The sequence below is a fragment of the Arthrobacter gandavensis genome (assembly GCF_015355785.1).
In the GTDB taxonomy this organism is placed as follows: Bacteria; Actinomycetota; Actinomycetes; order Actinomycetales; family Micrococcaceae; genus Arthrobacter_B; species Arthrobacter_B gandavensis_A.
This window is the reverse complement of the sequence record NZ_JADKYW010000002.1, coordinates 1-226,117: the sequence shown is the minus strand read 5'-3', so window position 1 is coordinate 226,117 and position 226,117 is coordinate 1. Positions and strand designations below refer to the sequence as shown.

Here is a 226,117-nt window from a genome sequence, read left to right as displayed (position 1 = left end):
GCCGGAGGCCACGGCCGAACCGGAGGACGTCTACCGGGACAAGGCGCTCGCCGTCGCCACGGCTGCCGCGCAGCCGCTGACCGACGTAGACATCCTGGTGTTCATCTACGCTGTCGCGCAGGCCTGGCAGCTTTCCCCCGAAGGCCTTACCAGCCTTGGGAAGGATCCGGACCGGCACGAAGAGATTGCAGCCCAGAGGCGGGCGGTTGTCACGGCCGTCGAGCGGATGCTGCGTGCCTAGCGTTCCCGGCAGTTGACTCGGCTGGGGCTTACTGCCCGTAGCGTGGGCAGCTGCCGTAGAACGCCCGCATTTTGGCGGGGTCACCGGCCTGGGCCGGAGCGATTACGCCCGCCACAAAGTCACCTGGATTGGCGTGGTTCGCCTGGATGGCGGGCAGCTGGGGGTACTTCTCCAGATAGGCCATACTGGTCGCCTGCCCGGACGCATCATCGCTGTCGACAGCCTGCAGATAGGAACCCATCCAAGCGCACAGCCAGTTTTCTGCGACGGCTACGTCCTGGGCGCCGTCCATCATCACCGGCACTTCAAGCGACGGATTCTCTTCCGGATCAAAGTAATTGATGCTGCGGAAATGCCAGTCCGTCCCGGGCGGCAGGGGTTCCGGAAACTCCTCGATAGCTTCCACCAGTGCCTGGTCGAAGCAGTCCGGCCGCAGACTCTGCGTGCCGCTTACTGCATCGGTCTGAAAAATCTCGCCGCTGTGGCAGGGCCGCGGTTCCCACGGCGTCGGCTCCGGATTCGCCTGAGCCTCCGCAACAGCCTGGGCTTCGTTGATCTCCGCGTCGGTCACGCCGCAGCCTGCCAGCAGCGCCCCCAGCAGCAATGACGCGGCCGCGGCCGCGATTCGTGTCCCCATGCGTTTATCCCCTGATTGACAGCTGGTTTGAGACTAGACGGTATCGGGCTGCGTGAACAGGACGGGCTTTCAGCCGCCGGCGGCCTCCTGCCGGCCCGCCTCGGACGAACCCGGCACGCCTGACATCATGGGCAGGTGGAATCAGACCCGGTAAGCCCGATTGACCAGGACACAGCAGTCCGGATGTGGCATGAATACACGGCCGCCCATCCCGAGACGGTGGACGCGTGCCCCGAGTACACCGTGGAGCATTTCGGGGATACCCGCAGGCTCGCCGACGAGCTCCTCGGACACGTACTCAGCGGACGGAAACGCGCGACGTCCGAACTGGCCGCCGATTTCCTGGCCCGGGGTGACCCGATGCCCCGGATCGGATCGCACTGGATAGCCTGCGACGGAACCGGCACACCCCGGGTCATCCTGCGCACCATTGGACTGCGGGTGGGTCCTTTCGCCAGCGCCGATGCCGCGTTTGCCCGCGACGAAGGCGAAGACGACCTGAGCCTGGAGAGCTGGCAGCGTGAGCACCGCCGCTACTGGAAGCGGGTATCAGCAGCCCAGGGACGGCAGTGGTCCGAAGCAGATGAGATCGTTTTCGAACGGTTCACGGTCGTCTGGCCCCCTCAGCACGCAGATGCCGACGACGGCGGACTGACCCAATAGCGCGCCCCGTCCAACTATGCTGGCTGGTCTGACACGAATGAGGGTCTTCCCGCGGAGCAGTTCCAACGGTGGACAGCAGTCCACGAACGCACTGAGAGGAACAGCATGAGTGAGCAACGCCGCAGGGAAATCGGGGAATCCGATGCTCCGGTCGAGGATGAGCTGCAGGAGTCCTTCGACAACACCGTCACCGAAGGGGCAGAGCGGCTGCACCGGACGGTCCGCGCCGTGTTGGTCACGGGGGTGTTCGGCGGACTGGAAGTGGGACTGGGAGTCATGGCCTATCTGGCCGTGCTGCACCAAACCGGGGACCACTTGCTGGCCGGAATCGCATTCAGCGTGGGCCTGATAGCGCTGTTCCTCGCCCACAGCGAGCTCTTCACGGAGAATTTCCTGATGCCCGTGGCGGCCGTGGTGGCTAAGGAAGCCAGGGTGCGGCAGTTGGTGAAACTGTGGGGAGTCACGCTGCTGGGCAATCTTGCGGGTGGCTGGGTCATCATGTGGATAGTCATGCAGGCTTTTCCGCAGTGGGAGTCCACCGTTGCCGAATCGGCCAGGCACTTCACCGACGCACCGTTTTCCCTCCAGACGGTTGCACTCGCGGTCCTGGGCGGAAGCACCATTACCTTGATGAGCCGGATGCAGCAGGGCACCTCCTCGGATCCGGCGAAGATCGTCGCCACGGTGATCGGCGGATTCCTGCTAGCCGGGCTCCAGATGTTCCATTCAATCCTGGACTCCCTGCTGGTTTTCGGCGCCATTCAGTCCGGGGCCGGCATCACCTATCTGGAGTGGCTCACGTGGTTTGGCTACACGCTGTTCTTCAACATGGTTGGCGGGTTGGTGTTGGTCACGGCCCTGCGTCTGGTCCGGACGAAGGAGCTGCTGAAGGAACGCCGCGAGGAGGCTCCAGCGGACCCCGATGCATCCCACGGCAACGGCTAGGTTCAGCGGCGGGAACCGCCGGGACGCGCCGCGAGGATCCCGTCCGCAAACCCTGCCAGCGAATCGATGAAGGCGTCGGGCCCCAGAACCGTGAACGGTGCGTCGAAACGCAGGACCCAGGACAGCAGTCCGGCCCAGGACCAGGACCCCACCCGGACCCGGCAGGCCGTCGCCGAGACTTCCTCGAGCTCGCCGTCGCCGATCCACGGCGCAATTTCCGAGGCGGGCAGCTCGATGAGGAGTTCGCCCCGGCAGGGCCACGCGTCGCCGTCCTCCGATCCCTTCATGCGGTAGGACAGGAAACTGCCAGCGCTGCCGCCGGGAACCGGCCGCGGCGCAAACACCGCTCCCGCGGGCGGCTTGGGTGCCATCCGGTCCAGCCGGTAAATCCGCCAGTCCGCCTTCTCCAAATCCCAGGCCACCAGGTACCAGCGGCTTCGGCGGGCGATCACGGCATGCGGTTCCACCCGTCTGGGCGGCACGGACCAGTCCTCGCCATAGCTGAACCGGAGGATCCGGTGATCCCGGGCGGCAGCGCTGACCGTTTCGAGAACCGCCGGATCCACCCGGGCTGCAGTACCCGCGTCGGTGAACTGGATGCGTTCCACCCGGTGCCGCAGCCGCGAGGGCATCACCTGCTTCACCGTCGTCAGCGCCCTGGCCGCGGCCTCGTCCAGATCCACCCCGCTGGAGGGGGCGTTTTGGAGCGCGACGGCGATGGCCACCGCCTGCTGGTCATCGAACAGCAGGGGTGGAAGTTCCGTTCCGGCTGCCAGCCGATAGCCGCCGTCGGGCCCTTTGACGGCCGCAATCGAGTAGCCCAGTTCGCGGAGCCGGTCCACGTCCCGCCGGACGGTTCGCACGGTCACCTCCAACCGGGCGGCCAGGACCTGTCCCGGCCAGTCCCGGCGGGACTGCAGCAGCGAGAGCAGCGCGAGCATTCGGGAGGATGTACCGGGCATGAATCGAGTATCTCCGAAATAGAGGACACATCCTGTCCGCTATCAGGGCCAGTCTGGTTTCAACGGCACAAATCGTGCCGAAGGAGAGGACAGATCCCATGAGCATCAGTACTACTACCCACCTGAACTTCCGCGGCACCGCAGGCCAGGCCCTGGAGTTTTACCGGACGGTCTTCGGCGGCGCCCTTACGGCAGCGACCTACGGCGACGCCGGCATGCCCCAGGGAGCTCCCGGCGCCGACAAGATCGTCTTCGGCCAGCTCGAGACCGCCGAAGGGTTCCGCCTGATGGCCTACGACATTCCCGGCCAGGACAGCGCGGACATCAGTGGAACCGCTGGGACCACCCGCCGGGAAAACGGCACCACTGTCACGGACCGCACGTTCTTCCAGTCCCTGCGGGGGCAGAGCCTGGCGGAAGTGCAGACCCTCTGGGATGCCCTGGCCGACGGCGGCGACGTCATTGAACCGTTCACTGCCTCTGCCTGGAGCCCCGGCTTCGGCATGCTCACTGACCGTTTCGGCGTCACCTGGGTGATCGACGTCGAGGCCGCCCCTAACGGCTGAGCCGCCCGGGGCGTGCACGAGTGAGTAAGCGCCGGGCCTGTGGGGCGAAGAAACGCCGAATCATACAGCTGCCACGTCCTGAAGCAACGAGTGGACTGCGAAAACGGGGTCTCTTGTGCAGGCTTCTATACACGGTTCGGCATGCCTGCTGCCACCATGTGGGCCTTCCGGACTCAGCAGGTCCGGAAGGCACCAGGTATCAGCATCCGGGTTCCAGTCCGTCACCCGGGAGCTATGTAGGGGATGCGCCGTGGAAAGGAACGGATGATGAGCCAGATCGCTATGGCGAGGCCGGATGGAGCAGAAGTCCCGGAAGAACAGTGGTGGTCAGTGACCATCATGCCAGCGGCCGGAGGGGGTTGCGACGCCGTCGTCGTCGACGTCGTCACACCCTTGGCTGCACAAGCTCGGGCATGGGGTGCCAAGCGATGGTTCTACACGCGCTGCCTCGATCCAGCACGTTCCTCGCTCCAGATACGCATTCTTGGCTCTCCCCGGCTGCTGGACCGTTTGAAGCCATTCATGCTGGCCCTGATTGACCAGGCGATTCCTGATCATGGCGGGCTGCAGACCTCCGATTACCGGGAGAATCCCACGCGCTGGGACTGTGGAAAGCTCTCACCCAAAGGAGAATCCGACCTGGCGAGGTATGGAGGCACGGAAGGGCTGGCGCTTGCAGAGCAGGTTTTTGAGTTGTCCTCGGATCTGGCTGCCTGGGCGACGTCGCGTTTTCCGAAAGTGAGCAGTCGTTCCACTTTGGCATCGCTTCTCCTGTTCGATGCCGCGCATGCCATGATGCGGGGACCCCGGGCTTCGGCTTGGCCGGACAGGCGGATGATCTCGTGGAAGTACTACTGGGACGGCCATCTCCGCGGCTGCAGTGCTGGCTTGAACCCCCAGGAATTGCTCGTCAACAGCAGTTTGACTTCACAGTCGCCGCAGCGCATTCGGGCGGCTCAGCGCCTGATGTTAGCGACTGCCGCTGAACCAGCTGTGGACAACTGGCGCAAGCGCTGGTCTCGGGCGATCGACAACTACCTTTACCGGTCCGAGAAAGTCCGGGCGAGCCGCAGTGCACAGCACTTGACCTTCTATCAATCCCGGCTCATGGTCAACCGCCTGGGTATTCCAGCTCGGGACGAGGCCAGGCTTGGACTGTATGCGCGGTCCTGGAGCAAGGAACTTGAACCGGGCTCCCTGGAGCGTGCAGGGTCTTAGTGCGGTCTCCCGCTTTCCGCACGGTCCCGGATGCCACGGAGCATCCGTTCCGTCATCAGGAAGCTCAGCATTTCCACCGGCTCAACCAGCAGCGCCGCCCAGCGGCTTCGGTAGGCATACCGTTCCCGGACGACCAGCCGGGTAGTGCCGTCCGGCTGGGGGAGCAGGACAAAGGCCCAGGTGAAGTCATAAGGGGCACCGGTCTCGTCCGTGGTGGTGTGGCCGTTGCCCGCAGCATCGACGCCGCCGCCAAGCACCAGCCCGTGTTCGTCCTCCAGCCGGACCACCACCAGTCCGGCACCCGGCGCGAGGTCCACTGCCTCCCCGACACCGCGGACCTGCAGCTCCGGTGTGACGGCGTCAGCGCTGTGGATGTGCAGGCCAATGAGGTTCTCCAGCCAGTCGTACGTGTAGAAGCCTCCGCGGTTCTGTCCCAGCTGGGTGAGCCAGGGCCACACGGCTGACGGCGGGGCCCCGATGCCAATGGCCCGTGTTGCTGTAAGGTCCGCTGCCGGGAGCAGCTCATCTCCCGGCAGCGCCATGCCGAGCTCTTCCTCTGTGGCACCCCACCGCAGCGAGGCGCGGCGGACCGCAATGAATGCTCCCGCCGCCGCTGCCGCGAATGCCGTTGCGCCCGCCGGGCGCCGTGTCCATCGCATGACGCCCAATATTTCACCCGTAATCGGCACGGGCAACGGGCAGCACCAAATCGATGCGTGTTGCTTCGTGCAGACCCCTTCCCGGGGCGCAGCCCGGTGCTTAAAGTGGGCGGCATGACGGACATAGAGCTGACAGAACGATCCGAACAGGCGACGGCCGGCGTGCGGGAACAGGTTCCCATGGGCGAGATGGCGGAGTTCTTCGCGCGTGCGTTCCAGCAGACCATCGCCGCCCTCCGAGAGCAGGGAGTGCAGCCCGCGGGGCCTCCGTTTGGCAAATACTATGGCAGGCCCGGTGCCACGGTTGACGTCGAAGCCGGGTTTCCGGTCCTCTCCGAAGTCACACCTGACGGCAACGTGCGGCCGGGGCATCTGCCGGGGGGGCGCATCCTCGAAGCGACCCACACCGGTCCGTTCGACACGATGGAGCGGACCTACGCACAGCTGGACCGCTACGCCGGCGAAAACGGGCTCACCCCGGGTGAAGTGATGTGGGAAAGCTACCTCACTGATCCCGAGCGTGAGCCCGACACCTCAAAGTGGCAGACTCAGGTCTGCTGGCAGGTCAGCGAGTGAGCCGGGGATCCCGGGGAGTGTCCAGCTCCAGGTCCGGCCGGGTCCTTCTGAACGGGGCTGCGAGTGCGGGAAGGATGTCCCCGCGGTGGCGGACAAGGAGGACGGCTGCAATCACCAGCTGGATGATACTGAGCACGTAGCGCCCGGACGTTCCGGTTACGGCGAACTGCAGGGCGAAAATTGCCATCAGCGCGAGGGCGGCGACGCGGTGGAACCGCAGCGTCATGATGACGGCGACCCCCATCACGGTCTGCGAGGCGGTGAGGACGAATTCCTCGACCTGGCGCGCATCCAGCTCCAGGGCGGTTCCGCCGCCGCCCAGCAGGTGTGCCACGGGCAGCGAACCCACCAGCAGCGACCACTGGTTGATCTTCGAGGCGATCAGGGTGCCGATGGCCGCAGCGCCCATGCCGCGCAGGGCGAAGAGGACGGCGATGATGAACTCCGGAGCTTCGGACGCCAGCGGAGCCAGCCACTGCACCAGGAAATAGCTGTCGATCCCCAGCGAGCTGCCCGAGTCCACCAAGGCGGTCGCGAACGGTTCAGCGGCCGCGAGAATGATCGCTGCCGAGCCGGCGAACAGGGTTATTACCGTAATGCGGCGGCGTCTGCGGGCCATGCCGGCAATCAGGGCGGCCATGCCCACGAACTCTTCCTCGGCGTCGTCATCCTGGACCTGCCCGGCGCGCCAGAGGTAGGCGGCGAAAACCAGGATCAGGGCTGTCCCGAACCACAGCGGAATCCGACCCAGGGCAGGAATCGTGAACGCCGCGAGGGCCAGGATGGCGAGGAAGCCGATCTCCAGCCGGCTATTGCGAGGCAGCTGCAGCGCCCTGGGGGCTCGTCCGGCCGGATTGATCCGGCGGGCGGCGAAGAGCGCAACGAGCACGACGAGCGGCCAGCCGAAGCCGAGCAGCAGCCGGTTTGAGCCGGTCATGTTGGCCGCCGCGTACTGTGCGTACTCCGGATCGGACCCTGACCGGAAGGCGTAGTACAGGTCGACGGCGTACTCGGGCAGGACGGCGATCAGCGCCAGCAGGGCGATGGCCAGCGCACCGGAGATGTCCTTTTGTGCTGCCTCCGCGGCCCACGCGAGGATAAAGGCGGCTGCCACGACGGCCGCCCCGAAGACCACTAGGTCCAGGACGGGATGCGGGGCGTAGCCGAGCACGCGGAAAACCATTGCCGGAGCGGCAACGGCGAGGCAGAGAATCAATTTGCGCACCAAAGGGGCGGGCATGGGGAAAGCCTTCCGGTCGTCAGGAGAGGCCGAAAGGAAAGAGGGTTCGGCCCCGTGGGGCCGAAGGTCTCGCTCGCCCGGCGTGCAATGCCGGGTGGTGTGCCGGGCCGTCAGCGTTGACAGCCATTATGTCGACACACCGCATCGTTCTTCTCGGAAGAACCCTGGGAACTACTCCCCTTCGCTGGTTAGATCCTTGCATCGGCAGGCTGCAGCTGCACACAAAAACGTCATAGTTCAGGGCTTCCCGGGGTCACAGTTCCGGAGGCCCCGGACCGCGGGTTTAGGTGCGGCGAAACGCTGACGTGCCGGGATCAGCCGGCGGTGAGGACGGCGTCCGCGGCGATCCGGAGTGTGGTGCCCTCGGCCTCCAGCCTGGCCGCGTCAGCAGGCAGTGCCCGTTCCGTAACCAGCCCGCTGAGCACAGTGGACAGGAACCGGACGGCGGGTTCAATGCTCTCGGCCTGGACGGCGCCTTCCTCCGCGAGGGTGGTCAGCCAGCGGCGGATCCGGTGCAGGCCCAGACGTTCGAGGGCGAGGTAGTTGGCTGCTGCCTCATTTGTCGGTGCCCCCGCCATGTAGGTGTCCTGCAGCGTTCGCCAGTACCTGCGTGCGGCCTCGCCGTGGCCCACCTCGCTGAGCAGCTGCTGGAGACAGGCAACCAGCCGCTCCGCGGGAGGCCGTTCCGCGTCCAGTATCGGATCACCCGGGATGTCCACGTCATACACGAGAGCGACGACTGTTTCCACGAGGTCCTGCTGGGTGGGGAAGAAATGCCGGAGCGAACCGGCGCTGACTCCGGCGCGCGCAGCTACGGCGCGAACGCTCAGCCGAGCCGCCGGATTTTCGCCGAGCATAGTGGCCGCGGCGATGAGGATCTTCTCCCGCGTGCCGCGCCCGGCCCCGGCGCCGTCAGTCTTGTCGTTTCCCACTCCCCAGTTCTATCACGCTGTGTTAGTGTCGGGAGCCATAACTAGTACGCTGTGCTAGACGGTCAAGCGAGGAAGGGAGGGCATGTTGGCTGGACGCTCATCGTGGAGGAACCGGTTGGCGGCACGGCGAATCCGGAAAGGCGGCGGAGAAACGCTTCCGCCGTTCCGCTGGTGGCAGCTGTTCACCCGGACGCTGTACCTGCTCATGCTGCCGGGTGCGGGCGGCGCGTCGGCCCGTTACGCCGTGGACGTCCGGCAGTTGGGTGACCGCAGCGACGGCGTGGTCCGGGCCCGGCTGTACGTCAACGAGCGGCTGGAACTCCTGTCCCGAATGCCGGCGAGTTTTCCGGTTCCGGGCGGCCATATTGAGGTTGCCGCCGGCACCTTCGGCATGCGGCGCTGCCACTACGTCCCGGCCGGCGGCACCCCGGAGCAGCTGCACCCGCACCCGAAGACTGCCGAGGGAAGGCGCGCCCGCCTGCACAGGACACATCCGTTGGTGAGCCGGGCCGTGGGAGCTACCGCCACCGTCCTGGTGCTTCTCGGCGTCATCGTGGCCATACCGCAGCTCCTCGAAACGCTGCTGGCCATCCCTCCGGTGAGGGAGTCCCTTGGCACATTCGAACTGCCCGTGGATGTTCCGCCGGCCGTCAACGTGGCGGTGGGCGTCGCCGCCGTTGCCGGAAGCGCCGAACGCGCCCTGCGGCTCCGCTCGAACTGGCTGGACAACCTCGCGAGCTAGGATCCGCCGGGGGGCTTGGAACGTCCGTCAACAGCGGGTAGTTTTGGCGCATCGTCTGCGAGCAGCCGAAGGATTACGCCATGATCAGACCCCGTGGTGACAACAGATTGCCGGACGAGGTGGTTCCACGGCCTGCCCGGTTGGCGCTGCCCCAAATCTGCCGCAGCGCCGTGGGCACCGTTGGGCTGGCCGTCAGGCGACGGCTCCACAATCCCCGAGCCAACGTGGGCCAGGTGCTGGTGTTCGCCGATGGAACCAGTGCCCGTATCTACCGCGAAACCCGGGTTGGCGACGGCTATGCGAGAGACCCGGTGCTCTTGGCCGTCACGTTCACGCTGAGGGGAGTACGGGGGCCGCTGCACCGGCTGTTCCGCCTCGAGAGCTGGTTAAACTTTCCGCTCTTCGTGGGATTCCCGGGGCTGGCATCGAAACTGTGGCTTGCCCATGACGAACACAACCGCTACAGGGGCATCTACGAGTGGGAGGGCGCGGAACAGGCCGCAGCCTACGTGGATTCCCTTAGCTGGGTGCTTGGACTGGTATGCGTGCCCGGATCCATCCGGATACACATCGTGCCCGGAGTGCACCGCGACGCGGTTCTGCAGCCGGAGAAACGAGACCCCGAATCATGGTGGAAACCGCTGAGCCTGGCTGGCCGGGACCTGGCCTGACGTCTGCTGACATCCTGGTGGTCGGGGCCGGACCGGTCGGATCGGCCCTGGCCTTGCATGCACACCTTGGCGGAGCGCGGGTGCTGCTGCTCGAACGCAGGCGCGAACTGCCTCGCCCCTCGCGCGCCATGCTGTTGTGGCCCCGCACCCTCGCGTCCCTGGCCCGGCTGGGAATACTGGCCGAGCTGGCGGAGCATCCCAGTGCCCGCCTCACCGCCCACCTGCACATCGGAGCGCGGGCAGTGCCGCTGGCTCTGAGCGACTTCCGCGTCGGCAGCTCCGGCCAGCAGCCGCTGATGGTCCGCCAGGCGATGGTGGAAGCAGTCCTGCAGCGCGCCCTTGACCGCAGCGGCGTACCCCGGATGACCGGCACGGAGCTTTCCGGGCTGGAACGGGCCGGCGGCCGGGTGCTGGCCATGGCCCGCCGGACTACCGGTGCCGGCGGGGATCTGCACCTGTCCTGCCGGTACCTGGTGGGCTGCGACGGCGCCGCCAGCACCGTTCGCAACCTCTCCGGCATCCCCTGGCAGGGAAGGACGTATCCGGAAGAGGCAGTCCTGGCAGACGTTGAATGGGCCGCGGACCCGGGCAAGGCACACATCGGTGTGGGACGGCTGGGCATCGGTTTCCTCTTCCCCGGCGGCGAGCACGGTGCCGGCTGGCGGCTGGTGGCCACCAGGACCGCCTCAGCCGGACCGGGGACACCCGGGCAGGACGGCCCGCCGCTGTCCCTGGCTGAGATCCGCTCTGTTCTGCGGGGCGCCAACCTTCCGGACGGCATCGGCAGCGCTGCCTGGTCCACCAGTATCCGGCTCCAGCGGCGGCGGGCCGGGCGCTACCGTGCCGGTCCGGTCTTCCTTGCCGGAGACGCCGCGCATGTGTTCTCACCGGCCGGTGCCCAGGGAATGAACACCGGGCTACAGGACGCGGAGAACCTTGGCTGGAAGCTCGCCGCAGTCTGCAACGGGTCCGCCGGTCCGGACCGGCTGCTGTCCTCCTACAATGCCGAACGCCGGCCGGTGGCCCGCGGGGTGGGCCTGGTGAGCGGCATCCTGCTGCACGGCGAAGGCGACGCTCGGCTGCCCTTCCGTCTGGCCCGCACCCGTGTGCTGCCGCTTATGGCTCCGCTGCTGCCACCCCTGATCCGGGCCCCGGCCCTCATGGCGCCCGCCGCCGCGCTGCTGTCCCAGGATTGGGTCAGCTACCGGGCCAGCCCGCTGAACGGGCCGGGCCGGCTGCGTCCCGGCCGCCTGGCAGCCGGACGCCCGCTGCCGAACCTCCGCACCGTCAGCGGCGGCCGGAGCGTCCGCCTGCCGGAGCTGGTGGAGCGCCGCGGAATCCATGTGTTCCATGGCCCCGGCGTACAGTTCCCGGACCATGGCCCCGCCGGTATCCACGGCCACAGAATGGACCGGTGGCCAGCTAAGCGGATCGTTGCTGTCCGTCCGGACGGCTACATTGGCATCCGCGATGAGTCCGGCAGCGTGGCGGACCTGTGGGAATGGCTGCGGCTGGTCTCGGGAAACCTGGGCGGTGCCCTCTGACCAGAAAGTCTCTTCCTGCGGGTGGGCCTAGGGTTCCTGGGTGCCGGAGCGGATCCCGGTAAACGTTCCGGCGGCGCCGGAGCCGGGGAAGACCGTCTGCTTCATGGCGGTGTCCCCGGAGGCGGCGCCGGACCCCTCATAGTAGGAGGCCAGGTCCGGGACATCCGGGTTATATGGTGCGTACAGCCCCGGGGCGAGGGCCACCACCCGTCCGTCCACGAGCTTGCCGCCCAGCCAGGCGCCCGCACGGTAATCGACGGAGGCGGCCTCCACCACCAGCGGATAACCCGGGAACCTGGCGCCCACAGCCTCCAGCGAGTCGAGGTCCCCCGCGGACGGAACATTTGGAGCAGCAGACTCGTACGGGGCGCAGCGGGACAGCAGCTGGCCGGCGGCCTCGCTCCAGCCGAAGGGATCGAAGGTCACGGCAGCGGCACCAGGACCGCCGGCCACCTGCAGGGCACTCGCACTGCCGGCACTCAACTGTGTCAGCAGGGTCCCGATGTCCTCCGGCGCGGTGTCGGCTGCCGCCAGGATGGTCTGATGCAGCCGGTCCGTACTTTCCGCCGTCGACGGCTGGAAACCAAACGTTCCGTCACTGATCCGCACCAGCCGGATGCTTTGGTACAACGGTCCGCTGCCATCGGCGCCCAGCAGCTTCCCGCAGGCCTGTTCCTCGGTTTCCCGGGCCGCCGGGGCTGCCCGGGCCGCCGTGGCTGCCGGGGCTGCCGTACCGGCAGCAGAGGACGACGGCGGTGCAGCGGCTTCCGGTTGCGCTTCAGCGTTCGCGCACCCGGTCAGGAGCAGCAGTGCAAGGGCAGAGACAAACACGGCTTTTTTCATGGTTCCCCCGAAAAGAGCGGACAGTCGACCCAACCCTAGCGGGCGCCGGGCGAAACGGCACCCGTCTTCTGCCCGACGGCCTGCAGCCCGGCGGGGGCGTTGCGCCTGCGCGAGTCCGGCAGACGTGCAGCCCGCTGTAATCTTCAGGTACATCAAAAACTCCGGGGGGATTTCCATGCCATGTGACGGCTGCAGTACGGCTTCAAAACTCGATTTCGATTTCAGCATGGCTTTCCAGCCGATTTACGACGCCGTCGAACAGCGCGTGTGGGGCTATGAGGCCCTGGTCCGCGGAAAGGGCGGCGAGGGCGCTTTTGAGGTGCTGTCCAAGGTGTCTCCGGATCAGATGTACCGCTTCGACCAGGAGTGCAGGGTCAAGGCGATCGAGCTGGCGGCTCGTCTTTTCCCTGCGGAGGAAGAACTGAAGCTTTCCATCAATTTCCTGCCGCAGGCCGTCTACGAACCGGCCGCCTGCCTGCGTGCCACTCTCAACGCGGCCCGCCGGTTCAGCTTTCCGATGTCTGCGATCATGTTCGAGTTCACCGAAAACGAAGAGGTCCGGGACACCGCGCACCTCACGAACATCATCACCGAATACCGCAGGCACGGATTCACCACCGCCCTGGATGACTTCGGCGCAGGATATGCGGGCCTGGGACTGCTGGCCGATTTTCAGCCGGACCTGATCAAGATCGACATGAAGCTGATCCGCGGAATCGATACCAGCCCCGCCCGCAGGGCAGTCGTGGACGGAATCCGGGCGATCGCCGGGGACCTGGGCATCACCGTGCTGGCCGAAGGAATCGAGACCGAAGATGAATTCAACGTCCTGAAGGAATCCGGCATCCGGCTCTTTCAGGGCTACTGGTTCGCCAAGCCGGCGTTCGAGGAACTTCCGCAGGTCCGCGGGCATGTCCTCCAGGGAACTCGACCCGGTCCGGGAAGAGCAGCGGCGACCAGTAGCTGAGCCCTTCGGCCGGCAACAGCAGCCGGACCACCCATGGCGAGCGGTCCGGCTGCGGGTTTACCAGCCGCCGCGCGTGGGCGTATGTCCTTTCCGGGCGTCGTCGGGCATTGCCATTTCCGCGCGCAGTCCCAGCAGCCGGATCGGCCTGCCGGGTTCGACGGCGCCGGCAAGGTCCAGCGCCCGGGCCAGGACCTCCTTCCGGTCGGAGGTCTCCGGGATCTTGCGTGCATGGGTCTTGGTAAGAAACGGGGCATACCGAACCTTCAGCGTCAGCCCGATCACGGGCCGGCCCTCCGCAGCCACCTCCTCCAGGACCTCGGCTGCCAGCCGGGCAACGGCGTCGCGCACCTGCTCCGGTTCGGTGAGGTTCTGCTGGAAGGTGGTCTCGCGGCTGTGCCCGCGCGCCACCCACGGGGTGTCATCCACCTCCCGGCTTCCCTCGCCGCGTCCGAGCGTGGCGTACCAGGGGCCCATCTTGGGCCCGAACTCCGGAACCAGGGCCTGCGGGTCCGCTGCAGCGAGTTCGGCGACGGTGTGAATGCCCAGCTTCTCCAGCCGGGCTGAGATCCTGTTCCCCACACCCCAGAGCTCCTTGGTGGGTTTGTTGCCCATGACGTCCAGCCAGTTTGTCTCCGTCAGCCGGAAAGTGCCGGCAGGCTTGCCGAAATCGGTGGCGTTCTTGGCCCGGATCAGGGTATCCCCGATGCCTACGCTGCAATGCAGCCGGGTCTCCGCCAGGACCGCTGCCTGAAGGCTCCGTGCGTAGGCCTCCGGGTCCTCGGCCTCGATCCCCACGAACGCCTCGTCCCAGCCCAGGACCTGCACGACGGCGTCCGGCTGGGCCCGCAGGGCAGCCATCACCGTTTCCGAGGCGGCGAGGTAGGCCTCGGCATCCACCGGGAGGAACACGGCGTCGGGCACTTTCCGGGCGGCGACCCGCAGCGGCATCCCGGACCCGACTCCGAAGGCGCGTGCCTCGTAGGAGGCGGTGGAGACCACCGCCCGCTCGGTCGGATCCCCGCGCCCGCCCACGATCAGCGGTTTCCCGGCAAGTTCGGGGCGCCGCAGCACCTCGACCGCTGCGATGAACTGGTCGAGATCCACGTGCAGCACCCAGGGGATTGCGTTCACGGGACCCAGTGTGCCGGAGTTTTCCGCGAAATGTCACCGGCATGGACGGCTGGGGCCGCCGGGAAGCCGAGCGCGGGCGGAGCGGTGCGGAGACTAGCGGGCCAGCGCTTCGCCCGCCCAGGCACTGGAGTAGAACCGGCTGGAGTTTGAAGCCAGGAGCTCGGCGTACATGTCCGGCGCCAGGAACTGGGCCGAGCCCGGCGGGATCTGCCGGGTGAAGGCGGAGACGCCAAGTCCGGCTTCATGGTCCTTCACGGTGAAGCCGGCAGCCTCGAGAATGGTGGGGAACATGCTCAGCTGGTCCACGCCGGGACGCAGGTCCGCATCGGTCCCGCCGGGAACCCAGATCCGGTTGAAGATGGTGCGGTTCGGGTGGTGGTCCAGCTGCTCATGGAAGGCATCTCCGGCGCTCATGTGCTTGAGGTGGTCGCCCATGATGACCACGGCCGTGTCCTCAAGATAGCCCCGGGCTTCCAAGTGGTCCACGAAATCGGCCACCTGGACCATGGAGCAGTGGAACGCGGAGGTAACCTCGTTTTCGGTGTCCACGGTGCAGTAGTCATAAATGTGCACGGGTTCGTGCGTGTCCAGGGTCAGGACTGAGAGGTTGAAAGGCTTACCGGTCTGCTCCGCGCCGGCATGCAGCTCATCCACCTTGTCCTTGGCATTGGCCATCAGCCGTTCGTCGCTGAGGCCCCAGTCGGGACGGAAGTCCGCTTCGGATTCCCCGGCTTCCCGCCAGTCGGCCAGGCCCAGCACTTCGTCATAGCCGTGGCCGGTGAGGAATGTTTCCTTGGCGGCGAACGTGGAGCTGGCCCCGCCCATGAAGACGCTGGTGTACCCGTTGTCCTGCAGCACGTCCCCCAGGCACGTGGTGCCGCCCAGATAGGTGTCCACATCGCCGTCGGCCACGTTCCGGGCGTCCTTGCCGGAGCTGCTGCTGCCGCCTCCGCCCAGGCCGCTGCCCTTGAGCGGGATGCCGCACTGGGTTGAAACCAGTCCGGCCATGGTCCAGCCGCCGCCGTCGTACTGCTGGAAATCCTCGATGCTCTGCCATCCCTTGTCCGCGCTGGTGGCCTCCTTCAGCGGAACGAACGCGTCCTTTTCGAACAGTTCGTCGTCCGCGAGGGTCTGCTCGCCGGACTCCAGGTAGATCATCACCAGGTTGCGCTTTTCGGCGCCCGCGGTGACGGAGGGCGTGGTGTAGTAGTCGCCGACGTCGTACTGGGACATGGCTGCCTTGATGTACTGCGGAAGGCTGACGGTGGTGGCGAACGCGGTGGTGCCGCCGACCACGATGGCCGAGACGACGAAGGTGGCAAGGACGCGCATCGCCCAGTGCGGGCGCGGAGTGCGGAGATGCCCTCCGGAGACGCGGCGGCGGCGCCGGCGGTGCTGGTGCCACAGCACTGCCGCCAGGGTAAGCAGAACGGGCACGACGCCGATCCAGAGGATGGCGGTCCAGACGATTGAGCCGCCGCCGCCGTCGGGTTCCACGGACATCATGTTTAGGAGCATCTGGCCTACGGAGATGCGGCCCCAGTTGTAGTGGATGACCCCGGCAGCGCCGAGCATTGTCAGACCGGCCCAGAGCAGGACGTACACCAGTACCTGGCCCGCGATGGCCACGCCGCGGCGGGCAGCGGAAGAAAACCGTCCGGCCACGGAAGCACCTCACATTCCAGGATTGTGGTTTTGCGCAAACTCTTGACAATGACCCGTTCTCGAGTCCATGGCATTTTAGTGCGCTTTCGCCTCTCGTTCAACCGGTGCTCATGCCGTGTTGACCTGTTGTTTACCTGTTGTTTGCCTGGTGCTTGCCTGTTGCGTGCCGGGCCGGGCTGCGCTGCGGGGGAAAAGCGGTCTGGTGGAAGTGGCCGGCGGGGAATAGATCGGTGCCTGTACTCCTTGGAATCGTCTATGAAAGCAATCGTCTACTCCGAGTCCGGAGCGTCCGCTGTCCTCTCCCTCGCCGAGCGTGAGGTTGCCGATCCAGGTCCCGGTGAAGTGCGGGTCCGTGTCACCGTGTCCGGCGTGAACCCCACGGACTGGAAGGCCCGCATGGGCGGTGTCCCGTTCGATGAGGTGGTGCCCAACCAGGACGGGGCCGGCGTTGTCGATGCCGTCGGCGAAGGAGTCTCCGGCCTGGCGGTGGGGGACCGGGTGTGGATCTACCTCGCGGCGCACGGGCGGCCCACCGGCACCGCGCAGGAATACACCGTCCTGCCCGCTGACCGTGCGGTGCCGCTGCCTGAAGGCATCGGGTTCGATGTCGCCGCCAGCCTGGGTGTTCCGGCCATGACCGCGCACCGCGCCCTGACGGTCCACGAATTCGGTCCCGCCCGCCTGGCACCGGGAGCGCTGGAAGGCCGCACCGTGCTGGTGCAGGGCGGCGCCGGAGCAGTGGGCCACGCCACGATCCAGCTCGCCGCCTGGGCAGGAGCCACCGTGATCGCCACGGTGAGCAGCGAAGCCAAGGCCGAGCTCGCCCGCGCGGCCGGTGCGCACCACATCGTCCGCTACCCGGACCCCGCCGAAGCCGACAAGATCCGCGAGATCGCCCCGGACGGCGTCGACCACATTGTTGAGGTGTCCCCGGCGCAGAACGCAGCGCTGGACGTCGAGGTGATCGCCAACCACGGCAGCATCGCCTATTACGCGAACAACAACGGCGAAGAGTTCACCGCGCCCATCGTTGCCAGCTTCGCGAAGAACGTCCGCTGGCAGGGCGTCCTTGTCTATACCGAAGGCGAGGCCGCGCACCAGGCCGCCGTGAAGGACATTACGGAAGCACTGCGCGACGGCGTCCTGCCCGTAGGGGAGGCCGCCGGGCTGCCGCTGACCTGGTTCCCGCTGGAGGAAACGGCTGCTGCGCATGACGCCGTCGAAAGCGGTGTGACCGGCAAGGTCCTGATCCGTGTGGCGGACGAGGACTAGCACCGGTTAAAGGGCGGTGCCGGTGCGTGGGATCCGTCCCGCGCACCGGCACCGCACTCTTTTGGACAGAGTAATCAGAGGCCTTCGCCGGAGGGCGAGACCAGGATCTTCACCGCTGTTTCGTTGCGGTTGATGAGGGTATCGAAACCTTCGTCCACCAGCCCCTCCAAGCCGATCTTGCCGGTGATGAACGGTGAGAGGTCGATCTTGCCGGACTCCACCAGTTCAATCGTGGCGGGGTGGGAATTCACATAGGCGATGGTGCCGCGCATGTCGATTTCCTTCATCACCAGCTTGTGGATGTCGAAGTCCGAGCGTTTGCCCCAGATGGATACGACCACCAGCACCCCGGTGGGCCGAAGGGCATCCATCAGCGTGTCCAGCACCGCCTGGACACTGGTGCATTCAAACGCGACGTCCGCGCCCTTGCCATCCGTTATCTTCCGTACTTCCTCGGCCACGTCTACCTGGGACGGGTCCAGGGCGTAGTCGGCGACGCCGGCTTCCAGGGCCTTCTCGCGGCGCAGCGGGCTGAGCTCGGAGATGGCCACGGTGATGCCCTGGGCCTTAAGGACAGCGGCCGTCAGCAGGCCAATCGGGCCCGCCCCGCCAACCAACGCGACGTCTCCTGCTTTCGCGCCGGACCGCTCGACGGCGTGATACCCGACTGACAGCGGTTCAATCAGGGCAGCCTGGTCCAGCGGAACCGAGCTGTCGATGGGGTGCACCCAGCGTCGGCGGACCACCACCTTTTCCCCCAGTCCGCCGCCGCGGCCGGCGAGGCCAATGAAGTTCATGTCGGGGGAGAGATGATAGTCCCGGCTTTCCGGGCCGGTGTCGACGTCGTCCCGGATGATGTAGGGCTCAACGACCACATGCTGGCCGACTTCCAGATCATCCACCCCCTCGCCTACGGCGTACACCACGCCGGAAAACTCGTGGCCCAGCGTGACCGGCAGTCCTTCACCGGAAATGGGGTGGGTCTGCCCTTGGGCGGGGGCGAAAATGGGTCCCTCGAGGTACTCATGAAGGTCCGTACCGCAGATGCCGCACCAGGCGACGTCGATCCCCACGGTTCCCGGCAGAACCTCCGGCTCCGGCAGCTCGTCTATGCGGATGTCGCCGCGGTCATAGTAACGGGCAGCTTTCATGGCAGCTCCTTTTTCTATTGGACTTCTGGGAAAAGCGCATTGAGTTGCGCTCCTCACTTCCCACGTTAGGCCTCTGGCGCGCTGCGCGCACAGCGGAGGGGAGGGCCCGGGGTGGCGTAGGGCAGCCCCAATGTGTCCAGGTGCGCCGGGCAGCAGCAGAGCACCCACCGGCACAAGTACAAGGGGAACCGGTCTGTGCGTCTTCGGCCTGGACCAGTGGAGCCGAGTACGTCGCCAAGAGACTGCCCTGAGGAACCAGGGAGGCTGAACATCCCCTGGCCGATTCCTCTGCGAGGGGTGTCCGGGTTGCAGGATTGAGGCATCACCTCCACCGCGCCCGGCCCCGCGGGAAACGCGCACGAAGCTCAGCTCCCTGGTCTGCCCCGCACACAGGGGCTACCGTATTTCCATGGCCAGCAGTACAGCCCAGAACCAGCGGCTGCGGGATCTGGTGGTGCTCCGCCGGGTGCGGGACCGGATCGACAGGGAGTACGCCCAGCCGCTGAACGTTGATGTACTCGCCCGCGACGCGCACATGTCCTCCGGCCACCTGAGCCGGGAGTTTAAGCGGGCCTTCGGGGAAGCGCCCTACTCCTACCTGATGACCCGGCGGATAGAGCGGGCCATGGCGCTGCTGCGCCGCGGCGACCTCTCTGTAACCGAGGTGTGCTTCGCCGTCGGCTGTTCCTCGCTTGGCACCTTCAGCACCCGCTTCACTGAGCTGGTCGGCATCCCGCCGAGCACGTACCGGCGCGAACACGCAGACGAGACGAACGGCATCCCGTCCTGCGTCGCGAAGAACGTCTCCAAACCGGTCAGGAGTTAGAGGTTCCGGGGTTTGGTGCGGTCTTTGGGGCCTGTAGTTCACCTTGGGATACTTGTTCACCTTTGATCCGGGCACCGCCGCGGAATCCCTTGGCGGTTGCGCCCTGGCCGAAGTAGAACCCGACGACTGCGATGAGCAGCGTGGAAAAGATGGTCATCCACTGCGCAACAAATTCCGTGCTGCCCTCATGCGGATTCGACAGGGTCACACTGTAGGTTGCAGATTGGCCGGGAGAAGCCGGCTCGGCCTCAATTGCCAGCACCCGGTCATCGGGAAGCGCAGCCAGGGCCTCCTGCGTGAGGCCGGTACTGACCACCCCGGAGGTTTCTCCCGCCCGCAGCTCGTTGAATACGTGTATGGCGCTTACGGCAAACACCACAAGGATCATCAGCGCCAGAACGGCGCTGATGCTGCCATGAGGGAGGCTCAGTGCTCCCCGCGGATTGTCATCCGGACTGGCGTCTATGGTCCTGGCCGCAAAGGCAAACGCGATGAGCGCGGCGAAGATGACGAGGATGACCATCAGGATTGCCAAGGTCAGCAGCAGAACGCCGGGGTGGCCTTCAGCGTCGCCCGCCATCTGGGCCAAGACGGGAGCCACGAGGAAGATTATGACCAGCAGGATGGCGGCCGCTCCGATGACCAGAAACCAGCCAAGCCCCGTTCTCCACAGGGTTTTCCGGGCATCTCCCGCTTGGGTTTCCCCGCTTTCCTGGTCGCTCACGAGGGTCTCCTCCTGGCAGTGTCACTGAGGGAACTTCAAGTCACAGTTTGGCGCGCAGGCTGCTGCTTTCAAACCCCTCACCGGCATTCCTTCTGGAGTAAACCGGTCAGGATTCAAGAAGCGCAGCCGGCCGCCCGGTAACTAGCGTTGCCCGCATGAACCTGAACATATTCAACAGTTTCCTGCCCCAGACGGACCCCGATGAGTCCCTCGCGTTCTACCGTGATGCCCTCGGCTTCGAGGTGCGCAACGACGTCGGCTACGAGGGAATGCGGTGGATCACGGTGGGCCCGGCGGACCAGCCGGACGTCTCCGTGGTGCTGTATCCGCCGTCGGCCGATCCCTCCGTCACGGAGGAAGAGACGCGGATGATTGCCGAAATGATGGCCAAGGGGACGTTCGCCACCCTGGTGCTCTCCTCTCCGGATGTAGACGCGGCGTTCGACGCCGTGCAGTCGGCCGGCGCGGAGGTTATCCAGGAGCCGACCGACCAGCCGTACGGCATCCGCGACTGCGCCTTCCGAGACCCGGCCGGCAACCAGATCCGCATCAACGGCGTGTAGCTACCAGGGAACGCCGGACTCGTCGGAGTACGTCCCGGTGGGGCCGTCCACGTCCAGCGTGGCCAGCGCACCACCATCCGGGCGGCCTCCTCCACCGCGCGGCCGCCCGTCGCTCCCAGCCCTCGTGCCCCGTGGTGCTGATGGGGCCACCTCCGGACACGGGTGTCACGGCGGCTGGGAATCCATGCGCTGGTTCCTGAGCGCGGTCCGCGTAGGCTGGAAGGGTGCGCAAAGAAACCCTGTGGGAAGCAAAGAAACGGCAGAACCCGGACCACTCAGCCTGGTACATCCAGCGCTTCGAGCAGATGCGGGAAGACGGAGCAGACCTGGCCGGTGAAGCCCGGCTGGTGGACGCGATGCTTCCGCGCGGAGCCCGGATCCTCGACGCCGGATGCGGCCCGGGACGCGTGGGCGGTGAGCTCGCCCGGCGCGGGCACAGCGTCGTCGGCGTCGACGTCGACCCGGAACTGATAGCGGCCGCGCAGAAGGACTTTCCGGACCTTCCCTGGTTCACCATGGACCTGACCGAACTGGACCTGCCTGCCGTAGGCATCACTGAGCCGTTCGACCTGATCGTCAGCGCCGGCAACGTCATGGCCTTCATGGCTCCGGGGACAGCGCCGGATGCCCTGGAACGGATGAAGCAGCATCTGGCCCCGAACGGGCGGATCGTCGTCGGCTTCGGTGCCGGCCGCGGCTACGACTTCGGCACCTTTTTTGAGGATGCTTCCTCGGTGGGCCTGACCGTGCAGCAGAAGTTCTCCACCTGGGACCTGCGCCCGTTCGACGTCGAATCGGACTTCCTGGTAGCTGTCCTGGGCAGCCGCTAACTTCCGTCTGAGCCCGGCCGCCGACCTCGAAGCCTGTCCAGTCATCCTGTGGGGCGATAACGCTCTTCTGGGCCTGGCGCGCACATCCTGTGGGGAGATAATGCTGCTTTCAGCCCGGCAAAGGGACGGTATCTCCCCACAGGATTCGGGGAACCCTGTCTAAGGGACGTTATCTCCCCACAGGATGTTTCAGTCCCGTGGGGGCGCGGCGGGGGCCGCAGCGGTGGGCATGGGTGCCGAAGCCGGTGGTGCCGAAGCCGGCGCAGCCGCAGTAGCCGCAGCAGCCGGAGCCGCCGGCGGGATAACAGCACCCGTCACCGGATCGGCTGCCGGTTTGGCCGGAACCTCGTCCTCCTTCAGCTGCCGGACCTCGGACTTGAAGATCCGCAGCGACTGGCCGACGCTGCGGGCCAGGCCGGGAAGCTTGGGAGCGCCGAAGAGAAGAATCGCAATGACGACGATGATGACAATGTGCCAGCCTTCAAGCCTCATGAGCAGGTGCCTTTCGTAGTGGTGGTCAGCGGGAAATCGAGTGAGGCGCCGTGCAGGGCCCGGGTCAGGGCGCGGTCCCGGTCCAGCAGGCTTTGGGTGCCCGCAAAAGAGTCCGGGCAGTTCAATTCGAACCCGTGGTAGGCGCCGGGATAGACGTGCAGTTCCGTGGGAACTCCGGCCTGCATCAGCTTCGCCGCGAACGCAATGTCCTCGTCACGGAAGAGATCCAGTTCCGCAGTTTGGAGCAGCACCGGCGGCAGCCCCGCAACATCCCCGGCCAGTGCGGGCGCCGCGTACGGCGACACCGCAGAAGCGCCGCCCAGATAGCAGCCCCATGCGAACTCGCTGTGCGCCCGGTTCCAGGTGGGAATACTGCTGAATTCGCAGGCGGAGGCGGAGCTGTGGCTGGGATCCAGCATCGGGTACATGAGGTACAGGAACGCCAGGGGCAGCCGGTCCTGGTCCCGGTTCAGCAGCGCCAGCCCGGCGGCCAGCCCGCCGCCCGCACTGGAACCGCCGACGGCGATGCGCCCGGGGTCCACGTCCAGCTCCCCGGCGGCGGCGAACAGCCAGCGCAGCCCGGCCAGCGCATCCTCCAGCGGACCCGGGAACGGATGTTCCGGAGCCAGCCGGTAATCCACCGCCACGACTACAGCCCCGGCGCGCGCGCCCAGCGCCGCACAGTACGCGGAGTCCAGCTCCACGCTGCCGGCAATCATCCCGCCGCCGTGCAGCCAGTAAACGGCCGGGTGCGGGCCGGGGGCGGTAGGCGTAAAGACGCGGAGCGCCACGCCGTCGGCAGCGTAGTCCCGGACCCGCACACCGGGATTGGCGACGGCGGTGGCCGGCGCCTCCGCGTGCGCCCGGAAACCTGCCAGTTCGGCCAGTGACACCGGCGGCGGATGCTCCTCTGAAAACGCGAGCCCGGGCAGCAGCTCCGGATCTACCCGCTCCCGGAAGGACCGCACGGCCCGGGAAGCCTTCACGGCCCGGGAAACCTTCACGGGGCCAGCGCGGCCGCGAACCAGCCGGTGATGGTCGCCGGATGCGTAATCGCAGTGCCCACGACGACGGCGAAGGCTCCGGCGTCCAGCGCGGCCCGGCCCTGCGCGGGGGTGTGGATGCGGCCCTCGGCGATCAACGGCAGGCCAAGGTCAAGGGCGGCAATCTCCGCCAGGAGTTCAAGGTCCGGACCGTCGGTTTTGGGCCGTTCACCGGTGTAGCCGGCAAGCGTGGTGCCGAGAAGGTCCGCTCCGGCTTCGGCGGCAGCAGCGGCGTCGGCTGCTGATCCGCAGTCGGCCATGACCAGCGCATTGGATCCCTCATGAACACCGGTGATGGTCTGGGCCAGGGACAGTCCGTCCGGACGTTCGCGGCGGGTGCCGTCCAGAGCCACGATGTGCGCGCCGGCCCCGGCGCAGGACAGGGCGTGGTGCAGCGTTGGCGTGATGAAAACGCCGTCGTGCCCGTCTTTCCAGAGTCCGATGACGGGAACCTCGACGGCGGAACGCACCCGGGCGATGTCGCTGAGGCCCTGTACCCGGACGGCAGCAGCACCGCCGATGACGGCGGACTGGGCCACCTGTGCGGTGGTCTGCGGATCCCTCATCGGCTCGCCGGGGTAGGCCTGGCAGGAGACGATCAGGGAGGAATGGAGGGTTTCGAGATTAAGCATGGGAGCCTTCAGTAGCGGGAATCAGCGTCAGGGCACGGCGGGCGGCACCTCGGATGGCCGCCGTCGCGCCAAGCCGGGCAGGCACGATCAGCAGGTCCGCCAGCGGCGGAAGCAGTTCGGCCCGGGCCTGGGCTTCCATCGTGTCCCACCAGAGCGGACCGGCGAAGGCCAGGCCGCCGCCCACCACCACGATGTGCGGATCAAGGACGTTGGCCAGCCCGCCGATCGCCGAGCCGGCTGCTGCGGCACCGCGGTGCAGTGCCTTCGCGGCCACCGGGTCGCCGTCGGCCGCCAGCGCATAGACGCCGCGGGTATCCGCAGCTGTGCTGCCGCCCAGCCGGGTGTAGAGCGCGAAGATGCCCGGCCCGGACGCGACGGCCTCCACGTGCCCTCCGCCGCCGCAGCTGCAGGGCAGCGGCTGCCCGGACTCGACGGCGAACGGTGAGGCGAGGTGCCCGGTATGCCCGGCGGCAAAGGATGCGCCTTCCAGCGGCTGTCCGTCCAGCACGTAGCTGCCGCCAACGCCGGTGCCCATGCCCAGGAACAGGACACTCGGAACACCGGCACCGGCGCCGAGCCAGCTTTCGCCCAGGGCATGCGCGTGGACGTCGTTCAGTGCCGTGCAGCGCAGCCCGGTGCGGGCCGAGAGTTCAGCGGCCAGCCTGGTTCCGGCCCAGCCGCGGATCGAGTCCGTGGCTGACAGCACGACGCCGCGGGCTGAGTCGATCACGCCGGCCGAGCCGATGCCCAGGGCGTCCACCTGCAGGCCCCGGCTTTCGGCCTCGGTTAGCAGCGAAGCGGCCAGCCCAGCAGCGGCGCGCAGGACTCCGTCCGCACCGGCCTGCGCCGGAGTCGGGACGGCGGCGGTAAACACGACGTTCCCGCCGGCGTCGACAATCCCGCCCGCCGTCTTGGTGCCGCCCAGATCGATGCCGAGAACATGCCGCATGGGAATCAGAGCAGTCCGCTGCGTTCGAGGATGCCGCGGATGGCGGCGGTCTCGGCGTCGTTCAGGGCCGCCATCGGTGCGGACATCACGTTGGTGTCGATGACGCCGAGCAGCATCAGCGCGGTCTTGAATGCGCCCAGGCCGGCCGCGCCGGGGGAGACCCGGCCGGGGGTGGGTGTGTAGACGATGTCGAAGAGACCGGCGAGCCGGTCCTGGACGCGGGCAGCTTCGGCGAAGTCACCGGCCTTGGCGGCGGAGTACAGCGCGGCGTAGCCGGCCGGATCGACGTTGCCCAGGCCCGGCACCACACCGGCGGCGCCGCCCAGCAGCGCGCCGTCCACCACAACCTCGTGCCCGGTGAACACGGCGAAGTCCGGCAGGCCGCGGGTGGCCAGCAGCAGCTGGCGGAAGGACACGTCGTCGCCGGAGGAGTCCTTCACGCCGGCCAGCACGCCGTCCTGGGCCAGCTGGACCAGCAGCGGCAGCGGAAGCTTGAAGTGGGTGCGGACCGGCACGTCGTAGGCAAACAGCGGAACGTCCAGCGCGGCGTGCAGGGACCGGAAGTGGGTGTCCGTCTCGGCGATGTCGGAGATGGCGTAGAACTGCGACGTCGCCACGATGGCATCCGCGCCCAGGCCCACCAGGCGGCGGGCCTCCTCGACGGTGCGTGCAGTGGTCTGTTCGCAGGCACCAGCGATGATGGGCACCGCTCCGGCATTGACACCGGCGACCGTGCGGATCACCGTGTCCCGCTCGGAGTTGGTCAGGTAGGGGACCTCACCGGAGGAACCGAGGATGAAGAGCCCGGTGACACCGCCGTCGAGCAGGTATTTGGTGAGCTTCTCCAGCGACGCCGTGTCAACGGCACCGTCCGCCGTGCGGGGCGTGACGACGGGCGGGATGACGCCGTGGAAGCTGGGCTTTGATGCGTGTGACAAGTGGTTCTCCAGTGCTTGGTTCTAGTTCTAGATGTGCAAAAGGCTGGGAGCCGCGCCGAGCAGGCTCTTGGTGTAGTCGTTGGCCGGCCGGTCAAAGACCTCGGCGGCCGGGCCTTCCTCGACGATGCGTCCGTAGTACATGACGCAGATGCGGTCGGAGACGTAGCGGACGGTCTGGATGTCATGGGAGATGAAAACCATGCCCAGGTTGAGTTCCCGTTTCAGGTCTGAGAGCAGGTTGAGCACCTGCGCCCGGACTGAAACATCCAGGGCCGACGTCGGTTCATCGGCCACGATCACGGACGGGTCCAGGGCCAGGGCCCGGGCAATCGCGACGCGCTGCCGCTGCCCGCCGGACACCTGGTGCGGCGTGACCTCCGCGGCGGACTGCGGCAGCCCGACCAGGCTGAGCAGCTCCTTCACCCGGGCCGCTCGGGAGGCCTGGGTGCCGATCCCGTGGACCTGCAGCGGATCGGTGAGGATGTCCTGGATGGTCATGCGCGGGTTCAGCGCGGTGGCCGGGTCCTGGAAGACGACGCCGACGGCGCGGCCGAAGGTTTTCTTCGAGGAGGAGGCCCGTGTGCTGACCTTCCGCCCGGAGAAGAGCACCTCACCGGCGGTGGGCTCCTGCAGTCCCACCAGCACGGAGGCCAGCGTTGACTTGCCGCAGCCGGACTCGCCGACGATCCCCACGGTTTCGCCGCGGCGGACGGTGAAGTCAACGCCGTCCACGGCCTTGACGATGTTGGGCCGGAACAAGGAACCGGTGCGGGCCCGGTGGTGGACCTTGATGCCCTTCAGTTCCAGGACGGGCGTGGTGCTGGTTTCCGTGCTCATGCTTCCTGCCTTGTGCTTGCGCCGGTTTCAACGAGGTCTGCGCCCGTCTCATGGCTGGCCCAGTAGTGCGTGCTGTCCCCAACCTGGACGAACTCGAGGACCTGGCTGGGATCGGCGTCGGGCCGCAGGGACCGCTCGGCGAACCGGTCTCCGGAGGCGAAGTCCCGGGGAGAGGGGACGGTGCCCTGGATCTGGTGCAGCCGGTCCGCGCCGGCCTCGATGGAAAGCACCGCGCCGAGCAGTCCGCGGGTGTATTCGTGCCGGGGATCCTGCAGCAGGTCCGAAACGTCGCCGGATTCAACCACCTGCCCGGCGTACATCACCGTGACCCGGTGTGCCAGCGACGCCACCAGGGCCAGGTCGTGGCTGACGAACACCATGGCGAAGCCGAGCTGTTCGCGCAGCTCGTTCAGCAGGTCCACCACCTGTTTCTGCACGGTCACGTCCAGCGCCGTGGTCGGTTCGTCCGCCACCACAATCTTCGGTGAGCGGGAGAGCGCCATGGCAATCAGCACGCGCTGGCGCTGGCCGCCGGAGAGCTCGTGGGGGTAGCTCTTGAGGGTGCGGTCCGGGTCCAGCTTCACCAGTTCCAGGAGCTCGCGCGGACTCTTGCGGCCGCCGCGGCGGGTCAGCTGGGCCATCTGGTCCTTGATCAGCATGGACGGGTTCAGCGAGCTGAGCGCGTCCTGGTAGACCATGGCGATCTGCTCGCCGCGCAGGCCCTTGTAGAGCCGGTCGCGTTCCTTTGGATCATTGGTCAGCAGTTCCCTGCCGTTGAACCGGATGGACCCGGTGAGCTGCGCGGTGCGCGGGAGCAGTCCCATGATGGCCAGGGAGGTGATGGACTTGCCGCAGCCCGATTCGCCCACCAGGCCCATGGTTTCGCCCTCGCGGACGGTGAAGCTCACCCGGTCCACGATGGCCGTGTCCCCGTAGCGTTCCGGGAAGCGGATGGACAGGTCCTTCACTTCCAGGATCACCGGGGCGTCGGCAGCGACGGCCGGCAGGCGGTCGGTACGGGCAGCCTCGACGGCGGCAAGCCGGTCCAGCTCCACCGCGAGGGCCTCGAGCGAGCCGGGTTTGTGGACGTTCGCGCCCGCGGAGGGGGCCTCGGCGGTCTCCGGAGCGGCGCCGTCGTGCTCGGTCAGCGACGTGCCTGCAGCGTCCAGGGCGGACGGCTGCGCGGCGGTGGCCACGGCACCGACGGCGGCGGGGGCCTGCCGGCGCGGCTTGCTGCTGCGCGGGTTGACCATGGCATCCGTGAGCCCTTCGGCCAGGATGTTCAGGGCCAGCACGGTCAGCAGGATGGTGATGCCGCCGAAGGTGGTGGGCCACCAGGCGCCGCTGAAGACCACGTTGCGCCCGTCCGCCATCACGTTGCCCCAGGAAGCAGCGGGCTGCTGCACGCCGGCGCCCAGGAAGGAGAGCGATGCCTCAAGGATGATCGCGTCGGCAACCATGACGGTGGCGAAGACCAGCACCGGGGCGGCGCAGTTCCGGGCAATGTGCTTGAGCAGGATGTAGGTGCGGCCGGCGCCGATCACGCGTTCGGCGCGGACGTAGTCCTCGCCGTACTGGGCCAGCACGTTCGCGCGGACCACGCGGGCCAGCTGCGGCGTATAGACAATGGCGATCGCGAGGATGAGCACCGGGACGGTGGAACCGAACAGGTTCAGCGAGTGGTCCCGCAGCGCGAACAGCAGCGCAGCGGCCAGGGCGATGCCCGGGAAGGCCATCAGGATGTCCAGGATGCGCATGACCGTCTCGCTGACGGCCTTGCGGGAGGTGGCGGCAATGGCGCCGAGGACGGAACCGAGGATCAGCGCCAGGGCGACGGCGCCGAGGCCGATCGAGATGGAAACGCGGGCGCCGTAGAGCATGCGGGAGAACACGTCATAGCTGGACCCGTCCGTGCCGAAGAGGTGTTCGCCGCCGGGCGGGAGCACGGGGGCGCTGGATTCGTTCTCTCCGAACGGTGCGAAGAAGGGGCCGAAAATGGCCACCAGGACAATGAACGCCAGGAAGCCCAGCGCGAGTTTGGAGCTGAGGTTCAGCGCAGTGAAGCGGGCTCCGGTGTTGCTGAGCCGTTCGGCCAGGGAGTTGCGCATGGTTACACCGTCCGGATTCGGGGGTTGATGGCCAGGTAGAGCAGGTCAACAACGATGTTGACGAGGACAAAGGCGACGGCGATGGTGAGGACCGCGCCCTGTACGAGGTTGGTGTCCGACGTCGTCAGGCCCACCACAATGAGGTCTCCCATGCCGTTAAGGCTGAAGATTTTTTCGATGACGACGGCGCCGCCGAGCAGGTAGCCCACGCGCAGCCCCAGCACGGTGACGGGCGTGACGAGGGCGTTGCGCAGCACGTTCCGGGCGACCACGGTGCGGTAGGGGACGCCGTTGCCGATGGCGGTGCGGACATAGTCACGGTCCAGTTCCTCCACCATGGAGGTGCGCACCACACGGATCAGCGACGCGGAGACCGGAATGCCCAGCGCCAGTGCCGGCAGCGTCATGGAGTAGAGCCAGCCGACGAAGCCGTACTGGTCTGCCCAGGCCAGGCCGCCGGTGGGGAAGAGGGATCCTTCCCGAAGGGCGAACCACTGGATCAGCAGGATTGCGAGCCAGAAGGATGGGGTGGCGATCGCGGCGATGGAGAAGATGCGGATGGCCTGGTCCGGCCAGCGGTCGCGGTACAGGGCCGCGGTGATGCCGAGCGTCAGGGCCAGCACCACGGCGAGCAGGATGCCCAGGAAGGTCAGCTGCAGTGTCACCGGGAACGCGGTGGCGATCTTGGTGGCCACGGATTCCTCGGGCGGGTTGGTCACGCCGAAGTCCAGCCGGAGAACACCGCCGAGGTAGCGGAAGAACTGGACCAGCAGGGAATCATTCAGGCCGCGTTCCTCGCGCCAGGCATCCTTGGCGTCCTCGGTGGCGTTTTCGCCCAGGACGGCAGTGGCACGGTCAGCCGGGATGACGGACAGAACAACAAAGACCATCACCGTGACGCCCAGGAGCATGATCGGCAGGACGGCAAGCCTGCGCCCTAGCAGGCGGATAAACATTGTCACTCAAGCACTCCAATGCGGGGTATAAAGCGGGCGGGGCGCCCGGGAGGCGCCCCGCCAAGGATGTGCTGTTTCCAGCGGTTACTTGCGGCCGACGCCGACGAAGGAGACGCCGGTGGTGGGCAGCGGCGCGAAGCCGTCCAGGGCATTGGCATCCCATGCGGTGGGCAGCTTGCGGTGGAACAGCGGGTAGAGCGGGACCTCTTCGGAGACGATGTCCACCACGTCGGAGTGGATGGCCTTGGCCTTGTCCTCATCCAGCTTTACGGCCTCGTCCAGCTTTGCCTGGACGTCTGCGTACTCCGGTGTGGTGTTCCACCCGGCGCGGTTTTCCATCCAGGTGGCTCCGCGGTAGAACCAGCTGAGCAGGATGTCGCCGTCGTTGCCGAACACCGAGGGATCGCCCGGCGCGCAGAGGACGTCGAAGTTCTTGCCGCCCACCTTTTCCGGAGCGTAGACGGCTGCGGACTGGAGGATCTCCAGCGTGGTGGTGACGCCGATTGCGTCCCAGTACTCCTTGATCAGCGGGACCACGCGGGTAACCCAGCCGGTGTCGGTGGAGGTCAGGGTGATGGTGATGTTCTCCATCCCGGCTTCCTTCAGCAGCGACTTGGCCTTCCCGGCGTCGTAGCCGTAGACGGCTGCGGCTTCGCTGTAGGAGGGGTGGCCCTTCTGGAAGTAGGAGGTGGCCGCGGTGGCGTTGCCCAGCAGCGCCTTGGTGATCACGGCGTCGGTGTCGATTGCGTAGTGCAGCGCCTGGCGGACGCGCTTGTCGGTGAACTTGGCGCAGTTGAACATCAGGAAGAGCAGGCCGAAGGACTGGACGGATTCAACCTCAACCTTGGTGGCCAGCTGGTCTACGTCAAGGTAGGGCACGTCCTCGATGGCCTGGGCCCGGGAAGGCACCGCGGCAACGCGGGCGGCCGGGTCGGCCAGCAGCAGCCAGGTCATGTCTGCAACCCGTGCCGGGTACTTGCCGTTGTAGTCATCGAACTTCTTGAAGACGATGCGGTCTTCCTTCACGGCGGAGACCAGGCTGTACGGGCCGGAACCCACCGGCTTGAGGTCGAAGCCCGCAGGGTCAGCGGTGACCACGGACTTCGGCACGATCTTGATGACGGAGATGCGCGGGCTGAAGCCGGGGAAAGGGTATTTGAGCTTGAACTCCACGGTTGACTCGTCTTTGGCGCTGACGGAGTCGATGAAGGGGATGAAGCCGGCGAACAGGGACTTGTTGGCCGGATCCAGCACACGCTCGAAGGAGAACACGACGTCTTCGGTGGTGACCGGATTCCCGTTGTGGAACTTCGCGCCGTCGCGGAGCTTCACTTCCCAGGTGGTGTCATTGATCTTCGAGGGCTCCGCTGCAGCAAGCGCGAGGTACGGTTCGCGGGTAGCGGGGTGGAGCTCGGTCAGGCCCTCGAAGATGTGCAGGTTTGCCGCCTGCGGCGTTGCGCCCGTTGAAATCATTGGGTCGAAGCCGGTGGAGAGCTGGTAGGAGATACCTGCCTCGATGGAGCCGGTGCCCTCGGCTGCGGCAGCGCTGCCGGCCGGGGCGGGGCTGCCGCCGGGACTGCAGGCGGAAATCGAGCCTGCGAAAGCGGCGGCGGCACCCATGACGCCAGCCAGCTTCAGGAAACTGCGGCGGCTTGAATCGTTCAGCAGGCCGCTGGTCTCAAGAGAATTGTTCATCTGTTGCCTCGCCATCCGTGTCACTTATCGGACGTAGGATGTCCGATGCTTGTTCCCAGAACTGTAAGGTTCCTCACATAAGAACGTCAAGCGATCCTGCGGGACTCTTTCGATAACTCTGTCCTAAAGATAGGACATCCTATAACCTGTGGTGCTATCGGCTAAGTTTTATTCAGTAGCCCACCCAGTCGCCGTCCCAGTCGCCGTCCCAGGAGGACCCATGAGCCTGCCCCATGCTTCACTGCCGCCGGCGCGGTTCAGTGCCCAGAACCGCTCACGGGCCCTGCAGGCAGAGATCATGGAACTCATCCTCGAGCGTGACCTGAAGGCCGGAGATGCCCTTCCCACCGAGGCCGAGCTGGCCGCGGCCCTGGGAATCGGCCGCAACACGCTCCGTGAAGCGCTCAAGGTCCTGCAGGCCCTGGGAGTGGTGGAGATCCGGCACGGATTCGGCATGTTCGTGGCTCCGGCCAACTTCGACGCGCTGGCCGACGGCCTGACTTTCCGGGGCCGGCTGTCGCTGCGGCATGAGGGCAAGGAGGCACTCCAGCTGGTCGACGTGCGGCAGGCCCTGGAAGCAGGCCTCATCGGCGAAGCCATGGATCTTTGGACTCCGGAACACTTGGAGGAGATCGAAGCCACGGTCCAGGAAATGGAAGCCGCGGCCGCCGCCGGAGACACCTTCACCGAGGTGGATGAGCGGTTCCACTACCAGCTGTTCGAGCCTCTGGGCAACGAACTATTGTCAAACCTGATGTCTGTCTTCTGGCAGGTCTACCGCAAGATCCACCTGGAGCTTGGTGGAGACCCGCTGGTCAATCTGGAGGAGAACGCAGCGGTGCACCGAGGAATCCTGGAAGCGGTGAAAGCAGGGGACAAGGAACTGGCCTCCGAACGGCTTCGCCGGCACTTTGACGGCATCCGCGCCCAGCTGGCGAAGCTGCGTGAGGCATGAAGGCCGGCACCGTGAACCGTCCCGCTGCTCCGCTGGTGCACACACTGCCGCCCGGGGAAATCGGCCCGGCCGCCGCGGGACTGGTGCTGGCTGCGCTGAGCGCGCGCCGGGATCCGGTCATTGGCGTAGCGACCGGATCATCGCCGTCTCCGCTTTACGATGCGCTGTCCGCCAGCGGCGCGGATTTCAGCCGTGCGGCATGGTTCGCGCTGGATGAGTACGCGGGTCTTCCCGAAGGCCATCCCCAGAGCTACGCCGAGGTGCTGCGGCGGGAGATCATCGAGCCCTTGGGGCTGGACCCGCAGAACGTGCACCTCCCGGATCCGCACCGGGAGGACCTCCAGACGGCCTGTGACGAGTACGAGCGCAGGATCGCGGCAGCGGGAGGAATCGACCTGCAGATCCTGGGCATCGGCCGCAACGGGCACCTCGCGTTCAACGAGCCCGGCGGAGCACTGGACTCCCGCACCCGGGTTGAACTGCTCACCGAAGACACCCGCCGTGCCAACCAGCGGTTCTTCGAGTCCCTGGACAGCGTGCCGACCCGCTGCCTGACCCAGGGGCTGGGCACCATCCTCGAAGCCGGACAGCTGCTGCTGATCGCGCAGGGGAAAGACAAAGCCGAGGCCCTGCGCGCGGCACTGCGCGGGCCTGTGAGCCCGGAGTGTCCCGCGTCCGTCCTGCAGCTGCATGGCCGGGTCACGGTCCTGGCCGATGACGCCGCCGCCTCCCTCCTCTAACCGAAGGACAATCCTCATGACGGCCACGAGCCCTGCCCCGGCCACCACCGTTCGTCCGCGCCTGGTACTGCGCGGTCCCGCTGTCCTCGAGACGCAGCTTCCGGATGCGGCAGTGGTGCTCGACGGCGGTGTGGTCACCTATGCGGGGCCGGCCGGCGGCCTGGTGCCCGCGCCGGGCGACGACGTCGTGAGCCTTGAGCCCGGAGAGGTGATGGTTCCGGGCCTGGTGGACCTGCACTGCCACGGGGCCTACGGCGTCGACTTTTCCCGTGCTGATGCCGCCTCGATCCGGGAAGCCGTCTCCGGCCTGCACCGGGCCGGAAGCACCACCGTCATGGCGAGCCTTGTCACCGATGAACCGGAAGTCCTGCTGCGGCAGGTGGCGATGCTCGCCGGGCTGGCCGAGGAAGGGCTGATAGCGGGCATCCACCTGGAAGGACCGTTCCTGTCCGAGGTCCGCTGCGGGGCCCAGGATCCGCGCTGGCTGCTGGCACCGGACCTGGAGCTTGCGCAGGAGCTGATCCGGGCCGGACGCGGCCGGCTGCGCACCATGACCTATGCGCCGGAGCTTCCCGGCGCCGGCGCACTGGTGGAACTGCTGGCCGCGAACGGGGTGACTCCTTCGCTGGGGCATACCGCGTGCACGGCGGAACAGGCCCACGAGTCCCTGGGCAGGGCACGGGAGCTGCTGGCTGCCGGGCGTTCCGGCGGCCGGCCCACGGTCACGCACCTGTTCAACGGCATGGATCCGATCCACCACCGGGCACCCGGGGCTGCGTCGGCCTGCCTGCGAGCTGCGGAGGCCGGGAACGCCGCCGTCGAGCTCATTGCTGACAATGCGCACCTGGACCCGTACATTGTGGCGACCATGTTTGATCTGCTCGGAGCCGGAAACATTGCCCTGGTCACCGATTCGATGGCTGCGGCAGGCCTGGCTGACGGCCAGTACCGGCTGGGGCCTGCCGAAGTCCTGGTGCAGGACGGCGTTGCCCGCCTGAAGACCACCGGGTCAATTGCCGGCGGCACCGCGGCCATGGCGGACCTGGTCCGGAATGCCGTGGGTGCCGGTGTGCCCCTGCCGGACGCCGTCACCTCCGCGGCCGCCGTGCCGGCCGGAGTGCTGGGCCGCGGGCAGGAGCTGGGTTCGCTGCTTCCGGGAGCCTCGGCTGACATCCTCGTGCTGGACGAGGCCCTGGTGCCTGTCCGGGTGATGCGCCGGGGCAGCTGGCTGTAGCTGCCTGTCTTTCCCGGGAGGCTTAGCTGAGCCGCTCGGTGAGGCGGACGGTGACCGTGTCCCCGATGTCCTTGCCCAGCTTCTTGCGCAGCTTGGCGCTGATGGAGAGCATGTGCCCGCCCTGGCCGGTGGGCATCAGGCCGCCGCGGATCGGTTCCTCATCCACGGTGGCAGCCACCTTCACGGTCTTCCCGGTGCCGAAGAATTCAGCGGATCCCGGCATTTCGACGCAGGACCAGACATCTCCTTTGACCTTCACCCCGATCGGAGCCGTGAAGGTGTGGTCGAGCGGGCCCGGGACTGTCGCCATGCGTGATCTCCTCATCAGGGCCGACGTCGCTGCCGGCTCTGTCACCCTATCGGTTCCGGCTGGAGAGAGGAACGGTTTTAAGCACCGGCGGCCCGGAAGCCAGGTGCCGTATGCACCTGGCTCCGGGCCGCCGCCGTACGTTTTGCTTTGCTATTTCTTGGCCGGAACCAGTTCCGGGTGGTGGATCGCAGCGACCTGCGGGTGGGCGCGGAGCCAGCCCTTCAGGACGTTGGCACCGTAGGAGGCCAGCATCGGGTTCTGCGGATCGTCGGAGATGCCGCGGGCCTGGGCTGCGAGGGCCGGCGGCAGCTGCACCGGATCGATGACTGAGTCCAGGCGCGGGGACCAGAAGAACGGAATGGCGTACCGGTCCACGCCGGGCGGCGGAGCCTGCACGCGGTGGATGGTCGCGGAGAGGTAGCCCTGCGTGGCGACTTCCAGCATCTCGCCCAGGTTGACCACCAGCGCACCGGGGATCGGTTCAACCGGAAGCCATTCGTCGGACTCGTGCGGCTTGACCTCCAGGCCGCCCACCTCGTCCTGGAGCAGCAGGGTGACAAATCCGTAGTCGGCATGGGAGCCAACGCCCTGGGTTCCGGCTTCCTTGACGACGCCGCCCACGTAGTGGATGAGCTTGGCCATCCAGGCGGGGGTGCCCTCGAACGGTTCGCTGAAGTGGTCCTCCGGCAGGTCCAGCGACACGGAGATGGCGGCGAGCAGCTCGGCACCTACCTGGCTCATCAGCCCGGCCCACTCCATGGACGTCTCCCGCAGTTCCGGCAGCACGGTGTCCGGGAAGAGATTGGGGCCCTGCACCAGCCAGTACGGCTGGTCTGCGGGGTAGTCCGCCACGGGTTCGCGCTCCGGTCCAAAGTCGACCTGCTCGCGGGCATCGGGGCGGCCCTGGGTCAGCTCGGTGCCCAGGCGGGTGTACCCGCGGAAGTGCGGGGACTTGCGGTTGTCCAGCTCCAGACGGTCTCCGAGCGGAAGGTCGAAAAAGCGCTTGGTGACATCGAAGAGGTCCTTGACGCGTTCCTCGCCTGCACCGTAGCCGACCAGCTGGAAGAACCCGATCTTGTGGGTGGCTTCCCGCAGTTTGTCGATGAATTCGGCGTTGAAGGTGCCGTCCGCATTGCGGGCCGTGCTGAGGTCCAGGACAGGAATCGATGTGGGGTTATCGCTCATTCCGGAAAAGTAGCACCGAGGCCTGTCAAATGCGAACCAAATGTTACGCAATGCGGCGTAATTCGGGTCTGACTAGGCGTTATGCAGTGTTGCAGGTGTGACGGGGCGTAATAAACGTAGCTTGTTGCCTGCGGGTACTAAACCAGGGCCGAGTCATCCGCGGCCTCCCCGGCGGCCATTTGTGTCCACCGGCGCAGGAACGCTTCACCGGCGTCGTCGTGGATGAGTTCCCCCGCGGTGAGCACCGGGTACGGCTTGGACGGCACGCCGTCGGCCGGGCGGACGTCAACATGCGCGACGTCATAGCCCAGGGCGTGCAGCTCATCGGCCATCGCGTAGTCGGTTCGGGAATCACCGACTGTCCGCCAGGTGCGCGGGACGGGGGTTCCGGCCTCCTGGAGCAGTGCCAGTGCGCGCCGGGCGCCGAGGTCCTTGCCAACGCCGAGGGCTTCGATGTCGGTGGAGATGATGGTGGGGTCAATCCGGTAGTCGATGGAGTCGTCGGAGTCGGGTGCATGGTGGTCGAGGCGGCACACGCCCATATTGAACCGGGACATCAGCGCCAGCGCGTCGGCGTCGAACTCCTTCTGCTCCGCCAGGTAGTCCGCGTTGGCCACGTCCACGTTCTGCTCCACGGAGACCATGGACCGCTTGGTTTCGTCGAAGAACATGTGCCCGGTGTACTTTTCCGACACCAGGTCCCGGATCGCGGAGGCGTACGGCGCCGGCAGTGCCAGCTGCCCGTCCACGCTCACCGTGCCCGCGCCCGAGCCGGTGAAGGAGAACCACACGCCGCCCTTTTCGCAGACGGCGTGCAGCGTCACGTCCGCCGGCAGTCCGGCGGCGATCATCGGGTCCATGACCTGCGTGCGGATGAACTCGTCCGAGCGTCCGGTGTTAAACACCACCGGCCAGCCCGCCGAGGCAAGGGCAACGAGGTGCCCGATCACGGCAGGGGAAACAGTCCGGGTCAGCGGGGACGCCACGGGCCCGTCGACGTCGAGCAGGAGGCCAAAACGCGCAGAAGTCATGCTTAAGTATCCCCGGACCAGCACGGGGACCCTATCCGGCCCCGATCAGCGTAATCATGCCGCTGCTGCCGGGGAGTCCTGTTTCCTTGCATGCGGAACTTCTCTACTCTGGTTTAGTGATCTTCAAAGCTGTTGGCGATGTGCGCCCCTACCCTGACCACGGATACGTAACACCCAAGGACTGGGCAGCGGTACCTCCCCGGCAGGTCCGGCTGGACGAACTGGTGACCACCAAGGCCACCCTTGACCTCGGCGCTCTGCTGGCTGAGGACTCGACCTTCTTTGGAGACCTTTTCCCGCACGTAGTGCAATGGAGGGGCACCATGTACCTGGAAGACGGACTGCACCGAGCGGTCAGGACAGCTTTGCACCAGCGGACCATCCTGCACGCCCGCGTGCTGGTACTCGATGACTAACGAGCCCCCTCGAGGGCAGCGCAGGGGAGCCGAGAGCGACCCCACCGAGTGGCATGGCCACCGGATCGTGACGGAGCAGGACCTGGGTACGGTCTTCGATGAAGACGGCGCCGAGGCGGCTGCATTCCACGCCCGGCGTAAGCGCCGGTTCCACAACATAGTGCTGGGTTCAGTCGCGGGACTGCTGCTGCTGGTGACAGTGGTTGCACAGGGGATCAGCGCGGGCTGGATCAGCCTTCCCCAGCCGGAGGCACGGCCGGCGGTGGAAACCGGATGCCCGGCGGGACCGTTCTTGAACCAGCCGCCGGAGACGGTGACGGTAAACGTCTACAACACGACGGCGACTCCCGGGCTCGCAGGGAAGGTCGCGGAGGCGCTGAAGACCCGCGGTTTCTCCATTGGAGTGGTGGGCAACAGCACGGTGAACCGCGAAGGCATGACGGCCATCATCCTGTCCGGGCCCAGCGGCGAATCCGGCGCGTTCACAATGCAGCAGCAGATCCCTGACACCCAGTACATCCAGGACGACCGCGATGACGCGTCAGTGGACGTGGTCATCGGCTCCGGCTACAGCGATCTGGTTCCCCTTGAGCAGGCCCAGGCCGCTGCGCCGGGCCCGATCAGCTGCCCATGGAAGAGCAGCGAACCTACCGAAAACGCGGAAGCCGGCTAGCAGCCGCTGCCGTCCACGGCGCAGGCCCCGCTTTCGGGGACAATGGGCTGCAGCGGTTGGCGGCTTTCTGCCCAGGCCTGCGAGAGCGCCTGGCTGAACACCTCTTCAGGCTGTGCCCCGGAAATGCCGTACTTCCGGTCCAGCACGAAGAACGGCACGCCGCTCACGCCCAGGGCGCGCGCCTCGGCGATGTCAGCGTTGACTGACTCGGTGTAATCGCTGCCAGCCAGGACGCTGCGCACGGCTTCGGGGTCCAGCCCCGCACCGGCGCCGATCCCGGTCAGCACATCGGCGCTGGAGATATCCTGTCCCTGCTCGAAGTGCGCTGCGAGCAGCGCTTCCTTAACGTCCGCGGCGGCTTCGGCGCCACGCAGGTCCAGGGCCAGATGGATCAGCCGGTGTGCAGTGAACGTATTTGCAACCTTCAGCTCATCGAACCGGTAGTTCAGGCCTACCCCGGCTGCCTGGGCCGTGACATGGTCCAGCATCCCTGCGACCTGGGCCGGGTCCATGCCCTTGACCTGGCTGAGGTACTCGACTTCCGAGCCCTCGAAACGCTCGGGCAGTGTGGGGTCCAGCTGGTAGCTGCGCCAGCGGACTTCCACCTCCGGAGCGTGCTCGAAGCGGGACAGAGCAGCCTCAAACCGCCGCTTGCCAATGAAACACCAGGGGCATCCGATATCGGACCAGATTTCTACCAACACATCCTGCGCCAACAACTGCGCCGGGCGTTTCTATTCCCCTGCGGCCCGGCGCACCGTTCCGTACGGCCGGTTCGTGTGGAATGATCCCGGACATGAAACTCACCAGGCAGACACTTGTCATCGACGCTCCGGACCTCAATGTTGAAAGCACGTTCTGGGCGTCGCTGCTCGGTGGAAGGGCCATTGAACAGGACGATGACTGGCACAGCATCCTCGTGGACGGGGAGAAGGTGCTCGCCATTCAGCTGGCACCGGACCACGTCCGGCCGCAGTGGCCGGACGGCCAGCCGCAGCAGATGCACCTGGACCTCCACGTGGAAGACCTGGCCTCGGCGCATGTCGAAGCGCTGTCACTGGGCGCTGAGCTGCTGCTGGCCTCTGAGGACACCACTGCGCCAACGGGATTCCAGGTCTATGCGGATCCGGCGGGGCACCCGTTCTGCCTGTGCTGGGGTGAGGGCTAGCTGCGCGCGCCGGCCTCCGCCGTCGTGCTTTCCGGGGTTCCGGTTTCATCAGCCAGCTCCGCGCGCTCCCTGCCGTTGCCGCGGACCCAGATGCGGTAAGCAGCAAACAGGAAGCCGATCCAGACGACGCCCACAACCAGCGCGACGCGGGTGTCCGGCATGACGCCCAACAGCACCACAATGAAGATCATGAAGGCCAGCGCCGCGTAGGAGGCGACCGGCCAGAACGGCACACCGAATTCCGACGCCGGCATGCCCTGGCGCTGAATCTCCCGCTTCATCGCGATGTGGGAGAGCAGGATCATCAGCCATACCCACACGGTGGCGAACGTGGCGATGGAGGCGATGAGCAGGAACAGGGATTCGGGCAGCACTGCGTTCAGAACGACGCCGACGAGCAGGACGGCGGCCATGACGGCGATCGTCATCCACGGCACGCCGCGACGGGAAATCCGGGCGAAGGCTGCCGGTGCCTGGCCCTGCTGGGCGAGGGAGAACATCATGCGGCCGGCGCCGAAGGTGTCCGAGTTGATCGCGGAGAGCGCGGCGGTGATTACCACGGCGTTCAGGATATGGGCTGCCGCCGGGATGCCCAGGGAGTCGAAGATCTGCACGAACGGGCTGGTTTCGCCGTCGATCTGCTCCCACGGGAAGATCATCATCAGGACGGACAGGGCGCCTACGTAGAAGAGCAGGATGCGCACCGGCACCGTGTTCACGGCAGCCGGAATGGCCTTCTTCGGGTTTTCCGCCTCGCCGGCGGTGATGCCGATGGTTTCAATGCCGCCGAAGGCGAACATCACCACGGCGAAGGAGGCCAGCAGCCCCCAGAACCCGTTGGCGAAGAATCCGCCGGAGCCCAGCAGGGTTTCAAGGCCGGGATTTGCTGCGTCCTCCAGGCCGAAGCCGAAGACGATGATGGCTGCGCCGCCGGCGATCATGGCAATGATGGCACTGACCTTGATGATGGAGAGCCAGAACTCGGTTTCCCCAAACACCTTCACCCGCATCAGGTTCAGCGCGGCAATGAAGAGCACGACGGCGAGGATCCAGATCCAGCGCGGCACGTCCGGGAACCAGAAGCCCATGTAGATGCCGAAGGCCGTCACATCCGCGATCGCCACGATCGCCATTTCGAAAGCGAACGTCCAGCCGGTGATGAACCCGGCGAACGGGCCGAGGTAGCGGCTGGCGTACTGCCCGAAGGATCCGGAGACCGGGTGCCGGACAGCCATTTCGCCCAGAGCCCGCATCACCAGGAAGACTGCCGCTCCGCCAATGATGTAAGCGAGGAGCACGGCTGGCCCGGCAGCCTGGATAGCGGCTGCGGAACCGTAAAACAGTCCGGTGCCGATTGCGGAGCCGAGGGCCATGAAACGGATGTGCCGGACGTTCAGTCCGCGGGCCAGGGCGTGGCCGAAGGAAGACATGGAGAAACACCTTGAGCTGGGGGATTAGCCGCAACAGCGGCCAATCAATGCTACGCCTGCCTGCCGGGCACCGGACGCGGGCAGTGGCGCCGGCCACAACTGTCCGGGCCCCGGGCACACGGATGCGGGGGCCGGACGCGTTCGCATCCGGCCCCCGCATGTGGTGCGGAAGCTACGCAGCGGCAGGTTCGCGGGATTCGTGGAGGAACCGTGCGTAGGCCGGGACGGTCAGGAAGGTGGGGAACTGCTCGCCGCAGGCCACTTCCTCGAACAGTTCCAGGGCGTCGTCAAAACGGTCGCCGTCGAAGCGCTCAAGCTTTGAGAACTCATCTTCGATCAGTTCCTGGACCCAGTGCGGGGTCACCACGTCGCCTTCGTCCGTCACGGCGGAGGAGTGGATCCACTGCCACACCTGGGAGCGGGAGATCTCCGCGGTGGCGGCGTCTTCCATCAGGTTGTTGATGGCAGCGGCACCGTTGCCCCGCAGCCAGGACTCGATGTAGCGGATGCCCACCTCGATGTTGCTGCGGATGCCGGCCTCGGTGATCACACCCGGAGTCGCCGCGATGTTCAGCAGCTCCTTGTCATTGGGGATGACGTCCTCACGGGAGCGGTCCAGCTGGTTCGGACGCTCGCCCAGGACGGAATCGAACACCTCCATGGCCACCGGCACCAGATCCGGGTGGGCGACCCAGGAACCGTCGAACCCGTCGTTCGCCTCGCGGGTCTTGTCAGCACGCACCCGCTCCATGGCGACGTCGTTCGCTGCCTTGTCCCTGCGGTTGGGGATGAAAGCCGCCATGCCGCCGATCGCGTGGGCGCCGCGGCGGTGGCAGGCACGGACCAGCTGCTCGGTGTAGGAGCGCATGAACGGAGCGGTCATGGTGACCATCGAGCGGTCCGGGAGGATGAAGCGAGGGCCGCGGGTGCGGAAGTTCTTGATCACGGAGAAGATGTAGTCCCAGCGTCCGGCGTTCAGGCCTGCGGCATGGTCCCGCAGCTCGTAGAGGATCTCTTCCATTTCGAAGGCAGCGGTGATGGTTTCGATCAGCACGGTGGCTCGGATGGTGCCCTGCGGAATGCCGAGCAGGTCCTGGGCCAGGATGAAAATGTCATTCCACAGGCGGGCCTCGAGGTGGTTCTCGATCTTCGGCAGGTAGAAGTACGGGCCGCGGCCCTCGGCGATCAGCCGGTGTGCGTTGTGGAAGAAGTAGAGGCCAAAGTCCACGATTCCGCCGGCGATCGGGGTGTTGTTCACCAGCATGTGCTTTTCCGGCAGGTGCCAGCCGCGCGGCCGCACCACAATGGTGGGCAGGTCCGTCAGGCGGGAGCCGGTGACCTTGTATTCCCTGCCCTCGGGGGACGTGAAGCCCAGCCGGTTGTCCAGGGCGTCGCGCAGGTTCAGCTGGCCGTTGATCACGTTGGACCACGACGGCGTGGAGGAATCCTCCATGTCCGCCAGCCAGACCTTCGCGCCGGAGTTCAGGGCGTTGATGGTCATCTTGCGGTCCACCGGACCGGTGATCTCCACGCGGCGGTCCTCCAGCCCGGGAGCCGTGGGGGCTACGCGCCAGGTGTCATCTTCGCGGATGTGCCGGGTCTCGGACAGGAATGACGGGTCAGCGCCGTTGGAGATCTTCTGCCGGCGGGCCTGGCGCTGCTGCAGCAGTTCCTGGCGGCGGGTGTGGGTCGCCTGGTGCAGCGCCTTGACGAAGTCCAGGGCCTGCGGGGTGAGGATTTCCTCCTGCCGGCGGACCGGCGCAGCGGTAAGGGAAATACCGTTCAGGGTGATGGGGTCGTTCATGGCGTGCTCCTTGGCGTGTTTCAAAAGTTTGGGTTCCCCGCCCGCCCCACCGAGATGACAGAAAGTGCTCGTATGGAGGCTCTAACGTGCAGTTTCTGCTATCTCGATGGGAAGGGACGGGAGGCGGTGCTGGTTAGTGGAACTGGGCGGTCTCGGTGGAGCCGACCAGTGCCAGGGTGCTGCCCTCGGGGTTCAGGGCGGTGGCGATGGCGTCGAAGTAGCCGGTGCCGACTTCGCGCTGGTGGCGGGTGGCGGTGTAGCCGCGGTCTTCGGCGCCGAATTCGCGCTCCTGCAGCTCCACGTAGGCGCTCATGCCGGACCGGGCGTAGCCGTGGGCCAGGTCGAACATGGAGTAGTTCAGCGCGTGGAAGCCGGCCAGGGTGATGAACTGGAACTTGAAGCCCATGGCACCGAGTTCGCGCTGGAACTTGGCGATGGTGTCATCGTCCAGGTGCTTCTTCCAGTTGAAGGACGGCGAGCAGTTGTAGGCCAGCATCTGGTCCGGGAATTCCGAGCGGACAGCCTCGGAGAACTTGCGGGCCATTTCAAGGTCCGGGGTGCCGGTCTCCATCCAGATCAGGTCGGAGTACGGGGCGTAGGCCTTGGCCCGGGCGATGCAGGGCTCAATTCCGTTGCGGACCTTGTAGAAGCCTTCCGCGGTGCGCTCGCCGGTGATGAATTCCTGGTCCCGCTCATCGACGTCGGAGGTAATCAGGGTGGCCGCTTCGGCATCGGTCCGGGCGATCACCACGGTGGGCGTGCCGGCTACGTCGGCTGCCAGCCGTGCGGCGTTCAGCGTGCGGATGTGCTGGCTGGTGGGGATCAGCACCTTGCCGCCGAGGTGGCCGCACTTCTTCTCCGAGGCGAGCTGGTCCTCCCAGTGAACGCCCGAGGCGCCGGCCTGGATCATCGACTTCATCAACTCGTACGCGTTCAATGGTCCGCCGAAGCCGGCTTCGGCGTCCGCCACGATCGGCACCAGGTAGTCATCCACGGACTGGACGCCCTCAGCGAACTCGATCTGGTCTGCGCGGAGCAGCGCGTTGTTGATGCGGCGGACGACGGTGGGCACCGAGTTTGCCGGGTAGAGCGACTGGTCCGGGTAAGTGTGGCCGGAGTTGTTGGCGTCGGCTGCAACCTGCCAGCCGGAAAGGTAGATGGCCTTCAGGCCGGCCTTGACCTGCTGCACTGCCTGGTTGCCGGTCAGGGCGCCGAGTGCGTTGGTGTACCCCTCGTCGCCGGCGTTGCGCAGCTGGTCCCACAGCTTCTCCGCGCCGCGGCGGGCCAGCGTGTGCTCTTCCTGGACGCGGCCGCGGAGCTTGACGACGTCTTCGGCAGTGTAGTCGCGCTCGATGCCGTCCCAACGGGGGTCGCTGGCCCATTCCTGGGCGAGCTGCTCGGCGGTGCGTGCTGTCTGTTCGCGGCTGGCTTCCTGCGTCATTGCCTTACATCTCCTTGGTTGCGGTGCGAGCCGGCTGTGGAAGGCCGGCATTTCCTTGCTGTGGAATCAACACTCGGGCAATAACAAGACCCTTTCTAGGGGTTTTCTCTGGAAAGAAACGCAGTTCTTCGCTTATTGTGAATTTGTGACGAGCACAACATGGAACCGGCCCATTTCAACCGGCAAAGCGAACGTCGACGACGCCGGCGAGTCCTCGCTCGACGTCATCTCCCTAGGCCGCCGGGTACGGCACCTGCGCAAGGCCAAAGGCATGACACTCGATGACCTGGGCGGCGCCGTCGGGACCGTGGCCTCCCAGCTCTCCCTGATCGAAAACGGCAAGCGTGAGCCAAAACTCGGGCTGCTGCAGTCCCTGGCCAGGGCGCTGGACGTGAGCATCGACCAGCTGCTCGGCTCTGAGCCGCCCAGCCGCCGGGCTGCCCTTGAAATCGAGCTGGAACGGGCCCAGCGCGGGCCGCTGTACCAGTCGCTGGGTCTGCCGAAGGTTCGCATTTCTTCGCGTTTGCCCCTGGACGTGCTCGAATCCCTGGTGGGATTGCAGGGCGAACTGGAGCGGCGGCTGAACGAACAGGTGGCTACCCCGGAGGAAGCCCGCCGGGCCAACGGTGAACTGCGGGCGATGATGCGGGAACGGAACAACTACTTCCCGGAGTACGAACAGGCCGCGCAGAAGGTGCTGGACTCGGTGGGGCATACCAACGGTCCGCTGTCCCAGCACGTCATTGCGGACATCGCCGCACACCTGGGTTTCAGCCTGCACCATGTCTCTGACCTGCCGCATTCCACCCGCTCCGTGACGGACCTGAAGAACAAGCGGATATACCTGACCCAGTCCCAGCGTTCCGAGCACGACCCGCGTTCGGTGCTCCTGCAGGCCCTGGGGCACTACGTGCTGGACCACCAGACGCCGCGCAGCTACGGCGAGTTCCTCAGCCAGCGGGTGGCCACCAACTACTTCGCCGCCGCCCTGCTGCTGCCGGAGAAGGCCACGGTGGAGTTCCTGCAGCGGGCCAAAGCCGCCAAGGAAATCGCCGTCGAGGACATCCGTGACGCCTTCGCCGTTTCCTATGAAACCGCGGCGCACCGCTTCACCAACCTGGCCACGGAACACCTGGGTATCCGCACGCACTTCCAGAAGGTGCATGAGAGCGGCATTGTCTACAAGGCCTATGAGAACGACGGCGTGACATTCCCGTCCGACCACACCGGCGCCATTGAGGGGCAGCCGATCTGCCGGTACTGGACCAGCCGCGAGGTGTTCTCGGTTCCGGACAAGTTCAGCGCCTACAACCAGTACACCGATACCCCGGCCGGAACGTTCTGGTGCACCGCGCGCACCGAGCGCAGCTCCGGGGGCCTGTTCTCGCTGAGCATCGGCGTTCCGTACGCCCATGTGAAGTGGTTCCGCGGCAGGGACACCACCGAGCGTTCCAAGTCCCGCTGCCCGGACCCGGACTGCTGCCGCACGCCGCCGGCCGAGCTGGCCACCGAATGGTCCGGCATGGCGTGGCCCAGCGCCCGGGCGCATTCGCATCTGCTCGCAGCCCTGCCGCCCGGCGCGTTCCCCGGCGTGGATGAGACTGAGGTGTACAGCTTCCTGCAGGCGCACGCCGGGGACTAGGTGCCCTTCGAGGGGCCGCACGTACCGGGACAGGGTGGCGGCTACATCACCGGGAAGGAAGCCAGGGGGGATAGGGTGAATTGATGGTCACCGAATCCAATCAGACAGCGCTGGTCATCGGCGGAAGCGGCATCGCCGGCTCATCCATCATTCGACGGCTGAACCAGGAGGGTGGCTGGACTGTACTTTCACTGTCCCGGAACCCCGTGAGCGGCTCGGACTCCCGGCACATCCCTGCCGACCTGCTGGACATCGACAGCCTCGCCGATGCCCTCAGCGGGGAAAAGCCCACCCACGTATTCTTCACCGCATGGGCACGGCAGGACACTGAGGAAGAAAACATCCGCATCAACTCTGCGATGCTGCGGAATGTGCTCCAGGCCCTCGAACACGCCCCGGTTGAACACGTGGCCCTGATGACCGGCCTGAAGCACTACCTGGGCCCGTTTGAAGCGTACGGAGCCGGGCCGGTTCCGGACACTCCCTTCCGCGAAGAAGAACCCCGGCTGCCCGTGGACAACTTCTACTACGCGCAGGAAGACGAACTCTGGGCCGCCGCCGAAAAGCAGGGCTTCCGCTGGTCCGTGCACCGCTCGCACACCGTGATTGGCCACGCCGTCGGCAATGCCATGAACATGGGCCTGACCCTGGCCGCACAGGCCACCATCTGCAAAAAACTGGGCAGGCCCTTTATCTTCCCCGGCTCAGAAATCCAGTGGAACGGCCTCACGGACGTCACTGACGGGAACCTTCTCGCCGAGCACATGATTTGGGCCGCGACCACCGAAAAGGCGGGCAACGAGGCCTACAACGTAGTCAACGGCGACGTCTTCCGCTGGCGCTGGATGTGGCCGAAACTGGCCGCCTATTTTGGCGTGGAAGCCGAAGGGTTCAAGGATTCCCCACGCCCGCTGGAACAGCAGATGCAGGGAATGGAACAGGAGTGGTCGGACATTGCTGCAGAGCAGGGCCTCGCTGAGGCAAACCTGGCCCGCATCGCGTCCTGGTGGCACACGGATGCAGACCTGGGGCGCACCATGGAGGTCCTTGCTGACATGAGCAAGAGCCGCCTCGCCGGTTTCACCGGCTACCGCCGAACGGAGGACAGCATCATCGAGCTGTTTGACCAGTACCGCGCGGACAAGATCATCCCCTGATCCCTTCCCGCCCCTCCATCGACATCACAGAAACTGCCCGTTAGACCCCGGTTACGGGCAGTTTCTGTCATCTCGATGCGGGCGGCGGGCGGCGGGCGGCGGGCACCCGGCGGGCCAACTGGCGGCGGGCTACGACGGCGTGGGCAGCGTCAGGATCTCGGCGCCGGCATCGGTGATGACAATGGTGTGCTCGCTGTGCGCCGTGAGCGCACCCGTCGCGCTGCGCAGCGTCCAGCCGTCGGCGTCGAACGTGAGCTGGTCCGTGTCCGCCATAACCCACGGCTCCAGCGCAAGCATCAGCCCCGGCTGCAGCACGTAGCCGCGGCCGGGACGCCCCGTGTTGGGGATGTGCGGGTCCTGGTGCATGGTGGAGCCAATCCCGTGGCCGCCGAACTCGGTGTTCACCGGATAGCCGGCGTCGGAGAGGACCGTGCCGATGGCATGAGAGAGATCGCCGATGCGTGCTCCGGGTCCGGCCGCAGCGATGCCGGCGGCCAGTGCCCGTTCGGTGGCGGTGATCAGTTCAATGCTCTTGGCCGGCTTGCTGTCCCCGACGATGAAGCTGATAGCCGAGTCGGCGGCTATTCCGTCCTTGGAGACCGCCAGGTCCAGGGTCAGCAGGTCTCCGTCCTGCAGCCTGTAGTCATGAGGGAGGCCATGCAGCACAGCGTCATTCACGCCCGTGCAGATGTAGTGCCCGAAGGAGCCGCGGCCAAACGACGGCGCGTAGTCGATGTAGCAGGAATCGGCCCCGGCTTCCTTGATCATCTCCCCGGTCCACTGGTCGATTTCCAGCAGGTTGGTTCCGACGGTTGCCTGCTTTTTCATGGCTTGGAGGATGTCCGCTACGAGCCGGCCGGTAACCCGTGCCTTCGCCACTTCAGCTGCGTTCAGGATCTCGATCATGGTGCCTTTCGGGGCGGGGGAATTGGCGTCTGTTCTGCATTCTGTCAGACCGTCTAGGGTGTAGGCATGCCCGAGATGCCTGAAGTGCAGGGACTCGCCGATTTCCTGCGGACCAAACTGCTGCCCAAGGACGGACCGCCTGCGCAGGTTGCCGACGTCGAGGTCCTTTCCTTCGCCGTGCTGAAGACAGCCGAAGTCCCCCTCGGGGAACTGCAGGAAGGCCCCGTGACGGCAGTGCAGCGCCGCGGAAAGTTCCTGATCGTTACGGCCGGGGGAGTGCACCTGGTGATGCACCTGGCCAAGGCCGGCTGGCTGCGCTGGTCCGACGCACTGAAGCCCGGCAAGCTGCGTCCGGGCAAGGGGCGCATGGCGCTGCGCGTCCGCTTCGCAGCAGCGGAACCTGGCGGGGACGAGCCCGGCTTCGATCTCACCGAGGCGGGAACCAAGAAGTCCCTGGCCGTCTACCTGGTGAAGGACCCTGCCGAGGTTCCGGGCATTGCCCGGCTGGGACCTGAAGCGTTCGACGTCGATCAGTCGACGTTCGCGGAGCTGGTCGCCGGGCACCGGGGCCAGATCAAGGGCCTGCTGCGGGACCAGTCCGTGATAGCCGGGATCGGCAACGCATACAGCGACGAAATCCTGCATGCAGCGCATCTGTCCCCGTTCGCCAACGCGTCAAAGCTGAAGCCGGAGGAATCCGCGCGGCTGTATGAGGCGATGCATGCGGTACTGGAGTCCGCCATCGACAATGCCGCCGGACGTCCTGCCGCGGAGCTGAAGGACTCAAAGCGCCGGGCGCTGCGGGTGCATGCCCGCACCGGTGAGCCCTGTCCTGTCTGCGGCGACACCGTACGTGAAGTGTCCTTCGCGGATTCGTCCCTGCAGTACTGCCCCACCTGCCAGACCGGCGGAAAGCTGTTGGCGGACCGGAGGATGTCCCGGCTGCTGAAGTAGACGGCCGTCTGCCCTGCCGGGCGGTGAACCGGGACTCAAATGTGACGGCCAACACCACCGGTTCATGTAACTTATAGACAACACATGTTGCTTATAAGAAACAATCTGGTGGAACTCACCCGCACCCCTAGGACTCCAATGAACCTCTACAGCCGCCTGGACCGGCATCTGCAGCAGAGCAACGAAGGCTCCGGCCCCGTTCGCGGCACCCTGTCTGCACCTCGCATCGGCATGATCTGGCTGGCAGCCAACTTTGTGGTGACAACTCTGCTGACAGGCACCCTGCTCGTTCCGGGCGTGACTTTCGCTGCTGCCGTGTGGCTGATCATCCTCGGCACCCTTCTGGGCGCCGTCGTCCTGACCCTTATCGGCAACATCGGTACGCGCACCGGCCTGCCGACCATGGCCATCACACGAGGTGCCTTTGGTGCCAGGGGAAGCCTGGTTCCGGTAGCGGCGAATGTGGTGATCCTGATGGGGTGGAGCTGGGTCCAGGCAATGCTGGCCGGCGTCACCGTCAACTACGTGGTGGAGCAGCTTACCGGCTTCTCCAGCCCGGTCCTCTTCGCCGTTCTGTGCCAGGCACTGGTGGTTTTCCTCGCCGTCCTGGGCCACGGCGGCATTGCCAAGGTGGAGCCGTGGCTGGCCGTAGTCATTCTGGCCATTATGGTCTACGTCTTCATCAGCGCCTTCACCACCTTCAGCCCCGCAGAGTTCGGCGGGATCGAGGTCGACGAGTCGCTGGGATACACGAACTTCATGGTGCTGGACATCGTGATTGCCACAGCCATCTCCTGGACGGTGCTCTCCGCCGATTTCAACCGGCTGGCCAGGTCCAGCCGCGCCGGGATCATCGGATCCGGCGTCGGCTACACCATCTCCACGACGCTGGCGATGGTCCTGGGCGCGACGGCGATTGGCTACGTGATTCTCTCCGGGGACGCGGCCGCTTCCTTCGATCCCACGGTGATAGTGAGCGCTTTCGGCACTCCGCTGGCGATCGTGATCTTCATGTCCGTCATGGCCACCAACACCATGGTGGTGTACGGAATGGTTACCTCCGTGGTGAACGCACAGGTGAAGTGGAAGGCCCGTTTCCTGCCGACCTCCCTTGCCGTCGGTGCCGTCGCCATAGCCGGTTCCACCTGGATGGCCCTCCTGGACCAGTTCACCGGCTTCCTGGTGATGATCGGAGCTTTCTTCGTCCCGGTCTTCGCGATCATGATCGTGGACTACTACATCATCAAGCGCGGCAGCTACAGCAAGGACATCCTGCGTCCGAGCGGCGGTGCGTACTGGTACACCGCCGGTGTCAACTGGGCGGCGATCGCGGTGTGGGTAGTGGGGGCAACCGCTTCCTACGTGCTGACCTACGTCTGGCCCAGCCCGGTGGGCGCCACCATTCCGGCCTTCGTGCTGACGTTCGTGCTCTACCTTGCCGTTTCGGCCAGGAACCGGGCACGGACCCCAGACAGCCCGCAGCCGCAGCCGGCCGACGCGGAGGCGCTGCCGTCCCGCGCCCCGGCAGCGGCGGAATGAGGCTGCTTTGACCATTGTTGATCTCACCCATGTGGTGGCCTCCGGGATGCAGGTCTTTCCAGGGGACCCGGACGTGGAGATAACCGGCGCACTGAGCCTCAGCGCGGACGGGGCCCAAGTGGCACGCCTGAACCTGGGCAGCCACACCGGGACGCATTTCGATGCGCCCTGCCACAGCATCGAAGGCGGCCGCAGCACCTCCGAGGTTGGGCTGGAAGAACTGACCGGTGAAGCGCTGGTGCTGCACCTGCCTCGCCTCGAACCGGATGCCGAGATTTCCTGGCACCACCTGAACGGCCAGGTTCCGGAAACAGTGCCGAGGATCGTCCTGCTGGCCACCGGATGGGACAGCCGCTTTGGCACCGGAGAATACCTGAAACATCCGGTGCTTTCCCCAGCCGCAGCGGAAGAACTGTGGAACAGGGGAATGCGGGTGCTGGCGGTGGACACACTGAACCCGGACCGGACACTGCAGCCCGGCCAGGAGTTCAGCCTCCCGGTCCATGAGCTGGTTCTAGGATCCGACGGGCTGATCGTCGAAAACGTCCGCGGAGCGGCTGCCCTGCCTTCCCGCTGCCGGGTGGGGTTCTTCCCCCTTAACCTGGCTTCGACGGACGGAGCGCCCGTCCGGGCCGTTGCCTGGGTTTAACGGACGGGCCACATACGCAGAGCGGGCCCGGGAGAATCTCCCGGGCCCGCTCTGCGCTGCTGTTGGCTTTCTTAGCTAGCAGTGACTAGCCAACGGTCTAGCGGCTGCACTTCACTGCGCCGTAGGACGCGGTGTAGTCGACCTTTTCGGCCTTGCCCTTACCGAGGAACTTGTAATGGGCTGTCAGCTCTCCGGCAGCGAGGGACAGCTGGCGGGTCTTGATGACCGCCGTCGTCGTCTGGCCCGGTTCGAGCTTCATGACCTTGGCATTGCCGTGCGGGGACTTCAGGTCGATGTCCGCGCGGCGGTCGCCGTTGTTCGTGAGGGTCACGGTGATTTCAGCCTTGAAGGCGTTGCACTTGCTGGCAGCGCTGACCGGGTTCACCACCTTCTCGGGGACAACCACCGGCAGGATTTCGGCACGTTCGCCGAGGCCCGCGGTGCCGGAGAGATCTCCGGTGGCGTTGTGCAGGTGCAGGAACAGCGCCGAGGCTTCGGTGGTGTCCTGGCTGCGGTTGACGGTGAGCTTTCCGCCGTCGACGTCGGCAAAGAGGGCATCCGGCGAGGCGCCGGAGAACCACAGGGCCGGGTTGGCGGCGTCGAACTGAATGTACTCCGTTGAATCCACCGGAACAGTCTGGCCGGCATCGTTGACGTTGTACAGGCTCCAGGTCACCACCTTGTACTGCAGCGGCAGCGAACCGGCAGCCGGATCCAGGCCCAGGGAAGCGACGCTGACCGGGAGGGTCACCGTGTTGCTGTCGAACGTGTTGGTGTCCGTGTTGCCCAGCTGGCCGTTGGCGCCGGTCTGGTCTACCAGGGTGCGTGAGCCGTCCGGGTTCAGCCGGTAGGTGTTCACCAGGACCAGGTCCAGGTCATCGGCCCGCCCCGTGGCCACCAGGTAGTCGGCCGTGCCGTCCATGTTGGTGTCGATCTCGACGTTGACCTCGTTGTGGCCGCCCAGGATGGGCCAGTTGTCCCACGTGCTGAGGCCAAAGTTGAGGACACCGTCCAGCGCATCGCCGCCGGCGGCCTTGACCGCCGGAATGGTGCTGGAAGCGCCAACCGCGGCGAGGTCCATGGAGTTCATGGATTCAAGTGCCAGGTCATCCCGTTTGTCGCTCTGCGCGCCCAGGACCAGCGGCGAAACCAGGGACAGGTAGGTCGACCCGTCGCCGCCCTGCAGCAGCCCGCGGCCCGCGAGGGTCACGTCCGCTGCCAGCGCCTCGGAGTCAGCGAAGCTGATCTCCGTTCCTGCGGTCATGTCCGATGTCGGCTTGGGAGCCGAGTAGACGGGAACACGCAGGGTGGGGACGCCGGCACTTGCCAGCTGGACGCGTCCGGACACATCAGCCAGGAACTGGCGGGGCAGGCCCAGCTGTTCGGTGTCCGCAGCCGGGTCGATGGTCTTGGCCAGCGCCGCCGGATCCGCGATGTTCAGTGTCACGTCCACCGTGGCCTTCGCATTGGCGCCAACGCTAACGGCCGGAGCCGTGCTGATTTCAACGCCGGGCATGGTCGACGCGGGAAGGTAGCTGACGTCGAAGGTGCGCGGGCGGTCCGACTTGTTCTGAACCGTGACCTTGCGGGTTACGGTGAGCGCTTCGGCGCCAAGCTCCAGCACCCCGAAGTTGATGCTGGTCAGCGTCTGGTCTTCGGAGTCGTAGGCCATGACCTTTGAATCCATGGCGTCCAGGACGTCCACGCGCCCGGAACCGACACGGTTGGGTGCATGAACGGCGCCGTTGGCGGCCAGGACGTCATGCGTGGCCGTGTTCATGATGGTGTTCTTGACCTCGTACGGGGTGAAATCCGTCGCGGCGTAGAGCAGCGCTGCCAGGCCGGCAACATGCGGCGTAGCCATGGAGGTGCCGCTCTTTACGGATGCACCGTTTCCTGAACCGACGGCAGCCGAACCGATTGAGGAGCCGGGAGCGGCGACGTCGGGCTTTACCACGCCGTTGGAGCCGTGCAGTCCGCGGGAGGAGAAGGAGCTTACCGTGTCCAGGGCGTTCGACGGCCCTGCTGCGGCACCCATGTAGTTCGGGTCCAGCCGCAGGGTCAGGGTTCCGGCCACAGCGGCCGGACGCAGCCGGTCGGAGGACTCACGGTTGAGCTGGATGCCGGGAAGCGTGGTGTTGCCGCCGATTCCGGCGTCGAACACGTCACGCGGAGAGTCCAGGACGACGCCGGTTGCACCGGCAGCCTGGGCATTGTTGAAGCGCGCGCCTGAACCGCAGGGGAAAGCTCCGGCTTCATCTTCCCACTGGATCCAGACCCACTTGTCCGTCAAAGACCCGGCCGGGAAGGCGTTGCAGCCGAAGGCGTTGGATGCGGGTGCCGCCACGACGTCGCCGGTGAGCCGTTCCGGAGTGACCGCCGGATCGGAGTAGTTGAAGTTCACTGAGTACTGGCCGGCGGCCGAACCTTCCAGTTCTTCCGGGGCCAGGACATCGGCGCGGTCCAGGGAAATCTGGGAACCGATGGTGCTGGCCACCGTCAGCGAGGACTTCGCGTTGCCCGGGGAACCGCCCACGTTGTACACGTCCCCGGCGTTGCCGGAAGCGACCACGGAAAGGATGCCCTGTTCGGTCAGCTTGTCCACGATGTCGTTCTCGGGATCATCCACCGGGGCGTAGTCGGAACCCAGGGACATGTTCACCACCTGCGCGCGGTCGGAGAAATCGCCGTCGCCGTTGGGGTCCAGGACATAGTCAAGTGCCTGGCCCACAACCTCGGAGGAACCGGTGCAGCCAAACACGCGGATGCTGACCAGCTGCGCCTCCGGGGCCGAGCCGGGGCCGATGCGCATGTCATTGACGGCGTCGGCCGTCAGCGAGGAGTAATCGCCCGTGAAGGTGCTGCCGTCAGCCAGGGTGCCGTAGCCGGCCGCCGTGCCTGCCACATGGGATCCATGCCCCTGGCAATCCATCGGGTTGAGGTCCGGCTTGGGGATCGGCTGGTAGTTCGGAGCAGTCGGATCCGCGTTATAGTCATCGCCCACCAGGTCATAGCCGCCGATGAACTTGTCCGTGTCGATCAGGCCGCTGTCCGCAGCGGGGATGACAGGGGATGCCTGGGCTGCCTCGTACGCTTCGATGGTTCCGGGGCCGCCGAAATCACTGTGCGTGTAGTCGACGCCGGTATCCAGGACGGCGATGGTGATACCGTCTCCGGTCTGCTGGCGCTCCACCCAGGTGTTGAGGGCACGGGTGTCGATGTCCGCACCCTTGTTGTCGATTGTCTTGGGTACGATCCGGGTGATCTTCGCGACGTCGTCGCGCTCTGCCAGGGCCTTGATGGCGTCTGCATCGCCAACGATGCCCACGCCCGGAAGGCTGTTGGTGGTGGTGTAGAGGGTGCTGGCATCCGCTTCCGCGGCCACCGACTCAGCCTGGGATTCAATGGCTGACCGGATCTGCCGGACCCGCGGAGCGTCGACTACCGGCTCCCGCTTGCCTTCCTTGACCTCGTCCGGCTGGGTCTGTCCAAAGGCGCCATCGCCGGTGAACTGGACGTAGACGGAGACCTCGCCGTCAACGCCGCGGAGGCTCGGGGATACTTTCTGCTCCGCAAACTTCTGGACGGCGAATCCCTGGGCAGCGTTGTCCGTGCCGGAGGGTTCGGTGGCCTGGGCCGGCAGGCCCAGGCCTGCCGTGAGTGCGAGGCCGGCAACCGCGGCAGTAGCCACGGCACCTGGCCGGTGATGAATGGACCGTCTCATTTTGCTCCTTGAACATTCCGCCGCGCGTTACCGGAAGAATGCCGCCGAAGACCTAGAGACTAGGAACCCTTGAACAAAAACAACCGGCTGCTGACACACGTGACAGCTTTCCTTTTGTGCCCCCAACCCCCCGTTTGGAGTGTCAGCATGCACCTTCGGCCCCCAAAATGCCTGCAGCCGTAGGCACACCCTAAGCGAGTAAATGCCCAGCTCAAAGGTTTGCGGCAACAGGATGAATTACGGGGTGACGCTATTGACACTCCCACCGTCCGGGTGTTTAGAAAGGGCACCAAAGTGTCTCGGTCGCATAAAAAAGCGGCCTTTCCGCTGAATCCAGTGAATCCAGTGAAAAAGCCGCTCTTTGGTCCGGGAGGGGTAGAAACCCGGATGAAAGCCGGGCTACAGGGCAGGGCCGCTGGCCGCGCCGCCCTGCCACAGGGCGTCGAACGGGGTGTTGGAGGAAACGCGGTTGCGGATGCCCTCGGTGACGAAAGCCTTGGCGGTGCGTGCAGCTTCGAGCGGGCTTGCGCCCTTGGCCAGTTCGGCGGTGATGGCGGCGGCCAGGGTGCAGCCGGCACCGCTGACGGCAACCTCGCCCACCTTCGGGGCGCGGAGGACTTCCATGGTTTCGCCGTCGTAGAAAACGTCGACGGCGTCCTCGCCTTCCAGCCGCACGCCGCCCTTGGCGAGCACCACGGCTCCGGAGGCTTCGTGGATGCGCCTGGCGGCTTCCTTGAGGTCTTCCACGGACTCGATCGCGTCCATCCCGGCCAGGGACATTGACTCGAAGTGGTTCGGGGTGACGAACGTGGCCAGCGGGAGGATCTGTGCCTTCAGCGCCTGGTCGGTGTCCAGGGCGGCGCCGGGCTCCTGGCCCTTGCAGATCAGGACCGGGTCCAGCACGATGTTGGTCCAGTCCTGGCTCTGCAGTGCCTTGGCCACAGTGTCGATGGTTGCCGGGGTGCCGAGCATGCCGATCTTTACGGTGCCCAGGTCATAGGCCGTCTGGATGGCTTCCAGCTGGTCTGCGATCACCTGCGGGTCAACCGGTACGAAGCGGTGGTTCCAGTTGTCCTTCGGATCGAAGGAAACAATGCAGGTCAGGGCCGTGATGCCGTAGGTTCCCAGTTCCTGGAAGGTCTTGAGGTCAGCCTGGGCGCCCGCCCCGCCGGTGGCTTCGGAGCCGGCGATCGTGAGCGTGACGGGAGGATGTGTTGTTGAAGACATGGGTCCATCTTCCCCCTAATCCGGCGCGGCCCGCCACCCGGTTTCGCTGCAGGCTGCCGGGCTAGCAGCGCACGTCCATCAGGCGCCACACGGCAAGCCGCCCGACGGCGGAGGAGACGCCGATTGCCAGGGCCATCAGCAGGGGTACCCCAACGGAACCGGCCATGAGTCCGATGACCGCCCAGGCGAGCACCGTGGGGACGAGGAAGAAGGCGAGCACGTGCACCCACTGGTTCGGCACGCCGCGCAGCAGCAGGCCCAGGGCCAGGCCCACCGGGGCAGCCGTCACCAGGCCGATTCCGGCCGCGTAGAAGGCGGCGATCACGATGATCCAGAGGTAGCCCCAGACGTCACGCGAGGTTCCCCAGCCGATTACCACGGTGGCTATCAGGGCAACCAGCAGGCAGGCGATCGCGTATCCGGTGACAAAAGCGGTGGGGCCGAACGTTACGCGCGGGGACAGCAGGAGCGGGGCGCCCGTGCCGGAAGGGCCGGGGGCGGCGGAAGGGCCGGGGGCAGCGGAAGGGGAGGGGACGGCACCGGCCGGGAAGGCGCCGTCGTCATCCGCTTTCTCAGTCATGGGATCGCGCTCCTCGCAGCAGCTTCACCACATCCTCCACGATATTGCGCACAACGGGTAGGCGCGAGAGGATGACGAGCTTGGCCACGAGGGGAGCGGTATTCGTGACCAGACGGCGGGAACGGGCCTGGCCGGGCGAGGAATCGTAGACCCAGAACATGGTTACGCCCATCTGGAGCAGCCAAAGCAGCTCAGGCAGGTCATCGCGCACAGCCAGCGGCGGCTGCGGCCGGGCAGCCTGCACAGCCTGTCGGTAGACCGCAATCGACTTGCCGCGGCCCACCTGTTCGGCGTCCGCCGGCAGCGAGGATTTCCGGGTACCCGGAGGCACGGGCAGGGCAGCCGTTTTCAGGAACTGGTGCCCCAGCGAATGGTACGGAGCCAGCACGTCAAGGTTCGCCTGCAGGATTACCCGCAGGTGTTCACCCAGGTTGTGGCCCTCCCGCAGCTGCGGCAGGGCGGCGGAGCGGTGCTGGTTTTGCAGTGACCGGTACAGCTCGGCAACGATCGCATCCTTGGAGAAGAAGTAGTAGTAGGCGTTGCCTACGGAGACGCCAGCCTCCGCGGCGATGCCGCGCATGGTGGTCCGGTCAAAGCCGAGGGTGCGGAACTGGCTGGTGGCGGCTTCAACCAGCCTCCGCCGGGTGGCTTCACTCTTCGACCCCGCGGCCATCGGTCCCCTGTTCCAAGTTGTCTACCGCGCCATTAGAGCACGTTTTTGAACACGTTCAAAAACGTGACGCCGCCAAAAACATGGCAGAATTGACGCTGGTCCTCCACGGGCCGCCCGGGACAGCGGGCAAGTGCTAATACAGCCGGGCGGGAGCCCAGGCGAACCACTAAACCGAAACGGGAAATCCATGTCCTCACCAACCCCGGCCGCTGCCGTCCAGGCACGCCAGGCCCCCAGCTACGCCTCCCGGGGCAGCTCGCATTTCGACCTGATCCTCACCCTCATGTGTGTGGTGATCATCATTTCCAACATCGGGGCGTCCAAGGGCGTGGTGCTGGGTCCGGTCTTCGGTGACTTCAGCATCATCACCGACGGCGGTTTCTTCCTCTTCCCGCTGGCGTACATCCTGGGCGACGTCATCAGCGAGGTCTACGGCTTCAAGGCCGCCCGGCGTGCCATCTACATGGGCTTTGCCATGGCAGCGTTCGCAGTGCTGTCCTTCGCGGTGATCATCGCGCTGCCCGGCTTTGACGACGCGTACGGAGTGGAGAGGCAGGCCGCGCTGGAAGCGGCACTGGGCCCCGTGTGGCAGATCGTCGCCGCGTCGCTGCTTGGATTCCTGGCCGGGCAGCTGCTCAACGCCATGGTGCTGACCCGGATGAAGGCGCGGTTCAAGGAGCGTGCACTGGTGGGCCGGCTGATGGCCTCAACCGGAGTCGGCGAATTCGCGGACACCCTGATCTTCTGTGCCATTGCCGCACCGGTCATCGGGATCACCGATGCCGGGCAGTTCGTGAATTACGTGATCTTCGGTTTCGTGTACAAGACGGCGGTCGAGTTCCTGTTCGTTCCGGTCACCTCGGCGGTGATCAAAGCGATCAAGAAGCGCGAGCCTTCCTACGGCCGGGTGGATGCCGGCGCTGTCTAGAGCTGCAGTGCCCGGTCTGCCGCGCAGACCGGCGGCGCCGGACCGGCTGATGGCACCGGCCCGCCGGTCCTAGCTGTAGTACTTCCCCAGGACCTCGTCCTTGAACTCGAAGAACGTGCCGTCCTCGATCGCCATCCGGGCGTCGTCGACCAGCTTCACGGTGAACCGTTCATTGTGGATGGAGATCAGCGTGTGGCTGACCATCTCATTGGCCTTGAACAGGTGCTGGATGTAGGCACGAGAGTAATTGGTGCAGGCATAGCAGTCACAGCCGCCCACCAGCGGGCCGAAGTCCCGCTTGAACTTGGCGTTGGAGAGGTTCTTGCGCCCATACGGGGTGTAGAACGCCGAGTTGCGGGCCACCCGGGTGGGAGAGACACAGTCAAAGGTGTCCGCGCCGTTCTCGATGGCGGTGAAGATGTCATCCGGCTCGGAGATGCCCAGCAGGTGCCGCGGTTTGTCCTCGGGAAGCTCCTCGGTGCACCAGCGGACAATGGTGCCCAGGTTCTCCTTCTCCAGGGCGCCGCCGATGCCGAAGCCGTCGAATCCCATGGCTCCCAGGTCACGGGAGGCCTTGCGGCGCAGGTCCTCGTACTGGGCGCCCTGCAGGACGCCGAAGAGGGCCTGGTAGGGCCGGTGTGAACGTTCCCCGGTGAGCCGGCGGTGTTCCACCAGGCACCGTTCGGCCCAGAGCCGGGTGCGTTCAAGGGAACGTTCCTGGTAGGCGCGGGAGTTCAGCAGGGTAGTGAGCTCATCGAAGGCGAACATGATGTCCGCGCCCAGCTGATGCTGCACCTGCATGGAGATTTCCGGCGTGAAGCGGTGTTTGTCCCCGTTGAGGTGGGACTTGAACCAGACGCCGTCGTCATCGATGTGTGCCAGGCGCTCCTTGCCGGGCGCGACGTCGTCATCAGCTCCGGTGGCATGCGTGGTGCCGTCGGCGTTCATGTTGATGACCTTCTTGAAGCCGGCGCCGAGGCTCATGACCTGGAACCCGCCGGAATCGGTAAAGGTGGGGCCGGGCCAGTTCATGAATTTGCCCAGCCCGCCGGCCTCGTCGAGGATGTCCGCGCCGGGCTGCAGGTACAGATGGTACGCGTTGGCCAGCACCGCCTGGGCCCCAAGCTGCGCCACAGACTCGGGCAGCACGGCCTTCACTGTGGCCTTGGTGCCGACGGCGATGAACGCCGGAGTCCGGATCTCGCCGTGCGGGGTGCTGATGACGCCGGTACGGCCCTGGAACTCACCGCCGTTCTCGTTGGCGCGGGACGCAGAGTCGGGAGTGGTTTCACGCAGGCGCTTACCGAGGGCAAAAGAAAAACCGGAGCTGGACACCCCTCCATTTTGCCCTACATTCGGCCGGCTCCTGCCGGCGCCGGCCGCGGCGCCGGCAGCAGTGCCGGGTGGAGGCCCGGGCCGGGGAGCGGGGCGGAGGCCCGGGGAGAGCCGGCACACATAACCCCTTCAGCTGAACGCGCCGGGCGTAAGGTGAGAACGGCGGATTTTCGGCCCGTGACGCGCTGCCGCCGACCGTGAACGCATGAAAGGCCTCCGTACTCCCCTTGAACCACCTGCGCGAAATGTTCGCCCTCGCCCCTGCCCAGAACGACCATCGCGTGGCCATCCGCTGCGGCATCGGCATCGGTGTCCCGCTCGCCGTAGTGCTGGCCATTGGCAGGATCGACCTGGCGATCTTCGTCGCCTTCGGGGCCTTCACCAGCATCTACGGACGCAACGAACCGCACCGCCAGCGTCTGGGGCACCAGGCCCGCGCCGGAGCCCTGATGTTCGCGGTGATCCTGGCCGGTGCACTGTCTTCACGCCTTGGACTGGACGCATGGGGAGTTGTCCTGGGCACCACCGCCGTCGCCGGGCTGGGAACGGTGGCCACCGGGTATTGGCGGCTCCGCCCGGCCGGATCCCTGTTCCACATCTTCGCCTACGCGGCCATCGCATCCGTTCCAGCGCATCCTCCCCTGTGGCAGGGCATGTTGGCGGCCGGATCCGCCATTGTGTTCGCCGTCCTTCTTGGACTGTCCGGAATGCTGCACGCCAGATACCGGACACCGTGGAACAAGCCGCTGCGGCCCCGCTTCAGCCCGGCAAAGCAGAAGGCGATCTGGGCTGACGGCGGACTGTATGCCGTTGCGGCCGCAGCGGCGGGCAGCGTCGCCACCCTGCTCGGAATCGGACATAACTACTGGGCCATGGTTGCCGCCACGGTTCCGCTGGCAGGTGCCACCTTCCGCCACCGCATCCAGCGGGGGGTCAGCCGCATGCTGGGAACCTTCGGCGGGCTCGGAATCACCGCGGTGATCCTGTTTGCCCGCCCGCAGCCCTGGCAGCTTGTCCTGGTCATCGCGCTGCTGCAGTTCGGGGCCGAGTTGTTCATCGCCCGGAACTACGCGCTGGCGCAGGTGGTCATCACGCCGCTGGCACTGCTCAGCACGGAGCTCTCCCACGCCGGCAGCCCGACCACGCTGATCCAGGACCGGGCAATTGAAACGGTCATCGGAGCGCTGGTGGGCATGGCCCTGGTGCTGCTCCTGCAGCTGCGGGCAAGCCGGGCCGGTGCCCGGGGTGCGCGTATCCCGGCCTAGAGGTCCAGGTTCAGGCCGCGGACGGCACTGAGTTCGGTGCGGATGCGGCGCTGGAGCTCGGCGTCGGAATAGGTGCGGGATCCGCCATGGGCGCGAAGGTAGAACAGTGTGTTGAGGCGCAGGATCCGCCAGTCCCGTTCGCTGTGCTCATCTCCCGCCTCGGCAGCACGCTGGACCTCGCGGTCATACAGGTTTGGTTCGTTCAGCTGGCGCTGCAGCAGCTCGGCGGAAAGCTTGGCCTTGAGCGGATCTGATTCGGCATTGTCTCCGGCCCGAACCGCCTCGGCAAACGCTGCCGAGGCCTCCAGGTCACCGGATTCATGGGTGATCTGCGCGGCCAGTGCCAGCGCTCCCTGGATCCAGTTCCAGCGGCCGTAGTTGCCGTCGAACCCCAGTCCGGTGATCAGGGAACAGACAGCCAGGGCGTTTTCTGCGTCCCCCAGGTCCACATAGAGCGTGTGGGCGAGGTCTCGCACGTCCTGGAGGTTGCTTCCGGCCTTGACGTTCAAGCCCCGGCTCAGCCGGGTCACGAGTTCCTTGACCGCGCGGTCATCCGGGTGTGCAGCGTCTGCCGCGGCCAGGACGGCAGCATAGGTCTCTTCCTCGGTGGGAATGCTGCGGACAGCCTCAGCGGCGTTCGTCTCCGGTGCCGGTGCTGCCACCCGCACGGCGGACCCATAGGCAATCCGCAGGGTTTCCCCGTCCTCCAGGTCAGCGATGACCAGGGCGGGATTCCCCAGGTCATCCTCTTCGATGCGCACGGATGCCAGCGGTGCCAGGGTCCGCTCTTCCAGGACCACTTTCTGGCCCGGTACGAGCAGTTCGGCATTGACCCGGAAGGCATATCTATCCGGCACACTCATCGACATGGCTTTTCCTTAGCGCTCGAAGCTCCGCCCCAGTTTATAAACGTAGGTTAGCGCCTACCGGCCCCATCCCGCTGACGCCAGCGCCTGGCGGAGCAGGTCTCCTCGCCCGCCGGAGAACTCGGAGTAAATGGCAGGGCTGAGAGCTTCCTCGGGCGTGAGCCAGGACAGCTCCAGTGCGTCCTGCCGCGGATCGCATTCGCCCGTCACCGGAATCAGGTAGGCCAGCGCGACGGCGTGCTGGCGCTCGTCAGTGAGGCCGGTCTGCGACGGCGACGGGAAGTATTCCGCCACCGCGAACGGTGCCAGGCTGGGCGGCAGCTGCGGGAGGGCCATGGGCCCAAGGTCCTTTTCGAGGTGACGCAGCAGGGCAGCGCGGATGGTTTCGCGGTACATCACCCGGCCGGAAACGAAGGTCCGCACCATCTTGCCCTCAGGGGTTGCCTGCAGCAGCAGGCCCACCTCGGTGACATACCCAAGGGGGTCGCACCGCACCGGAACGGCTTCCACATAGACCATGGGAAGACGCTGCCGCGCTTCATGCAGATCCTCCTCCGAAAGCCAGCCGGGATACGGGTCAGGGGTGCGAACGTTCATAGCAGTGTTCTACCCCAAAGCCCGACGCCGAGTCATACGGCACGCTCCGCTTCGGCCAAGGGCTGAACTGCTTCCGGCTCTATCAGGGCGACCGGCGGAAGCCTACGATTGGGCGATGGAGACCGAGCTGTCGGAGCTGCTGCTCCCGGATGCGGAGGCCTGGCGGGCTTGGCTGGAAGCGCATCACCTGCGTTCCGCCGGGGTCTGGCTGGTGATCGGCAAGCGAGGCGGAAGCACGACGGCGCTGACCCGGCAGGCCGCGCTTGACGAGGCTCTTTGTTTCGGCTGGATTGACGGCCAGGCCGCACGGCGGGACGAGGAAACCTACCTGCAGCGCTACACCCGGCGCGGCCCGTGGAGCGCCTGGTCGCTGCGCAACGTGGGGCACATCGCCCGGCTGGAAGCCGCCGGCCGGCTGCACCCTTCGGGCCGCGACGCAGTGGAGTCGGCCAAGGCGGACGGCCGCTGGGACGCGGCATATGCCGGTCCGGCCACGGCCGAGGTACCGCAGGACCTGCTGGACGCGATTGCCGCGAACGAGAGCGCCCAGGCGATGTTCAACGTGCTCAGTTCACAGAACCGCTTCGCCCTGGCCTACCGGCTGGGCCAGCTCAAGACGGAGGCAGCCCGGGAGCGGAACATCGCCCGCTTCGTGGACATGCTCAGCCGCCGTGAGACCTTCTATCCGCAGAAGCGGTTCCCAGAGTAGGAGTGAAGATGTGCCGGCTTTTTGGAATGCACGCAGGCCCCGGTCCGGTCCGTGCCACGTTCTGGCTGCTCACGGCCCCGGACAGCCTGGCCGAGCAGAGCCACAGGATGGCGGACGGTTTCGGGATCGGCGTCTTCGATCCCGGCCGCAAACCCGTGGTGGACAAGGCGCCCATGGCGGCTTATGAGGACCGCGCCTACGCATCGGCGGCCCGGACGCTTGAAGGCACAACGTTCGTGGCCCATGTCCGGTACGCCAGTACCGGTGGAAATACCTTGGTGAACACGCATCCGTTCCTGCAGGATGACCGGATGCTGGCCCACAACGGGGTGGTGGAGGACCTGCACATCCTCGATGACCGGCTGCGGTCCCTGGAGGTTCTGGACCTTGTCCAGGGCAAGACTGACAGCGAACGGGTCTTCGCCCTCATCACGGGCATTGCCCGCCGGAACGGCGGCGACCTGGGGGAAGCCATCAGCGAGGCGCTCACCTGGGTTGCCGAGAACCTGAGGCTCTACGCCGTCAACCTCGTCATCACGACGGCTGCGGAGCTGTGGGCGGTGCGGTATCCAGACACTCACCCGCTCTACGTCCTGCAGGAAAGCGCGGAGGATCCGCACCGAGGCAAGAACTCGGCCCGGATCAGTGTGAAGAGCGACGAGATGGAGCAGAACAAGACCCCCGCGGTGCTCGTCGCGACCGAGCGGATGGACGAGAATCCGAACTGGCGGATGATGGATTCCGGCGAGATCCTCCGGGTGGACCGGCACCTGAACACGGAGCGGTCCTTTCCGCTTCCGCAGCATCCGCGGCATCTGTTGACCCTTGCGGACCTGAGTCCGCACAAGGCGGCCTCGCAGCATCCGTTCAAAACCGCCGGTACCTGAGACCGCAGTTCAGCCTTCCTGCGGATCCGCCTCCAGCCGAGCGACGCGCAGGGCGGCTTCCAGGACCATCCAGGCCTGGAGCTGGGTGGAAAGCTCGACGCCGGAGCCGGGGGGATACTGCTCGTCTGCGGTGCTGCGCGGGTCGGACGGGAACACTGCCAGGTTGTTCCGAACCGCCTTGCCTTTCCAGAGCCTGTCCGCCACCTCGGTGACCAGTAACCCCGCCGTCCGGCGCGAACCGGAGTCCAGGGTCGGGGCTGCAGCTGCCTCGGCCAGGTAGCGGCACAGAATGCCGGTGAACAGCCCCCCGTCGCCGCTGCCGTGGGTGCGCAGCAGGGGCCCGGTGCCGCCGTCGTTCGCCAGATGGCGGGACGTGGCATTGATCAGCGCGGCGGCCCGCTGCAGGTTGGCCTCGCCGCCCAGCTCCAGCAGTGCCCCCAGCGCCGGGCCCTGGTTGTAGGTGAAGTGCGCCCGTTCAAGCGCCGTTCCGCCTGCGGTCTGCCGCACGCCGTCGTAATAGAGTCCGGTGTTGGCGTCGAGCAGCTCGGCGTTCAGCCAGTCCACCAGCTTCTGTGCGCGCTCGCGTTCTCCGGTGCGCGCGAAATACAGGGCCGCGGGGGCGGTGGCGGGGGTGTTCTTGAAGTTCCGGGCACGGTTCCACCAGACTCCGCCGCCAAGGTCAGGTGTATGGCCCGAACGCAGGGCCCGTCCCAGCGACTCCCGCAGGCCCTGGTGGCGGGGCTTGCTGCCGCGCGGCGGCCCGGGCAGGGTGTCCAGGCGCAGGGCGGCCAGGGCAAGCCACGCCATGTCGTCGAAGTAGGAGTTCGTGAACCTGCCGCCGTTGCGGATCCGGATGGTCCGGACCACCTGTTCGGCCAGCACTATCGGATCTGCCCCGGCTACCGGTGCCCGGCTGCGCAGGCCGGTGTCCACGAGGACATCCACATAGTGTGCCTGCCACCAGTAATGCCACGGCCCAATGCCGCGGGGCAGCGGCTGCGGCGCCCGCACTGCGCCCAGGTGCGTGCCCGGCAAACCCAGGAACGTACCGCCGAAAGCGGTTGTCACCGAATGGGCGGCGGTGTCGGAGCGCAGTTCGGCGTGGCGGACGGTCTGTGCTGCGGGCATGCGACCCACCCTAGTCCTGTCCGCCCCGCAGCGTCACGGTGTCCGGCCCGGCCCAGGTAACCCGGCCCCAGTGGTGCGGTGTGCTGCCAGTCACAGTAGGCTCGTGGGACCGCATGCGCCCTAGGCGCACCCCAACAGTCCTGACCCAGGAGGAACCACATGCAGCTTTCCGGCGCTTCGGCCATTGTCACAGGAGCAGCTTCCGGGCTCGGACGGGCTACGGCCCGCCGGCTCATCGACGCCGGGGCGGAAGTGGTGCTGGTTGACCTGCCGTCCTCCGGCGGGCTTGCCTACGCCGCTGAACTCGGAGACGACGCCCATTTCGTGCCGGGCGACGTGACCGATCCGGAGCAGATGCAGGGGGCGGTGGAAGCGGCCATGGCCGCTGCGCCGCTGCGGGTGGCGGTGAACTGCGCCGGGATCGGCACCCCGGGCAAGGTCCTGGGGCGCAACGGTGTCCTGCCGCTCGAGGACTTCAACCGGGTCATCCAAGTCAACTTGGTGGGCACGTTCAATGTGACCCGGCTCGCCGCGGCAGCCATGGCGGAAACCGAGCCGCTGACAGACGACGGCGGAACTTCCGAGCGCGGCGTCATCATCAACACCGCCTCGGTGGCGGCCTTTGACGGGCAGATCGGGCAGCCCGCCTACTCGGCCTCGAAGGGCGCAGTGGCTGCCATGACCCTTCCGCTGGCACGCGAACTGGCTCGGCACCTGATCCGCGTGGTGACAATCGCCCCGGGCATCTTCGAAACGCCCATGGTGGCCGGGCTGCCGCAGGAGGCCCAGGACTCGCTGGCAGCGCAGATTCCACACCCGTCCCGATTGGGCCGGCCGGACGAATATGCCTCGCTGGTGGACCACATCATTGGGAATCCGATGCTCAACGGGGAAACCATCCGGCTTGACGGAGCGATTCGGATGGGACCGAAATAAGGCGTGCCCATGCTCCCCGACGCCGACTTTTTTCTTTTCGAACAACTGCTCAATCCCGAGGAACAGGCCAAACTCGCTGAACTGCGGTCCTTCCTGGCCGCCGAGGTGATTCCGTACGCCGGCGGCTGGTGGGAGGAGGCCCGGTTCCCGGTGGAACTGCTGCCCGGGCTGGCGTCGCTTGGCCTGTCCACCCCCGTGCAGCGCGGTTACAGCCCGCTTTTCGCCGGCCTTGTCATTGCCGAGATGACCCGGGCGGATACCTCCATAGCCACTTTCTTCATGGTGCACCACGACCTGTTCGTGGAAGGGTTGCACGCTTTCGGGTCGGAAGATCAGAAGGACAGGCTCCTGGCCGATGCGCAGTCGCTGAAGATCACCGGCGCGTTCGCCCTTACCGAGCCGGACCACGGCTCCGACGTCGCCGGCGGAATGGCCGCCACGGCAGTGCGCGAGGGCAACGAATGGATCCTGAACGGAACCAAACGGTGGATCGGCAACGGCACGTTCTGCGACTGGATGCTGTTCTGGGCGCGTGAACCGGAAACGGGCAAGGTCAGGGGCTTCCTGCTGGACGCTTCGCTGCCCGGGATCAGGCGCACCCGGATCGAGAACAAAACCGCGCTGCGCACCGTGCAGAACGCGGACATTGAACTGACGGATGTCCGCGTTCCGGAGGCGGACCGGCTCGCCGGGATCGAAAGCTTCGATGACACGAAACACCTGCTGCGCGGCTCGCGGATCATGGTCGGCTGGCAGGCCGTGGGGCAGCAGCTGGCCGCGTTCGACGTCGCCCGCGCCTACGCCGTTGAGCGCAGGCAGTTCGGGCGTCCGCTGGCGTCCTTCCAGCTGGTGCAGCAGCAGCTGGTGCGGATGCAGGGCAACACGGTGGCTTCCACCGGCATGCTGGCACGGGTCAGCGACCTGGAACAGGGCGGGTACGGCGCGGTGTCGGATGACGGAACAGCCCGCGGGGACATGGCCCGGGCGGCGCTGGCGAAGTCCTACGCCAGTGCCCTGATGCGGGAAACGGTCTCGCTGGGACGCAGCCTGCTGGGCGGCAACGGCATTGTCTCCGACTACCGGATGGCCAGGATCTTTGCTGACGCCGAAGCGATCTACACGTACGAGGGGACGTATGAGATCAACTCGCTGATCGCGGGGCGGGAAATCACCGGGGTATCGGCGCTGCGCTGAACGGCGGGCTCCGGTTCTACCCCCTGCCGGCCAAGGGATTGGCCAGCCTGCCGGAGAACTGCAGCCCGCCTGACGGATCCGCAATATCCAGCATCTGCTGGTTGTTGCGCAGCTGCAGGCGGTTGAGGCAGGAACGGGCAAAGTCCGCGGCGAAGAGATCATGGGCAGCGAAGTCTTCGGCCAATTCGGGGTGCTCAGCCTGGTAGGCGCAAACCACACCGGCGACCGTGTCCCAGAATTCGCCTTCCGTGAGCTGTCCGTCCTCGTGCAGGACGGCAGCGAGGAAGCGGAAGAAGCAGTCGACCACGTCGGTGAAGACTGAGAGCACCTGCTCCTCCTCCGGCACATCCACGCGGATACGTGCGGCGTCCCGGGGGAGGTCCACCTTGTCCGCCATCACGATGATCTCCTCGCCGATGTCCTTCATCAGCGCGCGGACCGGCACCCCGTCGCTGAGAACCAAAATCAGGTTCTCCCCGTGCGGCATGAAGGCCAGCCGGTACGCATAGAAGCAATGCAGGACCGGAACCAGATAGGCGTGGAGATACTCCCGGAGCCATCGGCGCGGCGAGAGGCCGGAGCGCCGGATGAGTGCCGAAACGAACGGGCTGCCGGTCTGGTCCCTGTGCAGCAGTGAAGCCATCGTGGCGAGTTGTTCCCCGTGCTCCAGCCGATTCATCGGGCTTTCCCGCCACAGTGCTGCCAGCATTTTCCGGTATGCAGAACCCTTGGGGGCCGCGGCGTCGTAGTACGGGTTGGTGTACCCCAGAGCCGCTGTTTCGCGCAGGATCTGGAATCCGGCGGCCGCCAGTACCGAATCGGCCCGGACCAGCCCGTCCAGCCACTCGTTGATCGCGGGAGTGGCCACCATGTATTCGGCGGACAGGCCGCGCATAAAGCCCATGTTCACCACCGAAAGCGCCGTCTTGACGTAGCAGCGGCCGGGGGTGCTGCGGTTGAAGAACGTCCGGATGGACTGCTGCGCCTGGTACACGTCTTCGGACGGTCCCAGATGGACGATGTGCTGCTGGGCGACCTCCGCAGCGAAGGTGACGCTGAGCTTGTTCTCCCACTGCCAGGGATGGACCGGCATGAGCAGGTAATCTCCGGGGCCGAGGTCCCGGGACTCGAGTTCGGCGTTGAATCCCGACTGCACGCCCGGATCGAGTTCAGCGGCCAGGAACGCCGAGTAGTCCAGGCCGGAAACCGCAGTGAACCGGGCGCGGTCCTTTCGGACGGCAATCCAGTGCAGCCGGACGCCGGAACCGGTTTCGGGTGCGTAGGAAAGGTAGTCCTGCAGTCCGAATCCCAGCCGCCCGTTGTTTGCCACGAAACACGGGTGTCCTTCGGTCATGGATGCTTCGATGGCCTGGAAGTCCGCGGCCGGATCAGCGCCCCCGGTTATGCCTGCCGCCAGTGTGTCCGAGCTGTGGAAGGAGCCGCTGTGCTTGTAGGCGTGGGACGCCAGGGTGCTGGAAATTTCCTCCAGATAGACCGGCAGCATCGTCTCGCTGATCCCCAGCGTGCGCGCGAATTCGGTGATAAAGACCAGGGCGTCCAGAGGCGTCCCGCTGCCGTTGACGGATCGGAGGATGCTCTCCGGCCGAATGCTCCAGTGCTCCAGCTCCAGGAGTTCAGCATCGAAGGTGTAGGTGGCGGTGCCGTCGTCGGATGTGAGGCGAAAACTGCCCGGATCCGCGGGCCGGGGCTGCAGAATCCGCTCATGCGAGAACTCGGCGAGTGCCTTGCAGACGACGTGCCGGTTGGCTGCCGCCCAGCGTTCGGGCGTGAGGTGCGCGGCGTTCCGGTTCAACGCAGCGGGTTCGACGGCGGTGCTCATGGTGTTGCTCCTTGGAAAGTCGTGGGGATACTGCCGTCCGCGGCGTTGAACTGCTGCCGGGTGCAGGAAGAAAGCAGGGCGGTTTTGTCCGGCAGCTCGATGCTGCCGTGGGGCTGGAACCCCATGCGTTCGTTAAGGACCTGGATCTTGGTGTTGCGCACATCCGGTTCCACCACCACCCGCTGCGTCTGCGGGTTGGAGAAGATGAACATCATCACCGCCCGGAAAGCTGCCAGGGTGAAGCCATGCTGCGGGATGTCCGGCGGACCCATCAGCAGGTGCATGCCGCGGTCGCCGGGCTGGACCGGGTACAGGCCGGCCAGCGGGGAGTGCTCCGGCGCATAGCTCTCCATGAGGAACGCCGGGGTGTTCCCCAGCAGGCCGAGCCACGCCTCGTGGTGCGGGTTGGCATCGATTCCCGAGTACTCGCTGCGGACCTCGTCCACCGTTGCGGTGCCCATGCCCCAGAAGCGTGCGTAGTCCTGGCTCATCCAGCTGTGCAGGAGGGGTACGTCGGCTGCGGGGTCGACCGGTCGGAAATCGAACTTCATGCCACCGCTCCTTCTGCCTTCGCCGTTGATCCCGTGCGTGCGGTGGCGGGCGGGTGTGACGGCTGGCCCAGGCCGGTGAGCCCAAACTCCTGGAACGTGATGCTGGCTTCCACCGGGTAGTACTCCCAGCCGAGGATCTCGCGCAGGATCGTCGAGTTCCGGTAGGCGGCCATCCCCAGGTCCGGGGAGGTGAACCCGTGGGTGTGCAGCTCGGCGTTTTGCACGAAGATCTCCCCGGGTGCCACGCCGATTCCATAATTCCGGTCCACATCGAACCGGCCCCGGCTGTCCCGGCGGATGCGGCTGCCGATCCCCTGCAGGAAGCCGGGTTCGCGGTAAGAGTACCCGGTGGCCAGCACCACGGCGCCCGTCGTCAGCTCGCCGCTGGTGCCCTGTTCCGAGTGGTGCAGTTCCAGCCGGTGCGCTCCGGCGTCCGGGTCGTAGCTGCTGCCGGTGACTTCGACGCCGGTGAACAGACGGACCGGCAGCGGCCCGGACAGGCTGCGGGCGTAGAGAGCGTCATAGATCTCATTGATGAGCGCGGCGTCGATGCCCTTGTACAGGTTTTTCTGCGACCCGATCAGCCGGTCCCGGGTAGCGCCGGGCAGCGCATGGAAATAATCCACATAGTCAGGGGACGTCATTTCAAGGGTGAGCTTCGTGTATTCAAGCGGGAAGAACCTGCCCGAACGCGTTACCCAGTTCAGCTCGTAGCTGTCCGGCCCGCAGTCCTGGAGCAGGTCCAGGAAGACTTCAGCGGCGCTTTGCCCGCTTCCCACCACGGTGATGCTTCGGTGCTCCTGGATCGAGTCCTTGGACTGCAGATAGTCGCTGTTGTGGACGGCGGCCCCCTCGCCGGAGAGGATTCCGGCGCACGACGGCGGGATCTCCGGCCGGGTGCCGGTGCCCAGGACCAGCCGGCGGGCCGCGTGGACCCGGGTGCCGCCGTCGTGCCTTGTGCGCACCAGGTACCTGCCGCCGTCGTGCGCGGTCTGTTCGTAGCGAATGTCCGTGACCTCATGGCCGAACCGGACGCTGGGCAGCTGCTCCGCCACCCACTGGCAGTAGGCGTTGAATTCCGCCCGCAGCGGGTAGAAATCCTCACGGATGTAAAAGCGGTAGAGCCTGCCCGTGGCCTTGAGGAAATTCAGGAACGAGTACCGGGAGGTGGGGTCCGCCAGGGACACGAGGTCCGCCATGAAGGGGACCTGCAGGTGCGCGGTGTCCAGCATCATCCCCGGGTGCCAGTCGAATCCGGGGCGCGAGTCGAAGAACACGGCGTCCAGCTCGGGAATGGGTTCGGCAAGTGCCGCCAAGCCGAGGTTGAAGGGTCCGACGCCGATGCCAATGATGTCATGGACGGTTCGTCCCGCCTCTGGTTCGGCAGCGTCTGCAGCGGTTACGGGCTTGGACTGGTGCTCGGGCCGGCGGCTCATGCTGCTGCTCCTGCCGTGGTTTCGGTTTCCATGCCTGCGGTTTCCTGTCCTGCCTGCCCGGAAAGCCAGCGAGCGGCGTGGGAGCGGATCAGTTCCAGGATGCGTTCAATGTCCGCCAGCGTTGCGGTGGGGTTCAGGAGGGTGAACTTCAGGTAGGTCCGCCCGTCTACGGTGGTGGCCGCGATGACGGCGTCTCCCGAGGCGGAGAGTGCTGAGCGGATCCAGCGGTTCAGTGTGTCGCTGGTGTCCTCGTCCAGGCTGCATGGGCGGAAACGGAACACCACGGTGCTCAGCTGTACTCGGGCAGCTACCTCAAAGTCCGGATCGGCCGCGAGCAGGCGCCCGGTTTCCCGGGCCAGGTCAATGGCGGAGTCGAGCATGGCGCCAATGCCGTCGGCCCCCGTGACCCGCAGGGTGAGCCAGAGCTTCAGCGCGTCAAAGCGGCGAGTGGTCTGGATACTGTGGTCCACCTGGTTTGGAATTTCCGGGTCCGCGGCGTCCGCCGGGTTGAGGTAGTCCGCGTAGTGCAGGATGTGGTGCAGCTCGGCAGCGTCGCGCACCAGGACGGCGCTTGAGGACACCGGCTGGAAGAACGTCTTGTGATAGTCCACCGTGACGGAATCCGCCGCACCGATTCCGGACAGCCGGCTGCGGTACTTCAGGGACGTCAGCAGTCCTCCGCCGTACGCTGCGTCGACGTGCAGCCAGGAGCCGAACTCCGAACTGAGCGCCGCGCACTCGAGCAGCGGGTCAATGCTGCCGAAGTCCGTGGTGCCGGCGGTGGCCACGATGGCCATGGGAACTTCGCCGCGGCTGCGGGACTCAGCCAGGGCGTTCCGCAGGGCTTCGGGCTTGAGCCGGCGGTCGGCGTCGCTCGCCACCAGATGGACGGCGTCCTCACCCAGGCCCAGCAGTGCCGCGGATTTCCGGATGCTGAAATGGCTGACTTCGGAGGCGAAAATGCGCAGCCGCCCCAGAAGCCGTTCGCTGCGGCCCTGCGCTGCCGCGTCCCGGCGCAGTGCAGCCACCGCACGGTTGCGGGCAATAAGCAGTGCCTGGAGGTTTGAGGTGGTGCCTCCGCTGGTGAAGACACCGCTGGCTGCGGAGCCCAGTCCCAGGCGGTCAGCTGTCCAGCGCAGCAGGCGCCGCTCGATCAGCGTGGCCCCGGCGCTCTGGTCCCAGGTGTCCAGGGAGGAGTTCACGGCGCTAAGGATGGTTTCTCCGACCAGGGCGGGGATCGCCACCGGGCAGTTCAGGTGGGCGGCGTAGGCGGGATGGTGGAAGTAGACCGCGTCCCGCAGGTAGAGAGGATGCAGTTCCTCCAGGGCCGCGCCGGTGGTGCCCAGCGGCCGGTCCAGGTCAACTGCGTCGATCGCGGGTGCCAGGTCCCGGGGGTGCATGCCCGTGAACGGCCTGCTGGCGGAGCCGATGGAACGGCTCACGGCGGACATGCCCAGCAGGTTCTCAGACAGGTACTGTCCGGTGGATGCGCCGGTCAGCAGTGTGGCAGCCGGATGTTCGCCTGCCTGCGGGTTGTCTGCGGAGTAATGCTCCGGCTTCTGCAAAGTGCTCACTGCGTTCTCCTGGAAGGTTTCGAGACGGTAACGCAGGTTAGCCTGTCCTTACTTCGAGCATTACGTCAAACTTTTATGTCTTAATTCGCCGCGATGGGGATAAAGTCTGGCCATGGGTGCAAAATGACGCGCGATGGACGCGGATGTATGGTCGGGCGCCCGCTTGTGCAATCGGATGTCAGTAGGCTTAGTATCGATGGAAACGACCGTTGAAATCGGAAAGTGAGCTGCAGATGACTGAACAGAACCCGGACCACAGCGACAACCCTGCACTGGCCGATGACCTGTCCGAGGTGGTTACACCTGACGAACTGAGCGTCGTCTCGGGCGAGGAACTCCTGGATGAGGACGAGCTCACGGACGCGGAAGACCTGTCCTACCCGGGTGCGGCCGAGGATAACCCGGAGAACTGGCAGGAAGATCCGCTGATCAACGAAGAACCCCTTGCCGGTGAACCCGGGATTGAATCAGACCAGACGCTTCGTGATGAAACCGCCGAAGAGCGTTACGAAGAAGGCGATTCGCAGATTCCGCCTGAAGAACCGACTATCGGCGAAGCGGCTCGGGACGTCGATTTCGGGGACTCGTCAGTGGACCCGCTCGAGGACGGCAGTGATGACCCCGCCCATGCAGGCGGCGACCCGCTTTCGGCTTTCAGCCCGGACGACGAGCCCCTCTAGGCTCCACTCCTACCTGGCGCCGGATCGACCCCGGCCCCGGATCGACAGGAGGCGTCCTTCCACTGGCATTACGGTGGAAGGATGCCTTCTTTTCGCGTCCAGCTCAACATCCTTGGCCTGCGTCCCGGGAACCCGCCCGAAGCGGTGATGGATGCGGCCGTCGAAGCGCTGGAGGCCAGCCACCATGTTGAGGCCAACCAGCTGGACATCATCTCCGGCGTTCCACGCATCACGCTGCGGTTCATGGTTCCCGCCAATGAGTACGGGATTGAGAATTCACAGGCAAGGCGTGCAGCGATGAACATGCGGCACGCGGTGGAGCAGGTAGCTAGGTGCGAACAGCTTCGGGTGCTTCGTCGGCAGCGGGGACGCTGGCTTCCGCTTTGAGCCACTCCCGCTGTCTCCTGCGCTGGGCATGATCCACCTGGTGGCGCCTGGAACCCGCCGACACCAGGACGAGGAAGGCGCCGACAAAAGCCCCCGCGGCGACGGGCATGGAGGTCTGTTCCGACAGCAGCCGGGAAAAACCGATCCCAGTGAGGCCGACGACGACAGTCAGCGCCGCGGCGAGGTGGCCCCTGTCCGTCATAGACACCGTGGTGATTCCGATAGTTGTTGCCACGAGCGCGATCAGCGCCCATGCCTCCGGACCCCAGCCGGCGACGTCAGTCCCGAGCGCTGTCAGCCAGCCGCCCAGCCCGGTGAGCAGCCCAACGGTGGACACTCCCAGCAGGACTTTTGCGGGCAGGTCTATCGTGGCCTTTTCCGTGCGGGATTCACCCGGCCAGATATTGCACACATGGATGGCTGCCAGGCCGATTCCCGTTCCAAGGGCCGCAGCCCCGAACGCCGCTGCCGGGTTGCCGGTTTGGACGGCCCAGAGCCAGATTGCCGCCGCAACGGCGGATCCGGCACTGATCGGACCACTCCACGCCTGCCGCGGGTTGGACCGTTGGGAGGGCATCCATTGCAGGGCAGCATATGCTGCGGCACCCGCAAGCACTGGAATCCATGCCAGCCAGATCCAGGGGTACGCCCCGAGCAGTGACGCCGCGGGGTCCAGGACAGTTCCCGCTGAGTGGTTGATGTCCGGCCAGCCCGTGGCGGTGCGCGTCAGGGCATAGGAGGCGCCGAGCGCCGCAGCCGTGCAGACGGTGACTGCCGTGCGGCGGACCGTGTCTGCCTGCGAGGGGCCGTGGTCCTCGGAGCGCTCGTTTTGGAACTGGCCGTTGTCGAAGTCTTCTTCCTTGATGTTGTCGCGTTGCTTGAAGTTGTCGCGCGGGTTTCGGTCCGGGGGATCATCCGCCCCAGAGCTTGCTTCGTGCTGCCCGCTGCCGGGCTGCTTGGAGTCGGCCTGCCCGCTGCCGTGCTGCTTGGAGTCGGCCTGCCCGCTGCCGGGCTGTTTGGCGTCGGCCTGCCCGCTGCCGGGCTGCCCGCCGCCGGCCTGCCCGCAGTCGGCCTGCCCGGCCTCGATCGGTTCGGTTTCCAGAGCCGCCCTTCCGGCAACCAAGCGCTGGAAGGCCTGTGCCGGGCTCAAGGAATTCCGGAGATGGTAAGCCCGTCCCGGCGGGCCGCCGGTAGGTTCGCCGAGAAGGATGCTTCCGAAAGAATCCTGCTGAACATCTGCCACAGGCCGTTCCCCGGGCTCAGCGATGCCCTGGCCCAGACCTCGTCGGTTCTCTTCCATGCGGGTGTGCACCGTAGGAGGAGTCCCGGGAGGTGGTGCAGGGGCCAGCGGGGGAACGAAAGCTGCCGAGTCCCAGTCTGCCGGACCGCCGTCGTTCCTGTCCGGCATACCGTTTGCGTTACCGGCGTTGGTGCCGCTGCGGTTTGCGTTGCCCCCGTCATTGTCTCCGCCAATGGTGCTGCCGCGGCCGGTGCCGTCCTTGGCTGCAGCCGTTTGCATGCCTTCTTCCGGCGATGCGGGGCGGTCAGGATGGGGGTGCATGCCTGTTCCTTTGGCTCAGTGGTTCTTTGGACACCTAACCCGGGTGGGGATCCACCAAAGCGTAGCGGCAGGAGTGCGCCTGAGGAAGGGGAATTTGCAGGTCAGCGCCCAGTTGCCGGAGCCGGTAAACCATCCAGCGCCAGCTCACTGCGGTACTGGACGGGCTGCCTGGTCAATGGGTCCGTGAATTTGATCGAACGCGCCAGCAGCTGCAGGGGCTTGCTGAAGTCATCCGGGGCCTGTTCCAACAGCACCGGATAGAAGGGGTCGTTCAGGATGCCGATTCCCAGCGAGGCCATATGGACGCGAAGCTGATGCGTCTTTCCGGTATTGGGGAGCAGCCGGTAGCGGCCGAGTCCGCCGGACTCTTCCAGCAGTTCCACCCGCGTTTCCGCGTTGGGTTCTCCCGGGATCTCCTGCGCGAGCAAATAGGTCCGGGACTTAACCATCCGGCTGCGGATGACGGCAGGGAGCTCGAGATCCGAACGGAACGGAGCCACGGCCTCATACTCTTTTTCAATGCGCCGCTTCTCGAAGAGGACCTGGTATTTTCCGCGGGTATCCGGGTTGGTTGAGAAGAGAAGGACGCCGGCGGTCATCCTGTCCAGCCGGTGCATGGGAATGAGGTCCGGGATCCCCAGGGCGACCCGTAGCCGTACCAGGGCGGACTCAGCAACATACATTCCGCCCGGCGTCGTGGGCAGGAAATGCGGCTTGTCGACAACGAGCAGGTTGTCATCCTGGTGGAGGATCGTGATCTCCACCGGGAGACGCTCTTCCGGGGGCAGTTCCCGGTAGTACCAGATGAACGTGTGCTCCGTGAGATGCGTAGCCCGGTCCAGCGCCACCCCGCCAATTCCTACGACTTCGCCGCGGTCAAACCGGTCGGCTATGCCTTGCGGGTTCACATGTCCGAACCGTTCAAGGACGTACTCGAAGGCAGTAGCCCAAGGGCCCTCGGCGGGCAGCCGCAGCCGGGTAGCGTTCACGCCGTTGCGGACCGGCAAAGGGGATTGCATCACCCTTCAAGGGTAGCGGCGGGGCGGAGGCTGGTTTTCCCGGGCAGCTGCGGAAGCCCGGGCAGCTGCGGAAGCCCGGTGCAATTGCGGAAGCCCGGGCAGCTGCGGAAGCCCGGTGCAATTGCGGAAGCCCGGGCAGCTGCGGAAGCCCGGGCAGCTGCGGAAGCCCGGTGCAATTGCGGAAGCCCGGGCAGCTGCGGACGCCCGGGCAGCTGCGGAAGCCCGGTGCAACTACGGAAGCCCAGGCCAACTGCGGAAGCCCAGGGCAACTGCGGAAGATGGATGTTCTGGGGCCCATGGATGACGGGGACAAGGCTCGTGGCAGGACTCCTCTGCGGTCGGCGGGTTTGATGAACTGGGTTGGCGGACGGCGCGCTAGCCCCCACGGTTCAGAAGGGCGGTGGGCGCTCATCCTCTGAAGGAGAAGGAGGCCGGGGAATCTTCAGGCGGTGCCGGGGGATAGCGGATTCCGAGGCTGGTGCCACCGTCTTCCGTGCCTGCCCGAAGTCCAGTTGGGCGGCGGTACTGTACGCATGTCCCAGCGGAGAAATCCACTCGAGTTTTCCGGGTTGGTGCTGGCGGGCTTCCCACAGGCCGAGAGTCTTGAGCCGGTGGTGTTTGGGACAGAGGTTGCTCAGGTTGCCGTGTTCCGTTGCTCCGCCTCGGACCCAGGGGACTGTGTGATCGATTTCTGTCCGGAAGGTGCTGACGCGGCACCCTGGAAATCGGCACGTTCCGTCCCGCGCCTGCAACCACCGCCGCAGACCGGCCGGAACCTTTCTTCGACGGCCGACGGCGAGGATCTCACCGGATGAGTTGTCCCGCAGGATCCCAGTCCAATGCACCGCCTGGCGGGCCAGCCTGCGTGCAGCTTCCGCAGCGATCGGTCCGTAGCCATTCAATTCCGCCGGTTTGTCGTCCGCACCTAGCAGGGTCTCTGCATCGATGAGAACCATGATCTCGGCACGGATTCCGCGGGGGTCTTCAGCCCGCGGCGGGGAGGGAACCGTTGCAGCAGCCGATTCACTGGACCACGGAGTGAAACTGCTTGCGGGAGATGAGCCGGCAAACTGTGGAACCCTCAGGAGAAGGGCCGTGAGCGTATCGGTTCGAAGCTGGTCAAGTGTCCGCTGATCTCCGGCGGATCGGGCAGTCCGGGCGGAAGCAGTCAGCGAGTTGAAGATCGCCTGGCCTTTCTCGGCGGCGACCAGAGCGCAGAGTTCCATCATGCCGTCAGGTTTGGGGTCGAGGCTCACGCGTCTCAGTTCGAGTGCCTGGCGGTGCCGGACGGCTATGGTTTCGGGCCAGCGGGATTCGCGAAGCCGTCGGGCTTTCGCCGTGAACTGCGCACAGGTCCGGCCCTCAGCCAGCCGGAGGAGTTCGTCCTCGAATATGGGCGCTTCATGTGCTGGCACCGCCTGAACTTCATCCATGATTCGTTGCGCATGGCGGTAACTGATGGCCCCACGGGACAGCTGGGCGTGGGTGGAACGGTTCAGAGTGCAGAGCGTGTCCGACTCGCTAACGAGTGCCAGGGCGCTCATATGCGGCAAGTTCAGGGCCGAACCGACTTCGGCGGCAGCGGCGGAAAGTGCCACAGAACCGTCGACCGTGCCGAGCTTCTCCTCCATGTCGCGCCGTAGTTCTGTTTCTATCCGATGGACGATCAGGGCCTGCTGTGCCTGAGCCCAGGACACAAGGTCCGCCAGTTGCTTTAGGACAGGAACCGCATCTGCCGCGGCAATTGATTCTGGCTGGGCCAACTTAAGGCTTCCTGTGAATCCAGGCCCCGGAGTGCTTTCTGCGGACGCTTGCACAGTGGGCTGATCCCTGCCTGAGCCAGGCGCGTAGTGAGCCGTTTCGGTGACGGTGAAGGTATCCAGAAACGCGACAGGGCCAGCGGCAGGCCGGACGTCGGGTCCGCTTTCCTGTTCCGTGCTGCTATCCGACCTCATTGGACTAGCATCCCGGTCGACAGAACGAAACCTCGGCGAGAGCCGTCGCATTGTGGAGGAACGTCTCGGGCTAGTGCGCGTAGCGAATCATGGGGAGGAGCAGTGCAGAGCGGGGTGGCGGACGGGGAGCGTCAGAGGGAGGTAAGACGGTTCGGCCCCCGGAGGGCCGCCGCACCGGCAGAGCGGGAAGCGCGTGGGGAGGCAGGGCAGATCAGCCCACGGCTGGCTGGCAGCGCGGACAGTAGTAAAGGTCCCGCAGCTCCAGCTCGGTATCCCCGACCAGCTCGTGAACCACTTTGGTTCCGCAGCGCAGACAACCGCGCTTCTCCCGGTTATAGACCCAGAGCGGGTCCCGTCCGGCCATGCCCGTCGTGATGCGACGGGAGCGGGCCTTATTCGCTTCCAGCAGCCTCTTCGACAGGTCTACGATCCTCTCCAGATCGGGAACGTCCTGCACGGGAGTGAGCGGATGGACACCGGCGAGGAAGCACAGTTCACAACGGTAGACGTTGCCGATGCCGGCCAGGTTGCGCTGGTCGAGCAGCGCCAGCCCAACCGGACGCTCCGGCACCGAAGCCAGCCTGCGCAGCGCCTCCGCGGCATCCCAATCCGGACCCAGAAGGTCAGGGCCGAGGTAGCCAACCGCTTCATCCTCGCCGCTGCGGGGGAAAACACGCAGGATGCCCAACTCAAAGCCCACGGCCTGTTTCTGTGCAGTCTCCAGCACCACCCGCGCTTTGAAAGCCGGACGCCGCCAGCGCTCGCCGCGGCCATAGACATGCCACAGGCCTTCCATTTTGAGGTGGGAATGAATGCTCCAGCCTTCGGACTCATCCGGGCCGGGAGCAACACGGATCAGGAGGTGCTTTCCGCGCGAAACCACCTCATCAACCGTCCGTCCACTGAGATCGGTTGTGGCAAAGCGGGGCACACGGAAATCAGTCCGGGTCAGTTCGGCACCGGCCAGCGCGGCATGGAGTCCGCGGGCAGCACGCCAGACGGTGTCTCCCTCAGGCACTGGGCACCTCCCGGATCGGCCGGGCGGGGACGGGGCGAGAGCTCGACGCCGCACGGAGGCACGCTCCGGAACCGACCTTCACGGCAGCCTCAAACACGGTAGCGAAGTCCCTTCGGCGTCGAGTAGAACCCTGCAGCGAGCAGGGCCGTAGCCACGGGAGTGTCCAGGACATCGACACCGTTGGCTTTCTCCACCGCCATCTTCTCGGCGGCACCGCGGCGGATGATCCCCACCAGCGCCGCACCGGCGAGCAGCAGAATCTCCGGATCGTCCGTGTAGGTCAGCAGGGTCTTGCCGCCGCGCTCGACGTACAGCGCCAGCTCGCCGTCGACCATCACCACCAGCGCCCCCGCTTTGCGCCCGGGACGGTGGCCGCCGTCGGAGGCCGGCCAGGGAAGGGCCGCGCCGTACGGGTTTGCCGGATCCGTGGCGGCCAATGCCACGGCTTCCGGTTCGGGAACCGCCAGCTGGTTCTCCCGGGAGAAGGACCGCAGCCGGTCAACAGTGGCAGGGACGGCAAACTGCGCCGCACCCAGCTGCTCAATGAAGTAGCCGCGCCGGCATCGTCCCATTTCCTCAAGCCGGGCCAGCACCTTGTACAGCAGTCCGAACCCGCCGGGGACACCTTCGCTGGCCACAGAGCCGCGCGTCACGACGCCGTACCGGTCCATTAGAAGTTCGGCCGTGGCATGGGCATGCACGGTGGTATCCGTTTCGACCGCCGGCAGCAGGCTCCAGCGCCCCGCAACCAGCGGCTGCGGACCACGCGCCTGAGCATCGCCGGCGGCACCGGCAGCACCGGCAAGCCGCAGCGAGGAACTGCTCAGCGAACCCCGGCCCATCCGGCCAAGCCGTGCAGTGCGGGCCCGCGGCGTGGAAGCACGCTGCTTGTGCGCCGTCTTCCCGCCGGAGAGCAGGGACCGGACGGGGGTGAATGTGTCGTTGGAGATCCGTCCGGCCCAGACCAGTTCCCACAACGCCGTGACGATCTCCGAATCGGGCAGCAGCGAGCCGCCGTCCTGCAGCGGTGCGCTGTTCACCGCCTCGGAAAGCTGCCGGAAGAAGTAGGCACCGGAACCGGAGAGCAGGTCCAGCAGCCGGGTCTGAAGCTCGGAGGGGGCAAAATCGGGATCCGGATTGAGCGTCAGCGCGGCGTTCTCCGCAAGGTGCAGCGAAATCCAGCCATCGTTTCCGGGCAGCGACCCGGTGCCGGACCAGATCACCTCGCCGGTGGCGGTGAGCTCATCGAGCATTGCGGGAGCATAATCACGAACCCGGGTTCCCAGGATCAGCGGCTCCCACGCGGAGGCCGGAATGGGGACGCCGGAAAGCTGGTCGATCACCGTAGCGACGCCGTCGAGCCCCCGCAGCGAGGACCCCACGTTCTGCCAGGCCGGCAGGAACCGCCCGTAGGTGGGCGGGTCCACGGGTTCGACGTCGGAACGCAGCGCAGCCAGTGAACGGCGCCGCAGGCGGCGCAGCACCTCGGCGTCGCACCACTCCGAACCGGCCGGAACACCGGGAAGCGTGATGACAGCAGGCGGAGTGACGTCAATGCCCGACGCCGCATCCAGCACCTGAGCCTCCGTGGGCCGGAACTCGCCCTCCGCGACGCGGCCCTCACCGGCCAGCCGCTGCAGCGTGGTGGTCACGACGGCGACCCCGAGTCCCAGCCGGGCAGCCGCCTCAGCAGCGGTAAACGGCCCGTGAGTACGGGCATAGCGTCCCACCAGGTCACCCAGCGGATCCGGAACCGGTTCGATGAACGCCAGCGGAACACCCATGGGCAGCGGAACGCCCAGAGCGTCGCGCAGCCGCGCTGCATCCTCGATCGCGGCGTAGCGCTGGGCTCCGGCGATCCCCGCCTGCAGGGCCCGGTTGGCCCGGACCAGCTCGCGCAGCAGTTCCTCCGCCTCCTCTTCGGTGGCGTGGGCGTCAGGTGACCCCTGGTCCGCACCGTCGGGAACTTCGGCAGCTTCGCGGGCAACCGGCTCCAGCCGGGCGGCAACTTCCGCGGCCGTCAGCGGCCCGAGCAGCCGCAGCAGGTCCGCGACCCCTTCCAGGCCGCGGGCCCGACGGTCCGGTGCCAGCCGCTGCAGCTCGGCCTCCGTCTGCGCGATAATCCGGGCATCCAGGAGTTCACGCAGCTCCGCCCGGCCCAGCAGCTCATTCAGGAGTGTGGGATCCAGGGACAGGGCAGCGGCACGCCGCTCGGCCAGCGGAGAATCACCCTCGTAAAGGAAGGCACCCACGTAACCGAACAGCAGGGACCGTGCGAACGGTGACGGCTGCGGCGTCGTGGTTTCTACGAGCCGGATTTCGCGGCGTTCGACGGCGCCGGCGATGTCCTTCAGCGCCGGAAGGTCGTAGACGTCCTGCAGGCATTCGCGCACTGTTTCCAGCACGATCGGGAACGTGGGGAACTTCCGGGCCACGTCCAGGAGCTGTGCGGAGCGCTGGCGCTGCTGCCAGAGCGGGGTGCGCTTGGCCGGATTCTGGCGGGGCAGCAGCAGTGCCCGGGCCGCGCACTCGCGGAAACGCGATGCGAACAGTGCCGAGCCGCCCACCTCGGCGGTAACGATGGTTTCGAGTTCATCGGGTTCGAACAGGAACAGTTCGGCACCGGGCGGTTCGTCCTCCATGAGCGGCACCCGCAGCACAATGCCGTCGTCGGAGGCCATCGCGGAACCGTCCAAACCGTAGCGCTGCTGCAGCCGGGCTCCGACCGCCAGTGCCCACGGAGCGTGGACCGGCATACCGAACGGGCTGTGGAGGACCACACGCCAGTCACCCAGCTCGTCGTGGAACCGTTCGATCACCAGGGTTTTGTCACTCGGCACCACCTCCGTTGCCAGCTGCTGCTCGCGCAGGTACGCCATCAGGTTTCCGGACGCCCACTCATCGAGGCCGACGGCGGCGAGCCGCTCACGTGCTTCCGCATCACCGGTGCCGGCCATCTCGCGGACGAACCTGCCCAGCGCGCGGCCCAGTTCAACCGGGCGTCCCTGGGAATCACCGCGCCAGAACGGCAGCTTGCCCGGCTGCCCGAACGCGGGGGAGACCAGCACACGGTCGTGGGTGATGTCCTCAATCCGCCAGCTGGTGGCGCCGAGGGCGAAGATGTCCCCAACCCGGGATTCGTAAACCATCTCCTCGTCGAGTTCACCGACCCGGCGGCTGTTCTTGCCCTCCGAATCGCCCACGAGGTACACCCCGAACAGCCCGCGGTCCGGAATGGTGCCGCCGGATGTCACCGCCAGGCGCTGGGCCCCGGGCCGTCCGGTGATCGTATTCTCGTTGCGGTCCCAGATGATGCGCGGCCGCAGTTCGGCGAACTCATCGGACGGGTAGCGGCCGGAAAGCAGGTCCAGCGTGGCATCGAACGCGGAGCGGGGAAGCCCGGCGAACGGCGCGGAACTGCGCACGACGTCGAACCATTCCTCCACATCGATGCTCCCCAGTGCGGCGGCTGCGACGGTCTGCTGGGCCAGGATGTCCAGCGGGTTCGCCGGGATGAACAGCGGCTCGATCTGGCCGGCGAGCATCCGTTCCACCGTGACGGCGGAGTTCAACAGGTCCCCGCGGTGCTTGGGGAACATCACGCCCTGGGAGATCTCCCCGACCTGGTGTCCGGCACGGCCCACACGCTGCAGGCCGCTGGCCACCGAGGGGGGTGATTCAACCTGCACCACCAGGTCCACTGCCCCCATGTCGATTCCCAGCTCCAGGGAGCTTGTCGCCACGACGCAGCGCAGCCGTCCCGACTTCAGGTCATCCTCGATCATGGCCCGCTGGTCCTTCGACACTGAACCGTGGTGGGCCCGGGCCAGGACGGGCGCGTCGTCGTCGACGGCGGTGTCCTCCTGCCGGGCGCGGATGGAGACTCCCGCCTGTGCCATGAGCTGCGCCGGAGCGCGGCCAGCCGGGACAGCGGACACGGGTTCGCCGTCGGTTCCAGTGGCAGCCTCCGCGGCTTGGGCCGCTTCGAGCCGGTAGGCATGGATTTCGTTCAGCCGTGCAGTGAGGCGTTCGGCCAGGCGCCGCGAATTGGCGAAGACGATCGTGGAGCGGTTGGACTCGATCAGGTCCGCAATCTTCTCCTCCACATGCGGCCAGATACTGGCCTGCGGAGCGAACCCGCCCTCCACCGTGTCCTCGGCGGGAGCCTGCCCCAGATCCGTCATGTCCTCCACAGGAACGGTGACGGTCAGGTTCCAGTTCTTCCGGGACTCGGGCGAGACAATCCGCACCGGAGCGTTGCCGCCCAGGAACCGGGCCACGGTTTCCTGCGGTTCAACGGTGGCGGAGAGTCCGATGCGCTGCACCGGCTTGTCCAGCATGGCATCCAGCCGGGCGAGCGACACGGCCAGGTGGGCGCCGCGCTTGGTGCCCGCCACGGCGTGGACCTCATCCACAATGACGGTGTCCACATCGGACAGTGTTTCCCGTGCCTGGGACGTGAGCATCAGGAAGAGGGACTCCGGGGTGGTGATCAGGATGTCCGGTGGCCGGGTCAGCAGGGCCCGGCGTTCATTCTGCGGCGTGTCACCCGAGCGCACGCCCACGGTGATGGCCGGCGCCGGAAGGCCCAGCCGCTTGGCCGTCTGCGTAATGCCGATGAGCGGAGCCCTCAGGTTCCGCTCCACATCCACGCCCAGGGCTTTCAGCGGGGAGATGTACAGGACCTTGGTCTTGCGCTTCGGTACCTTGGTGGACGACGCCGCCCGCCCACGCTTGCCCGCCGTTCCGGCGCTGCCCGCCGTTCCGGCGCCGGCCGGCGGGGCGGCGTCGGCCGCAGCCCCGGGATCCGGTGCGGCAGAGTCACCGGCGCCGGCGATAAACCGGTCCAGCGACCAGAGGAACGCTGCGAGCGTCTTGCCGGATCCGGTGGGCGCGATGACCAGCGCATTCGAACCCTCCGAGACAGCGTCCCAGGCTCCGATCTGGGCAGCCGTCGGCTCCTTGAAGGCACCCGTGAACCAGTCCCGGGTTGCGGGGGTGAACTTCTGGAGCACGGAGCCTGCCGACGTCATGCACCCATTGTTCACCACCGCGCCGACATTCTCCGGCCCCGCGGGGCGGTTCGGCTCCCGGCTAAATCCGCGGCGCGGCGGCGGGGTCAGGCGTGCGCCGAAAGGACCCGCCAGGACCCGGGACCCGATTCAGTGGGCGCTCCGGGAGAGACCCGCAGGCGCGCCGATTCAGGTTCGATCAGCGCGGTGGCCAGTGTGCGCCAGCGGTCGCCAAACCGGGCGCCGGCAGCCGGAACGCAGCACAGGTCTGCGCCGTCTCCGGGACTTGAGCACAGATACGGCACCAGGTCGGCGGCGGTGGCTGGTTCAAAATGTCCTCCGCTCCGCCGCTGCAGCAGGTCCATCCGCTGGTTCGAGTCCGGCTGGTAGAGCTCCGTGCGTTCTCCGGCTGCGGGCACCGGGGAGAGGAAATGGTTGGTGTGCAGCAGATAATCCCCGGAGCCGCCCACTACCTGCGCGCCGGCCGGACTGAGTTCCACCATCCGCGCACCCTGCGGGGCCACCACTGAAATGCAGCTGGAGCTGGTCACCGGTGCCGAGGTGAGCAGGTCAACGGCCTCTTCAAGTGTCCGGGCGGAGTACAGCACCGCGGCCGCAGCCACATGGACGGGAACCGCACCCGGCGCGTCTTCGCGGTGGCCCAGGACATTGAGGTGCACTCCCACCCCAAAGCTGTTGACGCCGATCTTGCCCAGGATTCCGTACTCGCTGATTCCGACGAACCGGCCGCCGGGATGGGCCACCGACTGCAGGTGCCAGGCAGCGGCCAGTTCCTCATGCCAGTCCCAGGTCTGGGCGGAGAAGACGTGCCCGGGAATCGTGCTGATGACGGTCGAGCATTCCCCCGGCAGGCGGCCCTTGGCGAGCGAAAGGATTTCGGTGCGGGCGTTCAGGGCGGCGATCTGCCAGACGGGAAGCCCAGCACCGGCAGCAGTGCCGTCAATCTCGGCAGCCAGGTCCGGAATCCATTGCCGGACCGCGGCCAGTGAGTCTACGGCCTCGCGCTCGACCCGCTCGGTGCTGATGGCCCCGGCCGCGAAGAGCTCCGCATACACCTGCCACGCGGAGGCCAGGGCCTCCCGGGACGCCTGTCCCCGCTGAATTCCGCGCTCGCGGGCGCTTGCTGCGGCAATGGTGATCAGGGCAGGGGTCGGATGCGGAAATCCGCTCATGAAACAGCTCCGGTTGTGTCGCGGCGGCGCGGCACCCACCCGGGACGGGGCGCGCTGTCCATCAGTTGGCGGGTGTAGGGATGCTGGGGCGAGTCGAGTACCTCTTCAGCGGTTCCGTGCTCGACGACGGCACCCAGCTGCATGACCATCACCGTGTCCGCGACCTGCCGGGCCACGGCGAGGTCGTGGGTAATGAAGAGGTAGGTGAGCTGCCTCTCGAGGCGCAGCCGCTCCAGCAGGGCAAGAATCTGCGCCTGAACGGTGACGTCCAGGGCGGAAACCGCCTCATCCAGGACGATGACGGACGGTTCCGCCGCCAGCGCGCGCGCAATTGCCACGCGCTGCTTCTGCCCGCCGGAGAGCTGGTCAGGGTACGACGACGCGTGCCCGGTTTCCAGCCCCACCTCGGCAAACAGCTCAAGGCAGCGCGCCCGGCGGGCGGCGGCGTCGAGCGTGGTGTGCGCCTGAAGGATCTCGGTGATCGCCGTGGACACGGGCAGCCGCCGGTTCAGGCTGCCCTGCGGGTCCTGGAACACCATTTGGATGTCCTTGGACCGCTGGCGCCGGATCCGCCGGGATGAGCCGGCGGTGACCTGCCGGCCGTCCACCGTGATGGTGCCGGAGTCCGCGGATTCCAGGCCCACGAGCATGCGGGCCACGGTGGTCTTCCCGGAACCGGATTCGCCCACCACGGCCAGGCAGGTGCCGCGCTCAATCCGGAAGCTGACGTCCTTTACGGCCTGGACGGAGCGCTTCGAGCGACCGGACCCGGTAGTGAAGGTCCGGTTCAGGTTTTCGGCTGCGACCATGGTGCTCATTCGGTACCCTCCCCGGGAACGGGCGCGGAGGCGCGGCGGGTGAGGCTGGGCTTGGAAGCGACCAGCATCTGCGTGTACTCGTGCTGCGGGGATCCCAGCACGGACTGGGCCGGACCGGTTTCCACGATGCGTCCTTTCTGCATCACCGCGATCCGCTGGCAGGCAGCTGCCGCGAGGTCGAGGTCATGGGTCACGAAGATCATCGCCATTCCGGCGTCGGCGCGGGCCTCGTTGAGGATCGCGACGACGTCGGACTGCGTGGTGACATCCAGCGCCGTCGTCGGTTCATCCGCGAGCAGCAGCGAGCTGCCCCGCGCCACCGACCCGGCAATGACCACGCGCTGGAGCATGCCGCCGGAGAGCTGGTGCGGGTAGGAGCGCAGGCAGCGCTCCGGGTCGTGGATGCCGACGTCGGCAAGCAGGTTGAGCGCGGTTTTCCGCGCCTCCGCAGCGGAAGTCCGCGGTTTTGCAGCCTGGATTCCTTCGATGAGGAAACGCTCCACCCGCAGGACCGGGTTCAGTGCCGCCATGGGGTTCTGTGAAATCATTGACACTTCCGCTGCCCGGAAGCGGCGCAGCTCCTCGCGGGGAAGCGCGGTGATGTCCTTGTCCCGGTACCGGACGGTGCCGGTGGAGGTGCTGGCGTCAGGCAGGGTGCGCAGGATGCTGCGCAGGGTCATGGATTTGCCGGACCCGGATTCCCCCACCAGTCCCAGGGATTCCCCGGGCCCCACCTGCAGGTTGATCTCCTCCAGCAGGGTCTTGGCGTCCGGGCCGGAGCCGATGGCCAGGCCAATGTTCTCGAGTGTGAGCATCATGCCCTCCCTGCGGCACGGCGGCCGCCGAGCTGTTCGCCCAGGTAACCGAGGGCGGCGACGGTCAGGACAATGCAGGCGCCGGCATAGATGCTTTCCTGCGGATACCCGGCCAGCAGCGAGGCCTGGCCGGAGGAGATCATCAGGCCCCAGTCGGCGTCCGGCGGCTGGACCCCGAAGCCCAGGTAGGACAGTGCTGCGAGGTCGATCATCGCGTAACCGAAGTTGATGCTGGCACCGGTGAGGATCTGCTGCTTCACGTTCGGCAGCAGGTGACGGAAGGTGATGGCCAGCCCGGAGATGCCCTGCAGCTCGGCGGACTTCACGTAGGGCAGGTTTCGCTCGCGCAGGGCCACGGACCGGATGACGCGGGCGGTATAGGGCGAGAACCCTATGGCCAGGGCAACCACGGCGGTTTCAACCCCGGCCCCGAACACGGCCACGGCCAGCACGGCGAGCAGCAGGTTGGGGAAGGCGAAGAGGAAGTCCAGGAACCGGGTGACGGCGCCGTCCACCCGGCCGCCGAACCAGACAGCCACCAGGGCCAGGGTTCCGCCAATGAGGACGGTGAGCCCGGCCACGGCCAGCGCCGCCAGGATGGTGGACCGGGCACCCACCGCGAGCCGGGTAAAGAGGTCACGTCCAGCCTGGTCTGTGCCGAGCCAGTGTTCCGCTCCGGGGGAGAGGTAACGGTGAACGATGTTGCCCTCGGTGGCATCGAAGGGGCTGACGAGAGGGCCGAGGACGGCGAGCAGGAGAACGAAAGCCAGCCAGCCAAGGCAGATCTTTGCCAGCGGGCCGCTGAACACGCTGCTGGAGTGCCGGCGTCGTTCCCTGCGGGAGGTCAGGGCGGGGGCGCTCATGAAGCACCTCCCACCCGGACGCGGGGATCGATGACGGCGTACAGCAGATCGACCAGGAGGTTGATGACGCCGAACGCCACCACCATGATCAGGGCTACGGCCTGCACCACGGCAAAGTCCTTCTGTTGGATGGAAGTCACCAGCAGGGCACCCATGCCGTCCAGCGTGAACACTGATTCGACGACGAACGCGCCGGCCAGCAGGCCCGCAATGTGCACGCCGGAGACCGTGGTGACCGGCAGCAGGGCGTTGCGGATGACATGGCGGGGGATTAGCACACGCTCCGGGACACCGCGCGAGCGGGCCGTCTGCGCGTGTTCGGACTGGCGTTCCTCCCGCACCGCGGTGCGGGTGATCCGGGCGACGACGGCGATAGACGGCAGTGCCAGCGCCAGTGCCGGAAGCGTGAGGTGTGTCAGCCGGGAGGCTATGCCTTCTCCGCTGCCGGACCCGAAGACCGGGAACCAGCCCAGCTGCACGCTGAACAGGCTCATTAGCAGCAGGCCAGCGAAGAAGGTGGGAACGGCGAAACCGAGGTTCGAGGCGAACAGGACGATGTTGTCCAGGGCGCCCGGCCGCAGCCCGGCCACCGTGCCCAGGCCGACGCCAAGGACGATGATCAGGACTGCGGCCAGGCCGGTTAGCCACAGCGTGGTGGGCAGCCGGCTGGCCAGCAGGTCCGCTACTTCCTGCCGGTTGGCCAGCGACTGTCCGAAATTCCCCTGGAGGGCATTGCCCACCCAGGACACGTACCTCATCAGGAACGGATCGTCGAGGTTGTACTGCTCACGGATGGAGGCGAGCACTTCGGCACTGACGGTCCGTCCCTGCACCAGGAACTGTTCGGGGCTTCCCGGTGCAAGATACAGGCCGCCAAAGACTGCGAAGCTCGAAGCCAGCAGGATGCCGGCCAAGGCAAGAAGCCGTTTGGCGATGTATTTCATGGTCTCTGCTTATCCTGCCGCTCCGAGGTCAGCCGCCCACGGGTAGTACAGGTAGGCGAAGGATGCCGGTACACCGGTGACGCGGTCACTCATGAACAGCCGCACGGACGGGTCGAGGAGCGGCAGCCACGGCATGTCCGCCATCGCCAGGGCCTCAACCTCGGCGGTCAGCTCGGCGCGCTCGGTCTCCGAGGACGTGGCTTCCGCCTTGGTAAGCAGGTCTTCGATTTCAGGGTTGGAGTAGCCGGAGAAGTTCTGCGATCCACCCTCCATCACAATCGTGCGCAGGAAGACCAGCGGGTCCGGAACATCCATGTAGTTGGTGGTCACGAAGGCGCCGTGGCCGGCGCGGGCCTCCGGGTCCGAGAAGAAAGCGCCGAACTGGGCGCTGGGAACGCCTTCGGGCTGGACGTTTAGGCCGATTTCCTTGCCGGCGCGGGCGAGCTCGGAAATCATGTCCGCGTAGAAGGAGCGCTCCGTCGGGTAGACGATGGTGATCGGCTCGGACAGGTCTGCCGTGGCGTCGGCCAGGATTTCCTTGGCCTTTTCGATATCCGCTTCGGCGCCCGGGAGTTCGGACCGGGCTGCGGAGAAGACGTCGTCCGCGAAGGACCAGCCGCCGTCGGGAATCAGGGAGACAGAGGGGCGCGCGGTGCCTTCATAGACCGTGGCGGCCAGTGCTTCCTGGTCCGCGGCGGTCCAGAGTGCCTTGCGCACCGCCGGGTCGGCGAGGGGCCCGTCGCCGGTGGCGATGATGGCCAGCATCTGCAGGGACTTGCCCAGGATCAGCTCGCCGTTGCCCGCTGCCTCAAGCTGGGAGACAGCGCTCAGGGGTACGTCGTAGGAGCCGTCAATCGAGCCGGAGACCAGTGCATTGGTGATGGCCGCCGGATCCACGATGAACTGGATTTCAAGGCTGTCCGTCTTGGGAGTGCGCTCGGTGTTCCAGTAGGACTCGTTCTTGGCCAGCGTGATGCTCTGGCCGCTCTGCCATTCCTCGACGGAGAACGGCCCGGTGCACATGACACCGCCCTGCGGGGTGCCGTACGCCTCGCCGGCAGCCTTGCGGTGCTCTTCCGAGACAACCACGCCCATGGGGGTGGCCATGTAGGAGTTGTAGGTCCAGTCCGGACTCTTGAGCGTGACGGTGACTTCGGAGTCCGAGGTTGCCTGGATGGAATCGACGTTGCCGCTTACGGCGTCGGAGGCCCAGTAGCTGCCCTCTTCCGGGTCCAGATGCCGGTTCAGGCTGTAGGCCACGTCCTGCGCGGTCATGGGGCTGCCGTCCCAGAAGGTCACCCCTTCGCGCAGCTTGTAGACGTAGGTCTGGCCGTCTTCGGTTTCGAAGGACTCGGCCAGGTTGGGGGTCACGGTGAAGTCCGGCTGGATCATCATGAGGCCCTCGCAGATGTTCGCGACCACCGTATTCTCCGGATAGTTGAACGCCAGGATGGGATCCAGGGACGCCGGTTCACCGAAGGGGAGGTTCCAGCTCGCCGATTCAAGCTCGCCGGTTGCCGCCTCGGTGGTTACGGCCAGTTCCGCCAGGCGGTCCTTGCCGTCCGCCGCGGCCTCACCGCTGCCGGCCCCGCTGCTGCAGGACGTGATGGCCAGCAGCGCTGACAGTGCCAGCGCTGTGGGAAGTACAGCCTTTTTCATATGCACCCTTCCAAAAGAGGACCTAGCCGGGCGATTCGTGCCCGCTCCCTTTCAGATATAGGTGTATAAAACGTTTTATATGATGATCTGCCCTTACCGTTACGCAACCGTTACCGGGAGCTGAACGAACGGAGAAATATTGCAGTCAAAAACCACCATCCATGACGTGGCCCGCGCTGCCGGTGTCTCGATCACTGCGGTGTCGCACGCCCTTAACGGAAAAGGAACGCTTTCCGCTGCCACCCGGCAGCGGATTATTGAAGCAGCGGACAGGCTGGGGTACCAGCCCGATCCGCTGGCCCGCGGCATGCGCAGCGGACCGCTGGGCGTGATCGGACTGATGCTGCGCCCGCTGGACACGCTCGGCACCTACCGGCCCTCCGGCGTCGACTATTTCACCCGGCTGACAGGGGCCGTTGCGGTTGAATGCCTGGAACGGAACCTCAGCGTGATGCTGGTGCGGGACCTTTCCAAGCTCCCGCGACCGCCGCTGGCCCTTGCGCTGGACGGCTACATCATTGCCGATCCGCTGGAAGCGGACCCGGTCCTGGACCTGCTTTCGGAAGCATCCCTGCCTTTCGTCACCATTGGCCGGGTTCCGGACCGCCCCGCCTTCACGAACTGGGTTGGCTCCCGGGACGAGGACGACGCCGTCCGGATCCTGCGCCTGCTGCGGGACCGCGGTGCGGAACGGATCGCGCTGGTTACCGGCTGTGACCGGAACTCCTGGAACCTGGGCTCGACTGCCGCCTACCTCCGGTGGATCCGTGAGTACGGAGGCGAACCGCGGGTGGTGGCGCGGCCGGAGGCGGACGGAATGGACGGCGGCCGCTCTGCTGCACGGAAACTGCTCAAAGGCGGAGAATTGCCGGACGCGGTCTACTGCCTCACCGGCCGGCATGCCCGCGGCATCCTGGAGGAATTCACGGATCAGGGAATCGATGTGCCGGGGCAGGTCCAGTTGGTGGCGGGTGCCGATTCGGAGCAGACCCGTTCCTCCTCGCCGGCGATTACCGCCGTCGACCTGGACCCGGAGCTCATTGCCGCCCAGGCTGTGGAGCAGCTGACCTCCCGGGTCATGTCCGGGAAGCAGGCCGAGCCGGTGCCGCTGTCCACCCGCCTGATGCTCCGCGCGACTACCCTTGGCCCGAATCATGGCTGAGGAAGTGCTGCGTTCGACCGAGGTCACCGTACGGAGGCATCGGACGGGAGCGCCGGCCGCTGAGCTGGAGGAGGACGACGAGGATTCCGGCGGCTAAGGCCCCCTGGTCACCGCTTTCATGGGGCCAGCGACAGGACTCCGTCAGCTGGCGGGAACGGCTTCGGGGTCCTCGGCGCCGCGCCGGGCGAGGTCCCGTGCCTCGTCGAAGTCACTGTCCAGTCCGGCCGGAGCGCGGGTGAGCAGGCTGACGACGACGGCGAGCAGCAGGTTTACGGCGAAGCCGGGGATGATCTCGTACAGCGTGGAGGTGAGCTCCGAACTGCCCCAGGCGAAGGCGGTGACGGCGCCGGCCGCCATGCCGGTCAGTGCGCCGGCGGTAGTGAGGCGGCGCCAGAACAGGCACAGCAGGATAGTCGGTCCAAAGGCGGCGCCGAACCCGGCCCAGGCGAAGCCCACCAGGTCCAGGATCGAGTTGCTGCGGTCCAGCGCCAGCAGAATGGACACCACTGAAACCACCAGTACGGCAGCGCGGCCCAGCGTGACCAGCATCCGCTGGGACGCGTCCTTCTTGACCACGGTCTTGTACAGGTCCTCCACCAGTGCGGAGGACGTGACGATCAGCTGGGAGGAAATGGTGCTCATGATCGCGGCCAGGACGGCGGCCAGCACAAAGCCGGCAACCAGCGGATGGAACAGGACTTCCGCCATGCTCAGGAACACGGCCTCGGGATCGCTGAGGGTGAGGTCATTCTGCTGGAAGTAGGCCGCACCGACCAGCGCCGTGAGCACCGCGCCGATCACGCTGAGCACCATCCAGCCCACCCCGATTCGGCGCCCGGCAACGGCGTCCGCCGGAGACCGCAGCGCCATGAACCGGACGATGATGTGCGGCTGCCCGAAGTAGCCCAGGCCCCAGGCGAGCGCCGAGATCACGGCCAGCGCCGTCGTACCGGCTACCGGGTTCAGCATGGCGGGGTCGATTTCGCGCAGGGACCCGGCCATGCCGGACGGTCCGCCCACCAGGAAGATGCCCACCAGCGGGACGGCGATGAGGGCCAGCAGCATCATCAGGCCCTGCACCACGTCGGTGTAGCTGGCGCCCAGGAATCCGCCGAACAGGGTGTAGGCGATGGTTACGCCGCCCACGATCAGCATGCCCGTGGTGTAGCTGGAGCCGAAGGAGCTCTCGAAGAACACCCCGCCGGCCACCATGCCGGAGGAGACGTAGAAGGTGAAGAAGACCAGGATGATGATGCCGGACACCACGCGCAGCATCCGGCTGCGGTCCTTAAGGCGGTTTTCGAGGAAACTGGGCACGGTGATCGAGTTGTTGGCGACCAGCGTGTAGGAGCGCAGCCTCGGAGCGACGAACTTCCAGTTCAGCCACGCACCAATGGTCAGGCCGACGGCGATCCAGGCTTCCGCGAGGCCGGCCAGGTAGATGGCGCCGGGCAATCCCATCAGCAGCCATCCGGACATGTCCGAGGCGCCCGCGCTCAGCGCCGCAACGCCTGGCTTCAGGCCCCGTCCAGCCAGCATGTAGTCATCCAGGTCCGAGGTGCGGCGGTACGCCCACCATCCGATTCCCAGCATGGCCGCCATGTAGATGATCAGGGCAATCAGCTTGTACGTTTCGTCTGTCATGTAGCCGTTCCGGTCGGTTCCGTATCACTTTGCGTCGGGTCAAGACGGCCTGCGCGCATCAAAAAGCGGTGGTGCAGGCCACAAGTGCCCAACAGTATGCCAAGTGGAGAAGGGGACGGCCAATTTGCCAGCGGGCGGTTTTGGCTGGCTCAAGCGCCCTGTGCTAGCGCGGCCCGGCCAGTGGACCGACCTCCAACAGCTCGACCGCCTCGCTGCTGCAGCCGTATCCGGCGCGGGCGAAGTTCACGTAGGCGGTGTCGTCCGGGGGGAAGATGCGGAGTCCGGAAACCGGCACCCTTCCGCAGTCCTCGCCATAGTTTTCCGGCCGGGTTTCGCGCAGTGAAGCAACGGCGGACTGTCCCGGCGCCAGCGTCACGGTGACGGCATCAGTTCCGCCGGAACGGGTAGCCGGTGCGCCAACCTGCGTTCCTGATTGTCCAAGGTAGGAGACACCCGGGTAGCCGAAGGTGGTGCAGGATACGGACGAGGTATTTGTCAGCACCAGGTCCCGGTAGACACTGCCGGCAGCGCCCCCGCCGGGGGTGTCTTCCACCGTGGCGGAGAGTTTGTCCGCGGTGCAGGGAACGGAACCCTCAGCGGTGGACGGCGCGGAGGTGTTCGGGGCGGCCGTGGCGCTGGAGGATGCGGACGGCTCGGCACTGGCCGAGGGGTCCGCCGTCGTGCTGGCTGACGGAGTGGGGGACGCCGGCGATGGGGACTCTTCTGCCTCGTTGCCGCCGCCGCAGCCCGTCAGCACAAGTCCGGCTGAAAGCAGCCCGGCAACGAGCAGTGACGGGGAAACGGAAACCTTGGTTCTCATGGGTTCACCCTGAACCTGCGGCGTGACGTGGTCAAACCGCATCGCGGTGCCGTCCCAAAGCACATCGAATTGTTACGCGGGGGCTATTCGTGGTGGTAAGGGCGGCCGGCGGCGATCTCCTGTGCCCGGTAGACCTGCTCCGCGAGGATCAGCCGGACCAGCTGGTGGGGGAAGACCAGGGGGGAGAGGGACCAAACAAAGTCCGCGCGGTCATGCACGCTCTGGTCCACCCCGTAGGCGCCTCCAATAATCAGCGTGACATTCCGCGAGTTATCCAGGGGTTTCTGCAGCGTCCTGGCCAGCTGCGGAGAGGTAATCGCCCTGCCCCGCTCGTCGAGCAGAATTACATAATCACTGCCCAGCTTGGCGAGCAGACGCTCCGATTCCTCCCTGCGGGCGGCGTCGTTCTCCCGGGCGGAGTGCGGGATAGACACCCAGGACAGGTCGAAGGGCTTCTTCAGCCGCTTTTCGTAGCGGCGGATCCCGTCCACCACCCAGTCCTCGTGCTTGCGGCCGACCATCAGAACGCGTAATGCCATGACTCCATTGAATACCGGCAGCGGACCGTACAGAAACGCCCTGCCTGCTGCCTTGAGCCGGCTGCGGGTCTAGACTCCCGGGCAGTGAAGCCGTAACGAACGGAGTGCAGCATGAGCCAAACACGGGCAGTTGTCCTCGGCGGCGGGGGAGTAGCGGGAATCGCGTGGCAGATGGGCGTGCTGGCGGAGCTGCTGGAGGAAGGCATCAACCTCAATGCGGCGGACCTTGTCGTGGGGACCTCGGCAGGTTCGACGGTGGGAGCTGCGCTTCGTTCCGGCCTTCTGTCCCAGGTCCTCGCGGCACAGCTCGACGACGCGGAGCAGGCCCGGGCCGCCCAGGGAACCGATGCGCCGTACCAGGACCCCAGCGGCTTCAGCAGCGAGGCCTTCATCGAGCTAACGGCGACGGCGGGACGGGGGGACGGCGATGAGACGGCGGCTCGGGCACGGGTAGGCCAGCTGGCGCGCACCACTCCGGCGGTCATGACCGAAGGGGAGTGGGTGTCCAGCATCCGTTCACTGCTGCCGCAGCAGGAGTGGCCGGACAAGCCGTTTGGAATCGCGGTGGTGGATGCGGAGGACGGTTCATTTACGGTCCTGGACGCAACGTCCGACGTCGAACTGGCCCGCGCGGTTGCGGCCAGCTGTGCGGTGCCCACGGTGTGGCCGCCGGTGACGATCCTGGGACGGCCCTACATGGACGGCGGGATGCGCTCGGCCACCAATGCCGACGTCGCGGAGGGATATAAAAAGGTGCTGGTGCTGGCCTGCGGGCCGGAGGCACCGGTGAGCCCGTTTGGCCCGAGCCTGCCGCAGGCCCTGGCCAAGCTCCAGCAGCACAGCTCCACGTTCGTAGTCGAGGCCGATGAAGCTGCACTGCGTGATTTCGGAGCGAACCCCCTGCTGCGCTCCACCCGGATTCCGGCGTCGGCGGCCGGACGGCGGCAGGGTGCGGCAGCGGCTTCTGCGCTGCGGGATTTCTGGGAGTGAGGTCCGTCCGGCCGGCACTGACTACGGCGGCGGGAGTTTCGTGGACTTGGGGCGTCCATCGGCCTTGCCGCCTTCAACCCCACCGAGGCCGGTTGCGTCGCCGATAAAGCGGCGGCCCGATACCTCGTACCAGCGGTTGGCGGAGACTTCCTTGCGGACCATCCATTTGCCGTCGTCGGGGCATTCCATGACCACCAGGACTCCGCCGTGCGCCACCTGGTAGGCATAGCGCGTGCCGCTCTCTTCGTCGTCGAATTCCTCCACCGGACCGTCTGCCCGCAGAATCCTAACGCTCATGGAGTTCTCCCGTCCTGTGCCGCCAACAGATCAGATTGACTGAGGGCAGGACATTAGCAGGCCGGCCCGGCTGTGGACAGGGCGGGGAGCCGCCGGTCCAGCAGGGGGAAATCTACGGCAGCGGTCCCTCCGCGGACCTATAATCCCGGTATGGCATATTCGCGCCTGAAGGGCGCCTCCTGTAAACATCCCGCGGTTTCCGCCCCGCACGGAGACGGGCTGTGAGCGGCGGGCTCGTCGCCCTGCTGGACGACGTCGCAGCCCTGGCCCGCATAGCGGCCGCCTCGGTGGATGACATCGCGGCAGGTGCCGCGAAAGCGGGAGCCAAAGCCGCCGGCGTCGTCATTGATGATGCCGCGGTGACGCCGCAGTACGTCTCCGGCGCAGACCCGTCCCGCGAGCTGCCGATGATCAAGAAAATCTTCTGGGGCTCGCTGCGCAACAAGCTGCTCATCATTCTTCCGGCGCTGCTGCTGATCAGCGCCTTCATCCCCGGCATCATCCCGTTCATCCTGATGCTCGGCGGCACCTACCTCTGCTACGAGGGCGCCGAGAAGGTCTGGCACAAGTTCTTCGGCCACCACGAGGCCAAGGAGAAACCGGCCGTGGAACGGGGGCCCGACGCCGAAGCCAAGGTGATCAAGGGCGCCATCACCACCGACTTCATTCTGTCCTGCGAGATCATGGTCATCGCCATGAACGAGGTGGGGGACGCTTCCATCTGGATTCGCGCCGTCATCCTGATAGTCGTGGCGCTCGCGATTACCGTGCTCGTCTATGGCGCCGTGGCGCTGATCGTGAAGATGGACGACATTGGCCTGCACCTGGCAACCAAGGACTCCCAGGCCTCCCAGCGTGTAGGAGGCCTGCTGGTGCGGGGGATGCCGTCCGTGCTGGCTGCCATCACCTTCGTGGGAACCATCGCCATGCTCTGGGTGGGCGGCCACATCATGCTGGTGGGTGCCTCGGACCTGGGCTGGCAGGGGCCGTATGACCTGGTGCACGTCCTGGAACACCCCGTGGCCGAACTGGCTGTTGTGGGCGGATTCCTGGGCTGGCTCGTAAACACCCTCTGCTCCGCGGTTGCCGGGCTGGCGTGGGGCCTGGTGGTCATGGCCGTCTTGGTGCCGCTGAAGAAGATCCTGCCGTTCGGCAAGAAGAAGGGCGGGCACGAGCCCGGCGACACCCGCGCTGCGCTGGCCGGCCACCGGCCGAAGAAGACGGACCCCGACCCCGGCTAAGGCGACAAAGTCTGCGCACGCGCGGCGGGCCGGGCGCTCCCCGGCCCGCCGCCGGGCGGTCCGGGCACACCGGCGTTCCGTGCACGGACCGCAAGGAGTGCGCAGCCCACCACGATGACTCCGCCAAGGACGGTCTGCCAGCCAATGGATTCATGGAGGATTGCCGCAGCCCAGCAGATAGTCATGACCGGCTGCGCCAGCTGGACCTGGCTGACCTGTGCCATCGGCCCGATCGACAGCCCCCGGTACCAGGCGATGAATCCCAGGAACATGCTGGCCACCGACAGATAAGCGAAAGCTCCCCACTGGGCTGCGGCCCCTGCCGGCGGCTGCTGAGCGACCGCCAAGCCGGTCAGCAGGACCATCAGGGGAGAGGCGAGCACCAGAGCCCAGGAAATGGTCTGCCATGAGCCCAGGCTCCGGGAGAGAAGGCCGCCTTCCGCGTAGCCGACTGCGCAGACCAGCACCGCAGCGAACAGCAGCAGATCGGACCCGTGCAGCGCATCGAAGCCGCCGCCCTGAAACAGGGCGAAGCACAGGGCAGCAAGAGTTCCGCCGCCCGCAGCCAACCAGAATGAACGGACCGGGCGTTCCCCTGTCCGGAGGACTGCGGCCACAGCGGTCGCAGCAGGCAGCGCCGCGATGACTACGGCACCGTGGCTCGCAGGGACTGTCGTCAGGGCAAAAGACGTCAGCAGCGGGAAGCCGGCTACCGCGCCGCCGGCCACCACGGCAACCTGGAACCACTGCCTGCCGCGGGGAACTTTCTGCCTCGTGATGAACAGTGCTCCGCCTGCCAGCAGGGCCGCGGCCACCGCACGGCCAGCGCCCACAAACAGCGGGGATATGCTCCCGTCCTCGACCGCTATGCGGGTGAACGGAACCGTGAAGGAAAAAACCGTCACGCCCAGCAGCCCCCACCAGAGTCCGGAGGAACCCGGCGGTATCGGTTTCGCAGAAAGGGGAGTAGCGGTATCGTCTAGTTTCATGTCCAACAGTAGCAGTGAGCGGATCGTTTCGGCACTGCGGAACTGGATAGCGGCTGCACCGCCCGGGGCACAGCTGCCTTCTACGCGTCGGCTCGTGGAACAGTTCGAGGCTAGTCCGGTCACCGTGCAGAAAGCACTGCGCACGCTGATCGGTGAGGGGCTGATCGAGTCCAGGCCCGGCGTCGGCACCTTTGTCCGCACGGTTCGCACTCCACGTCCCAGCGACTACGGCTGGCAGACTGCGGCACTCGGCTCTCCCCGGCACGCCACGGCACTGCCGTCAGCTGCGCTGCGTACCGCATCCAATGACGTCATCGCTCTGCACTCGGGCTATCCGGACAGGGAACTGCTGCCGGAGCGTCTCGTCCGGGCCGCGTTCGGCCGGGCCGGACGGAGTGAGGCTGCGGTAAGCCGCCCTCCTGCCGCGGGGCTGCCGGCCCTGCAGTCGTGGTTCGCCTCCGAGCTCGGCTCAGTGACCCCGCCCGGCCTTACCGCACCGAATCCCAGCGATGCGGTAATTCTCCCGGGCAGCCAGAACGGTCTCAGCACCCTCTTTCGTGCGCTGGTCGGAGCAGGCAATCCGCTGCTCATTGAGTCGCCCACGTACTGGGGTGCATTACTCGCTGCGGCGCAGGTCGGCGTTCGGCTCGTCCCGGTCCCCAGCGGACCGGCCGGTCCCCATCCGGCCGACCTTGACCGGGCCTTTGAGCAGACCGGAGCACGGGCGTTCTACGCCCAGCCGAATTTTGCCAATCCGACCGGCGCCCAGTGGTCGCCGGAGCTTGGTGAGTCGGTCCTGGGGATCGTCCGGGACCGCGGCGCCTTCCTGATCGAGGACGACTGGGCGCATGACTTTGGCATCACTGCTCAGTCGCAGCCGCTCGCAGCCCGGGACGACAGCGGACATGTTGTTTACATCCGGTCGCTGACCAAGAGTGTTTCCCCCGCCGTGCGCGTCGCGGGGCTGATTGCGCGGGGCCCAGCCCTGGATCGCATCCGCACGGACAGCCAGGCGCAGGCCATGTATGTCAGCGGTGTTCTTCAATCAGCCGCCTTGGACGTCGTCACGGATCCGGGCTGGAAGACGCACCTGAGGAACCTGCGGCAGCAGCTCACCGCACGCCGGGACCTGCTGGCAGATTCGCTCCGTGACCGCGTGCCGGAGGCGCACCTCGAAGCACTTCCCCGCGGCGGACTGAACCTGTGGGTGCAGCTGCCGCAGGAGACGAACCTGGATCTTCTGGCCCGGGAATGCGAATTACGGGGAGTGATGATCGCCGCCGGAGACGACTGGTTCCCCGCGGAACCCGCGGGCCGTTACATCCGGCTCAACTACTCGGGGCCTGCACCCGGCCGCTTCCCGGACGCCGCACGGATTATCGGGGAAGCGCTTCAAACGAACCTGGGCTAGGGGCGCGCGCCTGGCGCGCGGGAAACAAAAAGGTCCGGGCCCCCGTATGGGAATCCGGACCTTTTAGTTGGCGGTGACGGTGGGATTTGAACCCACGTTGGCTTTTACACCAAACAACATTTCGAGTGTTGCACCTTCGGCCGCTCGGACACGTCACCAACGGAACAACCTTACCGGGTGTTTGGCTCCAGCCCCAAAACGCTCCGGACCCGCAGCTTTCCGGGTCCGGGGCGTACACGCGGACTAGAGATCGACGACGTCGTTCTTCCCGACATTCGGGGTATCGCCCGTCACCGCACTCTTGCCGATCTTGAACAAGGTGGCGATCTTGGGTTCATCCGACACCCAGTACTCCGCCGTGTCGCTGTTGACCTTGATCAGGGCGATCGACGGATCTTCCCGGCCCTGCTCAAACCATGCCGCAGCAGAGGCGTTCCAGAGCTCTTCGATCTTCTCCTGGTCGTGGCTGATTTCGGCCCGTCCGCTGACGGAGAGGTATCCCTTCTTGTCCTCCACGGCCACGTTCACGTGGGGATTGGCGCGGATCTCATCAGCTTTGGGGGAGGGGTCCGGAGTGAAGAACCAAAGATTGCCCTCGGAATCGGTCTCCTGCAGTGCCAGCGGCCGGCTCACCAGATTGCCCTGGAGATCGACGGTCGTCAGGTTGCCGATCTTCGCGTGTTCCAGAATCTTGACTACGCGGTCTACGCCTTCTTGGTGTTCCGAGGTCATACCTGCTCCTAGCTCTTGGGTTCGGTGGTCGGGTTCCACGAATAAAAGCAAGCATACTTAGGGTTGCGTACCCTGGGAACCGCGCAGCGTACGCCGTGAGCCGAAAAACTCCCGCAGCAGGTGGGCGCACTCGTCCTCGCGGACGCCGGGGAACACCTCAACCCAGTGGTTGAGCCGGGGTTCCCGCAGGATCTCGAACACCGAGCCGGATGCGCCGGCCTTCTCATCCCAGGCTCCGAACACCACCCGCGGAATCCGGGCGAGCACGATCGCCCCGGCACACATGGCACAGGGTTCCAGGGTCACCACCAGCGTGCACCCTTCCAGCCGCCATTCGCCCAGCGCTGCGGCGGCCTCACGGATCGCCACCACCTCGGCGTGGGCAGTGGGATCTCCCGTCGCCTCCCGTTCGTTCCGGCCGGTTCCGAGGATGGTCCCGTCAGGACCTGTGACGACGGCGCCAATGGGGACGTCGTCGGTGTCCAGGGCGGCGCGGGCCTGCTCCAGGGCGAGCCCCATCCAGGCCTGGTGAGCGACTGTGGGCGATTCCATAGGGATATGGTCCCCTATTTCCGTGCGGGGCAGGCAAATCCGCGGGGGTGCGGAGATGCCTCGATGGTAGTTTGGAACCATGCGCGTACTAGTAGTGGATCATCCCCTCGTAGCCCACAAATTGACGGTGCTCCGGGACAAGGACACCCCGTCCCCAGTCTTCCGGCTCCTGACTGAAGAACTCGTGACCCTGCTGGCGTATGAAGCCACCCGCAATGTCCGCGTGGAGCCCGTCAATATCGAAACCCCGGTCACCTCGACCATTGGTACCGGGCTGGTAAAGCCCACCCCGCTGGTGGTTCCCATCCTGCGCGCCGGACTGGGCATGCTCGAGGGCATGACACGGCTGGTCCCCACGGCCGAGGTGGGTTTTCTGGGGATGGCCCGCAACGAGGAAACCCTCGAGGCGATCACCTACGCCGAGCGACTGCCGGACGATCTGACCGGACGCCAGGTCTTTGTCCTGGATCCGATGCTTGCCACCGGCGGCACGCTGCGTGAGGCCATCAAGTTCCTGTTCAACCGCGGTGCGGCGGAGATTGTGTGCATCTGCCTGCTGGGAGCTCCGGAAGGCCTGAGCATTCTGGAAGAGGAGCTGGCTGACGCCAACGTCACCATCGTCCTGGCGTCCATCGACGAGCGTCTCGACGAAAAGGCCTATATCGTGCCTGGCTTGGGAGATGCTGGAGACCGTCTTTACGGCGTCGTTCACTAGCCCCAACAAAGCTGCAAACGCCCCGATCAGTCTCACTATCTGGACGATTGAAGCAAAGCTTGACTTCAGGCGGTTCGTAAGTGTGCTTACGAGCCGCCTTTGTCATTTTCCGAACAGTTCGGTGAGAATGCTTGTAAATCCGGCATTTATTCCGATTGGGGAATACCAAGCATATCGGGCGCAGCCAGGGCGGTACGGTGAGATCGATCACAACGGCGCCTCCTTGGTCCACAATGTGAGACGGGGGCGGCATTGTTACTTGTGCGTATGCCTTTGTTACATGCAATAATCCGTAACGTGAACATCCACACGACAGCATGTGTCGCAGATCTTCCCGCCGGCAGCCATGCCGGCGGCAGGAACTGCTGTCGTCGAATGCAGGCCTAGGAAAACCACCCCCCATCCCAGGCAACACACCCGTCCATCTGATGGGCGCGAACCCGCGCCACTCTCCTGGGCACACTCCCTGCATAGAGCCGTGCAGACGGCAATTCACCACTGAGGTCCCAAAATGTCAGTAGCATCCGGGTACGTCCACATCTCCCTCCGCAATGCCCAGAGCCGGGCAGCAGGAATGCCTGCACGTCCAGCCGGGTTCCCCGGCGCATTCGGGGCGCCGGCCACGGGACAGCAGTTCCCAGGCCAGGTAGTTCCCACGGGGATCCGATCCCCGCGGTCCCCGCTTGGCGAGGGAACGCCCCTAACCGGCCCCACCCCGGTGGTGGCGGCGTCGGGAACTCCCGGACCCCAGCCGGTCGGCAGCGACACCGTCGCCCGCGGCTTCGTAATCTACGTTGGCCTCGACGAGGACACTGCGGCCGCCAACGGGACCACCCTGAGTAAGCTCGCCCAGGAAATCCGGGCGCACGTCCAGACGCTGGTTCCGGGTGCGCAAAGCCATGCTGCCGTTGCGCTGGCGCCTTCGGGTGCTTCCGGGTCGGACATCGACGTCGTTCGCCAGGCGCTGGGGGACCCTACGGTCAACCGGGCGCCGCGCCAGGAAATTTCTTCCCCGTCGCCTGTCCAGCAAAGTGCTCCGCGGCCCTCCGGCGTACTGATTGACCTGTCCCGCCGCGAGGTCCACCTGGACGGCGAGACCCTGAACCTGACGTTCAAGGAATTCGAACTGCTGAACTACCTCGTGGAGAACGCTTCCCGGACCGTGGGCCGCGAAGAACTCCTCTGTGGGCTGTGGCGCAACGCCGAGGAAGTGCCCAACGAGCGGACCATCGACGTCCACATCCGCCGCCTGCGTTCGAAGCTTGGCCGACTGGCCAACACCGTGCGCACCGTCCGGGGCCAGGGCTACCGCTTCTACGAGCACCCTGAAGTGGTTGTCTGGGCTGCCCCGGAGTACAGCATCTAGCTGTCCCTGCGCCCCCCGCCATCGAAATGGCAGAAAGTGCTGGTTTGAGCTCTCAGACCAGCACTTTCTGTCATCTCGAGGGAGGTGAGGGGCCGCCGGGCGGGAGCAGGGCCCGCAGGGCGGAACCCGGCACGCCGATAGACTGGGCCCATGAGCGGCCACCACCTGAAGAAACTGATGCTGCTGCGGCATGCCAAGGCAGACTGGCCGCGTGAGGTCACCTCGGACCATGAGCGGCCGCTCTCCGGCCGCGGCCACCGGGACGCCCCGCAGGCAGGCGTCTGGATGCGGGAGAACGACGCCGTTCCGGATTTCATCCTCTGCTCCTCCGCCCTGCGGACCAGGCAGACCTGTACCTGGGTCTGCGACGAGCTGGGGGAGAAGGCTCCCACCGCGAAGTTGGAAGACCGGCTGTACGACGCTTCCCCGTCCGAGATCCTCAGCGTCATCAATCACGTTCCGGAGACCGTCACCAGCCTGCTGGTTATAGGGCACATGCCCGGCGTGCAGGAAGTTGCCATGCGGCTGGCCTCCATCCGCTCGGATGAGGATGCCGTCATGGAGATGGCCACACGCTACCCAACCTCCGGTCTCACCGTCATGCAGCTGGAGGTTCCGTGGGCTGAACTGGACGGACGCGACGCCCGCGTCACTGATTTCGTGGTTCCGCGGGGCTAGCTAGAGTCCGTACTTTTCCAGCAGGCGCAGCCAGATTTCGCTAATGGTGGGGTAGGCCGGAACTGCGTGCCACAGCCGGTCCAGCGGCACCTGGGCCGTAACCGCGATCGTGGCAGCGTGCAGCAGTTCCGCCACGCCCGGTCCCGCGAACGTGAACCCCACGGGGATCCCGCGGTCCTCATCCACCACCATCTGGGCCCATCCGGTGTACCCGTCCGCGAACAGGGAGGATCCGGCCACGCTCAGCGGCAGGGACGTTTCGCTCACCCGGATTCCCCGGGCGCGCGCGTCCCGGCCGCTGAGGCCGACCATGGCGATCTCCGGATCCGTGAAGACGACCTGCGGAATCGCGGTGTGGTCCGCCGTCGACGCGAAGCGGCTGTAAGCCGGCGGCTCGCCAAAGCCGATCTCCTTCCGGGCACGTGCTGCTATGGCTGATCCGGTGGCGCGCGCCTCGTATTTGCCCTGATGGGTCAGCAGTACCTTCCCCGCTGCGTCGCCCACGGCGTACAGCCAGTTTTCGGCGCCTGCCACCAGTCCGGAATCATCGGTCCGCAGCGAGGCCGGGTCCAGGCCCAGCTCTTCCAGGCCCAGTCCGTCCAGCGCAGGGCGGCGCCCGGTGGAGACGAGCAGCCGGTCACCGGACAGGAGCTGCCCGCCCGGCAGCTCCATGACAATCGCGCCGGATCCGTCTGTGGAGATCCGCTCCGGCGAGGTGTTGCTGTGGATTTCGACGCCGTCAGCTTCCAGGGCGTCCGTGACCAGCTTCGCGGCCGGGCCTGGAAGTGAATCCAGGACTCCGTGCCGGGCCACCATGGAGACTTTGGAGCCCAGCCGGGCGTAGGCCTGGGCCAGCTCCGTGCCGGCCACCCCGCCGCCCAGGACCAGAAGGCGACCGGGAATCTCGCTGGAGGAGGTGGCCTCCCGGGTGCCCCAGTACTCCACGTCCGCCAGGCCGTCCACGGGAGGCTCAAGGGGAACAGAGCCGGTGGCGAGCACGACGGCGTGCCGCGCCGTGATGCTCACCCGGGTTCCGCCGTCGTCCGTTATTTCGACGGTACGCTCCGCGGTCAGGCGGGCCCGCCCGCGGACAAGGCCGATACCGGTGTCCTTGACCCACTGGACCTGGGAAGCATCGTCCCAGTTGGAGGTGAACGAATCGCGGCGCCGCAGGACGGCAGGGACGTCCAGGCTTCCCGCTGCTGCTTCGCGTGAGCCGTCGACCGCCCGTGCCTCCGCCAGGGCGGTACCCGGGCGCAGCAGCGCCTTGGACGGCATGCAGGCCCAGTAGGAGCATTCCCCGCCCACCAGGGCGGACTCCACGAGGATCGATTCAAGGCCGGCGCCGACTACCCGGCCAGCGGCGTTTTCCCCCGCAGCCCCGGCGCCAAGGACAACTACGTCAGTTTCCAGCGATTCAGTCATGACGCCGAGCCTCTCAGCCACAGCGGCCGCGGGCAAGTGGGCTCCGGCACCGGCGCCGACGCCCGGACAGCAAAAAACCCCGCCTGACCGGGATGTACCTGGTCAGGCGGGGTTCTTCAGTGGTGCGCGCGAAGGGATTCGAACCCCCAACCTTCTGATCCGTAGTCAGATGCTCTATCCGTTGAGCTACGCACGCATTCTGGAATATTCTGGAAGTTACGGGGTTTCCCCTGCTTCTTTCAAGTTCTTCCGTGGCTGTTTGGCCGTAGATAACTATAGCGGGGTTCCGGAGAGAACGCCAATCGAGTTCCATTACGGTGAATAACTAGACCGGTCTATATGACCTTCGTCACACGAAAGGGTGCTGCACGCTGAACTACCCCTGAAATCTAGGCAAACTTGGAGTCATACGCCACATAGGTAACATCTTTTCGCCGTTGGAGCCCCGGAGGTTGGAAATAGCATCAAAAAACACCAGTGACCCAACGAAGGGAAGAGTCATGGGCGATGACGCGCGTCAGCTAGTTCTCGATGAGAGCGGCAACGCTGCTCCTAGCCAGTTGCAGGACAGCAAGATCAGGGGGGCCTCCAACGGGGCACCCACCACCCACAGCGGCCTGCTGGCCTGGGTGAAGGAAGTGGCCGAGCTGACGCAGCCCGCCGAAGTCTATTGGGTTGACGGCTCCGAGGCAGAGAACAAGGCACTGACGGACGAATTGGTCGATGCCGGAACCCTGATCCGCCTGAACCCCGAAACCTTCCCCAACTCCTTTGCGGCTTTCTCCGACCCCAAGGACGTGGCCCGCGTGGAGGAGCAGACTTTCATCTGCTCCGAGAAGCGCGAAGACGCCGGGTTCACCAACAACTGGATGGACCCCGCGGAAATGCGCACCAAGCTGAACGGGCTCTTCGCCGGTTCAATGCGCGGGCGCACCATGTACGTCATTCCGTTCGTGATGGGCCACCTCGACGCCGAGGACCCGAAGTTCGGCATCGAAATCACTGACAGCGCCTACGTTGTGGCGTCCATGCGCATCATGGCGCGCATCGGCACCGACGTGCTGCGGAAGATGGAAGAGCTGGATGCCTTCTTCGTTCCCGCCCTGCACTCCGTGGGTGCACCGCTGGAAGACGGTCAGGAAGATGCGTCCTGGCCGTGCAACGAGGAGAAGTGGATTGTCCACTTCCCCGAAGACCGCTCCATCTACTCCTACGGCTCCGGTTACGGCGGCAACGCGCTGCTGGGCAAGAAGTGCTACGCCCTGCGCATCGCCTCGGTCATGGCCCGCGACGAAGGCTGGCTGGCCGAGCACATGCTCATCCTGAAGCTCACCAGCCCGGAAAAGAAGGACTACTACGTTTCGGCTGCGTTCCCCTCGGCCTGCGGCAAGACCAACCTGGCGCTGCTGGACCCCACGGTCGAAGGCTGGAAGGTGGAGACCCTCGGCGATGACATCACCTGGCTGCGCTTCGGCCGCGACGGTGAACTCCGTGCCACCAATCCGGAGGCCGGCCTCTTCGGCGTCGCCCCCGGCACCGGCTGGAGCACCAACCCCAACGCGATGCGGGCCATTGCCAAGGGCAACTCGATCTTCACCAATGTGGCACTGACCGACGACGGCGGAGTCTGGTGGGAAGGCATGACCGACGAAACGCCGGCGCACCTCACCGACTGGCGTGGAAACGACTGGACCCCGGAAGCGGGCACCCCGGCGGCGCATCCGAACTCCCGTTTCTGCACGCCCATCGACCAGATCGACATGCTGGCCGAGGAATACCATTCCCCGAACGGCGTGCCCGTCTCCGCGATCCTCTTCGGCGGCCGCCGCAAGACCACCGTCCCGCTGGTAACCCAGGCCAGGGACTGGACCAGCGGCATCTTCATGGGTTCCACACTGTCCTCGGAAACTACGGCTGCGGCCGCCGGTGCCGTTGGCGTGGTCCGCCGCGATCCGATGGCGATGCTGCCGTTCATCGGCTACGACGCCGGTGACTACCTCAAGCACTGGATCACGCTCAGTGCAAAGGCCAACCAGGAAAAGCTCCCGGCCATCTTCCTCGTCAACTGGTTCCGCCGCACGGCAGACGGCGGCTTCGCGTGGCCCGGCTTCGGTGAAAATTCGCGCGTGCTCAAGTGGGTCATCGAGCGCCTCGAAGGCCAGTCGGACGCCGTCGAGACCCCGATCGGTTTCGTGCCCACCGGTGAATCGATCGACCTCAAGGGCCTGGACATGACTCCGGCCGACGTCGAAGCGGCGGTGCGCGTGGATCCGGCCGAGTGGGAAGCCGAACTGGCTGGCATTGACGAGTGGTACGCCCGCTTCGGTGCTTCACTGCCCGAGGAGCTCACGGCCAAGCTGGCTGAGCTCAAGGAGCGGTTCGCGGCCGCGAAGTAGGTCCTCAAACAGGCATGCCCCGCACTCAGCTGCTGAGTGCGGGGCCTGCCTGTTTATGCTCTGCCGGGTTAGGAGTCGTCCGGATTAGGACTCGGCCGGCGCTTCGGTGCCATCTGCCCAGACGGCCGGCTCACCGGACTCCCAGATGGGGTCATTGAACGTCCAGGCGCCGTTCTCCTGGGAGTACGTCTGGATGGCCGAGATGCAGACGCCCTCGGAATGTTCCGCCACCACGTGGATGGCGTCGGTGCCCTCGTCCGGGAGGGTGATGTCCGAGAACACTGCTACTGCGCGGTTCTGGTCCTTCTGGTCCCGGAGGACGGTGTAGAGGTCGTCGATCATGGACTCGGCGTCCAGGTCCTCGTCGCTCTCCTCGGGGGAGACGGCAACCATGCGCAGCTCGCCGTCGGCCTGCACCACCAGGGCAGCCGGCAGGAAGGCGCCCTGCGCTTCGAGCTGTTCCTGCGTGACACCGAGGGCGGTGCCCAGCAGCGAGTTCAGGTCATCCTGTACCTGGGCGGAAGGTTCCCCGCCGGTCAGTTCAACATCAGCCATGAGCTCATTTCCTAACTAGTTCAAGAACACGGTCGCGGACCAATTCCATCGTGGAAAGGTCCTCTGCCTCGGCATTGAGCCGGAGGAAGGGTTCGGTATTGGACGCGCGGAGGTTGAACCACCACCGTCCGTCATCTGAGGTGAAAGTCAATCCGTCCATCTCGTCCACGGTGACGCCGGGACGGTCGTACTCGCTGCGCACCCGGTCCACGGCCGCCTGGACGTCGTCGAGCTTTGAATTGATCTCTCCGGAGGAGAAGTACGGCTCGTATTCGCGGGCGAGGTCCGAGAGCGGCAGGTCCTGCTCGCCCAGGGCAGCGAGCACGTGCATGGCCGCCAGCATCCCGGTATCAGCGTTGTAGAAGTCGCGGAAGTAGTAGTGCGCGGAGTGTTCGCCGCCGAAGACGGCGCCCTCGGAGGCCATCAGCGCCTTGATGAAGGAATGGCCCACGCGCGTGCGGACAGCGCGGCCGCCGGAGGCCTCCACCAGTTCCGGAACGGCGCGGGAGGTAATCAGGTTGTGGATGATCACCGGTGCCTCTTCGCCGGCTTCCCTGGCGCGGGCAATTTCGCGGCGGGCCACCAGGGCCGTGACGGCGGAGGGGCTCACCGGGGCGCCGAGTTCGTCGATGACAAAGCAGCGGTCGGCATCGCCGTCGAACGCCAGGCCCAGGTCTGCGCCGTGCTCGACTACGGCGGCCTGCAGGTCCCGCAGGTTCTCCGGCTCCAGCGGGTTCGCCGGGTGGTTGGGGAAGGAGCCGTCCAGCTCGAAGTACAGCGGGATGATGTCCAGCGGCAGCCCGGGCAGGATGGAGTCGCCCAGCACCGCCGGTGTGGTGAGGCCGGCCATGCCGTTGCCCGCGTCCACCACTACCTTCAGCGGCCGGATGCCGCGCAGGTCCACCAGGTCGCGCAGGTAAGCGGAGTAGTCGCCGAGGACGTCCCGCACGCTGATCTGGCCCGGAGCCTCCACGGAGTTGATCACCCCGTCGTTGAGGTAGCGCTCCGCGGCTGCCTGGATTTCCTTCAGCCCGGTTTCCGAAGAGATCGGAATAGCTCCGGCCTTGGCCATCTTGATGCCGTTGTACTGGGCCGGGTTGTGGCTGGCGGTAAAAGTCACGCCCGCCGCGTTCAGCGAGCCGCAGGCGTAGTACAGCTCATCGGTGGAGATGAGGTCCAGCAGCAGGACGTAGGCTCCGCGCGCGGTGGCACCGGCGGCGAAGTCCTTAACGAACTCGGGGGAGGACTGGCGCATGTCCCCGCCCACCAGGACGGTCTCCCCGGCCAGGCCAAGGACATCGACAAAGGCAGCGCCGACGGCCTTGACGATTTCCGGGGTGATGGTCTCGCCAACAACACCTCGGACGTCATAGGCCTTGAAGGAGGCAGAAAGATCGAATGCAGTAGTCACGCCTTGCAGTCTATAGCGGGCGCGCTGCAGGCCGGAGCACACCGGTTGAGGGCAAAGGTTTTCCACAATCTCTTTCCCCGGCGTCCGAACCTGTCCGTGGCGGCTGGAATAGTGGAAGGTATGGAACCGGTATCCGCCCAGCACACCACAGTCCCTCCCGTTTCACGCGAACCGGACGACGCCGCTGCCCTGCGCTCGGAAGCAACAGCCCTGCTCCGCGCACTGGTGGGCAGGGACGACGCCGAGTTCCACGAAGGGCAGTACGAGGCGATTGAGGCCCTGGTCAGGGGAGGAAGACGTGCGCTGGTGGTCCAGCGCACCGGCTGGGGCAAGTCCGCCGTCTACTTCGTGGCCAGCCTGCTGCTGCGCGCCCGGGGTGCCGGGCCGACTCTGATCGTCTCTCCGCTGCTTGCGCTGATGCGGGACCAGGTTGCCGCCGCCGCCCGGGCAGGCGTCCGCGCCGCCGCCATCAACTCGGCCAACCAGCTCGAATGGCAGGACATCTCCGCCCGCCTGGAAGCGGACACCGTGGATGTGCTCCTTGTCTCCCCGGAACGGCTGAACAACCCCGGGTTCCGGGAGAACCACCTGCCTGAACTGGTCCGCCGCTCCGGGCTGCTGGTGATCGATGAAGCCCACTGCATCTCCGACTGGGGCCACGACTTCCGGCCGGACTACCGCCGCATCCGGCACCTGATTGAACAGCTTCCGCACTCCGTGCCCGTCCTCGCCACCACGGCCACCGCGAACTCCCGGGTGGTCAAGGACGTGGAGGAGCAGCTCGCTGCCGGCGGGGAAGAGGTCTTTACCATCCGCGGCGCCCTGGCCCGGGACTCCCTCCGCCTCGGCATGCTCCGGCTGCCCAGCCCGCGCAGCAGGCTCGCGTGGCTGCTGACCCACATCGACGAGCTTCCCGGCAGCGGCATCATCTATGCGCTCACGGTCTCTGCCGCGGAGGACACCGCCCGGCTGCTGCAGAAGGCGGGGCATCCCGTCCTCGCCTACACCGGCCGCACGGATCCGGCAGACCGGGAGGCAGCCGAAGCCGCCCTGAAGAACAACGAGGTCAAGGCGCTGGTGGCCACCAGCGCGCTGGGCATGGGCTTCGACAAACCGGACCTGGGTTTCGTGGTCCACCTGGGTGCCCCATCGTCCCCCGTTGCGTACTACCAGCAGGTTGGCCGTGCCGGCCGCGGTACCCCCAACGCCGACGTACTGCTGCTGCCCGGTGCCGAGGATCGGGATATCTGGGAGTACTTCGCCACGTCCTCCATGCCGTCGGAAGGCCCGGCGAATGCGGTGCTGCGTGAGCTCGCCGACGGATCGGTGCTTTCCACCGGTGCGCTCGAAACCCTGGTGAACCTGAAGCGCTCACCGCTGGAACTGCTGCTGAAGGTGCTCGCCGTGGACGGCGCAGTCGAGCGCGTCACCGGCGGCTGGCGGGGGACCGGCCGGCAGTGGAGCTATGACAGGGAACGCTACGAGCGGATCGCTGCCGCCCGGGTTCGGGAACAGCAGGCCATGCTGGACTACGAGAACACCAGCGGCTGCCGGATGGAGTTCCTTTCCCGGCAGCTGGATGATCCTGCGGCTGCGCGGTGTGGCCGCTGCGACAACTGCGCCGGGCGCTGGTACTCGGACGAGGTCGCCGGCGATGCCGCAGACAGTGCCGGGCAGGCCCTGGCCCGGGTGGGCGTGGACATCGATCCGCGCGGCATGTACCCCAGCGGTATGGGCAGGCTGGGGGTGCCGGTCAAGGGAAAGATCAAACCCGACGCCGCCGTCTCCACCGGACGCGCGCTCGCCCGCCTGACGGACCTTGGCTGGGGCGGACGGCTGCGTGAGATCTTCGGCCCCGGCGCCGAGGACACCCGGGTGGACCAAGCGCTGCTGAACGGTTGCGTCCAGGTGCTGGCCCAATGGGGCTGGTCCCAGCGGCCGGTGGCGATCGTATCCGTACCCAGCCGGACCCGACCTCAGCTGGTGGGGTCCCTCGCCCAGGGGCTCTCCGAGCTGGGCCGCATCCCATACCTGGGAGCCCTGCAGCTGCCGCATGGCGGACCATCCGGCGGACCCGGCGGCAACAGCGCGTTCCGGCTGGCTTCGGTCTGGGAACAGTTCGCGGTTCCGCCTGAGGGCGCCGCATGGTTCGCGGAGAATCCCGGGCCGGTGCTGCTGGTGGATGACTTCGCGGACAGCCGCTGGACCCTCACCGAAGCCGGCCGTACCCTGCGCCTGGCCGGCGTTGAATCCGTCCTGCCGTTTGTGCTGGCGCTGAAGGCCTGAGCGGGGGCCGGCCTGGAACGGCGGTCAGGAGCGGGCCTAAGCGACGGCGCGGATCCGGGATTCCACGCCGCTGACGTGCACTGTCATCAGCGCGCGGGCGAGGTCCGGATCCCCGGCAGTGATGGCGGCGGCAATGGCGCCGTGCTCGGCAAGCGTGGCGGATACGGCCTTGTCCTGCACCAGGCCGTTCCAGATCCGGCCGCGCAGGGTGCCGGCGGCGAGTCCCTCGAGCAGGCCGTGCAGATAGGCGTTCCCGGAGGCTTTGGCGACGAGGGCATGGAACGCGAGGTCGTGGGCAATCAGGTCTTCGACGCTGGAGCCATCCCCCACCGCGGCCAGACACGTTCGGAGCTCCGCGGCCGTGCCCGGCGTGATACGCCGGGCTGCGAGGGACGCTGATCCCGGCTCCAGGATGCGCCGCACTTCCAGGAGTTCCGCAGCTGCCCCTTCCTGGTGCAGGTCCACCACGAAGGACAAGGTTTCCATCAGAATGGCCGGTTCGAGGCTGGTGACGTAGGTGCCGTCGCCCCGGCGCACATCCAGTACCCGGGCCAGTTCCAGAGCCTTGACCGCTTCGCGCAATGAACTGCGGGACAGCCCGAGGCGTTCACTGAGTTCCTTCTCCGGAGGAATCCGGTCACCGGCCTTCAGCTCACCGCTGGTGAGCATTGCCTTGATTTTGGTGATCGCCTCGTCCGTTACTGCCATGCCCCAAGTCTAGTTCTGGCAGCTCGCCGCCTTTCCCTCCCCCACCGAGATAGCAGAAACTGCTCGTTACAGGCCGGATACGGGCAGTTTCTGTCATCTCGATGGTTGGGGGGGCTGGCTAGTCCCCGGTAAAGACAGCGGGGCGGCGCTCGGCGAACGCCGTACTGGCCTCGGCGAAGTCCCGGCTGGGAAGGAACGCAGTGTTCCATACCTGCACATAGTCCAGCCCGGCCTGCGCTGCCGGTTCACTGCCCTGGTTCAGGACCTGTTTCACGCCCTGTACCACCAGCGGGGGGTTTGCCGCGATCTGCGCGGCCAGTTCACGGCCGCGCCCGACGACGTCGTCCGCCAGTTCCGTGACCAGTCCCAGTTCAAGGGCGCGCTGGGCAGCGAAGTCTTCACCCGTCAGGGCCAGGTGCCGGGTCGCCCCGGAACCACTAATGCCGGGCAGCCGCTGCAGTGATCCGAGGTCCGCGACGATCCCGACCTTGACCTCCCGGATACTGAACTTCGCTGCCGGAGAGGCGATCCGGATATCCGCCGCCGCGATCACGTCCACACCGCCGCCGATGCACCAGCCCTCGACCGCTGCGATCACGGGTTTGCTGCAGCGTGCCACGGAACTCACGGCGTCCTGCAGTGCCTTGATCCGGTGCCGGAACTCCGCACGCAGGCGCGCGTCCGTTCCGCGGGATTGAAGAAGGGGACGGAACACGGGCTCCATCGTCGGAAGGTCCAGGCCATAGCTGAAGTTCTCCCCGGACCCGTAGAGCAGGACCGCCCGAACATCCTCGTCCGCGTCCAGCTCGGCGAAGACCCGGGGCAGTTCAGCCCAGAAATCCGGACCCATGGCGTTGCCCTTGGACGGGCCGAGCAGCTTCACCTCAGCGATGCCTCCGTCCAGTGTGACGTGCAGGGACCTCAGATCGGATTCGGTTTTCATGGCGTCCTTACGGGGTGGGGTGGCGCGGCGGATGTGTCCTGCGCGCCAATATACCGGCGGCACAGCCAAGCCCTGCCGGGATAAAGCTAGGATCGAGGTATGGAGTTTGTGGTCATTGTCCTGTTCGTCACTGCGATCGTGCTCGTGAACTTTCTGGTCGGACGCGCCCAGCGCAAGCGCGCCGGCGGTCCGGCCGCTGACAAGCCTGCGCAATCCGGCACCGGCAGTTCGGGCAAGCCGCTCCGCGCCCCGGCCGGAACGTCTCTGGAGGCGGCGCGTGAGGCCGCAGCGCAGCTGGACGAGAAAGGCCACCAGCAGGTCTACGCTGCGATTGCCCAGGGCCAGCCGATCCGCGCCATCCAGATCTATGCCCGGAACACCGGCTGCGGCCTGCGTGCAGCCAGCGCCGCAGTAGCCTCCATGGCCTCACATCCGGTTCCCTTCTCCCGCCCCCGGACGGAGCAGCCTCCGGCCACGGATGCCGGCGCCCCCGGCGCGGCCCCTGCCGAATCCGCGGATTCGACGAAGCCCGAAACGCCGGAGACCGAGGCCGAAGAGAGGCATGAAACTGCAGCCCCGGACGCTGCTGCGCGCAGCGCGGCCGCGGCCCCGGCCGCATCAGAGAACGGAGCGGCGGGGAAGGATAAGCCGGCAGAAAAGGCGAAGGACAAGGAGGGCGCTGCCCCCGACGACGCCGAGATCAGCCGATGGGCGCAGAACCTGCGCCCCGAGGACTTCTAGAGCTTCCGGGAACGCTGGATGAGCCCGTCATGGCCGTAGGGATAGTTGCCCACAGCCGGGGCGCTGGCGTCATTCAGCCGACGGATTTCCGCCGGGCTTAGTTCCAGCTGCGCTGCCTGCAGGTTGCCGTCCAGCTGGTCCGGGGTCCGTGCCCCCAGAATCACGGAGGTGACCCCGGGGCGCCCGGCCAGCCAGGCGAGGGACACCTGGGCCGGCGTCGCGCCATGGGCCGCGGCGATCTGGTGCACAGCTTCCAGCACGTCCCATGTCTGCGGGTTCGAGCTGCGCAGGTCCCAGCCCTGGAACTGCCGCGCCGGGTTCTCGCCCACGCGGGTGTTGCCGGACGGAACGGTTTCGCGGTGGTATTTGCCCGTGAGCCAGCCGCCGGCCAAGGGAGACCAGGGGAGCAGGCCCAGACCGGCGTCGAGCGCTGCCGGCACAATCTCCGATTCGATTTCCCGCTCCAGCAGGTTGTACTGCGGCTGCAGGGTCACCGGGGGCTGCCAGTTGTGCAGCTTCGCCATCCAGACTGCCTTGGTGAGCTGCCATCCGGTGAAGTTGGAGAAACCGTAGTAGCTGATCAGGCCGGAGGTGACAGCGTCCTGCAGGAAGCCCAGGCTCTCCTCCAGGGGCGTCAGGGGATCCCAGGAATGCAGCTGATACAGGTCGATGTGGTCGACCCCCAGCCGACGCAGCGATGCTTCGAGGGCGCGGCGCAGATGACGGCGCGAATTGCCGGCGTCGTTCGCGTTCTCACCGGTGGGGAAGCGGGCCTTGGTGGCCAGGACCATGGTGTTGCGCGCTGTCTGGTTGGCGTGCAGCCACTTGCCGACGATTTCTTCCGAGGCGCCCGCGTTGTAAATGTCCGCAGTGTCGATGAAGTTGCCGCCCGCCGCCAGATAATCCTCCAGCATCCGGTGCGAGGTTTTTTCATCGGTTTCATTGCCAAACGTCATGGTGCCTAGGGCGTAGTTGCTGACAGCCGTTCCGCTGTTGCCCAGCAGGCGCATCTCCATGGGTAAATCCTTCCGATCCGGTTCGCAGGTGGTGCGCTCCAGCCTATGCCCCTTCCGGCCGCTCGGAACAGGCTGCGCTCCAGGCGTGGTTCAGGCCCCGGGGGCCGGAGAGTGCCGGATGAGCTAAAGGCCCAGCACGGCAGACGCGATCAGGAAGTAGATGACCAGCCCGGTGGCATCAACAAAAGTCGAAATGAAGGGGTTTGAGAACACGGCCGGATCGACTTTCAGGGACTTGCCAAGGATCGGCATGAGCCCTCCGGCAGCGGCTGCCATGGTGCAGACGCCCAGCAGCGTCAATCCGATCACGGTCCCGAGCGGCACCGTGAAGAGCACGGAGGTGATGATGAATCCGAGCCCGCCGAGCAGCAGGCCCAGCAGCGCGCCGACCCTCACCTCACGGGCAACGACCTGAACGACGTCACGGGGCCGCACGTCTCCCAGCGCCAGCGCCCGTGTAATGGTGGTCGCGGCCTGGTTGCCGGTGTTGCCGCCCGTGCCGATCAGCAGGGGAATGAACAGTGACAGCACCACCTGCTCGGCCAGGGTTGTTTCGAAGACATCCATGACCTGGACGGTGAGGGTTGCCCCGAGTGCCAGGACCAGCAGCCATACGACCCGGGCGCGCACAATGGACCGGACCGGCGTTGCGAGGTACGGCCGGCGCAGGGGCTCGGAACCGCCGGAGCGCGCCGAGTCCTCGGTTTCCGCGGCTTCGAGGATCCGCAGCGCGTCGTCCACGGTCAGGACGCCAACCAGCCGGCCTTCGGCGTCGACGACGGGCAGCACCAGGACCTTGGCGTCGGCGCAGTACCGGGCTGCTTCCTCCGCGTCCAGGGAGGCGGGGACGGAGGACGGGGACGTCATCAGGTCCGCGACCCGTTCGGTGCTGCCGGCACGGAGCAGGTCCCGGAGGGGCACGACGCCGAGCAGATGGCGGCTTGAGTCCGTCACGGCAACAACGTAGATGCTTTCGGCCTCGTCCAGCTGCCGCCGGACCCGGTCCAGGGCTTCGGAGGCCGTCATCCCGGGGCGGGCAGTGACCACCCGCGGGCTCATGTAGCGGCCCACAGCCCCGCGCGGGTAGCCGAGCACAGCGGTGGTGAGCGCCCGGTCTTTTTCATCCAGTCCCTGAACCAGCCGGCTGGCCACGGTCGCCGGCAGTTCATCCAGCAGCGGCACCCGGTCTTCGGGGTTCAACGCCGAAAAGACCTCTGCCACCTGGGCGTCCTGCAGGCCGGCCAGGAGGTCTGCCTGCACCGGTGCGTCAAAGCGTTCAAACACTTCCAGCGCCCGGTCCTTGGGCCGGGTACGGTACGCCACCGCACGGTCGATGGTGCTCAGGCGTTCAAGCTGTTCAAGGGTTTCTGCCACGTCCAGCGGCTGGAGGGCTCGGGCTGCGCGGGACAGGTTGCCGCCGCTGAGGGCCTGTGCCAGAAGGGCAGCGGTGGTATCGAAGGAGAGGCCAGGTGACTTGATCATGATCCGCTTTCCTACGGACGGGGCACACAGGAACGGACGCGGTAGAACCGCGGGTGTGCAGCTGTGAGGTGTGGGCCGGTATGGTGCCGCAGTGATGCGGGCGGCCGGCACGGGAAAGCAGGTGCTGCGGCGTGCCGCAGACCGGGATCAGCCGTCAGGAGAGGCTGGGGAGAAGTGCTTCCCTCATGCGCCGGCGAGGCCCGCGCGGCGCGGTAGATCGACTGTTTCCGTCATCCATGCGTGCGGTTCACCTCCTGCAGTTAGGGGAGCAGTTCCTATACAGAAAACACCCCGGTCCGAAGACCGGGGTGTTCCACTGGCGGAGACGGGGGGATTTGAACCCCCGGTGGGCTTTAGGCCCACACTTCATTAGCAGTGAAGCCCATTCGGCCGCTCTGGCACGTCTCCAATTGCCCTGGCAAACTCACGCTGCCAGCCTGTCAAGACTACCCATAATGGGGTGCTTTCAGCAAAACAGGTTCAAGACAACTGGCCGGTCAGGGCTTCCCACAGGAACTCATAGGACATTGCGTGCATGCGCGCTGACTGGCGGTTGTCCGCGGCGCCCGCGTGGCCGCCTTCCAGGGCTTCGTGGAACCATACCCGGTCCACTCCCAGAGCCTTCATCCGGGCCGCCATTTTCCGTGCCTGGACCGGCCCCACCCTGTCGTCGCTCGTGGCAGTCCAGATCAGCGCCGGGGGGTACTGAACGTCTGCGCGCAGCAGGTGGTACGGGGAGAAGGTCTTGATGAACTCCCACTGCTCGGGATCGTCCGGGTCGCCGTATTCGGCGATCCAGGACGCGCCCGCGGACAGCTTGGTGTACCGGCGCATGTCCAGCAGCGGGACGCCGCAGGAAACGGCGCCGAAGAGTTCCGGATACAGGGTAAGCATGTTGCCGACCAGCAGGCCGCCGTTGCTGCGGCCGGTGCAGCCCAGATGCTCCCGGGATGTGACGCCCCGTGCAATGAGATCTCGTGCCACGGCAGCGAAGTCCTCGTACGCCCGGTGCCGGTTCTGCTGCAGTGCGGCCCGGTGCCAGTCCGGCCCGTATTCACCGCCGCCGCGAGTGTTGGCCAGTACATAGACCCCGCGCCGCAGGGTCCCGGACGCATCGGTAAAGCTGCGATCAAGCCAGCCGCGCCCCACCACACCGGAATAGGCCGGGGTGAGGGCCTGTTCGAACCCGCCGTAACCGGACAGGACCGTGGGGTTGCCGCCGTCGAGCACCATGCCCTTGTGTCCCACCTGGAAATACGGCACGCGGGTGCCGTCCTCGGACACGGCAAAGTGCTGCTCTACGGTGCAGCCGGAGGCATCGAAGAAGGCAGGGGAGGTTTTCACCGGTGCTGCCGGTTCGCCCAGCTTGCCCAGGCTGCCGCGGGAGAGCGTGGACGGTGTGGTGAAACCGGTGCTGACCAGCCAGTAGTCGTTTCCTGCTGCCTCGTCTTCATCGTCCACCGCGTAGGCGTCCACTGAATGCAGCGGCGGGCAGGCATCAAGCTCCGTGGCGCGCCAGTCCGCGGCGGGGTCCAGCACCTGGATCTCGGAGGAGACATCGCGTAGCAGGTTCAGCAGCAGGTAGTCCCGGGTCCAGCTCCAGGACTGCAGGGACACGGTCGGCTCCGGCGTGAACAGGGTGCGCAGGTTCCGGTCTCCGGCCAGGAAAGCGGTCAGTTCTGCGGCCAGCAGCGAACCGGCTTTGTGCAGGGTGCTGCCCACCAGCCAGTCGGTGCGCGGGCGCAGCACCAGCCATTGCCGGTGCAGGTCCACGTTCGCGTCCAGCGGCACCTCGATCCGGGTCCAGTCCCCGTCCTGCCGCAGGTACGTGACGCTGTCGTAGAAGTCGATGATGTCCACGGCAAGGTCCCGTTCGAAGCCGGGAGTCTGGTCATGGTGGACGTAGCCCATCATGTGGTCCTCGGGCACCTCGAAGCAGAGTTCGGCGGAGCCCGGGTCCTCTCCCCGGTGCAGTGTCCGCACAGTCCGGGGATAGGAAGACGTGGTCATGCTCCCCGGCCCGAAGTCCGTGGCCGCGTACAGGGTGTCCGGGCCGGCCCAGGAGACCTGGGTCTTGGCGACGGGCAGGTCGAAACCTCCGGGCACAAAGGCATGGTCCTCGACGTCGTACTCCCGGTAGCGGGCAGCATCCCCGCCGTCGGGGGAGAGGATTACCAGGGCGCGCCGGTAGGAGGTGCCGTCCGCCGGGCGGAGGAACCGGGCGCCGCCCCAGACCCACTCGGTGCCTTCGGCCGCAGCCAGGGCGTCAACATCCAGCAGGACCTCCCACTCGGTGGCGGGGCCGGCGTAGCTCTCCCACGTGGTGCGGCGCCAGAGGCCCTTGGGGTGCTCCGCATCCCGCCAGAAGTTGTAGTACCAGTCCCCGCGCTTGACCGCCATGGGGATCCTGTCGGTGGAATCCAGGACTTCGAGCAGCCGTTCCTCGGTCTGTTCAAAGTCCGTGGCGGAGAGCAGTGCCTCGGTTTCGGCGTTCTGCGCCCGAACCCAGTCCAGCTGCCTGTCCCCATAGATATCTTCCAGCCAGAGGAATTCGTCCTCAGTGTCCTGCGGGGTCTCTGCGCTCGCGGAAGTCATGAGCCCATCCTAGGGGTGCCCGGAGACACAGACCGCGAACGGGACGCTGGAGGGCCGGATACTGTGTCTTCATCACATCGGCCGTTCCCCGCCCAATAGTGCAGCCGAGAACGTAGGCACTTCCCAGTCCGTCGGCAAGCCGGAAGCGGGCTGGCAGGATAAGACGCGGTACCCCCTAGCTGCTGGAGAACCGCAATGACACTCCTGATCCTCGACCTGGCCGGAATCTTTTTCTTCGCCGTCTCGGGTTCGCTCCTGGCGGCCCGGCGGAATTTCGACATTGTCGGCTCGCTGATGCTCGGTTCCTTCGTGGGGCTTGGGGGAGGGGTGGTACGGGACCTGATCATCAACCAGGGCGTGCCGCTGGCCTTCACGAAGCCGATCTATCTGCTTCCACCGCTCCTGGCCGCCATTCTGGTATTCACTCACGCCCTGGGGGTGCAGAGGTACCGGCGCACCCTGCTGGTATTCGACGCCGCCGGGCTGGCCCTGTTCTGTGTGACCGGCACGCTGACCGCGCACCAGGCCGGCCTCAACCCGGTTTCCGCCGCACTGCTGGGAGTTACCACAGCTGTGGGCGGTGGACTGCTGCGTGACGTGGTGGCCAATGAAGTGCCGCAGGTCTTCAACCCGCGCGGCGTCTACGCTGTCCCGGCCCTGCTGGGCGCCGGGATGGTTTCGCTGTTCACGGCCCTCGGTGTCTTCGGTCCTGTCCTCGGTATCGCCGTGGCGGGGCTGGTGTTCACGCTGCGCATCCTTTCCCTGCGCTACGGGTGGCGGATTCCGCTGGCCGGCCGGACAGCCTCGAACCCGGCCGGCGGACGGGAAGCCTAGCCGGCCGCGAAGAAGTCATGTTCCCACTGCACGGACAGTGCGAACGCTTCCCCGGCGGCACGCCGCTGTGCGTCATCCCCGGCAAGCACATCTTCCAGGATTCCGACGGCGCGGGCAGTGGCGGCCGCGAAAGCCGGATCAGCGTAGGTGTCCAGCCACTCCCGGTAGGGATGCGAGGCGTGGTTTCCGGCGGCAAGTGCCGCACCGGCCTCCGCGTAGACCCAGAAGCAGGGGAGCACCGCGCCCACCAGCCGGGCGTACTCCAGCCGGTCACCGCGGTGCCGGTCCGTCCCCAGCAGGTGGTCCAGGTAGCCGCGGGTCACCGGTCCGGCGGCCAGCCCCTCGGCGGGGTCCGCCGGAGCCTTGCCGGTCCCGGGGAGTCCGCCGCCTGCGGTATTGGCATGAAGCCAGTTCCGGTGAAGTTCAAGTTCAGCTTCCAGGGCCCCGCTGGCACTTTCTGCCCAGAACAGCTGCTCCTGAAGGGTCGGAGCCAGTTCACTGGCCCGGGACAGGGCGCGGGCATAACCCCGCAGGTAGATCGCATCCTGGGCGAGATACCTGGCGAACACTGCCTGGTCCAGGGACCCGTCCCCCAAGCCGCGGACAAAGTCCAGGGAGGCGATCCGCTCCCGCACGTCCGCGGTTCGGGACCAAAGCCCGGCCGTGCGCTCACCGCGGGGTGGAACACCGGTGCCGGAGGGGAGGGGCAGCGGGGCAAGGCCACGCTGCCAGGGGCCGGCAAAGTGGTTCACCGGTCCGTGTCCGGTTCCCACCTCCAGCAGGTCCGCGGTCTCCAGTGCTTCCTGCAGCCAGGCCTTGGCCGCGCCGAGTGCGGAAACCCAGCTGCCGGTCCGGGCAAAGAGTGTGGCAACCGCGGAGGAGAGCGAACAGCCGGTGCCGTGGGTGTTCTTGGTTTCCACCCGCGCTGAACTGAACTCGGACACCGTGAGGCCGTCCCCGCCGGGCATCACCAGCGCATCCGGCGCCGCGGATCCGGCCAGATGCCCGCCCTTCACCAGCACTGCGGTGTTGTACGCGCCGGACAGGCGGCGTCCCTGATCCAGCGCGCGCTCCCAGGTCTGTGCCGGTTCCACTTCCAGGAGTGCAGCCAGTTCGGGAAGGTTCGGGGTCACCAGGTCAACGCGGTGCAGCAGGCCGCGCAGCGCGTTTTCGGCGTCGCGGCTGAGCAGCCGGTCACCGCTGCTGGCCACCATCACCGGATCCAGGACCACCGCCGGGGGCCGGACGCCAGCCAGCCAGGCGCCCACTGTCCGGGCGACCTCGGTGCTGCCCAGCATGCCGATTTTCACGGCGTCAATAACGACGTCGTCGCTCACCGCGTCCAGCTGTTCGCGCAGGAACCCGGCAGGAGGGGTGTGCACGGAGCGGACTCCGTGGGTGTTCTGGGCAACGAGCGCGGTGACGACTGCCATTCCGTACCCGCCGTTGGCGGCGATGGACTTCAGGTCGGCCTGGATGCCGGCGCCGCCGGTGGGGTCGGTACCGGCGATGCTGAGGACGCGCGGAACGTCCCGGACGCTCAGCCCTCCCACGCTGCCACCAGTTCCTCGGCGCTGCGCTGCGGATCGACGGCGGTGCAGATAGCGGATACGACGGCGGCTCCGGACGCGCCGGCGGCCCGCAGGCCACGGATATCCGGCAGTCCAATTCCACCGATCGCCACGGACGGAACCGGGGCAGCGGAGGCAAAGGCCCGGAACCCGTGCACGCCCAGCGGGGCGGGATGATCCGGTTTGGTACTGGTGGGATGGATGACCCCGGCGCCGAGGTAGTCCACCGTTCCCGGCGCCAGCGAGCGCACGGCATCCAGATGGGCGGGCGTATTAGCGGTCAAACCGACGACGGCGTCCGGGCCCACCAGCGCGCGCACGGCCGTGGCCGCCAGATCGCTCTGGCCCACGTGGACGCCGTGCACCCGGGCACCGGCCGCCCGTGCCGCGAGATAAATGTCCACCCGGTCATCGACCAGCACCAGGGCGCGGTTCCCGACGGCGTCCGCCACGGCGAGTACTAGCTCGAAGAAGTCTGCGGCTGAGGCATGCTTCTCCCTGACCTGGACTGTCCGCACACCGCCGGCTACGGCAGCGGCAGCCACTGCGGCAACGCCCCGGTCTCCGCACTGCTTGGTGTCCGTGACCAGGTAGATGCCGGTGTTCCGTGCCAGGGCGCGGGGCCGGCGGACCAGTCCGGACTGCACGCCGGCGCTCATGCCGCCACCAGCATGGCGGTGATGTGCTCGGGTGAGAGTCCGGCCAGTGCGTCCAGGAACGCCGGGGCGAAGGATCCCGGCCCCGCCGCACCCGCCGCAGCCTGCTCGGCGGCGATGGTGTAGGCGGCCGTGGCCGCCGCCGCGGCAGTGAGCTGCGCCCCGTCGCCGGCGGCGGCCAGGAACGCGGCCGTCACTGCGCCCAGGGCGCAGCCTCCGCCGGTGACCTTGGTCAGCAGGACATCTCCGTTGCTGATCCGCAGGGTTGATTCGCCGTCGGTAAGAACGTCGGTGGGGCCGGAAACCGCCACCACACAACCGTATTTGGCGGCCAGCAGTTCGGCGGCGGGAAGGGCATCTTCGGGATTATCCGTGGCATCCACCCCGCGCCCGCCGGCCCCCAGCCCGGCCAGCGCCATGATTTCAGACGCGTTGGCGCGCACCGCGGTGGGCCGCAGCACCAGCAGCTCCGCGGCCAGGGCAGTGCGTACCGGGAGGCTGCCCACGGCCACCGGGTCCAGGACCCAGGGTGTGCCGGCATCGTTGGCAGCTGCGGCGGCTTCCAGCATGGCCGTGCGCTGTTCGGCGTGCGGGGTGCCCAGGTTAATCAGCACCCCGGAGGCGATCCGCGCGAACGGCCCGGCCTCACCGGGTATGTCCGTCATGGCGGGAGCGGCACCGAGAGCCAGCAGCACGTTGGCGGTGAAGTTGGTGACCACGGTGTTGGTCAGGCACTGCACCAGCGGCGGTTCACTGCGCACGCGGGAAAGGAGGGCGGAAACGGAATATGGTGTCAGGCCAATAGTCATCGGCGACATCCCTTCGCTAGTTCTAACTAGATCAGGTTCGACGGGTCTCATCTCAGCCTTGCGGCACCCCGTGTCACTGCAGCCGACTCTACGAAGTCTCCGGGCAAATGGCCAGCCGGGTTATCCCGCGTCCAGGGAAGCGCAGGGATTGCTGCCCGACGCCGGCCGGTGGGCCTGGCCTGCAAGGCGATGGAGGAGCGTGCGGAGCAGTTCCGCGTCGTCGGGCTCAAGCCCGGACAGCAGTGCCGCTTCCTCTGCCGCGATACGCTTTTCGCAGGCTGCCAGGCGGGCGCGTCCTGCAGCGGTCGCCACCACTTTACGGGCCCGCCGGTCCGCCGGATCCGGAATGCGTTCAGCTTCTCCGGCCTCGCCCAGCGCATCTATCAGGTAAGTCAGCACCGTCCTGTCTATGCCCAGATGGGCGCCGAGGGCCTGCTGGTTGGGCGGGGCGCAGTAGGCGACCGTGGACAGGACCAGGAAACCGCGCAGCCCGCCGGGCGTGCCGTCGAGGGCAGCTTCCATTCTTGACTGGTAGGAGCCCGCCACCACGCCGAGGTCCCAGCCAAGTCTTCCCGGCCTGACGCCCGGGCCGTCCGCAGAGGTGCCGCCGTTTGTCATGCAGCACATCCTAGCCGTGCATGTGGATGAGTAGATGTTCTATGCCGCAAATGATCTGTGTGTCGGCCTAACTGCGATCACCGGCGGGAGGAGGAGGGGGGCGCTCCGTCCCGGCGGCGGACCACCCGCGGCGCCTAGGGCTGGAACCGGTATCCCATGCCATGTTCGGTCAGGAAGTGGACCGGATGCGAGGGATCCGGTTCAAGTTTCCGCCGCAGCTGAGCCATATACAGGCGCAGGTAACCCGAATCGCTGGTGCCCGGCCCCCAGACATCGTTGAGGAGCTGGGCCTGGGTGAGCAGGTGGCCGGGACTGCGCAGCAATGCCGCCAGCAGATGCCATTCGGTGGGTGTGAGCCGGATGCCGGTGCCGTCGCTGAGCCGGGAAACCCGGCGCGCAGCCAGGTCCACGGTGACATCGCCGAAAGTGACTGCGGGGCTGTCCTGGGCGGCGCCGGTGCGGCGCTTCAGGGCACGGATCCGGGCCAGGAGTTCCTCGGCGGAGAAAGGCTTGGTGACGTAGTCATCCGCACCCAGGTCCAGCGCCCGCACCTTCTCTGCGGAATCGGACCGGCCGGAGATCACCAGGATGGGCATGGTGCTCCAGCCGCGGACGGCTTCGATGACTTCCATGCCGCTGAGCCCGGGCATTCCGAGGTCCAGGACCAGCAGGTCCGGATGGCAGTCCACCGCCCGGCGCACCGCCGCCGCGCCGTCGGACGCCGAGACCACCTCGTAGCCGTACGCGGACAGGGTGATCCTGAGGGCGCGGAGGATCTGGACGTCGTCGTCTGCCAGCAGGATCTTCACAGCAGCTCCGCGCTTCCCACCGGCGCGGCTGCTCGAACTGTGGGCAGGCCCAGCACCATGGTGAGTCCGCCGCCGGGGGTTGTTTCCGTCTCCAGGGTGCCGCCCATGCCTTCCATGAATCCTTTTGCCACTGCCAGCCCCAGGCCCAGCCCGGTCTGGTTGTCCGTATCCCCCAAACGCTGGAAGGGAACGAACATTTCATCGCCTCGTTCCGGGGAAATCCCAGGCCCGCAGTCTATGACTCGCACCTCCACTTTCCCGCCGAACTCGCTCGCGGCCAACAGCACCTTCTCCTGCGGGGGCGAGAACCTCACCGCGTTCGCCAGCACGTTTACCAGCACCCGCTGCAGCAGCACTGAATCGCCCAGCACCGCAGGAAGCCCGGGAGGAAGGTCCAGCTGCACCTGCCCCGGACCGAGGCGCAGTTCCTCCAGCGCGGGCAGAACCGCGTCGGCAGCCTCCAGCGGGGCGAGGGAAACAGCCAGGGCACCGGCCTGGAGCCTGCTCACGTCCAGGAGGCTGGTCACCAGCTCGGACAGGGTGGCCAGGGATTCCTCCGCGGTGGCGAGCAGTTCCTGCCGGTCCGCTTCGCTCCAGTTCACGTCTTCGGCGCGCAGGCTGGTCACAGCTGCGGTCGCCGCAGTCAGGGGCCGGCGCAGGTCATGCCCCACGGCAGCCAGCAGGGCGGTCCGGACCCGGTCCGCGGCGGCGAGCGGGCCTATGCCCTCGGCCCGCACTGACAGCTCCCGGTAGTCCAGTGCCGCACCCAGCTGGGCAGCGATGACTTCCAGCAGGCGCAGGTCCGCCGGCCCGGGAACGCTGCCGAAGAGTTCAAGGACTGATTCGCCCACCTCGACCCGGTGCGCGGCGGTGCCCCGCGGGGTGCCGGAGACAGCCAGGTCGGTGTCGCCTGTCCGCAGCCGGGCAGCATCCAGGTTGAATGCTTCGCGGACCCGGCCCACCAGCGCTTCCACCGCGTCTTCGCCGCGCAGGATGTTGCCGGCCACGGACGCCAGCAGGTCCGATTCCGACGCCGCCCGGCGGGCTGCACGCGAGCGGTGGGCAGCGCGGTCCACCACGAAGCTGACCAGCATGGCGTTGGCAGAGTAAAGCACCAGGGCGAACAGATGCAGCGGTTCGGAGACGGTGACGGTGTGCAGCGGCTGGATAAAGAAATAGTCCAGCGTGACGCCGGAGAGCAGGGCCGCGAAGAGGGCCGGCCAGATCCCGCCCGCCAGCGCCACCAGGATCACCAGGAGCTGGTAGGCCAGCACATCGCTGGTGACGGATTCGGGGGTGCTCACCCCCACCAGCAGCCAGGTGAGCAGCGGACCTCCGGCGAGGGCAAGGGCGAACCCTGCCAGGCGCCGACGGGCACTCAGTGCCCCGCCCAGCCGCGGCAGCCCGCGGTTGCCCCCGGCGGCGCCGTGGTTCACGATGTGCACGTCGATGTCCCCGGACAGCCGGATGACGGTGGCACCGATGCCGGGGCCGCCGAACAGGGCCTTCAACCGGGCCCGGCGGCTGACCCCAATAACCAGCTGGGTGGCGTTGGCGGACCGGGCAAAATCCACCAGGGAACCGGGAACGTCCGATCCCACCACCTGGTGGAAGGTGCCGCCGAGTTTCTCCACCAGGGCCCGCTGCACGGCCAGCTCGCCGGGGCGGCTTCCCCTCAGTCCGTCAGGATTGGTCACGTGCACGGCCAGCAGCTCACCGCCCGCTGAACGTGCTGCGATGCGGGCGCCCCGGCGCAGCAGCGTCTGCCCCTCCGGTCCTCCGGTGAGTGCCACCACAACGCGCTCGCGGGCCTCCCACTTGCTGCGGATTCCCTTCTGCGTCCGGTACCGGTTCAGGGCGCTGTCCACTTCATCGGCAAGCCAGAGCAGCGCCAGCTCGCGCAGGGCAGTCAGGTTACCCACGCGGAAGTAGTTGGACAGCGCCGCATCCACCCGTGCAGCCGGGTAAATGATTCCCTCGGCCAGCCGGCCCCGCAGCAGCTCCGGGGCGATGTCCACCAGTTCAATCTGGTCCGCCGAACGGAGCACGCTGTCCGGCACGGTTTCGCGCTGTACGGTGCCGGTGATGCCTTCCACCACGTCGTTGAGCGAGTCGATGTGCTGGATGTTCACGGTGGAGAGCACATTGATTCCGGCAGCCAGCAGGGCCTGGACATCCTGCCACCGTTTGGCGTGTTCAAGGCCCGGTGCGTTGGTATGCGCCAGTTCATCCACCAGTGCATACTCCGGCTGCCGTGCCAGCACCGCGGGCAGGTCCAGTTCCTCGAGCAGCAGGCCGCGGTGATCCACCCGGCGCCGGGGAACCTCGTCCAGGCCCCTAACGGCTGCGGCCGTCGCGGCCCGGCCGTGGGTTTCCACCACGGCCACCACCACGTCCCGGCCCTCGCCGCGCAGGCGGTGGCCTTCCTCCGCCATGGTGTAGGTCTTTCCGACCCCCGGGGCTGCGCCCAGGAACACCCGGAGCTCTCCTCGTGTCATCCCTTAATTGTCCAGCTCCCGCAGTGCCATGTTCAGTTCCAACACGTTTACGGTTGGTTCGCCCATGAACCCCGCGATTCGGCCCTGCACAGCCGTGTCCACCAGGGCACGGACGGCGGGTTCGGGCAGCTCCCGGGCCTGCGCTACCCGTGCCGCCTGGAGGTACGCGTATTCCGGGCTGATATGGGGGTCCAGTCCTGACGCAGAGGCGGTGAGCGCATCGGCGGGTACGTCTGCGGCCGGAACCGATTCCAGGCCGGCCACGGCCTGGCGGCGTTCCTCGAGCGCCTCCGCCAGTTCGGTGCTGGACGGTCCCAGGTTGCTGCCGCCGGAGACAGCGCCGTCGTAGGTTCCGGGGCGGGATTGGAACCACTGCGGCAGGGCCGCGCCGGAATCGTCCGTGAACGACTGGCCGAGCAGGGCCGAGCCGGTGATATTACCGCCGGCCGAGACAGGTGAGCCGTTGGCCAAATGCCCGGCGGCCGTCTGCGCGGCGGCGGTGGCGAGCAGCGGATAGGCGATGCCCAGCAGCAGGGTAAACAGTGCCAGGGCCTTGGCGGCCACGGCAAACTGCCGGGCCGTGGAACGGAACATGGTCATGGGATGTCCTTTGGTGCTAGAAACCGGGAAGCAGGGAGACGGCAAGGTCGATCAGTTTGATGCCGAGGAACGGAGCCAGCACGCCGCCGACGCCAAAAACAAGCAGGTTGCGGCTGAGGACGCCGGCCGCGCCGGCCGCGCGGTACTTCACCCCGCGCAGCGCCAGCGGTATCAGGGCCAGGATGACGACGGCATTGAAGATCACCGCGGAGAGAATCGCCGAGGCCGGGGAGTGCAGGCCCATGACGTTCAGGACCGCCAGGCCGGGAAAAAGCCCCATGAACATCGCCGGAATGATCGCGAAGTACTTGGCGACGTCGTTGGCGATGGAGAACGTGGTCAGCGCGCCGCGGGTGATGAGCAGCTGCTTGCCGATCCGCACAATGTCGATCAGCTTGGTGGGGTCCGAATCCAGGTCCACCATGTTGCCGGCTTCCTTGGCCGCGGAGGTGCCGGTGTTCATGGCGACCCCCACATCGGCCTGGGCCAGTGCGGGTGCATCGTTCGTGCCGTCGCCGGTCATTGCTACGAGCCGGCCGCCGTCCTGCTCCCGGCGGATCAGGGCGATCTTGTCCTCCGGAGCCGCTTCGGCCAGGTAGTCGTCCACCCCGGCCTCAGCGGCAATGCCCTTGGCGGTGCGGGGGTTGTCGCCGGTGACCATTACCGTCCGGATGCCCATCCGGCGCAGTTCGGCGAAACGATCCTTCAGGCCCTGTTTCACCACATCCTTCAGATAGACGACGCCGAGGATGCGGGAGGCGCCTGCCGCATTCCGTTCCGCGACCGCCAGCGGGGTACCGCCGGCGGCGGAGACCGTGTCCACCCGGTAGGTGAGGTCGGACAGGACGTCGACGGGGATGCCTCCGCTTTCCGCGGCCCAGTCCATCACCGCGGAACCCGCGCCCTTGCGCACGCTGGAGCCGTCCTGGAAATCCAGTCCGCTCATCCGGGTCTGCGCAGTGAACGGAATCCCCGCCGCGCCTGGGGCGGGAACGGCGGCCACGCCCCGGGATGCTGCGAGTTCAACAATGGACCTGCCCTCCGGAGTGGGGTCCAGTGCCGAGGACAGTGCAGCAGCGCGGATGAGTTCCTCCAGCGGGGCGCCGGCCACTGGATAGAACTCCGCGGCCTGCCGGTTGCCGTAGGTGATGGTGCCGGTCTTATCCAGCAGCAGGGTGGTCACGTCCCCGGCCGCTTCCACGGCCCGGCCGGACATGGCCAGCACGTTGTGCTGCACCAGCCGGTCCATGCCTGCAATGCCGATGGCGGAGAGCAGGGCACCGATGGTGGTGGGGATCAGGCAGACCAGCAGGGCCGTGAGCACGGGGACGCTGATGACGGCACCGGCATACCCGGCCATTGGGTTCAGGGTCAGCACCACCAGCAGGAAGACCAGGGTCAGCGTGGAGAGCAGGATGTCCAGCGCCACCTCGTTGGGAGTCTTCCGGCGCGCGGCTCCTTCCACCAGCGAGATCATCCGGTCCACGAACGTTTCGCCCGGCTTGCTGGTGATCCGGACCACGATCCGGTCCGACAGGACGCGGGTCCCGCCGGTGACCGCAGACCGGTCGCCCCCGGATTCGCGCACCACGGGCGCGGATTCGCCGGTAATCGCCGACTCGTCTACGGAGGCGATGCCCTCCACGATGTCACCGTCGCCCGGAATCACCTCCCCGGCGGCAACTACGACGACGTCGCCCAGCACCAGGTCTGCCGACGCCACGTCTTCCACAGCGGCCTGCAGCGCGCCGGGATCGGACTCCGGAGCGTAGCCGCTGACACGCCGGGCAGCCGTGGTGGTACGGGTTGCCCGCAGCGAGGCGGCCTGCGCCCTGCCGCGTCCCTCGGCCACGGCTTCGGCCAGGTTCGCGAAGAGGACGGTGAGCCAGAGCCAGAGGGCAATGAGCCAGGTGAAACCGGCCGGTACGGGGGAGCCTCCGGAGGACGGGGAAGCGCCGGTGAAGGATTCCGCCACGGCGATTGCGGTGATCAGGACCGCTCCGGCCTCCACGGTGAACATGACCGGTGTGCGCCACATCCTGCGTGGATCCAGTTTGCGGATGGCCACCGGGAAGGCAGCGGCTGCCTGCTTCAGGCCTAATGACGACGGCGGGGCGGCCACGGGCGCGGGGGCGTTGCCGGGTCGGGAAGAATGCTGCTTGGTAAGGGTGGACATGTCAGATCAGTCCTTCTGCCAGGGGACCCAGCGCGAGTACGGGAAAGAACGTGAGGGCGGTGACCAGGACGGTGACACCGCTGAGCATCAGCACCGACTGCGGCCGGTGGGTGGGCAGGGTCCCGGCCGTTACGGGGACCCTGCCCTGCGCAGCCAGGGTCCCGGCGAGCGCAAGGACAAAGATGATGGGCAGGAAACGGCCCAGGAGCATGGCAAGAGCCAGTGCCGTGTTCAGCCACGGAGTGTTGGCGCTCAGGCCGGCGAAGGCCGAACCGTTGTTGTTGGCCGCGGACGTGAACGCGTAGAGAACCTCGCTGAAGCCGTGCTGGCCCTCGTTGAGCATGGACGTCTCTTCGATGTCCGTGCGGATCCCCGGCAGGGCGAAGCTCAGTGAGGTGCCGGCGAGGACCAGTGCGGGCATGGTCAGCACATAGAGGCAGGCCAGCTTGATCTCCTGCGGGCCGATCTTCTTGCCCACGTATTCCGGGCTGCGTCCCACCAGCAGCCCGGAAACGAAGGCAGCCACCACGGCCAGGACAAGCATGCCGTAGAGCCCGGAACCCACACCGCCGGGGGCGATCTCGCCCAGCATTATGTTCAGCATGGCCATCATCCCGCCCAGCGCACCGAAACTGTCATGCATGGAGTTCACGGCACCCGTGGAGGTGAGGGTGCTGGTACTGCCGAACAAGGTGGAGCCGGCGATCCCGAAGCGGGTTTCCTTGCCCTCCATGGAGCCGGCGGGTCCGTCCGCGGCGGCGAATTCAAACGCCGTCATGGCAGCAAGGGAGACGATGAAGATTCCTGCCATGGCAGCGAGGATGGCGTAGCCCTGGCGGCGGTCCCCAAGCATGGTGCCGAACGTGCGCGGCAGGGAGAAGGGAATGATGAGCATCAGCAGTACGGAGACCAGGCTGGTGAACGCGTTCGGGTTTTCGAAGGGATGGGCAGAGTTCGCGTTAAAGAAGCCGCCGCCGTTGGTGCCCAGCAGCTTGATGGCTTCCTGTGTGGCTACCGGACCGCCCGGGATGCTCTGGGTGCCGCCGGCCAGGGTTCCCACGTCGGTGAAGCCGTTGAAGTTCTGGATGACCCCGCCCAGCAGCAGGACCAGCGCGCCCAGCGCGGCGCCGGGCAGCAGGACGCGGGTTACGGACCGGGTGAGGTCCACCCAGAAATTGCCGATGGTCTGTGCCCCGCGGCCCGCGAATCCGCGCACCAGCGTCATCGCCACGCAAAGCCCGACGGCGGCGGAGAGGAAGTTCTGCACCGCCAGTCCCGCGGCCTGGACTGCGTAGCCCATGGTGGCTTCCGGAGAGTAGGACTGCCAGTTGGTGTTGGTCACGAAGGACACTGCCGTGTTGAAGGCCAGGCCCTCCGGAACAGCGGGGAGCCCCAGCGACGCCGGGAGCAGCGGCTGCAAACGCTGCAGCAGATAGAGCGCCAGGACTCCCAGTGCGGAGAACACCAGGACCGAGCGCAGGTAGGACTGCCAGGTCTGTTCCGAGCGCGGCGCGACGCCCAGCATCCGGTACACGCCCCGTTCAGGTGCGAGGTCCTTTTTCGAGGAATAGGCGTGCGCCAGGTAGTCGCCCAGCGGCCGGTGGGTCAGGGCAAGAACCAGTGCGACGGCGAGGAACTGGCCGACCGCCAGCCAGCCGGCCATCAGAATTTCTCCGGCCGCAGCAGCGCAGCCAGTACGTAGACTGCCGAGGCAGCGGCCAGGATCAGCGCGGCGTAGTCGAAGAAGGTCACAGCTTCTCCACCGCCCGGGCCAGCAAGGCAAGTCCGGCGAAGAACGCGGCCGTTCCTGCGGCTATCAGTACATCCAGCAAGGGGTGCCCCCAACAAACTCGTTCCTGCTCCCGCCGGTCCGGCGGGAGGGCGCAGTGAAGCGCCGAACTGAGTAGAAACCCTTTTCCGGGACGTTTTCCGGATCCTTACGGATTCCTAACGCGGGGCCGGCGGACCATAACGAAATCCCTGCGGTTCGACCCCGCGGCCCGGCTCCGGGGCCGGCGCCGTTCCGCCGCGCCCGGACGTGCGCGTAGTGTTCTGGGAACGCAGACCCCCGCTGAGAGGAACCCCGCCGTGTCGATCCTCGCCCCGGTGCTGTCGCTGGCCGGCATCGTTGCCGCCGTCATCCTGATCGTGCTGATTTTCCGCGGGTCCCGGATCCCGGTGGAGGACGTTGTGCGCCGGAAGCGGGCGAACCGCTGGTTCTGGATCCTTGGGGTCTTTGTGGCGGCTGTGTTCTTCTATCTGTCCTTCACCTAACCGGCCCCGGCCCGGGGCGGAAGCGAACCGGGACAGGACCCGGCAGATACCCTAGAAGAATGGACAAAGGCCAGAATCTCCGCGTCGCCGTCATCGGTGCCGGTCCGCGCGGCGTCTCGGTCCTGGACCGGCTGCTCGCCCGCTGCCTGGCACTGCCTGCCGAAGACCGCCCCGCACTGCAGGTCAGCATGGTTGATCCGTTCAATCCGGGGCCGGGGCACGTGTGGCGCACCAGCCAGTCCCGCCAGTTCCTGATGAACACCCCCTGCCTTTTTCCCACAGTGGTGCCCGCCGGGCGGACTGCCGAAGAGTTCGCACCCTCAGCCACTGGGCTCTCGCTGGGCCAATGGGTGCGCCGCATGGCAACAGACCCGACACCGTCGCTGAGCGCCGGGGACCGGGAGGAAATAGCCCGGCTCGGTCCTGCCGATTTCCCCAGCCGCGCACTGTACGGCCGGTATTTGGAATGGACCTACGCGCGCCTGGCGGACGCTGCCGCCCAGGCGGGCGCCGCCGTCGTCCACCACCACCGGGCCGAAGCCCTGTCCCTGCACCGTGAAGGCGCCGGGTTCGCCATTGACCTGGCGGGGGAAGAACCGCTGGCTGCGGACGCAGTCGTGCTGGCCGTGGGCCACCTGCCGGCCGCCCTCACACCGGAGCAGAACCGGCTTAACGACGCCGCATCCCGGCTGGGCCTGCAGTACCTGCCGCCGGCCGTTCCATCTGATGCGGACTTTTCAGTGCTGCCTGCCGGAAAACCGGTGCTGGTGCGCGGACTGGGCCTGAACTTCTTCGACATCATGGCGCACGTGACGCTGGGCCGCGGGGGCGTCTTCGTGTCCACCGGGGAACCGGCGGGCCGTGCCCTGCGCTACGAACCCTCCGGGCGGGAGCCTGTGCTGGTTGCTGCCTCCCGGCGTGGAACTCCGTACCGCGCCAAGGCGAAGCTCGAAAGCTATGTGCCGCGCAGCGTGAAACTCCGCTGGCTTACCGAGGAAACTGCCGGCAGGTTCGCCGCAGAAGGCATCCAGCCCGGCTTCGACCACGACCTCTGGCCGCTGCTTCACCGCGACTCCGTGTGGGCGTACTACTCGACCCTGGCCCGAACCGACCCCCGGTGCCTGAACGTCCCCGCCGGCGAGTTCCTGGCGGAGCTCGAAGCCGCGCTCAGCCTGCCCGGCCCGGAGTGGGACGCGGCCAAGGAAAAAGTGCTGGCGCGCTGTGTTCCGCCGGCCCGGCGGACCAGCATGGAGGCGCTGGCCCAGCCGCTGGGACGCCGCCCGTTCGCCGGTCCCGAGGACCTGGACGCGGAAATCCTGCGGTATCTGGAGGACGACGCCGCCGGCTCGGCGAAAGGCGAGGACGATCCGCTGAAGATGGCGATCGGGGCGCTGAACGCGGGCCGGTCCGTGCTCAAGGCGGTAGTGGCCGACGGCGGCCTGGCGGAAGAATCCTGGCTCACCGAGCTGCGCGGCTGGTTTGAACCCCTGGTGGAAGGCCTGGCCTCCGGGCCGCCGCCGGAGCGGATCGAACAGCTCGCGGCCCTCGTCCGGGCAGGACTGGTTCACTTCGTGGGACCCGATCCGCGGTTCGACGTCGACGAGGCACGTGCCGTCTTCACCGCATCCTCGCCCTGGGTGTCCGGTGAATACGCGGCTGCCACCCTGGTGGAAGCCATGATGCCGCCCAACCGGGTCAACGCCACGCTCTCTCCGCTGCTGGCTGACCTGCTGCACCGCGGCGAAGCGCGGCCCAAGGTCATGATGGCGCCCAACGGCACCCCGGTACTGACTCCCGGGCTGGACGTTTCCCTGCCGCCGTACCGGCCGCTGGACGTCAAGGGAGAGCCCCAGGAGAACCTCTACATCCTGGGCCTGCAGCTTTCCTCGGTGCAGTGGGGCACGGCCATCGCGGCGGAGTCCGGCGCGCCGGGGTCGGCCGGTTCGAGGACCCTGCGCGACGCCGATGACATCGCCGCCGCCGTCCTGGCCCGGGGGAACAGCTTCCCCCGGGAGCAGGATAGGAACGGGACGGCTAGAAGGGGTACTGCCGCGGTTCGTGCTGGAGCGTAAGCGTCTGGTCCTTGGTGAACTCATCGATGGCCCAGCTGCCGTTGAACCGGCCCAGCCCGGAGTTCTTCACTCCTCCGAACGCCACGTGCGGCTCGTCATGCACCGGCATGTCATTCACGTGGGCCATGCCCACCTGCAGGCGCCGGGCGAACTTCAGGCCGCCCTCGGCTGACTCAGTGAAGACCGCGCCGGAGAGACCCTGAGGCGTGGCGTTGGCCAGTTCCAGTGCGTGCTCCGCGTCGCGGGCCCGCTGGATCCCGGCGAGCGGGCCGAAGATCTCCTCGCGGGCCAGCTCCATCTCCGGCGTGACGCCGGTGAAGATCCACGGGCTGAGCACCTGTCCGTCCGTGGTTCCTTCGAGGACAGCCTCCGCGCCTTCCTTGCGGGCCGTGCTGATCTTCTCTTCCAGCCCTTCGAGCTGCTTGGCGTTGATGATCGGGCCGATCACGGTCTTCGGGTCGGTGGGGTCGCCGGCCGGGAGGGACCGGACATGCTCGGTGAACTTCTGGACGAACTCGTCATGAACGGCGTCTTCAACGATGATCCGGTTGATGGCCATGCAGATCTGTCCCTGGTGCAGGAACTTGCCCATCACCGCTGCGCGGACGGCCTGGTCCACGTCCGCATCGGCCAGGACCACGAACGGACCGTTGCCGCCCAGTTCGAGTGCCGTGTGCTTCAGATGCTCACCGCTGGCGGCGAGGGCGCCAACATTCTTGCCCACCGCCGTCGAACCGGTAAAGGAAATCAAGGACGGCACCGGATGCTCGACGAACGCGTCACCGATTTCCGAGCCGGCGCCGGCGACGACGCTCAGCACGCCGGCCGGCAGTCCTGCCTCTTCGAAGACCTTGCCGATCAGCAGGCCGCCGGTCACCGGGGTGTCGCTGGCGGGCTTGAGCACGACGGCGTTGCCCACTGCCAGGGCAGGTGCCACCGAGCGCTGGGAGAGATGGAGCGGGAAATTCCAGGGGCTGATGACGCCCACGACGCCGAGGGGGTCCCGGTACACGCGGTCTTCCTTGCCCGGAATGTCCGAGTCGAGGATCTGCCCGTGGACGCGGTGAGGGTAGGACGCTGCTTCCCGGGTGATGCCGATCGCGGAATCGATTTCGATGCTGGCCTTCACCACGGTGCTTCCGGATTCGGCGGCGAGCCAGGCGGCGATTTCATCGCGGCGTTCGTCCAGGATCTCGGCGGCGCGTTCAAGAACGCGGCGGCGTTCGGCGGGGGGAGCGGCGGCCCACCCGGGCTGGGCAGCGCTGGCGCTGTCATAAGCGTCGTCCAGGTCTTCGAGGGAAGCCAGCTTCAGTCCCAGGAGTTCATCCCCGGTGAACGGATTGGTGTCCGGCAGGGTCTTCTCGGAGCGGCCCTCGCGCCATTCTCCGGCGATGAACTGCTTGGCGGGGATCCAGCCGGATGCTGCGGGGTTGGCGGTGGCCATGGGCGTTCTCCTTTTGTAAGGGTACGTTTCTGACGATGCCGGGTATAACCAAGCATGCTTACTTGTTGTTCCCTGGGCCGGAATCCCCGCACTGTCCCGGCGGAATCCAAGGTCTCAAAGGAACAGGCTTCGCCGCACCTGTTCCATCCCCGTACCCGCGGCTTTAACATCGACTTGCAGCACATCTCCCGTATCCAGTGAGGCCCCGGTTCAAGGCAGAACGGTTCAAGGCAGCGCAAGGAGGAGGACGCAATGACTCTCGTCGATATTGTTGGCAGCGGGCACATGGCCCGGGGACTGGCCACGCGGCTGCTGCAGGGGCGGACCGACGTCCGGATAACCGGCCGCAACCAGGACCAGGTGGCTGAACTCGTGGAATCGCTCGGGGCAGGGGCCTCAGCCGCTCCCGGAGGCGGACCGTTCACGGGAGAGGTCGTGATCCTGGCCGTGCCCTACGGTTCCGTAGCCGGGATCATCCGGGAACACGGCGACGCACTGGCCGGCAAGGTTGTGGTGGACATCAGCAACCCGGTCGATTTTGCCACCATGGACAGGCTTACGACGCCGGAGGGCACCTCGGCAGCCGAAGAAACTGCGGCGCTGCTGGAAGGCCGGGCGGACGTCGTCAAGGCATTCAACACCACCTTCGCCAAGACCCTTATTCAGGGAACCGTCGCAGACCTGCCCCTGGACGTCTTCGTGGCGGGAGATTCGGAAAGCGCGAAACTGCAGGTCACAGAGATTATTGCCCGCTCCGGCATGCGGCCTGTGGACACGGGTCCGCTGCGCTGGTCGCGCCAGCTTGAGTCCTTCATGCTCCTGGTGATGGCGCTGCAGGTCAACCCCGAGCACGAGCGCTTTGACTGGGACACGGCGCTGAAAATCCTGCCGTAGCGGGCCGGAGACGGGCCGTGACTCAAGCATCCCGGACGGAGCAGGATCTCTCCTGGCGGGGCATGATCAGGGTTGGTGCCGCCGGCGCCATGCTCGTCCTGCTGCTCATTCCGGCGCAGGCTGCGGTCTTCCTGCTTAATCCGCCGCCGGCTACGGCTGCGGAGTTCTTCCGGCTGTTCCAGGAGAATCCGTGGCTGGGACTGCTCAGCCTCGACCTGCTGCTGACCCTCGATTACCTCGCCCTGGTTCCCTTCTACCTGGCCCTGTATGCCGTCATCCGGGCGGCGAGCGGGGCATGGGCCCTGCTGGGCCTGATCCTGGGCCTGGGGAGCGTCCTGCTGTTCATCGTTTCCCGTGAGGCAACGTTCTCCATGTGGATGCTCAGCAGCCAGTTCGCGGATGCTGCCTCGGACCAGGAGCGGGGCCTGCTGCTAGCCGCAGGGACGGGCATGCTTACGCTCTATAACGGAGGAACCTTCGCCATCAGCTATCTGCTGGGCGCAGCCGGAACCCTGGTCTATTCAGTGACCATGCTCCGGCACCGGATCTACGGCAGGCTGCCCGCCGCCGTCGGCATCCTCACCGGCGCAACCATGCTGGTTCCAGCCAACGCCGGGTCCGCCGGGCTCATCCTGGCCATGCTGTCCCTCATCCCCACCGCGCTGTGGCTCATCCTGCTGATCCCGCAGCTGCTGGGCACCGCCCGGGACGCAGGCCGGTCACGGACCCGCGGGTAGGTCAGGGCCGGGCGAGGATGTCAGCGCCGGGCGGCGTCAGGAACATGGACCACCAGCACCGGGCAGGAGGCATGCGCCGAACAGTAGGAGGAAACCGAACCGAAAACCTGTCCGGCCATGGTGCTGTGGCCGCGGCGGCCCACCACCAGCATGTCAGCGCTGCGGCTGAGGTCGGTGAGGACGGACTTGGGATTTCCCTCCTCCGTCCGGGCGGACACGTTGCGGGGGACCTCCGTCCCGAAGGCCTTCGCGAGGGCATCATCCATCCGATGCGAGGCGGCATCGGCGAAATCCTCCGGCTTGATGGTCACGTAGCCGTCGTAAAGCTGGGGGTATTCCCAGCAGGTGACTGCCTGGATTTCCGCGCCAAACGGCTCAGCGAGCTGACGGGCCCGCTGCAGTGCCTCAACCGATGCCTCCGAGCCGTCTACGCCAACCAGGATTCGTTCCAGTGCAGCTGATTCCACTGTTTTCCCCTTCCGCCGTGGGTGCCTCGCAATCTACTCCCGCCGGCTTCCGCAGAGAAGTGCATCCGGCTCTTCGGGAGCGGAAGCTGGCCCGTTGAACCTTCCGGAACCGGCTACCGCCCGGTTCCGGGCAGACCGATACTGGAAACAGCCGGCGGCTGCGCCGGTACGCCGGACGCGTGGAAGTGGGAAAATGCCGGGAGCCACGACGCGCGCGGCCCGTGGCCTTCTGGCCGTCCGGGCGGCGCAATGAGCACGGGTTCCGGACTCAGCACGTCCGAGGCCACTGCTTTGCTGCGTGCGGAGGGCCCGAATGTCCTGCCGCAGGTGCATCCGGTTCCGCGCTGGCGGCGGTTCGCGGCGGAGTTCACGCATTTCTTTGCGCTGATGCTGTGGGCGGCGGCAGCCTTGTCCTTCATCGCCGGCATGCCGCAGCTCGGCGTCGCCGTCCTGGTGGTGATTGTGGTCAATGGTGTCTTCGCCTACGTGCAGGAGAGCAGGGCGGAGCGGGCCGCACTGCAGCTGCGGGAGCTGCTGCCCTCCAAGGTGAAGGTCCGACGGGACGGGGCAGTGCGGGAGACGGACGTCTCCGACCTGGTCCGCGGAGACTCCATCCTGCTCTTCGCCGGAAGCAGGATTCCCGCGGATGTGGTGTTCCTGAACGCTGAAGCCTGCAGCGTTGACGAATCAATGCTCTCCGGGGAGAGCGAACCCGTTGCGAAGCAGGAGCGGGACACTGGATTCGGCGGAACGTTCCTGGTCAACGGCACCGCGGAGTGCAGGGTCACCGCCACCGGTGCCCGGACGCGCCTTGCTGCCATTGCCACCCTGACCTCCGCGGCTCATCCTCCCTCGAGCCCGCTGAACAACGAACTGAGGCGGGTGGTCCGCCTGATCTCCGTCGTCGCACTGGTACTGGGCGGCCTCTTCTTCGTGGTGTCGCTGGTGACCGGCGTGTCCTGGCACACCGCGTTCCTGTTCGCCATCGGTGTGTCCGTGGCCATGGTCCCGGAAGGGCTGCTGCCCACCGTCACGCTTTCCCTGGCCATGGGCGCCCAGCAGATGGCCGGCCGCCGCGCCCTGGTCCGGCACCTTCAGGCGGTGGAGACCCTGGGCTCGACTACCTACATCTGCACTGACAAGACCGGGACGCTGACCCAGAACAGGATGAGCGCCGTCGAAGTCTGGACGCCGGCGGGCACCGTCACGGTCCGGGGGGTGGGGTACGAACCCGGCGGCGAGGCGGAAGGCAGCACGGCAGCGAAACAGCAGGCACAGGTGCTTGCCGCCGCGGCGAGGGCGGCGTCGGAGGGCGGGATCAGGCTGAGGGACGGCATCTGGACTGCCGACGGCGACCCTATGGACGCGGCGCTTGACGCACTCGCCCGCCGGCTGGGGCTGGAAGACACCCCCGGAGAAGCCATTGGATACCGGTGGACGTTCGACCCGGTTCGGAAAAGGGTGTCCGCCGTGACAGGAACGGAACTCTCCGTCAAGGGAGCGCCGGAGGGAATCCTGCCGCTGTGCACTGCTGCTTCGGATGAGGAGGCGTGCACACGGGCACTGGAGGGGATGGCCCGCAGAGGCCTGCGGGTCCTCGCCGTTGCACGCGGGACGCTGTCACCGCCTTTCGGAGGCCGGTGGCCCGCGGACCCGGCAGCGGTTGAACGCGAACTGGAGCTGATTGGACTGGTGGGGCTGCACGATCCGCCCCGTGCGTCCGTGGCCGATGCCCTCCGCAAGGCGCGCACCGCCGGCATCCGGGTGGCGATGCTTACGGGCGACCATCCGGCCACCGCCGAGGCCATCGCAGAGGAAACCGGACTGCTCGGCCCTGACCGGATGGTCCTGGAGGGGGACGGGCTGCCGGAAGACGACCAGGTGCTGGGTGCCCTGCTGGACCGGGACGGAGTGGTGGTCAGCAGGGTTTCCCCGGAACAAAAGCTGCGGGTTGCCAGGGCCCTGCAGCGGCGCGGCCACGTGCTCGCCATGACCGGGGACGGAGTTAACGACGGCCCGGCCCTGCAGGAGGCAGACATTGGGGTGGCCATGGGCGCGGGCGGGACTGACGTGGCCAGGGAGGCTGCGGACCTGGTACTGCTGGATGACGACTTCGCCACGATCATTGCCGCCGTGGAGCAGGGCAGGGCGACGTACGCCAACATCCGGCGCTTCCTCACCTACCACCTCACGGATAATGTTGCGGAGCTGACGCCCTTCGTCGTCTGGGCGCTCTCCGGCGGCAGCTTTCCCCTGGCACTGGGCGTCCTGCAGATCCTTTGCCTGGACATCGGGACAGATCTGCTGCCCGCGCTGGCCCTGGGCAGCGAGCGTCCCGGCCGGCGGGTCCTGGCGCGTCCGCCGGACCGCCGTCATTTGCTGGACCGTGCGCTGATGGTCCGGGTGTTTGCGGTGCTGGGACCGGTCGAGGCGGTGGGGGAAATGACCGCCTTTACCCTGACGATGTGGCTGGCCGGGTGGCGTCCGGGTGATGCCCCGCCGGATGCCGCCGTCCTTGCCGCCGCCTCGGGTGCGGCCTTCACCACCGTGGTGCTGGCACAGCTGGCAAACGCCTTCATCTGCCGGAGCGAATCCGTGCCCCCGTGGGTACTTGGCTGGCTGTCGAACCGGCTGCTGCTCTGGGCGGTCGCCACGGAACTGGCCGCGCTGGCGGGGTTCCTCTTCATTCCTCCGGTGGCGGAAGCCCTGGGGCAGGCGCCGCCCGTGGCCGCCGGCATGCTGGTTGCTGTGCTCACGATGCCGGCGCTGTTCTTCACCGATTACGTGCAGAAACGGATCAAGTATCCGCACGCTGTCCGGGAGCGGTCCCGGACGCATCCCGGATCCTAGCCGTGCCCGTGCCCGGACCGCGGCCCGAAAGCGATCTCGGCGGTTTCTCCCGGCGCGAGCACCCAGTGCTGCTCACCGACCCGGATCCGGACCGGAGGCGCCTGGCCGGAGGCCGCTGCCACTTTCAGAACTGAATGCTCCAACGCAATGTCCAGAAGCACGCCGCGGTAGCGGATGCGGAAGGACACCTGCCGCAGGCCGGCCGGCAGCCGGGGAGCGAACACCAGGTTTCCGGCGTCCAGCCGCAGGCCCGCGAAGCTGCGCTGCACCACGTCGATGGTTCCGGCCATGGCGCCAAGATGCACGCCGGTGCGGGTGGTGCCGCCCTGGGTATCGTCAAGGTCCGCGTCCAGTGCCTCCCTGAACGTAGCCCAGGCGCGCTCGGGGTCCGACGCCGCGAGGACGGAGGACAGGGTAACCCTGCTCAGCGTCGATCCGTGCACAGTCCGGGCGAGGTAGTACTCCACCATGGTCCGGATCTGTGCCTCAGAGATCCGGTAGCCCATCCGGCGCAGGCGCTCCCTGAGCTGGTCCTCCCCGAAAACGTAGAGGAGCATCAATACATCCGCCTGCTTGGAAAGTTTGTAGTTGTTGGTGCTGTCGCCTTCTGAACCAAGGATCAGGTCGAGCCGTTCGATGTTTCCGTACCGGCGTCTGTAGCCGTCCAGATCCGGTTCCTGCAGGTGCCCGTAGCCTTCGAACTGGCTGATGATTCCGTCGTGGAACGGGACGTACAGGTTGCGTTCCAGCAGCCTCCAGCGCTCGAGTTCTTCCGGGGTGATCCCCAGCCGGCGGCGCACCTCCACGGCGTCCCGTCCGTGCAGGGCGGCAAGGACCCGTGCCGGCCGGGCACAGGCCCAGGACGCCATGACGTTCGTGTACGCGTTGTCATCAATGCCCGGCGCAGTCCCTCCGGGGTAGCGGTCATGGTATTCGTCCGGTCCAACCACCCCCTCGATATGGAAGCGCCCGTCCCCGCCCGGGGAGGCCAGGGAGGAGACGAGCCGTGCGACCTCAACGATGACCTCGGCGCCGTGGTCAATCAGCCACTCATGGTCCGCCGTCGCCAGGTAGTACTGCCAGCAGTTGAAGGCGACCGCGAGGCTGCCGTGGCGCTGGAGCCGGGAGTTGTCCCGCGTCCATTCCCGAGAGAACGGGTTGTAAAGCCAGTGCGGGGTCTCTTCCGTGCCGTCGCTGCCGCTGCGCCACGGGAACAGCGCACCGGCCAGGCCGTCGGCGCGGGCAGCGTCCCGGGCGGCGTCCAGCCTGCGCCAGCGGTAGTCCAGGACGGCCCGCGTGACCGCGGGCATACGGGAGGTCACCAGCGGCAGCACGAACAGGTCGTCCCAAAAAATGTGTCCCCGGTAGCCCTCGCCGTGGAGTCCGCGTGCCGGGACGCCGGCGTCGAGCTCAGCGGTATGCGGGCTGAGGACCTGCAGCAGGTGGAACACATGCAGGTTGAGCACCAGCTGGGTTTCGCCGTCGGCATGCAGGTTGAAGCTGAACAGGTGCAGCAGCCTTTTCCATGCCGCTTCATGTGCCGCCAGCGCGGCAGCGAAGTCCTGCGGGGCCCGCGCCAGTACTGCGGCCGCTCCGTCCGCAGCGGAGGAACAGGCGCGGTCATGCGAACTGACGATGGCCGCAGACTTGGTAACCACCATGGATTTGCCGGCTGCAAGCAGCGCCTCATGCATTCCGAACCACGGGCCTTGATGTGCCGGCAGGGAGGGAGAGACCGGAAGCGGCCGGCTGCGCACATCCAGCGATGGCGGACCGCAGGAGATCCTGACTGCGGTGGCCACCCGGATTTGGCTTTGACGGGTCTGCACTTCTGTCCGTTCCAGATTGTCCGCGGAGCGGGCCGACAGGACATGCAGGTGCCCGCCGCCCAACGCGGCGTCCTCCGGTATGTTGGCGTTGCGGATCCAGGCATCGATTCCGGTCCGCACAGCGACGGGTCCGTCCCAGCCGCGCGGGGTCAGGGTGGTTTCGAGCATGGCCAGGGCCGGATGGGACATTGAGACGAAGCGCCGCTGCAGTACATCCAGCTCCCTGCCTTCGCCGTCCCGGAGCCTGACCCGGCGTACCAGCAGCGCGCGCCTCAGATCCAGCTCCCGGTGTTCGTGCAGCAGGACCAGCCCGTTTTCGGACCACCAGCCCCCGGTGCCGAACCGGAGATCCAGCGGCAGCCAGTTCGGCAGGTTCACCATGTGCTCGCCCTGGTCCTGTTCTCCGTGAATGCTTTGCAGCTGCCGGTTGTACGTCCCGGCCAGATACGTTCCGGGATAGTGGATGGCATCCGCGCGGCGCTCCGGAGCTGCGCCCCGCGTGGCCATGCGCCCGTTGCCGAGGGTAGTCAGTGCCTCGCGGTGTCCTTCGTGCCAGGGGTTGAACCCCTGGTAGGCCAGATGCCACGGGTGGGTGGTAACCAGGCCGATGTCCAGTTCACCGACGTCGTTCAGGACCAGCCGGGCCCCGGCTTCCTCCAGGTCGCCGCGCTGACCGGTCCGGTCGATCCCCACCACGAGTCCGAAACCGCCCCTGCTGGCCGCCCGGACTCCCGCGACGGCGTCCTCGATGACCACCGTCCGGGTAGGAGGGATGCCGAGCCGGCGTGCGGCTTCCAGGAACATCGCCGGGTCCGGTTTTCCGGGAAGGTGCTGGCGCAGTGCCGCGAGGCCATCGACCACCGTGTCAAAGGCACCGTCCAGGCCTGCAGCGGCCAGGATCTCCGGGGTGTTGCGGCTGGAGCTGACCAGTCCGGTGGGCACCCGGCTGACTCGAAGCTGTTCCAGCAGGGCGAGCGTTCCCGGGTATGTCCGGACACGGCTGCTGCGCACTTCCTCAAGGAAGATCCGGTTCTTCAAGGCACCCAGCCCGTACACGGTCCAGGTTCCCGGCGGATCCTCAGGAGTGCCGCGCGGCAGCTCCGCTCCGCGGGACGCAAGGAATGCCTGCACTCCCTGTTCACGGGTGCGGCCGTCGATGAGCTCGAAGTAGTCGCTGTCACGGAAGGGAGCTGCCGCGGTTCCCTGCGGAAAGCGCGGATCATTCAGGACCTGGTTGAACATTTCCCGCCACGCGCCGCGGTGCAGCGACGCGGTGTCGGTGACTACGCCGTCCAGATCAAAAATGACCGCGGCGTAAGGTGAAACGGCTGCCGCCAGCGACGGCGACCCAACAGGGCCCGCCCGGCCCGGGACGAAACGGTCCCCTGCACGGCCCGCTGCGGCAGGTTCCTCAGCCGGCGGCATTGGTTTCGCTGACCGCCGGGCGCCGGAGCACGGCCGCTCCGGTGACACGGTCCGCCGCCAGGTCCGCGAGCGCGCGGTCCGCCTGGAAGAAGGGGTAAGGGATGACCGTAGGGCGCAGCGGGATGCCGGCCGCGGCGTACAGGAATTCCTGTCCGTCCCGCCGGGTATTGGCGGTGACGCTGCGCAGCTGCCGTTCCTGGAAGAGATCTGCCGCGTAGTCCAGGGAGGGGATCGGGCTGAGATAGATGCCGGCCACGGCGAGCGTCCCGCCGCGGTCCAGGGCGCGCAGGGCTGCAGGTACCAGCGAGCCGGCAGGCGCGAAGAGGATGGCTGAATCCAGTGCTTCCGGAGGAGCGTCCGCGGCCCCGCCCACGAACACGGCCCCCAGTTCGCGGGCCAGGCGGCGGGCTTCCTCCGAACGGGTCATGACGTACACCTCGTGGCCCTCCGCACGGGCCACCTGGGCGGCGAGGTGTGCGGACGCGCCGAAACCGTAGATGCCCAGTTTTCCAGCGGGGCGCAGGGCCGCGCGGCGCAGGGCCCGGTAGCCGATGATGCCTGCGCACAGCAGCGGTGCCGCCTCCTCATCGGAAAAGACAGCGGGTATGGGATAGGCAAAGGCCTCCGGGACCGTGGCAAGCTCAGCGAACCCGCCGTCGTCATCCCAGCCCGTGAACCGTGGAGCCAAGCAGAGGTTTTCATCGCCCCGGACGCAGAACCGGCAGGTGCCGCAGGTGGAGCGGAGCCAGGCAGCGCCCACCCGGTCGCCCACTGCGAACCGTCCGGCTCCCGGTCCCTTGCCGATCACACGGCCAACGATTTCGTGCCCGGGCACCACGCCCGGGCGTTTCGGCGGCAGGTCACCTTCGGCCAGGTGCAGGTCGGTCCGGCATACGCCGCAGACGCTGACGCGCAGAAGCAGCTCTCCCGGCCCGGGCACGGGGTCCGGCTTTTCCCCGTAAACGAGGGGATGGCCGGCGTGCGGGCCAGTCAGTGGTGCAGGATTTTCAATCCACCATGCGCGCATGATCCTCCGATCCCGGTCATCTGCATGACGTGGAAGGATGCGGGCCGGCAGCGGCCCGCCCAGCCGGATGCGACTCCAAGTCTAGGGGCGCGCCTCCCGCCGGGCGAGAGCCGGCGCAGAATGCAGGTATCGGCCCTGCAGACAGCGCGGGGTGTTCCTGTGGAATTCCGGCCAACTGCGCTGCGGCTGAGGCTGCGCCGGGGAACAGCAGACCGCCGGGGGTCTGCCCGGCTGAAACCTTCGGGGAGATACGGCTGTTATGGGCGTTCCCGCTGAAACCTTCGGGAGTACGCGTTGCTTTGAATGCACCTATGCGACCGTAAATCACCGAGGATTCGAGCACATGACGCCTAAACGACGTTACGTCACCGAGGGTTCAGGGACAGGCGAGGCAAACTGCAATCCGAAAACCTCCCGCGTTCCACAGCCTCCGAAGAAGGCCGCTCGGTTTCCCAGCCATTGTTGCTGCCGGGCCCTATCGTGCCCCTACCCGTACCCGAGGTAACAACGGTTGGGAATCCGTGCGCTTCTGAAGAGCAGGGCCCGCGCTGAGGAGCCAAAACAGCTGGATTTCAAGTAGGCGAGGGCCGGAAGCAGGTACTTGCAACCGCAGATTGCCAGCCGAATGTGGGTTAGATTCTGCCCACCGGAGCAACCGTTCCGGCACAGTCTCGTGCACGAGGAAATCGATGATGGAAGCAACGGCTCCAAGCCGCTACGCCTGCGCTGGTCTCGCCGGAACGGCGGTGGCAGCGGCAAAGCACAAAAACGCAAGACCGATTGTCTCTGCGAGTCTCGTTGCGGCAATTGCTGCTCGCATTCCATGTGCCGGACGGATCGCCGCTGCTCGGCGTTCCCGGAACCTTGTTGCTCGTCTATGTGGTCAGGCTCGTTATTCGCAGAAACGCGGAAGCGAGGGATAAGTGAGGCCGTTTGACGAACGCGGCGTCCGTACTGGCGGCCGGGTAATGAGCTGGCGGCGGTTCTGGATAATCACGGCCGTCTGCGTGGCCTTGGTGGTGCTGGCGATCATTCTCCTGCTCGACGGCGATGACATCAACGACCCGGAATTCATGTGCAGGTTCGGAATGGACAGGCGGTCGGTCTGTGATCAGTCGTGACCAATGGGGCCATCCCGCAGCCAACCGTGAGCGAACCGCCAGCGAACCCATGCGATACCGCAATCAAACACCAACGAGACCATCCCGCAGGCAGCGACCAAGAAGGAGTGATTCGTGGACATATCCTGGCCCGGACTGATCATCGGAGCCCTGATGACGGCCGCCTGCATCTTCGCTTTTCGGAAGCGGGATGCCATCAGCAGCTTCGCCAGCTCTCAGCCCGAACTCTTTTTGGGGGACAAGATGGCGAAGAAGGCGGACACCGGCCCGGAGCGGATGAAGGCAGCCCTCCTGCTGCCGATCCCGGGTGGCATCGCACTCGGGTCTGCGATGATCATTCTGTCCCTGGCCGCGGTGATGGCATGAGTGGGGGATCCGACCCGCTTGTTCCCGTTTTAGTTGCGCTGGTGCTGATTGGACTGGGCTTCGGCGCACTCGGGCTCATCCAGACTTTCGTGCGTAAGAGTGATCCGCCCACCCGCGCTCAGCAGGGACGGATGGGGGCGGCAGGATCCGGTTTCATGATCGCGGCCGGGGTGGTCCTTTATTTCATGGTCAAAAGCTAGGGACGCCCTGCACGCCCCGGACGAAACAGCAGTTGGCCCGCTCTCCAGGTGGAGCACGGGCCGGCTGTGTCTGGCCACCTAGTGAAATTGCTGTTTTACTAGGTGGCAATATCGAACGCAGCGAACCCGCGAGGAAAGCAGCAGCATGGCCCAGGCGGCAAAGACGGACAGCACCACCCGGACGGTTGAGCGTGCACTGTCCCTGCTCAGCGTCGTGTGCCGCCAGGGCGCCGTCACACAGTCCGAAGCAGCCAAGGCAACGGGCCTCTCCACCAGCACGGCGCTGCGGCTGCTGCGCACCCTGGAAGGGACCGACTTCCTGCGGCGGGAGGAGAACGGGACCTACCGCCCCGGTCCGGCGGTCGTGCAGCTCGGCGTCCTCGCCCTCAGCTCGGAATCCCTGATCTCCACCTACCGCGAGGCCATGGACCGCATCGTGGAGCAAACCGGCGAATCCACCTACCTCAGCATCCCGGCGGCCGGCGGGCACGGCCTGTACATCGCGATCGCGGAAGGCACGCAGTCCGTCCGGCACGCCAACTGGGTGGGCCGGCGCTTCGACCTCGAGACCAGCGCCGCCGGCAGGGCGATGCGCGGAGAGGTGAACGGGACCGGATGCGCAGTGGTGAGCGACGGCGTCGAACCGGACATCACCGCCGTCGCCGTCCCGCTGACTGCCGGCGGAAAATCCGTGGCCGCGATGAGCGTGGTGGTGCCCAGCTACCGGATCACGTCCGAGCGGCTGGCGGAGATCTGCCGCGTCCTCACGGCAGAAACCAGCGCAGTCCAAACCCACGGCTAACCGGCAACGACGACGGAGACCCCTCATGACCGAAACCCACCGCACCATCCGTTCACCCCGCGGCAACGAGCTGACCGCGAAAAGCTGGCAGACCGAAGCCCCGCTGCGGATGCTGATGAACAACCTGGACCCGGAGGTCGCCGAGCGCCCCGAAGACCTGGTGGTCTACGGCGGCACCGGCAAAGCCGCCCGGAACTGGGAATCCTTCGACGCAATTGTCCGCACCCTGAAAACACTCGACGACGACGAGACGCTTCTGGTCCAGTCCGGCAAGCCCGTGGGCGTGTTCCGCACCAACGAGTGGGCGCCGCGGGTGCTGCTCGCCAACTCCAACCTGGTGGGGGACTGGTCCACGTGGCCCGAGTTCCGCCGCCTGGAAGCCGAAGGCCTGACCATGTACGGGCAAATGACGGCCGGTTCCTGGATCTACATCGGCACGCAGGGCATCCTGCAGGGCACCTATGAGACCTTCGCGGCCATCGCCAACAAGCGGTTTGGCGGTACCCTGGCCGGCACCGCCACCCTCACAGGAGGCTGCGGAGGCATGGGCGGCGCCCAGCCGCTTGCGGTGACGCTTAACGGAGGTGCTGTGCTGATTGTCGACGTCGACGAGTCCCGGCTGCGGCGCCGCGCCGGGAAACGCTACCTGGACGACGTCGAAACGGACCTCGACGCCGCCCTCACCAAGGTGACGGCGGCCAAGGCAGAGGGGCGGGCACTGTCCGTGGGCCTGGTGGGCAACGCTGCGGAAGTCTTCCCTGAACTGCTCCGCCGCCAAAAAACCGGACAGGGCGCGGACTTCGACATCGTCACCGACCAGACCTCCGCCCACGACCCCCTCAGTTACCTGCCCGAAGGAATTGCGGTCGGGGACTGGCACCGCGAGGCCGAGGCCGACCCGGAAGGGTTCACCAAGAAGGCCCAGGCTTCCATGGCCCGGCAGGTGGAGGCGATGGTCGGCTTCCAGGACACCGGGGCAGAGGTGTTCGACTACGGCAACTCGATCCGCGACGAAGCACGCTCCGGCGGCTATGGCCGGGCTTTCGACTTTCCCGGGTTTGTCCCGGCCTACATCCGGCCGCTGTTCTGCGAGGGCATGGGCCCGTTCCGCTGGGTGGCTCTCTCCGGGGACCCCGCGGACATTGCCGTCACCGACGCTGCGCTGAAGGAACTCTTCCCGGACAAGGAACACCTGCACCGCTGGCTCGACGCCGCCGCGGAGCACGTTGAGTTCGAAGGCCTGCCCGCCCGGATCTGCTGGCTCGGCTACGGAGAACGCGCGCAAGCCGGACTGCTGTTCAACCGCCTCGTCGCCGAGGGGAAGGTGTCCGCGCCGATCGTCATTGGACGTGACCACCTGGACTCCGGGTCGGTGGCCTCCCCGTACCGGGAAACCGAGGGCATGCGGGACGGCTCTGACGCGATCGCCGACTGGCCGCTGCTCAACGCCCTGCTCAACACGTCCTCCGGCGCCACTTGGGTTTCCATCCACCACGGCGGCGGCGTGGGAATTGGCCGCTCTCTTCACGCCGGCCAGGTTTCAGTGGCGGACGGCACCGACCTGGCCGCCCGCAAGCTTGAACGCCTGCTCACCAATGATCCCGGCACGGGCGTCATGCGCCATGTCGACGCCGGCTACGATGAAGCCGCGCAGGTCGCCGAAGAGCGCGGCGTCCGCATCCCCATGGCCGAATAGGCACCACCCCGAGGAACATCCGGCAATGAGCACAGTCACCTCCCTTCTTGAAGCGATCTCCGGCATCGGCCGCGATCCGGTCCGCGGCGGCTACAGCCGCCCCGTGTTCTCAACCGCCGAGACGGACCTGCGCGCCTGGTTCACCGCCGAGGCACAGGCCCGCGGACTCGACGTCGAGACCGACCGTAACGGCATTCTCTGGGCCTGGTGGGGCGAACCGCAGAAAGGCGCGCTGGTCACCGGCAGCCATCTGGACTCGGTGCCCGGCGGCGGTGCCTTCGACGGACCGCTCGGCATCGCCGCGGCCCTTGCCGCCGTCGACGTCCTGAAGGAACGCGGCGTGCAGCGCAACCGGTCCCTGGCCATCACCGTCTTCCCCGAGGAAGAAGGGTCCCGCTTCGGCGTCGCCTGCCTTGGCTCGCGGCTGCTGACCGGAGCCATCGATCCGGACAAGGCACGGAACCTGCGCGACGTCGGCGGCACCACCTTCGCCGACGCCGCCCGGGCCGCAGGGCTGGACCCTGACCACCTTGGCCGGGACGAGGAAGCGCTCGCCCGAATCGGCGACTTCGTGGAACTGCACGTGGAACAGGGCCGCGGGCTCGGCGAGGACGGCCCCGCCGTCGCCGTCGGCAGTTCGATCCTGGGCCACGGCCGCTGGAAGCTGACCGTGCACGGGCAGGGCAACCACGCCGGTACCACGCTGATGGAGGACCGGGCGGACCCCATGGTGGCCGCAGCGCAGATCATCACCGCCGTGCAGCAGGCCGCCGCAGCCCAGCCCGGTGCCCGTGCCACAGTGGGCCGGATCCACGCTGTTCCGGGCGGCACCAATGTCATCGCGTCGCGGGTGGAGCTGTGGCTCGACGTCCGGCATGAGGAGGACGCCGTCACCGCCGCACTGGTGGAAACCATCCACGGCAAGGCACAGAAGTCCGCCGCTTTCGAAGGCTGCTCCGTGATCCTGGCACAGGAATCCTTCAGCCCCACCACCGGCTTCGATCCGGGACTGCAGCGCCAGCTCCAGCTCGCCCTGCCGCAGGCTCCGGTGCTGGCCACCGGTGCCGGGCACGATGCCGGCATCCTGGCCGGACACGTGCCGGCGGGCATGGTGTTCGTCCGCAATCCCAGCGGCATCTCGCACTCCCCGGAGGAATACGTGGAAGACGCCGACGCCGACTACTCCTCCACGGCGCTCGCCGACGTCCTGGAGGGCCTGCTGTGAGAACAGGAGTGTGGTGTGAACGGGCTCTGCGAAACGGTCAGCTTGAAACCGGCGTCCGGCTGAGCGTGGACTCCGAGGGCATCGTTGCTGCCGTTGAAACCGGCACCCGGCCCCGCCCGGAGGACCTGGTGCTCAACGGCGTCGTCTTCCCCGCGGCGTCCAACGCCCACTCCCATGCCTTCCACCGGGTGCTGCGTGGACGCACCCACACCGGCGGGGCGGACAGTTTCTGGTCCTGGCGCCAGGGCATGTACCAGGCCGCGGCTGCCCTCGCCCCGGAGCTGTACGAAGAACTGGCCACCCCGGTCTACGCCGAGATGGTCGCGGCGGGTTACACCTCCGTCGCCGAGTTCCACTACGTGCACCACCGTCCGGACGGCTCGCCGTATCCGGGGCACGCCATGGAACTGGCCCTGGCCCGTGCCGCCTCGGCCGCCGGAATCCGGCTCACCCTGCTGGACACCTGCTACCTCGCCGGCGGATTCAACCAGCCGCCGGGCCAGGACCAGCTCCGCTTCAGTGATGGTTCCGCCGGCGCATGGCTGGACCGGCTCAAGGACCTGCGGCACACCGTCGAGGCGGAATTCGACCCGGCGTCCATATCAGTCGGGGCCGCGCTGCACTCCGTGCGGGCCGTGCCCGAGGACGCGCTGCAGGCCATCGCGTCCGGACTGGACCCCGACCTGCCCCTGCACATCCACGTCTCCGAGCAGCCCGCCGAAAACCGCGACTGCCTCGCGGCCACCGGATTCACGCCCGTCCAGCTGCTCCACCGGCATGGGCTGCTCGGCCCCCGGACGGCCGCCGTGCACGCCACCCACCTGACCGCGGAGGACATCGCGCTGCTCGGCAGCACCGGAGCAGCGGTGGTGATGTGTCCCAGCACCGAGGCGGACCTCGCCGACGGCATCGGCCCGGCGGCGGCGTTAGCGGATGCCGGCGCCCGGATCGCGCTCGGCTCGGACCAGCACGCGGTCATTGATCCGTGGCTGGAAATGCGCGGGCTGGAACACGGTGAACGCCTGGCCTCCGGTGTACGCGGACGGTTCACTCCCACCGACCTGCACCGGGCAGCCTCCGACGCCGGTGCTGCCGCTCAGGGGCGCCGGGCCCCCGGCTTCGCACCCGGCAGGTCCTGCGACCTGATGGCCGTTGACCCGCGAACTGCCCGCACCGCGGGAGCCGACCCGGCCCAGCTGGCACTGGCCGCTACCGCGCAGGACGTCACCGCCGTCGTCGTCGGGGGCGTCCTGACCGCCGAACGCGGCAGGCACCTGCGCCTCGGCGATCCCGGGCCGCTGCTGGCGGCTGCTGCCGCTCATCTCGACGCGGTCCGGGTTGGGGCACCAGCACGCGGGGGCCGGCCGTGACCGGATCCGTGCTGATCACCAACATTGGTGAGCTCTCCACCATGGACCCCGCGCGCGGCTCGGAGTCCGTGCTGCGGCAGGCCGCCGTCGTGTTCGAAGGTGAGCGCATTGCCTGGCTGGGCCCGGCTGCCCAGGCTCCTGCGGCGGATGAAGCGCACGACGCCGGCGGGCGGGCAGCGCTGCCCGGCTGGGTGGACTCACACACCCACCTGGTCTTTGCCGGTGACCGCAGTGCCGAATTCGCAGCGCGCCTGGCCGGGGAGGAATACAGTGCCGGCGGCATTGCCGTGACCATGGATGCCACCCGGGCGGCCGGGGACTACGACCTCACCCGGCTGCTGCTGGCCCGCCGGGCCGAGGCGGCCGCCGGGGGGACCACCTGGCTCGAAACCAAAACCGGATACGGACTGGACGTGGAGCAGGAAACCCGCAGTGCCCGGATCGCGTCCAGCGTGGTCGATGACGTGACCTTCCTGGGCGCGCACCTGGTGCCGGACGGCCTGGATGCCGAGGAGTACACGGACCTCGTCTGCGGCCCGATGCTCGCGTCCGTGCGCCCCTACGTGCAGTGGGCGGACGTGTTCTGCGAGCGCGGGGCCTTCACCGAGGAGCAGTCCCGCCGGGTCCTCACCGCCTGCCGGGACGCCGGACTCGGACTGCGGGTGCACGGCAACCAGCTGGGCCCGGGCGCGGGAGTGCGGCTGGCCGTGGAATTCAGTGCCGCCAGCGTGGACCACGTGAACTATCTTTCGCCGGCCGATGTCGCAGCGCTCGCAGGCAGCTGGGCGAAGTGGAACGCCGGAACCGGAACGCCGGGTACCGTGGCCACCTGCCTGCCGGCCTGTGACCTGTCCACCCGGCAGCCGCTCGCTCCGGCCCGGGAACTGCTGGACGCCGGCGTCGAAATCGCGCTGGCTTCGAACTGCAACCCCGGCACCTCCTACACCAGCTCCATGGCCTTCTGCGTCACCACAGCCGTGCTGCAGATGGGACTCAGCGTTCCCGAGGCCGTACGCGCGGGGACCTACGGCGGGGCCCTGGCGCTGCGCAGGCACACAGGGAACGACGTCGACGGGCAGCGGGCGGTCGGCTCGCTCGCCGTCGGGCACCGGGCGGATCTCCACCTGCTCAACGCGCCGTCCGCCGCTTACCTTGCCTACCGCCCGGGCATGGCGCTGACCGGCGCCGTCTGGCGGGCCGGGGAGCGGATTCCGGGAGTCCGGGCGGGCGGCTAACCCGGAGGCGGACGCCGCAAAACCCTTCGCTGCCTATGGACCTGCCCCGGAGCGGGTCCTACGATACAAGGCACACTGGCCTGCGAAAGGCGGAGCCCGTGTACGGACTGAACCTCCTGCGGACCCCTAGGCGGCGCGAATGTCTACGTTGAAGTATTCGGCAGATGAAGGAACAACCGTGCCGCCGCGGGTGGTGCCCGTTTCCCGCGGCCGCATCGTCGTCGACTGGCTGACCACCACCGACCACAAGAAGATCGGCTACCTGTACCTGATCACGTCCTTCATTTTCTTCTGCCTGGCCGGGGTCATGGCACTGATTATCCGTGCCGAGCTCTTCCAGCCCGGACTTGAGATTGTCTCGTCGCGGGAGCAGTACAACCAGCTCTTCACCATGCACGGAACGCTGATGCTGCTGATGTTCGCCACCCCGCTCTTCGCCGGCTTCGCGAACGTGATGATGCCGCTGCAGATCGGGGCGCCGGACGTGGCGTTCCCGCGCCTGAACGCCCTGGCCTACTGGTTCTTCCTCTTCGGATCCCTGATAGCGATCTCAGGGTTCCTGACCCCGCAGGGCGCGGCTTCCTTTGGCTGGACAGCTTACGCGCCCCTGTCCAACACCACGTTCTCGCCCGGCATAGGCGGGGACCTGTGGGTGTTCGGCCTCGCATTGTCCGGCTTCGGAACCATCCTCGGGTCGGTCAACTTCGTCACCACGATCATCTGCATGCGCGCCCCCGGCATGACCATGTGGCGGATGCCCATCTTCACCTGGAACACGCTGGTTACCGCCATCCTGGTGCTGATGGCCTTTCCTCCGCTGGCCGCCGCGCTTTTCGCCCTCGGAGCGGACCGCAGGTTCGACGCGCACATCTTCGATCCGGAGAACGGCGGGGCGATCCTCTGGCAGCACCTGTTCTGGTTCTTCGGCCATCCGGAGGTCTACATCATCGCGCTGCCGTTCTTCGGCATCATTTCCGAAATCCTGCCGGTGTTCAGCCGCAAACCGATCTTCGGCTACAAGGGCCTGATCTTTGCGACCATCGCGATCGCCGGCTTGTCGATGACCGTCTGGGCGCACCACATGTACGTCACCGGGCAGGTGTTCCTGCCCTTCTTCGCGATCATGACCATGCTCATCGCCGTGCCCACCGGCGTTAAGTTCTTCAACTGGATCGGCACCATGTGGCGCGGTTCAATTACCTTCGAGACGCCCATGATGTGGGCCCTCGGATTCCTCATCACGTTCCTGTTCGGCGGGCTGACCGGCATCATCCTCTCGGCTCCGCCGCTGGATTTCCATGTGTCGGACACCTACTTTGTGGTGGCGCACTTCCACTATGTGGTCTTCGGCACGGTGGTGTTCGCGATGTTCGGCGGGTTCTACTTCTGGTGGCCCAAGTGGACCGGCAAGATGCTCAACGAGCGCCTCGGCAAGATCCACTTCTGGCTGCTGTTCCTCGGCTTCCACCTGACCTTCATGATCCAGCACTGGCTCGGTGTGATGGGCATGCCGCGGCGCTACGCGGACTACCTGGTGGAGGACAATTTCACCGGGATGAACCAGCTTTCCACCATCGGTTCCCTGATTCTTGGGTTCTCCCTGATCCCATTCTTCTGGAACGTCTATGTGACCTGGCGGCGCGGAAAGAAAGTGGAGGTGGATGATCCGTGGGGCTTCGGCTGCTCCCTGGAATGGGCCACCTCCTGCCCGCCGCCGCGCCACAACTTCACCTCCCTGCCCCGGATCCGTTCCGAACGGCCGGCACTGGACCTGCACCATCCCGAGCTCAAGCCGCGGGCCAACGAGAAGACGGACAACCCCGTGGCGAGCGTGCTCGGTGCTGCGGACATGGGATCCGAGGATCCAAAGAACCCGGACCCCCGGCAGTAGGTCCGGCCGTAGATACACTTCGTCAGGGTGCGCCAGCCCACCGCCCAGCGGCCGCCCGGCCCACAGGGCCTACGGCTGCCGCGGCATATGAGAAGCGGCGCCGCCAGGACCCGATGGTCCGGACGGCGCCGCTTCGCTGCTGGCCCGGCCAGTGCGGACTAGCCGCGGCTGATGGTGCAGACCAGGTAGCGTGCGTAATCCACCGCGTACTTCAGCCAGCCCCGGACATCCCACCAGTTCTTCGGCGGAACGGGACGGACACAGGTGGGCTGTTCCGGTGCCGGATCAACGGTGACCGGGATGGTCACCGTGGTGCCGGACGGATCTGCGGCCAAAACCAGGGATCCGCTGCCGGACGCCGACGCCGGGAGTGTGGCTGTGACATTGGCGGCGCCGGCGGCCACCGGGACGGAACCCAGGGCAACGGCGGTTCCGCCGGCCGGGACCCAGCTGACGGCCAGCGTGGTGTTGGCCGGGCTGCCCAGCGAGGTCAGATCCAGCTTGTCCACCGTGAAGGAGACATTTGAACCGGCCTTCGACGTAGCCGGAGCTCCCTTGACGATGACGCCCTGGCGGGCGAAGTCCGGGGAGACCGGGCTGCTGGTCTGCAGGTAGCTGATCCACGCATCGCGGTCGATCAGCCCCGAGTCACGGGTGTCCGTACCCTGCGCGAAGGTGGAGAAATTATCCCCGCCCTGTGCCAGGAAGCTGAACGTTCCCACACGGTAGGCGCGGTTGGGGTCCAGCGCTGCGCCGTTGACGGTGACCGACTGGATCCGGGAGCCGCGGGCCTGGTCCGGATCGTAGGTGTAGGTCACGTTGTCTGACAGGCCCAGGGCCAGGAACGCCCGGGAGCTTCCGTCCGGCTGCCACTGTTCCTCCAGGACCGACTTCAGCTGCGCACCGGTGAGGGTGGTAGTCCAGAGGTTGTTCACGAACGGCAGCACCGCGTTGGCTTCGGCGTAAGTGATCACGCCGTCCTCACCGTAGTACAGCTCGGCGCGGAGCCCGCCTGGATTGACGACGCCGATTTCGGCGCCGCCGCGCTCGGACGAACCGAGCGATGAGAGCAGCGAATCGGCTACCAGGTTGCCCAGGGTTGATTCGTTGCCGCGGTCGTCGCGGGACGTTCCGGCGAAAGCCGTGGTGATGTCCGCGGTGACCGAGCCGATGGGCTGGTTGCCCACCTCGGCAGCGAACGCCAGGGCGGCGTCGACAATCCGCTGAACCTCGGCCACCGCCGGGTACGCGGCCACCAGGTCCGCAGCGGGCGTGGTGGTACGGGCGGCGTTGCCTGCGGTGTAGGAGAGAACCTCATCCATTTCGGCGTCGTACTGCAGCTCGATCTGGCCGACGAACTCGCCGTAGGAACCGGTCTGCACAACGGGACGGGTCTTGCCGTCCACGCCCGGAACCGGAGCATCCCACGCATACTGCTTGTGCGTGTGGCCGGTGTAGATGGCGTCCACCAGCGCGCTGGTTTCCGTCGCGATCTCCGCGAAGGCACCGCCGCCGGCGATCTCCTCCTCGAGCGTGGCGCCGTCGGGCGTTCCCGACCCGGCGCCCTCGTGGTACTCGGCGATAATGACGTCTGCCAGGCCTTCTGCATCCAGGCGTTCCGCGACCCGGTTGACGGCTTCGACCGGATCCCCGAACTCGAGGGTGGCAATGCCTCCCGGAGAAACCAGGGTTCCGGTCTCCTCGGTCACTGCTCCAATCACGGCCACCCGAACGCCGTTCACGTCCAGGATGGTGTACTCCGGCAGCGCCGGGGTGGTGGTGCCCCTGAGGTACACGTTGGCGCCCAGGTAGTCGAACTCCGCGGCGGGAACCACCCGGTCCGTGAGGTCCGTGAAGCCGCCGTCGAACTCGTGGTTGCCCACTGCGGAGGCCCGCAGGCCCAGTGCGTTCAGGACGTCGATAGTGGGCTGGTCCTGCTGCACCGAGGAGGCGAACAGGGATGCGCCGATGTTGTCACCGGCGGAGAGGAACAGCGAGCTGCCCTCCGGTGCGGCGGCCTTGAGCTGCTCGACGGTGCCGGCGAAGTTGACGGTGTTGGCATCAATCCGGCCGTGGAAATCGTTGATGTTGAGCAGGTTCAGGTCCGTAACCTCGGCCTCGGCCGGGGTCAGGTCCATCCCGACGAGAATCGGATCGTGGTCCGAGGAACGGTAGGGATCGGCAGCGTAGAAATCGGTGGCGTTGTAGTTGTACCGGCTGTATTCGAAGGCGATCGACTCAACCGAGTTGATGTTCCAGATGTCGGTGCCGGTGACGTCCTCAGCCGCCGCGGGCGAGGCCAGGACGTGGTCCAGGGAGCCAACCAGGCCGCTGAAGGCGTAGGAGTGCTTGCCCGTGGCCTTGCCCAGGTTCAGGTAGCCCGCTTCGGCGAAGACCTGCATGGGGTCTTCCGCGGCGTAGGAGTTGAAATCGCCGAGCAGGAAGACCCGCTCGGTTCCGGCGTCCTGCGCCACGGTGTCCGCGAACGCGGCCACGGCCTGTGCCTGGCGGACACGGTCGGCATTCCAGCCGCCCTGTCCGCTGTCTGCGTTCTCGCCGCTGGACGGTGCCGATCCCTTTGACTTGAAGTGGTTCGCGATCGCCACGAAGCTTTCGCTGTCTTCCCCGCCGGCCGGCTTGAAGGCCTGGGCCAGGGGTTCGCGGGCGTTGGAGAATACGCTCTCATTGTTCAGGATGATCGACTCGCCCACCGGTTCCGCGGTGGCGGTCCGGTAGATGAACGCGGTGCGGATCACGTCCTCGTCGTCCGGAAGGGCCGCGGGGGAGCGGACGTAGTCCCAGGTTCCCGGTGCAGCGGCATTCAGTGCCTCGGTGAGGTGGGCCAGGGCGGTGTCCCGGTCCTGTCCCAGTCCAGCGGAGTTCTCGATTTCCATGAGACCGACGACGTCGGCGCCCAGGGCATTGATCGCTGCCACGATCTTCGCCTGCTGGCGTTCGAGGTTGGCCTCGTTGGCAGCGCCGCGTGCATCGCAGCCGCCGCGGACGGTCACCGGAGCTCCGGAGCGGTCGTTGTAGTAGGTGCAGCCGGAGAGATCGGCTCCGGTGGTGCTGAAGTAGTTCAGCACGTTGAAGGCGGCGAGCTTCAGGTTGCCGCCAACGCTCTGCGGAGCGGCGGTGCGGGAGTTTTCGAACGACGCCGGCTGGACCGTCTGCGCGTTGCCGGGAGTCAGCTCGGTCAGCGGCTGGAAACGCCAGGCACTGTTCCGGTAGTCCAGGATCACGTTGGTGGTGAAAGTTGCCGCAGACCCGATCCGCACCGGATTGGTGGAGCTCAGGTACGGCAGCGGCTTGGACTGGTTGGCGGCGGAAAGGAAGTTGGTGGTGGCGCCGTCGTCGAGCTTTACGGCCTTCGCCGCGTTGTCCGCGGCAACTGCCGCGTGTTCCGGCGTTCCCACCGGCGCAACTGCGGTGGGCTGCACCAGCGTCTCACCGCCGGCAGCGAGGCCGATTTCCGCGTACTGGTTCAGGGTGTAGTTGTCCGTGACGGTGAACTCGCCCTGCGGTGCCAGCAGCATGCCCTCGAGGGTTTCCCGCTCGGCGTCGGTGGCAGGCCACGCAACCGCGGCGGGCTTGATCTCTTCCGCCGGTTCGCCGGGCTTGGTCATGGCGCCGGCCGGAACCGTCAGCTGGGTCAGGCCAAAGTATTCGCCCACGGTTCCGGTGACCTCCACGTAGTCGCCGACGGCAACCTGGCCCACGGTGGCTGCGGAGTAGACAAAGACGGCGTCGGAAGCCGTGTGCGTTGCCGGGTCCAGCTCGCCGCCGGTGCCCGGGGTCTGGATGTAGTAGCCGCTGAAGCCGCCGGTCGGGTAGGAGGCGGTGACCTTGCCGCGGGTGGTGACGGTTTGGCCAACCAGCGGGCTGGCGTCACCGGTGCCCTGGATCTCCGCAATGGGGCGTACCCCGGCCGGAGGATCGGTGGGCTCCGGGTCCGTCGGTTCGGGATCGGTGGGCTCCGGGTCCGTCGGTTCGGGATCGGTGCCGGTTCCGCCCGTGTTCGTCGGTGTGACGGAGGCGCTGAGCGTGAAGTCTGATGCGTTGTTGTTGGTGTCCGCGAATGAGGTGCGGTTCAGGGACTTCGGATCGGAGTTGCCGGCCGGGGCGGCGGCAGGGGCTGTCTCGAAGGTATTGGAGGTGCCGTAGCCGAGCAGGTCCACGACGCCGGGCTGGACCGTCACGGAGCCGGTGGGCAGCGGGTTCACTGCTGCAGGCTGGTTCGCGAGTACGATCGTGCCGGCGGAGCCGGAGAAGCTTGCGCCGATGGTCGCGTCGGCCGCCGGCAAGACAACACCGTTGGTGCCGTTGCTGGCGCCCTGGACCAGATAGTAGCCGCCGGCCGGGATGCTCCCGGAAAGCCCGGCGATTCCGGTGGGTGCACCGGTGCTGCCCGCTGCCCGGTACTGCAGGGACCAGCCGTCGAGGCTAACCGCGGCGCTGGTCGGGTTGTAGAGTTCCACGAATTTGTTGGTGAACGGGGCGTTGGCGCTTCCCCCGCTCAGGTAGGCCTCGTTGATCACGACGCCGGAACGTGATTCCTCCGCGTGGGCGGGCAATGCCGCCAGCGGGCCGGCCAGCAGGCCGGCAGACAGTGCTGTGCCCAGCACCGCCGTCCATCGGGTAAATCTCATGCCTCATTGCTCCTTTGGGGAACGGATGCCGGTGTGGGGGCACGCGGTAATGGCCCTGGTAGTTCGGCAAGGGGTGCGGTGAACCCCTTCTGGATACCACCCCGGGGTGACAGGCATATGAATTCGAACCCTTTGGTGCCCTAACGGCAGGCAGCTATTGACAAACACAAAAAAGGGGACCTAACCGTTTTGGTTAGATCCCCTTTCCCGGCGAAAGAGAACTAGACGTTCGAACCCTTCACCGAGGTGCTGAGCTTCTCGCCGTCCATACGGTAGACGGTGCAGAGGATCTCCCGGTCATTGCCGAGCGTCCAGGATGAGGGCGTGGGCGTGAGGTAGCCAATGTTCAGGGCCGACTCGGAGTAATCCGTGCCGATGTAGGGCTGGAATTCAGCGAGGCAGAACTCCTGTGCCGCGGCGTCCACGGCCTCCTCGCCGGGGAAGGCTCCGGCTTCCATGTCCATGGCCGCGTAGACCTCAGTGTCGTGCGGCTCGGTGCAGGGAAGCACGTCGACTGCTTCAATCTGTTCGGCATCCGGGTCATCGACCAGGCAGTCTCCAACCTTCAGGTCGACGGCGTCGACGGTTTCCGCAGACACCTCGTCTTCCGTCTTCTCATCAGCTGCGGTATCGGCTTCCGCCGAGGCGGAGCTGGAGGCCGCGGCAGGCGACTCACTGGTTTTCGGTTCATCGTTGTCTGCGGAGGCTCCGCACCCTGCGAGTACGAGGGCGAACACGGCAGCCGAGGCAGCCTTTCCTGCGCGGGCCAGGTGCATCTGGCGGGCGGATTTCATGCGAATGACTCCTTCTGCGGTAATTGGTTTTGGTTACCACCCCCCAATGGGCCGGAAACCACCAGAAAAGGCTATGCGGAAAACAAGCATGCTTATAAATCGGTGAAGTAACATCCGCTCACAATATGCAATGACATGGAGCGGGTAGACAAAAGCACCCCGGCCAGTGGCCGGGGTGCTCGGGAGCGGAAGGTAAGGGATTCGAACCCTTGGTACGGGGTTACCGCACACTGGTTTTCAAGACCAGCTCCATCGGCCGCTCGGACAACCTTCCTCCGCTTAGTAGTCTGGCAGATGAGCGCAGTTCACCAAAATTTTCTCCACTTCCGCAGGAGGCCCCATGAAAGCGATAGTCATTACCGAGCCCGGCGGCCCGGAGGTCCTGGCCCTCCGCGACGTACCGGCACCCGTCCCCGGCCCCGGTGAGGTCCTCATCGATGTTGCCGCGGCGGGACTCAACCGTGCCGACGTGCTGCAGCGCCACGGCAATTATCCGGTTCCTCCGGGTGCCCCTGAATATCCGGGCCTGGAGGTCTCCGGCCGTGTGGCAGCGGTGGGCACCGGAGTGGAGGGGCTGGAAGTCGGAGCCGACGTCGTTGCCCTGCTTTCCGGCGGCGGGTACGCCGAACAGGTGGCGGTTCCTGCCGGCCAGGTGCTGCCTGTTCCGCCGGAAATGGACCTGGTGACGGCAGCGGCCCTCCCCGAGGTGGCGGCCACTGTGTTCTCGAACCTTTTCATGGCCGCAGGAGTCCGTGAAGGAGAGTATGTGCTGATCCATGGCGGGGCCGGAGGCATCGGCACCATGGCCATCCAGCTCGTGGCGGCCGTCGGCGCAATACCCATGGTGACGGCGTCGAGCCCGGCGAAGCTGGAACTGGCCAGGAGCCTCGGTGCCAAGGTGCTGATCAACTACAAGGAACAGGACTTCGTAGAGGAAGTCCGTGCCGCCACCAACGGGCACGGGGCAGACGTGATCCTGGATGTCATGGGCGCCAAGTACCTGCAGCGGAATGTCGATGCGCTCGCCGTCGCGGGCCGGCTGGTCATCATCGGGCTGCAGGGCGGAACCCGGGCTGAACTGGACCTCAACGCACTGATGAGCAAACGCTGCGCAGTCATGGGAACGACGCTGCGTGCACGACCCGTGGAGGAGAAGAGCGCCATCATGGCGGCCGTGGGCGAATACGTCTGGCCCCTGATCAAGGACGGCAGCATCAAACCGCTGGTTGACCGCACGTTCCCGCTGGCCGAGGCAGCAGCCGCCCACGAGTACTTCGACTCCGGACAGCACACCGGAAAGATCCTGCTCACGCTGTAGACCGCCGGGCGCCGGGCCTCCCCGCCGCCCGGTGCCGCAGCAGGACCATTCGGCGGACCGTTCCCGGAACCACCGGCGTGTATGTGATCCACATCGCATTCCCGGTGCTACCCTCAGGCGCACATCACGCCCTGCTGCCGCAGGGACCGCACTGCTGACAAAGGGGTAGCACCATGGGTGAAGACAACCGACGACGGAGGGACCCGGACCGTCCGGACCCCGAGGCCGGGGACGCAGACACCCTCCTCCAGGATCCGGACCTGCCGCCGGTGGCTGTCGTCGACGACGCGGAAGGCCGAAGCACCTGGACGCCGCTGAAGATCGCGGTCTGGGTGGGCATCGCCCTGCTGGGCGGCATCAGCTGGACCATGCTGGCAATCATCCGCGGCGAAACCGTCAACGCCATCTGGTTCGTCTTTGCCGCGGTCTGTACGTACCTGATCGGCTACCGGTTCTACTCGAAGTACATCGAGCGGCACCTGCTCAAGCCCAACGACCGCCGCGCCACACCCGCTGAGTACAAGGCGGACGGCAAGGACTACGCCGCCACCGACCGCAGGGTGCTCTACGGGCACCACTTCGCCGCGATTGCCGGCGCGGGCCCCCTGGTGGGCCCGGTCCTGGCCGCCCAGATGGGCTACCTTCCCGGCACCGTTTGGATCATCGTCGGCGTCATCCTCGCCGGCGCGGTCCAGGACTACCTGGTCATGTTCTTCTCCATGCGCCGCGGCGGCCGTTCCCTGGGGCAGATGGCCCGTGAGGAACTCGGGCTGATCGGCGGCACGGCGGCCCTGATCGCCACCCTCACCATCATGATCATCATTGTCGCCATCCTGGCCCTGGTGGTCGTGAACGCCCTCGGCGAGAGCCCGTGGGGTGTCTTCTCCGTGGCCATGACCATCCCGATTGCACTGTTCATGGGCGTGTACCTGCGCTATCTGCGTCCCGGCAAGGTCAGCGAGGTCTCGGTCATCGGCTTCGTGCTGCTGATGCTCGCGATCGTGGGCGGCGGCTGGATCGCCGACACCGAATGGGGCGTGGCGATCTTCTCCCTGGACCGGGTGACCATCGCCTGGGGCATCATCATCTACGGCTTCATCGCCGCCGTGCTGCCGGTCTGGCTGTTGCTGGCCCCGCGCGACTACCTTTCCACCTTCATGAAGATCGGCACGATCGTCCTGCTCGCGGTCGCCATCATTGTTGTCCGCCCGGAGATCAGCGTTCCCGCCTTCAGCGAGTTCGCGTCGCGGGACGACGGCCCGGTGGTTGCGGGCCCGCTCTTCCCGTTCCTCTTCGTCACGATTGCCTGCGGTGCCCTGTCCGGCTTCCACGCGCTCATCTCCTCGGGAACCACCCCGAAGATGATCATGAAGGAACGCCAGACCCGGTTCATCGGCTACGGCGGCATGCTGATGGAGTCCTTCGTGGCAATCATGGCGCTGGTCGCAGCAATCTCCCTGGACCGCGGCATCTACTTCGCCATGAACTCCTCGGCGGCCGCCACCGGCGGAACCGTTGAGGGCGCCGTCGCGTTCGTGAACTCCCTGGGCCTGGCGGGCGTGAACCTCACCCCGGACATGCTCACCTCCCTGGCCTCCGACGTCGGTGAAGAGTCGGTGGTCTCGCGCACCGGCGGTGCGCCCACCCTCGCCGTCGGCCTGGCGATGATCATGCAGAGCTTCATCGGCGGCCCGGCGATGATGGCCTTCTGGTACCACTTCGCCATCATGTTCGAGGCGCTGTTCATCCTCACCGCCGTCGACGCCGGCACCCGCGTCGCCCGCTTCATGCTGCAGGATTCGATCGGCAACTTCGTCCCGAAGTTCAGGGATACCGGGTGGCGGACAGGGGCCTGGATCTGCACGGCGATCATGGTTGCCGGCTGGGGTTCGATCCTGATCATGGGTGTCACCGATCCGCTGGGTGGCATCAATACGCTGTTCCCGCTCTTCGGCATCGCCAACCAGCTGCTCGCTGCCATAGCGCTGGCGATCTGCCTGGCGATCCTGGCCAAGAAGAACGTCTTCAAGTACATCTGGGTGGTGGTGCTGCCGCTGGCCTTCGCCTCCGTGGTCACCATCACTGCCTCGATGTACAAGATCTTCTCCCCGGTCCCGGCCGTGGGCTACTGGGCGCAGCACAACGCCTTCCGCAACGCCCTGGAGGCCGGGGAAACCAGCTTCGGTACGGCCAAGACCGTCGAGGCCATGGAGGCGGTGGTCCGGAACACCTTCGTGCAGGGTGTCCTGTCCATCCTGTTCGTGACCCTGGCGATCATCGTGATCGTCACGGCTGTTCTGGCCTCGGTCCGCTCCTTCCGGTCCGGCGGAGCGCCGAGCGCCGAGGACCTGGCCGTGCCGTCGCGGACGTTCGCGCCGGCAGGCTTCTTCGCCGCACCGGAGGAAAAGGAAATCCAGGCACAGTGGGATGCCCTGCCGGAGGAGAAACAGCCGGCGCGGACGGGTCACTGATGACCGCCGTCGTCGGGCACCTGCGCGGATTCATCCGCTTCTTCCGTGACGTGATGGGAGAGGACGCGTACCGCAAGTACCAGGCGCACCACGCGGCGTCGGGCTGTTCGTCTCCGCCGCTGACCGAGCGGGAATTCTGGCGGGACAAGATGGACCGCCAGGACGCCAACCCCGGCGGGCGCTGCTGCTGATGCGGTAGCAGCCTCCCTTCCCCCCCTCGAGATGGCAGAAACTGCACGTTACAGGTCTCAAAAGGGCAGTTTCTGCCATCTCGGTGGTTAGGGGAGGAGGTTGAGGCGGCTGCCGGATGCTGCTTTGCTGGAGGAATGGCAGACAACAAGGACCTTCCTGACGATCCCCATCTGCGCGAAGACATCAGCCTTCCGCTGCACGAGCCGGACGACGAGGCTGCGCACCTGGCGGAGGATGCCGGGATTCCGGAGGGCGCCGCCGCAGGCCCCGAGTTCGACGAGCACCACTACACCGCGGGCCAGCTCAACGCGGGCCAGTATGCTGCCGGGCTGAGCCCCGACGGCGAGTACGCACAAAAGCGCGAGGAAGAGCTTGAAAGCGAGTGAATCCCCGGCCTAACCGGCACCAGGCGTGAGAGCATTAATTCATGACTGAACAGAACGGATCTGCGCGATTCTCCGGACCGGGAAATCCCGGCCACCCGGCCGCCAGGCCGTCGGAGTCCCCGGACCGGGACGGCACGGACCAGCAGGTCCAAGCCCCGGACCCGGCAGGCACCGGCCAGTCCGAAACCGGCGAACAGTCCCCGGATGCCTCAGCGGCCCCGTCCGCCGGCGGCCGGTCCGGGCCGGCCAAACTCAATGAACTGGTCGATGAACCGGCCAAGGTCATGCGGATAGGCACCATGATCAAGCAGCTGCTGGAGGAAGTCCGCAATGCGCCGCTGGACGACGCGGCGCGGAACCGGCTTGCCGAAATCCATGAGCGCTCGCTCACGGAGCTCTATGACGGACTCGCCCCGGAGCTGGTGACCGAACTCGAGCGGATCAACCTGCCCTTCCCGGAGGACACCACGCCCACCGACGCGGAACTGCGCATTGCGCAGGCTCAGCTCGTCGGTTGGCTGGAAGGGCTTTTCCGCGGAATCCAGACGGCGATCGCGGCCCAGCAGACCGCCAACCAGCAGCTGCAGAGCAGGCTCCAGCTGCGCCAGCTGCCGCCGGGTACTGTGCTGGCACCCGGCGTCGTCATCGGTGAAAACGGTGAACCGAAGCGGACCGGCACGGCCGCGCAGCCCGGCCAGCAGCCCGGTGCGGGTGCGCACGTGGAACCCCACGCCGGCCCGGGCCAGTATTTGTAGCGTGTGTCTGTAGAATTTCCCGCAGGATGGCACTTTTCGCAGCAGCCCGGCAGGGGCGCAAGGACGACACCGAACTCGGCAAGGGTGTGTGGCGGCGTGCCCACGACCGGTTCACCCGCGGGCTGGACCGCTACCACCAGATGCTCGAAGGGGTGGAAGACGACGCCCTGTACAACGACCTGGCGCTGGTCGCCAACGACCTGGCCGCACTGCTCCCGCGCGTCCGGGCCGTCTGTGCCGGAGCCCAGAAACAGCTGCCCAGCTCCGGCCAGGACATTCCCGGCGGATTGATCGCCGTGCACCGGGCGCTCTCCCGCTCCGGCAATTCGCTGGCAGCCGCCGCGGAGGCCGCCGCCATGTCCCGGCTGGAAGGCGAGCGCTGGGGCATTGCCTCCGCAGGAGTGGAGAATGTCCGGCGCCGGGCGGCCCTGGTCCAGGACGACGTCGCAGAGGCAGAGCGCGTCCTGGCGGCCTCCCGCACCTAGGCCGGCACGCCGCAAGAGCAGCGGCCGCGATTTCGCGTCCAGCAAACACCGGCGCTTTTGGTCTGCGGGACGCGCATGCCGGGTGGAGGATGGGGACCATGACTACATCTCCTCTCGTCACCTTCAACGACGGCAACACCATCCCCCAGCTCGGCTACGGCGTCTGGCGGGTTGAGGACGAACTCGCGGAAAAGACCGTTGGTATGGCCTTCGAAGCCGGTTACCGCCACATCGACACCGCCAAGATCTACGACAACGAAGCAGGCGTAGGCCGCGCCATCGCCGCCTCCAGCCTGCCGCGTGAAGACATGTTCATCACCACCAAGGTCTGGAACGCAGACCAGGGCTACGAAGAGACCCTGGCAGCCTTCGACGCCTCCATGGAGCGCCTCGGGCTGGAATACCTGGACCTGTACCTGATCCACTGGCTGCAGCCGAAGCAGGGCAAGTACGTGGACACCTGGAAGGCACTGGTTGAGCTGCAGAAGTCCGGCCGGGTCAAGTCCATCGGCGTCTGCAACTTCACCGTCGAGGCCCTGCAGGAGATCATCGACGCCACCGGCGTGGTCCCCGTCCTGAACCAGGTGGAGACCCACCCGTACCTGGCCCAGACGGAACTGCGTGAGTTCGAGGCCAAGCACAACATCAAGCACGAGTCTTACTCTCCGCTGGGCTCCGGCCAGGGCCTGCTGGATGATGCAGTGCTCAAGGACATCGCAGCAAAGTACGACGGCGCCACGCCCGCCCAGGTGGTCATCGCCTGGCACCTGGCACTGGGCAACATCGTGATCCCGAAGTCCGTCACTGAGTCCCGCATCCGTGAGAACTGGGCAGCATTGGACCTCAAGCTCTCCGATGAGGACATCCAGGCAATCAACGCCCTGGACAACGGCACCCGCTTCGGCGCGGATCCGGCGACGTCCGACTTCGCCTAACTCCCACCCCAAAAACGAGATAGCAGAAAGTGCACGTCCCAGCTCTGGGACGTGCACTTTCTGCTATCTCGATGGGGGGTTGAACGGGAAGGGGAGGGGGCCTAGGCAGCGGCGACGGCTTCCAGCGGTGCCCGCAGCGGAAGGTCCCGGCCCTCGAGGATCACCTGGGCGCACTGCCAGGTCCGGGTGTTGATGATCACCGGGGCCAGCAGGTTGACGGTGGTGCCGGCGTCGGACGGATTCGCGACCACCAGGACGCGCGCTTCGGCCGGATCCTCCAGCTGGAGCTGGCGGGCCTGCTCATCGGAGATCTCCGGGTTGTACTCCGGCAGGTAGACCGCGGCGTCGATGGCGTAGAAGCGCCGCACGCCAGCGGAGACGTCCGTCCCGGTGAGGGAGTAGAGTCCCGTGGCGCCGTCGACGTCTTCCAGCGCGAATTCGGTCAGCGGCTCCAGGCCCGGAGGCGGCGCAAGGAAGGAAACGGGAGTCACGGTGCTCATCGCAGGAAGTCCATCAGGGTGGGCTGGAGTACCTTCGCGGTGACAGCCAGGGAGGACTGGTAGGCGAGCTCCTGGAGCTTCAGGTCCAGGATGACCTGGGCCGTGTCCAGGTCCTCGATGCCGGAGCGCCGGGTCTCCAGGCTGACGGACTGCTCCAAGTTGGCTTCCTCTGCTTTCAGGACACGGGCGTGGCGGATACCGACGTCGGTCTGCGAAGTCAGCACGGTGTTGATGCTCTCATCGATGCCGGCCAGGTGGGTACTGATGTTGCCGTTGCCCCGCAGATCGGCGACCAGGGAATCGATCCTGGTGAGCATGTCTCCGAAGACCTCCTTGGCACTCGCGTCGACGCGGACCAGGGTGTTGGCATCAATCCGGCGGTTCACCGGGCCGTGACCGTCACCGGCGAAGGTGTAGGTCGGTGCCGTTGCCGGCGGGGCCGGCGGATTTTCGACGACGGCGGCACCGGCGTCGGAATTGCCGGCGAAAATGTTCCGGCCCAGATAGCTGGTGTTGGCCTGGCCCAGCAGGTCCTTCTTCAGGCCCTCGATCTCAGTGGCGATCGCAGCCTTGCTGGCCGGCGTCGTTGTTGCCGTCGATGCCGTGATGGACAGGTCCTTGATCCGGGTGAGGATGTCGCTGGTGCTGGTCAGCGCATTGTCCAGGGTGGCCAGCCAGCCGTTCGCATCCGAGATGTTGCCCTTGTGGGCGGTGTTGGCACGCATTTCTGCGCGCACCTTCAGGGCGTCTGCGGTTCCCGTGGGGTTGTCCGACGGGCGGGTGATGGCTGCGGAGGTCTGGGCCTGCTCCTGCAGCTTGGCCAGCCGGGACATGTTGGCCTGGAGGTTCTGCTGCGCGTTGCGCGTCAGCATCAGGTTGGAGGTGCGGGTGATCACGGGGTTACCTTCCCACAATGCCGGTGCGGTTGATGAGGGTGTCGAGCATTTCGTCGATGGCGGTCATGACCCGCGCCGCACCCTGGTAGGCGTGCTGGTAGGCCAGGAGGTTCAGGTTCTCCTCGTCCAGGTCCACGGAGGAGTTGGAGAGCTGCATGTCGACGGCGGCAGAGGCTGCGACGCCGGCGAGCTCCGCCTGCTGCATCTCCACGCGGCTGCTCGCGCCGATGCCGCTGACGAAGTTGGCCCAGGCGGAGTCGGGGGACTTCGGGCCGGTTCCCAGCTGGGCGATTCTGTCCGCGATGGAGCTGTCCAGGTTGCCCAGGTTCGCCGCGCCGGTGGCGATGCCTGAAGCATCGGTCGGTATGACCTTGAGCGACAGCGCCGCAGGATCGGTGTCGTGGCTGAAGAAGTTGCCTACCGCAATCCCGGCCGTGTTGATGCCGCCGTTATGCTCGTCGTTCACCGCACTGGCCAGCTCGTTGGCGAACTTGTTGTAGCCCTCTGCAGCGGAGGCGAGGATTCCGCCGTCGGCGGCCGGGGCCAGGATGCTCAGCACACCGGCGATTTCGCCGCTGGCGGCCATGTTGCTGCCGGGCCGGTGCGCCCACTCAAGCCGGGGCGCGTCTCCACCCATCTCGCTGCCGCCGGCAACCTTTACCGGGCGGACAAGGTCCCCCGAAACGATGGCGTTGCCGTCGATCAGCACGTCCACCATGCCGTTGTCCGATTCACGGACGGTACCGCCGGCGAGGGCGGCGATGGTGGTGGTGAGGGCGTTGCGCTGGTCGATGAGTTCGTTGGCCGTGCCGCCCGAGGCCAGGGTGGTGCGGATCTGAGCGTTTAGCGAAGCGATTTGGGAGGCGGCGCCGTTCAGCTCAGCTTCCATATCCGTCAGCTGGTTGTGCGCACCGGCCCACTGTTCCTTCACGGAGTTATACCCCGTGGCCAGCTGGGTGGCGATGATGTTGGCCTGCCCGATCAGCGCAGTGGCAGCCGCCTCATTCCCGGGCTTGTTGGCAACACCCTGCCAGGCTGCCCAAAACTCTGTGAGGGAGGCTGAAATACCGTTCTTGCCGGGTTCGTTGAGGCTGGTCTCAAGTCCGGCGAGGGCGTTGGCGCGTACGGCAGAGAAGCCCGACGCCGCTGCCGTGGCCCGTACCCGGGTGTCCAGCTGCATGCTGCCCAAGCGGGCGATGCCGTCAACGGAGACGCCCTGGCCCACGCGGGCACCGGTGGCGAACTTGCCAGTGACCGCCGCCCCGCCCATGGCGGAGGTGGTAACTCGCTGGCGGGTGTAGCCGGGGGTGTTGACGTTGGCGATGTTCTGCCCGACGACGTCGAGTCCCTTGCGGGCTGCGCTCAGACCGGTATAGGCGGTGTTCAGGCCGCTGAAGGTGCTCATGGCGTGCTGGTTCCTTTGTTCACGGTCTTCAGAGTTGCTTGTCCACGATCCGGGCGCCGCTGCCGGTGCCGGCCGAAGTGCCGTTGGACGTGTACGTCTTGCTTTCAGTACCCAGGCCCGCGAGGGTTTCCTGGGCGGAGCGCGCAGCAGTCCGCAGGAACTGCTCGTTCGTGTCGCGCAGATCGCGGATCTTTACCGTCAGTTCAGTCATCGCCTGCAGATGGGCCGTGAAGATCTCAGTCCACGGTCCGGGAGGAGCAGCGGCAATGATCTCCCGAAGAGTTGCATCTTCGGCTATGCCCCACTCCTGCGCGAGCTCGGAAACGGCCACCGTCCTGGCCAGATTCGCGGCACGCAGGCGTTCCAAAACCTGTTCGACTTCCCGCGTGGCGTGCTGCAGCCAGCGGGTTTTACCGGAGGTTAGAAGCAGTTGTTCTTCTTCGAGCTTGAAGGTTAGGAGCTCCAGCAGCTCCCGTTCTTCCCAGAGTAGTGCGGATAATTTCTGGGTTCCCATGCCTTGCTCACCTCCTGCGACGCACGCAAATGTCTCTGTCTCCGACGGACGTGTTGGCACATCCGGCAACGGGTTCAAAGACGCCCGCGTGTGCAGGCCCAGAAAACTTAATCCGTCAGAAACCCCTATCGGCACCTGCGGTTCCAATGTTAGTGGTATGTTGCAGCTATTGCGCCAAAGTAAGGGATGAACCGGGAGACTCAGCTCCTGTCCCAGCGGTCAGCGTATTTTGTTGGGGAACAAGGACTTGGGGGTCCACTAGTTGAATCGCGATGAACGCAACCTTTTGGTTGTGGAGAACTTACCTTTGGTTGGTTATCTGGTCTCAGAGGTGTGTGCCAAAGCCACGCATCTGTCCAGGGATGACCTTGCGTCGGTTGGGGCTATTGCCCTGATTACGTCCGCCGACTCCTTTAATCCGGAGCTGGGGGTGCCGTTCGGTGCCTACGCCCGACGGCGGATTGTCGGCGCCTTCGCCGACGAAATGCGTTCGAATGACTGGGCCACCAGGACTGCCCGCAAGCGCATCAAGGAAACCCTCGCAGTCAAGGAAACACTGACTGCTGCGCTGGGCCGCTGCCCGAAGGTGGACGAGATCGCTTCCGCCATGGGCGTTGACCGCTCGACGGCGGAGGACGCGCTTTCCGACGCCTCGCGCACCGTCTCCCATCTGGACGACGCCGCCGCGGAGTCGCTGGTGAGTGCCCTGCCGTCACCTGAAGGCTCAGCTCTCTCCACCGAGCGCCTGCAGTACCTGCGTGCCGCCGTGGCGGCCCTGCCGGAAAAGATGCGGTACATCGTGGAGCAGGTCTACTTCCACGACCGTTCAGTCAAGGATCTCGCCGCGGAGCTCGGAGCCACACACTCTGCTATTTCGCAGCAGCGCGCCGAGGCTGTCCGCCTGCTCCGTGACGGCCTGGGAACCCACTACTCGGATACTGACACTCCGGCGCCGCTCGAGTCGCGGATTTCGCCGGCCCGCCGCAACGCCTATCTCACTTCGGTGGGGGAGTGGACCGCGGGCGGCCTGACCCGCCTGGATCCGCACCATGGGCCCACTTTCCAGGTTCAGGGGCACGGGCTGAACGCTGCCGTGTCCTAGCTCTCAGAATGCTTGAAAATTCTTTCCCGAATTCCTAACACCGCAGTGACTGGGGCCGATAGCTAGGGGTACAGGCCCACGGACGGGCCTCGTAGTAATCGCCCAATCACGGAGGAATTCATCATGGGTTTCACAATTGCAACTAACGTCTCTTCGCTCAACGCGATGCGCAACCTCAACCTGAACCAGACCAACCAGGCCAAGTCGGTGGAGCGCCTCTCCAGCGGCCTGCGTATCAACCGCGCAGCTGACGACGCCGCCGGCCTGGCTATCTCCGAAGGTCTGAAGAACCAGATCTCCGGTCTGCAGGTTGCCGGCCGCAATGCCCAGGACGGCATCAGCCTCATCCAGACCGCTGAAGGCGCTCTGACCGAGGTCCACAACATCCTGAACCGAGTGCGCGATCTCGCTGTTCAGGGTGGTAACGATTCCAACAACACCAAGTCCCGTGACGCCATCAAGGACGAAATCGACGCCTTGGGTGCCGAGCTTGGCCGTATCCAGTCTTCAACGAACTTCAACGGCATCAAACTGCTCAATGCTGACACGTCAATCACCGTTCAGATCGGCGCAGGCGGCGTTGCAGCGGAAGATCAGCTGGAAGTTGCTTTCACGGCTATGACAGCTGTGGTCACTGCCGTTACGGGCGCGTCCGTTGCCGACTCGGACGCAGCCGCAACATCAGTTTTGGCTATGGACACTGCGATTGCGGCAATCTCCGATCAGCGTGCATCCCTTGGTGCACAGCAGAACCGCCTTGAGTCCACCGCACGCTCCATCGCGGTCTCGGTCGAGAACCTCTCAGCTGCCAACTCCCGTATCCGCGACACCGACATGGCACAGGAAATGGGTAACTTCACCAAGTCCCAGATTCTGTCCAGCGCTGCCACGGCAATGCTGGCCCAGGCCAACCAGATGAACTCCGGCGTCATGCAGCTCCTGCAGTAATAACGGGACCATCCGTGGGAACGCTCCGGCTGAACCGCAACCAGCAGTAACCGCAGAACCGGCAGGTGAATGGCCGCTGGCGGGAAAAGAATGACTTGGACCTCACACTTTTCCCGCCAGCCCATTCCCTGCCTGCGGTGTTTTATCCGGCCTCGGTCCGCGGTCTCAAACTTTCAGCTAGAACCAAACCGGCTTAGTCCCTCCGCAGCAGCGAGGCAGAGTCTGAGGGAAACGTACAAGGAGCATTTCGCATGGCGCTAGGCATTGACGGACTGATCAGCGGGATCAAGACGTCCGAAATGATCAAGCAGCTCATGGACATTGAGGCACGTCCGCAGGTCCTGCTCAAAAACAGGGTCAGCAGCACACAGACCTTCATTACCGGCCTGCAGAACCTCAACACCAAGATCGCCTCGTTAGCTGAAAACGCTGCCAAGGTATCCAAGCCAGCGGGCACGGACCTGTTCAAAGCCAGCACCACCTCCGAAAAAGTCACGGCTACAACCACGGCGGGCGCTGCGGCCGGCTCCCTGGACATTTCCGTATCGCAGACGGCCACAGCTCAGGTTTCTCTCTCCGGCGCCATGGCAGCCTGGCCGTCGAACAGTGTCCTCGCGATCTCCGCCAACGGCACGGTCACCTCCTTTGACACCACGGACAAGTCCATGGATGAGGTCATCAGCGAAGTCAACAAGGCCAACCTCGGCGTTACCGGCGTGAAGATTGCTACCGGGAGCGTGGACGGCATCCAGCAGTACCGGGTTCAGTTCACAGCTGCTAAGACCGGCTCCGAGGGAGCCTTCACGGCCAGCCTCGGCGGAACGGACATGGACGTCCTGAAGCCGGCACAGGACGCGAAGCTCACCCTGTGGGCAGGCACTCCGGCCGCCCAGGAGATCACCTCTTCCACCAATACCTTCAAGGCCCTGATGCCCGGGGTGGATATCACCCTCGCCGCAGACACCCCGGCCAACACCGCGCTGACCGTCAACGTTGCGCGCGACGACGAGGCGATCTCCAAGGTCGCTTCGGACCTGGTGGCCGGACTGGCCGATGTCTTTGCCTACATCAACCGCAATAGCGCCGTCACCGTCTCCACGTCTTCAGGCAACACGGCCGCCTCAGGCGGAGTGTTCACCGGCGACGCCGGTATCCGGGACATCAAGCGCCAGATCATGGAAGCCGCTACGTCACCCGTCGACGGACGCTCTCCGTCGGAGATCGGCGTGGTGATCACCAAAGACGGAACGGTGGAGTTCAACGCGGAGAAATTCGCCGCGGCCATGGAGGCTGATCCGACCAAGACGCAGGAGACCCTGCAGGCCATCGCGGGTCGCGTCGAAGCCGCCGGCAAGGTGGCGTCGGACAAGTACGACGGCCTGCTCACCCAGCGCATTACCGGCCAGGAATCGACAGTCCGTTCGCTGAACACCCAGATCGAAGACTGGGACCGCCGCCTGGCCAGCCGCGAATCAACCCTCAAACTAATCTGGGGCAACCTTGAAGTGAAGCTGAGCCAGCTGCAGAGCCAGCAGGACTGGCTGACCGGCCAGCTTGCCTCGCTCAATTCCTCCAACTCGGGAAAGAAGTGACCGTGAGCTACGGGCTGCAGGCCAAACGCGCCGAATTCATCCGTGACGCCGTCATGTCTGCGTCACCGGTCCGTCTCCTGACCATGCTCTATGACCGGATGCTGCTGGACCTCAACCGCGCCGAAGCCGCCCAGCAGGCCGGAAACTGGAAGGCCGCCAGCGAACAGCTGGTGCACGCCCAGAGCATTGTCGCCGAACTGAGCGGCACGCTGAAGGTCGACGAATGGGAGGGCGGCGAGAACCTCCAGGCCATCTACGGCTACGTGATGAAGGCCATGGTGGAAGCCAACCTGCAGCACAGCGCCGCCATGACCCGCGAATGCATCAACCTGCTCGAACCGCTGCGGGACGCCTGGCACGAAGCCGCCGCCCAGCTGCCCGCCCAGGCGCCCTCCGCCGGTACAACCGGAACCGGCGGTACCCTCGGTGTCGGCTGAACCAGTGGGGGAATACCTGACCCCGCACCAGGAGAACCTTGAACGCTGGGATGAAGTCCTCACCCAGCTCGAGGACAACCTGGAAGCGTTCCTGGACGGCTCCACTGTCCTGGACCAGGCCCGCACCGTCGCCAGCGCCTGGCATCCGCCGCACGAGCTGGGACCGCTGCCGGCTGAATTCGCCACACGCGCCCGGCTGCTCTCAATGGCCCAGCAGCGCGCCTACGCGCAGCTGCGCAACGAATCCAGGATGATCCGGAAGCAGGCGGAACTGATCCGCAGCGTCCCCAGCGCCTCCTCCGGCGGAGCGGTCTACCTCGACGTCGCCGGCTAAGCGACCCACATAGCCTAGGCGCCCACGTAAGCGGCGAGGTGTTCCCCCGTAAGGGTTGACCGCCCCGCCACCAACTCGGATGGCGTGCCCTCAAAAACGATCCGTCCGCCGTCGTGCCCTGCCCCCGGACCCAGATCGATGATCCAGTCCGCGTGCGCCATGACCGCCTGGTGGTGCTCGATCACAATCACCGACTTCCCGGAATCGACCAGCCGGTCCAGCAGCCCGAGCAGCTGCTGCACGTCCGCCAGGTGCAAACCCGTGGTGGGCTCATCGAGGATGTAGATGTCCCCCTTTTCCGCCATCTGCGCCGCCAGCTTCAAGCGCTGGCGTTCGCCGCCGGAAAGCGTGGTCAGCGGCTGACCAAGGGTCAGGTAGCCCAGCCCCACGTCACAGAGCCGCTCCAGGACCTTGTGCGCTGCGGGGGTCTTGGCGTCGCCGCCGGCGAAGAACGTGAGCGCTTCCGCGGCGGACATCGCCAGGACCTCCGCGATGTTCCGCCCGCCCAGGGTGAACTCCAGTACGGCGGCCTGGAAGCGCTTGCCGCCGCATTCCTCGCAGGTGGACTCCACGGTGGCCATGACTCCGAGGTCCGTGTAGATGACCCCGGCGCCGTTGCAGACCGGACAGGCGCCCTCCGAATTTGAACTGAACAGCGCCGGCTTCACCCCGTTGGCCTTGGCGAACGCCTTCCGGATGGGTTCCAGCAGCCCGGTGTACGTGGCGGGGTTGGACCGCCGGGACCCCTTGATCCCGCTCTGGTCAATGACGACGACGCCGTCCCGCTTCGCCACCGACCCGCGGATCAGGGAACTCTTCCCCGAGCCGGCCACACCGGTCAGGGCACAGAACACGCCAAGCGGAATATCGACGTCGACGTCCTGCAGGTTATTGGCGGACGCGCCGCGCACCTCCAGCACGCCGGACACCGTACGCACTGACTCCTTCAACTGTGCCCGGTCATCCAGATGGCGGCCGGTAACGGTCCCGGACGCGCGCAGCCCTTCCACGGTGCCCTCGAAACAGATTTCCCCGCCGCCGGTTCCGGCTCCGGGGCCAAGGTCCACCACGTGGTCCGCCACCACGATCATCTCCGGCTTGTGTTCAACCACCAGCACCGTGTTGCCCTTGTCCCGCAGGGCCACCAGCAGCAGGTTCATCCGCTCAATGTCATGCGGATGCAGCCCGATGCTCGGTTCATCGAAGACGTAGGTGACATCGGTCAGCGAGGAGCCGAGGTGGCGGATCATCTTGGTTCGCTGGGATTCACCGCCGGACAGGGTTCCCGCCGGACGGTCGAGCGAGAGGTAGCCCAGGCCGATCTCCGTGAAGGAGTCCAGCAGATGCTGCAGCCCGGCCAGCAAAGGCGCCACCGACGGTTCCTCCAGCTTCCGGACCCACTCAGCCAGGTCGCTGATCTGCATGGAGCACAGGTCCGCGATGTTCTTCCCCTTGATCTTCGAGGAGAGCGCCTCCTGCGCCAGCCGGGTTCCGCCGCACTCAGGGCAGGTGCTGAAGGTGATGGCACGGTCCACGAAGGCTCGAATATGCGGCTGCATGGCCTCGCGGTCCTTGGACAGCATCGACTTCTGGATCTTGGGGATCAAGCCCTCGAAGGTGACGTTGATGCCGTCCACCTTGAGCTTCGTCGGCTCCGCATACAGGAGGGCCTGAAGCTCCTTCTTCGTGAACTTCGCAATCGGCTTGTTCGGGTCAAAGAGTCCGGTGTTGGCGAAGATCCGCCCGTACCAGCCGTCCATGCTGTAGCCGGGAATCGTGAGGGCGCCCTCCAGGATGGACTTGGAATCATCGAAAAGCACGGCCAGATCGAAATCGCTGACGGACCCCATGCCCTCGCAGCGCGGGCACATCCCGCCCAGCCGGTTGAAGGTGGCCTTCTCAGCTTTGGTCTTGCCGCCGCGCTCTACGGTGATGGCGCCGGACGCCTTCACGGAGGGGACGTTGAAGGAGTACGCGTTGGGGGAGCCGATGTGCGGATCACCGAGCCTGCTGAAAAGAATGCGCAGCATGGCGTTGGCATCGGTGGCCGTTCCCACGGTGGACCGCGGATTGGCGCCCATCCGCTCCTGGTCCACGATGATCGCCGTCGTCAGCCCGTCAAGGCGGTCTACGTCGGGGCGGGAGAGGTTCGGCATGAACCCCTGGACGAAGGCGCTGTAGGTCTCGTTGATCATGCGCTGGGAGTCGGCGGCAATGGTCGCGAAGACCAGGGAGCTTTTCCCCGACCCGGAAACCCCGGTAAAGACCGTCAGGCGGCGTTTGGGAATCTCCACGCTGATGTCTTTGAGGTTGTTTTCCCGTGCTCCGATAACCCGGATCAGGCCGTGGCTGTCCGCAGGGTGGACGGTGGAGGACTGGGTTGCCGGATCCGTAGCCGTGCTCATGGTTTCTCCCTGGAAGGTTCCGCGGTGTGAAATGCCACGTTACCTGTGCGGACGGACACTGCGCTTCTTTGTTCCTGATCGGATTCCTACCTGGATGCCCGCGACGAATTACCTAGAACAAAGGCGAAAGTACTTACACGCGCCGTCGGGCCGCCGATAACCACCAGTGAGCATGGATCGCTCACGCAACAGGCCACGGATCGGCCGCTCCGTTCCCCATAAGAAGCGGGTTTCCTGTGTTCGACTCCGTGTCCTCGGTGGCGCTGCAAAGCGCGCTCAATGGCCTGGCCCTGCGCCAGCGCAGCATTGCGAACAACATCGCCAACGTGAACACCCCCGGCTACCACGCCCAGCGGGTCAGTTTCGAAGACGCCCTTGCCAAGTCGGTCAAGGCCGGCAACAAAGCCTTCACCGACGTGAGCACCGCCCGCTCCCTGGAACCCACGCGGCTCGACGGCTCCAACGTCAACCTGGACACCGAAACCCTGTCCAACATTGACACCGTCCTGCGCTTCCAGTTCGCTTCCCAGGCCGTTGGCGGAGAAGCGAACTCCCTCCGCACTGCCATGAGGACCCAGTAATGACATTCGACGCCATCGGCATTGCCGGCAGCTCCCTGACCGTCCACCGCAAGTGGCTGGACGCTGTCTCGGACAATCTCGCGAACATGAACAATGCCTCTTCCACCGACGGCGCGGCCTTCCAGGCCCGGTACGTCGTCGCGCAGGAAGGCGCGGCGAACACCGGCGTCTACGTCTCCGGCGTCGAATACGGGGATGCTGAGGGCCGGATGGTCCACGAACCGAACCATCCCCTCGCCGACGAAGACGGATACGTCCGCTACCCGGACATTGACATGGCCGAACAAATGAGCGCGCTGATCATGGCGCAGCGCGGCTACGAGGCGAATGCCGCCGTCGTTGACCGCGCCAAGGCCACCTATGAAGCCGCCCTCCAGATTGGACGCTCCTGATGCCCGTACCAGCCATCGCAGCCGTTGCCGGCACTCTGCCCACCGCCTACCTCGAAAACACGGCTCCGGCCGTTCCGGCCACGGACGGCTCGGGTTTCGCGACCCAGCTCGCCGGAGCCGTGGACAATGCGCAGCAGCTTTCCTCCGCGTCCAAGGAGCTGGCCGTCCAGGCCGTCACCGGTGACCTGGATGACATCCATGCCGCGACCATCGCCTCCACCCGCGCCTCCGTAACCCTGGAACTGGTGGCTGCCGTGCGCAACAAGAGCGTTGACGCCTTCAACGAGATCATGCGGATGCAGGCGTAATGACACAGGTGAACGCGGCATTTGGCCGTTTGGGGAAAACCATTGGCCAGTTCACCCTGGCGCAGAAGACCCTTGCGCTGATTGGTATCGCTGTCCTGGGGCTGGGCATCTTCGCCCTGGCCAGCTGGGCATCAAAGCCCTCCTATTCGCCGCTTTTCTCCGGCCTCCAGCCCTCCGATGCGAACACCATCGTTGAGCAGCTGCAGGCCGACGGCGTTCCGTACGAGATTGCCAACGGCGGCGGAACCATCATGGTTCCGGAACAGAACGTCTACGACCAGCGGCTCAAGGCCGCCGGCGCCGGGCTGCCCGCATCCTCCACGGGCGGCTACTCGCTGCTGGACAACATGGGAGTCACCTCCTCCGAGTTCCAGCAGTCAGTGACCTACAAGCGGGCGCTTGAAGGCGAACTCGCCAAGACCATCGGCGCGCTGAACGGGGTCAAGACCGCTTCCGTGCAGCTCGCGCTGCCGGAGCAGACGGTCTTCGTCTCCGAAAAGGTGGACCCCACTGCCTCCGTGTTCATCGATACCGAGAGCGGAGTGACCCTGAGCGGGGACCAGGTGCAGGCAATCGTGCACCTCACCTCCGCCGCCATCGACGGCATGAAGGCCACCAACGTGGCCGTCATCGACTCGGCCGGGACGGTACTCTCCGCCGTCGGCGTGGGCGCCACCGGTTCCGCGGACAAGCAGGCCACCGACTACGAGGAGCGGATCGCCTCCTCCGTCCAGACCATGCTGGACAAGGTTGTGGGCCCGGGCAACGCAACCGTGGCCGTTGCCGCTGACATGAGCTACGAATCCGCGAACCGGGTGGAGGAAACCTTCACCAACCCGGACGGCACCCCCGCACTGAACGAAGCCACCACCACCGAGGAATACACCGGCGGCGGAGCCAACGGCAACACCGCGGCCGGCGTCCTGGGCCCGGACAACATCGCCGTGCCCAACGGCGGCAACGACGACGGCGCCTACACCTCCGAATCCACCACCAAGAACAACGCGGTGAACAAGGTGACGGAAACCCGGGAAATTCCCGCTGGCGCCCTGAACCGGCAGACGGTTTCAGTGGCGCTGAACTCCGCCACTGCCGCAGGCATGAACGTCGCGGACATCCGGGCACTTGTCTCCAACGCGGCCGGCATCGACACCGCCCGCGGGGACCAGCTCACGGTGGAAATGATGGCCTTCAACGCCACCGGCGCCGAAGCAGCACAGGAAGCGCTGGCCGCCGCCGAAGCGGCAGAAGCGGCTGAACGCCGGGCCGAACTGGTCCGCATGGGCATCCTGGCCGCCGGCATCGTGCTGGCCGTCATCATTGCCCTGGTGGCCTACGCCATCCGCTCCCGCCGCCAGAACCGCGAAGCCGTGGACATCGGCATCCTGCCGGAACTCGATCCGCTGGCACCGCCCGCCGGTCTGGCGATGATCGGGCAGGACCAGGGCCGGGCCGTCCTGGAGCCTCCCGTGGACACCGCATCCCTGCGGATCGTGGCGAATGCCGCCGGTTCCGAGCGCAAGCTTGAGGAACTCGACCACCTGGCCCTGCAGGATCCGGTCCGCACGGCGGACTATCTGCGCAACTTCATGGATGAGGGGCAGCGGGTATGACCGAACAGAGTTCCGGAACAGCAGTGGCCACGATGACGGCCCCCGAGACCGAACTGCAGGAAGCGCCCACCGCGGCAGTTCCTGCGGTCCGCCCCCCTGTGTCCGCGCCGATGCTGCCCAAATTGACCGGCATGCAGAAGGCCGCCGTCATCCTGATGCAGCTGGAGACCTCACGCGCGGCGACCGTGCTGCAGCAGTTCACCGAGGCCGAGGCGCAGGAACTGGCCGCGGAGATCGTGAACCTGCGCCGCGTTGACGTCAACGCGGTTGAGGCGGTCATCAACGAGTTCTACGAGATGACGGTGGACGGACGACGCCGCGCCCACGGCGGACGCGACGTCGCCATGGGACTGCTGGAAGCCTCTTTCGGTACCGAACGCGCATCCGGGGTGATGGACCGACTGGCCTCCTCGATGGCGGGCAAGTCCTTCGAATTCCTGGAACGCGCCGAAGCCCCCCAGGTGGTGAGCCTGCTGGAGAACGAACTGCCGCAGACTATCGCCCTGGTCCTGGCGCACATGCGCCCGCAGCGTGCCTCCGCGGTGATCAGCGGGTTCCCGGACCAGCTGCGCACGGACATTGCCCAGTGCATCGCCAACATGTCCCGGGCCACTCCCGAGGCGATCCGCATTGTGGCGGAGACGCTCAAGGCCCGTGCCACCGCGGTCGGCGCCGCCCGTGAAGCCGCGGACCAGGTTGGCGGCATCCAGCCGCTGGTGGACATCATCAACCGTGCCGACGCGGCCACCGAGCGCGCCATCCTCGAGGCGCTGGACGCCCGGGATCCGGACCTGGCCGAGGAAGTCCGTTCGCGGATGCTCACCTTCGCCGACCTCACCAAGCTCGAACGCCGCGACGTGCAACTGGTGCTGCGCGGCATCGACGTCGCCGTCCTGGCCCTGGCCATGAAGGGCGCCAGCGAAACCGTGCTGGAAACCGTGCGGACCAATGTCTCCGAACGCAACCGCGAAATCCTGGACGACGAGATCGCCGCATCGGGTCCCGCCCGCCTGTCCCAGGTGGAGGAGGCCCGCGCCACGATCGTGCGGGCGATCCGCGACCTGGAAGCCCAGGGCGCGATCACCATCCACCACGCGGACGAGGAAGAGTATGTCTACTGAGTCCCCGGAACGCACCTTCTCACGCATGGCCTACCCCGCGCTGGGCGGGCACGATGCGGAGCGTGCCGCGGAACGCGGACGGGCGCAGGGCCACGCGGCCGGCTACGCAGCCGGGCTGCATGCCGCTGCCGCCGAGACGGCGCGCCTGCGGCAGGAACTCAAAACCCGGTTCGACGCCGAAACCGCCGCGCTGCGTGCCCGCGCCGACCACGCGCTGGCCCTGCTGAACGCCGCGGAGCAAAGCGTGGCTCAGCAGACCGTGCCGGTCATCGCCGAAGTGCAGGATTCACTGGCCGCCGCTGCCCTGGAACTTGCAGAAGCGCTGCTCGGCCGCGAACTCGCCAATGGCGAGACATCCTCCCGGGCCGCCCTCGACCGCGCCCTCTCCGGCGTTGACGTGCGGCTGGTCCAGACGGTACGGATGCATCCTGCAGACCTCGCCGTCCTGGGCGACGACGTGCTGAACCAGGCCGGCGTGGCATTCACTGCCGATTCCTCGCTGAAGCGCGGAGACGCAGTCACCGAGTTCCCCGACGGTTTCCTTGACGCCACGCTTGCCACGGCCCTGTTCCGGGCCAGGGCTGCGCTGCTGGGTGATGCGGCATGACGCTCACCGCCAATCCGCAGGCCCAGGCGCAGGAAGGTGCCGCATCCGCTCCGCTGCCGTCCCGCCGGGAACGCCGCCGCGCCCAGGTATCGCCGACCGCCCTGTTCAGGCCCCGCGGCGAGGCATTCGGACACGCGCTGGCCGCGGCCCGGCCGCAGCGGGTCGGCAAAGTCTCCACCGTCGTCGGGCTCAGTGTTGAAGTCACCGGGCTGGACTGCGCAGTCGGGGACCTCATCAGCCTGGGCGCCCCAGGCGCAGAGGTTGACGCCGAAGTGGTGGCGGCGACCCGCGACGGCGTGCGCTGCATGCCCTTCGGGCGCCTGGCCGGACTCACCGCCGGCAGCCTCGCCAGGTCCAAGGGCATGCCGATCCGTGTCCCCACCGGAAACGGCCTGTTCGGCCGGGTCCTGGACGGCCTCGGCCGCCCGATCGACGGGAAGGGTCCGCTCCAGGTTGAGCAGTTCGTTCCGCTGGACCATGACACGCCCCCGGCGATGCAGCGGTCCCGCATCACCGAGCCGCTGCAGCTTGGCGTCCGGGTCCTGGACACCCTGACCACCGTGGGCAAGGGCCAGCGCATGGGCTTGTTCGCCGGCTCCGGCGTGGGCAAGTCCTCCCTGCTTTCAATGATTGCCCGCGGCACGGACGCCGAAGTGTCCGTCATAGCCCTCGTGGGAGAGCGCGGCCGTGAAGTCCGCGAGTTCCTCGAGGATGACCTCGGTGAGGAGGGGCTGGCCCGCTCCATCGTCGTCGTCTCCACTTCCGATGAGCCCGCCCTGATGCGCCTGCGCGCAGCGTTCGTGGCCACCCGCATTGCCGAGTCGTTCCGCGACCGGGGCGCGGACGTGATGCTCATGATGGACTCGCTGACCCGCGTGGCGATGGCCCAGCGGGAAATCGGTTTGTCCGTCGGCGAGCCGCCCGCGACCCGCGGCTACCCGCCGTCGACCTTCTCCCTGCTGGCCCAGCTGCTGGAACGCGCCGGAACGGACAAAACCGGTTCGGTCACCGGCATGTACACCGTCCTGGTGGACGGAGACGACCACAACGAGCCGATCGCCGACTCGGCCCGCTCCATCCTGGACGGCCACGTGGTGCTGGACCGCAAGCTAGCCGTAGCCGGGCACTTCCCCTCGGTGGATGCCCTCGGCTCGATCTCCCGCGTAGCGTCACGGGTCAACCCCAAGGACCGCAGCCACGCCGCATCTGGCCTGCGCCGGGTCCTGGCCGCCCGCCGTTCCGCGCAGGACCTGATCGACGTCGGCGCCTACCAACGCGGGACCAACCCGCTGGTGGACGCGGCGGTGGACCACGAGGACACCATCAACGCGTTCCTGCAGCAGCGGATGGATGAGCAGACTCCGGCGGACAGCGCCTGGGACCAGCTGCAGCGGCTCACGATGAATCTGGGGGTTTAGGTATGGGACGGGACTTTCCGCTCGCCGGACTGCTAAGGCTGCGCCGCCTGCAGCAGGACAGCGCTGCCGGCACGCTGGCTGCAGCCAACGCGGACCTTCGCCGGGCTGCAGAAGCCAGGATCGAGGCCTACGGTTCCCTGGCCGCGACGCCGCTCGAGGCAGCCGACGCCGCGACGCTGAACGCCATTGCAGCGGCACGTGCTTCTTCGCGCAGCATGCTGGCGGACCTGCTGGCGGCGGAGCAGCTGAAGGATGCGGCAGCGAGCACTGCCCAGGCCGAGTTCCAGGCAGCCCGCGCACGTTCGGTGGGGCTGGAAAAGCTGGAGACCAAGCATTCCGACGCCGTTGCGGTGGAGGACCTGCGCACCGAACAGAACGTCCTGGATGAACTTGCCGGCACCGCCTGGCACCGCCGGCAGAAAGAAGCTTCCTCATGAGCATGACCGACGCCATCGGCCGGATCCAGGAAATCCGCTCCACGATAGACGCCCTCGCCGGAACAAAAGCCCCCGCGGCAGCCACAGCCGCCGGCAGCGCTTCGGGTACCCAGGCCGCCGGTACCGGCGGAGCCGGTTTCGCGGCCACCCTGTCCGCGCTCACCGGCACCACGTCCGGCCTGCCCGACGGCGCAACGAACGAAGCGCTGATGGGATCGGTGGAAAAGTACCTTGGCCTTCCCTACATCTGGGGCGGCAACGACCCGGCTGTAGGCCTGGACTGCTCCTCCTTCGTGCAGAACGTGTTCAAGGACCTCGGGCATACCCTTCCCCGGGTCACCTGGGACCAGATGAACGCCGGAACCAAGGTGGACTCCATGGCGCAGGCGCAGCCGGGTGACCTGCTCTTCACGCACGACGGCGGCCACGTCTCCATTTACCTGGGCAACGGCAAGGTGGTGGATGCCCCGCAGCCGGGTAAGACCATCCAGATCCGCGACGCCTGGGAAACCGACGCCAACATCACCACGATCCGGCGGATCCTGCCTGCCGAAAGCGCCGCATCGGTTCCGGGCGCCGCCTCACCGGCCGCCGCTGCCGCCATCACTGACATGGTTGCCTCAGCACGTGCCATGCAGGCCTCGCTGATGGGAGCGGGCGCATGAGCGTACCCGCAGCCTTCCTGACCGCGCGGCCGGCAGCGGCCTCCTCCGGCAGCGCATCCTCCGGCAGTGCGGACGCCGGTGCAGGATTCGGCACGGCACTCGAGGCCGCAGCCGAAGCACTGCCCGGTCTCCGGGGGCAATCCGGCTACGCGGACAGTGGCGCGGGGAACGGCTCAGGGACTGACGACGACGCGGCTAACCTAACGGTCGGCCCAACGGCCGACACTGCAGCCGACACCGCAGCCGACACTGCCGCTGCCGCCGGTCTGCCCTTCGCCGCTGCTCCCGTGCTGGACGGACTTGGTCTTCCAGTGGACCCTGAACTGCAGCTTTCATTGCCGGTGCCCGGGGCAGGCGCTGTTCCCGCGGAAGCGGAAGGTACGGCCGGGGGACCGGCGGAATCCGGGACGTTCCGGGGCCAGCTGCCCGGCACCGCCGCAGGAACGGCGGTGCCGGAAACGGCCGACACAGCCGCCGCCGCAATGGACGCCGCAGCTCCAGTTGTCGCCGTGCCCGTCGCTGGTGCGCCGGCAGCGGCCGCCGCTGCACCTGCCGCAGGCGCAGCACCTGCCGCAGCTGCGGTTCCTGCCGGCGGAGCGGGCACCGAAGAGACACCGGTCCCGGCTGCCGTTCCGGGGGAGCAGGCTGGGCAGCTCCCCATGTCTCCTGCCCCGCTGACCGCGGCGGCTGCGCCCGCTGCCCCGGCCGCAGACGCAGTCGTGGCCCGCACTTCGGCCGCAGGCGCAGTACGAGCCGACCAGGTTCCGGCGGCACCCGCTGCTCCGGTTCCCGGCACCGGGACAGGACACCAGCCCGCGCCACCGGCAGCGGACGCCGGCACTGACGCCGTCGCCGTCGTCGAGCCGGGCAAGGCGGGTTCGGCGCCGACGCAGCCCGCTGCTGCCGCACTGGCCGTTCCGGCCGTCTCCGTGCCGGTAGTGCAGGCCTCCGCACCGGCTCCGGTCCAGGCTCCGGCGCCGGCACAGCCCGCTCCTTTCCTGGCACAGGTCAGCCAGCCGCTGTTCAGCCTCAGCGCCGCGTCTACCGGCGAACACGTGATGACGCTGAGTGTGACGCCGGAGAACCTTGGCCCGGTCACGGTCCGCGCCCACGTCAGCGGGGACGGCATCCGTGTGGAGCTCTTCGCACCGAATGACGCGGGACGCGAAGCGCTCCGGACCATCCTCACCGACCTCCGCCGGGACCTTTCCGGGGCGGGAATGAACACTTCACTGTCCCTCTCGGCGCAGGACCAGCCGGGATCGGAAACAGACCAGCGTGGTGAAGCTGCGGACTCCGGTGCCGGACGCCACCGGACGGAACCCGACGCGGCACCGCTGCCGGTCCAGCAGATCTACCGGGCCGCGGAACGCGGTCCGTTCACAACCCTCGACATCCTGGCCTGAGAAGGAGAACCACCCATGCCGGTAGAAGCAGTAGCACCAGCCAGCGGGGCCACCGCCACGCAGCCCGTGCGCGCACCCAAACAGGTCATGGACAGCGAACTGTTCCTGACCCTGCTGGTCACCCAGCTGCGCAACCAGGACCCCAGCTCGCCCATGGACACGAACGAGATGATCGGCCAGACCACCCAGCTGGCCACCATGGAACAGCTCACCAATATGGCCACCATGAGCGAGGAGAACTTCTCCCTGCAAATGCGCATGGCGGCGGCGGGCCTCATTGGCCAGACCGTCAGCTACACCAACGAAGCCGGAGAGTCCGTAACCGGTACGGCCAGATCGGTTTCATATCTCTACGGGGTGCCGACAGTGAGCGTTGACGGTGTGGACGTCCTCCTGGACGCGATCTCCGGAGTAGTGGCTGCAGGCGTCCCGGCTCCCGCCCCCGGCGGAAACGACGGATCCGACAACCCGGGTACGACGGCGTAACCCGGCTCCTGCCGAGCCTGCACTCCCGATCCATCAGGTCTTACAAGCTTCCAGACCCATCAGCTGAAAGGCGTATCCAATGCTCCGCTCCCTGTACTCCGGAATCTCCGGACTCCGTTCCCACCAGACCATGCTGGATGTCACCGGCAACAACATCGCCAACGTCAACACCACCGGTTACAAAGCGACCGCTGTGCAGTTCCAGGACACGCTGTCCCAGCTGACCCAGGGCGCCACGGCCCCCGGCGCAAACAACGGCGGCGGAAACCCGGCGCAGGTAGGCCTGGGCGTGCTGGTCTCCGGCATCACCACCAACTTCACCCAGGGCTCCGCGCAGTCCACCGGCCGCGCCACGGACATGATGATTTCCGGCGACGGCTACTTCGTGACGAAGCAGGGCACCCAGACCACCTACACCCGTGCCGGCGCCTTCGACCTCGACGCCGAGGGCCGCCTGGTCACCACGGACGGGAAGATCGTCCAGGGCTGGACCGGAGTGAACGGCGTCATCAACACCGGCGGCGCCGTGGGCAACGTGCAGCTGCCCGACGGCGCGATCGCCCCTGCCGTTGCTACCTCACAGGCTGCCGTCGGCGGCAACCTGCCGTCGGAGACGCTGCCTGCGGACCCGGCGGCTGTTCCGCCCAGGGCAGCTGGAACGTTCGTCCGTGACATGGACGTATACGACGCCAACGGAAACGCGACCGTTGTTCCGCTGACCTTCACCCGCACCCCGGGCGGCTGGACGGCTTCCGCTGGAGGGGCATCGGTCGATCTTGCCTTCACGAATGGAACCCAAGTTGCAGGCAACCCGGCCACCCTGGCCGTTACCACCGCTGCGGGGAATACCGTCAACGTGGACCTCACCGGTCTGACCAGCTACGCCGGAGTCAGCACCGCATCGGTGATCGGACAGAACGGCCGCGCGGCCGGAACCCTGGAGTCCTTCTCCATCTCCAAGGACGGCACCATCGTCGGATCCTTCACCAACGGTGCCAAGCAGTCCCTGGCCCGCATCGCCGTCGCCACCTTCACCAACCCCGCAGGCCTGGAGAAGGCCGGCAACTCCGGCTACACCGCCACCGTGAACTCCGGCAACCCCGTCCTGGGCGGCCCGGGCGATCCAGGCATGGGCAGCGCCATTGCCGGCTCGCTGGAAATGTCCAACGTGGACCTGTCCCAGGAATTCACCAACCTGATCGTCGCCCAGCGCGGCTTCCAGGCAAACGCCCGCATCATCACCACCTCTGACGAAGTGCTCCAGGAACTGACCAACCTCAAGCGCTAGCTCGTCCCTCCGGGACACTCCGGCCGGCCCCCGCACCATCGTGCGGGGGCCGGCCGTGTTTGCGCCGGGAGGGCACCAGGCCCAGCCTCCCGGGCGCCCTGGCCCCGGCTTCCTTACGGTGACCGCCCCTCTGCCGAAAGTAAGGGGTGACGGCTTAGCCAAGCCGGACGCTGCAACCGGGACGGGCACATGATTGTTCTTACGCGACTGAACGATGCTCAGTTTGCGATCAACCCTGACCTGATTGAACGCATCCACGCCAATCCGGACACCACCCTGGTGATGGTGGACGGAGCCAAGTACATCGTCACGGAGTCCATGGAAGAAGTGATCGCGCTGATAGCCCAGTTCCGGGCAAGGGTGATCTCCATGGCACGCGACATCCCGCAGGTACCGTTGCGGCCGGGAACTGGACTTGGGCTGGTTCCCGATGCGGGCGCCGGGGGGACGCCGGAAGCAAACAGTACCAAGACCGTGCCCCTTCGTCCGAGGAACAAATAATGGATCCGGCAACAATCATCGGCCTAGTGCTGGCCTTCGGGTCGCTGTATGCAATGATCACCCTCGAAGGCGCGCACCTCAGTGCCCTGCTGCTGCCCGCCCCCATGATCCTGGTCTTTGGAGCAACCATCGCCGTAGGACTGGCAGGCGGCACGCTGAAGGACTTCATCTTTTCCTTCAAGGCGCTGCCCCGGGCCTTCATGGGCAAGAAGCCCAATCCGCAGGAAACCATCGACAACGTGGTGGAGCTGGCCGAAAAGGCACGTTCTGAAGGGCTGCTCTCCCTTGAACAGAACGCCGCTGAGGTGGATGACCCGTTCCTCAAGGTGGCACTGCAGAACATTGCCGACGGCACCGACGGCGAAGACCTGCGGATCCTGCTGGAAGACGAAATCAACACAAAGGCCTCGAGCGACAAGGTCGCCATCAAGTTCTTCAACAGCCTGGGCGGCTACGCTCCCACGATCGGCATCATCGGCACCGTCGTCTCGCTGACCCACGTGCTCGAGAACCTCTCCACGCCGGACACGCTGGGGCCCATGATCGCCACCGCTTTCGTAGCCACCCTCTGGGGACTGCTTTCAGCCAACTTCATCTGGCTGCCCATTAGTGCACGGCTCAAGCGGCTCAGCGACCTGGAAGTCGAGCAGATGACCCTGCTGATGGAAGGCGTCCTCGCCCTCCAGGCCGGAAGCCAGCCGCGCCTGCTCGGCGAGCGGCTGCGGGCCATGGTTCCGGCACATGAACTGGCTTCCACAACGCGCGAGACCAGCGACGCAGCATGAGTGCCGCACGCCGCCGCAAGCGCCGGGACGAGGAAGAGAACCACCCGGACGAACGCTGGATGGCTTCCTACATGGACATGGTCACCGTCCTGATGTGCATGTTCATTGTGCTCTTCGCGATGTCCACCGTGGACCAGGCCAAGTTCGAACAGCTCAAGGCCTCCCTGGCCACCGGCTTCGGTCAGGCGGAATCCAACACCGTTGACACGGCCAAGGGTGTGGTGGTGCCCCCCCGCCATGGTCGAAACCGAAGAAGTCCTGGACCCGGACGCGGACCTGGCCATGCTGGCGGCCATGGAAGTCCAGGACCTGACGGCCCTGCGCGACCGCCTGCAGGACGGCCTGGAAGACAAGGGCCTGCAGGACGACGTCCGCTTCGAAATCGATGAACGCGGCCTGACCATCCGACTGGTCAGCTCCGAAATGTTCTTTGAACCCGACGTCGCTGACCTGACCGCGGAAGCCCGCGACGTCCTGAACGTGATTGGTCCCATCCTGCAGCCCACCGCCTACGACCTCTCCGTCGAAGGCCACACCGCACAGGTTCGCCAGTACACCGATTCGGCACTGGACTGGGAGCTGTCCTCCTCGAGGTCGGTGAATGTGCTGCGCTACCTGATGGATCCCGGAGGCATCGACTACAGCAGGATCAAGGCAGTCGGCTACGGCGAATCAAGGCCGCTGAACGCCGGCAGCACGGCGGCCGAGCTGGCGCAGAACCGGCGCGTGGACATTGTGGTGCTCTCCGGCCAGTCCGAGGCCGTCCGGCAGCTGATGCCCGCCGTCGTCAACGGCCAGATCACCTTCCCGGCGGAGCCGGAAGCACCGGCCGGCGACGAGGGTCCGGAGAAGGAAGTTCTGCCCGCTTCGAACCACTAACCAAGCAGTTCCCGCCGCCGATAGTTCCCTGCGTGACGGTCCAGCAAGATGTATCCCTTGGCATGCCCCCAAAAGCCCTGCGGCAGGTTGAAGCCTATGATTTTCGGCGCCCTACCACCCTTGCCCGCGAGCATGCCCGGGTCCTTGAAATGGCCTTCGATACTTTCGGCCGCCAGTGGGGTACCCAGCTGACGGCGAAGGTCCGCGTGCTTTCCCAGGTCACCTCCGAGCAGGTCCAGACCATGACGTACGACGAGTACGTCGCATCCCTTCCCGAAGACACGGGCATGGTGCTCTTCTCCATGCCGAACATCTCTGCCAAGGCGGTCATCCAGTTCCCCATGGCGGCCGCGCTGTCCTGGGTGCGGCACATGCTCGGCGGAACGGGCAACCAGCCGGCCCCGGAACGCAAGCTGACCCATATTGAACAGGCGCTGCTGAGCCGGATCATGGACGAGGCCCTCGAAGACCTGCACTACGCGCTGGGAAGCCTGCTTGCCGCGCCGCTCTCACCGTCTTCCATCCAGTACAACTCCCAGTTCGCGCAGGCCGCCGGCTCCACGGTGCCCATGATCGTGGCCCGCTTCGAGATGGTGGTGGGCGACGCCGCTGCCCCGGCCACAGTGGCCCTTCCCGCCGAAGCGATCCTGCCGCAGCTGGGCCCGGTCCGGCCGAATCTATCCGACGCCACTCCGGCCGAACTGGTCACCGAGCAGCTGGCCAACCTGCCGGTGGACGTGTCCCTGCAGCTGAACCCCATCCGGGTGAAGCCCGGCCTGGTGCTCGACCTCGCCGTGGGAGACGTCCTGAACCTTGACCATCCGCAGCACCGACCCCTGAATGTCACAGTCGACGGCCAGACGCTGGCCCAAGCCGCGGTGGGGGCCAGCGGCTCCCGTCTGGCCGGAGTGATCGTAAGCACCGAGGAGAACATCTAATGAGCACCACCCTGGCCCAGCACGCCGAAGCCGCAGCAGCCCTGGTAGGACTGCTGCCCACCCCCGCACCGCTGCAGCCCGCCCCGCATTCCCAGCTGGGCCTGCCGCTGGAACAGATGTCCCAGGCTGTCACCGCTTCCTTCGTAGGGTCCGTCTCCGCGGACCTGGCCGTCGTCCTGCTCTCCGGCGCCAGCGTCTTGGACGCCGCCGGATCGGATTCGCCCGCTGTCTCCACCGCTGATGTCCTCCGCCCGGCCCTGGAAGCCGCGAGTGCCACCCTCGGCGCCGGAGTGCTCGGTGATGCACGCACCGAAGACGCCTCCGCGCTCTTCGGGCACATGGAAACCTCCGTCTTCGAACTGCGCGGCCCCGAGGGCACCGCGGGCTGGTTCGCCGTCCGCATGCGTTCCGGCGGCCAGGGCAGCACCGCCGCCCAGTCCGTCGTGGGCAAGCTGGGCCGCATCAACAACGTTGAGATGGCGCTGACCGTGGAGATCGGACGGACCCGCATGGCCGTGCGTGACGTGCTGAACCTGGAACCGGGCCGCGTCGTGGAGCTGGACCGTTCCGCCGGCGCGCCCGCTGACATACTGCTCAACGGGCGGATGATCGCCCACGGTGAGATCGTCGTCGTGGACCAGGACTACGCAGTCCGCATCACCAAGATCCTGGACGTAGCCGAGGGCCTGGGCTAAATGGACGATTCCGCAGTCATGGCGCTGCGGGTCCTGGTATCGCTCGGTGTGGTCCTGGGGCTCCTGTGGTGGCTCCAGCGCCGCCTGATCCGGGGACGCGTTTCCGCCGGCGCCGAAGCACCCATCAGGGTCATCAGCCGGCAGGCGATCAGCCCCAAGGCCTCCGTCGTCGTCCTGGAAACCGGAGGCCAGCGCTTCCTGCTGGGCGTCACCGAAGCGAACGTCAACGTGCTCCACACCTCAGAGGCGGAACCCGCCCCGGACGCCGGCTTCGCCGCTTCCCTCCAGGACGCTGCCACAACTGCCGGCAGCCAGGCGGGAACGGACGACGGCGGCCTGCCGCGCCGCCGTGATACCCGCCGCGCTGCGCCGGGCAGTGGAACCTCCGTGCTCAACGGCTCCATCCTGTCCCCGGACACCTGGCGGCAGAGTGCCGCGTTCATCCGCCGCGGACGGCCGGACTGATGGCTGTCATCCTCTCTCCGGTTACGCCGGCACGCCTTTCCTCCGGCATACTTGCCCGGCCCGGACTCCGCAGGTTCCTGCTTGGCGCATTGCTGGTCCTCGCCGCCACCCTGGCCCTGATGCTGGCAGGCACCGCTGCCGGCCACGCCACCACCTTTGATCCGGTGGCGCCGGCCGATCCGGCGGCGCCCACCCAGCCGGGGAGCCCCGAGGAAACCGGCGGGTTCTCCGTTGACATTAACGGCGTGGACGGAACCCCCTCCACCGCCGTCGTCACCCTGATCGGCATCACCCTGCTGTCCGTGGCACCGGCTCTGCTGCTGATGATGACGTCCTTCACCAAGATCTTCGTGGTGCTGGCCATGACCCGGAACGCCCTGTCGCTTCCGTCCATCCCGCCCAACCAGGTGCTGGCAGGCCTGGCCCTCTTCCTTTCACTGTTCATCATGGCGCCGGTGCTGACCGAGATTAACAACCTTGCCGTGCAGCCCTATCTGGAAGGTGAGTTCACCTTCACCGAAGCGCTCAACACCGGAGCCGGCCCGCTGCAGCAGTTCATGCTCGCGCACACCCGTGAAGAGGACATAGCCCTGATGACCCGTGCCGCGGGCCAGCCGAACCCGGAGAGCCCGGAAGCGGTGCCGCTGCTGACTCTGATCCCGGCGTTCATGATCTCGGAGCTGCGCGCAGCGTTCATCATCGGGTTCGTGATCTTCATTCCGTTCCTGGTCATCGACCTGGTGGTGTCCGCCGCCCTGATGTCCATGGGCATGATGATGCTTCCGCCGGTCATGATTTCCCTGCCGTTCAAGATCCTGCTGTTTGTGCTGGTGGACGGCTGGGGGCTGATCATCACCTCGCTGGTGAACAGCTACCAGGGCGGTGGCTGATGGATACAAGCGCTGTCCTGGACATCGGCCTCCAGGGACTCTGGGTCGCGGCGAAACTCGCTGCCCCGGTGCTGCTGACCGCCCTGACCGTAGGTTTCGCCATCTCCCTGCTGCAGTCAATTACCCAGATTCAGGAAATCACGCTCTCCTTCGTACCGAAGGCAATCGCTGTGTGCATCGCGCTGCTGGTCTGTGGGCACTGGATGATCACCGAAATGATCACCTTCACCCAGCAGCTGTTCGAGAAAATACCGTCCCTGCTCGGCGGGGGATGACATGTCCATCACCCTGGACCAGGCCTGGCTGGAAGCGGTGATGCTGGCCGGCGTGCGGATGGTGGCGTTCCTGGTCATCGCCCCGCCGTTCTCCTACAACGCGTTTCCCGGCCGGGTAAAGGCCATGCTTGCCATCGGACTGGCCCTGGCCGTGGCTCCGCAGGTCTCCGAGGGTTACACCAGCCTGGGAACAGCGGCGTTCATCACCGGCCTGGTGCTTGAATTCGTGGTGGGCGCGGTGCTGGGCTTCCTGGTGCTGCTGGTGTTCTCCGCCGTGCAGTCGGCAGGCCAGCTGATCGACCTGTTCGGTGGTTTCTCCCTGGCCCAGGGCTTCGATCCGCAGTCCATGGTCAACGGTGCCCAGTTCACCCGGCTGTTCCAGATCACCGCACTGGCGCTGCTCTTCGCCTCGGACGGTTACCAGATGATCATCTCCGGGCTTGCCCGCAGTTTCACCGCGCTGCCGCTGGCCGGCGGAATCGACCTGGCCGAACCGGTCCAGGCCATCATTGCGGGCGTGACGCAGATGTTCATCGCGGCGGTGCAGATTGCCGGCCCGCTGCTGGTGGTGCTGTTCCTCGCCGATGCCGGACTGGGCCTGCTGACCCGGGTGGCCCCGGCACTGAACGCCTTCGCACTGGGTTTCCCGCTGAAGATCCTGCTGACCCTGACGCTCGTGTCCGTGGTGTTCGTGGCGCTGCCCCGCGTGGTGTCGGTCCTGGTGGACCTGATAGTGCGCACGCTGGCGGGGGTGGGATAGATGCCGGAGCAGGACTCAGGAGAGCGGTCAGAAGCCGCCACCCCGAAACGGATGAAGGAAGTCCGGGAAAAAGGCCAGCTTTCCCGGTCTGACGACCTCACCGCCTGGGTGGGCGTTGGTGCCGCCGCGGCCATGATGCCGGCGACCATCAGCCGAGGCTCGGACAAAGGCGCTGAAAGCCTCATGCGCGTTGACTCGCTGGCGTCGAATCCCAGTCCGGAGGCAGCGCTGCGGATGTTCGAGCAGGGGGTTGGCGGGCTGGTTTACATCATGGGGCCGATGCTAGCGGTGGTGGTGGTTGCCGTGCTCGCCACCGCTGCCCTGCAGGGTGGAATCCACTTCAAGAAGTTCAAGGGCAAGTACGAGCAGTTTGACCTGGTCAAGGGCACCAAGCGGGTTTTCGGCGGCCAGGCCATCTGGAACGGCGTGAAGGCGCTGCTGAAGACCGCCGTCGTAGGACTGGTGCTCTACGCCGTTGTCCAGAACCTGATGCCTGCCCTGATGACCGCCGGCGGCATGTCCATCACGGCCCTGGTCGCTGAGGCCGGCGGGGGAGTTGCCACCCTGCTGCAGTTCGCCGTGGCGGCGGGCCTGGCCCTCGCGGCTGCGGACATCATGATGGTGATGCGCCGCAACCGCAAGCGGACCCGCATGACCAAGAAAGAGGTCAAGGACGAGAACAAGAACACCGACGGCGATCCGCTGATCAAATCGCAGCGGCGTTCCCGTCAATTGGCCATGAGCCGGAACCGCATGATGGCCGCGGTGGGGGACTCCGACGTCGTGCTCCTGAACCCCACACACGTGGCCGTCGCCCTGAAATATGAGCCGGGCAAGTCCGCGCCGCGTGTGGTGGCCAAGGGTTCCGGAACCATTGCCGCCCGAATCCGCGAGGAAGCCGAAGCCAAGGGCGTGCCGATGGTGCGAGACGTTCCGCTGGCCCGCGCCCTCCACTCGGCCTGTGAACTGGGCCAGGAAATCCCGGTGGAGCTCTACAGCGCCGTGGCCCGGGTCCTGGCCTTTGTCATGGCCCTGAAAAACCGCGGCGCCGCCGCGGGGGTGCACACCATGGCCCCCGACCCCTCAGCTACCGTCCCCGCTTCCGCCCCACAACACCGTAAGGCAGCGCCGTGAACCGCAACCTCCTGAAGCTCACAATCCCCGTGGGCGTGATCGGAATTATCCTGCTGCTGGTGGTCCCCGTGCCCGCCGGGCTGCTGGACTTCCTGATCATCATCAACATCCTGCTGGCACTGGTGATCCTGCTGACCACCATGTTCGTGAAGAAGCCGCTGGACTTCTCCGTGTTCCCTTCAATGCTGCTGGTCGCCACCCTGTTCCGGCTTGGCCTGAACGTTGCCTCGACCCGGCTTGTGCTCGGCGACGGCTACGCCGGCCAGGTGATCGAGGCGTTTGGGCACGTGGCCGTGGGCGGCTCCCTGATCATCGGCGCGGTGATCTTCCTGATTCTGGTGGTGATCCAGTTCGTGGTGGTCACCAAGGGCGCCGAGCGTGTGGCCGAAGTCGGTGCGCGCTTCACCCTGGATGCCATGCCGGGCAAGCAGATGGCGATCGACGCAGATCTGAACGCGGGGCTCATCACGGACATCCAGGCACGGGAACGCCGTGCCGAGGTCTCCGCGGAGGCCGACTTCTATGGCGCCATGGACGGTGCGTCCAAGTTCGTGAAGGGCGATGCCATCGCCGGCCTGATCATCATCATCATCAACGTTGTGGGCGGCATCGCGATCGGTATGCTGCAGCGCGGCATGTCCGCCGGTGAAGCCATCGACACCTACACGCTGCTGACCATCGGCGACGGCCTGGTCACCCAGATCCCGGCCCTGCTCATGGCCGTTTCCACCGGCATGATCGTCACCCGGTCCAACGCCGAATCGGATATGGCCTCGACGGCGTCTGCCGAGCTCAGCCAGTCACGGAACGCGCTGATGATCGCAGGTGCCGCCGCGATCGTGATGGCGCTGATTCCGGGCATGCCGAAGATTCCGTTCATTGTTATTGGCGCACTGCTGATCTTCGCCAGCCAGCGGGTCAAGGCCCGCCAGGCCGCGGAAGAAGCGGCCGCTGCAGATCCGGTGGCGCAGCTGACCGCGGCACCGGCCTCGGACACCACCGAGGACCTGATCGAACAGATGCGGGTCCACGCCCTCGAAGTGATGCTCTCCCCGGACCTGGTGGACATCGTCACCGGCGGCTCGGATGACCTCCTGGCCCGCGTCCGGGCCCTGCGCCGCAAAATCGCCCTGGAGCTCGGCATTGTGGTTCCGCCGGTCCGGACCCGGGACAGCGTAGACCTGCCCGCATCCACCTACGTGATCCGGATTGCCGGCGTCGAAGCGGGACGCGGCGAGGCGCCGGCGGGCAAGGTGCTGGCGCTGGGCGACTTCCTGGACGGGCTCCCCGGCACCGCCACCGTTGAACCTGTGTTCGGACTCTCCGGAAAATGGGTTCCCGCCGAAATGCGCCATGCCGCGGAAATGGCCGGTGCCACCGTCATTGACCGGGTATCCGTCCTGGTCACCCACCTCTCCGCGATCATCACAGCCAATGCCGCCCGGCTGCTCACCCGTGAAGACGTGCGGGTGCTCACCGAAGGGGTCAAGCAGGTCAGCCCCTCCGCCGTGGATGAACTGGTTCCAAACGTGCTCTCGCTGGCCGAGGTGCAGCGCGTGCTGCAGGGCCTGCTCGCGGAGCAGATTCCCATTAATGACCTGCCGCGTATCTATGAATCGCTGCTGCTGAAGGCCAAGACGTCTCCGGATCCCGAAGGCCTCATCGAGGCGGCCCGGCAGGCCCTTGGCCCGGCCCTGGCAGCCCAGTACGTGGAGTCAGGTGTCCTGAGGGTGATCATGATCGACCCGTCCCTGGAACAGGCCATGCTGGAGAGCCTGCGCCCCTCGGACCAGGGCACGCAGATCCTCCTGGACCCCGCACGAATCGAAAGCATCATAGGATCACTTAAGTCCACTGTGGCCACAGTGGAAAACGCCGGCCACAGCGCGGTCCTGGTGTGCGCGCCAGCCCTGCGGCCGGCCATCCGCCGGCTCGTTTCGGCGCAGGCCAACGGACTTCCGGTGCTCTCCTACCAGGAGGCAACCGCCGCGAACGTGAACATTGAAACAGTAGGAGTGCTCCGTGGAACCGAGACGATTTCAGCTTGAGGGCCCGTCCCTTGATGCGCTGAAAGCGCAGGTCCTTGCCGAGCACGGACCGCGGGCCCGGATCATCGCTGCCGAAAAGGTTACCGTAGGCGGCATCGGCGGGTTCCTCGCCCGCCACCACTACGAGGTGACGGTGGAGCTCCCGCCGCGCGGACGCCGGGCAGCTCCGGTGGATGCGGACCTGCCCAGCCGCGCCGGAATCGGTGCACTGCTGGCCCTGGCGGAGGAAGCCGAGGGCGGGTACCGCCCGGCCGAACCGGCCCTTCCGGACGTCTCCACCGGCACGAACGCGTTTGCCGAGCTGATGGCCGATCTGTCCCAGAACACCGGCGCCCCTGCACGTGCTCCGGCAAGCGCACCGGCACCCGTTCCGGCGTCCTTCCCGCAGCTCCCACCCGGGGCCGGTGCCGGTTTCCCCGCGCCGCGCCAGGAAGTCCCGGTTCCGCTCGCCGGCGCCGGGGACCTGGTGATTGTCGTGGGGCTGGGACAAGACCCGCTGCTGGTCTGCGAGTCAATGGCCGCGGCCGCCGGATTCAGTGCCCAGACCCTGCGCGCAGCCGGAGCGGTTGACGGGTCGGGCGTGGGGCGCGCGGGGGACCGCCGCGCCGTCGCGACCGCACGGGCAGCCGGGGTGCTGGCCGGACACCCCATCTTTCTCGCGTACGGGATTGGCCGGGGCGTCAGCGAAATCGGCAGGCACACCACCCTGATTGCTGCCCTCGCCCCGGACCAGCTGTGGGTTGCCGTTGATGCCGGGCGGAAGGCCGAGGACACCGCGGCCTGGGTCGGAGAGATCCGCGCAGCGTCAGTCGTTGACGCGGTGGCTGTCGAAGGCCTGGAAGGAACGGCCACGCCGCAGACCGTCAACACCCTCGGACTCCCGGTTGGCTGGCTCGACGGCGCCGCGTCCGGTTCTGCGGTCCTATGACGTTTCATCCTCCGGCCCTACGCCGAAACAATAGGGCCGGGTGTGCTTGCGATAGAGTGAATAAATGCTCGTGCTAACGCGGAAATCGGGAGAGCAGATCCTGATAGGTGATGACATTGTCATTACCGTGCTCGATTCGCGGGGCGACGGCGTCCGAATTGGCATTGATGCCCCCCGCGGCGTGAAGATCCAGCGCAACGAAGTTGTCCGCGCTGTCGAGGAAGCAAACGTAGCCGCTGCTGCTGCGGGCCCCGAAGATGAAGAGCGGATCAAGAACCTGCTTGGTTTGCGCCGGCCCGACGCGGAATAGCCGTTTTAGGCCGCCCGGACAGGAAAACCCCTTCCGGCGCCTCTGCGCGCCCGCACAGTCCTTAAAGGCCAAACCCCGGCAACCATTGGGGTGGAAGCCGGGGCCGCGAGCCAGGCGCCTTCCGCGGACGGGCGGTCAGCGCACCACATGCAACTGTGTGGCTCGTTTGGTGCAGTAATTAATTGGGATACATACTGCAGTTTTTCTTGGGGGGAAACTTAGCTGCCTGAGCGGACCTTGGTTCCAAAGAGGCGGATGGTGCGGCGTGCAGGGGCAGCCATGCGGGCCCGGGAGCCTGCAACATGGCGCTCAGCCTGGCCCTTATCGGTGCGGGTTCCGTAGTAGTCCTGCAGAAGGCGCCGCTCGTGGGTGGAGCAGCGGACTCCGGGGTAGCGGTAGCCGCGGATTACCCAGTAGCCGGTCTTGTCGGTAGGGCGCTTGTCATTGGCCCATTCGGGGACCAGACGGCGGCCGCATTCCGCGCAGAGGCCGGCAACGTGGCTGTCCCGCTGGACATCCGTGTAGCGCTTGACCAGAACATCCGTGCCTGCGTTCCATGCGTTCACGTGCTAACCCCCCAATTAGTCTTCGCGGTCCTTGCGTTCGGCCTGGCCCGCGTTAGCTGATGCTTAGAACGATATAGGCGCTCACCGAAACAAACGCTCAAGTTCGGCGCGCGGAACCCGCAATGTTTCCCCAAGAATTTTCTTGCGTTTATCTTGAGCTTTGCGCACGGGCAAAGCCACGTCTGTTCCCGGCCCCTCAGCCGGTGCTGGAGCCGCTGTTCCGGCGCTCCGTGAGCACCCGCCTGAGCAGGCGCACCAGCCCAATCAGCCCAAAGACGATGGGCATGACGGCGATGATGCCCGCTACCGGGTCCTTCACGAAGGTCAGGATGCAGACCCCGAAGAAAATATGCAGCACGTAGCCGGCTGCCTGCGCGGTGCGGGGATGCGTCCGGAGCGCTCTGCGAAAGAAGGTGATGACGGCCCCCGGGAAGTCAATTGCTGAAGCTGCGCAGAAGCCCCCGGAACCAGTGCTGGTTCCGGGGGCTTCGAAAGTGGAGCCTCCTGCCAGAATCGAACTGGCGACCTTCTCATTACGAGTGAGACGCTCTACCAACTGAGCTAAGGAGGCGGGCTTCCTCTAACCGTTCACCGGCCAGAATCCACAAGGAACTACTTTATACGGCGCGGGCAGCGTGGTCAAAAGCGGCCGCCGGCGATCAGCGTCCCGGCCTCCACCGGTGTCCAACCCCCTACGAACAGGTGAGTCCGTCCTCGGGCACCGTTCCGTCCATGAAGTAGTCATCCACGGCGTCCGCGATGCACTGGTTCCCCCGGCCATACGCGGTGTGTCCTTCGGCCTCCCAGGTCACCAGTACGGCGGAGTCCAGCTGGCCGGCCAGCGCCTGGGACCATTCGTACGGAGTGGCGGGGTCGCCGGTGGTGCCGACGACCACGATCGGATCGGCGCCTTCGGCGGTGAACGGGCGGGGTTCGTTGACCGGGGCGTAGGGCCACGCCTCACACGTCACGCCGCCGTAGGCGAGGAAACGGCCCAGGGTGGGGGAGGCTTCCTCGAGTTCCGCGGCGTCGGCGGCCATCTGCGCGGGATCCGCTTCCATGGGATAGTCCAGGCAGTTTACGGCGCTGAAGACCTCAAAGGAGTTGGACTCGTAGGTTCCGTCCTCGTTCCGCACCGCGCCCAGGTCCGCAAGCATCAGCATCATGGTGGGATCGCCGCGGAGTGCCGCATCCAGGGCCTCGGTGAGCGCGGGCCAGTTGGCGTCGTTGTAGAGCGGCAGGATGAACCCGCTGATAAACACGGAGACGGTGACCGGGCGGCCGTCCGCAGCAGTGAGGGGGCTGGTCTCAACGGAGGCGATGAGGTCCCGGATCGTTTGGATGCCGTCGTCCACTGAACCCTTCAGCGGGCAGTTGGACGAGCTCTGGCAGTCCCGGACGTAGGCGCGGATCGCCTTTTCGAACGCGCGGGCCTGCCCCAGGGTCACTTCCTCGTTGCTGGCGGCCGGATCCAGTCCGCCGTCCAGCACCATGCGTCCCACCTTCTCCGGGAACAGCTCGGCGTACGTGGCGCCCAGGAAGGTGCCGTAGGAGAAGCCGAGGTAGTTTAGCTTCTGGTCCCCGGCTACGGCACGCAGGATGTCCATGTCCCTGGCGGCGCTTTGGGTGTCCACGAAGCCAAGCAGCTCCCCGGAAGTTTCTGCACAGGCGCCGGCATACTCGGCGGCGCCGGCCCTGGCTTCCTCCAGCCCGGCCTCCGTCGAGGGGTCGAGGATCTCCGCACGGGCCTGGTCCACTTCCTCATCACTGAGGCAGTCCACCGGAGTGGACCGGCCAACGCCGCGGGGGTCGAACCCCAGGATGTTGAACTCGCCGCGCAGCCGGTCAGTGGTCACTCCCTGCAGCGAGTCCCGCACGGTGGCGTAGCCGGAACCGCCCGGGCCACCTGGGTTGACCAGGACCGTTCCCTCAGGAGAGCCTCCGGCTTCAGCGAGGATCACGGCCAGCTCGATGCTGCGTTTTTCCGGATTTGCATAATCCAGCGGAACGTCAATGGTGGCGCAGAGGAACTCTCCTTCGCAGGATTCCCAGACGACTTCCTGCTCGTAGAACTCCCGCAGGTTTCCGGGTACGTCGCCGATCACTTCGGGGGCGGCGGTCTGCGTTCCCTCGGACGGATCATCGGTTTTTCCGGGCGTGCAGGCGACCAGGCCGGCCACCATCAGTGCGGCAGCCGCGGAGGCACAGGCACGGCGCACGGAACGGCTCCCGGCCCGGAATCGGCGTCGTTCAAGGGTCATTGCGGCGGCTCCTGGTCCAGGTGCGTCGATTGGGGTGTGGTTCGCGGGCTTCACAAAAGGCTGACAGCCATTGCTTCGATGGCGAGCAGCGGGGCGACGTTGGTGGTAACCAGACGCCGCCGCACCTCGTTGATTTCTTCCATTCGGGACAGGATGGCCTCCGGCGTGGTAGAGCCGGCAAAGGCCTCCAAGTCGGAGCGCAGAGGTTCGTTCACCAGGTCCGTGCCGGAGTTCAGCGCCAGCACCAGGGCGTCGCGGTAGAAGGAAAGCAGATCGGTCAGCGCGCGGTCGAAATAGTCGTTCTTTGAGCGCTTGGCCCGGCGCAGCTGGTCTTCCTCAAGGCGTTTGACCTGGCTGCGCATCGATGGCGGCAGGGTCCCGGATTCGGGGGCGCCCAGGGACGCCACCAGCGCGGCCTTCTCCTCGGCGTCGCGTGCCTCAAAAGAGCTGGCGGCCTCCGCCTCGGCGAGCGCCACCAAGTCAGCAGCGGCCTTCATGGCCCCGGAAACACTGCGCAGAGACAGCGGCAGCCGGACGATCTTCTCCCGGCGCTGCCGTGCTCCTTCATCGGTGGCCAGCCGCTTGGCCACGCCCACATGGCTCTGCGCAGAGCGGGCAGCATCAGCGGCTACCTCCGGATCGATTCCGTCCCGGCGCACCAGCAGCTGGGCTACGTCCTGCACCGGAGGCAGCCGCAGGCCCACTGGCCGGCAGCGGGAGCGGATGGTTACCAGCACGTCTCCCGGGCTCGGGGCGCACAGCAGCCAGATGGTCCGCGGCGGAGGTTCCTCGATCGCCTTGAGCAGCACGTTGGTGCTGCGTTCCTGCATACGGTCCGCGTCTTCGACAATCAGGACGCGCCACCGTCCGGTGGAAGGCTTGTCCTGCGCCTTCTTGACCAGGTCGCGCGCTTCTTCGATGCTGATGGTGACCTTTTCCGTGGTCACCGAGGACACATCGGCGTGCGAACCGGACATCGCCGTGCGGCAGGGGCGGCACACACCGCAGCCGCGCAGGTCCGGATCGGGCACTTCGCACAGCAGCGCGGCGGCAAAGGCACGGGCAGCATTGGACCGGCCGGAACCGGGCGGGCCGGTAAACAGCCAGGCATGCGTGGGACGCTCCTGCGCGGCGGCGCGGCGCAGCTGCTCGACTACCGGCGCCTGGCCCTGGAGGTCTTCCCAGACGCTCATGGCAGCAGTTCCTCCACCCGGGCAAGGATCTCCTGCGCCAGCTCCGGCACGGGCGCAGCGGCATCCAGGACCAGGTACCGGCCGGGGGAGTCCCCGGCCAGGGCGAGGAAAGCGGAGCGGATGCTGCCGTGGAAACTGTCGGGTTCGGATTCGAGCCGATCCTCGGCTCCGTCTACTGCGGTGCGGCGGCTGCGGCCGGCTTCCGGATCAACGTCCAGCAGGACGGTGAGGTCCGGCACCAGTCCGCCGGTGGCCCACTCGTTGACGGAGCGCACCTCATCCGTGCCGAGGTTCCGTCCCGCTCCCTGATAGGCAACTGAGGAATCGATGTAGCGGTCACAGACAACGACGTCGCCGCGGTCCAGGGCGGGCCGGATCACCTGTTCAACGTGTGCCGCACGGGATGCCGCGAAGATCAGGGCCTCCGTGCGCGCGTCGATCTGGCCGTGGCCGTGCTCCAGGACCAGTGAGCGCAGCTTCTCGCCAACGGGTGTGCCGCCCGGCTCGCGGGTGCGGACCACCATGCGTCCGGTGTCCTGCAGGGCTTCGGTGAGCAGCGCCGTCTGGGTCGACTTGCCCGCGCCGTCGCCGCCCTCGAAAGCGATGAAAAGTCCGGTGCGGGGTTCAGAAATACTCACCCGCATAGCCTACCCAGTCATGCTGGGAAACTGCTGCGGCGTTCGGGATGGTCCGCAGCGCCGGGCTTCGGGCGGTTCCTGCCGGCGGCGCCGTGCGCTGGGTCCCGGTGGGTGTGACGGGTTGGTGAAGGAACATGACGGCCGCGCCGCCGGGTGGCCAGCACAGGGATGGCCCGCGGTCTAGGCTGAAACCCATGAGCACAGCAACCGGACACGGGCACGCAGCAGGACAGCTATCGGTGGAAACCACCGTCGTCTCCGCGGGGCGCCCCGAACGCGCCGCGGATGCCGCCGTCAACCCGCCGATCGTCCTGACCTCAACCTTCCTGGGCACCCGGGAGACCAAGGACGGGGACCGGGTCTACGGCCGCTATTCAAACCCCACCTGGGACCCGTTCGAGGAAGCCCTCGGCGCGCTCGAAAGTGCCGAGCTTCCGGCACTGGTCTTCTCCTCCGGTCTCGCTGCCGTCATTGCCGCCATGTCCCTGATTCCGGCCGGCGGCACGCTGGTGATGCCCCGGCACAGCTACCAGGGTTCGCTCCTGCTCGCTGCCGGAGACGCCCGCGACGGCCGCATCAACGTGCGCACCGTGGACATTGCGGATACCGAAGAGGTTATCGCGGCGCTCGACGGCGCTGCCATGCTCTGGCTGGAAAGCCCCACCAATCCAATGCTCGAGGTAGCCGAACTCGCTGTCCTGGCGGCCGCCGCGCACCGGGCCGGGGCCCTGGTGGTCGTGGACAACACCTTCTCCACGCCCCTGGTGACCCGCCCGCTGGAGCTCGGCGCCGACGTCGTAGTCCATTCGGTGACGAAATACCTTTCGGGGCACTCGGACGTCATCCTCGGCGCCACGGTGACCTCCGATCCGGAGCTGCGCGCCCGGCTGCTCACCTACCGGTCCCTGCACGGAGCCGTCGGCGGTCCGTTCGAGGTGTGGCTGGCCCTGCGCGGACTGCGGACGCTGGCCCTGCGGGTGCAGCGCTCGATGGAATCGGCGATGGACCTTGCCGCCCGGCTGGCATCCCACCCCGGCGTGGAAGCCGTCCGTTATCCCGGACTGCCGCAGGACCCGGGCCATGCCCGCGCCGCAGCGCAGATGGACGGCTTCGGCTCGATCGTCTGCATTGAGGTGGCCGGGGGCGCCGAAGCCGCGGACGCCGTCACCGAGAAGGTTGGGCTCTGGCTGCCGGCCACGTCGCTCGGCGGTGTTGAATCGCTGATCGAGCGGCGCCGGCGCCAGCCTTCGGAGCCGGTCTCAGTTCCGGAGAACCTGCTGCGGCTCTCGGTTGGAATCGAAAACGTCGAGGACCTCTGGAGGGACCTGGACCAGGCGCTTCCACGGTAGGGTGGTCCCGTGGCACTTGTTGAATTGTTGCGGGACCTTATCTACCTGGCGCTGGGAATCGTGGCGCTGGGAATCGAGCTGTGGGCGTTTGCCGACTGCGCCCGGCGCAAGCCTGCGGAGTTTGAGCGTGCCTACAAGCGCACCAAGGGTTTCTGGCTGGGCCTGACCGGCGGTGCTGCCGCCGTCGGACTGCTGTCCCTGCTGCTCTTCGGCCCGCTGGCCCTGCTCCTCTTTGAACTGGCAGCCGTTGTAGCCGCATCCGTCTACCTCGCCGACGTGCGCCCGGCGCTCAACGAATCCAAGGGACGCGGCGGAGCCTACGGTTCCTGGTAGGGCTGCGCTCCTAGTTCCGTTCCTGTCCGCCTGGTTCCAGCCCAGCTGAGGGTGCGACGGCGTTCCACGCGACGGTGATTTCGCCCAGGCGCCACCGGGCAGGCCCGGTCAGCAGCGGCCAGCCCTCGCTGCGCAGTGCGCGGCACATCGCGATCCAGCGCTGCCGGTTGCCGTAGGACGCCATCGGCGCGGCGGCCGTCCAGGCCTTGTCCATCGCCTGGAGGAACGTATGCACGCGCTCCCCGGGAACGTTCCGGTGGATCAGCGCCTTGGGAAGCCGCTCCGCGACGTCGGACGGCCGGTCGAAGGCCCCGAAACGCAGCGAAATGCTCAGCGACACCGGCCCGTGGGCCTCCAGGACCACCCACGTGGAGCGGCGGCCAATCTCGTCGCAGGTTCCGTCAACGAAAATCCCGCCGTCCGCCAGCCGGCTGCACACCATATCCCAGTGGGCGGCGTACTCGTCCTCGCCGTACTGCCGCAGGACGTTGAAGGCCCGCACCATGACCGGACGCCTACCGCCCAGCGGCAGCTCGAACCCGCCCTGCCGGAAGCTGAGTCCCTGGCGTTCCAGCGGTTTGGCGGCCCGCACCCGCTCGGGGTCGATTTCGATGCCCACCACGCTGACGTCTGCCCGCACCCCGCTAATCCTTGAGTGCAGTTCCACGGCCGTCACGGGCGCTGCGCCGTAGCCCAGATCGATCACCAGCGGGTCCTCCGCCCGGCGCAGGCGCCACCCCTCGGGGCCTGAAAGCCATCGGTCAACCCGTCGGAGCCTGTTGGGGTTTGTAGTGCCCCGGGTCACATTTCCTACGGGTTTTGACGCGATTTTCACCAAACAATGTTACCGGCCCGCACTGGATGCTCCTGACCAGAGCCGGCCCGGGCGAATGAAGCGGTCTCCGCCCGTTGGTTACGCACCGCCCTGCCATGTGTCCCTGCTCTGCGGCTACGATGCTTTTATGACCTACAAAGTGATCCTTCTGCGCCACGGGCAGAGTGAATGGAATGAAAAGAACCTCTTCACCGGCTGGGTGGATGTGGATCTCACGGACCTGGGCCGGGCCGAGGCACAGCGTGCCGGAGAGCTGCTGGTTGAGAACGATGTCCTCCCCGACATTCTGTACACCTCGCGGCTGCAGCGGGCCATCAACACGGCCAACATCGCCCTGGGTGAAGCCGACCGCATCTGGATCGACGTCAAGCGCAGCTGGCGCCTGAACGAGCGCCACTACGGCGCCCTCCAGGGCAAGGACAAGGCACAGACCCTGGCGGAGTACGGGGAGGAGCAGTTCATGCTCTGGCGCCGCTCCTACGACACCCCGCCGCCGCCCCTGCCGGATGACAGCGACTTTTCCCAGGCGCATGACGCCCGGTACGCGGACCTCAGCGGGGACGAACTGCCGCGCACCGAGTGCCTCAAGGACGTCCTGGAACGCTTCCTGCCGTACTGGGAGAACGAAATCTCGCAGGACATCAAGTCCGGGAAGACCGTGATGATCGCCGCCCACGGCAACTCGCTGCGTGCACTTGTCAAGCACCTGGACGGGATTTCCGACGCCGACATCGCCGCCGTGAACATCCCCACCGGCATCCCGCTGGTCTACGAACTCGATGAAGAGCTCAAGCCGGTCAAGGCCGGCGGCACCTACCTGGATCCGGAAGCTGCAGCCGCGTCCATCCAGGCCGTCGCCAATCAGGGCAAGCAGAAGAAGTAGCCCTCACTAATCGAGATGACAGAAACTGCCCGTATGAGAGTTCATACGGGCAGTTTCTGTCATCTCGATGGGGGGAAGGGCTAGAGCGAGCTCTCGGAAATCGGCTGCCATTCGCCGGTCACCAGGTAGTTGACCTTGCGGGTTACGGATACACCGTGGTCAGCGAAGCGCTCGAAGTACCGGCTGGCCAGGGTCAGGTCCACCGTGGTCACGGGGGAGTTGTTCCAGTCCGCGGAAGCCACGGCCTTGAACACGCCCGCGTGCAGCTCGTTGATGCGCGTGTTGTGCGCGTAAATGTCCTTGCTCAGCTCCAGGTTGCGGGTCTCAAGCAATTCGGTGAGCAGCTCGGAAATGGCGATGTCCAGGCGCGCCATTTCGCTGAACGTTTCCACCATGTTCTCCGGCACAACGTTGGCCGGGTAGCGCAGGCGGGCAAGCTGGGCAATGTGGCGGGCCAGGTCCCCCATGCGCTCCAGGGAAGCGCTCATCCGCAGGGAACCGACAATCATCCGCAGGTCGCTAGCCACCGGTCCCTGCAGGGCGAGGACGTCGATGGCCCGCTCGTCGAGGTCGTTCTGGAGGAAGTCGATGCGGGCATCAGCAGCGATGACATCCTGAGCCAGCTCAGTGTCGGCAGTCTCGAACGCCTGCGTGGCTTTCTTCATCGCCTCGGTGACGAGCTGTGAAATCTGGGTCAGCTCCTCACCGATCTGGTGAAGCTCGGCCTGGAAAACCTTGCGCACTGAATGCGTCCTTTCGATCAACTCTTTCAGGGCTGCGGAAGCAGATCCGCGGCTGCATTTATGCTGCCAGCGTCTGGTTAACGGTCGGCCCTCTTGAAGTGAACGTTAGTTTAACGGTTGGTCGAATGCCACCGCAGTGCCCGCCGGAACAAATGCGTCAGCCTAAGCTAGGACTGTGAATCCTGTACTCCTGGGCCTGCTCTCAGGCATCCTCGGCCTGGCCGTGGGTGTATTCGGCGTCGTCGCCTATATCTCCAGCCAGCGGCACCGCCGTGACCTGGCCGAGGTGGACGAGCCGGCCCTGTCCGAAGGCGCAGCAGAAATCCTGGGCGTCCTCGGGCGCGCCTACATCGTGGTGGACGGCATCGACGGCGTGGTGCGGGCCAGCCCGGGCGCCTACGCCTTTGGCTTGGTGCGGGGGCACACCCTGATGCAGGAAGAGGTGCTGGAGCTCACCGCCAGGGTGCGGCGCGACGGCGTCATCGAAGACCGGAACGTAGAGCTGAACCGCGGCCTGATGGGGCAGGGGAGCCTGATCCTGCAGCTGCGGATCGCACCGATTGCCGAGGAGTACATCCTCATCCTGGCCGATGACCGCACGGAAGCTACCCGGACCGAGGAAATGCGCAACGACTTCGTTGCCAACGTCTCCCACGAACTCAAGACGCCGGTGGGCGCCATTTCCCTGCTGGCGGAGGCAATCGACGACGCCGCTGCGGACGAGGAAGCAGTGCGCCGGTTTGCGAAGCGGATGCACAAGGAAACGGTGCGCCTCTCCGCCCTGGTGCAGGACATCATTGAACTTTCAAGGCTCCAGGGCACCGATATGGTGGACCACGCCGAGCCGGTGGACATCACGGAGCTGGTGCACGACGCCGTCGAAGCCAACCGGTTGTCCGCGGAACGGCGGAACATCACCGTGGTGGTGGGCGGGTCCGCGGAGAACCCGGTTTACGCCGACGGTCCCATGCTGACCACTGCCTTCCGGAACCTGATCGACAACGCGATCCGGTATTCGCCGGAGGGCAGCCAGGTGGGCGTGGGCATCCGGTCCCGTGACGGCCTGGCCCAGGTGACGGTCACGGACCGCGGCCCCGGCATCGCCGCCGAGGACCAGGAACGGGTCTTCGAGCGCTTTTACCGCATCGATGCAGCCCGTTCCCGCAACACCGGCGGCACCGGGCTGGGCCTGAGCATTGTGAAACACGTGGTCTCCAACCACGGCGGCGAAGTGAGCCTATGGTCCCAGCCGGGACAAGGATCGACCTTCACCGTGCGGCTTCCGGAAATGGAAGCCGCGGACAGCGAGGACCCGGCGGACAGCCCGCCGCGGACAGGCGGCGCATCCACGCCGGCCGGCAAGGAGTAAGTTGAGCAGGATCCTGATTGTGGAGGACGAAGAGTCCTTCAGCGACCCATTGTCCTACCTCCTGGAACGCGAGGGGTTCGACGTCGCAGTGGTGGACAACGGCCTGGACGCCGTTGCGGAGTTTGACCGTTCCGGAGCGGACCTGGTGCTCCTGGACCTGATGCTGCCGGGGCAGTCCGGCACCGAGGTGTGCCGGCAGCTGCGCCAGCGGTCGGACGTGCCCGTCATCATGCTCACGGCGCGTGACGCGGAGATCGACAAAGTGGTGGGGCTGGAGCTCGGCGCCGATGACTACGTGACAAAGCCGTATTCCTCCCGCGAACTGCTGGCCCGGGTGCGGGCGGTGCTGCGCCGCCGCAGCGATTCGGGGGACCTCAGCGGCTCCACGGTCCAGGCAGGCCCGGTCCGGATGGACGTGGACCGCCACGTGGTGAGCGTTGACGGCACACCTGTCTCCCTGCCGCTGAAGGAGTTCGAGCTGCTGGAGATGCTGCTGCGGAACTCCGGGCGCGTGATGACGCGAGGCCAGCTCATCGAGCGGGTGTGGGGAGCGGACTACGTGGGGGACACCAAAACCCTGGATGTCCACGTCAAGCGCCTCCGGGCAAAGATTGAGCCCGATCCCTCCGCGCCGCAGCACCTGGTGACGGTGCGCGGGCTGGGCTACAAGTTCGAAGCCTGAGCCCAGGCAGCACAGGCATGCGAAAGGGTCCGTCCGGAGAACCGGACGGACCCTTTCCCATGTTGTGGGCTTGTTGAGTGTTCTCGGCTTCTTACGGAGCCGGAGTCTCCGAGGCCTCGCCGCTGGGTTCCGGTGACGGCTCGGCGGTGGGGAGGTAATCGCGGTAGTAGGGAACCTGGCCGTCAACGACGGGCACGTTCAGTTCGGCGCTCTCCGAACCGTAGCTGGCTTCGGCGCGGATGCCGGTGCCCGGAACAACGCTGACCGTCTCGACCAGTACCTCGGACTGCGGAGCGTCGTCGTAGACAACCTTGCCGCCGCCGGGGATGTTCCAGGTCAGGTTTGAGCCGCCAATGGAGAGCTCGAGGTTGATCGGGTCCGAGGAATCGTTGACCACGGTGCCCATCAGGCGTCCCGGTTCGCCGTCGCCGTCGCTGACAACCAGGATGTTGCGCAGCTGCAGGTCCCCCAGATCCTGGACAATGCCGTCGGACGGAGAGTACTGCATGGTGGTGGCCTGATCGTTCACGGCACTGCAGCCGGTGGCGCCCAGCAGCGACAGCGCAATAACACCGGCGGCGGCAGCGTTCCGCGTCCGGTTCCTGGTTGTGAAAATCACAGCACAAACTCCTGAGGGGTGGCGGTCGGAGGACCGAGGGGACGTTTACTCCTAGCCTATCGGCAAACCCCCTAAAACATGGATTTAGCGACGTCAGGGGGCTGCTCCGAAGTGCTCACGAAGCTACCGGCGGGAGGCCGAATAATACTCAGTTTTGGGCCTCGGCCCGCTGACCTGCGGAAACTCTTCTCGGCGTGTCGTCCACATGCTAAACTGGGGTTCGGGAAAGGGGAAAGTCCACATGGTTTTTGAGGTTGGCGAAACAGTTGTTTACCCTCACCACGGTGCCGCGAAGATCGAAGAGATCAAGATGCGGACCATCAAGGGCGAAGAGAAGATGTATCTCAAGCTCAAGGTGGCACAGGGTGATCTGACCATTGAAGTACCGGCTGAGAACGTTGACCTCGTTGGGGTTCGTGACGTCGTAGGCAAGGAAGGCCTCGAGCACGTCTTCGATGTCCTCCGTGCCGAACTGACTGAGGAACCGACAAACTGGTCACGCCGTTACAAGGCAAATCTGGAGAAGCTCGCTTCGGGCGACGTCGTCAAGGTTGCCGAGGTCGTCCGCGACCTGTGGCGCCGCGACCACGACCGCGGTCTTTCCGCGGGCGAGAAGCGCATGCTTGCAAAGGCACGCCAGATCCTCATTTCGGAGCTTGCCCTGGCCGAAAAGACTGACGAGGACCAGGCTGCCGCTGTATTGGACGAGGTCCTTTCCAGCTAATTCACGATTCATGTTGCCGGCCCGCTGCCAAGCGGGCCGGCAACGTCTGTTTAACACTCCGTTTGCCCCTGTGCCGCGCGCTGCGCGTGCCATGGCACTAGGCTTGAGCCGTGTCTGATTCCATTCCCGGCCCCTACCGTGTGGGCGTCATCCTGGTGGCCGGCGGGTCCGGCCAGCGTCTCGGCTATGGCATGCCCAAAGCCCAGGTCCCCCTGGCCGGGGAAATGCTCCTGGCCCACGCGCTGCGTGGAGTCGATGCCAGCGGCGTGGCCTCCGTGATCGCCGTAGCCGTCCCCGCAGGGGACACTGCGCTGCGGGCCCTGTGCGCAGCCACGCCCCTCAGCTGCCCCCTCGAGGTAGTGGACGGGGGTGCCACACGGGCCGATTCAGTCCGTGCAGCGCTTCATGCCCTCCCCGAGGACCTTGACGCGGTGCTGGTGCATGACGCAGCCCGGGCGCTCACACCGGCCCAGGTGTTCCACCGGGTCACCACCGCCCTAGCGGTCGGAGCCCAGGCGGTTATTCCAGCCGTTCCGGTGGTGGATACCGTCAAATCCGTCCAGCCAACGGGCGGGAACTCCCCGGCCCCGGCACAGGTCACCGGCACGCCGGACCGTTCTTCCCTGCGTGCAGTGCAGACGCCGCAGGGATTCGAGGCGGGTGTCCTCCGCCGCGCGCACGCCGCCGCTGCAGAATTCGACGGCCAGCAGGCCTCCGCCATCACGGACGACGCGATGCTGGTGGAAAGCCTCGGCATCCCGGTGTACGTCGTGGAAGGTTCTGCCATGTCCCTAAAGATCACCACTCCGCTGGACCTGCTTCTTGCCGAAGCTGTCCTGTCCGGCGGCTCCACCATGCAGGAGGACTAAGAACCGTGGAAGCACTGCCTCGCACCGGCATCGGCACCGACGTCCATGCCTTCGCACCCCTGGACGCGCCGCGGCCGCTCTGGGTCGCCGGTTTGCTGTGGGAGGGCGAACGCGGGCTCGCCGGGCATTCCGACGGCGACGTGGTAGCCCACGCTGCCGCCGATGCCTTGTTCTCCGCAGCGGGGATCGGGGACCTTGGCACGCACTTCGGCACCGACCGCCCCGAGTACGCGGGAGCGGCGGGAACAGTGCTGCTGGCGCACGCCGCGCGGCTGGTCCGCGAAGCGGGTTACCGGATCGGCAGCATTTCGGTTCAGCTGATCGGCAACCGGCCCAAGTTCAGCCCCCGCCGAAGCGAGGCCGAAGCCGTCCTGACGGAGGCTGCCGGAGCTCCCGTGAACGTCTCCGCCACCACCACGGACGGGCTGGGCTTCACCGGCCGGGGTGAGGGAATCGCCGCCGTGGCGACCGCCGTCGTCGTCGCGGTCTGATCCGCTGGCCGGAAGCGTAACCTGCCTGCGGGGGCGGCTGGCAGCACGCGGTAGCCTAGAGCAGTGAGCCTGAGATTCTATGACACAGCAAGCGCGCAGGTCCGGGACTTTGAGCCCCTCGTTCCGGGGCAGGTCAGCCTGTACTACTGCGGTGCCACCGTCCAGGGCCTGCCGCATGTGGGGCACATCCGCTCCGCGATCGCGTTCGATCAGCTCACGCGCTGGCTGCAGGCACGCGGTTTTCGGGTAAACACCGTCCGCAACGTCACGGACATCGATGACAAGATCCTGGCCAAGGCCGCCGCGTCAGTAGGCGCGGAGCCCGCCGACGGCGTTGTTCCCGACGAACCGTGGTGGGCGCTGGCCTACCGCTTTGAACAGGAATTCTCCCGCGCGTATGACGCACTGGGCGTCCAGCGGCCCACCTATGAGCCGCGCGCCACCGGCCACATTCCCGAAATGCACGCCCTGATCCAGCGCCTCATCGAAGCAGGGCACGCGTACCCGGCCCTGGACGACTCCGGGGACGTGTACTTCGATGTGCGGTCCTGGCCCGCTTACGGGTCACTGACCCGGCAAAACATTGACGACATGCAGGCCGCGCCCGACGCCGATCCGCGCGGCAAGCGCGATCCGCGGGACTTCGCGCTGTGGAAGGGACACAAGGACACCGACCCGGAGACCGCCGCCTGGGACAGCCCCTGGGGCCGCGGCCGGCCCGGCTGGCACCTTGAATGCTCCGCCATGGTCACCAGGTACCTCGGCCCCCGCTTCGACATCCACGGAGGCGGCCTGGACCTGCGCTTCCCGCACCACGAGAACGAAATGGCCCAGTCCCAGGCTGCCGGCGACGGATTCGCCAACTTCTGGATGCACAACGGCATGGTCACCTTCGAGGGCGAAAAGATGTCCAAGTCCATTGGCAACACCGTCAGCCCGGCGCAGATGCTCGCCGAAGCATCCCCGCGCGTGGTGCGCTACTACCTGGGACAGGCGCACTACCGCTCCGTCCTGGACTACCGGCCCACCTCCCTGCAGGAAGCGGCAGCGGCCGTGGAACGAATCGACGGGTTCATCGCCAAGGCAGCGGTCAAGACGGGGAACGACGGCGCCGCCGCCGGCCCGCAGCATCTCCCCGAAGCTTTCGGTGCAGCCATGGATGATGACCTGAATGTGCCTCAGGCGCTGGCCGTGCTGCACGAAACGGTGCGTGCCGGCAACACCGCGCTGGCGGCGTCGGACCTCGACGCAGTCCGCACCGCACTATTCCAGGTTCGCGCCATGACCGCTGTCCTGGGACTGGACGCGGTCCAGTCCGCGGGGACGGCAGCCGGGCCTGAACACGCAGCGCTGGACAGCCTGATCCAGGACCGGCTGCTCGAACGCAGCCAGGCCCGTGCCGCGAAGGACTGGGCCCGTGCGGATGCCATCCGCGACGCCCTGACCGCTGCCGGAGTAGTCGTCGAAGACACTGCTGACGGGGCCGTCTGGTCGCTGGAACAGGGGTAGCCGTTAGCTCGGGGCTAACACCCCGGGCGCCGGGCACGCGGGTTTGGACGGCCTGCGTAGACTAGAAGTAGTGCTTTCTTCTACTTAAGGTGTATTACCCATGGCCAACCACGGACGACCCGGCGCGATTCGCAAAGCCAAAAAGGGCCCCAGCCAGGGCACCGGCGGCCTCGGGCGCAAAGCCCTCGAAGGTAAGGGACCGACGCCCAAGGCTGAAGACCGGCCCTACCACAAGGCATACAAGAACAAGCAGCTGTCCGAGCGTTCCGCCGCCAAGCACGGCGGACAGCGCTCCGGCAGCCGCAGTGCCCCTGCGCGCGGCAAGGTAGCCGAAGAAGTGGTCACCGGCCGCAACTCGGTGGTCGAGGCCCTGCGCGCCGGCATCCCGGCGAAGGCCCTGCACGTGGCCGTGCGGATCGACATGGACGACCGCGTGCGTGAGTCCCTGAAGATGGCAGCCGAGCGCGGCCTGCCCGTTCTGGAAACGCACAAGCCCGAGCTTGACCGCATGACCAATGAGGCTGTCCACCAGGGCCTGGTCCTGCAGATCCCGCCCTACGAATACGCGGATCCGATCGACCTCGCCGAAGAGACCATCCAGGCCTGGAAGAAGGGCCACATTGCCAATGCGCCGCTCTTCGTGGCACTGGACGGCATCACCGATCCGCGCAATCTCGGCGCGATCATCCGCTCCGCATCTGCCTTCAGCGCCCACGGCGTGATTGTTCCCGAGCGCCGGTCCGTCGGCGTAACGGCCTCGGCCTGGAAGACCAGTGCCGGTGCAGCCGTGCGCGTCCCCGTGGCCCGCGCCGGAAACCTGAACAACACGCTGAAGACTTTCAAGAAGATGGGCATCTTTGTCCTCGGCCTGGACGGCGACGGCGACGTTTCGCTGCCGGACCTGGCGCTGGCCAAGGAACCTGTGTGCATCGTGGTCGGCTCCGAGGGCAAGGGACTATCCCGCCTCGTGGGCGAAAACTGCGACCAGATTGTTTCAATCCCAATCGACTCGGCCATGGAATCCCTGAACGCCTCCATGGCCGTCGGGATCACCCTGTACGAAGTTTCACGTCAGCGCTCCGCCTGAATCCAGCTGAGCGCCGGAAGAGGCAGCATGGCACATGTCGTAACCGGAGGTAGGCAGACCCCTTCAGAACGCGTCTCCCGGGCTTTCCCCCTGGGCGTCCACGACAGTGTGGCGGGCGTCCAGGATGTTCCGGGCGCCGTCAACGTGTCCGTCTACGCACCCGGCCTGGAAGCCGTGGACGTCTGGTTTGAAGTCCAGCCCGGGCAGTGGACCTCCACCCTGCTGGAGGGACGTTCGGCCGGAGTGCATCACGGCCGCGTGGAAGGACTGCGTCCAGGAATCCGCTACGGGTTCTGGGGCCACGGAACGCCCCTGCCTGCTGATCCGGGGTCCTTCCAGCTGCTCCTCGATCCTTATGGGCGCGGCATCGACACCGTTGAACGGGCGGGGGATAAACCTCTCTATTTCTCCGTTGCCACGTCAAACCGCTTCGACTGGGACGGCGACCAGCAGCCGCACACCCGCTGGCGGGACTCGGTGATCTACGAAGCCCACGTCCGGGGCATGACCAGGCTGAACCCGGCACTCCCTGAGGACCTGCGCGGCACCTACGCGGGAATGGGCCATATCGAAACTATCCGGTACCTGAAGGAACTGGGAATCACCGCGGTGGAACTGCTGCCGGTCCACTTCCACATCGACGAACGCCACCTCCGGGAACTGGGGCTGAGCAACTACTGGGGCTACAACACGCTGGGCTACTTCGCCCCGCACCTGGACTACGCCACCCCCACGGCGCAGGCAGCCGGCCCCCAGGCTGTGCAGGACGAGTTCAAGACCATGGTTCGGGACCTGCACGCTGCGGGGATCGAAGTGTTCCTGGACGTCGTCTACAACCACACGGCCGAAGGCGGGCAGGACGAACCCGCATTGTGCTGGCGCGGCCTGGGCGAGGAGACCTACTACCGGCACGACGCGGAGGGCCGGTACATCGACACCACCGGCTGCGGCAACAGCCTGGACTTCAGTGAACCCCGCGTGATCCAGCTGGCGCTCGATTCGCTGCGTTACTGGGTCACCGAGTACCACGTGGACGGATTCCGCTTCGACCTGGCTCCGACTATGGCCCGGGACGCCGCAAACCACTACGACCGCAGGCACCCGCTGCTGGTTGCCCTCGCGGCGGACCCCGTGATGCACGGCGTCAAGCTGATTGCCGAGCCCTGGGACCTTGGTCCGGACGGCTGGCAGACCGGGAACTTCCCGCCCGGCTGGGCCGACTGGAACGACCACTTCCGCGACACCGCCCGCGATTTCTGGCTGGTGGACCAAGCAGCCACGGCGGCAGGGGAGCCGGCGGGTTCGCTGGCCCGGCTGGGAACCGCGCTGGCCGGATCGGCGGACCTGTTCGCCCGTTCCGGGCGCAGCCCGCTGGCCTCCGTGAACCTGGTGACCGCCCACGACGGGTTCACCCTTGCGGATCTGACGGCCTACAACCACAAGCATAACGAGGCTAACGGCGAAGAGAACCGCGACGGGTCGAGCCACAACCGAAGCTGGAACCACGGGGCTGAAGGCGAGACGCAGGATCCGCAGTTGCGGGAGCACCGCGAACAGACCGCCCGGAACCTGATGGCCACCGTGCTGCTGTCCGTCGGCGTTCCGATGATCACCGCCGGCGATGAAACCGGCCGCACCCAGCACGGCAACAACAACGCCTACTGCCAGGACAATGCGACGGCCTGGCTTTCCTGGGACCACGACGACGCCGCGAAGCGCATGTTCGCAGCCACCGCAGCCCTGCTGCGCCTGCGCCGCGAGTTTCTGTCCCGGCAGCCGTACGCATTCCCGGCAGATCCGCAGGATGCGTTCCTGCTCTGGTTCGACGCCGCGGGCGAGCCGATGACTGACGCCGCCTGGCACGATCCGGGCTGCCGGGTGCTGCAGCTGCTCATTGGCTCAGAAAAGGGCGAGCGCGCCGGTCTGGTGGTCATCAACGGTGGACCGCAGCCGGAAGACATTGTACTGCCCGAGCGCCGGACGCTGGATGAAGCCGGAGTCACCGCGAATGAGGGGGACCTCTATGAGCTGGTTTTCTCCACGGCAGACCCGGACGGGCGCCGGAACGGCGCCCGCCTGGCCTGCGGGGAGAAGGACCGTGCCGCCGGGAATTCCGTCAGCGTCTACCGCATCTGATCTCCCGGAGGAACCGGACTTCGGTGTTCCTGCGCGGACTTAGGCGTTCGCCACCAGGCCAAGTTCGGCCTTTGACGCCAGCCCCGGGTGGTTTGGCAGCGCCCGGACGGTGTAACCGAACGGGCCGGCCAGCTCGATGTTCATTTCCCCCGAGTAGAGGTACCGGCCGGAGCCAAGGTCCTCCGCCACGCGGAGCTCCAGAAGCTGGTGGTCGCTGAGGTTGTCCGCCTCGGACACCTGTCCGTAGGCGGCTTCCACCACCACGTCCGAAGGCTTGAGCGAACCGAGGTTCACGTAGGCCTGGACGGTGAGCCGGTCGCCGATCTGGGGGGCATCGGAGATACCGATGGAGTCGACATGCTCCACCGCCACGCCGCCCCAGGCATCGCGGACCCGCAGGATCCACGCTGCCAGGTCCCTTGCCGCCTGGTACTGGTCCGCGGCGGCAGCCCGGCCGGACTGGCAGGCCGGACGATACAGGTTGTTGACGTAGTCCCGCAGCATCCGGTTGGCGGAGACCTTCGGGCCCAGCTCGGCCAGCGTGTGCTTGACCATTTCAAGCCACTCGTGCGGCAGCGCATCCGCCGGGGCTTCCGAGGGGCCGGCCGAGCCGGCGTCAGAGGAGGGTTCCTGGCCGTAGAACAGCGGCGCAACGGTCTTCTCCAGCAGGTCGTACAGTGCGGCAGCCTCAATGTCGTCGCGCTGGTCCGCGGTGTACAGCTCCCGGGTGTGGATGCCTTCACGGGGATTGGCCGAGGGGATCGCCCAGCCGTTCTCGCCGTCGTACATCTCGTCCCACCAGCCGTCCATGACTGACAGGTTCAGGCCGCCGTTGATGGCGGACTTCATACCGGACGTGCCGGAGGCCTCCAGCGGCCGGATGGGGTTGTTCAGCCATACGTCGCAGCCAGGGAACAGGGTGCGCGCCATGGCGATGTCGTAGTTGGGCAGGAAAACGATCCGGTGCCGCACCTCGGGATCGTCGGTGAACTGCACCAGGTCCTGGATCATCCGCTTGCCCTGCTCATCCGCGGGATGGGACTTGCCGGCCACCACCAGCTGCACCGGGTGCTCCGGATGCAGCAGCAGCGCCTTGAGCCGGGCAGGGTCCCGCAGCATCAGCGTCAGACGCTTGTAGGTGGGCACCCGGCGGGCAAAACCAATGGTCAGGATGTCCGGGTCCAGGACGTCGTCGGTCCAGCCGAGGGAGGCGTCAGGGGTGCCGCGCTTGCGCCAGGCGGCCCGGACGCGGCGGCGGACGTCGTCGATCAGGTTGCTCCGCAGCCTGCGCCGCAGGTCCCATAAACGCTCGTCGCTGACTTCATAGGCACGGGTCCAATCGCGGTCGTGCACCGTGGCGACGCCGAATTCTTCCTGCGCCAGCCGGGTCAGCTCCGGATCCACCCAGGTGGGCACGTGCACGCCGTTGGTCACCGACGTGATCGGGATTTCCGAGACATCGAACCCGGGCCAGAGCCCGGAGAACATGGCACGGGACACCTGGCCGTGCAGCTTGGCCACGCCGTTCGCCCGCTGGGCCAGCCGCAGTCCCATCACGGCCATGTTGAAGACATGCGGATCCCCGCCCTCATAGTCCTCCGCGCCCAGCGCCAGCACCTTGTTCGTCGGCACCGACTGCGCCAGGCCCGCGTTCAGGAAGTGCCGCACCTCGCCCGCGTCAAAGCGGTCGATGCCGGCGGGAACCGGAGTGTGCGTGGTGAAAATGGTGGAGGCACGGGCAGCGGTGAGCGCTTCCTCCCAGTGCATCCCGGTGTCCATGAGCTCCCGGATTCGTTCCACCCCAAGGAACCCGGCGTGGCCCTCATTGGTGTGGAAGACCTCGGGTGCCGGCGCTCCGGTAAGGCGTTCAAAGACGCGCAGCGCCTTCACGCCGCCCATGCCCAGCAGCAGCTCCTGCTGCAGCCGGTGGTCTCCGCCGCCGCCGTAGAGGCGGTCCGTGATGCCGCGGGCGGCGTCGTCGTTTCCGCGCACGTCCGTGTCCAGGAGCAGCAGCGGAACGCGGCCGACGTCGGCACGCCAGATCTGTGCCATGAGGTGCCGCCCGTTGGGCAGGGGCAGGCTGATGCGTGCGGGAGTTCCGTCTTCTTCACGCAGCAGGGTCAGCGGCAGGCCGTTGGGGTCCAGGACCGGGTATGTCTCCTGCTGCCAGCCGTCGCGGGAGAGGGACTGCTTGAAGTAGCCGGCCTGGTACAGCAGGCCCACACCGATCAGCGGAACGCCAAGATCCGAGGCTGATTTCAAATGGTCCCCGGCCAGGATCCCGAGGCCGCCCGAATACTGCGGCAGCACCGCGGAGATGCCGTACTCGGGGGAGAAGTAGGCGATCGAGCGGGGAGCGTCCTCACCGAGGGACTGATACCAGCGGGGCTCGGTCAGGTAGTGCTCCAGGCTCTCGTCCAGGGACCGGATGCGGTCCACCAATCCCGCGTCGCCGGAGATTCGCTCAAGGGTCTGGCGGCTGACCATGCCCAGGGCCCGCACGGGATCGTGTCCGCTCTGTGCCCAGATCCGCGGATCGAGGTCGTTGAAGAGCTCCCGGGTGGGCTGGTGCCAGCTCCAGCGCAGGTTTCCTGCAAGTCTCGCCAGCGGTGCAATGCTGTCGGGGAGGACGGTTCGGACGGTAAACCTTCGGATTGCCTTCACCCCGGTTAGGCTAGCGCAGAACGCATCGGCAGTGTCCTCCGTCACGCAAAAGCAACGAGGATTTAACCCATTTTCCCCAACCCTGCCCGGACATGCGGGGATTTCGGGCATACCCACCCTGACTTGTGACGATGCGCCAAAAAGTACGTGCCCTTAGCAATCTGCCCTGAATGTCGCTAACGTCTAGTCTGTGACCACATCCAGCGCGTTGCCAGCTAATGTCCAGCCCGCCGCGGAACTCCGGTTCGGCCGGATTCCGATCCTCAATGTGTCTCCGGTGATCCAGTGCGGCCGCTTCGCTGCCAAGGCAGTCCCGGGAGAAGACCTAGTCATCGGGGCAACGGTTTTCCGTGAAGGGCATGACCTCGTAGGTGTCACGGCCGTGCTCTACGACCCGCAGGGGCAGGAAGTCGAGCGCCGGAGAATGCACCCCGTGGGACAGGGCCTGGACCGGTGGGAGGGTTTGCTCCGCCCCCCGTCGACCGGCGAGTACACCTTTACGGTGGAAGGCTGGGCTGATGTGTTCGGCACCTGGCACCACAACGCCGAAGTAAAAATCGGCGCCGGGATCGACGTCGAGCTGATGCTGGCCGAAGGCGGGGCCCTCTTCACGGCTGCCGCAGCCGGCCGGAACGAAGACGGCGCCGCCGTGCTGCGGGAGACCGCCAGGGTGCTCGAGGACCAGGCACTGGATCCGGGCATGCGGCTGGCCGCTGCCAGCCGTCCGGAACTGGTCCGGCTGCTGGAGCAGGAGCCGATCCGCGACCTCGTGACCGCCTCCCGGCGCTTCCCCATCTACGTTGAACGCGACCGGGCAGGGCGCGGCGCCTGGTACGAGTTCTTCCCGCGCTCCGAAGGCGCTTCCTTCGACCCCGCCACCGCTTCCTGGACCTCGGGGAACTTCCGCACCGCAGCGCGCAGCCTGGACCGGGTTGCCCGGATGAACTTCGATGTCATCTACCTCCCGCCCATCCACCCCATCGGCACCAACTTCCGCAAGGGGCCGAACAACACGCTGGTTGCCGGCCCGCAGGACCCCGGGTCGCCCTGGGCGATCGGGGCCGCGGAAGGCGGACACGACGCGATCCACCCGGACCTGGGCACCTTCGAGGACTTCGACTTCTTTGTCGAGGCCGCTTCGGGGCTGGGGCTCGAAGTCGCCATCGACCTGGCACTGCAGGCATCCCCGGACCATCCCTGGGTGGCCGAGCATCCGGAATGGTTCACCACCCGGGTGGACGGCAGCATCGCGTACGCGGAGAACCCGCCCAAGAAGTACCAGGACATCTATCCGCTCAACTTCGACAACGACTACGAGGGCCTCTCCCAGGAGATCCTTCGGATCGTCCTGATGTGGATCAGCCACGGCGTGAAGATCTTCCGCGTGGACAACCCGCACACCAAGCCCCTGCAGTTCTGGGAATGGCTCATCGGCACCGTCAACAAGCAGCACCCGGACGTGGTGTTCCTGGCCGAGGCCTTCACCCGCCCGCCGATGATGCACGCGCTGGGCATGGCCGGTTTCCAGCAGTCCTACACGTACTTCACCTGGAGGAACACCCGCAAGGAAATCGAGGAGTACTTCACCGAGGTCTCACACGAGACCGCGGCGTTCTTCCGGCCCAACTTCTTCGTGAACACCCCGGACATCCTCACGGAGTTCCTCCAGTACGGCGGCCCGCCCGCGTTCAAGATCCGGGCCGTGCTGGCCTCCACGGCCAGCCCGCTGTGGGGCATGTACGCCGGGTATGAACTCTACGAGCACGTGGCCCGTCCCGGCGCGGAGGAGTACATCGACAACGAGAAGTTCGAGTACAAGCAGCGTGACTTCGCGGCAGCCGAAGCCGAGAACCGCAGCCTGGCCCCGTACATCGCCCGGCTGAACCAGATCCGGCGCGACCATCCGGCGCTGGGAGACCTGCAGAACCTCACGGTGCATTCGAGCACTGACGAAGCCACGGTCGCCTACTCCAAGCACAAGCACGTCGATCTTTCCGATCCAAGCAGTAAGGACACGCTCATCATCGTGGTGAACACGGACCCGCACAGTGCCCGCGAGTGCACCGTAACCCTGGATATGGATGCCCTGCATCTTGATCCCCAGGACTTCAACGAAGACGGCACGTTCTGGGTGGACGACCTGATCAGCGGCGCAAGCTACCGCTGGGGACAGTACAACTACGTGCGCCTGGACGCACACTACGAACCGGCCCACGTGTTCGCCGTGCGGAGGGGATCGGCATGGTAAATCCCTTCCAGCTGCACGCTCCAGGACTGACGAACGACCCGAACTGGTACCGCAAGGCAGTGTTCTACGAAGTCCTGGTCCGGGGCTTCCGCGACTCGAACGGAGACGGCAACGGGGACTTCACCGGCCTGATCTCCCAGCTTGACTACCTGCAGTGGCTGGGCGTGGACTGCCTCTGGCTCCCGCCGTTCTTCAAGTCCCCGCTGCGTGACGGCGGATACGACATCTCCGATTATTACGACGTGCTCAGCGAGTTCGGCACCATCAGCGACTTCAAGCGGCTCGTGGCAGAGGCCCACGCCCGCGGCCTGCGGGTCATCATCGACCTGCCGCTGAACCACACCTCGGACAAGCATCCCTGGTTCGAGGAATCCCGCAACGACCCGGACGGTCCCTACGGCGATTTCTACGTCTGGTCAGACACCGACCAGAAGTACGAAGACGCCCGGATCATCTTCGTGGATACGGAAGAATCGAACTGGGCCTTCGACCCGGTACGCCGGCAGTTCTACTGGCACCGGTTCTTCAGCCACCAGCCGGACCTGAATTTCGAGAACCCGAAGGTCGTCGAGGCGGTGTTCGACGTCGTGCGGTTCTGGCTCGACCAGGGCATTGACGGCTTCCGCGCAGATGCCATCCCGTACCTGTTCGAGGAGGACGGGACCAACTGCGAGAACCTCCCGGCAACCCACCGGTTCCTGAAGGACCTGCGGACCATGGTGGACGAAAACTACCCCGGCCGGGTGATCGTGGCGGAAGCCAACCAGATGCCGCACGAGGTAGTTGAATACTTTGGCGACGAGACCGGGCCGGAATGCCATATGTGCTTCCACTTCCCGATCATGCCGCGCCTGTTCTACGCCCTGCGTGACCAGAAGGCTGCGCCGATCATCCAGACCATGGAAGAGACCCCGGACATCCCCCAGGGCGGCCAGTGGGGCACTTTCCTGCGCAACCATGACGAGCTGACGCTTGAAATGGTTACCAATGAGGAACGCCAGGCCATGCTGGGGTGGTACGCGCCGGACTCCCGGATGCGAGCCAACATCGGCATCCGGCGCCGGCTGGCGCCCCTGCTGGACAATTCCCGGGCGGAGATCGAACTGATCCACGCGATGCTGCTCTCGCTGCCCGGCAGTCCGTTTCTGTACTACGGGGACGAGATCGGCATGGGAGACAACATCTGGCTGGAGGACCGCGACTCCTCACGCACCCCCATGCAGTGGAACCCGGACCGCAACGCCGGCTTCTCCACGGCAGACCCGGGCAAGGTCTACCTTCCGGTAGTGCAGTCGCTGGTCTACCACTACAACCATGTGAACGTCGAGGCGCAGCTGGCCAGCTCCAGTTCGCTGCTGCACTGGCTGCGGCAGATGATCATGGTCCGCAAGACCCATCCGGCTTTTGGCATGGGTTCCTACCGCAATGTCCCCACGGACAGCGAGGCCGTCCTGGCGTTCCTGCGTGAGCTGCCGGACGACAACCCCGAAGGCGAGGTGGGGGAGACCATGTTCTGCATGTTCAACCTCTCCCAGCATCCGGTGGCTGCCACCGTCAAGCTGCCGGAGTTCGCCGAGCGGGGACTGCGGGATGCCTTCGGCGGAACACCTTTCCCCACCTTCGGCAAGGACGGGTCACTGACCCTGACCCTCGGCAGCCACGACTTCTACTGGCTCCGCCTGCGCTCGCCGCGATCGAACACCAGCTCACCGCAGACCGAAGCAATCCCACTGATACTTGCCCCGGAGGCCACGGCGAAATGACAGAAACCATCCCGACCCTGCCCGAACTCCTCACTGCCTGGCTGCCCCGGCAGCGATGGTTTCCGGCCAAGGGAAAGGATGTGGTCCTTCGCCGCGTCGGCGGTATTGAACTGGCAGACCCCCAGGGCGCGGTGGAAATGCACGTGCACTTTGTCTCGGTTGAATCCGGGCGGCGCGTGGACGTCATCAGCGTGCCTGTCAGCACCCGGGCCGATCCGGTGGAGGAACTCGGCGACTCGCTCCTGGGCATCGTCGAGCATCCGGACAAGGGCCGGCAATGGCTGTACGACGCCACCGCGGATCCCGTGTTCGTCACGGCCTGGCTTGAAAGCATGCGCTCGCAGTCCAGTTCGCTGGACGGCCGCACGCACGGATACGCCCTGGACGGTTTCGGGGACTGGGATGCCTTTACTGAAACCCTCGCCATCCGGGTCCTCAAGGGCGAGCAGTCCAATACCTCGGTTATTGCGGCGACCAGCAAGGCTCCGGTGATCGTGAAGTTCTACCGCGTGCTTGCCGCGGGGGAAAGCCCCGACGTAGTGGTCAGTGCCAAGCTCACGGAGGGCGGTTCCCAGGACGTCCCCGCCACGCTGGGCTGGGTCACCGGCAGCTGGGAAGACGTGTATGACGACGCCGGTGCAGGCGCCTGGGTCACCGGCGACGTAAGCGTGCTCCGGGAATTCATTCCGGACAGCGAGGACGCGTGGCGCACCGCCTCGTCCGCCGCCGTCGCCGGACGCGATTTCTCAGCCGAAGCCGAAGAGCTCGGAGCAGTGACGGGACGGATCCATTCACAGCTTGAAGCCGCCTTCGGCGCCCGCCAGCCCACGCCGGCCGAGCAGCAGGAGTTCATCGACTCCCTGGTACGCAGGCTCACGTGGGAGTGGGAGGAAGCCCGCAGCTACGTGGGCCCGTATGACGAGACGTTCGAGCATCTGGTGGAGACCGTGGAGCAGCTGTCTTCCCTGCCCAGCCTGCAGCGCATCCACGCGGATTACCATTTGGGCCAAGTGCTCCACTCCGCTGCCCGCGGCTGGACGGTGCTGGATTTTGAGGGAGAGCCGCTCCGGCCCGCCGCTGAACGGAGCCTCCCGGACGTTGCCCTGCGCGACGTCGTCGGAATGCTCCGGTCCATCGACTACGCCGCGGCCGTTGCGGTCATCGGGTCTTCCGGGGCCGGTCCGGAGGACCTGGACGAGCACACGGCCCGCAGGGTCCAGGCGGCCCTCTGGACGCAGGCCGCAGCCGACGCCTTCCTGCGCGGCTACGAGAAGGAGACCGGAAAGCAGGTCAACCGTGCCGATCCGCTCTACATAGCGCTCTGGCTGGACAAGGCCCTGTATGAGGTCGTCTATGAGATCCGCAACCGCCCGGCCTGGATCGAGGTGCCGGCGACAGCCGCCCGCCAGGTGCTGGAAGAACTCAGGTTGCAGCAAAACCCGCCGAACGGACAGGAAACGAACCACGTGAACACAACCCCAGAGTCCGACCCCGTCCACCCCAGGGGCACCGGCGGCACCGCCGCGGCCGCGGGTGCCGCGTCGGGGGCATCGCCGTCGGGCACTGCCGCAGCTTCACCCGCCGCCGTACCGGCGGGCACCGGCACCCCGCTGCCCGTGGCGCAGGACGTCCTGGACGCCGTGTCCAGCGGGAGCTACTACCAGCCGCACGCAGTGCTGGGCGCCCATCTGGATGACCACGGAACGGTGACTATCCGTACGCTGCGCCCCCTGGCCGGCGAAGTCGCGGCCATCACCCCGGAGGGCCGGGTACCGCTGCAGCATGAGCACAACGGCATCTGGGCAGGGACGATGCCGGCACCGGTTCCGGGACAGGTGCCCGACTACCGCCTGGAAGTGACGTACGACGGCGTTCCGCCGGCAGTCGTGGACGATCCTTACCGGTTCCTGCCCAGCCTCGGAGAAATGGACCTTTACCTCATCGGTGAGGGACGGCACGAGAAGCTCTGGACCGTGCTGGGAGCCAATCCGCACCACTACAACTCGGTGCTCGGAGAAGTGGACGGCGTCAGCTTTGCGGTCTGGGCCCCGAACGCCAAGGCCGTGCGGGTCGAGGGTGACTTCAACGCCTGGGACGGGCGAGTCCATGCGATGCGTTCGCTGGGAAGCTCCGGTGTCTGGGAGATCTTCATCCCGGACGTCGAACCCGGCTCGCGCTACAAGTTCGAAATCCTCGGCCAGGACGGCGTCTGGCGGGAGAAAGCCGACCCAATGGCCAAGGGAACGGAGGCTCCGCCGCTGACCGGGTCCAGGGTTGTTGAATCCACCTACCGGTTTGAGGACCAGGACTGGATGGCCGCGCGCGCCGAACGCGATCCGCACAACACCCCGATGAGCGTCTACGAAGTCCACCTCGGCTCCTGGCGCCTCGGCCTGGACTACCGGGAACTGGCGCGCCAGCTGGCGGAGTACGTCACCTGGCAGGGGTTCACCCATGTTGAGTTCATGCCCGTGGCCGAGCACCCCTTCGGCGGTTCGTGGGGCTACCAGATCACCAGCTACTTCGCCCCGACCGCGCGCTTCGGGCACCCGGATGACTTCCGCTACCTTGTGGACACCCTGCACCAGGCGGGCATCGGCGTCATCCTGGACTGGGTACCCGGCCACTTCCCCAAGGACTCCTGGGCGCTGGCCAATTTTGACGGCCAGCCGCTCTACGAACACGGCGATCCCCTGCGCGGCGAACAGCCAGACTGGGGAACACTCATCTTCGACTACGGACGCCGCGAGGTCCGTAACTTCCTGGTCGCCAACGCCGTCTACTGGCTGGAGGAGTTCCACATCGACGGCCTGCGGGTGGACGCCGTAGCCTCCATGCTCTACCTGGACTACTCCCGGCCGGCAGACCAGTGGCGGCCAAACGAGTTCGGCGGACGCGAGAACCTCGAGGCGATTTCCTTCCTGCAGGAAGTCAACGCCACCGCCTACCGGCGGGTACCGGGCATCGTAATGATCGCGGAAGAGTCGACGGCGTTTCCCGGCGTTACTGCCCCCACGAACACCGGCGGCCTCGGCTTCGGGCTCAAGTGGAACATGGGCTGGATGAACGACACCCTCGAGTACATGTCCGAGGATCCGATCAACCGGATGTACCACCACGCGAAGCTCACGTTCTCGCTCGTGTACGCGTTCACGGAGAACTTCCTCCTGCCCATCTCGCATGACGAAGTGGTGCACGGAAAGGGATCCCTGCTGCGCAAGATGCCGGGCGACCGGTGGCAGCAGCTGGCCAACGTCCGCGCCTATCTGGCATTCCAGTGGGCCCACCCCGGCAAGCAGCTGATCTTCATGGGAACCGAGTTCGGCCAGGAAGCCGAATGGTCGGAGCAGTACGGCCTCGACTGGTATCTCACCGACACCCCCCAGCACCGAGGCGTGCAGTTGCTGGTCCGGGAACTGAACGCCATCTACCGGGAAACCCCGGCGCTGTATGCCCGGGACAACGAACCCTCCGGCTTCCAGTGGATCAATGAGAACGACGGCGCGCGCAACGTGCTCTCCTTCATTCGGTGGGACGGACAGGGCAATCCGCTGGTCTGCATCGCCAACTTCTCCGGCAGCCCGCATGAAGGCATCCGGGTTGGCCTGCCCTGGGCGGGGGAGTGGGTGGAGCGGCTGAACACCGACGCCGTCGAATACGGCGGCTCGGGCGTAGGCAACATGGGGGTAGTCCAGGCAGAGGAAGGCGGCTTCCAGGGCCAGCCCGCCTCTGCGTCGCTGCGGCTCCCGCCCCTGGGCCTGCTGTACCTCACCCCGCGGAAGTAGCGCCGCAACGGGCGGTTTTGGGGAGGTGGTCGTAGCCTCCCCAAAACCGTGTTAGAGTTTATATCCGCGCAGAACGGGGAACCGGGAAGCGTAGGGGATCGCAAGATCCGCAGCGGATATCGCGAAGACAGTCGGTTTGACACGGACTGCCGAGTGGTACTAAGCTAGAAAAGTTGCTCCGGAGCGACGGAGAGCGCAGGATCCTCAAGGATTCAAGCCCTCCCGGTGCCGGATGTGCCTGTTGTTTGAGAACTCAATAGTGTGCCAAGTTTATTGATACCGATTATTTTAATTGGTTGAATTGGC

204 protein-coding genes, 5 tRNA genes, 1 pseudogene and 1 riboswitch (1 of these 211 cut by a window edge) are annotated in these 226,117 nt (G+C 66.5%); of the genes and pseudogenes, 110 read left to right on the top strand and 100 right to left on the bottom strand.

All coding sequences use genetic code 11. The annotated features are described in order from the left end of the window. On the top strand, positions 1-241 hold the final stretch of the coding sequence (locus ITX31_RS01065) for a TetR family transcriptional regulator (RefSeq protein WP_194781639.1). 314 nt of this gene lie to the left of the window's left edge; only the last 241 of its 555 coding nucleotides appear in the window; its start codon lies off the left edge, out of view; it ends in the stop codon at positions 239-241. 28 nt (positions 242-269) lie between these two features. Here the strand turns inward: ITX31_RS01065 and ITX31_RS01060 are convergent, their stop codons facing one another. Beyond that, the gene (locus tag ITX31_RS01060; RefSeq protein ID WP_194781638.1) at positions 270-878 is read right to left on the bottom strand and encodes a hypothetical protein; all 609 of its coding nucleotides are present in this window, start codon (positions 876-878) and stop codon (positions 270-272) included. Positions 879-1,061: 183 nt separating this feature from the next. On the opposite strand from ITX31_RS01060, the gene ITX31_RS01055 reads away from it, so the two are divergent. After that, positions 1,062-1,541: an ASCH domain-containing protein gene (locus ITX31_RS01055; RefSeq protein WP_194781712.1), complete on the top strand. Its 480-nt coding sequence runs from the start codon at positions 1,062-1,064 to the stop codon at positions 1,539-1,541. A 105-nt stretch (positions 1,542-1,646) separates the two neighbouring features. Next, entirely contained in the window at positions 1,647-2,486 is an 840-nt protein-coding gene (locus ITX31_RS01050) for a formate/nitrite transporter family protein (RefSeq protein WP_194781637.1), read from the top strand. A gap of 2 nt (positions 2,487-2,488) precedes the next feature. On the opposite strand, the gene ITX31_RS01045 is transcribed toward ITX31_RS01050, so the two are convergent. Beyond that, positions 2,489-3,448: a helix-turn-helix transcriptional regulator gene (locus ITX31_RS01045; RefSeq protein ID WP_194781636.1), complete on the bottom strand. Its 960-nt coding sequence runs from the start codon at positions 3,446-3,448 to the stop codon at positions 2,489-2,491. A gap of 98 nt (positions 3,449-3,546) precedes the next feature. Here ITX31_RS01045 and ITX31_RS01040 point away from each other — a divergent pair, with 98 nt between their 5' ends. Beyond that, entirely contained in the window at positions 3,547-4,014 is a 468-nt protein-coding gene (locus ITX31_RS01040) for a VOC family protein (protein ID WP_194781635.1), read from the top strand. A 267-nt stretch (positions 4,015-4,281) separates the two neighbouring features. Next, a complete protein-coding gene (locus ITX31_RS01035; RefSeq protein ID WP_194781634.1) occupies positions 4,282-5,232 on the top strand; it encodes a lantibiotic dehydratase C-terminal domain-containing protein in 951 nt (316 codons plus the stop codon). Here the strand turns inward: ITX31_RS01035 and ITX31_RS01030 are convergent. After that, the gene (locus ITX31_RS01030) at positions 5,229-5,891 is read right to left on the bottom strand and encodes an SRPBCC family protein (RefSeq protein WP_194781633.1); all 663 of its coding nucleotides are present in this window, start codon (positions 5,889-5,891) and stop codon (positions 5,229-5,231) included. The genes ITX31_RS01035 and ITX31_RS01030 overlap by 4 nt on opposite strands. A 114-nt stretch (positions 5,892-6,005) precedes the next feature. Between ITX31_RS01030 and ITX31_RS01025 the strand changes: the two genes are divergently transcribed. Beyond that, positions 6,006-6,467 (top strand): GyrI-like domain-containing protein, encoded by a 462-nt coding sequence (locus ITX31_RS01025; protein WP_194781632.1) that lies wholly within the window; start codon positions 6,006-6,008, stop codon positions 6,465-6,467. Here ITX31_RS01025 and ITX31_RS01020 read toward each other — a convergent pair. Further along, positions 6,457-7,707 carry a sodium:proton exchanger gene (locus tag ITX31_RS01020; protein ID WP_194781631.1) on the bottom strand — a complete coding sequence of 417 codons (1,251 nt, stop codon included), beginning with the start codon at positions 7,705-7,707 and terminating at the stop codon, positions 6,457-6,459. The two genes, ITX31_RS01025 and ITX31_RS01020, sit on opposite strands and share 11 nt — an antisense overlap. A gap of 314 nt (positions 7,708-8,021) precedes the next feature. Continuing rightward, on the bottom strand, positions 8,022-8,639 hold the full coding sequence (locus tag ITX31_RS01015; RefSeq protein ID WP_323745537.1) for a TetR/AcrR family transcriptional regulator: 618 nt from the start codon (positions 8,637-8,639) through the stop codon (positions 8,022-8,024). A 115-nt stretch (positions 8,640-8,754) separates the two neighbouring features. Between ITX31_RS01015 and ITX31_RS01010 the strand changes: the two genes are divergently transcribed. The 3 genes from ITX31_RS01010 to ITX31_RS01000 all read left to right on the top strand — a co-directional run bounded on the left by ITX31_RS01010 (position 8,755) and on the right by ITX31_RS01000 (position 11,596). After that, complete coding sequence (locus ITX31_RS01010; RefSeq protein ID WP_228528863.1) at positions 8,755-9,381, top strand: hypothetical protein; 627 nt, start codon at positions 8,755-8,757, stop codon at positions 9,379-9,381. 80 nt (positions 9,382-9,461) lie between these two features. Beyond that, positions 9,462-10,052 (top strand): hypothetical protein, encoded by a 591-nt coding sequence (locus ITX31_RS01005; RefSeq protein WP_228528862.1) that lies wholly within the window; start codon positions 9,462-9,464, stop codon positions 10,050-10,052. Further along, entirely contained in the window at positions 10,010-11,596 is a 1,587-nt protein-coding gene (locus tag ITX31_RS01000) for an FAD-dependent monooxygenase (RefSeq protein WP_194781629.1), read from the top strand. Before ITX31_RS01005 ends, ITX31_RS01000 begins: the two co-directional genes overlap by 43 nt. 27 nt (positions 11,597-11,623) lie before the next feature. On the opposite strand, the gene ITX31_RS00995 is transcribed toward ITX31_RS01000, so the two are convergent. After that, the gene (locus tag ITX31_RS00995) at positions 11,624-12,439 is read right to left on the bottom strand and encodes a hypothetical protein (protein ID WP_194781628.1); all 816 of its coding nucleotides are present in this window, start codon (positions 12,437-12,439) and stop codon (positions 11,624-11,626) included. 226 nt (positions 12,440-12,665) lie between these two features. Here ITX31_RS00995 and ITX31_RS00990 point away from each other — a divergent pair, with 226 nt between their 5' ends. Next, entirely contained in the window at positions 12,666-13,406 is a 741-nt protein-coding gene (locus ITX31_RS00990) for an EAL domain-containing protein (RefSeq protein ID WP_267240573.1), read from the top strand. A 57-nt stretch (positions 13,407-13,463) separates the two neighbouring features. On the opposite strand, the gene ITX31_RS00985 is transcribed toward ITX31_RS00990, so the two are convergent. Both ITX31_RS00985 and ITX31_RS00980 read right to left on the bottom strand, forming a co-directional pair. After that, complete coding sequence (locus ITX31_RS00985) at positions 13,464-14,519, bottom strand: DNA polymerase IV (RefSeq protein WP_194781709.1); 1,056 nt, start codon at positions 14,517-14,519, stop codon at positions 13,464-13,466. A 111-nt stretch (positions 14,520-14,630) separates the two neighbouring features. Next, positions 14,631-16,202 carry an LTA synthase family protein gene (locus tag ITX31_RS00980; protein WP_323745536.1) on the bottom strand — a complete coding sequence of 524 codons (1,572 nt, stop codon included), beginning with the start codon at positions 16,200-16,202 and terminating at the stop codon, positions 14,631-14,633. A 255-nt stretch (positions 16,203-16,457) separates the two neighbouring features. Here ITX31_RS00980 and ITX31_RS00975 point away from each other — a divergent pair, with 255 nt between their 5' ends. Continuing rightward, positions 16,458-17,474 (top strand): NADPH:quinone reductase, encoded by a 1,017-nt coding sequence (locus ITX31_RS00975; protein ID WP_194781626.1) that lies wholly within the window; start codon positions 16,458-16,460, stop codon positions 17,472-17,474. A 74-nt stretch (positions 17,475-17,548) separates the two neighbouring features. On the opposite strand, the gene ITX31_RS00970 is transcribed toward ITX31_RS00975, so the two are convergent. Next, positions 17,549-18,625: a 2,3-butanediol dehydrogenase gene (locus ITX31_RS00970; protein ID WP_194781625.1), complete on the bottom strand. Its 1,077-nt coding sequence runs from the start codon at positions 18,623-18,625 to the stop codon at positions 17,549-17,551. 409 nt (positions 18,626-19,034) lie between these two features. Here ITX31_RS00970 and ITX31_RS00965 point away from each other — a divergent pair, with 409 nt between their 5' ends. After that, on the top strand, positions 19,035-19,451 hold the full coding sequence (locus tag ITX31_RS00965) for a helix-turn-helix transcriptional regulator (protein WP_194781624.1): 417 nt from the start codon (positions 19,035-19,037) through the stop codon (positions 19,449-19,451). Here the strand turns inward: ITX31_RS00965 and ITX31_RS00960 are convergent. Continuing rightward, entirely contained in the window at positions 19,441-20,175 is a 735-nt protein-coding gene (locus tag ITX31_RS00960) for a hypothetical protein (RefSeq protein ID WP_194781623.1), read from the bottom strand. The two genes, ITX31_RS00965 and ITX31_RS00960, sit on opposite strands and share 11 nt — an antisense overlap. 155 nt (positions 20,176-20,330) lie before the next feature. Between ITX31_RS00960 and ITX31_RS00955 the strand changes: the two genes are divergently transcribed. Together ITX31_RS00955 and ITX31_RS00950 are read left to right on the top strand one after the other, a co-directional pair. Next, on the top strand, positions 20,331-20,738 hold the full coding sequence (locus ITX31_RS00955; protein WP_194781622.1) for a VOC family protein: 408 nt from the start codon (positions 20,331-20,333) through the stop codon (positions 20,736-20,738). A gap of 224 nt (positions 20,739-20,962) precedes the next feature. Continuing rightward, on the top strand, positions 20,963-21,568 hold the full coding sequence (locus tag ITX31_RS00950; RefSeq protein WP_194781621.1) for a class I SAM-dependent methyltransferase: 606 nt from the start codon (positions 20,963-20,965) through the stop codon (positions 21,566-21,568). Positions 21,569-21,757: 189 nt separating this feature from the next. On the opposite strand, the gene tatA is transcribed toward ITX31_RS00950, so the two are convergent. The 9 genes from tatA to ITX31_RS00905 all read right to left on the bottom strand — a co-directional run bounded on the left by tatA (position 21,758) and on the right by ITX31_RS00905 (position 31,218). Next, the gene (tatA, locus tag ITX31_RS00945; protein WP_194781620.1) at positions 21,758-22,060 is read right to left on the bottom strand and encodes a Sec-independent protein translocase subunit TatA; all 303 of its coding nucleotides are present in this window, start codon (positions 22,058-22,060) and stop codon (positions 21,758-21,760) included. Continuing rightward, positions 22,057-23,046, bottom strand: coding sequence for an alpha/beta hydrolase (locus tag ITX31_RS00940; protein ID WP_194781619.1), 990 nt, complete (start codon positions 23,044-23,046; stop codon positions 22,057-22,059). Before ITX31_RS00940 ends, tatA begins: the two co-directional genes overlap by 4 nt. A gap of 14 nt (positions 23,047-23,060) precedes the next feature. Next, the gene (locus ITX31_RS00935) at positions 23,061-23,735 is read right to left on the bottom strand and encodes an N-acetylmannosamine-6-phosphate 2-epimerase (protein WP_194781618.1); all 675 of its coding nucleotides are present in this window, start codon (positions 23,733-23,735) and stop codon (positions 23,061-23,063) included. Then, on the bottom strand, positions 23,728-24,684 hold the full coding sequence (locus tag ITX31_RS00930; protein WP_194781617.1) for an ROK family protein: 957 nt from the start codon (positions 24,682-24,684) through the stop codon (positions 23,728-23,730). The genes ITX31_RS00935 and ITX31_RS00930 overlap by 8 nt, the downstream gene beginning before the upstream one ends. 5 nt (positions 24,685-24,689) lie before the next feature. Beyond that, on the bottom strand, positions 24,690-25,622 hold the full coding sequence (locus ITX31_RS00925) for a dihydrodipicolinate synthase family protein (RefSeq protein WP_194781616.1): 933 nt from the start codon (positions 25,620-25,622) through the stop codon (positions 24,690-24,692). Positions 25,623-25,649: 27 nt separating this feature from the next. Beyond that, positions 25,650-26,459 (bottom strand): ATP-binding cassette domain-containing protein, encoded by an 810-nt coding sequence (locus ITX31_RS00920; protein ID WP_194781615.1) that lies wholly within the window; start codon positions 26,457-26,459, stop codon positions 25,650-25,652. Continuing rightward, entirely contained in the window at positions 26,456-28,567 is a 2,112-nt protein-coding gene (locus ITX31_RS00915; protein ID WP_194781614.1) for a dipeptide/oligopeptide/nickel ABC transporter permease/ATP-binding protein, read from the bottom strand. The genes ITX31_RS00920 and ITX31_RS00915 overlap by 4 nt, the downstream gene beginning before the upstream one ends. A gap of 2 nt (positions 28,568-28,569) precedes the next feature. Next, a complete protein-coding gene (locus tag ITX31_RS00910; protein WP_194781613.1) occupies positions 28,570-29,529 on the bottom strand; it encodes an ABC transporter permease in 960 nt (319 codons plus the stop codon). A 78-nt stretch (positions 29,530-29,607) separates the two neighbouring features. Beyond that, positions 29,608-31,218 (bottom strand): ABC transporter substrate-binding protein, encoded by a 1,611-nt coding sequence (locus tag ITX31_RS00905; protein WP_194781612.1) that lies wholly within the window; start codon positions 31,216-31,218, stop codon positions 29,608-29,610. A 220-nt stretch (positions 31,219-31,438) separates the two neighbouring features. On the opposite strand from ITX31_RS00905, the gene ITX31_RS00900 reads away from it, so the two are divergent. Genes ITX31_RS00900 through ITX31_RS00890 form a run of 3 tightly spaced genes read left to right on the top strand, consistent with a single transcriptional unit; the run spans position 31,439 to position 34,147 of the window. Beyond that, on the top strand, positions 31,439-32,173 hold the full coding sequence (locus ITX31_RS00900) for a FadR/GntR family transcriptional regulator (RefSeq protein ID WP_194781611.1): 735 nt from the start codon (positions 31,439-31,441) through the stop codon (positions 32,171-32,173). Beyond that, positions 32,170-32,913, top strand: a complete 744-nt coding sequence (locus ITX31_RS00895) for a glucosamine-6-phosphate deaminase (protein WP_194781610.1) — start codon at positions 32,170-32,172, stop codon at positions 32,911-32,913. Before ITX31_RS00900 ends, ITX31_RS00895 begins: the two co-directional genes overlap by 4 nt. A 16-nt stretch (positions 32,914-32,929) precedes the next feature. Continuing rightward, entirely contained in the window at positions 32,930-34,147 is a 1,218-nt protein-coding gene (locus ITX31_RS00890) for an N-acetylglucosamine-6-phosphate deacetylase (protein WP_194781609.1), read from the top strand. Between the two features lie 22 nt (positions 34,148-34,169). On the opposite strand, the gene ITX31_RS00885 is transcribed toward ITX31_RS00890, so the two are convergent. From ITX31_RS00885 to ITX31_RS00875, 3 genes are all read right to left on the bottom strand, one after another. Next, complete coding sequence (locus ITX31_RS00885; RefSeq protein ID WP_091608401.1) at positions 34,170-34,457, bottom strand: DUF1905 domain-containing protein; 288 nt, start codon at positions 34,455-34,457, stop codon at positions 34,170-34,172. A gap of 150 nt (positions 34,458-34,607) precedes the next feature. Further along, positions 34,608-35,642, bottom strand: a complete 1,035-nt coding sequence (locus ITX31_RS00880; protein WP_194781608.1) for an isopenicillin N synthase family dioxygenase — start codon at positions 35,640-35,642, stop codon at positions 34,608-34,610. Positions 35,643-35,779: 137 nt separating this feature from the next. Further along, positions 35,780-36,673, bottom strand: coding sequence for a hypothetical protein (locus ITX31_RS00875; protein ID WP_194781607.1), 894 nt, complete (start codon positions 36,671-36,673; stop codon positions 35,780-35,782). 116 nt (positions 36,674-36,789) lie between these two features. On the opposite strand from ITX31_RS00875, the gene ITX31_RS00870 reads away from it, so the two are divergent. Together ITX31_RS00870 and ITX31_RS00865 are read left to right on the top strand one after the other, a co-directional pair. Then, positions 36,790-37,089 carry a type II toxin-antitoxin system VapB family antitoxin gene (locus ITX31_RS00870; protein ID WP_194781606.1) on the top strand — a complete coding sequence of 100 codons (300 nt, stop codon included), beginning with the start codon at positions 36,790-36,792 and terminating at the stop codon, positions 37,087-37,089. Further along, positions 37,082-37,762: a LytR C-terminal domain-containing protein gene (locus tag ITX31_RS00865; protein WP_194781605.1), complete on the top strand. Its 681-nt coding sequence runs from the start codon at positions 37,082-37,084 to the stop codon at positions 37,760-37,762. The genes ITX31_RS00870 and ITX31_RS00865 overlap by 8 nt, the downstream gene beginning before the upstream one ends. On the opposite strand, the gene ITX31_RS00860 is transcribed toward ITX31_RS00865, so the two are convergent. Continuing rightward, a complete protein-coding gene (locus ITX31_RS00860; protein ID WP_194781604.1) occupies positions 37,759-38,466 on the bottom strand; it encodes a DsbA family oxidoreductase in 708 nt (235 codons plus the stop codon). The two genes, ITX31_RS00865 and ITX31_RS00860, sit on opposite strands and share 4 nt — an antisense overlap. Positions 38,467-38,558: 92 nt before the next feature. Between ITX31_RS00860 and ITX31_RS00855 the strand changes: the two genes are divergently transcribed. Then, a complete protein-coding gene (locus ITX31_RS00855) occupies positions 38,559-38,930 on the top strand; it encodes a VOC family protein (protein ID WP_194781603.1) in 372 nt (123 codons plus the stop codon). Here the strand turns inward: ITX31_RS00855 and ITX31_RS00850 are convergent. From ITX31_RS00850 to aceA, 3 genes are all read right to left on the bottom strand, one after another. Beyond that, the gene (locus tag ITX31_RS00850) at positions 38,927-40,360 is read right to left on the bottom strand and encodes an amino acid permease (protein WP_194781602.1); all 1,434 of its coding nucleotides are present in this window, start codon (positions 40,358-40,360) and stop codon (positions 38,927-38,929) included. The two genes, ITX31_RS00855 and ITX31_RS00850, sit on opposite strands and share 4 nt — an antisense overlap. 172 nt (positions 40,361-40,532) lie before the next feature. Continuing rightward, positions 40,533-42,164 carry a malate synthase A gene (gene aceB / locus ITX31_RS00845; protein WP_194781601.1) on the bottom strand — a complete coding sequence of 544 codons (1,632 nt, stop codon included), beginning with the start codon at positions 42,162-42,164 and terminating at the stop codon, positions 40,533-40,535. Between the two features lie 133 nt (positions 42,165-42,297). Next, the gene (aceA, locus tag ITX31_RS00840) at positions 42,298-43,605 is read right to left on the bottom strand and encodes an isocitrate lyase (RefSeq protein WP_194781600.1); all 1,308 of its coding nucleotides are present in this window, start codon (positions 43,603-43,605) and stop codon (positions 42,298-42,300) included. 172 nt (positions 43,606-43,777) lie between these two features. Here aceA and ITX31_RS00835 point away from each other — a divergent pair, with 172 nt between their 5' ends. Together ITX31_RS00835 and ITX31_RS00830 are read left to right on the top strand one after the other, a co-directional pair. Beyond that, positions 43,778-45,247: a helix-turn-helix domain-containing protein gene (locus ITX31_RS00835; protein WP_323745543.1), complete on the top strand. Its 1,470-nt coding sequence runs from the start codon at positions 43,778-43,780 to the stop codon at positions 45,245-45,247. Between the two features lie 83 nt (positions 45,248-45,330). Beyond that, positions 45,331-46,404, top strand: coding sequence for an SDR family oxidoreductase (locus ITX31_RS00830; protein ID WP_194781598.1), 1,074 nt, complete (start codon positions 45,331-45,333; stop codon positions 46,402-46,404). Positions 46,405-46,533: 129 nt separating this feature from the next. Here ITX31_RS00830 and map read toward each other — a convergent pair whose 3' ends face one another. After that, a complete protein-coding gene (gene map, locus ITX31_RS00825; RefSeq protein ID WP_194781597.1) occupies positions 46,534-47,310 on the bottom strand; it encodes a type I methionyl aminopeptidase in 777 nt (258 codons plus the stop codon). 66 nt (positions 47,311-47,376) lie between these two features. Here map and ITX31_RS00820 point away from each other — a divergent pair, with 66 nt between their 5' ends. The 3 genes from ITX31_RS00820 to ITX31_RS00810 all read left to right on the top strand — a co-directional run bounded on the left by ITX31_RS00820 (position 47,377) and on the right by ITX31_RS00810 (position 50,452). After that, positions 47,377-48,264 (top strand): Fpg/Nei family DNA glycosylase, encoded by an 888-nt coding sequence (locus ITX31_RS00820; protein WP_194781596.1) that lies wholly within the window; start codon positions 47,377-47,379, stop codon positions 48,262-48,264. Between the two features lie 138 nt (positions 48,265-48,402). Next, a complete protein-coding gene (locus ITX31_RS00815; protein ID WP_194781595.1) occupies positions 48,403-49,803 on the top strand; it encodes a purine-cytosine permease family protein in 1,401 nt (466 codons plus the stop codon). A gap of 7 nt (positions 49,804-49,810) precedes the next feature. After that, complete coding sequence (locus ITX31_RS00810) at positions 49,811-50,452, top strand: cyclase family protein (protein ID WP_228528860.1); 642 nt, start codon at positions 49,811-49,813, stop codon at positions 50,450-50,452. Between the two features lie 97 nt (positions 50,453-50,549). On the opposite strand, the gene ITX31_RS00805 is transcribed toward ITX31_RS00810, so the two are convergent. The 4 genes from ITX31_RS00805 to ITX31_RS00790 form a co-directional block, all read right to left on the bottom strand. Then, positions 50,550-54,176 carry a S8 family peptidase gene (locus ITX31_RS00805; protein WP_194781594.1) on the bottom strand — a complete coding sequence of 1,209 codons (3,627 nt, stop codon included), beginning with the start codon at positions 54,174-54,176 and terminating at the stop codon, positions 50,550-50,552. Between the two features lie 399 nt (positions 54,177-54,575). Then, positions 54,576-55,403 (bottom strand): bifunctional hydroxymethylpyrimidine kinase/phosphomethylpyrimidine kinase, encoded by an 828-nt coding sequence (thiD, locus tag ITX31_RS00800; protein ID WP_194781593.1) that lies wholly within the window; start codon positions 55,401-55,403, stop codon positions 54,576-54,578. A gap of 61 nt (positions 55,404-55,464) precedes the next feature. Continuing rightward, the gene (locus ITX31_RS00795) at positions 55,465-55,983 is read right to left on the bottom strand and encodes a hypothetical protein (protein ID WP_194781592.1); all 519 of its coding nucleotides are present in this window, start codon (positions 55,981-55,983) and stop codon (positions 55,465-55,467) included. Continuing rightward, positions 55,976-56,656, bottom strand: coding sequence for a TetR/AcrR family transcriptional regulator (locus ITX31_RS00790; RefSeq protein ID WP_194781591.1), 681 nt, complete (start codon positions 56,654-56,656; stop codon positions 55,976-55,978). Before ITX31_RS00790 ends, ITX31_RS00795 begins: the two co-directional genes overlap by 8 nt. Before the next feature lie 187 nt (positions 56,657-56,843). Here ITX31_RS00790 and ITX31_RS00785 point away from each other — a divergent pair, with 187 nt between their 5' ends. Then, a complete protein-coding gene (locus ITX31_RS00785) occupies positions 56,844-57,584 on the top strand; it encodes a queuosine precursor transporter (RefSeq protein WP_194781590.1) in 741 nt (246 codons plus the stop codon). A 69-nt stretch (positions 57,585-57,653) separates the two neighbouring features. Here ITX31_RS00785 and tgt read toward each other — a convergent pair whose 3' ends face one another. Continuing rightward, a complete protein-coding gene (tgt, locus tag ITX31_RS00780; RefSeq protein ID WP_194781589.1) occupies positions 57,654-58,919 on the bottom strand; it encodes a tRNA guanosine(34) transglycosylase Tgt in 1,266 nt (421 codons plus the stop codon). Positions 58,920-59,146: 227 nt separating this feature from the next. Between tgt and ITX31_RS00775 the strand changes: the two genes are divergently transcribed. Further along, a complete protein-coding gene (locus ITX31_RS00775) occupies positions 59,147-60,184 on the top strand; it encodes an FUSC family protein (protein WP_228528859.1) in 1,038 nt (345 codons plus the stop codon). Here ITX31_RS00775 and ITX31_RS00770 read toward each other — a convergent pair. Both ITX31_RS00770 and ITX31_RS00765 read right to left on the bottom strand, forming a co-directional pair. After that, on the bottom strand, positions 60,181-61,053 hold the full coding sequence (locus ITX31_RS00770) for a DUF6707 family protein (protein WP_194781588.1): 873 nt from the start codon (positions 61,051-61,053) through the stop codon (positions 60,181-60,183). The two genes, ITX31_RS00775 and ITX31_RS00770, sit on opposite strands and share 4 nt — an antisense overlap. A 54-nt stretch (positions 61,054-61,107) precedes the next feature. Continuing rightward, positions 61,108-61,647, bottom strand: a complete 540-nt coding sequence (locus tag ITX31_RS00765; protein WP_055239793.1) for an NUDIX hydrolase family protein — start codon at positions 61,645-61,647, stop codon at positions 61,108-61,110. A gap of 115 nt (positions 61,648-61,762) precedes the next feature. Between ITX31_RS00765 and ITX31_RS00760 the strand changes: the two genes are divergently transcribed. Together ITX31_RS00760 and ITX31_RS00755 are read left to right on the top strand one after the other, a co-directional pair. Further along, positions 61,763-62,356, top strand: coding sequence for a YdeI/OmpD-associated family protein (locus ITX31_RS00760; RefSeq protein WP_194781587.1), 594 nt, complete (start codon positions 61,763-61,765; stop codon positions 62,354-62,356). A gap of 8 nt (positions 62,357-62,364) precedes the next feature. After that, positions 62,365-63,243: a class II glutamine amidotransferase gene (locus ITX31_RS00755; protein ID WP_194781586.1), complete on the top strand. Its 879-nt coding sequence runs from the start codon at positions 62,365-62,367 to the stop codon at positions 63,241-63,243. Positions 63,244-63,252: 9 nt separating this feature from the next. Here the strand turns inward: ITX31_RS00755 and ITX31_RS00750 are convergent, their stop codons facing one another. Further along, the gene (locus tag ITX31_RS00750) at positions 63,253-64,371 is read right to left on the bottom strand and encodes a glycoside hydrolase family 76 protein (protein ID WP_194781585.1); all 1,119 of its coding nucleotides are present in this window, start codon (positions 64,369-64,371) and stop codon (positions 63,253-63,255) included. Positions 64,372-64,530: 159 nt separating this feature from the next. Here ITX31_RS00750 and ITX31_RS00745 point away from each other — a divergent pair, with 159 nt between their 5' ends. Continuing rightward, complete coding sequence (locus tag ITX31_RS00745; RefSeq protein ID WP_194781584.1) at positions 64,531-65,307, top strand: 3-hydroxyacyl-CoA dehydrogenase; 777 nt, start codon at positions 64,531-64,533, stop codon at positions 65,305-65,307. 9 nt (positions 65,308-65,316) lie between these two features. Further along, a complete protein-coding gene (locus tag ITX31_RS00740) occupies positions 65,317-66,501 on the top strand; it encodes an acyl-CoA dehydrogenase family protein (RefSeq protein WP_194781583.1) in 1,185 nt (394 codons plus the stop codon). Positions 66,502-66,517: 16 nt separating this feature from the next. Here ITX31_RS00740 and ITX31_RS00735 read toward each other — a convergent pair whose 3' ends face one another. The 4 genes from ITX31_RS00735 to ITX31_RS00720 are packed head-to-tail and all read right to left on the bottom strand — an operon-like array spanning position 66,518 to position 71,830. Continuing rightward, positions 66,518-68,341 carry an IucA/IucC family protein gene (locus tag ITX31_RS00735; protein WP_194781582.1) on the bottom strand — a complete coding sequence of 608 codons (1,824 nt, stop codon included), beginning with the start codon at positions 68,339-68,341 and terminating at the stop codon, positions 66,518-66,520. Then, positions 68,338-68,892, bottom strand: a complete 555-nt coding sequence (locus ITX31_RS00730) for a GNAT family N-acetyltransferase (protein WP_194781581.1) — start codon at positions 68,890-68,892, stop codon at positions 68,338-68,340. Before ITX31_RS00730 ends, ITX31_RS00735 begins: the two co-directional genes overlap by 4 nt. Beyond that, positions 68,889-70,328: a lysine N(6)-hydroxylase/L-ornithine N(5)-oxygenase family protein gene (locus ITX31_RS00725; protein WP_194781580.1), complete on the bottom strand. Its 1,440-nt coding sequence runs from the start codon at positions 70,326-70,328 to the stop codon at positions 68,889-68,891. The genes ITX31_RS00730 and ITX31_RS00725 overlap by 4 nt, the downstream gene beginning before the upstream one ends. Then, complete coding sequence (locus tag ITX31_RS00720) at positions 70,325-71,830, bottom strand: pyridoxal phosphate-dependent decarboxylase family protein (protein WP_416354767.1); 1,506 nt, start codon at positions 71,828-71,830, stop codon at positions 70,325-70,327. The genes ITX31_RS00725 and ITX31_RS00720 overlap by 4 nt, the downstream gene beginning before the upstream one ends. Before the next feature lie 305 nt (positions 71,831-72,135). On the opposite strand from ITX31_RS00720, the gene ITX31_RS00715 reads away from it, so the two are divergent. Together ITX31_RS00715 and ITX31_RS00710 are read left to right on the top strand one after the other, a co-directional pair. Beyond that, complete coding sequence (locus ITX31_RS00715; protein ID WP_194781579.1) at positions 72,136-72,582, top strand: hypothetical protein; 447 nt, start codon at positions 72,136-72,138, stop codon at positions 72,580-72,582. An 81-nt stretch (positions 72,583-72,663) separates the two neighbouring features. Next, positions 72,664-72,969, top strand: coding sequence for a hypothetical protein (locus ITX31_RS00710; RefSeq protein WP_194781578.1), 306 nt, complete (start codon positions 72,664-72,666; stop codon positions 72,967-72,969). Here the strand turns inward: ITX31_RS00710 and ITX31_RS00705 are convergent. The 11 genes from ITX31_RS00705 to ITX31_RS00655 form a co-directional block, all read right to left on the bottom strand. Continuing rightward, positions 72,911-74,530, bottom strand: a complete 1,620-nt coding sequence (locus ITX31_RS00705) for a hypothetical protein (protein ID WP_194781577.1) — start codon at positions 74,528-74,530, stop codon at positions 72,911-72,913. The two genes, ITX31_RS00710 and ITX31_RS00705, sit on opposite strands and share 59 nt — an antisense overlap. A 101-nt stretch (positions 74,531-74,631) precedes the next feature. Continuing rightward, complete coding sequence (locus ITX31_RS00700; RefSeq protein WP_194781704.1) at positions 74,632-75,549, bottom strand: RluA family pseudouridine synthase; 918 nt, start codon at positions 75,547-75,549, stop codon at positions 74,632-74,634. Between the two features lie 389 nt (positions 75,550-75,938). Then, positions 75,939-77,312 (bottom strand): HNH endonuclease signature motif containing protein, encoded by a 1,374-nt coding sequence (locus ITX31_RS00695; RefSeq protein ID WP_194781576.1) that lies wholly within the window; start codon positions 77,310-77,312, stop codon positions 75,939-75,941. A 403-nt stretch (positions 77,313-77,715) separates the two neighbouring features. Beyond that, entirely contained in the window at positions 77,716-78,522 is an 807-nt protein-coding gene (locus tag ITX31_RS00690) for an Fpg/Nei family DNA glycosylase (RefSeq protein ID WP_194781575.1), read from the bottom strand. 89 nt (positions 78,523-78,611) lie between these two features. Further along, on the bottom strand, positions 78,612-83,555 hold the full coding sequence (locus tag ITX31_RS00685; RefSeq protein WP_194781574.1) for an ATP-dependent helicase: 4,944 nt from the start codon (positions 83,553-83,555) through the stop codon (positions 78,612-78,614). Between the two features lie 86 nt (positions 83,556-83,641). After that, positions 83,642-84,727 carry a C45 family autoproteolytic acyltransferase/hydolase gene (locus ITX31_RS00680; protein ID WP_194781573.1) on the bottom strand — a complete coding sequence of 362 codons (1,086 nt, stop codon included), beginning with the start codon at positions 84,725-84,727 and terminating at the stop codon, positions 83,642-83,644. Then, positions 84,724-85,545 carry an ABC transporter ATP-binding protein gene (locus ITX31_RS00675; protein ID WP_194781572.1) on the bottom strand — a complete coding sequence of 274 codons (822 nt, stop codon included), beginning with the start codon at positions 85,543-85,545 and terminating at the stop codon, positions 84,724-84,726. Before ITX31_RS00675 ends, ITX31_RS00680 begins: the two co-directional genes overlap by 4 nt. After that, positions 85,542-86,363 (bottom strand): ABC transporter ATP-binding protein, encoded by an 822-nt coding sequence (locus ITX31_RS00670; RefSeq protein ID WP_228528858.1) that lies wholly within the window; start codon positions 86,361-86,363, stop codon positions 85,542-85,544. The genes ITX31_RS00675 and ITX31_RS00670 overlap by 4 nt, the downstream gene beginning before the upstream one ends. After that, on the bottom strand, positions 86,360-87,223 hold the full coding sequence (locus ITX31_RS00665) for an ABC transporter permease (RefSeq protein WP_194781571.1): 864 nt from the start codon (positions 87,221-87,223) through the stop codon (positions 86,360-86,362). Before ITX31_RS00665 ends, ITX31_RS00670 begins: the two co-directional genes overlap by 4 nt. Further along, positions 87,220-88,167, bottom strand: a complete 948-nt coding sequence (locus ITX31_RS00660) for an ABC transporter permease (protein WP_194781570.1) — start codon at positions 88,165-88,167, stop codon at positions 87,220-87,222. Before ITX31_RS00660 ends, ITX31_RS00665 begins: the two co-directional genes overlap by 4 nt. A gap of 9 nt (positions 88,168-88,176) precedes the next feature. Beyond that, positions 88,177-89,826 carry an ABC transporter substrate-binding protein gene (locus tag ITX31_RS00655; RefSeq protein WP_194781569.1) on the bottom strand — a complete coding sequence of 550 codons (1,650 nt, stop codon included), beginning with the start codon at positions 89,824-89,826 and terminating at the stop codon, positions 88,177-88,179. A 139-nt stretch (positions 89,827-89,965) separates the two neighbouring features. Here ITX31_RS00655 and ITX31_RS00650 point away from each other — a divergent pair, with 139 nt between their 5' ends. Continuing rightward, complete coding sequence (locus ITX31_RS00650) at positions 89,966-90,988, top strand: LacI family DNA-binding transcriptional regulator (RefSeq protein WP_194781568.1); 1,023 nt, start codon at positions 89,966-89,968, stop codon at positions 90,986-90,988. Positions 90,989-91,129: 141 nt separating this feature from the next. On the opposite strand, the gene putP is transcribed toward ITX31_RS00650, so the two are convergent. The 3 genes from putP to rlmH form a co-directional block, all read right to left on the bottom strand. Beyond that, positions 91,130-92,632, bottom strand: a complete 1,503-nt coding sequence (gene putP / locus ITX31_RS00645; protein WP_194781567.1) for a sodium/proline symporter PutP — start codon at positions 92,630-92,632, stop codon at positions 91,130-91,132. Positions 92,633-92,795: 163 nt separating this feature from the next. Then, on the bottom strand, positions 92,796-93,452 hold the full coding sequence (locus ITX31_RS00640) for a DUF4232 domain-containing protein (RefSeq protein WP_194781566.1): 657 nt from the start codon (positions 93,450-93,452) through the stop codon (positions 92,796-92,798). A gap of 83 nt (positions 93,453-93,535) precedes the next feature. Further along, a complete protein-coding gene (rlmH, locus tag ITX31_RS00635; protein ID WP_194781565.1) occupies positions 93,536-93,991 on the bottom strand; it encodes a 23S rRNA (pseudouridine(1915)-N(3))-methyltransferase RlmH in 456 nt (151 codons plus the stop codon). 111 nt (positions 93,992-94,102) lie between these two features. Between rlmH and ITX31_RS00630 the strand changes: the two genes are divergently transcribed. Then, complete coding sequence (locus tag ITX31_RS00630; protein WP_194781564.1) at positions 94,103-94,981, top strand: patatin-like phospholipase family protein; 879 nt, start codon at positions 94,103-94,105, stop codon at positions 94,979-94,981. A 21-nt stretch (positions 94,982-95,002) separates the two neighbouring features. Here ITX31_RS00630 and ITX31_RS00625 read toward each other — a convergent pair whose 3' ends face one another. Continuing rightward, complete coding sequence (locus tag ITX31_RS00625; protein WP_194781563.1) at positions 95,003-95,278, bottom strand: hypothetical protein; 276 nt, start codon at positions 95,276-95,278, stop codon at positions 95,003-95,005. 221 nt (positions 95,279-95,499) lie between these two features. Between ITX31_RS00625 and ITX31_RS00620 the strand changes: the two genes are divergently transcribed. Continuing rightward, positions 95,500-96,519 carry a DUF808 domain-containing protein gene (locus ITX31_RS00620; protein ID WP_194781562.1) on the top strand — a complete coding sequence of 340 codons (1,020 nt, stop codon included), beginning with the start codon at positions 95,500-95,502 and terminating at the stop codon, positions 96,517-96,519. On the opposite strand, the gene ITX31_RS00615 is transcribed toward ITX31_RS00620, so the two are convergent. Then, positions 96,516-97,508 carry a DMT family transporter gene (locus tag ITX31_RS00615; protein WP_194781561.1) on the bottom strand — a complete coding sequence of 331 codons (993 nt, stop codon included), beginning with the start codon at positions 97,506-97,508 and terminating at the stop codon, positions 96,516-96,518. The two genes, ITX31_RS00620 and ITX31_RS00615, sit on opposite strands and share 4 nt — an antisense overlap. Between ITX31_RS00615 and ITX31_RS00610 the strand changes: the two genes are divergently transcribed. After that, positions 97,507-98,919, top strand: coding sequence for a PLP-dependent aminotransferase family protein (locus ITX31_RS00610; RefSeq protein WP_194781560.1), 1,413 nt, complete (start codon positions 97,507-97,509; stop codon positions 98,917-98,919). The two genes, ITX31_RS00615 and ITX31_RS00610, sit on opposite strands and share 2 nt — an antisense overlap. A gap of 68 nt (positions 98,920-98,987) precedes the next feature. Here ITX31_RS00610 and ITX31_RS00605 read toward each other — a convergent pair. The 3 genes from ITX31_RS00605 to tadA all read right to left on the bottom strand — a co-directional run bounded on the left by ITX31_RS00605 (position 98,988) and on the right by tadA (position 100,203). Next, positions 98,988-99,077: transfer RNA gene (locus ITX31_RS00605), tRNA-Ser, on the bottom strand. Positions 99,078-99,162: 85 nt separating this feature from the next. After that, positions 99,163-99,651 carry a pyridoxamine 5'-phosphate oxidase family protein gene (locus ITX31_RS00600; protein ID WP_194781559.1) on the bottom strand — a complete coding sequence of 163 codons (489 nt, stop codon included), beginning with the start codon at positions 99,649-99,651 and terminating at the stop codon, positions 99,163-99,165. Between the two features lie 57 nt (positions 99,652-99,708). Continuing rightward, complete coding sequence (gene tadA / locus ITX31_RS00595; protein ID WP_194781558.1) at positions 99,709-100,203, bottom strand: tRNA adenosine(34) deaminase TadA; 495 nt, start codon at positions 100,201-100,203, stop codon at positions 99,709-99,711. A gap of 79 nt (positions 100,204-100,282) precedes the next feature. Here tadA and upp point away from each other — a divergent pair, with 79 nt between their 5' ends. From upp to ITX31_RS00580, 3 genes are all read left to right on the top strand, one after another. Next, positions 100,283-100,918 (top strand): uracil phosphoribosyltransferase, encoded by a 636-nt coding sequence (gene upp, locus ITX31_RS00590; RefSeq protein WP_194781557.1) that lies wholly within the window; start codon positions 100,283-100,285, stop codon positions 100,916-100,918. A 511-nt stretch (positions 100,919-101,429) separates the two neighbouring features. Beyond that, positions 101,430-102,284, top strand: a complete 855-nt coding sequence (locus ITX31_RS00585; protein ID WP_194781556.1) for a winged helix-turn-helix domain-containing protein — start codon at positions 101,430-101,432, stop codon at positions 102,282-102,284. A 150-nt stretch (positions 102,285-102,434) separates the two neighbouring features. Beyond that, positions 102,435-102,962: a SixA phosphatase family protein gene (locus ITX31_RS00580; protein WP_194781555.1), complete on the top strand. Its 528-nt coding sequence runs from the start codon at positions 102,435-102,437 to the stop codon at positions 102,960-102,962. Here ITX31_RS00580 and ITX31_RS00575 read toward each other — a convergent pair whose 3' ends face one another. Together ITX31_RS00575 and ITX31_RS00570 are read right to left on the bottom strand one after the other, a co-directional pair. Next, the gene (locus ITX31_RS00575; RefSeq protein WP_194781554.1) at positions 102,963-104,387 is read right to left on the bottom strand and encodes a dihydrolipoyl dehydrogenase family protein; all 1,425 of its coding nucleotides are present in this window, start codon (positions 104,385-104,387) and stop codon (positions 102,963-102,965) included. Between the two features lie 120 nt (positions 104,388-104,507). Further along, positions 104,508-104,583: transfer RNA gene (locus tag ITX31_RS00570), tRNA-Arg, on the bottom strand. Between the two features lie 304 nt (positions 104,584-104,887). On the opposite strand from ITX31_RS00570, the gene ITX31_RS00565 reads away from it, so the two are divergent. After that, a complete protein-coding gene (locus ITX31_RS00565) occupies positions 104,888-106,783 on the top strand; it encodes a phosphoenolpyruvate carboxykinase (GTP) (RefSeq protein ID WP_194781553.1) in 1,896 nt (631 codons plus the stop codon). Between the two features lie 84 nt (positions 106,784-106,867). Here the strand turns inward: ITX31_RS00565 and ITX31_RS00560 are convergent, their stop codons facing one another. Both ITX31_RS00560 and ITX31_RS00555 read right to left on the bottom strand, forming a co-directional pair. After that, complete coding sequence (locus ITX31_RS00560) at positions 106,868-107,338, bottom strand: hypothetical protein (RefSeq protein ID WP_194781552.1); 471 nt, start codon at positions 107,336-107,338, stop codon at positions 106,868-106,870. A 4-nt stretch (positions 107,339-107,342) separates the two neighbouring features. After that, positions 107,343-108,749 carry a phosphomannomutase/phosphoglucomutase gene (locus ITX31_RS00555; RefSeq protein ID WP_194781551.1) on the bottom strand — a complete coding sequence of 469 codons (1,407 nt, stop codon included), beginning with the start codon at positions 108,747-108,749 and terminating at the stop codon, positions 107,343-107,345. Between the two features lie 120 nt (positions 108,750-108,869). Between ITX31_RS00555 and ITX31_RS00550 the strand changes: the two genes are divergently transcribed. Continuing rightward, positions 108,870-111,035, top strand: coding sequence for a RecQ family ATP-dependent DNA helicase (locus tag ITX31_RS00550; RefSeq protein ID WP_194781550.1), 2,166 nt, complete (start codon positions 108,870-108,872; stop codon positions 111,033-111,035). Positions 111,036-111,071: 36 nt separating this feature from the next. Here the strand turns inward: ITX31_RS00550 and ITX31_RS00545 are convergent, their stop codons facing one another. Both ITX31_RS00545 and ITX31_RS00540 read right to left on the bottom strand, forming a co-directional pair. Beyond that, complete coding sequence (locus ITX31_RS00545) at positions 111,072-111,743, bottom strand: FadR/GntR family transcriptional regulator (RefSeq protein ID WP_194781549.1); 672 nt, start codon at positions 111,741-111,743, stop codon at positions 111,072-111,074. 118 nt (positions 111,744-111,861) lie between these two features. Further along, positions 111,862-112,686 carry a crotonase/enoyl-CoA hydratase family protein gene (locus ITX31_RS00540; protein WP_194781548.1) on the bottom strand — a complete coding sequence of 275 codons (825 nt, stop codon included), beginning with the start codon at positions 112,684-112,686 and terminating at the stop codon, positions 111,862-111,864. A 99-nt stretch (positions 112,687-112,785) separates the two neighbouring features. Between ITX31_RS00540 and ITX31_RS00535 the strand changes: the two genes are divergently transcribed. Further along, positions 112,786-113,427 (top strand): hypothetical protein, encoded by a 642-nt coding sequence (locus ITX31_RS00535; RefSeq protein WP_194781547.1) that lies wholly within the window; start codon positions 112,786-112,788, stop codon positions 113,425-113,427. Here the strand turns inward: ITX31_RS00535 and ITX31_RS00530 are convergent. The 4 genes from ITX31_RS00530 to ITX31_RS00515 all read right to left on the bottom strand — a co-directional run bounded on the left by ITX31_RS00530 (position 113,424) and on the right by ITX31_RS00515 (position 118,520). Next, positions 113,424-114,443 (bottom strand): aldo/keto reductase, encoded by a 1,020-nt coding sequence (locus tag ITX31_RS00530; protein ID WP_194781546.1) that lies wholly within the window; start codon positions 114,441-114,443, stop codon positions 113,424-113,426. The two genes, ITX31_RS00535 and ITX31_RS00530, sit on opposite strands and share 4 nt — an antisense overlap. A 123-nt stretch (positions 114,444-114,566) precedes the next feature. Further along, the gene (mgtE, locus tag ITX31_RS00525) at positions 114,567-115,925 is read right to left on the bottom strand and encodes a magnesium transporter (protein WP_194781545.1); all 1,359 of its coding nucleotides are present in this window, start codon (positions 115,923-115,925) and stop codon (positions 114,567-114,569) included. 317 nt (positions 115,926-116,242) lie between these two features. Next, a tRNA-Ser gene (locus ITX31_RS00520) sits at positions 116,243-116,333 on the bottom strand. A 72-nt stretch (positions 116,334-116,405) separates the two neighbouring features. Continuing rightward, positions 116,406-118,520 carry a prolyl oligopeptidase family serine peptidase gene (locus ITX31_RS00515; RefSeq protein ID WP_194781544.1) on the bottom strand — a complete coding sequence of 705 codons (2,115 nt, stop codon included), beginning with the start codon at positions 118,518-118,520 and terminating at the stop codon, positions 116,406-116,408. A 195-nt stretch (positions 118,521-118,715) separates the two neighbouring features. Here ITX31_RS00515 and ITX31_RS00510 point away from each other — a divergent pair, with 195 nt between their 5' ends. After that, a complete protein-coding gene (locus tag ITX31_RS00510) occupies positions 118,716-119,354 on the top strand; it encodes a trimeric intracellular cation channel family protein (protein ID WP_194781543.1) in 639 nt (212 codons plus the stop codon). On the opposite strand, the gene ITX31_RS00505 is transcribed toward ITX31_RS00510, so the two are convergent. From ITX31_RS00505 to ITX31_RS16010, 10 genes are all read right to left on the bottom strand, one after another. Then, positions 119,351-120,907 (bottom strand): bifunctional hydroxymethylpyrimidine kinase/phosphomethylpyrimidine kinase, encoded by a 1,557-nt coding sequence (locus ITX31_RS00505; protein WP_323745535.1) that lies wholly within the window; start codon positions 120,905-120,907, stop codon positions 119,351-119,353. The two genes, ITX31_RS00510 and ITX31_RS00505, sit on opposite strands and share 4 nt — an antisense overlap. Continuing rightward, entirely contained in the window at positions 120,895-121,584 is a 690-nt protein-coding gene (gene thiE, locus ITX31_RS00500; RefSeq protein ID WP_194781542.1) for a thiamine phosphate synthase, read from the bottom strand. Before thiE ends, ITX31_RS00505 begins: the two co-directional genes overlap by 13 nt. Beyond that, a complete protein-coding gene (gene thiM / locus ITX31_RS00495) occupies positions 121,581-122,390 on the bottom strand; it encodes a hydroxyethylthiazole kinase (protein ID WP_228528857.1) in 810 nt (269 codons plus the stop codon). Before thiM ends, thiE begins: the two co-directional genes overlap by 4 nt. Next, positions 122,382-122,471: riboswitch (TPP riboswitch) on the bottom strand. Its footprint overlaps the gene before it by 9 nt. A gap of 39 nt (positions 122,472-122,510) precedes the next feature. After that, positions 122,511-123,008, bottom strand: coding sequence for a MarR family winged helix-turn-helix transcriptional regulator (locus ITX31_RS00490; RefSeq protein WP_194781540.1), 498 nt, complete (start codon positions 123,006-123,008; stop codon positions 122,511-122,513). 134 nt (positions 123,009-123,142) lie between these two features. Further along, positions 123,143-123,817 carry a response regulator gene (locus ITX31_RS00485; protein WP_194781539.1) on the bottom strand — a complete coding sequence of 225 codons (675 nt, stop codon included), beginning with the start codon at positions 123,815-123,817 and terminating at the stop codon, positions 123,143-123,145. Further along, positions 123,814-126,315 (bottom strand): ATP-binding protein, encoded by a 2,502-nt coding sequence (locus ITX31_RS00480; RefSeq protein ID WP_194781538.1) that lies wholly within the window; start codon positions 126,313-126,315, stop codon positions 123,814-123,816. The genes ITX31_RS00485 and ITX31_RS00480 overlap by 4 nt, the downstream gene beginning before the upstream one ends. A gap of 3 nt (positions 126,316-126,318) precedes the next feature. Next, the gene (gene kdpC / locus ITX31_RS00475) at positions 126,319-126,915 is read right to left on the bottom strand and encodes a potassium-transporting ATPase subunit KdpC (RefSeq protein ID WP_194781537.1); all 597 of its coding nucleotides are present in this window, start codon (positions 126,913-126,915) and stop codon (positions 126,319-126,321) included. Between the two features lie 16 nt (positions 126,916-126,931). After that, positions 126,932-129,091: a potassium-transporting ATPase subunit KdpB gene (gene kdpB / locus ITX31_RS00470; protein ID WP_194781536.1), complete on the bottom strand. Its 2,160-nt coding sequence runs from the start codon at positions 129,089-129,091 to the stop codon at positions 126,932-126,934. Between the two features lies 1 nt (position 129,092). Further along, a complete protein-coding gene (kdpA, locus tag ITX31_RS00465; RefSeq protein ID WP_194781535.1) occupies positions 129,093-130,754 on the bottom strand; it encodes a potassium-transporting ATPase subunit KdpA in 1,662 nt (553 codons plus the stop codon). Next, on the bottom strand, positions 130,754-130,843 hold the full coding sequence (locus tag ITX31_RS16010) for a potassium-transporting ATPase subunit F (RefSeq protein ID WP_194781534.1): 90 nt from the start codon (positions 130,841-130,843) through the stop codon (positions 130,754-130,756). The genes kdpA and ITX31_RS16010 overlap by 1 nt, the downstream gene beginning before the upstream one ends. Before the next feature lie 336 nt (positions 130,844-131,179). Here ITX31_RS16010 and ITX31_RS00455 point away from each other — a divergent pair, with 336 nt between their 5' ends. Continuing rightward, positions 131,180-131,365 carry a hypothetical protein gene (locus tag ITX31_RS00455; RefSeq protein ID WP_194781533.1) on the top strand — a complete coding sequence of 62 codons (186 nt, stop codon included), beginning with the start codon at positions 131,180-131,182 and terminating at the stop codon, positions 131,363-131,365. 59 nt (positions 131,366-131,424) lie between these two features. Beyond that, on the top strand, positions 131,425-133,437 hold the full coding sequence (locus ITX31_RS00450) for an FAD/NAD(P)-binding protein (protein ID WP_194781532.1): 2,013 nt from the start codon (positions 131,425-131,427) through the stop codon (positions 133,435-133,437). Here the strand turns inward: ITX31_RS00450 and ITX31_RS00445 are convergent. Further along, positions 133,400-134,881 (bottom strand): aldehyde dehydrogenase family protein, encoded by a 1,482-nt coding sequence (locus tag ITX31_RS00445; RefSeq protein WP_194781531.1) that lies wholly within the window; start codon positions 134,879-134,881, stop codon positions 133,400-133,402. The two genes, ITX31_RS00450 and ITX31_RS00445, sit on opposite strands and share 38 nt — an antisense overlap. 252 nt (positions 134,882-135,133) lie before the next feature. Between ITX31_RS00445 and ITX31_RS00440 the strand changes: the two genes are divergently transcribed. Further along, a complete protein-coding gene (locus ITX31_RS00440) occupies positions 135,134-135,775 on the top strand; it encodes an NADPH-dependent F420 reductase (protein WP_194781530.1) in 642 nt (213 codons plus the stop codon). A gap of 17 nt (positions 135,776-135,792) precedes the next feature. Next, positions 135,793-136,512: a DUF4386 family protein gene (locus tag ITX31_RS00435; protein ID WP_194781529.1), complete on the top strand. Its 720-nt coding sequence runs from the start codon at positions 135,793-135,795 to the stop codon at positions 136,510-136,512. Positions 136,513-136,532: 20 nt separating this feature from the next. On the opposite strand, the gene ITX31_RS00430 is transcribed toward ITX31_RS00435, so the two are convergent. Next, a complete protein-coding gene (locus tag ITX31_RS00430) occupies positions 136,533-136,979 on the bottom strand; it encodes a universal stress protein (RefSeq protein WP_194781528.1) in 447 nt (148 codons plus the stop codon). A gap of 249 nt (positions 136,980-137,228) precedes the next feature. Between ITX31_RS00430 and ITX31_RS00425 the strand changes: the two genes are divergently transcribed. Next, complete coding sequence (locus tag ITX31_RS00425; RefSeq protein WP_194781527.1) at positions 137,229-139,829, top strand: cation-translocating P-type ATPase; 2,601 nt, start codon at positions 137,229-137,231, stop codon at positions 139,827-139,829. Here the strand turns inward: ITX31_RS00425 and ITX31_RS00420 are convergent. Both ITX31_RS00420 and ITX31_RS00415 read right to left on the bottom strand, forming a co-directional pair. Then, a complete protein-coding gene (locus ITX31_RS00420) occupies positions 139,826-143,083 on the bottom strand; it encodes an HAD-IA family hydrolase (protein ID WP_194781526.1) in 3,258 nt (1,085 codons plus the stop codon). The two genes, ITX31_RS00425 and ITX31_RS00420, sit on opposite strands and share 4 nt — an antisense overlap. Further along, positions 143,070-144,110, bottom strand: a complete 1,041-nt coding sequence (locus ITX31_RS00415) for a zinc-dependent alcohol dehydrogenase family protein (protein WP_194781525.1) — start codon at positions 144,108-144,110, stop codon at positions 143,070-143,072. Before ITX31_RS00415 ends, ITX31_RS00420 begins: the two co-directional genes overlap by 14 nt. Before the next feature lie 923 nt (positions 144,111-145,033). Here ITX31_RS00415 and ITX31_RS00410 point away from each other — a divergent pair. The 9 genes from ITX31_RS00410 (at position 145,034) to ctaD (ending at position 154,016) form a co-directional block, all read left to right on the top strand. After that, on the top strand, positions 145,034-145,231 hold the full coding sequence (locus tag ITX31_RS00410; RefSeq protein WP_194781524.1) for a hypothetical protein: 198 nt from the start codon (positions 145,034-145,036) through the stop codon (positions 145,229-145,231). Positions 145,232-145,345: 114 nt separating this feature from the next. Continuing rightward, a complete protein-coding gene (locus tag ITX31_RS00405) occupies positions 145,346-145,597 on the top strand; it encodes a hypothetical protein (RefSeq protein WP_194781523.1) in 252 nt (83 codons plus the stop codon). Beyond that, positions 145,594-145,797 (top strand): hypothetical protein, encoded by a 204-nt coding sequence (locus ITX31_RS00400; protein WP_194781522.1) that lies wholly within the window; start codon positions 145,594-145,596, stop codon positions 145,795-145,797. Before ITX31_RS00405 ends, ITX31_RS00400 begins: the two co-directional genes overlap by 4 nt. A 145-nt stretch (positions 145,798-145,942) precedes the next feature. Then, on the top strand, positions 145,943-146,599 hold the full coding sequence (locus ITX31_RS00395) for an IclR family transcriptional regulator (protein WP_194781521.1): 657 nt from the start codon (positions 145,943-145,945) through the stop codon (positions 146,597-146,599). A 25-nt stretch (positions 146,600-146,624) separates the two neighbouring features. Further along, positions 146,625-148,295, top strand: a complete 1,671-nt coding sequence (gene hutU, locus ITX31_RS00390) for a urocanate hydratase (RefSeq protein ID WP_194781520.1) — start codon at positions 146,625-146,627, stop codon at positions 148,293-148,295. A gap of 25 nt (positions 148,296-148,320) precedes the next feature. Then, on the top strand, positions 148,321-149,520 hold the full coding sequence (locus tag ITX31_RS00385; RefSeq protein WP_194781519.1) for an allantoate amidohydrolase: 1,200 nt from the start codon (positions 148,321-148,323) through the stop codon (positions 149,518-149,520). Then, complete coding sequence (locus ITX31_RS00380) at positions 149,517-150,890, top strand: formimidoylglutamate deiminase (RefSeq protein ID WP_323745534.1); 1,374 nt, start codon at positions 149,517-149,519, stop codon at positions 150,888-150,890. Before ITX31_RS00385 ends, ITX31_RS00380 begins: the two co-directional genes overlap by 4 nt. Positions 150,891-150,931: 41 nt before the next feature. After that, entirely contained in the window at positions 150,932-152,125 is a 1,194-nt protein-coding gene (locus tag ITX31_RS00375) for an amidohydrolase family protein (RefSeq protein WP_194781700.1), read from the top strand. Positions 152,126-152,264: 139 nt separating this feature from the next. Then, positions 152,265-154,016: a cytochrome c oxidase subunit I gene (ctaD, locus tag ITX31_RS00370; RefSeq protein WP_194781518.1), complete on the top strand. Its 1,752-nt coding sequence runs from the start codon at positions 152,265-152,267 to the stop codon at positions 154,014-154,016. Between the two features lie 158 nt (positions 154,017-154,174). Here ctaD and ITX31_RS00365 read toward each other — a convergent pair whose 3' ends face one another. The 3 genes from ITX31_RS00365 to ITX31_RS00355 all read right to left on the bottom strand — a co-directional run bounded on the left by ITX31_RS00365 (position 154,175) and on the right by ITX31_RS00355 (position 159,733). Continuing rightward, positions 154,175-158,665, bottom strand: coding sequence for an ExeM/NucH family extracellular endonuclease (locus tag ITX31_RS00365; protein WP_194781517.1), 4,491 nt, complete (start codon positions 158,663-158,665; stop codon positions 154,175-154,177). 221 nt (positions 158,666-158,886) lie between these two features. Further along, complete coding sequence (locus ITX31_RS00360) at positions 158,887-159,459, bottom strand: septum formation family protein (protein ID WP_194781516.1); 573 nt, start codon at positions 159,457-159,459, stop codon at positions 158,887-158,889. Between the two features lie 186 nt (positions 159,460-159,645). After that, positions 159,646-159,733 (bottom strand) — tRNA-Ser (locus ITX31_RS00355). Positions 159,734-159,799: 66 nt separating this feature from the next. Between ITX31_RS00355 and ITX31_RS00350 the strand changes: the two genes are divergently transcribed. The 7 genes from ITX31_RS00350 to ITX31_RS00320 all read left to right on the top strand — a co-directional run bounded on the left by ITX31_RS00350 (position 159,800) and on the right by ITX31_RS00320 (position 166,001). Continuing rightward, the gene (locus tag ITX31_RS00350; RefSeq protein ID WP_194781515.1) at positions 159,800-160,777 is read left to right on the top strand and encodes an NAD(P)H-quinone oxidoreductase; all 978 of its coding nucleotides are present in this window, start codon (positions 159,800-159,802) and stop codon (positions 160,775-160,777) included. Positions 160,778-160,950: 173 nt separating this feature from the next. After that, the gene (locus tag ITX31_RS00345) at positions 160,951-163,248 is read left to right on the top strand and encodes a carbon starvation CstA family protein (RefSeq protein WP_194781514.1); all 2,298 of its coding nucleotides are present in this window, start codon (positions 160,951-160,953) and stop codon (positions 163,246-163,248) included. Further along, complete coding sequence (locus ITX31_RS00340) at positions 163,248-163,439, top strand: YbdD/YjiX family protein (protein WP_194781513.1); 192 nt, start codon at positions 163,248-163,250, stop codon at positions 163,437-163,439. Before ITX31_RS00345 ends, ITX31_RS00340 begins: the two co-directional genes overlap by 1 nt. A 135-nt stretch (positions 163,440-163,574) precedes the next feature. Further along, positions 163,575-163,826, top strand: coding sequence for a hypothetical protein (locus ITX31_RS00335; protein WP_194781512.1), 252 nt, complete (start codon positions 163,575-163,577; stop codon positions 163,824-163,826). A 41-nt stretch (positions 163,827-163,867) separates the two neighbouring features. Further along, positions 163,868-164,581: a bacterial proteasome activator family protein gene (locus ITX31_RS00330; RefSeq protein WP_194781511.1), complete on the top strand. Its 714-nt coding sequence runs from the start codon at positions 163,868-163,870 to the stop codon at positions 164,579-164,581. A gap of 26 nt (positions 164,582-164,607) precedes the next feature. Beyond that, positions 164,608-165,066, top strand: a complete 459-nt coding sequence (locus ITX31_RS00325; RefSeq protein WP_194781510.1) for a hypothetical protein — start codon at positions 164,608-164,610, stop codon at positions 165,064-165,066. A 98-nt stretch (positions 165,067-165,164) separates the two neighbouring features. Then, complete coding sequence (locus ITX31_RS00320; protein ID WP_194781509.1) at positions 165,165-166,001, top strand: aldo/keto reductase; 837 nt, start codon at positions 165,165-165,167, stop codon at positions 165,999-166,001. Between the two features lie 101 nt (positions 166,002-166,102). On the opposite strand, the gene ITX31_RS00315 is transcribed toward ITX31_RS00320, so the two are convergent. The 4 genes from ITX31_RS00315 to ITX31_RS00300 are packed head-to-tail and all read right to left on the bottom strand — an operon-like array spanning position 166,103 to position 169,316. Then, the gene (locus tag ITX31_RS00315; protein ID WP_194781508.1) at positions 166,103-166,501 is read right to left on the bottom strand and encodes a flagellar assembly protein FliW; all 399 of its coding nucleotides are present in this window, start codon (positions 166,499-166,501) and stop codon (positions 166,103-166,105) included. Beyond that, complete coding sequence (gene flgL / locus ITX31_RS00310; protein ID WP_323745533.1) at positions 166,498-167,397, bottom strand: flagellar hook-associated protein FlgL; 900 nt, start codon at positions 167,395-167,397, stop codon at positions 166,498-166,500. The genes ITX31_RS00315 and flgL overlap by 4 nt, the downstream gene beginning before the upstream one ends. Before the next feature lie 4 nt (positions 167,398-167,401). Continuing rightward, the gene (flgK, locus tag ITX31_RS00305) at positions 167,402-168,802 is read right to left on the bottom strand and encodes a flagellar hook-associated protein FlgK (RefSeq protein WP_194781507.1); all 1,401 of its coding nucleotides are present in this window, start codon (positions 168,800-168,802) and stop codon (positions 167,402-167,404) included. A 28-nt stretch (positions 168,803-168,830) separates the two neighbouring features. Next, positions 168,831-169,316, bottom strand: a complete 486-nt coding sequence (locus ITX31_RS00300; RefSeq protein WP_194781506.1) for a flagellar protein FlgN — start codon at positions 169,314-169,316, stop codon at positions 168,831-168,833. 262 nt (positions 169,317-169,578) lie between these two features. On the opposite strand from ITX31_RS00300, the gene ITX31_RS00295 reads away from it, so the two are divergent. From ITX31_RS00295 to ITX31_RS00275, 5 genes are all read left to right on the top strand, one after another. Beyond that, entirely contained in the window at positions 169,579-170,418 is an 840-nt protein-coding gene (locus tag ITX31_RS00295; protein WP_194781505.1) for a sigma-70 family RNA polymerase sigma factor, read from the top strand. Between the two features lie 123 nt (positions 170,419-170,541). Beyond that, positions 170,542-171,366, top strand: coding sequence for a flagellin (locus ITX31_RS00290; protein WP_194781504.1), 825 nt, complete (start codon positions 170,542-170,544; stop codon positions 171,364-171,366). Positions 171,367-171,617: 251 nt separating this feature from the next. Then, entirely contained in the window at positions 171,618-172,958 is a 1,341-nt protein-coding gene (gene fliD, locus ITX31_RS00285) for a flagellar filament capping protein FliD (protein ID WP_194781503.1), read from the top strand. A gap of 2 nt (positions 172,959-172,960) precedes the next feature. Further along, positions 172,961-173,395, top strand: a complete 435-nt coding sequence (fliS, locus tag ITX31_RS00280) for a flagellar export chaperone FliS (RefSeq protein ID WP_323745532.1) — start codon at positions 172,961-172,963, stop codon at positions 173,393-173,395. Further along, a complete protein-coding gene (locus ITX31_RS00275) occupies positions 173,385-173,729 on the top strand; it encodes a hypothetical protein (protein WP_194781502.1) in 345 nt (114 codons plus the stop codon). Before fliS ends, ITX31_RS00275 begins: the two co-directional genes overlap by 11 nt. Positions 173,730-173,743: 14 nt before the next feature. Here the strand turns inward: ITX31_RS00275 and ITX31_RS00270 are convergent, their stop codons facing one another. Further along, the gene (locus ITX31_RS00270) at positions 173,744-176,134 is read right to left on the bottom strand and encodes an ATP-binding cassette domain-containing protein (protein WP_194781501.1); all 2,391 of its coding nucleotides are present in this window, start codon (positions 176,132-176,134) and stop codon (positions 173,744-173,746) included. 236 nt (positions 176,135-176,370) lie between these two features. On the opposite strand from ITX31_RS00270, the gene ITX31_RS00265 reads away from it, so the two are divergent. The 26 genes and pseudogenes from ITX31_RS00265 to csrA all read left to right on the top strand — a co-directional run bounded on the left by ITX31_RS00265 (position 176,371) and on the right by csrA (position 197,064). After that, the gene (locus ITX31_RS00265) at positions 176,371-176,715 is read left to right on the top strand and encodes a flagellar basal body rod protein FlgB (RefSeq protein WP_194781500.1); all 345 of its coding nucleotides are present in this window, start codon (positions 176,371-176,373) and stop codon (positions 176,713-176,715) included. Beyond that, positions 176,715-177,107, top strand: a complete 393-nt coding sequence (locus ITX31_RS00260; protein WP_194781499.1) for a flagellar basal body rod protein FlgC — start codon at positions 176,715-176,717, stop codon at positions 177,105-177,107. The genes ITX31_RS00265 and ITX31_RS00260 overlap by 1 nt, the downstream gene beginning before the upstream one ends. Beyond that, entirely contained in the window at positions 177,107-177,415 is a 309-nt protein-coding gene (gene fliE, locus ITX31_RS00255; protein ID WP_194781498.1) for a flagellar hook-basal body complex protein FliE, read from the top strand. Before ITX31_RS00260 ends, fliE begins: the two co-directional genes overlap by 1 nt. Beyond that, positions 177,415-179,028: a flagellar basal-body MS-ring/collar protein FliF gene (gene fliF / locus ITX31_RS00250; protein ID WP_194781497.1), complete on the top strand. Its 1,614-nt coding sequence runs from the start codon at positions 177,415-177,417 to the stop codon at positions 179,026-179,028. Before fliE ends, fliF begins: the two co-directional genes overlap by 1 nt. A gap of 110 nt (positions 179,029-179,138) precedes the next feature. Beyond that, on the top strand, positions 179,139-180,149 hold the full coding sequence (fliG, locus tag ITX31_RS00245; RefSeq protein ID WP_194781697.1) for a flagellar motor switch protein FliG: 1,011 nt from the start codon (positions 179,139-179,141) through the stop codon (positions 180,147-180,149). After that, on the top strand, positions 180,139-180,756 hold the full coding sequence (locus tag ITX31_RS00240) for a FliH/SctL family protein (RefSeq protein WP_194781496.1): 618 nt from the start codon (positions 180,139-180,141) through the stop codon (positions 180,754-180,756). The genes fliG and ITX31_RS00240 overlap by 11 nt, the downstream gene beginning before the upstream one ends. Continuing rightward, entirely contained in the window at positions 180,753-182,174 is a 1,422-nt protein-coding gene (locus ITX31_RS00235) for a FliI/YscN family ATPase (RefSeq protein WP_194781495.1), read from the top strand. The genes ITX31_RS00240 and ITX31_RS00235 overlap by 4 nt, the downstream gene beginning before the upstream one ends. A gap of 2 nt (positions 182,175-182,176) precedes the next feature. Beyond that, a complete protein-coding gene (locus ITX31_RS00230; RefSeq protein WP_194781494.1) occupies positions 182,177-182,611 on the top strand; it encodes a flagellar FliJ family protein in 435 nt (144 codons plus the stop codon). Then, entirely contained in the window at positions 182,608-183,276 is a 669-nt protein-coding gene (locus ITX31_RS00225) for a C40 family peptidase (protein WP_194781493.1), read from the top strand. Before ITX31_RS00230 ends, ITX31_RS00225 begins: the two co-directional genes overlap by 4 nt. Further along, the gene (locus ITX31_RS15945) at positions 183,273-184,682 is read left to right on the top strand and encodes a flagellar hook-length control protein FliK (protein ID WP_194781492.1); all 1,410 of its coding nucleotides are present in this window, start codon (positions 183,273-183,275) and stop codon (positions 184,680-184,682) included. Before ITX31_RS00225 ends, ITX31_RS15945 begins: the two co-directional genes overlap by 4 nt. A gap of 15 nt (positions 184,683-184,697) precedes the next feature. Continuing rightward, positions 184,698-185,168: a flagellar hook assembly protein FlgD gene (locus ITX31_RS00215; RefSeq protein ID WP_194781491.1), complete on the top strand. Its 471-nt coding sequence runs from the start codon at positions 184,698-184,700 to the stop codon at positions 185,166-185,168. A gap of 79 nt (positions 185,169-185,247) precedes the next feature. Further along, entirely contained in the window at positions 185,248-186,456 is a 1,209-nt protein-coding gene (locus tag ITX31_RS00210) for a flagellar hook protein FlgE (RefSeq protein ID WP_194781490.1), read from the top strand. A gap of 189 nt (positions 186,457-186,645) precedes the next feature. Beyond that, on the top strand, positions 186,646-186,957 hold the full coding sequence (locus tag ITX31_RS00205) for a flagellar FlbD family protein (RefSeq protein ID WP_194781489.1): 312 nt from the start codon (positions 186,646-186,648) through the stop codon (positions 186,955-186,957). Continuing rightward, complete coding sequence (locus ITX31_RS00200; RefSeq protein WP_194781488.1) at positions 186,957-187,742, top strand: motility protein A; 786 nt, start codon at positions 186,957-186,959, stop codon at positions 187,740-187,742. The genes ITX31_RS00205 and ITX31_RS00200 overlap by 1 nt, the downstream gene beginning before the upstream one ends. Continuing rightward, a pseudogene (locus tag ITX31_RS16005) lies at positions 187,739-187,861 on the top strand (flagellar motor protein MotB); the annotation flags it as partial. The gene ITX31_RS00200 and the pseudogene ITX31_RS16005, both read left to right, overlap by 4 nt. A gap of 118 nt (positions 187,862-187,979) precedes the next feature. Beyond that, positions 187,980-188,621, top strand: coding sequence for an OmpA/MotB family protein (locus ITX31_RS00195; protein ID WP_228528856.1), 642 nt, complete (start codon positions 187,980-187,982; stop codon positions 188,619-188,621). A 62-nt stretch (positions 188,622-188,683) separates the two neighbouring features. Beyond that, complete coding sequence (locus ITX31_RS00190) at positions 188,684-189,559, top strand: flagellar motor switch protein FliM (protein WP_194781696.1); 876 nt, start codon at positions 188,684-188,686, stop codon at positions 189,557-189,559. Next, positions 189,559-190,254, top strand: coding sequence for a flagellar motor switch protein FliN (fliN, locus tag ITX31_RS00185; protein WP_091608065.1), 696 nt, complete (start codon positions 189,559-189,561; stop codon positions 190,252-190,254). Before ITX31_RS00190 ends, fliN begins: the two co-directional genes overlap by 1 nt. Beyond that, positions 190,255-190,719, top strand: coding sequence for a FliO/MopB family protein (locus ITX31_RS00180; RefSeq protein WP_091608062.1), 465 nt, complete (start codon positions 190,255-190,257; stop codon positions 190,717-190,719). It abuts the gene before it with no gap. Further along, positions 190,719-191,609 (top strand): flagellar type III secretion system pore protein FliP, encoded by an 891-nt coding sequence (fliP, locus tag ITX31_RS00175; RefSeq protein ID WP_194781487.1) that lies wholly within the window; start codon positions 190,719-190,721, stop codon positions 191,607-191,609. The genes ITX31_RS00180 and fliP overlap by 1 nt, the downstream gene beginning before the upstream one ends. Next, the gene (gene fliQ / locus ITX31_RS00170; RefSeq protein ID WP_091608059.1) at positions 191,609-191,884 is read left to right on the top strand and encodes a flagellar biosynthesis protein FliQ; all 276 of its coding nucleotides are present in this window, start codon (positions 191,609-191,611) and stop codon (positions 191,882-191,884) included. Before fliP ends, fliQ begins: the two co-directional genes overlap by 1 nt. Position 191,885: 1 nt before the next feature. Further along, positions 191,886-192,644, top strand: coding sequence for a flagellar biosynthetic protein FliR (locus tag ITX31_RS00165; RefSeq protein ID WP_194781486.1), 759 nt, complete (start codon positions 191,886-191,888; stop codon positions 192,642-192,644). After that, a complete protein-coding gene (locus ITX31_RS00160; protein ID WP_194781485.1) occupies positions 192,645-193,778 on the top strand; it encodes an EscU/YscU/HrcU family type III secretion system export apparatus switch protein in 1,134 nt (377 codons plus the stop codon). Continuing rightward, positions 193,775-195,826, top strand: a complete 2,052-nt coding sequence (locus ITX31_RS00155) for a flagellar biosynthesis protein FlhA (protein WP_194781484.1) — start codon at positions 193,775-193,777, stop codon at positions 195,824-195,826. Before ITX31_RS00160 ends, ITX31_RS00155 begins: the two co-directional genes overlap by 4 nt. Further along, positions 195,801-196,754 (top strand): hypothetical protein, encoded by a 954-nt coding sequence (locus ITX31_RS00150; RefSeq protein ID WP_194781483.1) that lies wholly within the window; start codon positions 195,801-195,803, stop codon positions 196,752-196,754. The genes ITX31_RS00155 and ITX31_RS00150 overlap by 26 nt, the downstream gene beginning before the upstream one ends. Positions 196,755-196,818: 64 nt before the next feature. Then, positions 196,819-197,064, top strand: coding sequence for a carbon storage regulator CsrA (csrA, locus tag ITX31_RS00145; protein ID WP_194781482.1), 246 nt, complete (start codon positions 196,819-196,821; stop codon positions 197,062-197,064). Between the two features lie 218 nt (positions 197,065-197,282). On the opposite strand, the gene ITX31_RS00140 is transcribed toward csrA, so the two are convergent. The 6 genes from ITX31_RS00140 to tmk form a co-directional block, all read right to left on the bottom strand. Next, positions 197,283-197,630, bottom strand: a complete 348-nt coding sequence (locus ITX31_RS00140) for a hypothetical protein (protein ID WP_194781481.1) — start codon at positions 197,628-197,630, stop codon at positions 197,283-197,285. Positions 197,631-197,826: 196 nt separating this feature from the next. Continuing rightward, positions 197,827-197,988 (bottom strand): hypothetical protein, encoded by a 162-nt coding sequence (locus ITX31_RS00135; RefSeq protein ID WP_194781480.1) that lies wholly within the window; start codon positions 197,986-197,988, stop codon positions 197,827-197,829. Positions 197,989-198,125: 137 nt separating this feature from the next. Continuing rightward, a tRNA-Thr gene (locus tag ITX31_RS00130) sits at positions 198,126-198,201 on the bottom strand. A 121-nt stretch (positions 198,202-198,322) separates the two neighbouring features. After that, positions 198,323-199,891, bottom strand: a complete 1,569-nt coding sequence (locus ITX31_RS00125; RefSeq protein ID WP_194781479.1) for an alpha/beta hydrolase — start codon at positions 199,889-199,891, stop codon at positions 198,323-198,325. A 50-nt stretch (positions 199,892-199,941) separates the two neighbouring features. Continuing rightward, complete coding sequence (locus tag ITX31_RS00120; protein ID WP_194781478.1) at positions 199,942-201,084, bottom strand: DNA polymerase III subunit delta'; 1,143 nt, start codon at positions 201,082-201,084, stop codon at positions 199,942-199,944. Then, positions 201,081-201,722 (bottom strand): dTMP kinase, encoded by a 642-nt coding sequence (gene tmk / locus ITX31_RS00115; RefSeq protein ID WP_416354759.1) that lies wholly within the window; start codon positions 201,720-201,722, stop codon positions 201,081-201,083. The genes ITX31_RS00120 and tmk overlap by 4 nt, the downstream gene beginning before the upstream one ends. Before the next feature lie 194 nt (positions 201,723-201,916). Between tmk and ITX31_RS00110 the strand changes: the two genes are divergently transcribed. Continuing rightward, positions 201,917-203,071 (top strand): trans-sulfuration enzyme family protein, encoded by a 1,155-nt coding sequence (locus ITX31_RS00110; RefSeq protein ID WP_194781476.1) that lies wholly within the window; start codon positions 201,917-201,919, stop codon positions 203,069-203,071. A 9-nt stretch (positions 203,072-203,080) separates the two neighbouring features. Next, complete coding sequence (locus tag ITX31_RS00105; protein ID WP_091608029.1) at positions 203,081-203,404, top strand: DUF2516 family protein; 324 nt, start codon at positions 203,081-203,083, stop codon at positions 203,402-203,404. Positions 203,405-203,414: 10 nt separating this feature from the next. On the opposite strand, the gene ITX31_RS00100 is transcribed toward ITX31_RS00105, so the two are convergent. Beyond that, positions 203,415-204,209: a class I SAM-dependent methyltransferase gene (locus ITX31_RS00100; protein WP_323745530.1), complete on the bottom strand. Its 795-nt coding sequence runs from the start codon at positions 204,207-204,209 to the stop codon at positions 203,415-203,417. A gap of 157 nt (positions 204,210-204,366) precedes the next feature. Here ITX31_RS00100 and ITX31_RS00095 point away from each other — a divergent pair, with 157 nt between their 5' ends. Continuing rightward, on the top strand, positions 204,367-205,122 hold the full coding sequence (locus tag ITX31_RS00095) for a phosphoglyceromutase (RefSeq protein WP_194781474.1): 756 nt from the start codon (positions 204,367-204,369) through the stop codon (positions 205,120-205,122). A gap of 80 nt (positions 205,123-205,202) precedes the next feature. Here the strand turns inward: ITX31_RS00095 and phoU are convergent, their stop codons facing one another. Then, positions 205,203-205,865, bottom strand: a complete 663-nt coding sequence (phoU, locus tag ITX31_RS00090) for a phosphate signaling complex protein PhoU (RefSeq protein ID WP_194781473.1) — start codon at positions 205,863-205,865, stop codon at positions 205,203-205,205. Between the two features lie 175 nt (positions 205,866-206,040). Here phoU and ITX31_RS00085 point away from each other — a divergent pair, with 175 nt between their 5' ends. Further along, entirely contained in the window at positions 206,041-207,234 is a 1,194-nt protein-coding gene (locus ITX31_RS00085) for a sensor histidine kinase (RefSeq protein ID WP_194781472.1), read from the top strand. Between the two features lies 1 nt (position 207,235). Further along, the gene (locus tag ITX31_RS00080; protein WP_194781471.1) at positions 207,236-207,916 is read left to right on the top strand and encodes a response regulator transcription factor; all 681 of its coding nucleotides are present in this window, start codon (positions 207,236-207,238) and stop codon (positions 207,914-207,916) included. Between the two features lie 91 nt (positions 207,917-208,007). Here the strand turns inward: ITX31_RS00080 and ITX31_RS00075 are convergent, their stop codons facing one another. Next, positions 208,008-208,535 (bottom strand): hypothetical protein, encoded by a 528-nt coding sequence (locus ITX31_RS00075; protein WP_194781470.1) that lies wholly within the window; start codon positions 208,533-208,535, stop codon positions 208,008-208,010. A 241-nt stretch (positions 208,536-208,776) separates the two neighbouring features. On the opposite strand from ITX31_RS00075, the gene ITX31_RS00070 reads away from it, so the two are divergent. The 6 genes from ITX31_RS00070 (at position 208,777) to glgX (ending at position 215,351) form a co-directional block, all read left to right on the top strand. Then, positions 208,777-209,259, top strand: a complete 483-nt coding sequence (locus tag ITX31_RS00070; RefSeq protein WP_055240754.1) for a CarD family transcriptional regulator — start codon at positions 208,777-208,779, stop codon at positions 209,257-209,259. 110 nt (positions 209,260-209,369) lie between these two features. Then, positions 209,370-210,128: a 2-C-methyl-D-erythritol 4-phosphate cytidylyltransferase gene (ispD, locus tag ITX31_RS00065; protein WP_323745529.1), complete on the top strand. Its 759-nt coding sequence runs from the start codon at positions 209,370-209,372 to the stop codon at positions 210,126-210,128. 5 nt (positions 210,129-210,133) lie between these two features. Next, positions 210,134-210,619 carry a 2-C-methyl-D-erythritol 2,4-cyclodiphosphate synthase gene (gene ispF, locus ITX31_RS00060; RefSeq protein ID WP_194781469.1) on the top strand — a complete coding sequence of 162 codons (486 nt, stop codon included), beginning with the start codon at positions 210,134-210,136 and terminating at the stop codon, positions 210,617-210,619. A 63-nt stretch (positions 210,620-210,682) separates the two neighbouring features. Further along, entirely contained in the window at positions 210,683-212,128 is a 1,446-nt protein-coding gene (gene cysS / locus ITX31_RS00055) for a cysteine--tRNA ligase (protein ID WP_194781468.1), read from the top strand. Positions 212,129-212,228: 100 nt separating this feature from the next. After that, on the top strand, positions 212,229-213,215 hold the full coding sequence (gene rlmB, locus ITX31_RS00050) for a 23S rRNA (guanosine(2251)-2'-O)-methyltransferase RlmB (RefSeq protein ID WP_194781467.1): 987 nt from the start codon (positions 212,229-212,231) through the stop codon (positions 213,213-213,215). 27 nt (positions 213,216-213,242) lie between these two features. Then, positions 213,243-215,351 (top strand): glycogen debranching protein GlgX, encoded by a 2,109-nt coding sequence (gene glgX / locus ITX31_RS00045; protein ID WP_194781466.1) that lies wholly within the window; start codon positions 213,243-213,245, stop codon positions 215,349-215,351. Positions 215,352-215,390: 39 nt separating this feature from the next. Here the strand turns inward: glgX and glgP are convergent, their stop codons facing one another. Then, the gene (gene glgP, locus ITX31_RS00040; protein WP_194781465.1) at positions 215,391-218,015 is read right to left on the bottom strand and encodes an alpha-glucan family phosphorylase; all 2,625 of its coding nucleotides are present in this window, start codon (positions 218,013-218,015) and stop codon (positions 215,391-215,393) included. A gap of 190 nt (positions 218,016-218,205) precedes the next feature. Here glgP and ITX31_RS00035 point away from each other — a divergent pair, with 190 nt between their 5' ends. From ITX31_RS00035 to glgB, 3 genes are read left to right on the top strand one after another with little or no spacing between them, the layout of a single operon-like run. Continuing rightward, positions 218,206-220,263, top strand: coding sequence for an alpha-1,4-glucan--maltose-1-phosphate maltosyltransferase (locus tag ITX31_RS00035; RefSeq protein ID WP_323745528.1), 2,058 nt, complete (start codon positions 218,206-218,208; stop codon positions 220,261-220,263). After that, a complete protein-coding gene (gene treS / locus ITX31_RS00030; RefSeq protein ID WP_194781464.1) occupies positions 220,257-222,026 on the top strand; it encodes a maltose alpha-D-glucosyltransferase in 1,770 nt (589 codons plus the stop codon). The genes ITX31_RS00035 and treS overlap by 7 nt, the downstream gene beginning before the upstream one ends. Then, a complete protein-coding gene (gene glgB, locus ITX31_RS00025; RefSeq protein WP_194781463.1) occupies positions 222,023-225,811 on the top strand; it encodes a 1,4-alpha-glucan branching protein GlgB in 3,789 nt (1,262 codons plus the stop codon). Before treS ends, glgB begins: the two co-directional genes overlap by 4 nt. The last annotated feature ends 306 nt before the right edge of the window (positions 225,812-226,117 follow it).

What these genes read in the sequence shown, in the direction of transcription:
- ITX31_RS01060 (WP_194781638.1), bottom strand. Translation starts at nt 878, where the DNA reads ATGGGGACACGAATCGCGGCCGCGGCCGCGTCATTGCTGCTGGGGGCG.
- ITX31_RS01055 (WP_194781712.1), top strand. Translation starts at nt 1,062, where the DNA reads ATGTGGCATGAATACACGGCCGCCCATCCCGAGACGGTGGACGCGTGC.
- ITX31_RS01050 (WP_194781637.1), top strand. Translation starts at nt 1,647, where the DNA reads ATGAGTGAGCAACGCCGCAGGGAAATCGGGGAATCCGATGCTCCGGTC.
- ITX31_RS01045 (WP_194781636.1), bottom strand. Translation starts at nt 3,448, where the DNA reads ATGCCCGGTACATCCTCCCGAATGCTCGCGCTGCTCTCGCTGCTGCAG.
- ITX31_RS01040 (WP_194781635.1), top strand. Translation starts at nt 3,547, where the DNA reads ATGAGCATCAGTACTACTACCCACCTGAACTTCCGCGGCACCGCAGGC.
- ITX31_RS01035 (WP_194781634.1), top strand. Translation starts at nt 4,282, where the DNA reads ATGAGCCAGATCGCTATGGCGAGGCCGGATGGAGCAGAAGTCCCGGAA.
- ITX31_RS01030 (WP_194781633.1), bottom strand. Translation starts at nt 5,891, where the DNA reads ATGCGATGGACACGGCGCCCGGCGGGCGCAACGGCATTCGCGGCAGCG.
- ITX31_RS01025 (WP_194781632.1), top strand. Translation starts at nt 6,006, where the DNA reads ATGACGGACATAGAGCTGACAGAACGATCCGAACAGGCGACGGCCGGC.
- ITX31_RS01020 (WP_194781631.1), bottom strand. Translation starts at nt 7,707, where the DNA reads ATGCCCGCCCCTTTGGTGCGCAAATTGATTCTCTGCCTCGCCGTTGCC.
- ITX31_RS01005 (WP_228528862.1), top strand. Translation starts at nt 9,462, where the DNA reads ATGATCAGACCCCGTGGTGACAACAGATTGCCGGACGAGGTGGTTCCA.
- ITX31_RS01000 (WP_194781629.1), top strand. Translation starts at nt 10,010, where the DNA reads ATGGTGGAAACCGCTGAGCCTGGCTGGCCGGGACCTGGCCTGACGTCT.
- ITX31_RS00995 (WP_194781628.1), bottom strand. Translation starts at nt 12,439, where the DNA reads ATGAAAAAAGCCGTGTTTGTCTCTGCCCTTGCACTGCTGCTCCTGACC.
- ITX31_RS00990 (WP_267240573.1), top strand. Translation starts at nt 12,666, where the DNA reads ATGGCTTTCCAGCCGATTTACGACGCCGTCGAACAGCGCGTGTGGGGC.
- ITX31_RS00975 (WP_194781626.1), top strand. Translation starts at nt 16,458, where the DNA reads ATGAAAGCAATCGTCTACTCCGAGTCCGGAGCGTCCGCTGTCCTCTCC.
- ITX31_RS00970 (WP_194781625.1), bottom strand. Translation starts at nt 18,625, where the DNA reads ATGAAAGCTGCCCGTTACTATGACCGCGGCGACATCCGCATAGACGAG.
- ITX31_RS00965 (WP_194781624.1), top strand. Translation starts at nt 19,035, where the DNA reads ATGGCCAGCAGTACAGCCCAGAACCAGCGGCTGCGGGATCTGGTGGTG.
- ITX31_RS00955 (WP_194781622.1), top strand. Translation starts at nt 20,331, where the DNA reads ATGAACCTGAACATATTCAACAGTTTCCTGCCCCAGACGGACCCCGAT.
- tatA (WP_194781620.1), bottom strand. Translation starts at nt 22,060, where the DNA reads ATGAGGCTTGAAGGCTGGCACATTGTCATCATCGTCGTCATTGCGATT.
- ITX31_RS00935 (WP_194781618.1), bottom strand. Translation starts at nt 23,735, where the DNA reads ATGCTTAATCTCGAAACCCTCCATTCCTCCCTGATCGTCTCCTGCCAG.
- ITX31_RS00930 (WP_194781617.1), bottom strand. Translation starts at nt 24,684, where the DNA reads ATGCGGCATGTTCTCGGCATCGATCTGGGCGGCACCAAGACGGCGGGC.
- ITX31_RS00920 (WP_194781615.1), bottom strand. Translation starts at nt 26,459, where the DNA reads ATGAGCACGGAAACCAGCACCACGCCCGTCCTGGAACTGAAGGGCATC.
- ITX31_RS00915 (WP_194781614.1), bottom strand. Translation starts at nt 28,567, where the DNA reads ATGCGCAACTCCCTGGCCGAACGGCTCAGCAACACCGGAGCCCGCTTC.
- ITX31_RS00905 (WP_194781612.1), bottom strand. Translation starts at nt 31,218, where the DNA reads ATGAACAATTCTCTTGAGACCAGCGGCCTGCTGAACGATTCAAGCCGC.
- ITX31_RS00900 (WP_194781611.1), top strand. Translation starts at nt 31,439, where the DNA reads ATGAGCCTGCCCCATGCTTCACTGCCGCCGGCGCGGTTCAGTGCCCAG.
- ITX31_RS00895 (WP_194781610.1), top strand. Translation starts at nt 32,170, where the DNA reads ATGAAGGCCGGCACCGTGAACCGTCCCGCTGCTCCGCTGGTGCACACA.
- ITX31_RS00890 (WP_194781609.1), top strand. Translation starts at nt 32,930, where the DNA reads ATGACGGCCACGAGCCCTGCCCCGGCCACCACCGTTCGTCCGCGCCTG.
- ITX31_RS00885 (WP_091608401.1), bottom strand. Translation starts at nt 34,457, where the DNA reads ATGGCGACAGTCCCGGGCCCGCTCGACCACACCTTCACGGCTCCGATC.
- ITX31_RS00880 (WP_194781608.1), bottom strand. Translation starts at nt 35,642, where the DNA reads ATGAGCGATAACCCCACATCGATTCCTGTCCTGGACCTCAGCACGGCC.
- ITX31_RS00875 (WP_194781607.1), bottom strand. Translation starts at nt 36,673, where the DNA reads ATGACTTCTGCGCGTTTTGGCCTCCTGCTCGACGTCGACGGGCCCGTG.
- ITX31_RS00865 (WP_194781605.1), top strand. Translation starts at nt 37,082, where the DNA reads ATGACTAACGAGCCCCCTCGAGGGCAGCGCAGGGGAGCCGAGAGCGAC.
- ITX31_RS00855 (WP_194781603.1), top strand. Translation starts at nt 38,559, where the DNA reads ATGAAACTCACCAGGCAGACACTTGTCATCGACGCTCCGGACCTCAAT.
- ITX31_RS00850 (WP_194781602.1), bottom strand. Translation starts at nt 40,360, where the DNA reads ATGTCTTCCTTCGGCCACGCCCTGGCCCGCGGACTGAACGTCCGGCAC.
- aceB (WP_194781601.1), bottom strand. Translation starts at nt 42,164, where the DNA reads ATGAACGACCCCATCACCCTGAACGGTATTTCCCTTACCGCTGCGCCG.
- aceA (WP_194781600.1), bottom strand. Translation starts at nt 43,605, where the DNA reads ATGACGCAGGAAGCCAGCCGCGAACAGACAGCACGCACCGCCGAGCAG.
- ITX31_RS00830 (WP_194781598.1), top strand. Translation starts at nt 45,331, where the DNA reads ATGGTCACCGAATCCAATCAGACAGCGCTGGTCATCGGCGGAAGCGGC.
- map (WP_194781597.1), bottom strand. Translation starts at nt 47,310, where the DNA reads ATGATCGAGATCCTGAACGCAGCTGAAGTGGCGAAGGCACGGGTTACC.
- ITX31_RS00820 (WP_194781596.1), top strand. Translation starts at nt 47,377, where the DNA reads ATGCCCGAGATGCCTGAAGTGCAGGGACTCGCCGATTTCCTGCGGACC.
- ITX31_RS00815 (WP_194781595.1), top strand. Translation starts at nt 48,403, where the DNA reads ATGAACCTCTACAGCCGCCTGGACCGGCATCTGCAGCAGAGCAACGAA.
- ITX31_RS00805 (WP_194781594.1), bottom strand. Translation starts at nt 54,176, where the DNA reads ATGAGACGGTCCATTCATCACCGGCCAGGTGCCGTGGCTACTGCCGCG.
- thiD (WP_194781593.1), bottom strand. Translation starts at nt 55,403, where the DNA reads ATGTCTTCAACAACACATCCTCCCGTCACGCTCACGATCGCCGGCTCC.
- ITX31_RS00795 (WP_194781592.1), bottom strand. Translation starts at nt 55,983, where the DNA reads ATGACTGAGAAAGCGGATGACGACGGCGCCTTCCCGGCCGGTGCCGTC.
- ITX31_RS00790 (WP_194781591.1), bottom strand. Translation starts at nt 56,656, where the DNA reads ATGGCCGCGGGGTCGAAGAGTGAAGCCACCCGGCGGAGGCTGGTTGAA.
- ITX31_RS00785 (WP_194781590.1), top strand. Translation starts at nt 56,844, where the DNA reads ATGTCCTCACCAACCCCGGCCGCTGCCGTCCAGGCACGCCAGGCCCCC.
- ITX31_RS00770 (WP_194781588.1), bottom strand. Translation starts at nt 61,053, where the DNA reads ATGTCGATGAGTGTGCCGGATAGATATGCCTTCCGGGTCAATGCCGAA.
- ITX31_RS00765 (WP_055239793.1), bottom strand. Translation starts at nt 61,647, where the DNA reads ATGAACGTTCGCACCCCTGACCCGTATCCCGGCTGGCTTTCGGAGGAG.
- ITX31_RS00760 (WP_194781587.1), top strand. Translation starts at nt 61,763, where the DNA reads ATGGAGACCGAGCTGTCGGAGCTGCTGCTCCCGGATGCGGAGGCCTGG.
- ITX31_RS00755 (WP_194781586.1), top strand. Translation starts at nt 62,365, where the DNA reads ATGTGCCGGCTTTTTGGAATGCACGCAGGCCCCGGTCCGGTCCGTGCC.
- ITX31_RS00750 (WP_194781585.1), bottom strand. Translation starts at nt 64,371, where the DNA reads ATGCCCGCAGCACAGACCGTCCGCCACGCCGAACTGCGCTCCGACACC.
- ITX31_RS00745 (WP_194781584.1), top strand. Translation starts at nt 64,531, where the DNA reads ATGCAGCTTTCCGGCGCTTCGGCCATTGTCACAGGAGCAGCTTCCGGG.
- ITX31_RS00740 (WP_194781583.1), top strand. Translation starts at nt 65,317, where the DNA reads ATGCTCCCCGACGCCGACTTTTTTCTTTTCGAACAACTGCTCAATCCC.
- ITX31_RS00735 (WP_194781582.1), bottom strand. Translation starts at nt 68,341, where the DNA reads ATGAGCACCGCCGTCGAACCCGCTGCGTTGAACCGGAACGCCGCGCAC.
- ITX31_RS00730 (WP_194781581.1), bottom strand. Translation starts at nt 68,892, where the DNA reads ATGAAGTTCGATTTCCGACCGGTCGACCCCGCAGCCGACGTACCCCTC.
- ITX31_RS00725 (WP_194781580.1), bottom strand. Translation starts at nt 70,328, where the DNA reads ATGAGCCGCCGGCCCGAGCACCAGTCCAAGCCCGTAACCGCTGCAGAC.
- ITX31_RS00715 (WP_194781579.1), top strand. Translation starts at nt 72,136, where the DNA reads ATGACTGAACAGAACCCGGACCACAGCGACAACCCTGCACTGGCCGAT.
- ITX31_RS00710 (WP_194781578.1), top strand. Translation starts at nt 72,664, where the DNA reads ATGCCTTCTTTTCGCGTCCAGCTCAACATCCTTGGCCTGCGTCCCGGG.
- ITX31_RS00705 (WP_194781577.1), bottom strand. Translation starts at nt 74,530, where the DNA reads ATGCACCCCCATCCTGACCGCCCCGCATCGCCGGAAGAAGGCATGCAA.
- ITX31_RS00700 (WP_194781704.1), bottom strand. Translation starts at nt 75,549, where the DNA reads ATGCAATCCCCTTTGCCGGTCCGCAACGGCGTGAACGCTACCCGGCTG.
- ITX31_RS00685 (WP_194781574.1), bottom strand. Translation starts at nt 83,555, where the DNA reads ATGACGTCGGCAGGCTCCGTGCTCCAGAAGTTCACCCCCGCAACCCGG.
- ITX31_RS00680 (WP_194781573.1), bottom strand. Translation starts at nt 84,727, where the DNA reads ATGAGCGGATTTCCGCATCCGACCCCTGCCCTGATCACCATTGCCGCA.
- ITX31_RS00675 (WP_194781572.1), bottom strand. Translation starts at nt 85,545, where the DNA reads ATGAGCACCATGGTCGCAGCCGAAAACCTGAACCGGACCTTCACTACC.
- ITX31_RS00670 (WP_228528858.1), bottom strand. Translation starts at nt 86,363, where the DNA reads ATGATGCTCACACTCGAGAACATTGGCCTGGCCATCGGCTCCGGCCCG.
- ITX31_RS00665 (WP_194781571.1), bottom strand. Translation starts at nt 87,223, where the DNA reads ATGAGCGCCCCCGCCCTGACCTCCCGCAGGGAACGACGCCGGCACTCC.
- ITX31_RS00660 (WP_194781570.1), bottom strand. Translation starts at nt 88,167, where the DNA reads ATGAAATACATCGCCAAACGGCTTCTTGCCTTGGCCGGCATCCTGCTG.
- ITX31_RS00655 (WP_194781569.1), bottom strand. Translation starts at nt 89,826, where the DNA reads ATGAAAAAGGCTGTACTTCCCACAGCGCTGGCACTGTCAGCGCTGCTG.
- putP (WP_194781567.1), bottom strand. Translation starts at nt 92,632, where the DNA reads ATGACAGACGAAACGTACAAGCTGATTGCCCTGATCATCTACATGGCG.
- ITX31_RS00640 (WP_194781566.1), bottom strand. Translation starts at nt 93,452, where the DNA reads ATGAGAACCAAGGTTTCCGTTTCCCCGTCACTGCTCGTTGCCGGGCTG.
- rlmH (WP_194781565.1), bottom strand. Translation starts at nt 93,991, where the DNA reads ATGGCATTACGCGTTCTGATGGTCGGCCGCAAGCACGAGGACTGGGTG.
- ITX31_RS00630 (WP_194781564.1), top strand. Translation starts at nt 94,103, where the DNA reads ATGAGCCAAACACGGGCAGTTGTCCTCGGCGGCGGGGGAGTAGCGGGA.
- ITX31_RS00625 (WP_194781563.1), bottom strand. Translation starts at nt 95,278, where the DNA reads ATGAGCGTTAGGATTCTGCGGGCAGACGGTCCGGTGGAGGAATTCGAC.
- ITX31_RS00610 (WP_194781560.1), top strand. Translation starts at nt 97,507, where the DNA reads ATGTCCAACAGTAGCAGTGAGCGGATCGTTTCGGCACTGCGGAACTGG.
- ITX31_RS00615 (WP_194781561.1), bottom strand. Translation starts at nt 97,508, where the DNA reads ATGAAACTAGACGATACCGCTACTCCCCTTTCTGCGAAACCGATACCG.
- ITX31_RS00600 (WP_194781559.1), bottom strand. Translation starts at nt 99,651, where the DNA reads ATGACCTCGGAACACCAAGAAGGCGTAGACCGCGTAGTCAAGATTCTG.
- tadA (WP_194781558.1), bottom strand. Translation starts at nt 100,203, where the DNA reads ATGGAATCGCCCACAGTCGCTCACCAGGCCTGGATGGGGCTCGCCCTG.
- upp (WP_194781557.1), top strand. Translation starts at nt 100,283, where the DNA reads ATGCGCGTACTAGTAGTGGATCATCCCCTCGTAGCCCACAAATTGACG.
- ITX31_RS00585 (WP_194781556.1), top strand. Translation starts at nt 101,430, where the DNA reads ATGTCAGTAGCATCCGGGTACGTCCACATCTCCCTCCGCAATGCCCAG.
- ITX31_RS00580 (WP_194781555.1), top strand. Translation starts at nt 102,435, where the DNA reads ATGAGCGGCCACCACCTGAAGAAACTGATGCTGCTGCGGCATGCCAAG.
- ITX31_RS00575 (WP_194781554.1), bottom strand. Translation starts at nt 104,387, where the DNA reads ATGACTGAATCGCTGGAAACTGACGTAGTTGTCCTTGGCGCCGGGGCT.
- ITX31_RS00565 (WP_194781553.1), top strand. Translation starts at nt 104,888, where the DNA reads ATGGGCGATGACGCGCGTCAGCTAGTTCTCGATGAGAGCGGCAACGCT.
- ITX31_RS00560 (WP_194781552.1), bottom strand. Translation starts at nt 107,338, where the DNA reads ATGGCTGATGTTGAACTGACCGGCGGGGAACCTTCCGCCCAGGTACAG.
- ITX31_RS00550 (WP_194781550.1), top strand. Translation starts at nt 108,870, where the DNA reads ATGGAACCGGTATCCGCCCAGCACACCACAGTCCCTCCCGTTTCACGC.
- ITX31_RS00545 (WP_194781549.1), bottom strand. Translation starts at nt 111,743, where the DNA reads ATGGCAGTAACGGACGAGGCGATCACCAAAATCAAGGCAATGCTCACC.
- ITX31_RS00540 (WP_194781548.1), bottom strand. Translation starts at nt 112,686, where the DNA reads ATGAAAACCGAATCCGATCTGAGGTCCCTGCACGTCACACTGGACGGA.
- ITX31_RS00535 (WP_194781547.1), top strand. Translation starts at nt 112,786, where the DNA reads ATGGAGTTTGTGGTCATTGTCCTGTTCGTCACTGCGATCGTGCTCGTG.
- ITX31_RS00530 (WP_194781546.1), bottom strand. Translation starts at nt 114,443, where the DNA reads ATGGAGATGCGCCTGCTGGGCAACAGCGGAACGGCTGTCAGCAACTAC.
- mgtE (WP_194781545.1), bottom strand. Translation starts at nt 115,925, where the DNA reads ATGATCAAGTCACCTGGCCTCTCCTTCGATACCACCGCTGCCCTTCTG.
- ITX31_RS00515 (WP_194781544.1), bottom strand. Translation starts at nt 118,520, where the DNA reads ATGACTTCCGCGAGCGCAGAGACCCCGCAGGACACTGAGGACGAATTC.
- ITX31_RS00510 (WP_194781543.1), top strand. Translation starts at nt 118,716, where the DNA reads ATGACACTCCTGATCCTCGACCTGGCCGGAATCTTTTTCTTCGCCGTC.
- thiE (WP_194781542.1), bottom strand. Translation starts at nt 121,584, where the DNA reads ATGAGCGCCGGCGTGCAGTCCGGACTGGTCCGCCGGCCCCGCGCCCTG.
- thiM (WP_228528857.1), bottom strand. Translation starts at nt 122,390, where the DNA reads ATGACTATTGGCCTGACACCATATTCCGTTTCCGCCCTCCTTTCCCGC.
- ITX31_RS00490 (WP_194781540.1), bottom strand. Translation starts at nt 123,008, where the DNA reads ATGACAAACGGCGGCACCTCTGCGGACGGCCCGGGCGTCAGGCCGGGA.
- ITX31_RS00480 (WP_194781538.1), bottom strand. Translation starts at nt 126,315, where the DNA reads ATGACACGAGGAGAGCTCCGGGTGTTCCTGGGCGCAGCCCCGGGGGTC.
- kdpC (WP_194781537.1), bottom strand. Translation starts at nt 126,915, where the DNA reads ATGACCATGTTCCGTTCCACGGCCCGGCAGTTTGCCGTGGCCGCCAAG.
- kdpB (WP_194781536.1), bottom strand. Translation starts at nt 129,091, where the DNA reads ATGTCCACCCTTACCAAGCAGCATTCTTCCCGACCCGGCAACGCCCCC.
- kdpA (WP_194781535.1), bottom strand. Translation starts at nt 130,754, where the DNA reads ATGGCCGGCTGGCTGGCGGTCGGCCAGTTCCTCGCCGTCGCACTGGTT.
- ITX31_RS00450 (WP_194781532.1), top strand. Translation starts at nt 131,425, where the DNA reads ATGGACAAAGGCCAGAATCTCCGCGTCGCCGTCATCGGTGCCGGTCCG.
- ITX31_RS00445 (WP_194781531.1), bottom strand. Translation starts at nt 134,881, where the DNA reads ATGGCCACCGCCAACCCCGCAGCATCCGGCTGGATCCCCGCCAAGCAG.
- ITX31_RS00440 (WP_194781530.1), top strand. Translation starts at nt 135,134, where the DNA reads ATGACTCTCGTCGATATTGTTGGCAGCGGGCACATGGCCCGGGGACTG.
- ITX31_RS00425 (WP_194781527.1), top strand. Translation starts at nt 137,229, where the DNA reads ATGAGCACGGGTTCCGGACTCAGCACGTCCGAGGCCACTGCTTTGCTG.
- ITX31_RS00420 (WP_194781526.1), bottom strand. Translation starts at nt 143,083, where the DNA reads ATGCCGCCGGCTGAGGAACCTGCCGCAGCGGGCCGTGCAGGGGACCGT.
- ITX31_RS00415 (WP_194781525.1), bottom strand. Translation starts at nt 144,110, where the DNA reads ATGCGCGCATGGTGGATTGAAAATCCTGCACCACTGACTGGCCCGCAC.
- ITX31_RS00400 (WP_194781522.1), top strand. Translation starts at nt 145,594, where the DNA reads ATGAGTGGGGGATCCGACCCGCTTGTTCCCGTTTTAGTTGCGCTGGTG.
- ITX31_RS00395 (WP_194781521.1), top strand. Translation starts at nt 145,943, where the DNA reads ATGGCCCAGGCGGCAAAGACGGACAGCACCACCCGGACGGTTGAGCGT.
- hutU (WP_194781520.1), top strand. Translation starts at nt 146,625, where the DNA reads ATGACCGAAACCCACCGCACCATCCGTTCACCCCGCGGCAACGAGCTG.
- ITX31_RS00385 (WP_194781519.1), top strand. Translation starts at nt 148,321, where the DNA reads ATGAGCACAGTCACCTCCCTTCTTGAAGCGATCTCCGGCATCGGCCGC.
- ITX31_RS00375 (WP_194781700.1), top strand. Translation starts at nt 150,932, where the DNA reads ATGGACCCCGCGCGCGGCTCGGAGTCCGTGCTGCGGCAGGCCGCCGTC.
- ctaD (WP_194781518.1), top strand. Translation starts at nt 152,265, where the DNA reads ATGTCTACGTTGAAGTATTCGGCAGATGAAGGAACAACCGTGCCGCCG.
- ITX31_RS00365 (WP_194781517.1), bottom strand. Translation starts at nt 158,665, where the DNA reads ATGAGATTTACCCGATGGACGGCGGTGCTGGGCACAGCACTGTCTGCC.
- ITX31_RS00360 (WP_194781516.1), bottom strand. Translation starts at nt 159,459, where the DNA reads ATGAAATCCGCCCGCCAGATGCACCTGGCCCGCGCAGGAAAGGCTGCC.
- ITX31_RS00350 (WP_194781515.1), top strand. Translation starts at nt 159,800, where the DNA reads ATGAAAGCGATAGTCATTACCGAGCCCGGCGGCCCGGAGGTCCTGGCC.
- ITX31_RS00345 (WP_194781514.1), top strand. Translation starts at nt 160,951, where the DNA reads ATGGGTGAAGACAACCGACGACGGAGGGACCCGGACCGTCCGGACCCC.
- ITX31_RS00340 (WP_194781513.1), top strand. Translation starts at nt 163,248, where the DNA reads ATGACCGCCGTCGTCGGGCACCTGCGCGGATTCATCCGCTTCTTCCGT.
- ITX31_RS00335 (WP_194781512.1), top strand. Translation starts at nt 163,575, where the DNA reads ATGGCAGACAACAAGGACCTTCCTGACGATCCCCATCTGCGCGAAGAC.
- ITX31_RS00330 (WP_194781511.1), top strand. Translation starts at nt 163,868, where the DNA reads ATGACTGAACAGAACGGATCTGCGCGATTCTCCGGACCGGGAAATCCC.
- ITX31_RS00325 (WP_194781510.1), top strand. Translation starts at nt 164,608, where the DNA reads ATGGCACTTTTCGCAGCAGCCCGGCAGGGGCGCAAGGACGACACCGAA.
- ITX31_RS00320 (WP_194781509.1), top strand. Translation starts at nt 165,165, where the DNA reads ATGACTACATCTCCTCTCGTCACCTTCAACGACGGCAACACCATCCCC.
- ITX31_RS00315 (WP_194781508.1), bottom strand. Translation starts at nt 166,501, where the DNA reads ATGAGCACCGTGACTCCCGTTTCCTTCCTTGCGCCGCCTCCGGGCCTG.
- flgK (WP_194781507.1), bottom strand. Translation starts at nt 168,802, where the DNA reads ATGAGCACCTTCAGCGGCCTGAACACCGCCTATACCGGTCTGAGCGCA.
- ITX31_RS00300 (WP_194781506.1), bottom strand. Translation starts at nt 169,316, where the DNA reads ATGGGAACCCAGAAATTATCCGCACTACTCTGGGAAGAACGGGAGCTG.
- ITX31_RS00290 (WP_194781504.1), top strand. Translation starts at nt 170,542, where the DNA reads ATGGGTTTCACAATTGCAACTAACGTCTCTTCGCTCAACGCGATGCGC.
- fliD (WP_194781503.1), top strand. Translation starts at nt 171,618, where the DNA reads ATGGCGCTAGGCATTGACGGACTGATCAGCGGGATCAAGACGTCCGAA.
- ITX31_RS00270 (WP_194781501.1), bottom strand. Translation starts at nt 176,134, where the DNA reads ATGAGCACGGCTACGGATCCGGCAACCCAGTCCTCCACCGTCCACCCT.
- ITX31_RS00260 (WP_194781499.1), top strand. Translation starts at nt 176,715, where the DNA reads ATGACATTCGACGCCATCGGCATTGCCGGCAGCTCCCTGACCGTCCAC.
- fliE (WP_194781498.1), top strand. Translation starts at nt 177,107, where the DNA reads ATGCCCGTACCAGCCATCGCAGCCGTTGCCGGCACTCTGCCCACCGCC.
- fliF (WP_194781497.1), top strand. Translation starts at nt 177,415, where the DNA reads ATGACACAGGTGAACGCGGCATTTGGCCGTTTGGGGAAAACCATTGGC.
- fliG (WP_194781697.1), top strand. Translation starts at nt 179,139, where the DNA reads ATGCTGCCCAAATTGACCGGCATGCAGAAGGCCGCCGTCATCCTGATG.
- ITX31_RS00240 (WP_194781496.1), top strand. Translation starts at nt 180,139, where the DNA reads ATGTCTACTGAGTCCCCGGAACGCACCTTCTCACGCATGGCCTACCCC.
- ITX31_RS00235 (WP_194781495.1), top strand. Translation starts at nt 180,753, where the DNA reads ATGACGCTCACCGCCAATCCGCAGGCCCAGGCGCAGGAAGGTGCCGCA.
- ITX31_RS00230 (WP_194781494.1), top strand. Translation starts at nt 182,177, where the DNA reads ATGGGACGGGACTTTCCGCTCGCCGGACTGCTAAGGCTGCGCCGCCTG.
- ITX31_RS00225 (WP_194781493.1), top strand. Translation starts at nt 182,608, where the DNA reads ATGAGCATGACCGACGCCATCGGCCGGATCCAGGAAATCCGCTCCACG.
- ITX31_RS15945 (WP_194781492.1), top strand. Translation starts at nt 183,273, where the DNA reads ATGAGCGTACCCGCAGCCTTCCTGACCGCGCGGCCGGCAGCGGCCTCC.
- ITX31_RS00215 (WP_194781491.1), top strand. Translation starts at nt 184,698, where the DNA reads ATGCCGGTAGAAGCAGTAGCACCAGCCAGCGGGGCCACCGCCACGCAG.
- ITX31_RS00210 (WP_194781490.1), top strand. Translation starts at nt 185,248, where the DNA reads ATGCTCCGCTCCCTGTACTCCGGAATCTCCGGACTCCGTTCCCACCAG.
- ITX31_RS00205 (WP_194781489.1), top strand. Translation starts at nt 186,646, where the DNA reads ATGATTGTTCTTACGCGACTGAACGATGCTCAGTTTGCGATCAACCCT.
- ITX31_RS00200 (WP_194781488.1), top strand. Translation starts at nt 186,957, where the DNA reads ATGGATCCGGCAACAATCATCGGCCTAGTGCTGGCCTTCGGGTCGCTG.
- ITX31_RS00195 (WP_228528856.1), top strand. Translation starts at nt 187,980, where the DNA reads ATGGTCGAAACCGAAGAAGTCCTGGACCCGGACGCGGACCTGGCCATG.
- ITX31_RS00190 (WP_194781696.1), top strand. Translation starts at nt 188,684, where the DNA reads ATGCCCCCAAAAGCCCTGCGGCAGGTTGAAGCCTATGATTTTCGGCGC.
- fliN (WP_091608065.1), top strand. Translation starts at nt 189,559, where the DNA reads ATGAGCACCACCCTGGCCCAGCACGCCGAAGCCGCAGCAGCCCTGGTA.
- ITX31_RS00180 (WP_091608062.1), top strand. Translation starts at nt 190,255, where the DNA reads ATGGACGATTCCGCAGTCATGGCGCTGCGGGTCCTGGTATCGCTCGGT.
- fliP (WP_194781487.1), top strand. Translation starts at nt 190,719, where the DNA reads ATGGCTGTCATCCTCTCTCCGGTTACGCCGGCACGCCTTTCCTCCGGC.
- fliQ (WP_091608059.1), top strand. Translation starts at nt 191,609, where the DNA reads ATGGATACAAGCGCTGTCCTGGACATCGGCCTCCAGGGACTCTGGGTC.
- ITX31_RS00165 (WP_194781486.1), top strand. Translation starts at nt 191,886, where the DNA reads ATGTCCATCACCCTGGACCAGGCCTGGCTGGAAGCGGTGATGCTGGCC.
- ITX31_RS00160 (WP_194781485.1), top strand. Translation starts at nt 192,645, where the DNA reads ATGCCGGAGCAGGACTCAGGAGAGCGGTCAGAAGCCGCCACCCCGAAA.
- csrA (WP_194781482.1), top strand. Translation starts at nt 196,819, where the DNA reads ATGCTCGTGCTAACGCGGAAATCGGGAGAGCAGATCCTGATAGGTGAT.
- ITX31_RS00125 (WP_194781479.1), bottom strand. Translation starts at nt 199,891, where the DNA reads ATGACCCTTGAACGACGCCGATTCCGGGCCGGGAGCCGTTCCGTGCGC.
- ITX31_RS00120 (WP_194781478.1), bottom strand. Translation starts at nt 201,084, where the DNA reads ATGAGCGTCTGGGAAGACCTCCAGGGCCAGGCGCCGGTAGTCGAGCAG.
- ITX31_RS00110 (WP_194781476.1), top strand. Translation starts at nt 201,917, where the DNA reads ATGAGCACAGCAACCGGACACGGGCACGCAGCAGGACAGCTATCGGTG.
- ITX31_RS00095 (WP_194781474.1), top strand. Translation starts at nt 204,367, where the DNA reads ATGACCTACAAAGTGATCCTTCTGCGCCACGGGCAGAGTGAATGGAAT.
- ITX31_RS00070 (WP_055240754.1), top strand. Translation starts at nt 208,777, where the DNA reads ATGGTTTTTGAGGTTGGCGAAACAGTTGTTTACCCTCACCACGGTGCC.
- rlmB (WP_194781467.1), top strand. Translation starts at nt 212,229, where the DNA reads ATGGCCAACCACGGACGACCCGGCGCGATTCGCAAAGCCAAAAAGGGC.
- glgX (WP_194781466.1), top strand. Translation starts at nt 213,243, where the DNA reads ATGGCACATGTCGTAACCGGAGGTAGGCAGACCCCTTCAGAACGCGTC.
- treS (WP_194781464.1), top strand. Translation starts at nt 220,257, where the DNA reads ATGGTAAATCCCTTCCAGCTGCACGCTCCAGGACTGACGAACGACCCG.
- glgB (WP_194781463.1), top strand. Translation starts at nt 222,023, where the DNA reads ATGACAGAAACCATCCCGACCCTGCCCGAACTCCTCACTGCCTGGCTG.